The 208,438-nt window shown below is 69.6% G+C and carries 200 protein-coding genes, 2 tRNA genes and 3 pseudogenes (1 of these 205 cut by a window edge); 95 read left to right on the top strand and 110 right to left on the bottom strand.

Features of this window, described 5'->3' with window-relative positions:
• The 3 genes in view from U1T56_RS02900 to U1T56_RS02910 are tightly spaced (at most 3 nt apart) and all read left to right on the top strand, a layout consistent with a single transcriptional unit that may run on beyond the window.
• On the top strand, window positions 1-60 hold the end of the coding sequence (locus U1T56_RS02900; RefSeq protein WP_418157939.1) for an SURF1 family protein. 666 nt of this gene lie to the left of the window's left edge; only the last 60 of its 726 coding nucleotides appear in the window; the start codon falls outside the window, past its left edge; the stop codon is at window positions 58-60.
• A 3-nt stretch (window positions 61-63) separates the two neighbouring features.
• Complete coding sequence (locus tag U1T56_RS02905) at window positions 64-1,026, top strand: COX15/CtaA family protein (protein WP_418157940.1); 963 nt, start codon at window positions 64-66, stop codon at window positions 1,024-1,026.
• On the top strand, window positions 1,001-2,491 hold the full coding sequence (locus U1T56_RS02910; protein ID WP_418157941.1) for a carboxypeptidase M32: 1,491 nt from the start codon (window positions 1,001-1,003) through the stop codon (window positions 2,489-2,491). Before U1T56_RS02905 ends, U1T56_RS02910 begins: the two co-directional genes overlap by 26 nt.
• Before the next feature lie 80 nt (window positions 2,492-2,571).
• Here U1T56_RS02910 and U1T56_RS02915 read toward each other — a convergent pair whose 3' ends face one another.
• The 4 genes from U1T56_RS02915 to U1T56_RS02930 form a co-directional block, all read right to left on the bottom strand.
• Window positions 2,572-3,747: a Gfo/Idh/MocA family protein gene (locus U1T56_RS02915; RefSeq protein ID WP_418157942.1), complete on the bottom strand. Its 1,176-nt coding sequence runs from the start codon at window positions 3,745-3,747 to the stop codon at window positions 2,572-2,574.
• A gap of 103 nt (window positions 3,748-3,850) precedes the next feature.
• Window positions 3,851-4,771: an ATP-binding cassette domain-containing protein gene (locus U1T56_RS02920; RefSeq protein WP_418157943.1), complete on the bottom strand. Its 921-nt coding sequence runs from the start codon at window positions 4,769-4,771 to the stop codon at window positions 3,851-3,853.
• Window positions 4,772-4,774: 3 nt separating this feature from the next.
• The gene (locus U1T56_RS02925; protein ID WP_418157944.1) at window positions 4,775-5,881 is read right to left on the bottom strand and encodes an ABC transporter permease; all 1,107 of its coding nucleotides are present in this window, start codon (window positions 5,879-5,881) and stop codon (window positions 4,775-4,777) included.
• Window positions 5,882-5,945: 64 nt separating this feature from the next.
• Window positions 5,946-6,887, bottom strand: coding sequence for a sugar ABC transporter substrate-binding protein (locus tag U1T56_RS02930; RefSeq protein WP_418157945.1), 942 nt, complete (start codon window positions 6,885-6,887; stop codon window positions 5,946-5,948).
• A 349-nt stretch (window positions 6,888-7,236) separates the two neighbouring features.
• Here U1T56_RS02930 and U1T56_RS02935 point away from each other — a divergent pair, with 349 nt between their 5' ends.
• Genes U1T56_RS02935 through iolB form a run of 4 tightly spaced genes read left to right on the top strand, consistent with a single transcriptional unit; the run spans window position 7,237 to window position 11,961 of the window.
• Window positions 7,237-9,162, top strand: coding sequence for a bifunctional 5-dehydro-2-deoxygluconokinase/5-dehydro-2-deoxyphosphogluconate aldolase (locus U1T56_RS02935; protein ID WP_418157946.1), 1,926 nt, complete (start codon window positions 7,237-7,239; stop codon window positions 9,160-9,162).
• Window positions 9,163-9,210: 48 nt separating this feature from the next.
• The gene (iolG, locus tag U1T56_RS02940) at window positions 9,211-10,206 is read left to right on the top strand and encodes an inositol 2-dehydrogenase (protein ID WP_418157947.1); all 996 of its coding nucleotides are present in this window, start codon (window positions 9,211-9,213) and stop codon (window positions 10,204-10,206) included.
• Window positions 10,207-10,237: 31 nt separating this feature from the next.
• The gene (iolE, locus tag U1T56_RS02945; protein ID WP_418157948.1) at window positions 10,238-11,140 is read left to right on the top strand and encodes a myo-inosose-2 dehydratase; all 903 of its coding nucleotides are present in this window, start codon (window positions 10,238-10,240) and stop codon (window positions 11,138-11,140) included.
• 17 nt (window positions 11,141-11,157) lie between these two features.
• Entirely contained in the window at window positions 11,158-11,961 is an 804-nt protein-coding gene (gene iolB, locus U1T56_RS02950) for a 5-deoxy-glucuronate isomerase (protein ID WP_418157949.1), read from the top strand.
• On the opposite strand, the gene U1T56_RS02955 is transcribed toward iolB, so the two are convergent.
• From U1T56_RS02955 to U1T56_RS02990, 8 genes are all read right to left on the bottom strand, one after another.
• Window positions 11,951-12,523 carry a Uma2 family endonuclease gene (locus tag U1T56_RS02955; protein WP_418157950.1) on the bottom strand — a complete coding sequence of 191 codons (573 nt, stop codon included), beginning with the start codon at window positions 12,521-12,523 and terminating at the stop codon, window positions 11,951-11,953. The two genes, iolB and U1T56_RS02955, sit on opposite strands and share 11 nt — an antisense overlap.
• Window positions 12,524-12,600: 77 nt before the next feature.
• A complete protein-coding gene (locus tag U1T56_RS02960; RefSeq protein ID WP_418157951.1) occupies window positions 12,601-13,851 on the bottom strand; it encodes a M20 family metallo-hydrolase in 1,251 nt (416 codons plus the stop codon).
• 11 nt (window positions 13,852-13,862) lie between these two features.
• On the bottom strand, window positions 13,863-14,285 hold the full coding sequence (locus tag U1T56_RS02965; protein ID WP_418157952.1) for a type II toxin-antitoxin system VapC family toxin: 423 nt from the start codon (window positions 14,283-14,285) through the stop codon (window positions 13,863-13,865).
• Entirely contained in the window at window positions 14,248-14,547 is a 300-nt protein-coding gene (locus tag U1T56_RS02970; protein WP_418157953.1) for a FitA-like ribbon-helix-helix domain-containing protein, read from the bottom strand. Before U1T56_RS02970 ends, U1T56_RS02965 begins: the two co-directional genes overlap by 38 nt.
• Window positions 14,548-14,616: 69 nt before the next feature.
• Entirely contained in the window at window positions 14,617-15,591 is a 975-nt protein-coding gene (locus U1T56_RS02975; protein ID WP_418158134.1) for an ABC transporter substrate-binding protein, read from the bottom strand.
• A 56-nt stretch (window positions 15,592-15,647) separates the two neighbouring features.
• Complete coding sequence (locus tag U1T56_RS02980; protein ID WP_418157954.1) at window positions 15,648-16,790, bottom strand: ABC transporter permease; 1,143 nt, start codon at window positions 16,788-16,790, stop codon at window positions 15,648-15,650.
• Window positions 16,787-17,650 carry an ABC transporter permease gene (locus tag U1T56_RS02985; protein WP_418158135.1) on the bottom strand — a complete coding sequence of 288 codons (864 nt, stop codon included), beginning with the start codon at window positions 17,648-17,650 and terminating at the stop codon, window positions 16,787-16,789. The genes U1T56_RS02980 and U1T56_RS02985 overlap by 4 nt, the downstream gene beginning before the upstream one ends.
• A 58-nt stretch (window positions 17,651-17,708) precedes the next feature.
• Window positions 17,709-18,512: an ABC transporter ATP-binding protein gene (locus U1T56_RS02990; RefSeq protein ID WP_418158136.1), complete on the bottom strand. Its 804-nt coding sequence runs from the start codon at window positions 18,510-18,512 to the stop codon at window positions 17,709-17,711.
• Window positions 18,513-18,744: 232 nt separating this feature from the next.
• Between U1T56_RS02990 and rutR the strand changes: the two genes are divergently transcribed.
• From rutR to U1T56_RS03005, 3 genes are all read left to right on the top strand, one after another.
• Entirely contained in the window at window positions 18,745-19,401 is a 657-nt protein-coding gene (gene rutR, locus U1T56_RS02995; RefSeq protein ID WP_418157955.1) for an HTH-type transcriptional regulator RutR, read from the top strand.
• A 127-nt stretch (window positions 19,402-19,528) separates the two neighbouring features.
• Window positions 19,529-21,154: a catalase gene (locus U1T56_RS03000; RefSeq protein WP_418157956.1), complete on the top strand. Its 1,626-nt coding sequence runs from the start codon at window positions 19,529-19,531 to the stop codon at window positions 21,152-21,154.
• 298 nt (window positions 21,155-21,452) lie between these two features.
• The gene (locus U1T56_RS03005) at window positions 21,453-22,133 is read left to right on the top strand and encodes a transposase (RefSeq protein WP_418157957.1); all 681 of its coding nucleotides are present in this window, start codon (window positions 21,453-21,455) and stop codon (window positions 22,131-22,133) included.
• 30 nt (window positions 22,134-22,163) lie between these two features.
• Here the strand turns inward: U1T56_RS03005 and U1T56_RS03010 are convergent, their stop codons facing one another.
• Window positions 22,164-22,490 carry a hypothetical protein gene (locus U1T56_RS03010; protein ID WP_418157958.1) on the bottom strand — a complete coding sequence of 109 codons (327 nt, stop codon included), beginning with the start codon at window positions 22,488-22,490 and terminating at the stop codon, window positions 22,164-22,166.
• Window positions 22,491-22,791: 301 nt separating this feature from the next.
• Here U1T56_RS03010 and U1T56_RS03015 point away from each other — a divergent pair.
• A pseudogene (locus U1T56_RS03015) lies at window positions 22,792-22,983 on the top strand (transposase); the annotation flags it as partial.
• On the opposite strand, the gene U1T56_RS03020 reads toward U1T56_RS03015, so the two are convergent.
• From U1T56_RS03020 to U1T56_RS03040, 5 genes are all read right to left on the bottom strand, one after another.
• Window positions 22,896-23,282, bottom strand: a complete 387-nt coding sequence (locus U1T56_RS03020) for a helix-turn-helix domain-containing protein (RefSeq protein ID WP_418157959.1) — start codon at window positions 23,280-23,282, stop codon at window positions 22,896-22,898. The pseudogene U1T56_RS03015 and the gene U1T56_RS03020 overlap by 88 nt on opposite strands.
• A gap of 393 nt (window positions 23,283-23,675) precedes the next feature.
• On the bottom strand, window positions 23,676-24,029 hold the full coding sequence (locus U1T56_RS03025; protein WP_418157960.1) for a type II toxin-antitoxin system VapC family toxin: 354 nt from the start codon (window positions 24,027-24,029) through the stop codon (window positions 23,676-23,678).
• The gene (locus U1T56_RS03030) at window positions 24,026-24,328 is read right to left on the bottom strand and encodes a type II toxin-antitoxin system Phd/YefM family antitoxin (RefSeq protein WP_418158137.1); all 303 of its coding nucleotides are present in this window, start codon (window positions 24,326-24,328) and stop codon (window positions 24,026-24,028) included. The genes U1T56_RS03025 and U1T56_RS03030 overlap by 4 nt, the downstream gene beginning before the upstream one ends.
• Before the next feature lie 60 nt (window positions 24,329-24,388).
• Window positions 24,389-25,723, bottom strand: coding sequence for an NAD-dependent dihydropyrimidine dehydrogenase subunit PreA (gene preA / locus U1T56_RS03035; RefSeq protein ID WP_418157961.1), 1,335 nt, complete (start codon window positions 25,721-25,723; stop codon window positions 24,389-24,391).
• Window positions 25,724-25,740: 17 nt separating this feature from the next.
• Window positions 25,741-27,105, bottom strand: a complete 1,365-nt coding sequence (locus U1T56_RS03040) for an NAD(P)-dependent oxidoreductase (protein ID WP_418157962.1) — start codon at window positions 27,103-27,105, stop codon at window positions 25,741-25,743.
• A gap of 280 nt (window positions 27,106-27,385) precedes the next feature.
• On the opposite strand from U1T56_RS03040, the gene U1T56_RS03045 reads away from it, so the two are divergent.
• The gene (locus tag U1T56_RS03045; protein ID WP_418157963.1) at window positions 27,386-28,588 is read left to right on the top strand and encodes a glycoside hydrolase family 26 protein; all 1,203 of its coding nucleotides are present in this window, start codon (window positions 27,386-27,388) and stop codon (window positions 28,586-28,588) included.
• Window positions 28,589-28,632: 44 nt separating this feature from the next.
• Here U1T56_RS03045 and U1T56_RS03050 read toward each other — a convergent pair whose 3' ends face one another.
• From U1T56_RS03050 to U1T56_RS03065, 4 genes are all read right to left on the bottom strand, one after another.
• Complete coding sequence (locus tag U1T56_RS03050; protein WP_418157964.1) at window positions 28,633-28,911, bottom strand: hypothetical protein; 279 nt, start codon at window positions 28,909-28,911, stop codon at window positions 28,633-28,635.
• 225 nt (window positions 28,912-29,136) lie between these two features.
• Window positions 29,137-31,368 carry a 1,4-alpha-glucan branching protein GlgB gene (gene glgB, locus U1T56_RS03055; RefSeq protein WP_418158138.1) on the bottom strand — a complete coding sequence of 744 codons (2,232 nt, stop codon included), beginning with the start codon at window positions 31,366-31,368 and terminating at the stop codon, window positions 29,137-29,139.
• A 4-nt stretch (window positions 31,369-31,372) separates the two neighbouring features.
• Window positions 31,373-34,765: a maltose alpha-D-glucosyltransferase gene (treS, locus tag U1T56_RS03060; protein ID WP_418157965.1), complete on the bottom strand. Its 3,393-nt coding sequence runs from the start codon at window positions 34,763-34,765 to the stop codon at window positions 31,373-31,375.
• A gap of 6 nt (window positions 34,766-34,771) precedes the next feature.
• Complete coding sequence (locus U1T56_RS03065) at window positions 34,772-38,119, bottom strand: maltotransferase domain-containing protein (protein WP_418157966.1); 3,348 nt, start codon at window positions 38,117-38,119, stop codon at window positions 34,772-34,774.
• A 280-nt stretch (window positions 38,120-38,399) separates the two neighbouring features.
• Between U1T56_RS03065 and U1T56_RS03070 the strand changes: the two genes are divergently transcribed.
• Window positions 38,400-40,148 carry an alpha-glucosidase gene (locus U1T56_RS03070; protein WP_418157967.1) on the top strand — a complete coding sequence of 583 codons (1,749 nt, stop codon included), beginning with the start codon at window positions 38,400-38,402 and terminating at the stop codon, window positions 40,146-40,148.
• Window positions 40,149-40,210: 62 nt separating this feature from the next.
• Here the strand turns inward: U1T56_RS03070 and U1T56_RS03075 are convergent, their stop codons facing one another.
• Complete coding sequence (locus U1T56_RS03075; RefSeq protein WP_418157968.1) at window positions 40,211-40,966, bottom strand: calcium-binding protein; 756 nt, start codon at window positions 40,964-40,966, stop codon at window positions 40,211-40,213.
• Between the two features lie 667 nt (window positions 40,967-41,633).
• Between U1T56_RS03075 and U1T56_RS03080 the strand changes: the two genes are divergently transcribed.
• From U1T56_RS03080 to U1T56_RS03105, 6 genes are all read left to right on the top strand, one after another.
• Window positions 41,634-41,918: a hypothetical protein gene (locus tag U1T56_RS03080; protein WP_418157969.1), complete on the top strand. Its 285-nt coding sequence runs from the start codon at window positions 41,634-41,636 to the stop codon at window positions 41,916-41,918.
• A 584-nt stretch (window positions 41,919-42,502) separates the two neighbouring features.
• On the top strand, window positions 42,503-42,775 hold the full coding sequence (locus tag U1T56_RS03085; RefSeq protein WP_418157970.1) for a hypothetical protein: 273 nt from the start codon (window positions 42,503-42,505) through the stop codon (window positions 42,773-42,775).
• A gap of 440 nt (window positions 42,776-43,215) precedes the next feature.
• Window positions 43,216-43,767 carry a hypothetical protein gene (locus U1T56_RS03090; protein ID WP_418157971.1) on the top strand — a complete coding sequence of 184 codons (552 nt, stop codon included), beginning with the start codon at window positions 43,216-43,218 and terminating at the stop codon, window positions 43,765-43,767.
• Between the two features lie 435 nt (window positions 43,768-44,202).
• Window positions 44,203-44,541: a hypothetical protein gene (locus U1T56_RS03095; RefSeq protein WP_418157972.1), complete on the top strand. Its 339-nt coding sequence runs from the start codon at window positions 44,203-44,205 to the stop codon at window positions 44,539-44,541.
• A gap of 229 nt (window positions 44,542-44,770) precedes the next feature.
• Entirely contained in the window at window positions 44,771-45,412 is a 642-nt protein-coding gene (locus tag U1T56_RS03100; RefSeq protein ID WP_418157973.1) for a C39 family peptidase, read from the top strand.
• Window positions 45,413-45,448: 36 nt separating this feature from the next.
• A complete protein-coding gene (locus tag U1T56_RS03105) occupies window positions 45,449-46,681 on the top strand; it encodes a transporter (protein WP_418157974.1) in 1,233 nt (410 codons plus the stop codon).
• A 222-nt stretch (window positions 46,682-46,903) separates the two neighbouring features.
• Here U1T56_RS03105 and U1T56_RS03110 read toward each other — a convergent pair whose 3' ends face one another.
• Complete coding sequence (locus U1T56_RS03110) at window positions 46,904-49,096, bottom strand: primosomal protein N' (protein ID WP_418157975.1); 2,193 nt, start codon at window positions 49,094-49,096, stop codon at window positions 46,904-46,906.
• Between the two features lie 84 nt (window positions 49,097-49,180).
• Here U1T56_RS03110 and U1T56_RS03115 point away from each other — a divergent pair, with 84 nt between their 5' ends.
• Complete coding sequence (locus tag U1T56_RS03115) at window positions 49,181-50,116, top strand: tyrosine recombinase XerC (RefSeq protein WP_418157976.1); 936 nt, start codon at window positions 49,181-49,183, stop codon at window positions 50,114-50,116.
• Window positions 50,117-50,258: 142 nt separating this feature from the next.
• Here the strand turns inward: U1T56_RS03115 and U1T56_RS03120 are convergent, their stop codons facing one another.
• Both U1T56_RS03120 and U1T56_RS03125 read right to left on the bottom strand, forming a co-directional pair.
• Complete coding sequence (locus U1T56_RS03120) at window positions 50,259-51,578, bottom strand: arylsulfotransferase family protein (RefSeq protein WP_418157977.1); 1,320 nt, start codon at window positions 51,576-51,578, stop codon at window positions 50,259-50,261.
• 474 nt (window positions 51,579-52,052) lie between these two features.
• Window positions 52,053-52,127: transfer RNA gene (locus tag U1T56_RS03125), tRNA-Gly, on the bottom strand.
• Between the two features lie 222 nt (window positions 52,128-52,349).
• On the opposite strand from U1T56_RS03125, the gene trxA reads away from it, so the two are divergent.
• From trxA to U1T56_RS03160, 7 genes are all read left to right on the top strand, one after another.
• Window positions 52,350-53,273, top strand: a complete 924-nt coding sequence (gene trxA / locus U1T56_RS03130) for a thioredoxin (RefSeq protein ID WP_418157978.1) — start codon at window positions 52,350-52,352, stop codon at window positions 53,271-53,273.
• Between the two features lie 17 nt (window positions 53,274-53,290).
• Entirely contained in the window at window positions 53,291-53,938 is a 648-nt protein-coding gene (locus U1T56_RS03135; RefSeq protein WP_418157979.1) for an LON peptidase substrate-binding domain-containing protein, read from the top strand.
• A 30-nt stretch (window positions 53,939-53,968) separates the two neighbouring features.
• On the top strand, window positions 53,969-54,202 hold the full coding sequence (locus tag U1T56_RS03140) for a Trm112 family protein (RefSeq protein WP_418157980.1): 234 nt from the start codon (window positions 53,969-53,971) through the stop codon (window positions 54,200-54,202).
• Complete coding sequence (locus tag U1T56_RS03145; protein ID WP_418157981.1) at window positions 54,192-54,560, top strand: gamma-butyrobetaine hydroxylase family protein; 369 nt, start codon at window positions 54,192-54,194, stop codon at window positions 54,558-54,560. The genes U1T56_RS03140 and U1T56_RS03145 overlap by 11 nt, the downstream gene beginning before the upstream one ends.
• A 40-nt stretch (window positions 54,561-54,600) precedes the next feature.
• The gene (locus U1T56_RS03150; protein WP_418157982.1) at window positions 54,601-55,740 is read left to right on the top strand and encodes a metallophosphoesterase family protein; all 1,140 of its coding nucleotides are present in this window, start codon (window positions 54,601-54,603) and stop codon (window positions 55,738-55,740) included.
• Window positions 55,737-58,430 (top strand): AAA family ATPase, encoded by a 2,694-nt coding sequence (locus U1T56_RS03155; protein WP_418157983.1) that lies wholly within the window; start codon window positions 55,737-55,739, stop codon window positions 58,428-58,430. Before U1T56_RS03150 ends, U1T56_RS03155 begins: the two co-directional genes overlap by 4 nt.
• A gap of 88 nt (window positions 58,431-58,518) precedes the next feature.
• On the top strand, window positions 58,519-59,271 hold the full coding sequence (locus U1T56_RS03160; RefSeq protein ID WP_418157984.1) for a glutathione S-transferase family protein: 753 nt from the start codon (window positions 58,519-58,521) through the stop codon (window positions 59,269-59,271).
• Here the strand turns inward: U1T56_RS03160 and U1T56_RS03165 are convergent.
• A complete protein-coding gene (locus U1T56_RS03165; RefSeq protein ID WP_418157985.1) occupies window positions 59,255-59,992 on the bottom strand; it encodes a DUF599 domain-containing protein in 738 nt (245 codons plus the stop codon). The two genes, U1T56_RS03160 and U1T56_RS03165, sit on opposite strands and share 17 nt — an antisense overlap.
• 56 nt (window positions 59,993-60,048) lie before the next feature.
• Here U1T56_RS03165 and U1T56_RS03170 point away from each other — a divergent pair, with 56 nt between their 5' ends.
• From U1T56_RS03170 to U1T56_RS03185, 4 genes are read left to right on the top strand one after another with little or no spacing between them, the layout of a single operon-like run.
• Window positions 60,049-60,792 carry a gamma-glutamyl-gamma-aminobutyrate hydrolase family protein gene (locus tag U1T56_RS03170; RefSeq protein ID WP_418157986.1) on the top strand — a complete coding sequence of 248 codons (744 nt, stop codon included), beginning with the start codon at window positions 60,049-60,051 and terminating at the stop codon, window positions 60,790-60,792.
• The gene (locus U1T56_RS03175) at window positions 60,789-61,610 is read left to right on the top strand and encodes a pseudouridine synthase (RefSeq protein ID WP_418157987.1); all 822 of its coding nucleotides are present in this window, start codon (window positions 60,789-60,791) and stop codon (window positions 61,608-61,610) included. The genes U1T56_RS03170 and U1T56_RS03175 overlap by 4 nt, the downstream gene beginning before the upstream one ends.
• A complete protein-coding gene (gene rsmD / locus U1T56_RS03180; RefSeq protein WP_418157988.1) occupies window positions 61,607-62,182 on the top strand; it encodes a 16S rRNA (guanine(966)-N(2))-methyltransferase RsmD in 576 nt (191 codons plus the stop codon). Before U1T56_RS03175 ends, rsmD begins: the two co-directional genes overlap by 4 nt.
• A gap of 35 nt (window positions 62,183-62,217) precedes the next feature.
• A complete protein-coding gene (locus tag U1T56_RS03185) occupies window positions 62,218-63,267 on the top strand; it encodes a sugar ABC transporter substrate-binding protein (protein WP_418157989.1) in 1,050 nt (349 codons plus the stop codon).
• A 567-nt stretch (window positions 63,268-63,834) separates the two neighbouring features.
• Here the strand turns inward: U1T56_RS03185 and U1T56_RS03190 are convergent.
• From U1T56_RS03190 to U1T56_RS03250, 13 genes are all read right to left on the bottom strand, one after another.
• The gene (locus U1T56_RS03190) at window positions 63,835-64,596 is read right to left on the bottom strand and encodes a hypothetical protein (protein WP_418157990.1); all 762 of its coding nucleotides are present in this window, start codon (window positions 64,594-64,596) and stop codon (window positions 63,835-63,837) included.
• A gap of 297 nt (window positions 64,597-64,893) precedes the next feature.
• A complete protein-coding gene (locus U1T56_RS03195; protein ID WP_418157991.1) occupies window positions 64,894-65,274 on the bottom strand; it encodes a Na+/H+ antiporter subunit G in 381 nt (126 codons plus the stop codon).
• Window positions 65,275-65,281: 7 nt separating this feature from the next.
• Window positions 65,282-65,551, bottom strand: coding sequence for a K+/H+ antiporter subunit F (locus tag U1T56_RS03200; protein WP_418157992.1), 270 nt, complete (start codon window positions 65,549-65,551; stop codon window positions 65,282-65,284).
• Entirely contained in the window at window positions 65,548-66,039 is a 492-nt protein-coding gene (locus tag U1T56_RS03205) for a Na+/H+ antiporter subunit E (protein WP_418157993.1), read from the bottom strand. Before U1T56_RS03205 ends, U1T56_RS03200 begins: the two co-directional genes overlap by 4 nt.
• Window positions 66,036-67,571, bottom strand: a complete 1,536-nt coding sequence (locus tag U1T56_RS03210; RefSeq protein WP_418157994.1) for a monovalent cation/H+ antiporter subunit D — start codon at window positions 67,569-67,571, stop codon at window positions 66,036-66,038. The genes U1T56_RS03205 and U1T56_RS03210 overlap by 4 nt, the downstream gene beginning before the upstream one ends.
• A complete protein-coding gene (locus U1T56_RS03215; protein WP_418157995.1) occupies window positions 67,568-67,912 on the bottom strand; it encodes a Na+/H+ antiporter subunit C in 345 nt (114 codons plus the stop codon). The genes U1T56_RS03210 and U1T56_RS03215 overlap by 4 nt, the downstream gene beginning before the upstream one ends.
• Before the next feature lies 1 nt (window position 67,913).
• On the bottom strand, window positions 67,914-70,775 hold the full coding sequence (locus U1T56_RS03220; protein WP_418157996.1) for a monovalent cation/H+ antiporter subunit A: 2,862 nt from the start codon (window positions 70,773-70,775) through the stop codon (window positions 67,914-67,916).
• A gap of 125 nt (window positions 70,776-70,900) precedes the next feature.
• Complete coding sequence (gene ggt / locus U1T56_RS03225; protein ID WP_418157997.1) at window positions 70,901-72,490, bottom strand: gamma-glutamyltransferase; 1,590 nt, start codon at window positions 72,488-72,490, stop codon at window positions 70,901-70,903.
• 115 nt (window positions 72,491-72,605) lie between these two features.
• A complete protein-coding gene (locus U1T56_RS03230) occupies window positions 72,606-73,550 on the bottom strand; it encodes a serine hydrolase domain-containing protein (protein WP_418157998.1) in 945 nt (314 codons plus the stop codon).
• 287 nt (window positions 73,551-73,837) lie between these two features.
• Window positions 73,838-74,296, bottom strand: a complete 459-nt coding sequence (rlmH, locus tag U1T56_RS03235; protein ID WP_418157999.1) for a 23S rRNA (pseudouridine(1915)-N(3))-methyltransferase RlmH — start codon at window positions 74,294-74,296, stop codon at window positions 73,838-73,840.
• Window positions 74,297-74,303: 7 nt separating this feature from the next.
• Window positions 74,304-74,822 carry a ribosome silencing factor gene (gene rsfS / locus U1T56_RS03240; RefSeq protein ID WP_418158139.1) on the bottom strand — a complete coding sequence of 173 codons (519 nt, stop codon included), beginning with the start codon at window positions 74,820-74,822 and terminating at the stop codon, window positions 74,304-74,306.
• Window positions 74,734-75,408, bottom strand: a complete 675-nt coding sequence (locus tag U1T56_RS03245; protein ID WP_418158000.1) for a nicotinate-nucleotide adenylyltransferase — start codon at window positions 75,406-75,408, stop codon at window positions 74,734-74,736. Before U1T56_RS03245 ends, rsfS begins: the two co-directional genes overlap by 89 nt.
• 3 nt (window positions 75,409-75,411) lie before the next feature.
• The gene (locus tag U1T56_RS03250; protein ID WP_418158001.1) at window positions 75,412-76,692 is read right to left on the bottom strand and encodes a glutamate-5-semialdehyde dehydrogenase; all 1,281 of its coding nucleotides are present in this window, start codon (window positions 76,690-76,692) and stop codon (window positions 75,412-75,414) included.
• A gap of 331 nt (window positions 76,693-77,023) precedes the next feature.
• Here U1T56_RS03250 and U1T56_RS03255 point away from each other — a divergent pair, with 331 nt between their 5' ends.
• Window positions 77,024-77,386 (top strand): hypothetical protein, encoded by a 363-nt coding sequence (locus U1T56_RS03255; protein WP_418158002.1) that lies wholly within the window; start codon window positions 77,024-77,026, stop codon window positions 77,384-77,386.
• A 566-nt stretch (window positions 77,387-77,952) separates the two neighbouring features.
• Window positions 77,953-78,819: a tryptophan 2,3-dioxygenase gene (gene kynA, locus U1T56_RS03260; protein WP_418158003.1), complete on the top strand. Its 867-nt coding sequence runs from the start codon at window positions 77,953-77,955 to the stop codon at window positions 78,817-78,819.
• A 115-nt stretch (window positions 78,820-78,934) separates the two neighbouring features.
• Here the strand turns inward: kynA and proB are convergent, their stop codons facing one another.
• The 6 genes from proB to U1T56_RS03290 form a co-directional block, all read right to left on the bottom strand.
• Window positions 78,935-80,056: a glutamate 5-kinase gene (gene proB, locus U1T56_RS03265; RefSeq protein WP_418158004.1), complete on the bottom strand. Its 1,122-nt coding sequence runs from the start codon at window positions 80,054-80,056 to the stop codon at window positions 78,935-78,937.
• Between the two features lie 3 nt (window positions 80,057-80,059).
• Window positions 80,060-81,088, bottom strand: a complete 1,029-nt coding sequence (gene obgE, locus U1T56_RS03270) for a GTPase ObgE (protein WP_418158005.1) — start codon at window positions 81,086-81,088, stop codon at window positions 80,060-80,062.
• A 55-nt stretch (window positions 81,089-81,143) separates the two neighbouring features.
• Window positions 81,144-81,422 carry a 50S ribosomal protein L27 gene (gene rpmA / locus U1T56_RS03275; RefSeq protein WP_418158006.1) on the bottom strand — a complete coding sequence of 93 codons (279 nt, stop codon included), beginning with the start codon at window positions 81,420-81,422 and terminating at the stop codon, window positions 81,144-81,146.
• Window positions 81,423-81,453: 31 nt separating this feature from the next.
• Window positions 81,454-81,765: a 50S ribosomal protein L21 gene (gene rplU / locus U1T56_RS03280; protein ID WP_418158007.1), complete on the bottom strand. Its 312-nt coding sequence runs from the start codon at window positions 81,763-81,765 to the stop codon at window positions 81,454-81,456.
• A 224-nt stretch (window positions 81,766-81,989) separates the two neighbouring features.
• On the bottom strand, window positions 81,990-82,688 hold the full coding sequence (locus U1T56_RS03285) for a methyltransferase domain-containing protein (protein ID WP_418158008.1): 699 nt from the start codon (window positions 82,686-82,688) through the stop codon (window positions 81,990-81,992).
• Between the two features lie 5 nt (window positions 82,689-82,693).
• Window positions 82,694-83,182 carry a tellurite resistance TerB family protein gene (locus tag U1T56_RS03290; protein ID WP_418158009.1) on the bottom strand — a complete coding sequence of 163 codons (489 nt, stop codon included), beginning with the start codon at window positions 83,180-83,182 and terminating at the stop codon, window positions 82,694-82,696.
• Window positions 83,183-83,581: 399 nt separating this feature from the next.
• Between U1T56_RS03290 and U1T56_RS03295 the strand changes: the two genes are divergently transcribed.
• Genes U1T56_RS03295 through U1T56_RS03310 form a run of 4 tightly spaced genes read left to right on the top strand, consistent with a single transcriptional unit; the run spans window position 83,582 to window position 87,910 of the window.
• Window positions 83,582-84,901: an ABC transporter substrate-binding protein gene (locus U1T56_RS03295; protein WP_418158010.1), complete on the top strand. Its 1,320-nt coding sequence runs from the start codon at window positions 83,582-83,584 to the stop codon at window positions 84,899-84,901.
• A gap of 20 nt (window positions 84,902-84,921) precedes the next feature.
• Window positions 84,922-85,857, top strand: coding sequence for an ABC transporter permease (locus U1T56_RS03300; protein ID WP_418158011.1), 936 nt, complete (start codon window positions 84,922-84,924; stop codon window positions 85,855-85,857).
• Window positions 85,858-85,874: 17 nt separating this feature from the next.
• Window positions 85,875-86,714, top strand: coding sequence for an ABC transporter permease (locus U1T56_RS03305; protein ID WP_418158012.1), 840 nt, complete (start codon window positions 85,875-85,877; stop codon window positions 86,712-86,714).
• Between the two features lie 35 nt (window positions 86,715-86,749).
• Window positions 86,750-87,910 carry an ABC transporter ATP-binding protein gene (locus tag U1T56_RS03310; protein ID WP_418158013.1) on the top strand — a complete coding sequence of 387 codons (1,161 nt, stop codon included), beginning with the start codon at window positions 86,750-86,752 and terminating at the stop codon, window positions 87,908-87,910.
• A 265-nt stretch (window positions 87,911-88,175) separates the two neighbouring features.
• Here the strand turns inward: U1T56_RS03310 and U1T56_RS03315 are convergent, their stop codons facing one another.
• Both U1T56_RS03315 and U1T56_RS03320 read right to left on the bottom strand, forming a co-directional pair.
• Window positions 88,176-88,631: a bactofilin family protein gene (locus U1T56_RS03315; RefSeq protein WP_418158014.1), complete on the bottom strand. Its 456-nt coding sequence runs from the start codon at window positions 88,629-88,631 to the stop codon at window positions 88,176-88,178.
• Between the two features lie 117 nt (window positions 88,632-88,748).
• On the bottom strand, window positions 88,749-90,227 hold the full coding sequence (locus U1T56_RS03320; protein ID WP_418158015.1) for a mannitol dehydrogenase family protein: 1,479 nt from the start codon (window positions 90,225-90,227) through the stop codon (window positions 88,749-88,751).
• Between the two features lie 154 nt (window positions 90,228-90,381).
• On the opposite strand from U1T56_RS03320, the gene U1T56_RS03325 reads away from it, so the two are divergent.
• The 5 genes from U1T56_RS03325 to U1T56_RS03345 all read left to right on the top strand — a co-directional run bounded on the left by U1T56_RS03325 (window position 90,382) and on the right by U1T56_RS03345 (window position 97,218).
• Complete coding sequence (locus U1T56_RS03325; protein WP_418158016.1) at window positions 90,382-93,096, top strand: UPF0182 family membrane protein; 2,715 nt, start codon at window positions 90,382-90,384, stop codon at window positions 93,094-93,096.
• A 22-nt stretch (window positions 93,097-93,118) separates the two neighbouring features.
• Entirely contained in the window at window positions 93,119-93,889 is a 771-nt protein-coding gene (locus U1T56_RS03330) for an SDR family NAD(P)-dependent oxidoreductase (RefSeq protein ID WP_418158017.1), read from the top strand.
• A 152-nt stretch (window positions 93,890-94,041) separates the two neighbouring features.
• Entirely contained in the window at window positions 94,042-95,421 is a 1,380-nt protein-coding gene (locus U1T56_RS03335) for an L-serine ammonia-lyase (RefSeq protein WP_418158140.1), read from the top strand.
• A 2-nt stretch (window positions 95,422-95,423) separates the two neighbouring features.
• Window positions 95,424-96,737 (top strand): serine hydroxymethyltransferase, encoded by a 1,314-nt coding sequence (gene glyA / locus U1T56_RS03340; RefSeq protein WP_418158018.1) that lies wholly within the window; start codon window positions 95,424-95,426, stop codon window positions 96,735-96,737.
• A 31-nt stretch (window positions 96,738-96,768) separates the two neighbouring features.
• Window positions 96,769-97,218, top strand: a complete 450-nt coding sequence (locus U1T56_RS03345) for a thermonuclease family protein (protein WP_418158019.1) — start codon at window positions 96,769-96,771, stop codon at window positions 97,216-97,218.
• 28 nt (window positions 97,219-97,246) lie between these two features.
• Here the strand turns inward: U1T56_RS03345 and U1T56_RS03350 are convergent, their stop codons facing one another.
• The 5 genes from U1T56_RS03350 to U1T56_RS03370 all read right to left on the bottom strand — a co-directional run bounded on the left by U1T56_RS03350 (window position 97,247) and on the right by U1T56_RS03370 (window position 101,890).
• On the bottom strand, window positions 97,247-97,696 hold the full coding sequence (locus U1T56_RS03350; RefSeq protein WP_418158020.1) for a hypothetical protein: 450 nt from the start codon (window positions 97,694-97,696) through the stop codon (window positions 97,247-97,249).
• A 2-nt stretch (window positions 97,697-97,698) separates the two neighbouring features.
• Window positions 97,699-98,415: a hypothetical protein gene (locus tag U1T56_RS03355; RefSeq protein ID WP_418158021.1), complete on the bottom strand. Its 717-nt coding sequence runs from the start codon at window positions 98,413-98,415 to the stop codon at window positions 97,699-97,701.
• A gap of 19 nt (window positions 98,416-98,434) precedes the next feature.
• The gene (locus U1T56_RS03360) at window positions 98,435-98,869 is read right to left on the bottom strand and encodes a hypothetical protein (RefSeq protein ID WP_418158022.1); all 435 of its coding nucleotides are present in this window, start codon (window positions 98,867-98,869) and stop codon (window positions 98,435-98,437) included.
• A gap of 139 nt (window positions 98,870-99,008) precedes the next feature.
• A complete protein-coding gene (locus U1T56_RS03365; RefSeq protein ID WP_418158023.1) occupies window positions 99,009-100,454 on the bottom strand; it encodes an EAL domain-containing protein in 1,446 nt (481 codons plus the stop codon).
• A gap of 164 nt (window positions 100,455-100,618) precedes the next feature.
• Entirely contained in the window at window positions 100,619-101,890 is a 1,272-nt protein-coding gene (locus tag U1T56_RS03370) for a penicillin-binding protein activator (RefSeq protein WP_418158024.1), read from the bottom strand.
• Here U1T56_RS03370 and rsmI point away from each other — a divergent pair.
• Together rsmI and U1T56_RS03380 are read left to right on the top strand one after the other, a co-directional pair.
• Complete coding sequence (gene rsmI, locus U1T56_RS03375; protein WP_418158025.1) at window positions 101,874-102,830, top strand: 16S rRNA (cytidine(1402)-2'-O)-methyltransferase; 957 nt, start codon at window positions 101,874-101,876, stop codon at window positions 102,828-102,830. The two genes, U1T56_RS03370 and rsmI, sit on opposite strands and share 17 nt — an antisense overlap.
• Window positions 102,827-103,180: a YraN family protein gene (locus U1T56_RS03380; RefSeq protein ID WP_418158026.1), complete on the top strand. Its 354-nt coding sequence runs from the start codon at window positions 102,827-102,829 to the stop codon at window positions 103,178-103,180. Before rsmI ends, U1T56_RS03380 begins: the two co-directional genes overlap by 4 nt.
• A gap of 5 nt (window positions 103,181-103,185) precedes the next feature.
• Here the strand turns inward: U1T56_RS03380 and U1T56_RS03385 are convergent, their stop codons facing one another.
• Entirely contained in the window at window positions 103,186-104,271 is a 1,086-nt protein-coding gene (locus U1T56_RS03385; protein WP_418158027.1) for an A/G-specific adenine glycosylase, read from the bottom strand.
• Between the two features lie 33 nt (window positions 104,272-104,304).
• On the opposite strand from U1T56_RS03385, the gene U1T56_RS03390 reads away from it, so the two are divergent.
• From U1T56_RS03390 to U1T56_RS03425, 8 genes are all read left to right on the top strand, one after another.
• Window positions 104,305-104,826 (top strand): DUF721 domain-containing protein, encoded by a 522-nt coding sequence (locus U1T56_RS03390; protein ID WP_418158028.1) that lies wholly within the window; start codon window positions 104,305-104,307, stop codon window positions 104,824-104,826.
• 97 nt (window positions 104,827-104,923) lie between these two features.
• Window positions 104,924-105,532, top strand: a complete 609-nt coding sequence (locus U1T56_RS03395; RefSeq protein WP_418158029.1) for a DsbA family protein — start codon at window positions 104,924-104,926, stop codon at window positions 105,530-105,532.
• A gap of 118 nt (window positions 105,533-105,650) precedes the next feature.
• Window positions 105,651-109,736, top strand: coding sequence for an AAA family ATPase (locus U1T56_RS03400; RefSeq protein WP_418158030.1), 4,086 nt, complete (start codon window positions 105,651-105,653; stop codon window positions 109,734-109,736).
• A gap of 110 nt (window positions 109,737-109,846) precedes the next feature.
• Complete coding sequence (locus U1T56_RS03405; protein ID WP_418158031.1) at window positions 109,847-110,158, top strand: AtpZ/AtpI family protein; 312 nt, start codon at window positions 109,847-109,849, stop codon at window positions 110,156-110,158.
• Window positions 110,159-110,256: 98 nt separating this feature from the next.
• A complete protein-coding gene (locus U1T56_RS03410; RefSeq protein ID WP_418158032.1) occupies window positions 110,257-110,988 on the top strand; it encodes a F0F1 ATP synthase subunit A in 732 nt (243 codons plus the stop codon).
• A gap of 80 nt (window positions 110,989-111,068) precedes the next feature.
• On the top strand, window positions 111,069-111,293 hold the full coding sequence (locus U1T56_RS03415) for an ATP synthase subunit C family protein (protein WP_418158033.1): 225 nt from the start codon (window positions 111,069-111,071) through the stop codon (window positions 111,291-111,293).
• Between the two features lie 68 nt (window positions 111,294-111,361).
• Complete coding sequence (locus tag U1T56_RS03420; RefSeq protein ID WP_418158034.1) at window positions 111,362-112,081, top strand: F0F1 ATP synthase subunit B family protein; 720 nt, start codon at window positions 111,362-111,364, stop codon at window positions 112,079-112,081.
• Window positions 112,082-112,083: 2 nt separating this feature from the next.
• Window positions 112,084-112,557, top strand: a complete 474-nt coding sequence (locus tag U1T56_RS03425; protein WP_418158035.1) for a F0F1 ATP synthase subunit B family protein — start codon at window positions 112,084-112,086, stop codon at window positions 112,555-112,557.
• Between the two features lie 69 nt (window positions 112,558-112,626).
• On the opposite strand, the gene U1T56_RS03430 is transcribed toward U1T56_RS03425, so the two are convergent.
• Both U1T56_RS03430 and U1T56_RS03435 read right to left on the bottom strand, forming a co-directional pair.
• Window positions 112,627-113,013, bottom strand: a complete 387-nt coding sequence (locus U1T56_RS03430) for a type II toxin-antitoxin system VapC family toxin (RefSeq protein ID WP_418158036.1) — start codon at window positions 113,011-113,013, stop codon at window positions 112,627-112,629.
• Window positions 113,013-113,272: pseudogene (locus tag U1T56_RS03435) on the bottom strand (type II toxin-antitoxin system VapB family antitoxin). The gene U1T56_RS03430 and the pseudogene U1T56_RS03435 overlap by 1 nt, the downstream one beginning before the upstream one ends.
• A 141-nt stretch (window positions 113,273-113,413) precedes the next feature.
• On the opposite strand from U1T56_RS03435, the gene U1T56_RS03440 reads away from it, so the two are divergent.
• Entirely contained in the window at window positions 113,414-114,172 is a 759-nt protein-coding gene (locus U1T56_RS03440) for an SDR family NAD(P)-dependent oxidoreductase (RefSeq protein WP_418158037.1), read from the top strand.
• 49 nt (window positions 114,173-114,221) lie between these two features.
• Entirely contained in the window at window positions 114,222-114,653 is a 432-nt protein-coding gene (locus tag U1T56_RS03445) for a metallopeptidase family protein (RefSeq protein WP_418158038.1), read from the top strand.
• A 202-nt stretch (window positions 114,654-114,855) separates the two neighbouring features.
• Here the strand turns inward: U1T56_RS03445 and U1T56_RS03450 are convergent, their stop codons facing one another.
• Together U1T56_RS03450 and U1T56_RS03455 are read right to left on the bottom strand one after the other, a co-directional pair.
• Window positions 114,856-118,413 (bottom strand): AsmA family protein, encoded by a 3,558-nt coding sequence (locus U1T56_RS03450; RefSeq protein ID WP_418158039.1) that lies wholly within the window; start codon window positions 118,411-118,413, stop codon window positions 114,856-114,858.
• Window positions 118,414-118,557: 144 nt separating this feature from the next.
• Window positions 118,558-119,409 carry a VOC family protein gene (locus U1T56_RS03455; RefSeq protein ID WP_418158040.1) on the bottom strand — a complete coding sequence of 284 codons (852 nt, stop codon included), beginning with the start codon at window positions 119,407-119,409 and terminating at the stop codon, window positions 118,558-118,560.
• A 114-nt stretch (window positions 119,410-119,523) separates the two neighbouring features.
• Between U1T56_RS03455 and U1T56_RS03460 the strand changes: the two genes are divergently transcribed.
• The 3 genes from U1T56_RS03460 to U1T56_RS03470 all read left to right on the top strand — a co-directional run bounded on the left by U1T56_RS03460 (window position 119,524) and on the right by U1T56_RS03470 (window position 122,219).
• Complete coding sequence (locus U1T56_RS03460) at window positions 119,524-120,276, top strand: 5'-methylthioadenosine/adenosylhomocysteine nucleosidase (protein ID WP_418158041.1); 753 nt, start codon at window positions 119,524-119,526, stop codon at window positions 120,274-120,276.
• Between the two features lie 407 nt (window positions 120,277-120,683).
• Window positions 120,684-121,736 (top strand): FIST N-terminal domain-containing protein, encoded by a 1,053-nt coding sequence (locus U1T56_RS03465; RefSeq protein ID WP_418158042.1) that lies wholly within the window; start codon window positions 120,684-120,686, stop codon window positions 121,734-121,736.
• A 39-nt stretch (window positions 121,737-121,775) separates the two neighbouring features.
• On the top strand, window positions 121,776-122,219 hold the full coding sequence (locus U1T56_RS03470) for an NUDIX hydrolase (protein ID WP_418158043.1): 444 nt from the start codon (window positions 121,776-121,778) through the stop codon (window positions 122,217-122,219).
• Window positions 122,220-122,232: 13 nt separating this feature from the next.
• On the opposite strand, the gene U1T56_RS03475 is transcribed toward U1T56_RS03470, so the two are convergent.
• From U1T56_RS03475 to U1T56_RS03490, 4 genes are all read right to left on the bottom strand, one after another.
• Window positions 122,233-122,667 carry a helix-turn-helix domain-containing protein gene (locus U1T56_RS03475; protein ID WP_418158044.1) on the bottom strand — a complete coding sequence of 145 codons (435 nt, stop codon included), beginning with the start codon at window positions 122,665-122,667 and terminating at the stop codon, window positions 122,233-122,235.
• A 109-nt stretch (window positions 122,668-122,776) separates the two neighbouring features.
• Entirely contained in the window at window positions 122,777-123,436 is a 660-nt protein-coding gene (locus U1T56_RS03480) for a helix-turn-helix domain-containing protein (protein ID WP_418158045.1), read from the bottom strand.
• Between the two features lie 70 nt (window positions 123,437-123,506).
• A complete protein-coding gene (locus U1T56_RS03485) occupies window positions 123,507-125,891 on the bottom strand; it encodes a penicillin acylase family protein (protein ID WP_418158046.1) in 2,385 nt (794 codons plus the stop codon).
• Between the two features lie 3 nt (window positions 125,892-125,894).
• Window positions 125,895-126,533 (bottom strand): HAD family hydrolase, encoded by a 639-nt coding sequence (locus U1T56_RS03490; RefSeq protein ID WP_418158047.1) that lies wholly within the window; start codon window positions 126,531-126,533, stop codon window positions 125,895-125,897.
• 220 nt (window positions 126,534-126,753) lie between these two features.
• Here U1T56_RS03490 and radC point away from each other — a divergent pair, with 220 nt between their 5' ends.
• On the top strand, window positions 126,754-127,734 hold the full coding sequence (radC, locus tag U1T56_RS03495) for a RadC family protein (protein WP_418158048.1): 981 nt from the start codon (window positions 126,754-126,756) through the stop codon (window positions 127,732-127,734).
• 42 nt (window positions 127,735-127,776) lie between these two features.
• On the top strand, window positions 127,777-130,257 hold the full coding sequence (gene hrpB / locus U1T56_RS03500; RefSeq protein ID WP_418158049.1) for an ATP-dependent helicase HrpB: 2,481 nt from the start codon (window positions 127,777-127,779) through the stop codon (window positions 130,255-130,257).
• 6 nt (window positions 130,258-130,263) lie between these two features.
• Here hrpB and U1T56_RS03505 read toward each other — a convergent pair whose 3' ends face one another.
• The 4 genes from U1T56_RS03505 to purB form a co-directional block, all read right to left on the bottom strand.
• Complete coding sequence (locus U1T56_RS03505; RefSeq protein WP_418158050.1) at window positions 130,264-130,623, bottom strand: hypothetical protein; 360 nt, start codon at window positions 130,621-130,623, stop codon at window positions 130,264-130,266.
• Window positions 130,624-130,796: 173 nt separating this feature from the next.
• Window positions 130,797-132,710 (bottom strand): adenylate/guanylate cyclase domain-containing protein, encoded by a 1,914-nt coding sequence (locus tag U1T56_RS03510; protein ID WP_418158051.1) that lies wholly within the window; start codon window positions 132,708-132,710, stop codon window positions 130,797-130,799.
• A 109-nt stretch (window positions 132,711-132,819) separates the two neighbouring features.
• Window positions 132,820-133,455 carry a hypothetical protein gene (locus tag U1T56_RS03515; RefSeq protein ID WP_418158052.1) on the bottom strand — a complete coding sequence of 212 codons (636 nt, stop codon included), beginning with the start codon at window positions 133,453-133,455 and terminating at the stop codon, window positions 132,820-132,822.
• Window positions 133,456-133,467: 12 nt separating this feature from the next.
• Entirely contained in the window at window positions 133,468-134,805 is a 1,338-nt protein-coding gene (gene purB, locus U1T56_RS03520) for an adenylosuccinate lyase (protein ID WP_418158053.1), read from the bottom strand.
• 193 nt (window positions 134,806-134,998) lie between these two features.
• Here purB and U1T56_RS03525 point away from each other — a divergent pair, with 193 nt between their 5' ends.
• The 3 genes from U1T56_RS03525 to U1T56_RS03535 all read left to right on the top strand — a co-directional run bounded on the left by U1T56_RS03525 (window position 134,999) and on the right by U1T56_RS03535 (window position 138,734).
• Window positions 134,999-135,547, top strand: a complete 549-nt coding sequence (locus U1T56_RS03525) for a DUF924 family protein (RefSeq protein WP_418158054.1) — start codon at window positions 134,999-135,001, stop codon at window positions 135,545-135,547.
• A 293-nt stretch (window positions 135,548-135,840) separates the two neighbouring features.
• The gene (locus U1T56_RS03530; RefSeq protein ID WP_418158055.1) at window positions 135,841-137,328 is read left to right on the top strand and encodes a putative bifunctional lysylphosphatidylglycerol flippase/synthetase; all 1,488 of its coding nucleotides are present in this window, start codon (window positions 135,841-135,843) and stop codon (window positions 137,326-137,328) included.
• 446 nt (window positions 137,329-137,774) lie between these two features.
• Window positions 137,775-138,734: a crotonase/enoyl-CoA hydratase family protein gene (locus tag U1T56_RS03535; protein WP_418158056.1), complete on the top strand. Its 960-nt coding sequence runs from the start codon at window positions 137,775-137,777 to the stop codon at window positions 138,732-138,734.
• Between the two features lie 31 nt (window positions 138,735-138,765).
• On the opposite strand, the gene U1T56_RS03540 is transcribed toward U1T56_RS03535, so the two are convergent.
• Both U1T56_RS03540 and U1T56_RS03545 read right to left on the bottom strand, forming a co-directional pair.
• Complete coding sequence (locus U1T56_RS03540; protein ID WP_418158057.1) at window positions 138,766-141,300, bottom strand: ATP-binding protein; 2,535 nt, start codon at window positions 141,298-141,300, stop codon at window positions 138,766-138,768.
• 14 nt (window positions 141,301-141,314) lie between these two features.
• Window positions 141,315-143,480, bottom strand: coding sequence for an EAL domain-containing response regulator (locus U1T56_RS03545; protein ID WP_418158058.1), 2,166 nt, complete (start codon window positions 143,478-143,480; stop codon window positions 141,315-141,317).
• A gap of 383 nt (window positions 143,481-143,863) precedes the next feature.
• Here U1T56_RS03545 and sodC point away from each other — a divergent pair, with 383 nt between their 5' ends.
• Window positions 143,864-144,391, top strand: a complete 528-nt coding sequence (sodC, locus tag U1T56_RS03550; protein ID WP_418158059.1) for a superoxide dismutase [Cu-Zn] SodC — start codon at window positions 143,864-143,866, stop codon at window positions 144,389-144,391.
• An 18-nt stretch (window positions 144,392-144,409) separates the two neighbouring features.
• Here sodC and U1T56_RS03555 read toward each other — a convergent pair whose 3' ends face one another.
• The gene (locus tag U1T56_RS03555; RefSeq protein ID WP_418158060.1) at window positions 144,410-145,036 is read right to left on the bottom strand and encodes a PRC-barrel domain-containing protein; all 627 of its coding nucleotides are present in this window, start codon (window positions 145,034-145,036) and stop codon (window positions 144,410-144,412) included.
• Window positions 145,037-145,347: 311 nt separating this feature from the next.
• On the opposite strand from U1T56_RS03555, the gene U1T56_RS03560 reads away from it, so the two are divergent.
• The 5 genes from U1T56_RS03560 to U1T56_RS03580 all read left to right on the top strand — a co-directional run bounded on the left by U1T56_RS03560 (window position 145,348) and on the right by U1T56_RS03580 (window position 150,784).
• The gene (locus U1T56_RS03560) at window positions 145,348-147,447 is read left to right on the top strand and encodes a molybdopterin-containing oxidoreductase family protein (RefSeq protein ID WP_418158061.1); all 2,100 of its coding nucleotides are present in this window, start codon (window positions 145,348-145,350) and stop codon (window positions 147,445-147,447) included.
• Between the two features lie 153 nt (window positions 147,448-147,600).
• Window positions 147,601-148,461, top strand: coding sequence for an ABC transporter substrate-binding protein (locus tag U1T56_RS03565; protein WP_418158062.1), 861 nt, complete (start codon window positions 147,601-147,603; stop codon window positions 148,459-148,461).
• Window positions 148,458-149,615, top strand: coding sequence for an amino acid ABC transporter permease (locus tag U1T56_RS03570; RefSeq protein ID WP_418158063.1), 1,158 nt, complete (start codon window positions 148,458-148,460; stop codon window positions 149,613-149,615). The genes U1T56_RS03565 and U1T56_RS03570 overlap by 4 nt, the downstream gene beginning before the upstream one ends.
• A 9-nt stretch (window positions 149,616-149,624) precedes the next feature.
• Complete coding sequence (locus U1T56_RS03575; RefSeq protein WP_418158064.1) at window positions 149,625-150,368, top strand: amino acid ABC transporter ATP-binding protein; 744 nt, start codon at window positions 149,625-149,627, stop codon at window positions 150,366-150,368.
• Window positions 150,369-150,418: 50 nt separating this feature from the next.
• On the top strand, window positions 150,419-150,784 hold the full coding sequence (locus tag U1T56_RS03580) for an IS1096 element passenger TnpR family protein (protein ID WP_418158065.1): 366 nt from the start codon (window positions 150,419-150,421) through the stop codon (window positions 150,782-150,784).
• A gap of 27 nt (window positions 150,785-150,811) precedes the next feature.
• Here the strand turns inward: U1T56_RS03580 and U1T56_RS03585 are convergent, their stop codons facing one another.
• Window positions 150,812-151,276: a DoxX family protein gene (locus U1T56_RS03585; RefSeq protein WP_418158066.1), complete on the bottom strand. Its 465-nt coding sequence runs from the start codon at window positions 151,274-151,276 to the stop codon at window positions 150,812-150,814.
• A 262-nt stretch (window positions 151,277-151,538) separates the two neighbouring features.
• Here U1T56_RS03585 and U1T56_RS03590 point away from each other — a divergent pair, with 262 nt between their 5' ends.
• Entirely contained in the window at window positions 151,539-152,321 is a 783-nt protein-coding gene (locus U1T56_RS03590; protein WP_418158067.1) for a LamG domain-containing protein, read from the top strand.
• Between the two features lie 58 nt (window positions 152,322-152,379).
• Here the strand turns inward: U1T56_RS03590 and U1T56_RS03595 are convergent, their stop codons facing one another.
• The 6 genes from U1T56_RS03595 to U1T56_RS03620 form a co-directional block, all read right to left on the bottom strand.
• Window positions 152,380-152,886, bottom strand: coding sequence for an META domain-containing protein (locus U1T56_RS03595; RefSeq protein ID WP_418158068.1), 507 nt, complete (start codon window positions 152,884-152,886; stop codon window positions 152,380-152,382).
• A gap of 327 nt (window positions 152,887-153,213) precedes the next feature.
• On the bottom strand, window positions 153,214-153,717 hold the full coding sequence (locus U1T56_RS03600; RefSeq protein WP_418158069.1) for a GNAT family N-acetyltransferase: 504 nt from the start codon (window positions 153,715-153,717) through the stop codon (window positions 153,214-153,216).
• A gap of 89 nt (window positions 153,718-153,806) precedes the next feature.
• A complete protein-coding gene (locus U1T56_RS03605) occupies window positions 153,807-154,415 on the bottom strand; it encodes a hypothetical protein (protein ID WP_418158070.1) in 609 nt (202 codons plus the stop codon).
• Entirely contained in the window at window positions 154,412-154,798 is a 387-nt protein-coding gene (locus U1T56_RS03610; RefSeq protein WP_418158071.1) for a hypothetical protein, read from the bottom strand. The genes U1T56_RS03605 and U1T56_RS03610 overlap by 4 nt, the downstream gene beginning before the upstream one ends.
• An 81-nt stretch (window positions 154,799-154,879) precedes the next feature.
• Window positions 154,880-155,176 (bottom strand): hypothetical protein, encoded by a 297-nt coding sequence (locus U1T56_RS03615; protein WP_418158072.1) that lies wholly within the window; start codon window positions 155,174-155,176, stop codon window positions 154,880-154,882.
• A gap of 166 nt (window positions 155,177-155,342) precedes the next feature.
• Entirely contained in the window at window positions 155,343-155,771 is a 429-nt protein-coding gene (locus tag U1T56_RS03620; protein WP_418158073.1) for an HIT family protein, read from the bottom strand.
• 234 nt (window positions 155,772-156,005) lie between these two features.
• On the opposite strand from U1T56_RS03620, the gene U1T56_RS03625 reads away from it, so the two are divergent.
• The 4 genes from U1T56_RS03625 to U1T56_RS03640 all read left to right on the top strand — a co-directional run bounded on the left by U1T56_RS03625 (window position 156,006) and on the right by U1T56_RS03640 (window position 159,094).
• Entirely contained in the window at window positions 156,006-156,884 is an 879-nt protein-coding gene (locus U1T56_RS03625) for an SMP-30/gluconolactonase/LRE family protein (RefSeq protein ID WP_418158074.1), read from the top strand.
• 30 nt (window positions 156,885-156,914) lie between these two features.
• Window positions 156,915-157,391, top strand: coding sequence for a bacterioferritin (bfr, locus tag U1T56_RS03630; RefSeq protein ID WP_418158075.1), 477 nt, complete (start codon window positions 156,915-156,917; stop codon window positions 157,389-157,391).
• Between the two features lie 269 nt (window positions 157,392-157,660).
• The gene (locus U1T56_RS03635) at window positions 157,661-158,488 is read left to right on the top strand and encodes a metallophosphoesterase (protein ID WP_418158076.1); all 828 of its coding nucleotides are present in this window, start codon (window positions 157,661-157,663) and stop codon (window positions 158,486-158,488) included.
• A gap of 15 nt (window positions 158,489-158,503) precedes the next feature.
• Window positions 158,504-159,094, top strand: coding sequence for an NAD(P)H-dependent oxidoreductase (locus tag U1T56_RS03640; RefSeq protein WP_418158077.1), 591 nt, complete (start codon window positions 158,504-158,506; stop codon window positions 159,092-159,094).
• 8 nt (window positions 159,095-159,102) lie between these two features.
• Here U1T56_RS03640 and U1T56_RS03645 read toward each other — a convergent pair whose 3' ends face one another.
• Together U1T56_RS03645 and U1T56_RS03650 are read right to left on the bottom strand one after the other, a co-directional pair.
• Entirely contained in the window at window positions 159,103-159,453 is a 351-nt protein-coding gene (locus U1T56_RS03645) for a RidA family protein (protein WP_418158078.1), read from the bottom strand.
• Window positions 159,454-159,489: 36 nt separating this feature from the next.
• Window positions 159,490-160,326: an alpha/beta fold hydrolase gene (locus U1T56_RS03650; RefSeq protein ID WP_418158079.1), complete on the bottom strand. Its 837-nt coding sequence runs from the start codon at window positions 160,324-160,326 to the stop codon at window positions 159,490-159,492.
• A gap of 74 nt (window positions 160,327-160,400) precedes the next feature.
• On the opposite strand from U1T56_RS03650, the gene U1T56_RS03655 reads away from it, so the two are divergent.
• Window positions 160,401-161,165, top strand: coding sequence for an SDR family oxidoreductase (locus U1T56_RS03655; RefSeq protein WP_418158080.1), 765 nt, complete (start codon window positions 160,401-160,403; stop codon window positions 161,163-161,165).
• Here U1T56_RS03655 and U1T56_RS03660 read toward each other — a convergent pair whose 3' ends face one another.
• Window positions 161,166-161,516: an HNH endonuclease family protein gene (locus U1T56_RS03660; RefSeq protein ID WP_418158081.1), complete on the bottom strand. Its 351-nt coding sequence runs from the start codon at window positions 161,514-161,516 to the stop codon at window positions 161,166-161,168.
• Window positions 161,482-162,864 carry a virulence factor family protein gene (locus tag U1T56_RS03665; RefSeq protein WP_418158082.1) on the bottom strand — a complete coding sequence of 461 codons (1,383 nt, stop codon included), beginning with the start codon at window positions 162,862-162,864 and terminating at the stop codon, window positions 161,482-161,484. Before U1T56_RS03665 ends, U1T56_RS03660 begins: the two co-directional genes overlap by 35 nt.
• Before the next feature lie 493 nt (window positions 162,865-163,357).
• Here U1T56_RS03665 and mprF point away from each other — a divergent pair, with 493 nt between their 5' ends.
• Together mprF and U1T56_RS03675 are read left to right on the top strand one after the other, a co-directional pair.
• On the top strand, window positions 163,358-165,970 hold the full coding sequence (gene mprF / locus U1T56_RS03670; RefSeq protein ID WP_418158083.1) for a bifunctional lysylphosphatidylglycerol flippase/synthetase MprF: 2,613 nt from the start codon (window positions 163,358-163,360) through the stop codon (window positions 165,968-165,970).
• 154 nt (window positions 165,971-166,124) lie between these two features.
• On the top strand, window positions 166,125-166,322 hold the full coding sequence (locus U1T56_RS03675; RefSeq protein WP_418158084.1) for a twin-arginine translocase TatA/TatE family subunit: 198 nt from the start codon (window positions 166,125-166,127) through the stop codon (window positions 166,320-166,322).
• Window positions 166,323-166,368: 46 nt separating this feature from the next.
• On the opposite strand, the gene U1T56_RS03680 is transcribed toward U1T56_RS03675, so the two are convergent.
• The 3 genes from U1T56_RS03680 to U1T56_RS03690 form a co-directional block, all read right to left on the bottom strand.
• On the bottom strand, window positions 166,369-166,614 hold the full coding sequence (locus U1T56_RS03680) for a GlsB/YeaQ/YmgE family stress response membrane protein (RefSeq protein ID WP_418158085.1): 246 nt from the start codon (window positions 166,612-166,614) through the stop codon (window positions 166,369-166,371).
• 88 nt (window positions 166,615-166,702) lie between these two features.
• The gene (locus U1T56_RS03685) at window positions 166,703-167,545 is read right to left on the bottom strand and encodes an RluA family pseudouridine synthase (protein ID WP_418158086.1); all 843 of its coding nucleotides are present in this window, start codon (window positions 167,543-167,545) and stop codon (window positions 166,703-166,705) included.
• On the bottom strand, window positions 167,542-167,901 hold the full coding sequence (locus tag U1T56_RS03690) for a cupin domain-containing protein (RefSeq protein ID WP_418158087.1): 360 nt from the start codon (window positions 167,899-167,901) through the stop codon (window positions 167,542-167,544). The genes U1T56_RS03685 and U1T56_RS03690 overlap by 4 nt, the downstream gene beginning before the upstream one ends.
• A 172-nt stretch (window positions 167,902-168,073) precedes the next feature.
• On the opposite strand from U1T56_RS03690, the gene U1T56_RS03695 reads away from it, so the two are divergent.
• Together U1T56_RS03695 and U1T56_RS03700 are read left to right on the top strand one after the other, a co-directional pair.
• Window positions 168,074-168,586 carry a TIGR00645 family protein gene (locus U1T56_RS03695; protein ID WP_418158088.1) on the top strand — a complete coding sequence of 171 codons (513 nt, stop codon included), beginning with the start codon at window positions 168,074-168,076 and terminating at the stop codon, window positions 168,584-168,586.
• A 240-nt stretch (window positions 168,587-168,826) separates the two neighbouring features.
• The gene (locus U1T56_RS03700; protein WP_418158089.1) at window positions 168,827-169,003 is read left to right on the top strand and encodes a hypothetical protein; all 177 of its coding nucleotides are present in this window, start codon (window positions 168,827-168,829) and stop codon (window positions 169,001-169,003) included.
• A 30-nt stretch (window positions 169,004-169,033) separates the two neighbouring features.
• Here the strand turns inward: U1T56_RS03700 and U1T56_RS03705 are convergent, their stop codons facing one another.
• The 4 genes from U1T56_RS03705 to glmU form a co-directional block, all read right to left on the bottom strand.
• On the bottom strand, window positions 169,034-169,348 hold the full coding sequence (locus tag U1T56_RS03705; protein ID WP_418158090.1) for an HPF/RaiA family ribosome-associated protein: 315 nt from the start codon (window positions 169,346-169,348) through the stop codon (window positions 169,034-169,036).
• A gap of 310 nt (window positions 169,349-169,658) precedes the next feature.
• Window positions 169,659-170,996 carry a serine hydrolase gene (locus tag U1T56_RS03710; RefSeq protein WP_418158091.1) on the bottom strand — a complete coding sequence of 446 codons (1,338 nt, stop codon included), beginning with the start codon at window positions 170,994-170,996 and terminating at the stop codon, window positions 169,659-169,661.
• Between the two features lie 206 nt (window positions 170,997-171,202).
• Entirely contained in the window at window positions 171,203-172,174 is a 972-nt protein-coding gene (locus U1T56_RS03715) for a tetratricopeptide repeat protein (protein ID WP_418158092.1), read from the bottom strand.
• Window positions 172,175-172,247: 73 nt separating this feature from the next.
• Window positions 172,248-173,594 (bottom strand): bifunctional UDP-N-acetylglucosamine diphosphorylase/glucosamine-1-phosphate N-acetyltransferase GlmU, encoded by a 1,347-nt coding sequence (gene glmU, locus U1T56_RS03720; protein WP_418158093.1) that lies wholly within the window; start codon window positions 173,592-173,594, stop codon window positions 172,248-172,250.
• Between the two features lie 100 nt (window positions 173,595-173,694).
• Between glmU and gph the strand changes: the two genes are divergently transcribed.
• Both gph and U1T56_RS03730 read left to right on the top strand, forming a co-directional pair.
• Window positions 173,695-174,381: a phosphoglycolate phosphatase gene (gph, locus tag U1T56_RS03725; protein ID WP_418158094.1), complete on the top strand. Its 687-nt coding sequence runs from the start codon at window positions 173,695-173,697 to the stop codon at window positions 174,379-174,381.
• Window positions 174,382-174,466: 85 nt separating this feature from the next.
• Window positions 174,467-174,541 (top strand) — tRNA-Val (locus U1T56_RS03730).
• A gap of 35 nt (window positions 174,542-174,576) precedes the next feature.
• Here the strand turns inward: U1T56_RS03730 and U1T56_RS03735 are convergent.
• Together U1T56_RS03735 and U1T56_RS03740 are read right to left on the bottom strand one after the other, a co-directional pair.
• Complete coding sequence (locus U1T56_RS03735) at window positions 174,577-174,969, bottom strand: hypothetical protein (protein ID WP_418158095.1); 393 nt, start codon at window positions 174,967-174,969, stop codon at window positions 174,577-174,579.
• A gap of 69 nt (window positions 174,970-175,038) precedes the next feature.
• On the bottom strand, window positions 175,039-175,398 hold the full coding sequence (locus U1T56_RS03740) for a hypothetical protein (RefSeq protein ID WP_418158096.1): 360 nt from the start codon (window positions 175,396-175,398) through the stop codon (window positions 175,039-175,041).
• Window positions 175,399-175,677: 279 nt separating this feature from the next.
• Between U1T56_RS03740 and U1T56_RS03745 the strand changes: the two genes are divergently transcribed.
• Window positions 175,678-177,186 carry a TrkH family potassium uptake protein gene (locus U1T56_RS03745; protein ID WP_418158097.1) on the top strand — a complete coding sequence of 503 codons (1,509 nt, stop codon included), beginning with the start codon at window positions 175,678-175,680 and terminating at the stop codon, window positions 177,184-177,186.
• A gap of 183 nt (window positions 177,187-177,369) precedes the next feature.
• On the opposite strand, the pseudogene U1T56_RS03750 reads toward U1T56_RS03745, so the two are convergent.
• Together U1T56_RS03750 and cysK are read right to left on the bottom strand one after the other, a co-directional pair.
• A pseudogene (locus tag U1T56_RS03750) lies at window positions 177,370-177,960 on the bottom strand (DedA family protein); the annotation flags it as partial.
• Window positions 177,961-178,008: 48 nt separating this feature from the next.
• Window positions 178,009-178,992, bottom strand: coding sequence for a cysteine synthase A (gene cysK / locus U1T56_RS03755; RefSeq protein ID WP_418158098.1), 984 nt, complete (start codon window positions 178,990-178,992; stop codon window positions 178,009-178,011).
• 86 nt (window positions 178,993-179,078) lie between these two features.
• Here cysK and U1T56_RS03760 point away from each other — a divergent pair, with 86 nt between their 5' ends.
• Both U1T56_RS03760 and U1T56_RS03765 read left to right on the top strand, forming a co-directional pair.
• Window positions 179,079-180,143 carry an AEC family transporter gene (locus tag U1T56_RS03760; RefSeq protein ID WP_418158099.1) on the top strand — a complete coding sequence of 355 codons (1,065 nt, stop codon included), beginning with the start codon at window positions 179,079-179,081 and terminating at the stop codon, window positions 180,141-180,143.
• A gap of 104 nt (window positions 180,144-180,247) precedes the next feature.
• Window positions 180,248-181,108 (top strand): urate hydroxylase PuuD, encoded by an 861-nt coding sequence (locus U1T56_RS03765; protein WP_418158100.1) that lies wholly within the window; start codon window positions 180,248-180,250, stop codon window positions 181,106-181,108.
• Here the strand turns inward: U1T56_RS03765 and U1T56_RS03770 are convergent.
• The 6 genes from U1T56_RS03770 to U1T56_RS03795 form a co-directional block, all read right to left on the bottom strand.
• Window positions 181,098-181,808 carry an FkbM family methyltransferase gene (locus U1T56_RS03770; protein ID WP_418158101.1) on the bottom strand — a complete coding sequence of 237 codons (711 nt, stop codon included), beginning with the start codon at window positions 181,806-181,808 and terminating at the stop codon, window positions 181,098-181,100. The genes U1T56_RS03765 and U1T56_RS03770 overlap by 11 nt on opposite strands.
• 74 nt (window positions 181,809-181,882) lie before the next feature.
• On the bottom strand, window positions 181,883-182,797 hold the full coding sequence (locus U1T56_RS03775; RefSeq protein WP_418158102.1) for a 3-hydroxybutyryl-CoA dehydrogenase: 915 nt from the start codon (window positions 182,795-182,797) through the stop codon (window positions 181,883-181,885).
• 31 nt (window positions 182,798-182,828) lie between these two features.
• Window positions 182,829-183,776, bottom strand: coding sequence for an electron transfer flavoprotein subunit alpha/FixB family protein (locus tag U1T56_RS03780; protein ID WP_418158103.1), 948 nt, complete (start codon window positions 183,774-183,776; stop codon window positions 182,829-182,831).
• Window positions 183,776-184,525, bottom strand: a complete 750-nt coding sequence (locus U1T56_RS03785; RefSeq protein WP_418158104.1) for an electron transfer flavoprotein subunit beta/FixA family protein — start codon at window positions 184,523-184,525, stop codon at window positions 183,776-183,778. The genes U1T56_RS03780 and U1T56_RS03785 overlap by 1 nt, the downstream gene beginning before the upstream one ends.
• Window positions 184,526-184,656: 131 nt before the next feature.
• On the bottom strand, window positions 184,657-185,220 hold the full coding sequence (locus tag U1T56_RS03790) for a cob(I)yrinic acid a,c-diamide adenosyltransferase (RefSeq protein ID WP_418158105.1): 564 nt from the start codon (window positions 185,218-185,220) through the stop codon (window positions 184,657-184,659).
• Between the two features lie 10 nt (window positions 185,221-185,230).
• Window positions 185,231-185,422, bottom strand: coding sequence for a twin transmembrane helix small protein (locus tag U1T56_RS03795; protein WP_418158106.1), 192 nt, complete (start codon window positions 185,420-185,422; stop codon window positions 185,231-185,233).
• Window positions 185,423-185,729: 307 nt separating this feature from the next.
• Between U1T56_RS03795 and U1T56_RS03800 the strand changes: the two genes are divergently transcribed.
• From U1T56_RS03800 to U1T56_RS03815, 4 genes are all read left to right on the top strand, one after another.
• Window positions 185,730-187,118 carry a dicarboxylate/amino acid:cation symporter gene (locus U1T56_RS03800; RefSeq protein WP_418158107.1) on the top strand — a complete coding sequence of 463 codons (1,389 nt, stop codon included), beginning with the start codon at window positions 185,730-185,732 and terminating at the stop codon, window positions 187,116-187,118.
• Between the two features lie 116 nt (window positions 187,119-187,234).
• Entirely contained in the window at window positions 187,235-187,798 is a 564-nt protein-coding gene (locus U1T56_RS03805; protein ID WP_418158108.1) for a sigma-70 family RNA polymerase sigma factor, read from the top strand.
• Window positions 187,798-188,475, top strand: a complete 678-nt coding sequence (locus U1T56_RS03810) for an anti-sigma factor (protein WP_418158109.1) — start codon at window positions 187,798-187,800, stop codon at window positions 188,473-188,475. The genes U1T56_RS03805 and U1T56_RS03810 overlap by 1 nt, the downstream gene beginning before the upstream one ends.
• Window positions 188,476-188,625: 150 nt before the next feature.
• Window positions 188,626-189,510, top strand: coding sequence for a ferritin-like domain-containing protein (locus U1T56_RS03815; RefSeq protein ID WP_418158110.1), 885 nt, complete (start codon window positions 188,626-188,628; stop codon window positions 189,508-189,510).
• Window positions 189,511-189,561: 51 nt separating this feature from the next.
• Here U1T56_RS03815 and U1T56_RS03820 read toward each other — a convergent pair whose 3' ends face one another.
• Together U1T56_RS03820 and U1T56_RS03825 are read right to left on the bottom strand one after the other, a co-directional pair.
• The gene (locus tag U1T56_RS03820) at window positions 189,562-190,068 is read right to left on the bottom strand and encodes a cupin domain-containing protein (protein WP_418158111.1); all 507 of its coding nucleotides are present in this window, start codon (window positions 190,066-190,068) and stop codon (window positions 189,562-189,564) included.
• Window positions 190,069-190,188: 120 nt separating this feature from the next.
• Window positions 190,189-191,412: an NAD(P)/FAD-dependent oxidoreductase gene (locus U1T56_RS03825; protein ID WP_418158112.1), complete on the bottom strand. Its 1,224-nt coding sequence runs from the start codon at window positions 191,410-191,412 to the stop codon at window positions 190,189-190,191.
• A 647-nt stretch (window positions 191,413-192,059) separates the two neighbouring features.
• Between U1T56_RS03825 and U1T56_RS03830 the strand changes: the two genes are divergently transcribed.
• Window positions 192,060-192,770, top strand: coding sequence for a response regulator transcription factor (locus U1T56_RS03830; RefSeq protein ID WP_418158113.1), 711 nt, complete (start codon window positions 192,060-192,062; stop codon window positions 192,768-192,770).
• A 26-nt stretch (window positions 192,771-192,796) separates the two neighbouring features.
• Here U1T56_RS03830 and U1T56_RS03835 read toward each other — a convergent pair whose 3' ends face one another.
• Window positions 192,797-193,057, bottom strand: a complete 261-nt coding sequence (locus U1T56_RS03835) for a helix-turn-helix domain-containing protein (RefSeq protein ID WP_418158114.1) — start codon at window positions 193,055-193,057, stop codon at window positions 192,797-192,799.
• Between the two features lie 377 nt (window positions 193,058-193,434).
• On the opposite strand from U1T56_RS03835, the gene U1T56_RS03840 reads away from it, so the two are divergent.
• From U1T56_RS03840 to U1T56_RS03850, 3 genes are all read left to right on the top strand, one after another.
• The gene (locus U1T56_RS03840; RefSeq protein WP_418158115.1) at window positions 193,435-194,130 is read left to right on the top strand and encodes a response regulator transcription factor; all 696 of its coding nucleotides are present in this window, start codon (window positions 193,435-193,437) and stop codon (window positions 194,128-194,130) included.
• Between the two features lie 169 nt (window positions 194,131-194,299).
• Window positions 194,300-195,139 carry an esterase/lipase family protein gene (locus U1T56_RS03845; protein ID WP_418158116.1) on the top strand — a complete coding sequence of 280 codons (840 nt, stop codon included), beginning with the start codon at window positions 194,300-194,302 and terminating at the stop codon, window positions 195,137-195,139.
• 106 nt (window positions 195,140-195,245) lie between these two features.
• Window positions 195,246-195,734: a hypothetical protein gene (locus U1T56_RS03850; protein WP_418158117.1), complete on the top strand. Its 489-nt coding sequence runs from the start codon at window positions 195,246-195,248 to the stop codon at window positions 195,732-195,734.
• Between the two features lie 22 nt (window positions 195,735-195,756).
• Here U1T56_RS03850 and U1T56_RS03855 read toward each other — a convergent pair whose 3' ends face one another.
• The 3 genes from U1T56_RS03855 to U1T56_RS03865 all read right to left on the bottom strand — a co-directional run bounded on the left by U1T56_RS03855 (window position 195,757) and on the right by U1T56_RS03865 (window position 197,631).
• A complete protein-coding gene (locus U1T56_RS03855; protein WP_418158118.1) occupies window positions 195,757-196,383 on the bottom strand; it encodes a sigma-70 family RNA polymerase sigma factor in 627 nt (208 codons plus the stop codon).
• Between the two features lie 160 nt (window positions 196,384-196,543).
• Entirely contained in the window at window positions 196,544-197,350 is an 807-nt protein-coding gene (locus U1T56_RS03860) for a response regulator (protein WP_418158119.1), read from the bottom strand.
• Between the two features lie 38 nt (window positions 197,351-197,388).
• A complete protein-coding gene (locus U1T56_RS03865) occupies window positions 197,389-197,631 on the bottom strand; it encodes a hypothetical protein (RefSeq protein WP_418158120.1) in 243 nt (80 codons plus the stop codon).
• 1,053 nt (window positions 197,632-198,684) lie between these two features.
• On the opposite strand from U1T56_RS03865, the gene U1T56_RS03870 reads away from it, so the two are divergent.
• Window positions 198,685-199,062 carry a response regulator gene (locus tag U1T56_RS03870; protein ID WP_418158121.1) on the top strand — a complete coding sequence of 126 codons (378 nt, stop codon included), beginning with the start codon at window positions 198,685-198,687 and terminating at the stop codon, window positions 199,060-199,062.
• A 66-nt stretch (window positions 199,063-199,128) separates the two neighbouring features.
• Here U1T56_RS03870 and U1T56_RS03875 read toward each other — a convergent pair whose 3' ends face one another.
• The 7 genes from U1T56_RS03875 to U1T56_RS03905 all read right to left on the bottom strand — a co-directional run bounded on the left by U1T56_RS03875 (window position 199,129) and on the right by U1T56_RS03905 (window position 205,478).
• A complete protein-coding gene (locus U1T56_RS03875) occupies window positions 199,129-201,435 on the bottom strand; it encodes a xanthine dehydrogenase family protein molybdopterin-binding subunit (RefSeq protein ID WP_418158122.1) in 2,307 nt (768 codons plus the stop codon).
• 163 nt (window positions 201,436-201,598) lie between these two features.
• A complete protein-coding gene (locus U1T56_RS03880; protein ID WP_418158123.1) occupies window positions 201,599-201,823 on the bottom strand; it encodes a hypothetical protein in 225 nt (74 codons plus the stop codon).
• Between the two features lie 57 nt (window positions 201,824-201,880).
• Window positions 201,881-202,414: a hypothetical protein gene (locus U1T56_RS03885; protein WP_418158124.1), complete on the bottom strand. Its 534-nt coding sequence runs from the start codon at window positions 202,412-202,414 to the stop codon at window positions 201,881-201,883.
• A 161-nt stretch (window positions 202,415-202,575) separates the two neighbouring features.
• Entirely contained in the window at window positions 202,576-202,821 is a 246-nt protein-coding gene (locus U1T56_RS03890) for a hypothetical protein (RefSeq protein ID WP_418158125.1), read from the bottom strand.
• Window positions 202,822-202,911: 90 nt separating this feature from the next.
• Window positions 202,912-203,385, bottom strand: coding sequence for a PaaI family thioesterase (locus U1T56_RS03895; protein ID WP_418158126.1), 474 nt, complete (start codon window positions 203,383-203,385; stop codon window positions 202,912-202,914).
• Complete coding sequence (locus U1T56_RS03900) at window positions 203,382-204,362, bottom strand: magnesium transporter CorA family protein (RefSeq protein ID WP_418158127.1); 981 nt, start codon at window positions 204,360-204,362, stop codon at window positions 203,382-203,384. Before U1T56_RS03900 ends, U1T56_RS03895 begins: the two co-directional genes overlap by 4 nt.
• A 99-nt stretch (window positions 204,363-204,461) precedes the next feature.
• Window positions 204,462-205,478 (bottom strand): proline racemase family protein, encoded by a 1,017-nt coding sequence (locus tag U1T56_RS03905; protein ID WP_418158128.1) that lies wholly within the window; start codon window positions 205,476-205,478, stop codon window positions 204,462-204,464.
• Between the two features lie 210 nt (window positions 205,479-205,688).
• On the opposite strand from U1T56_RS03905, the gene ftsH reads away from it, so the two are divergent.
• The 3 genes from ftsH to U1T56_RS03920 all read left to right on the top strand — a co-directional run.
• Window positions 205,689-207,569 carry an ATP-dependent zinc metalloprotease FtsH gene (ftsH, locus tag U1T56_RS03910; RefSeq protein ID WP_418158129.1) on the top strand — a complete coding sequence of 627 codons (1,881 nt, stop codon included), beginning with the start codon at window positions 205,689-205,691 and terminating at the stop codon, window positions 207,567-207,569.
• Between the two features lie 76 nt (window positions 207,570-207,645).
• On the top strand, window positions 207,646-207,888 hold the full coding sequence (locus U1T56_RS03915) for a DUF2442 domain-containing protein (RefSeq protein ID WP_418158130.1): 243 nt from the start codon (window positions 207,646-207,648) through the stop codon (window positions 207,886-207,888).
• Window positions 207,889-207,989: 101 nt separating this feature from the next.
• Window positions 207,990-208,438 (top strand): hypothetical protein (locus tag U1T56_RS03920; RefSeq protein WP_418158131.1); only part of this gene is annotated, 449 nt, incomplete at its 3' end.

Genomic DNA, 208,438 nt, shown 5'->3' on the forward strand with positions numbered 1-208,438 from the left:
GCCGCGGCGCTGCTCGCGGTCTATCTCGTGTTCAGCCTGCAAACCCGCGACGGGCGTTGAGCCGTGAGACCTGTTCGCTACACCGCCGGCGTGGCGGCCGTCCTGATCTATGGCCTGATCGTCCTGGGCGCGGTCGTCCGCACCACCAATTCCGGCCTATCCTGCCCGGACTGGCCCACCTGCTACGGCCACTGGCTGCCGCTTCCCGCCGACATCGCCGCCGTGCCGAACATCGGCTACGCCTACCACCAGGTGATGCTGGAGTGGGTGCACCGCCTGATCGCCGGCGTGTTCCTCGGCCCTCTGGTGCTGATCCTGGCCGGCCTCACCTTCTGGTATCGCCGGCTCGAGCCGCAGCTTCCCGTCCTGGGCGGACTCCTCATCCTTCTCCTGCTCGTTCAGGGCATCCTGGGCGGCGTGACCGTGCTGGATCGCAACAGCCCCTGGTCGGTCGCGGTCCATCTCGGCAACGCGCTTCTCGTCCTCACCGTCACACTCCGCATCTTCCGCATCGCTGTCGGCTGGCCTGCACCGGTGGAAGGCAGGGGGATCGGCGTGCTCGCCGCCGTGGCCTGGGGCTTTGCCCTGCTCGCGATGATGAGCGCCGCGATGACGGCGAAGAGCGGCTCCTCGCTCGCCTGTGCCACCTGGCCCTTGTGCAACGGGGAGATCATTCCCGACCTCGCCGACGGCGGGGTGCGCATCCATTTCATCCACCGTATCCTCGCCGCCTGCACGGGCCTTGCGCTTCTCGTCCTGTTCTGGCGCAGCCGGATGACGCCGGGCCTGCCCGAGGGCGCGCGCTCGCTGGCAGCGCTCGCGGCGGCGCTCGTGATCGTTCAGATCGGCCTCGGGGCATTGGTCATCGTGCTCGAGGTGCCGATCGCCAACGCCGTCCTGCACCAGGCCGTCGGTGTCCTCACCTTCGCGATCGTGACACTTCTGATGTGGCGCTGTCTGCCGCTCGGCAGAGGCGCCGAGGCAAGGCTCGGAGAGCGGAATGGGCTGGCACTACGCAGCGCTTGAAGAACGCTTCCGGCGTATTGCCGGAATCCAGGGGGCGCTCGCCATCCTGGACTGGGATACGGCCGTCGTCATGCCGAAGAAGGCCGCCCCTGACCGCGGCGAGCAGCTCGCGGCTCTGAGGCGCGTCGCCCACGACCTTCTGACCCACCCCGAGACCGGCGAGCAGCTCTCCGCCGCCGAGGCCGAGACCGACCTCGATCCCTGGCAGCAGGCGAACCTGCGCGAGATGCGCCGGAAGTACCGCCACGCCCACAGCCTCGAACCCGCGCTGGTCGAGGCCCTGGCCCGCGCCACCACGCGTTGCGAGATGACCTGGCGCGAGGCCCGTGCCAGGGCCGACTTCGCGCTGCTGGCACCCGAGCTCGAAGAGGTGGTCCGGCTCACGCGGGAAGCGGCGCAGGTCACAGGTGCTGCGCTCGGGCTCGAGCCCTACGATGCGCTTTTGGATGCGCACCAGCCCGATCTCCGCGACGCCGAGGTGGTGCCGCTGTTCGACCGGCTCGCGGCCGAGCTACCGCCTCTGGTCGAGAGCATTCTCGCGCACCAGGCGAAGATGCCCGAGCCGCTGCGGCCGCAGGGGCCGTTCCCGCCCGCCCGGCAGAAGGAGCTCGGCAAGGCGTTGATGGCCCGGCTCGGCTTCGACTTCGACGCCGGTCGGCTCGACGAGAGCACACATCCTTTCTGCGGCGGCACGCCGTCCGACATCCGCATCACCACCCGCTACCGCGAGGACGAGGTGGCCTCGGCGCTCATGGGCGTGCTCCACGAGACCGGCCATGCCCTCTACGAAGCCGGCCTGCCCAAGGCGTGGCGCGGTCAGCCCGTGGGCGAGGCGAGAGGCATCGCCGTCCACGAGAGCCAGTCGCTCATCGTCGAGATGCAGGCCTGCCGCTCGCCCGCCTTCATCCGCTTCCTCGCCGGCGAGCTGCGTGGCACCTTCGGCGACGATCCGGCCTTCGCACCCGACAACCTCGTCCGCCTCTACCACCGCGTCGAGCGCGGCTTCATCCGTGTCGATGCCGACGAGGCCACCTATCCGCTGCACGTGATCCTGCGCCACCGCCTCGAGCGGAAGCTGATCGCGGGCGACCTTGCGGTGGCCGACCTCCCTGCTGCCTGGAACGAGGGCATGAGGGAACTTCTCGGCATCGTCCCCCCCGACGACCGCCTGGGCTGCCTGCAGGACATCCACTGGCCCGTGGGCGGCTTCGGCTATTTTCCTTGCTACACGCTGGGCGCCATGCTGGCGGCCCAGCTCTTCCGCACGGCGGAAGGCCAGATCCCCGGCCTCCTCGCTGCCATCGGCCGGGGCGATTTCGCCCCGCTGCTCCACTGGCTGCGCGAGAAGGTGCACGGTGTGGGCTCGAAGCCCAGCTTCGCCGAGCTGGTCCGGAACGCCACCGGCGGCCCGCTCGCGGTCGAGCCGTTCCTGGAGCACCTGCGGGCACGGTATCTGGCCAGATGAGGCATCTGGCCAGACGCGATGCCAGCCGCCGCCGAATTTTGCGCTGAGCCGAGACGCAAGCCGATTGGCCCGGCTCGCGTTCAGTTCCCGCCTTCGACCCGGACCCAGGCGCGGCGCTCGGCGCTCTCGAGCACGGCGTCGCACACGGCCTCGATCGCGAAGCCCTCGCGGAAGTCGGGGTAGAGCGGCTTTCCCTCGGCGATGCCTTCGAGGAGATGGGCGACCTCGATGGTCTTGAGGTCGTTGAAGCCGATGGAGTGGCCGGGGGCTGGGGTGAAGCGGCCATAGTCCGGGTGGTAGGGGCCGGTCAGGACCGTGCGGAAGCCGTTGTCGTCGAGCCGCGGGCTCGCCTTGAAGAGCTGGAACTCGTTGAAGCGTTCCTGGCAGTAGCGGACGGCACCCTTGGTACCGTAGAGCTCGAGATCGGGACCGTTCTTGCGGCCCCAGGCGACCCGGCTCGCGGTGAGCGTGCCCATGACGCCGCTCTCGAAGCGCAGGAGCGCGTGGGCGATGTCCTCGTTCTCGACCGGACGGGTCTCGATCTTCGCCTCCTCGCTCGTCCGGGTGAACTGGCCCGCGGTCTGGCCGGGAGCCGCCACCGGGCGAGCGGGGACGGTGACGGCGATGTCGCCCGCGACCTCGACGATGGGGCCGGCGAGATAGCGTAGCAGGCTCACGGCGTGACTGCCGAGGTCGCCCAGGGCGCCGCTGCCGGCCTTGGCACGCTCGCAGCGCCACGAGAACAGGACGGAGGGGTCCGCCATGTAGTCCTCTTCGAACGCGGCGCGGATATAGGTGATCGTGCCGAGCTCGCCCGAATCGAGGAGGTGTTTGATGTGCCGGAGCGCCGGCGAGCGGAGATAGTTGTAGCCGACGAGGGTGCGGACACCCCTGGCGTCGGCGGCATCGGCCAGCTCCTTGGCGTCGGCGGCGGTAAGCGCCAAGGGCTTCTCGCAATAGACGTGCTTGCCGGCGGCGATGGCGGCCAGCGCCATCTCCTTGTGGAGCACGTTGGGCGAGGTGATGGCAACGAGCTCGACGGCGGGGTCCTGCACGAGCGTGCGCCAGTCGGTCGTGCTGCGGGCGAAGCCGAAGCGCGCTTTCGCCCGCTCCGCACCCTCGGCCACCACGTCGGCCACGAGCTCGAGTCGCGGCCGCAGGCGCGGCTGGAACAGAGATGTCACCGCCTGGAAGGCGAGGGCGTGACACTCGCCCATGAAGCCGGTGCCGATGATGCCGATCCCGATCTCGTTCATTCCCGTCGTTCCGCTCGTGCGAGGAAACGCCCTCTCCGGGTCGGTCCGGGAGAGGGAGCGAGCTATGGGCCGCTACGGCTTCCACGGCCGCAGCGGCGGTTCTTCAATGGAGCTGGCTGCGGCCCTCGCCGGCATGGCGATGGTCGTCGGCGACCTCGCGGCGCAGCGCCTCGGCCATGGCGTGCTCGGCGGCGGCGGTGGCCTCGAAGCGCGATTCCCGGCCGCTCGCCCTGGCGGCATCGGCACGGGAGAACTCGTCGAGCTCGGCCGAGAGCTGTTCGAGCTCCTTGCCGCCGGCCATCATGTTCAACAGCTCCTCGCGCGCGATCCCGTCCTTGGTGAAGGTACCGAGCGTCTTGCCGCGGTTCAGCACGGTGAAGCGGTCGCCCACGGCCCAGGCATGGTGAACGTTGTGGGTGATGAAGATTACACCCAGGTTGCGCGCCCGTGCCTGCGCGACGTAGCGTAAGACCATGCCGGCCTGCTTCACGCCCAGAGCCGAGGTCGGCTCGTCCAGGATCAGCACCTTGGCGCCGAAATAGACCGCGCGCGCGATCGCCACGCACTGCCGCTCGCCGCCCGAGAGCGTGCCCACCGCCTGGGTCGGGTCGCGCACGTCGATGCCGATCTTCTTCATCTCCTCGCGCGCGATCCGGTTGGCGGTCTCGATGTCGAAGCGGCGGAACGGCCACACGCCCTTCACCAGCTCGCGGCCCATGAAGAAGTTGCGGGTGATCGACATCAAAGGGATCATGGCGAGATCCTGGAACACGGTCGCGATCCCGCGATCCAAGGCATCGCGCGGGCCGGTCATGACCACGGGCTGGCCCTCGATCACGATCTGGCCCGAGCTGGGTGCGTGCACGCCGGAGAGCGTCTTGATGAGCGTGGACTTGCCGGCACCGTTGTCGCCGAGCAGGCAATGGACCTCGCCCGGCCAGACGGTCATCGAGACGCCGGAGAGAGCGATCACCGAGCCGAAATGCTTGCTGATGTTCTGCACGTCGATGAGCGGGGTGGCCATGGCTCAGCGCCCTCCGGTGACCTTCTTGCGGATGTAGTTGTTGAACAGCACCGCGATCAGCAGCATCGCCCCCAGGAACACCTGGAACCAGTCGGTGTTGACCCCGGTGTAGAAGATGCCCTGCTGCACCGTGCCGAACAGCAGCGCGCCGAAGGCGGCGCCGATCGCCGAGCCGTAGCCGCCCGTCAGCAGGCAGCCGCCGATCACGGCGGCGATGATCGCCTCGAACTCCTTCTGCACGCCGCGCAGCACGTCGGCCGAGCCGGCCCCCAGGGTCTGTACGCAGGCGAAGAGCGTGGCAGCCATCGCGGTGCAGATGAACAGGCCGATCTTCACCCGTGCCACCGGCACGCCGACGTTGCGCGCGGCGTTCGGGTCGCCGCCGGCAGCGAAGATCCAGTTGCCGACCTGGGTGCGGAGTAGGACCCAGGTGGCGATCAAGGCGAGCACGATCCACCAGATCACCGACATGGGAATGCCCTGGACCTGCGGCGTGCCGTCGGCGCGGGCCATGATCCAGCCCTGCTGGGCGAGCCAGGAGAAAACAGGGTAGCCGACCTTGCCGGCGAACAAAGGCGCCAGCCAGTCCTGCTCGGCCAGGGGCTTCAGACCCGAGACCTGGGTGCGGCCGGTGAGCAGCCGCGTGAAGCCGATGGTGAGGCCTCTGAGCACGAACAGGCCGGCGAGGGTGACGATGAACGAGGGCAGGCCGGTCCGGACCACGATCGTGCCGTTGATCCAGCCGACGATGGCGGCGACGAGGAAGGCGAGCAGGATGCACAGCCAGAGCGGCCAGCCCCACATCACGGCCGGCAGCGCCAGCACGATGCCGGCCGCCCCGATCATCGAGCCCACCGACAGGTCGAACTCGCCGCCGATCATGAGCAGCGCCGCAGCCACGGCGATGATGCCGAGCTGGGCCGCCACCTCGAGGAAGGTGACGACGCCCAGGGCCGAGAACATGCCCGTGCCGCGGGCGACGATGCCGAAGAAGACGAAGACCAGGATCGTGCCGGCGACGGCGCCGAGCTCGGGCCGTGCCATCAGCCGGCGGACGAGCGGAGTCCGGGCGAGCCGCTCGTCGCGGTCGGGCAGGGTGGTGGCTGCCATGGCTTGCCTCCCTTCCTGTGGGCCCCGCCGGCCCGAACGCGCCGGGCGGGGCCGGGATCGCGTGTCAGCGGATGCCCTTGGCGCTGAGGTCGATCACCTTGGCGGCGTTGTCCTTGGTGACGAAGCCGGGCCCGGTCATCACCGTGCCGGCGGGCATCAGGCCGTACTTCTTGTAGAGGGTGAGGAACGCGACCGGCAGGTAGCCCTGGAGGTACTGTTGCTGGTCGATGGCGAACAGCATCTTGCCGTCGCGCACCGCCTGCAGCACGGTCGGCGAGAGGTCGAAGGTCGCGACCTTGACCTGCTTCAGGGCGTCCATCTCCTCGAGCGCCTGCATGGTGGGCTCGGCCGCGGAGGGGCCCAGCGTCAGAACGCCCTGAATGTCGGGGTTGGCCGCGAACTGCGCCTTGATGGCGCTCTGGATCGCGGTCGGGTCCATGGTGACGGCCACGACCTTGACGTCGCCCTCGAGGCCCTTGGCGAAGCCCTCGCAGCGCAGGTCGAGGGCGACGTTGCCGACCTCCTGGTTGACGCAGATCGCCTTCCTGACGCCGGCCTCCTTCATCTTTTTGCCGCCACCGAGGCCGGCCTCGAACTCGGTCTGGCCGACATGGACGAGCACGCCCAGCTTCTCGCGCACGTCCGAGCCGGAGTTGAACGAGACCACCGGGATGCCGGACGCGATCGCGTTCTTGATCGAATCGCCCAAGGCCGCCGCATCGGGGATCGAGACCGCGAGCCCGTCGGGCCTGGAGGCGACCGCGGCGTCGATGAGCTGCGCCATCTTCACCATGTCGAACGTGTCGGGCGCGCGGTACTCGACGGTGACGCCATAATCCTTCTGCGCCGCATCGACGCCATTCTTGACCACCGACCAGAACGGGTCGGAGGCCTGGCCGTGGCTCACGACCACGATCCGGGTCTTGTCCTGAGCCAGGGCGGCCCCGCCGGCCGCAAGCGAGGTCGCGACCACGGCCGCGGCCGCGAGACTGGCAAACATGCGCATGCGCTTGCTCTCCCTGATGGCAACCGAGACGGCAGCCCGACATAGGCGGCGCTGGCATCGCCTCGTGGATCGGACGCTTGTGTCAGCGCGACATTTGCAGCGTACCGGGTTTGGGGGGCGGCTGTAAAGCAGATTTTGAAACATATGTTCTGAAGAAACGACCTCGATGGAAAATGCGTTCGATAATCCGCTTCGTCCGCGGGGTCGTCCCGCGCCCGGCGCAGCGGTGCGGCTGGCCCGGGACCCGGCGGCAGAGCACGAGATTGAAACGTATGTTCCATGATTGCATTCGTCTGGAATGAATGTTACATTCTGCTCCGTTGCAGGTGAGCGGCGTGGGAGGCTTCGCATGAATCCGACGGGCAAGACCCTCGATGTGATCACGATCGGCCGCTCCTCGGTCGACCTCTACGGCGAGCAGGTCGGCGGCCGGCTCGAGGACATGGCGAGCTTCGCGAAATATGTCGGCGGCTGCCCGACCAACATCGCGGTCGGCACCGCCCGACTCGGCCTCAAGTCCGCCCTGATCACGCGGGTCGGCAACGAGCACATGGGCCGCTTCATCAAGGAGCAGTGCGCCCGCGAAGGTGTCGACACGCGCGGCATCGTCACCGATCCCGAGCGGCTGACGGCGCTCGTGATCCTGGGAATTCGCGACAAGCACACCTTTCCGCTGATCTTCTACCGCGAGAACTGCGCGGATGCGGCGCTCTCGGAAGCCGACATCGACGAGGCCTTCATCGCCGAGGCGAAGGCGGTCGTGGTCACGGGCACGCATTTCAGCCGGTCCAACCTCGACGCCGCGTCGAGAAAGGCCATGCGGCTCGCGAAGGCCCACGGCGGCAGGGTCGTGCTCGACATCGACTATCGGCCGGTGCTCTGGGGCCTCACCGGCCACGGGCTCGGCGAGGAGCGCTTCGTTGCGAGCGATGCCGTGACCCGCCACCTGCAGACGATCCTGCCCCACTGCGACCTCGTCGTCGGCACCGAGGAGGAGATCCACATCGCGGGCGGCAGCACGGACACGCTCGAAGCGGTCCGCACCGTCCGCGCCTGCGCTCCTGAGGCTCTCATCGTCGTCAAGCGCGGACCCATGGGCTGCGTCGCTTTTCCGGGAGATATCCCGGACGACATCGAACAGGGCATCAAGGGACCGGGCTTTCCGGTGGAGGTCTACAACGTGCTGGGGGCGGGCGACGCCTTCATGAGCGGGTTCTTGCGCGGCTGGCTGAAGGACCTGCCGATCGAGGAGTGCTGCCGGTTCGCCAACGCCTGCGGCGCCTTCGCCGTCTCGCGCCACGGCTGCGCGCCGGCGATCCCGAGCTGGACCGAGCTCGACTTCTTCCTGCGCCACGGCTCGAAGGAGCACGCGCTCCGGAAGGACGCGCGGCTCGAGCAGATCCACTGGGCGACGAACCGCACGCAGGTTCTGGAGCGGGTCCTCGCCTTCGCCTTCGACCATCGCTCGCAGCTCGAGGAGCTGGCCGACCGGCACGGCGTCAGCCGCGAGCACATTCCCTACTTCAAGAAGCTGGCGCTCGAGGCGGCGCTGAAGGTGGGCGAGGGCCGGCCGGATTTCGGCATCCTTCTCGACGGGCGCTACGGGCAGGATCTGCTCGACCGGGCGACCGGACGCGTCCCCTGGATCGGCCGGCCGATCGAGCAGCCGGGCTCGATCCCGCTCCGCTTCGACGGGGCACACGATCTCGGCACCACGTTCCGCGAGTGGCCGGTGCAGCACTGCGTGAAATGCCTCGTGTTCTACCACCCGGACGACCCGGAGCCGCTCCGGCAGGACCAGGAGGAGCACGTGCTCACGCTGGCCGAGGCGGCGCGCAAGACCGGCCACGAACTCCTGCTCGAGGTGATCCCGTCGAAATCGGCTGCCCCCGTCGACGAGCGCACGCTGGCACGGGCACTCGAGCGCTTCTACAAGCTCGGCGTCTATCCGGACTGGTGGAAGCTGCCGGATCCCGGAACCCAGGCCGCCTGGGATGCCATCGCCGAGACGATCGAAGGGTACGATCCGTACTGCCGGGGCGTCATGCTGCTCGGCCTGGATGCGCCCGAGGCCGAGCTCGAGCGCTCCTTCGCCCTCGCCGCCCGGCAGCCCGTCTGCAAGGGCTTCGCCGTCGGCCGGACGATCTTCGGCAGGCCGGCCGAGGCTTGGTTTAAGGGCGAGATCGGGGACGCCGGGGCGGTGGAGCGCATGGCTGCAGCCTATGCGCGGCTGATCGGCGCCTGGGAGAGGCTGACGGCGGCGCCCGCCGCCTGATAGGAAGAGGTCCGGGCCGGTTCGGCCCACAGGGAGGCTCGATCCGAGATGATTCGTTTCGCCGTTCTGGGCTGCGGCCGCATCGGCCGGATGCATGCACGCAACATCCATGCCCACCCGCGCGCCGAGCTGGCCGCGGTCTACGACATCGCGGCCGAAGCCGCCGAGGCGACCGCGGCCGAACTCGGGGTCAAGGTCGCGGGCTCGGTCGAGACGGTACTGGCCGATCCCGACATCGAGGCGGTTCTGATCGCCTCCTCGACCGACACCCACGTCGATCTCCTCACTCGCGCCGCCAAGGCCAGGAAAGCGATCCTATGCGAGAAGCCGATCGACCTGGACATCGGCCGGGTCGAGGCGTGCTGGCGCGAGATCGGGCCGCTGCAGCCCTTCGTGATGCTCGGCTTCAACCGCCGCTTCGACCCCTCGTTCAAGGCGCTGCGCGACCGGGTCACGGCCGGCGAGATCGGCAAGCTCGAGCAGGTGGTGATCACCAGCCGCGATCCGGCGCCGGCCCCGGCCGAATATCTCAAGGGCTCGGGCGGGCTGTTCCGCGACATGACCATCCACGACTTCGACATGGCACGCTACCTCGCCGGCGACATCGTCGAGGTACAGGCGATGGGGGCGAACCTGATCGATCCCGGCATCGAGGCCATCGGCGACATCGACGCGGCGATGGTCGTCCTGCGCGCGGCGAGCGGTGCTCTCGTCCACATCAACAACAGCCGGCGCTGCGCCTACGGCTACGACCAGCGGATCGAGGCGTTCGGCGAGAAAGGGATGCTGCTCGCCGGCAACCGGCGCCCGACCGAGGTGGAACGCTGGGGCAAGGACGCGACCGCGGCCAAGGACCCGATCCTGCACTTCTTCATCGAGCGCTATCGCGAGGCGTACGATGCCGAGATCGACCACTTCGTCGACTGCCTGGAGAAGGGGCGAAAGCCGCTCGCCGGGTTCGAGGAGGGATACGAGGCGCTGAAGCTCGCCGATGCCGCGCTCGAGAGCCTGAGGACCGGCCGCGTCGTCAGGCTGAGCCGCTGAAGAGACCGCTAGCGAGGAAGCGAGAGCAGCCATGGGCATCGTCAAGATCGGTACCAACCCGATTGCCTGGAGCAACGACGACATGCCGGAGCTCGGCGGCGACACGCCGCTCGAGACCTGCCTCAACGAGGCGCGCTCGATCGGCTTTACCGGCATCGAGCTCGGCAACAAGTTCCCAAGGGAGCCCGCGGCGCTGCGGCGCGTATTGGAGAGCCACGGCCTCAGCCTCGTCTCGGGCTGGTACGGCGCGGAGCTCAGAAAGCGCACGGTGGAGCAGGAGATCGAGGCGATGACGCCGCATCTCGAGCTCCTGGCGGCGCTGCAAGCGCCGGTGATGGTGTTCTGCGAGACCTCCGACACGGTGCAGAACCGGCGCAACGTGCCCTTGCGCGACCGCCCGGTGATGCGCGAGGAGGAGTGGGGGCCTTTCATCGAGAAGCTCGTCGCCGTCGCCGAGCACATGAACGCGCGCGGCGTGCGGATGGCCTACCATCACCACATGGGCACGGTGATCGAGAAGGCGCACGAGATCGACCGGCTGATGGAGAGCACACCGGCGGTGGTGGGCCTGCTCTACGACACCGGGCATCTCACCTTCGCCGGCGAGGACCCGGCGGTGGTGGCGAAGCGCTGGGCGCACCGGATCGTCCACGTCCACGCCAAGGACGTGCGCGCCGACGTGAAGGCGAAGGCGCTGGCGGAAGGCTGGTCGTTCCTCGATTCCGTGGTCGAGGGCGTCTATACCGTTCCGGGCGACGGCTGCATCGACTTCCGCGCCGCCCTGCGGCCGATCGCCGAGGCCGACTATTCGGGCTGGCTCGTGGTCGAAGCCGAGCAGGATCCGGCGAAGGCCAATCCGCTCACCTATGGCACCATGGGCTACCAGAACCTCCGTGCGATCGCGACGGAGCTCGGCTTCACCGTCCACAACTGAGCGCGAGAGGCCCGGCAATGAGCGAGCTGCTGCTCCGGCACAAGGCACCCGATGCACGAGGGCTCGTCCATCGGGTCACACCCGAGAGTGCCGGCTGGAATTACGTCGGCTTCGAGCTCTACCGGCTCCAGCCGGGCCAATCGGTCGAGGAGGCCACGGGCGAACGCGAGGCCTGCCTCGTGCTCGTGGGCGGCAGGGCGGACGTGGCGGCGGGCGGACAGCGCTGGGAGAACATCGGCGAGCGCGCCGGGCCGTTCGACAAGGCGAAGCCCTATTCGGTCTACGTCGCCTGGCACGACCACTGGCGCATCACTGCCCGCACCCCGCTCGAGCTCGCCGTGTGCACCGCTCCGGGCGGGGACGGCTTCGCGACGCGGCTGATCCCGCCCGAGGAGGTGGCGGCCTCGGTGCGCGGCAAGGGCACCAACGTCCGCTACGTCCACGACATCCTGCCCGAGGGCAAGCCGGCCCATTCGCTCCTCGTGGTCGAGGTGATCACGCCGGGCGGCCACTGGTCGTCCTATCCCTCGCACAAGCACGACCAGGACAACCTGCCCGAGGAGTCGCTGCTCGAGGAGACCTACTACCACCGGATCGATCCGCCACAGGGCTTCGCCTTCCAGCGCGTCTACACCGACGACCGCTCGCTCGATCAGTCGATGGCGGTCGAGGACGGCGACGTGGTGCTGGTGCCCAGGGGCTATCACCCCTGTGCTGCGGCTCACGGCTACGATCTCTACTATCTCAACGTGATGGCGGGCCCGAAGCGCATCTGGCGCTTCCACAACGAACCCGCGCATGCATGGCTGCTCAAGGCGTGACGGATTCCTCGTCCTCGCCGAGCGGCAGGCCGTCGTAGAGCTCGTCCAAGGGGATCGCGAGGTCGAGGGCCGCGAGCCGGACGGTGTCACCCGGCCCGAGATCCCTGAGCCGCCAGTGCTCGCCCGCGCGCGCATAATGCTCGATGGCCGGACGATCCGTGGCGACCAGCAGGATGTGCTGCACCGAGGGCAGCCGCCGGTAGGCGCGCAGCTTGATGCCGCGGTCGTCGGCTTCGGTCGAGGGCGAGAGGATCTCGACGATGACGACCGGGTCCGGGCACCACAGCTCGCGCCCCGGCGGGGCGCAGGTCACGGCGAGGTCGGCGACGTAGAAGCTGTGGTTGGTCCAGGGCAGGAGGATTCCGGCCTCGGCTTGCGGCTCGCAAGGCCGCCGCAACCGGGACCTCAGTGCGAAATCGGCTCGGGACGCCAGAATCCCGTGCAGCCGGGCCGCCGGCGCCATCATGACGATCTCGCCACCGAGGAGCTGGTAGCGGCGGCCGGGCTCGCCCTCGAAGCGCAGGAACTCCTCGACCGTGACGAGCTTGCGTGCGGCGTCCATGAGAGCCTACCTCCTGCCTGGAAGATAGCGCGGCGTGGGCGCGCTGGCCACGAGCGCCGCGCTGACGGCGATGGCGATCAGCCCGCGAGCTGCCGATCGTATTCGAGCACCGCGTTGAGCAGCACCTGCGCACCGGCGGCGCACTCGTCGAAGGTGGTGGATTCCTCCTCGTTGTGGCTGATGCCCCCCGCACAGGGCACGAAGATCATGGTCGTGGGCGCCACGCGGGCGATGTAGGCGGCATCGTGGCCGGCACCCGAGACCATCTCGCGGGTCGTGAAGCCGGCCTGCTCGGCCCCGGCGCGCACACAGGCGATGAGATCCGGGTGGAACTTGACCGCGGGCGAGATCCAGATCCGCTTCTCCTCGTAAGCGAGCTTCTGATCGGCCATCGCTTCGGGCAGGGCTTTACGGAACTCGGCCTCCATCGCGTCCAGGACCTCTTCCTCGGGGTGACGGAAGTCGACCGTGAAGAAGACCTCGCCCGGCACGACGTTGCGCGAGTTCGGCTTGACCTCGACCAGGCCCACCGTGCCGACGCCCGGCGGGTGTGCCAGCGCGATCTCGTGCACGCGCTCGATCATCTTGGCGGCGCCCAGAAGCGCGTTCCTGCGCAGGCGCATCGGCGTGGCGCCGGTGTGCGATTCCTGGCCCGTGACCGTGACCTCGTACCAGCGCATGCCCTGAACGCCGGTGACGATGCCGATCATCCGGCCCTCGTCCTCGAGGATCGGGCCCTGCTCGATGTGGAGCTCGAAGAGAGCACCCAGCTTGTGGGCACCCGCCTTTTCGCTGCCGCGATAGCCGATCCGCTCCAGCTCCTCGCCGAACTTCTTCCCCTCGCGATCCTCGCGGGCATAGGCGTACTCGGGCGTGAACACGCCGGCATAGACGCCGGAGCACAGCATTGCGGGAGCGAAGCGCGAGCCCTCCTCGTTGGTCCAGTTCACGACCTCGATGGGCGCATTGGTCTCGTAGCCGGTCTCGACCAGCGTGCGCATGGCCTCGAGCGCTCCGAGAACGCCCAAGACACCGTCGAACTTGCCGCCGGTGGGCTGGGTGTCGAGGTGCGAGCCCATGGCGATCGGTAGGAGGTCGTTGTTGCGGCCGGGCCGGCGGGCGAACATGTTGCCGACCTCGTCGATCGTGACCGTGCACCCCAAAGCCTCGGCCTGCGCCTTGAACCAGTCGCGCACTTTCTTGTCGTCGTCGCTGAGTGTCAGCCGCTTGATCCCGCCTTTGGGCGTCGCGCCGAACTGAGCGGTCTCCATGATCGTGTCCCACAGGCGCTGCGGGTCGATGCGGAGATTGGTGCGGGGCTGGGTCATCGAGCGTCTCCTCAGGCTGTGCGGGGGTCGATGGTCGGGCAGAGCCGGGCGAAGTGGTGCGTGTTGGAGGTAGCGACGGTCAGTCCGTGGCGCAGCGCTATGGCGGCGATCCGCGCGTCGTCGGCTGGCGGCCGAGCACCTTGGGCCTCGCCCAAGCCCATGAGGCGGCCCCAGATCTCGGCGGCCGCCACATCGAAGTTCAGCACTCGCCCGGTGAATTTCGGCAGGAGCCGGGTACGGATCCGCAGCAGCTCCGCGGCCATCGGGTCCGCGGCAGTGCCGAGCGCGAAATGGGCGCCGCGGAACAGCTCGGCGAGGTTGACCGAGCTGATGTGCAGCGCCGTCAGCGGCTGACGTGCCATCCAAGCCACGGTCGGCCCGAAGCCGCGGCTGACGTCAATCAGAACGGTCGTGTCCAGGAGCAGGCCGGCCATGACGCACCGTGGTCCCTTCACGGGGATCGAAGTCGAACTCGCGCGGTGGTTCGTCGTCGCGCAGCTTCGCAGGGTCCAGAGCAGCGAGCCACGTCATCTCCCGCAGCGTGGCGATGAGCTCTTCCGTCGTGGACGGCTTCCCGACCGCCTCCTCCAGAATCGCCCGGTGCTCGGCCTCGACGGATCGGCCGTGCGCCTTGGCCCGCTCGCGCAGGGCCTGGACCGTCTCCTCGCTCAAGCCACGTACCAAAAGCTGCGCCATGATCGCCTCCATCTCGATGCTATCATGATAGCATCGAGATGGGTCTTCCGTCGACGAGATGCCAGGAACTCAGAGCTTCGCCGCGTCCACCACGGCGTGGGTCCAGGCACCCTGCGGTGTCTTCGTGATCACCGGGTCGGAGCCGCCAGCGAGCAGGGTCTTGACGGTGCGCTCGTAGTCGGCCTCGTCGAGCCGGCCTGTCGAGCCTTCGGTGAGCTTGTTGATCTCGCCCATCATCCGCTTCTGGTGCTTCTCGGTCTGGGCACCGGTGGCATCGTTGTCGAGCACGATCGCTGCCGCCTCGTCAGGATGCTGGCGTGCCCATTCCCAGCCCTGCATCGAGGCCTTGACGAACCGCGCCATCGTGTCGACGAACTTCGGGTCCTCGAGCCGGCTCTCGAGGACGTAGAGCCCGTCCTCCAACGTGGCGACACCCTGGTCCTCGTACTTGAATACGACGAGATCGTCCGGCTTCAGGCCGGCGTCGATCACCTGCCAGTACTCGTTGTAGGTCATGGTCGAAATGCAGTCGGCCTGCTTCTGCAGGAGCGGGTCGACGTTGAAGCCCTGCTTCAGGACCTTCACCCCCCTGGCCGAGCCGTCGGTCGGGATGCCGAGCTTCGCCATCCAGGACAGGAACGGATACTCGTTGCCGTAGAACCAGACACCCAGCGTCTTGCCGGCGAGATCCGCGGGCGTCCTGATCCCGGTCTCCTTGCGGCAGGTCAGCATCATGCCCGAGCGCTTGAAGGGCTGGGCGATGTTGACGAGCGGGACACCCTTCTCGCGGCTGGCGAGGGCCGAGGGCATCCAGTCGACGATGACATCCGCCCCGCCGCCTGCGATCACCTGCGGCGGTGCGATGTCGGGCCCGCCGGGATTGATCGTGACGTCGAGGTCTTCCGCTTCGTAGAAGCCCTTGTCCTTGGCGACGTAGTAGCCGGCGAACTGGGCCTGGGTCACCCACTTGAGCTGGAGTGTCACCTTGTCGGCGGCATCCGCCGTGCCGACGCCGAGGGCGCCGCAGGCGAGCGCCGTCAGCATGCCCAGAAGATTCCCCCTCATCCTCCGTTCTCCTCCTCTGCTCGTCCGCCCTTGCTTCATTCCCGCCGCCGGTAGGAAGGGTGCCAGAAGGTCACTACCCGCTCGATTCCGGCGAGGAGCGCGTACGACGTCGATCCCGCGACGGCCGCCACCAGGATCTCGGCCCAGACCATGTCGAGACTCATCCGGCCGACCTCGGTCGAGATGCGAAAGCCCATGCCCACCGTGGGCGTGCCGAAGAACTCGGCGACGATGGCGCCGATCAGCGCCAGGGTGGCGTTGATCTTGAGCGCGTTGAACACGAACGGCATGGCGGCCGGCAGGCGCAGCTTCAAAAGCGTCGTCCACCAGCCGGCACCATAGGAGCGCATGAGGTCGCGCTCGAGCGCGCCCGCGGATGCGAGGCCCGCTCCTGTGTTCACGAGCATCGGGAAGAAGGTCATCACCACGACCACGGCGGCCTTGGACGGCCAGTCGAAGCCGAACCACATCACCATGATGGGCGCGATGCCGACGACCGGCAGCGCCGCCACGAAATTGCCGAGCGGCAGGAGACCGCGCCGTAAGTACGGCACGCGATCGGCCAGGAGGGCCACGAGGAAGCCGGCGCTGCAGCCCAAGATCCAGCCCGCGAGCACGGCCTTGAGGAAGGTCTGGGCAAAGTCGGCCCATAAGGTCGGCAGCGAGGCCGCAAAGCGGGCGAGGATCGCGGACGGGCTCGGCAGCAGCACGGCGGGCACGCCGAAGCCCACGGTCAGGGTCTCCCAGAGCAGCAGGACCGTGGCACCGAAAGCGAGCGGAACGGCGAGGTCGAGAAGCTTCCGCAAGCCAGGATCGGCGGGCTCGGCCGTGGCCAGCGCATCGGTGCCGAGCCAGGCGGCGAGCCACAAGGCCAGCACCTGCAGCCAGAAGCCGGCACCTGCCGAGCCGGCGATGCCGGGGCGGTGGACGGTGTCGAGGACGACGACCCAGCCCAGCACGGTAAGGGCGAGGACGAGGCCCAGCCGGCGCAGGTCGAGCCGGCCGACCGCGCCCACGGCGAGGAAGGCCGCGGCCAGGATCAGAGGCGGCAGGGGGAAGTCCCGCGGCGGCGGCTCGGGCGCGCCGCTCAGCGGCAGAGCGAGACTCAGCGCCATGAGGGCGCCGGCCAGAATCCAGAACGCCGTGCGCGGCCGGGAGAGGGCGTCGGGCGCGGTCATCGCCGGATGCCCATGGCACCGAGGGTGAGCCGCTCGGCCAGGCCCGTCAGCGCCACGAGGGCCGCAGCCAGGAGGGAGGCCGCGAGCAGCGCGGCCCAGATCTGGACGGTCTGGCCGTAGTAGGAGCCGGCAAGGAGGCGGGCGCCCAGCCCGGCCTGCGCTCCGGTCGGCAGCTCGCCAACGATCGCCCCCACAAGGCTGATCGCGACCGCCACCTTCAGGCTCGCGAACAGGAACGGCACCGAGGCCGGCCAGCGCAGCTTCCAGAAGGTCTGCCAGAGGCTGGCATTGTAGGTGCGCAGGAGATCGAGCTGCATGGGCTCGGGCGAGCTCAACCCCTTCACCATGCCGATCGCGATCGGAAAGAAGCACAAATAGGCCGAGATCAGGGCCTTGGGCAGGAGGCCCTTCAGCCCGATCGAGCCCAGCACGACGATGACGATGGGGGCGATCGCCAGGATCGGAATGGTCTGGGACGCGATGATCCAGGGCAGGAGGCTCTTGCGCAGCGCCCGGCCGTGGACGATCAGGACGGCGAGCAGGATGCCGACGAGCGTGCCGAGCGCGAAGCCCAGCAGGGTCGAGGAGAGCGTCACCCAGCCGTGATGGACGAGGCTGCGCTTCGAGGTGACGGGAACATCCGCGACCGTGCGCCAGAGTTCGCCCACGATCTGGTGCGGGGCCGGCAGGACCGGGCGCTCCTGGCTCCAGGAGAGGGTCACGAGCTCGCGCAGGCCGAGGCCCGCCGGATCGGGCGCGGTCTGGCGGGCGAAGGGGGCATCGAGCCAGACCGCGGCGGCATACCAGACGGTGAGAAGGACGAGGAGGACGACCGCGACCGGCCCGATGCTCCCCGCCATCAGCCGCCGCGCGGCGCCCGTGCGCGCCTTTGCCGGTCGGACGAGGGACAGGGCGGCTTCAGTCGTCATAGGAGCGGCCCGCCCGCAGGCCTTCGCGCACGCGGTGCGCCACGGCGAGGAATTCCGGAGTCTCGCGGATGTCGAGCGTGCGGTCTCGCGGCAGATCGACATCGATCACGTCGAGGATCCGGCCCGGCCGCGGCGACATGACGACGATCCGGGTCGAGAGGAACACGGCCTCCGGGATCGAGTGGGTGACGAACACGACCGTCTTGCCGGTGCGGGCCCAAAGGCTCAGGAGCTGCGCGTTGAGCTGGTCGCGCACGATCTCGTCGAGCGCGCCGAACGGCTCGTCCATGAGGAGCAGCTTCGGATCGAAGGAAAGCGCACGCGCGATCGAGGCGCGCTGCTGCATCCCGCCCGAGAGCTGCCAAGGATGGCGCTTGCCGAAGCCTTCGAGGCCGACCATGGCGAGATAGCGCTCGGCCCGCGCCCGGCGCTCGGCCTTCGGCACGCCCATCACCTCGAGCGGCAGCATCACGTTGCGCTCGATCGTGCGCCAGGGATAGAGCGCCGGGGCCTGGAACACATAGCCGTACTGTCGTTCCAGCCGTGCCTCGCGAGGCGAGACACCGTTGACCCGGATCGTCCCGACGCTGGGCTGCTCGAGATCGGCGATGACCCGGAGCAGGGTGGTCTTGCCGCAGCCCGATGGTCCGATGAGCGAGACGAAGGCACCCTCCTCGACGACGAGGTCGATGTCGGCCAGCGCGCGCACCGGCCCGTCCCTGGTCGTGAAGTCGAGCGAGAGCCCTGCGATCGCGATGACCGGCCTGCCGGCCGCAGGCGCGCTCGCCGGCATCCCGGCGGCAGCACCTCGTTCGGCGTGCATCACGCTCATGCTGCTTCCTGCCTCCTTGGCCCGGCGGGATGACCGGACCGCCCGTCGTCCGTTATCGAAGCAATGCACGTGCCACGTCAGGACGGGCCTGCCGATCGGTAGCGGCCGACCCCGAAGCCTCCCTTGCGATTGACGATGGCGCAGAATTGATCAAATGGTCAAGCCGCATGCAGCCCCCTGCCGGTGGAGACGGATGAGCAGCACGGCCCGACTTGCCCCGGTACCGCCGGCCCGCCGCCTGAAGACCAGGATCGGCGAAGCCAACGAGAGCCGCATTCTCGATGCCGCGCTCTCGGTATTCGCCCGGCTCGGCTTCGCCGGGGCGCGGGTCGACCAGATCGCGGAAGCCGCCGGGATGTCGAAGGCGAACCTGCTCTACTACTTCCGCACCAAGGAGGATCTCTACCGGGCGGTCCTGACCCGCACGCTCGACATGTGGCTCGAGCCCTTGCGCGAGCTCGACGCCGACAGCGATCCCGGGACGGCGCTGGGCCATTACATCGCGAGGAAGCTCGAATATTCGCGGCTGCAGCCCGAGGCGTCGCGCCTGTTCGCGATGGAGATCATGCAGGGAGCACCCGTGCTTTCGTGCGTGCTCGCGACCGATCTCGCCGATCTCGTCGAGCGCAAGGTGCGCACGATCGAGCGCTGGATCGAGGACGGCAGGCTGGCCCCGGTCGAGCCGCACCACCTCATCTTCATGCTCTGGGCCACGACCCAGCATTATGCCGACTTCGCGGCCCAGATCAGGACGCTCACCGGCAAGGACCTGAGCGACGACGCGTTCTTCGAGGAAGCGCGGCAAGCGATCGTCACGACGATCCTGAAAGGCGTGCTGCCGCGCGGCTGAGCGACGGAACCCGGCCTGCCATCTCCTATTACTGGAGTCCATGGGGCGAGTCGGTCGTCGGCGCGTGGCGACACGTGTACGTGCGTCGGACAGGACGGGCTTCCTCCATCGGCCGAGGAGGAGCCGCATGAGCGAAGACCAGCGGACGCTGACGACCCGCCAGGGTCATCCCGTGAGCGACAACCAGAGCCTCAGGAGCGTGGGCGAGCGCGGTCCCGCCACGCTCGAGAACTATCAGTTCATCGAGAAGATCACGCATTTCGACCGCGAGCGCATCCCGGAGCGCGTGGTCCATGCGCGCGGCACCGGTGCGCACGGCTACTTCGAAGCCTACGGCAGGATCGGCGACGAGCCCGCGACCAAGTACACGCGTGCCAAGGTGCTGACCCGAGCCGGCAAGCGCACGCCGGTGTTCGTGCGGTTCTCGACCGTGATCGGCGGCAGGGAATCGCCCGAGACGGCGCGCGATCCGCGCGGCTTTGCGGTCAAGCTCTATACCGAGGACGGTAACTGGGATCTCGTCGGCAACAACTTGAAGGTCTTCTTCATTCGGGACGCGATCAAGTTCCCGGACATGATCCACGCCTTCAAGCCGGATCCAGTCAGCAACCGGCAGGAGCCATGGCGCTTCTACGACTTCGTGCAGTTCCACCCCGAAGCGCTGCACATGGTGACCTGGGTGAAGAGCCCCTGGGGTATCCCGGCCAGCTACCGGCAGATGGAAGGCTCGGGTGTCAACACCTACAAGCTCGTCAACGACGAGGGTGTCGCGCACCTCGTGAAGTTCCACTGGGTGCCCAAGGCCGGGGTCAAGAACCTCACGAGCCAGCAGGCGGCCGAGATCCAGGCCAAGGACGTGGGGCACGCAACGCGCGATCTCTATGAGGCGATCGAGCGCGGCGACTACCCGGAGTGGGAGTTCTGCGTCCAGCTCATGTCGGACGGCGAGCACCCCGAGCTCGACTTCGATCCGCTCGACGACACGAAGCGCTGGCCCGAGGACCAGTTCCCGCTGCTGCCGGTGGGCCGGATGGTGCTCGACCGCAACCCGCCCAACGTGTTCGCCGATACCGAGCAGTCGGCGTTCGGCACCGGCGTGCTCGTCGACGGGATCGACTTCTCCGACGACAAGATGCTGCAGGGCCGCACACTCTCCTACTCCGACACGCAGCGCTACCGTGTGGGGCCCAACTACCTGCAGCTCCCGATCAACGCGCCCAGGCGCGACACGCGCACGAACCAGCGCGACGGCCAGATGACCTGCTACGTCGATCAGGCCGGCGAGAACCCGCACGTCAACTACGAGCCGAGCTCGATGGGCGGGCTCGAAGAAGCGCCGAAGCGCGGGCGCGACCACCACCAGTGGGTCGAGGGCCATCTCGGCCGCTACCAGACCAGCCGCACGGCCGACGACTACAAGCAGGCGGGCGAGCGCTATCGCACCTTCGAGGACTGGGAGCGCGAGGACCTGATCGCGAACCTGGTGGCCGACATGAAGGAATGCCCGGAGCACATCCGCCTCCGCATGGTCTGGCACTTCTGGCACTGCGACGAGGACTACGGCCGGCGCGTCGCCGAAGGTGCCGGGATCGACCTCGAGAGGGCACTGAAGCTGCCGCCGCTCGAAGGCAAGCCGGCACCCGGCCGGCGCCGCGAGGCGCCCACCTACACCAGCGGCCAGCCCGAGGAAGGGACGAAGGCCCAGGGCGGCAAGGAAGCAACGGGGCAGCGCGAACCGCAGTTCGCGAAGTAGGACACCGGAGGGGCCCCCGCAGCACAGGCGTGCGGGGGCTCCCTGCCTGCACGCGTCTCGCTCAAAGGTCGATCGATTTTCCGCAGGCTCGCCGCCACTGTAGAACGGTCGGCGGAGGTGAGCATGGCACGCGCATTGGACGAGACCCTCCTCGGCATCGAGGACTGGCTCGAGCATGCGGGCGAGTCGGATCGGCGCCACGAGCTGATCGCCGGTAATCCGGGGACACCCTACGGCCGGTAATCCGGGGACACCCTACGCAATTGACGATGGGCGGTGCTCGGCCTAGCGTCTCGACATGGCGCGTTTAGCAAGGGCGGTGGCGGCCGGCGTGCCGCACCATGTGACGCAGCGAGGCAACCGGCGGCAGCCGACCTTCTTCGGTGATGCCGATTATCGGCTCTACCGTGACCTACTCGCAAGCGGCTGCCGGCGGCATGGTGTCGCGGTGTGGGCCTACTGTCTGATGCCCAACCACGTCCACCTGATCTTGGTCCCCGGCGAAGCTGACAGCTTGCGCCTCGCCTTGGGCGAAGCCCACCAACGCTACACCCGTGCCATCAACCAGCGGGAAGGCTGGGTCGGCCATCTCTGGCAGGGGCGTTTCGCCTCCTGCGCGCTCGACGAGGCACACCTGATCGCGGCCGTGCGTTACGTCGAGCTCAACCCGGTCCGAGCAAGGCTTGCCGCCCGCGCCGAGGATTGGCCGTGGAGCAGCGCACGGGCGCACTTGGCGGGGGAGGACGATGGGCTCGTCAGCGTGGGGCCGCTGCGCGACGCGATCGGCGACTGGTCGACGTTCCTCGCCGGATCGCCAAGCGAGGAGGCGATAGCGGCGTTGCGCAAGCATGAGCGCACCGGGCGCCCGCTCGGCGACCGCAGGTTCGTTGCGGCCCTGGAGCAGCAGCTCGGTCGGCACTTGCGGCCGGGCAAGCCCGGTCGGCGGCCTGGGCAGCGCGCGGGGATGTCAATTGAGTAGGGTGTCCCCGGTTACCCCCGGATTACCGCGTCAGGTGCCCGTCGCTGCAGGCCCCGTCCGGTTCGGCGCCCAGTAGGCCGGGTCCCACCATATCTCATAGCGCCTGCGCCCGCGGACCCGGCGGCGCCCCTTCGCCTTCAGCGCGGCGTAGTAGGCCATGAGGTCCGCTTCCCGGGCCTTCGCCTCCTCCAGCCGCTGCCTGCCTTCTTCTGTATCCATGTAGGTGATGGACAAAAGACTGCCGAGCAGCAACGTGCCCCTCAAGTGACCCCATGCAGCACGGCGCTGTTCCTTGCTCAAGGACTTCAAGTATTGCGCCTGCTCCCAACGGACTTTCCCCGACACGTACAGGGTCATCGTCAACATCCCCTGCGATCATGACGTTTCGGGGATTATAGCCATACCTGCGGCGACCACAAGTGTATTGTACCATCGCTGAAGGATGGAGCCCCAGCTCGGCACGTGTGCATCCTTGGCGAACTGAGCTCGCGCCCGCTGGCCCATGGTCACGACCAGCCGCTTAGTGCCCGCTTGAGAAGGCCGGGCTGGGTCGCCGGAAGGGCAGCACGTTCAGGGAGGGAGCATCCCGTTCCTGGAGGTTGCGATGTGGACAGCGGCGAGCCGCGCCTTTGTCGGTGAGGTTGGAGCCGGGCAGGCGCTGAGCGACGACCAGTACCGCCTGCTCGCACCGCTGATCCCGCCGCCCAAGCCGGGTGGACGGCCTCGCACCACCGACCTGCGGCAGCTTCTGGACGGGTTGTTCTATCTCGTCCGCACCGGCTGCCCGTGGCGGCACCTACCGCGCCCCCCGACCTTCCTGCCGTGGTCCACGGTGGATGGCAACTTCCGCACCTTCCTGGCCGCCGCCTCACCCTCGTTGCGGTAGGCCGCCAGCCGGTCGAGCGTCCAGCAGGCGAACGGCAGGCCCAGGGTCTTGGGACCGGTCGGCGCTGTGGCGACCACCTTCGCCACCTGCTCGGCGGCCGTGTAGGTCGGCCGGCGACCGGCGCGCGGCCGATCCTCCAGCCCGGCCGAGCCGCACGTGCTGAACCGCTTGTTCCAGAGTCGCGCACCGTGTAGGCCGTCAGGCGGAGCTCCGCCGCGATCGCCGGCGCCATCTGGCCCTGGCTCGCCTGCCAGACGATGCACGCCCGCTTGACCCGCCGCACCGGCGCGGTGCGGGGATGGGCCGGTTTCTCGATCGCCATTCGCTCCGCCTCACCCAGCGCGCAGCCGAAGCCGTCGCATCGGGGCTCCTCCAGCAAGGGACTGCTCTAAAAGGGCGCAACTTGCCGGATGAACCACTTACAGCCTCATTGTTAGTTGTCGCTCATCCGGCGCCCGGCGCCGCCTGCGGCGCGGTGCGGCGGCCTGCGCCAAGAGCCGGCGCAGGCGCGCGATTTCGGTAGCGTTAGGAGCGCGCCAGGGCTTCGAGGCGCCGTTCCCTTGGGGCGGGCCTATCGGCCGTTCTTGGGCCTCTGGCAGGTCTTCGCGTTTAGGTTGAAGGCGTTGAATACTGCCATAGATTGATAGTGGGTCAACTCACGCTCTCGGGTGCGGCCCTTGCGCTACTCGACGCATCCGTATCGCTCCAAGAAGGTTCCGGCATCGCCATCGGACCGCACGCCCGCGCCACCGACCAGCCCGTCGGCCCGACTGCCAGGGCACGGCGCGGATGTCCGTCTGCGCGAAGCCCTCGCCCTTGGACAGCAGCGGCAGGTCGAGATCGGGCAGGGTGGAAGCACCGAAGCGGCCCTGCCAGACCAGCACGAGCTCGGCCCGGGTCGCGAGCGACATAGAGGGTCGCCCCCGCAGGAGCAGGTCGTGGAGCGCCTCGCGTTCCGGCTCGGCCTGACGGATGGCGAGGACGGCCGAGCTGTCGACCACGAACCTCACCGCGGGATGCCGTGCTCGTCGTGCATGTCGTCATCGCCCCAGGTGCCGGCCGGCGGCTCCTGCTCCCACTTCTCGAACAGAGCGCGCAACCGCCGGTCACGCTCGGCCAGGGTCGCGTCCGGGGCCTCGACCTCCCTTTGCCGGGATATGTCAGGCTCGGCGACGAGACGGGCGACACACTGCCCATGGTGGGTGATCACGACGGTTTCGCCCGCTTCGACCTTCTCGATCAGCTCGGGCAGCCGCGCTTTCGCCTCTTTGGTGCCGACCTCGATCGTACCATGCGCTTCCCGATCCAGTCGGGAAGGAGGCTATCGGTACCCACCGGTAGGCACAAAGGACGGGCTGCCGGGCTATCCCTACTCCGCCGGCTCGAGCACCGCGGGCTGGGCTTGCGCCGCTGCGATCACGGCCGGGTTGTTCGGGTGCTCCTTCCAGGTGCGGAAGCCGCCCACGGGCACGCCGGTGCGCGGGTCCACCCCCTCGGTGAGCGGCTGCATGGTGATGCAGCCCTCGACCGGGCAGACCATGGCGCAGAGATTGCAGCCGACGCACTCCTCGAGCTTCACCTCGTAGTGGCGCCTGCCGTCCTTCATGTGGCTGATCGCCTGATGCGAGGTGTCTTCGCAGGCGATGTGGCAGCGCCCGCACTTGATGCACAGGTCCTGGTCGATGCGCGCCTTGACCACGTAGTCGAGGTTGAGGTGCTGCCAGTCCGTGACCCGCGGCACGGCGCGGCCCACGATCTCGTCCACCGAGCGGTAGCCCTTCTGATCCATCCAGTCGGAAAGGCCCGTGATCATCTCCTGGACGATCTTGAAGCCGTAGACCATGGCAGCCGTGCAGACCTGCACCGTGCCCGCACCCAAGGCGATGAACTCGGCGGCGTCGCGCCAGGTCTCGATGCCGCCGATCCCCGAGATCGGCAGGCCCTGCGTGGCGGGATCGCGGGCGATCTCGGCCACCATGTTGAGTGCTATGGGCTTCACCGCCATGCCGCAATAGCCGCCGTGCGTGCCGTAGCCGTCGGTGGCGGGAAAGGGGGTCATGGCGTCGAGATCGACCCCCATGATCGAGTTGATGGTGTTGATCAGCGAGACCGCGTCGGCCCCACCCGCCTTGGCGGCGCGCGCGGGATGGCGGATGTCGGTGATGTTGGGGGTGAGCTTCACGATCACCGGCATGCGGGTGTTCGCCTTGCACCAGCGCGCCACCATCTCGACATATTCGGGCACCTGGCCCACGGCCGAGCCCATGCCGCGCTCGGACATGCCGTGCGGGCAGCCGAAATTGAGCTCGATGCCGTCGGCCCCGGTCTCCTCGACCCGGGCCAGGATCGCCTTCCAGCTCGCCTCGGTGCAGGGCACCATGAGCGAGACCACGAGCGCGCGATCGGGCCAGGCGCGCTTGATCTCTTTGATCTCGCGCAAATTGACCTCGAGCGGCCGGTCGGTGATCAGCTCGATGTTGTTGAAGCCGATGACGCGGCGGTCGGAACCGTGAATGGCGCCGTAACGCGGGCCGTTGACGTTGACCACCGGCGGGTCCTCGCCCAGCGTCTTCCACACCACCCCACCCCAGCCGGCGCGGAACGCGCGCTCGACGTTGTAGGCCTTGTCGGTGGGCGGGGCGCTGGCGAGCCAGAACGGGTTGGGCGCCTTGATGCCGCAGAAGTTCACGCGGAGATCGGCCATGTCTGTTCTCCCTCTCCTCAGGCGGCCTGCGTGCTCGTGGCGGCCCGCAAGTGACGGTCGATCGAAAGCGCGGCCCGCTTGCCGTCCTCGACCGCGACGACGGTGAGGTCGCGACCGCCCGCAACACAGTCGCCGCCGGCCCAGACCCGCTCGAGCGACGTGCGCCGCTCGGCGTCGACCGCGATCCGCCCGTCCTCGAGCTCGAGCAACTCGCCCGAGCCGTCGAGATCGGTCGGCACGAAGGCCTGGCCGATCGCCTTGAAGAGCTGGTCGCAGGGGAGGGTGAGGATCTCGCCGGTACCGGCGAGCCTGCCGCCTTCCTCCTTCGTGTACTCGAGCTCGACCGCGACCAGCCGGCCGTTCTCGCCGATCAGCCGGCGCGGCCGCAGCCAATGACGCAGGAGCACGCCATCGGTCTGGGCCAGCTCCTGCTCGAAGCGCGATGCGCTCATCTGCTCCGGCCCCCGGCGGTAGACGATGGTGACGTCCTCGGCACCGAGGCGCTTGGTCTGGCTCGCGATGTCGATCGCGGTCATACCGCCGCCGATGACGACGATGCGCCGGCCGACCGGGAGGGTGCCGAGATCCCTGGTCTGACGCAGGCGGGCGATGTAGTCGACCGCATCCGTGACCCCTTCGAGTCCGCCGGTGTCGATGCCGAGCGCGTTGACGGCCTGGAGGCCCAGCCCCAGGAACACGGCATCGAAGTCGCGGCGCAGCTCGGCGAGCGTGACGTCGCGGCCGAGGCGCACACCGGTGCGTAGCTCGATGCCGCCGACACCGAGGATGTAGTCCACCTCCTCCTGCGCGAACCCGCCCGTGGTCTTGTAGGCGGCGATACCGTACTCGTTGAGGCCGCCCGCCTTCTCGCGTGCCTCGAGCAGCACGACCGAATGACCCAGCGTCGCGAGCTTGTGGGCGCAAGCGAGGCCGGCGGGGCCTGCACCGACGACGGCTATTTTATGGCCGGTGGCGGGACCCTGCCGGTAGAGCTGCCTGCCGCTCGCGAAGAGCGTGTCGGTCGCGAAGCGCTGCAGGCGGCCGATCTCGACCGGCTTGCCCTCCGATACTTCGCGCACGCAGACCTCCTCGCACAAGGTCTCGGTGGGGCACACCCTGGCGCACATGCCGCCCATGATGTTGGCATCGAGGATGGTCCTGGCGGCACCCATCGGATTGCCGGTCGCGATCTGGCGGATGAACAGCGGAATGTCGATCGAGGTGGGGCAGGCCTGCACGCAGGGCGCATCGAAGCAGAACAGGCAGCGCTCGGCCGCCACCTTCGCTTCGCGCGCGCCCAGGCGCGGGTGCAAGTCGGCGAAATTGCGTTCCAGAACCTCCGGCGGCAGGCGGCCGGCGGTGATGTCGGGGGCGTGGCTCATCGATAACCTCCTCTGCGGGTCCGGCCGGACGGGAAACATACTCCGTGCCGGCGACCCTCCTGTCCTTCTTGGCCGAGCGCCGATGCCGATTTTTGACCAATTGATCAAAAGACTGGCGGAAGGTCAAGGCCGTTGCATGGTGCCCATGCATCCGGGCAGGGTGCCCGATCGCGCGTTCTCAACTGCCGGTGAGCAGGTCAGGAAGGACGTTGCGCGTGCTGGCCTGCCGCGAAGGCTCGGGCTACCCATCCACGAAAGGCAGTGCCGAGGAGTGGATGACATGCCACCGTGGGAACCAAGGACGATCCTTCCGACCGAGGGCGGGATCTCGCGGCGTGCCGTTCTGGGTGGTGCCGGGATGACGCTCGCCGCTGCGGCTCTGGCGGGCGTGCCGGCGGCGGCTGCGGCCGATGCGGCGGGCGACCCGATCTCGGGCCTGCTCTGGCCCTCGGGCCTCGGCAACGCGGCCGACGAGATCGAGGCGTTCGAGCGCTGGCGCAAGGCGCCCTGCGGCGTGTTCGCCGGCTGGACCAATATTCAAAAGGCGGCCCAGACCTGGGACGACTTCATGGGCGGACCCAAGGGGCGGTACGAGGAGCTGGGAGCGCTGTTCTCGAAGCTCGGCGCCTACAATATCAACAAGGCGGCGCAGGTCCTGCCCAAGCAGGTGCCCTTGGTCTGGATCTTTCCCCTCCTGCCGCAGGAGGCCGGCAACAGCGGCAAGGGAGGGCAATGGAAGAACCCCGGCATCTGGCGCCGTCTCACCGACCCGAACGGCGATTTGGCCTTGTGGAAGGATGTCTGGTTCAACATCGGTGCCAGGCTCGTGGTGTGGCTCGACCAGCATGGTCGCGCTTACGATACGCTGACGATGGACATAGGCTGGGAGCTGACCGGCAACTGGTATCCATGGTCGATCGGCCCCGACGTCGACGGCTTCAAACCGGCCTGGCGGACGGCCATCGACAGCCTGCGCGCCGGCCTCCGCCACATGTCGGCCAAGGCGGAGCATGCCGTGAAGATCGGCTGGCGTGTCGCCGGCAGCCGGATCACCGACAACCAGCACCATATCGACCGGGTCTATCCCGGCGACGCGTGGGTGGACGTGATCGGCCGCAGCCTGCACGAGGGGCCCAAGGGGCAGTGGGGCAGGGCGGAGGGTTGGAAGCGCGAGCTGGACGGCGACGGCGGCCGACTCGACGGGCTCGAGATGGTGCTCGCCTTCGCCAGGAGCCAGGGCAAGAAGTTCGGCGTGTTCGAGTGGAACCTCGCCTGGAAGCAGGGTGATCCGGCATTCCCGCCTTCCGAGGACCCGGCCGGGGCCATGGCCAACATCTTCGCCTTCTTCAGGGCGAACGCCACCGAGATCGCCGGCGAGTGCTATCTGCACAACCGCAACACCCGGCTGATCGACAACCAGGACAACTGGGCCGGCGCTGCGGAATATCTTCGCCAGATCGCCCTTTCCAAGCGCAGCGCTTGAAGCGTTCGCAGGCGCGCCCGCGGCGGTTGCCGCCGCGGGGCGTCTCAGCGGTGGGTAATCTGGTAGATGTCGTCGAAGTAGCGGCGACGGTGAATGCGCCAGAACAGGCGCGCCAGGACCGGCGGCAGCAGCACCGCCATCACGAAGATTCCCACCTGCTGCAGCAGCGTCGTGGCTTCTCCCGGTGTCGACCAGTCCGCGCTCTGCACATAAGGCGTCAGCAGCGCCCCGGTCGCCAGCCCGCCGACGATCGAGCCCCAGAGGCCGATGCGCCGATAACGCTGCCGGATGATCCAGTAGGTCCGATAGGCCTTCTTGGCCACGGCGTCGTTCCCTCCGATCGATGTTCTTCGCCTGGTACGCTGACGCCGAAAGCCCAGGCGTCAGCGGCAAGGTTAGCATGGACCCCGCCGGGATGGCCAGAGGGCCGGCTGCCGGGTCATCCGTGATGATGCCCTTCGCTCGGAGAGGGGGCCGGCCGCCGCGGTGCCGTCGATGGCTGCCGGTCCGGCGGGCGCATGCTCACCGGGCCGTGACGCAGCGTGAGCTCAGCCGGGCGATGACGCGGCAGGCTCCAGAATCAGCGTCGCGAGCGGCGGCAGGGTGAGGCAGAGCGAGGCCGGGCGGCCGTGGCTGGCCACGGGCTCGGCCTCGACGCCGCCGGCATTGCCGACCCCGCTGCCGCCATACTCGCCGGCATCGGTGTTCACCCGCTCGCGGTAGAGCCCGGTGTGCGGCACGCCGATGCGGTAGCCGTGGCGCGGCACGGGCGTGAAGTTGCACACCACGACGACGAAACGGTCGGGATCGCGGCTCTTGCGCAGGTAGGCGATCACGCTGTGCTCGATGTCGCTGCAGTCGATCCACTCGAACCCGCCGGGCTCGCAGTCGAGCTCGTGCAGCGCCGAGGCCTCGCGGTAGAGCCGGTTCAGGTCGCGCACGAGCGACTGCAGCCCTTTGTGGTAGGGGCCTTCGTCCAGGAGGTGCCAGTCGAGGCTGGAATCGTGGTTCCACTCGCGCCACTGGCCGAACTCGCCGCCCATGAACAGGAGCTTCTTGCCGGGGTAGGTCCACATGAAGGCGAAATAGGCGCGCAGGTTGGCGGCCTTCTGCCAGACGTCGCCCGGCATCTTGTTGATGAGCGAGCCCTTGCCGTGGACGACCTCGTCGTGGCTGAGCGGCAGGACGAAGTTCTCCGACCAGGCGTACATCAGGCCGAAGGTGAGGTCGTTCATGTGGTGCTTGCGATGAATCGGCTCCTTGCTCATGTAGCGGAGCGTGTCGTGCATCCAGCCCATGTTCCATTTGAAGCCGAAGCCCAGGCCCCCGAGATAGACCGGCCGCGACACGGCGGGCCATGCGGTCGATTCCTCGGCCACGGTCACGATGCCGGGATACTCGCCGTAGGCGAGCTCGTTGAGCCGGCGCAGGAAATGGATCGCCTCCAGGTTCTCGCGGCCGCCGTGGATGTTGGGGATCCACTCGCCGGGCTTCCTCGAGTAGTCGAGGTAGAGCATGGACGCCACCGCATCGACCCTGAGCCCGTCGACATGGAACCGGTCGAGCCAGAACAGCGCGTTCGACCACAGGAAGTTGGCGACCTCGCGGCGGCCGAAATTGTAGATGAAGGTGCTCCAGTCCTGGTGGAAGCCCAGCCTCGGGTCCTCATGCTCGTAAAGGGCGGTGCCGTCGAAGCGGCCGAGGCCGTGGATGTCGGTCGGGAAATGGCCCGGCACCCAGTCGAGCAGGATGCCGATACCGGCCTGGTGGCAGCGGTCGACGAAGCAGGCGAAGTCGGCCGGGCTGCCGAAGCGGCTCGACGGCGCGAACAGGCCGATCGGCTGGTAGCCCCAGGAACCCTCGAACGGATGCTCGCTGATCGGCAGCAGCTCGAGATGGGTGAAGCCCATCTCGGCGACGTAAGGAACCAGCGTGTCGGCGAGCTCGCGCCAGGTGAGCTGGCGGTTGCCCTCCGCGGGCACGCGCCGCCACGAGCCGACATGGCACTCGTAGATGCTGATGGGCTTCATCCGGTGATCGCCGGCCCGGCGCCGGGCGAGCCAGGCCGCGTCCTCGAAGCGCCAGTCGACGAGCCCGTGGACGACGGAGGCGGTGGAGGGAGGACGCTCGGTTGCGAAGGCGAAGGGGTCGGCCTTCTGCGGCAGGAGCTCGCCCGAGGGGCCCAGGAGTTCGAACTTGTAGAGGGCACCCGGCTCGACACCGGGCAGGAAGATCTCCCACACCCCGGCCTCGACGCGCTTGCGCATCGGGTGGCGGCGGCCGTCCCAGCCGTTGAAGTCGCCGATCACGCTGACCCTGGACGCGTTCGGCGCCCAGACGGCGAAGCTGGTGCCCGAGACGCCCTCGAGCTCGCGCGGATGCGCGCCGAGCTTCTCGTAGAGCCGGAGATGGGTGCCCTCGGCGAGGAGATAGACGTCCATGTCACCGAGCACGGGCGGGAAGCGGTAGGGGTCCTCGATGTCGCGATCGCCGTCGGACCAGCCCACGCGCAGGCGGTAGGCGAAGCGCTCGCGGTGGCGCGGAATCGGCCCCTCGAAGAACCCGGCCGGATGGGTTCGCTCGAGCTCGGTCACGAGCCGCTCGTCCATGAGCACGCGCACGGTCCGAGCGCCGGGCTGGAAGGTGCGCACCACCAGCGGCTGATCGCCACCGCCGTGCATCCCGAGCACGGCGAACGGATCACCGTGGCGGCCTTCGACGATGGCCTGCACGGCGCCGGGGTCGGCCCGCTGCCAGCTCTCGGTCGGCCCGGCGACGATGCTCTCAACCGATCCTTGCCTCACCGCTTCCCTCCCCCTTGTCCTGCTCGCGTGCCACGAAGAGCTCCTGGAGCGCGCGCAGCGGGATGCGCAGCCAAGCCGGCCGGTTGGCCGCCTCGTAGCCGATCTCGTAGAACAGCTTCTGTACCATGAACAAACGCAAGAGCGCCTCGGCGGCCGCGGGCTCCGCGGGCCAGCTCGGGCAGTCGCCGATCGTGGCGCGGTACTCGTCGAGGAACACCTTCGAGACCAGGGCCCGCCACTCCAGCGCCGGGCGGAGCAGCGTGTCGAGCGCTACCGGATCGCTCTCGGCGAAGCGGAAGACCCCGGCCCAGGCGGCGTAGTCGAACGAGCGCAGCATCCCGGCCACGTCCTTCACGGGCGAGGACTTGGCGCGCCGCTCGGCGAGCGGGCGCGCGGGCTCGCCCTCGAAGTCGAGGATCATGATGTCGCCTTTGGACACCAGGACCTGGCCCAGGTGATAGTCGCCGTGGAGCCGCGTCTTGACGAGGCCCGGCGGCACGGCGTCGAGCGCCTCGAGCGCCGCCTCGAGCGCGGGCCGGGCGGCGAGTGCCGCCTCGACCTCCGCTGCCAACGCCTCGTTGCCGCGCAGCTTCTCGATCACGGCGAAGCCCGCCTCGACCTGGGCTCTCGCCTCCTCGTGCCAGGTCCGGAGATCCTCGGCCCCGACGGGCTCGGCCGCGAAGGCGGGATCGTCGGTCGGGATCGCGAAGGCGCGATGCAGCTCGGCCGTGCGTCGGCCGAGGAGCTGGGCCACGGCGAGGTAGAGCTCGTGCAGCTCGGCCGGCGGGCGCCGGTCGGCTTCGGGCATATGCCGCAGCTCCTCGAGCGTACGGTCGAGATGATCCAGCGTGTAGCGCCAGCCGTCGCCCTGGTTCGAGACGAAGCCGAACGCGGCGGCGAGCGCCGTGGACTCGCCATCGCCCGAGACCCGCTCGAGCCAGCCCAGGAGTGGCGGCGTGTTCGGGAACTCGGCCACGTCGGTCAGGAACCGGCCGATCTCGATCTCGGGATGGATGCCGGGATGGAGCTGGCGGTAGACCTTCAGCATCATTCGCTCTTCCAGGAGCAGCGAGCTGTTGCTCTGCTCGGCGCCCAGGCGCCGCACCGCCGCTTCGGGCGAGACGGCGAGCTCGTCGCGACGCGTACCGGCGTGGGCGCGGAGCGTTCCCTCGCCCGCAGGGATCGTGCGCTCCTCGCGCATCAGCCCGACCAGCGTGCGGGCGAAGCCGTCGGCGTGGGTCGCATCGTAGAGAACGCCGACCCTGGGGCCGCGGCGCGCCTTCGCCAGCGTGTAGGGCAGGAGGGGAGCGCCCTGCGCCAGGTGCTCCTCGCCCCAGGCCACGGTGAACGGCAGGAGATAGCGCTGCGGGGGCGCTCCCTGCAGCGTCACGTCGAGCTCGGCCAGAAGATAGGTGCCGCTGCCGGTCAGATCCTTGATCTCGGTCGCGAGTGCCAGTCGGACGGACTCGATCGTCCGGTCCTTGGCGGCGAACCAGCGCTGCTTCGGCAGGTATTCGGGCAGCACGTGCTGCGCCAGCTCGCGCCCGCCCCGGCTCTCGGCGATCGAGCGGTAGCTGTCGTGGAGCACCAGCGTGATGAACTCGGGCAGAGGCTCCACGGCGGGCTCGTGCCAGCTACCGAGCTGGCTCGCCTCGGCCAGGAGGAACCAGAAGAAGCCGTAGCCCGGCAGCGTCAGCCGGTAATAGGGCTCGGTGATCGGCGGAAAGTCGGTGCGGCCCAGAAGCTCCACCGGCACCCGGTCGCGATAGCGCGGGAGCTCGAGGTCGCAGGCCTGCGCGTTGCGCGAGAGATTGAAGACGCAAAGGATCGTCTCGCCCTCGTGCTCGCGCAGGTACGCCAGGATCTTGCGGTTCCTCGGATAGAGGAAGGTGAGCGAGCCGCGGCCGAAGGTGCGCCGGCCCTGGCGTACGGCGATGAGCCGCTTCATCCAGTTGAGGAGCGAGCCCGGGTTCTGGGTCTGCGCCTCGACGTTGACGCCCTGGTAGCCGTAGATCGGGTCCTGGATCGGCGGGAGATAGAGGCGCTGCGGATCAGCGCGGGAGAAGCCGCCATTGCGGTCGGGTGACCACTGCATGGGCGTGCGCACGCCGTCGCGATCGCCCAGGAAGATGTTGTCGCCCATGCCGATCTCGTCGCCGTAATAGATCACCGGCGTGCCGGGCATGGACATGAGCAGCGCGTTCATCAGCTCGATCTTGCGCCGGTCGTTGTCCATGAGCGGAGCGAGGCGGCGGCGGATGCCGAGATTGATCCGCATCCGCCGGTCGGCAGCGTAGACGTTCCACAGATACTCGCGCTCGTTCTGCGTCACCATCTCGAGCGTGAGCTCGTCGTGGTTGCGCAAGAAGATCGCCCATTGGCAATTCTCGGGGATGTCCGGCGTCTGCCGCATGATGTCGGTGATCGGGTGCCGGTCCTCCTGGGCGATCGCCATGTACATGCGCGGCATCAGGGGGAAGTGGAACCCCATGTGGCACTCGTCGCCCTCGCCGAAATAGGGGCGCGTGTCCTCGGGCCACTGGTTGGCCTCGGCGAGCAGCATCCGGCCGTGATAGTGCGCGTCGATCTCGGCCCGGATGCGCTTCAGGACCGCGTGCGTCTCGGGCAGGTTCTCGCAGCTGGTGCCCTCGCGCTCGACGAGATAGGGGATGGCGTCGAGCCTGAGTCCGTCGATCCCCATCGAGAGCCAGTAATGAAGGATGCTCAAGACCTCCTTCATCACACGGGGGTTGTCGAAGTTGAGGTCGGGCTGATGACTGTAGAAGCGGTGCCAGTAATAGGCCTTGGCCTCGGGATCCCAGGTCCAGTTCGACTTCTCGGTGTCGAGGAAGATGATGCGCGTGTCCTTATATTTCTGGTCGGTGTCGCTCCAGACATAGTATTCGCGCCACCGAGAGCCCGGTTTCGCCCGGCGGGCCCGCTGGAACCAGGGATGCTGGTCGGAGGTGTGATTGATGACGAGCTCGGTGATGAGCCTGAGCCCGCGCCGGTGCGCCTCGTGGATCAGCCGGCGCACGTCCCGGAGCGTGCCGTAGCTCGGGTTGACCGAGCGGTAGTCCGAGATGTCGTAGCCGTCGTCGCGCAAGGGCGAGGGATAGAAGGGCAGGAGCCAGATCGCCGAGACGCCCAGCTCCTGGATGTAGTCGAGCTTCTGGATCAGCCCTTCGAAGTCGCCGATGCCGTCGTTGTTGGCATCGAAGAACGCTTTGATGTGGGTCTGATAGATGATGGCGTCCTTGTACCAGAGCGGATCGGCCGCCTGCGGCTGAGCCACCGGCAGGGCCTGCGTCGCGACCTCCGGCTTCGCTTCGGCCTCGTCGGGAGGTGGAAGGGTGGTACTCTCGAGGTTCATGGGGCCTCAGGACGGCAGGCCGGGCGGCACGAGCCGCCAGATGGCGTAGGGGTTGTGGTGCGGATCGAGCCAAACGTGCTGGATCTTGCCGGTCCAGGCGAAGCGGTGGCCGGAGAGCAGGTCCTCGACCCCGATGCTGGCGGTGTCGTCGAGCCCGAAGCGCCAGAGCGGGAGCTCGAACTGGCAGCCTTGCGCGTGATGCGGGTCGAGATTGACCGCGACCAGGACGGCGTTGTCGCGGGTGGGCGTCATCTTGCTGTAGACCATGACGTTGTCGTTCCAGGCCGGGTGGAACTCGAGGTTCGTGAACTCCCACATGGCCGGATTCTCGCGTCTGATGCGGTTCAGCCGCGTGATGTCCTCGCGGATGTTGCCGGGGCGGTCCCAGTCCCAGGCCTTGATCTCGTACTTCTCGCTGTCGAGGTATTCCTCCCGGCCGGGGATCGGCGTGCCCTCGCACAGCTCGAAGCCGCTATAGACCCCCCAGAGCGGCGAGAGCGTCGCCGCCAGCACGGCGCGGATGCGAAAGCCCGGCCGGCCCGAGGTCTGGAGGAAGACCGGGTTGATGTCCGGCGTGTTGACGAAGAAGTTGGGCCGCATGTGCTCCTTGGCTTCCTCGCGGGTGAGCTCGGTCAGGTACTCGGTCAGCTCCTGCTTGGTGTTGCGCCATGTGAAGTAGCTGTAGGACTGGGTAAAGCCGATTTTGGCGAGCCGCGCCATCACCTTCGGCCGGGTGAAGGCCTCGGAGAGGAAGATCGTGTCGGGGTGCCGATCCTGGACCTCGCGGATCACCCACTCCCAGAACGGCAGGGGCTTGGTGTGCGGGTTGTCGACCCGGAAGGTCTTCACCCCCTGCTCGATCCAGAACAGGAGCGTATCCCTGAGCTCGTACCAGACCGCGGGCAGGGCGTTCCCGTAAAACTCGATGTGAACGATGTCCTCGTACTTCTTGGGTGGGTTCTCGGCATACTTGATGGTGCCATCCGGGCGCCAGTCGAACCACTCCTTGTGCTCGGTGGTCCAGGGATGGTCGGGCGAGGCCTGGATCGCGAAGTCGAGCGCGATCTCGAGCCCGTGCTCGTGTGCGGCGTGGACGAGCCGCCTGAAGTCCTCGAAGGAGCCGAGCTCGGGGTGGATGGCCTTGTGCCCGCCTTCCGTGGCGCCGATCGCGTAGGGGCTCCCGGGGTCCTCGGGACGGGCGGTCAGGCTGTTGTTGCGCCCTTTGCGGTTCTTGCGCCCGATCGGATGGATCGGCGGGAAGTAGAGCACGTCGAAGCCCATGTCGCGGACATAGGGCAGCTTGCGGATCACGTCGTCGAACGTGCCGTGCCGGTTCGGATCGTCGCTCATCGAGCGCGGGAACAGCTCGTACCATGAAGCGAACTGGGCGGCGGTCCGGTCGACCACGACCTCGAGCTCCCGCCCGTAGCGCGAGAGGTTCGTGCGCACGCCCGCACGCGCCATGAGCGCTCGGGTGTCCTCGCCCAGCATCATGGCGAGAAGCCGGCCCTGATCATGCTGCCGTTCGCCGAGCCGGCGCAGGAGATCGCGCAAGGCCTCGGCGTCCGTCCCTTGCGCCTGCTCGGCCGCGCGCTCGATCAGGATGCGGCCTTCGATCAGCTCGAGATCGATCTCGAGGCCCGCGTCGTGCTTCTTCGTGACCTCGACCCGCCAGGAGGCGAAGAGGTCGCGCCAAGCCTCGATCGTGTAGAGATAGCGCGTGTTGCGCACGAGCGGGAAGCTGCCGCGCCAGCGGTCGTTGTCGAGGAAGGCCATCGGCGCTTCCTGCCAGTCCGGCTCGTCGATCGCCCGGTACTTGACCACGGCCGCGAGCTTGTCGTGGCCGTCGGCGAAGATGTCGGCCTCGACCTCGAGCACGTCGCCCACGATGCGCTTGACCGGGAAACGGCCGCCGTCGAGCTCGGGCGAGACCCGCTCGATCGCTACCCGGTTCGCAGCCAGCACCTCGAGCCGGCGCTGCGCCTCCTCGGGCGAGGCGACATGGCGCGTGCCCCGGCTGGCCTCGATGCTGCCGGTGAACACGCGAACACCCAGAGGATCGAGCGTCAGCGGCGTGCCGACGACGAAGGGGAGAGGCGGCACGCCGGGTGTGCTGTCCTTGAACGCCGAGATCCGCCCGCCGGCCGCGGTCAGGAGCGGGCCGAAATCGATTCCGTCGGGGCGCGACAGGTCGGGGTTGATGACGGTGAGCGCCGCGTGCTCGGCCGCGAGCGGCGTGCCGGCGTCGAGCCGGAGCAGGCCCACGCACCGGCCGTTCGGGGCCGTCACCCGGCGAAGATAGCAGGGCGAGTTGAGTACCCCGGTCTCGGCCTTGAAGCGGTTGGTCTCGGCGATGAAGCCGGTAAGGTCGACCTCGGGATCGGCGGCCTCGGCCCACCAGTCCTCCTCGCGCGTGCGCACCGGGTCGAGCCGGCGGTGGAAGGCGTACTCGAAGCCCATCGGCATCAAGACACCCGACGCGATCACGGTCGCGAACAGGTAGCGGGCGCGGTAGAGCCGCGCGATCTCCTCGGGCGTCTGGACGTCGTAGGATTCGACCAGGCGCGGGGTATTGTGGTCCTCGGGGAACGCCACGGTGGGGGCGATGCGGCGCAGCTCCTCGGCCTGCTCGAGGAACCATGGCGCGTGGAAATCCCACCACAAGCTGCTGTCGAAAACGAGATCGAAGCCGCAGCCATGGAGCGCCCGCACCTGATCGAAGGGGCAGCCCAAGGCCGCTGCCAGGAACACGGCATCCGGGTGGTGCTGGCGCACGCCACCGATGATCGCCCGCCACACGTCCGGCGGCACCTTGTAGGCCGAGCTGCAGCGAAAACCGGCAGCGCCCAGGCCCAGGAAATGGCGCGCCACCTGGACGAAATAGGCGACCTGGGCGCCCTGCTTCGTGGGATCGCGCAACTCGAGCTCGGCGAGATCGCTCATCACCCGCGGCCGGCGCGGGTCGTTCGGGTTGGCGAGCACCGGTGCCACGAGCCCGCCGTCCGGCCCGCGGCGGAACCAGTCAGGATGCTGCTCGACTAGAACCGCGTCACGCGCCACCTGCGGCACGATCAGGTCGACCATCACCTTCAGGCCGTGGCCGCGCGCCTCCTCCATGAAGCGGTGGATAAGGGCGTGTGCCGGCTCCTGCGCCTCCCCGCGCACGAGCGGATGCAGATCGAAAGGGTCGCGCACGGCATAGATGCTGCCCGAGGCTCCCGGCGCCCAGAAGGCGTTCACGTAGAGCCAGTCGAAGCCCATGCCCGCGATGCGTGGCAGGTGCTGCGGCCAGCGCCGAATCGGGCCGGCCAACAGCGGATGGAGGTTGTAGAGGCGCGGTGCCAGATTGCCCATCGTTCCGCCTGCGGCTCCTTCTTCGGCGTCACTTCGGGGCACGCCGGACCGCACGAGCCCGTTCCGGCTGGCCCGTCCCCCAAACACCGAGCCGTTCGATAGGGTTCCGAGGCACGACCGAAACTCCTGTCGCCACCGACCCGCGACGGTAGGCGGCACCGGTCGCCTCTGGCGTTGATGCCGGAGTTGCGGCAGGAGTCCGCCGGCCGCACGGGCCGGAGCCAGAGAGCCCGAGGCGTGTGGCCTTGTGGGGAACGACAGGACGAGAGGGGCGCCGACGATGCGCCGAGCGCTGCTGCACGCCTCGCCCAGAGCGGCGCGCCGCCGCGACGAGTGGTGGCGGGGTGCCGTGATCTACCAGATCTACCCCCGAAGCTTCTTCGATACCGACGGCGACGGGGTCGGCGACCTGCCGGGCATCACCGAGAAGCTCGACTATGTCGAGCAGCTCGGGGTCGATGCGGTCTGGATCTCGCCCTTCTTCAAGAGCCCGATGAAGGACTTCGGCTACGACGTCGCCGATTATCGTGCGGTCGATCCCCTGTTCGGCACGCTCGAGGACTTCGACGCGCTGCTCGAGAAGGCGCACCGGCTCGGCCTCAAGGTGCTGATCGACTTCGTGCCGAGCCACACGAGCAATGAGCATCCCTGGTTTCAGGAAAGCCGGTCCAGCCGGGACAACGAGAAGGCCGACTGGTACGTCTGGGCCGATCCCAGGCCCGACGGCAGCCCGCCCAACAACTGGCTCTCCGTGTTCGGCGGCAGCGCCTGGGAGTGGGAGCCCAGGCGCGGCCAGTACTACCTCCACAACTTCCTCAAGGAGCAGCCGCAGCTCAATCTCTGGAACCCGGCCGTCGTGCAGGCGCTGCTCGATGCCGCCCGCTTCTGGCTCGATCGTGGCGTGGACGGCTTCCGGCTCGATGCCATCGACCATGCCGTCCACGACCCGCAGCTCCGCAACAACCCGCCGCGCAGCCGGCGGCCTTCGCTCCAGGCCGCGGGCTCGGTACCGGCCTCGCCCTACAAGATGCAGGAGCCGCGCTGGAACCGGGCGCGGCCGGAGCTGGTGGAGCTGTTCCTGAAGCCTCTGCATGCCCTTACCGAACGCTACGAGGGCAAGGTGCTCCTGGGCGAGATCAGCACGAGCGACGACGCGCTCATCCGGGCGGCCGAATACACCAATGGCGGCGGGCTCGACATGGCCTATACCTTCGATCTGCCACGCTGCGAACCCTCGCCCCGGATCATCCGCCGCGTGGTCGAGCGGTTCGAGGGCAAGAAAGGCGAGGGCTGGGCCTGCTGGTCGTTCGGCAACCACGACGTCTGCCGCCCCGTCACCCGCTTCGGCGGCGACAACGCGCCCGAGGCCCTGCGGCGCCTGCTGCCGGTCCTTCTCGGCTGTCTGCGCGGCACGCCCTGCCTCTACCAGGGCGAGGAGCTGGGCCTGGAGGAGGCCGAGCTCGGGTTCGAGCAGCTCAGGGATCCCTACGGCCTCGCCTTCTGGCCCGCCTACAAGGGCCGCGACGGCTGCCGCACGCCGATACCCTGGCGCCACGATGCGCCGCATGGCGGCTTCACCACGGGCGAGCCCTGGCTGCCCGTGCCGGCCGTCCACCTCGCCCGTGCCGTCGATGTGCAGGCGGCGGATCCGGACTCCACGCTCAATGCCACCCGCGCCTTCTTCGCCTGGCGCCGGCGCCAGCCGCTGCTCAAGACCGGCACGATCCGCTTCCTGAAGAGCGAGGGGCCTCTGCTCGTCTTCGCCCGCGAGCGCGACGGACAGCGCATGGTCTGCGCCTTCAACCTGAGCGGCGAACCGCAGCGCTGCCGCAGACCGCGCCGGCTGGCTCCCGAGGACGGCCGGATAGCACCCGGCAGCCGCGTTGCGGGCCGGACGATCGAGCTCGGGCCCTGGGGCTACGCCCTGGTCCTGGAGCGGGCGGCCAGCGTGCTCGAGAGGAGCCGTTCTCCGGTATCATGGCCGGCTGCCGAACCGGCCATCCAGGCGGCAGGGCAGGAGGCCGGATGACCGGGTCGGTGCCCGGTCACGACGCATGAGGGGCGCTTCAGCTCACGGAGCGCTGGCCGAGGTCACAGGAGGAAGTCGCCGGTCGTGAGGGTCAGCCCGGCGCCGTGGACCAGCAGGATCTCCGATTCCGGCGCGTTGTCGCCGTCCGTGTCGAGCTGGACGAGCTTGTCGTCGCCCACGTCCACCGCCCGCACCTGACCAGCACCCGTGAACGCGGCGTCGCCGATGAAGGTGAAGGCCTGGTTGCCGGGCCGGGTCGTGTCGGCATCGATCTGCCGGAGGTCGAGGACGTCGTTGTTGCCGGCACCCTGACCGAAATCGGTGATGACGTCGTGCCGGGCACCGACCACCGATTCGGCCGTGCTGCTGAACACGAACCGGTCGTCGCCCCGCCCGCCCGTGAGCACGTCGCGCCCCAGGCCGCCGCTGAGCGCGTCGTTGCCGGCGTCGCCGAACAGCCGGTCGTCGCCGCTGCCACCGGCGAGCGCGTCGCGGCCGGTGCCGCCGAACAGCACGTCCCTGCCCTCGCCGCCGGCCAGCGCGTCGTTGCCGCCGCCGCCCAAGAGGATGTCGTTGCCACTGCCGGCCGCGAGCGCGTCGTCGCCGTTGCCGCCGAACAGCCGGTCGTGGCCCGTGCCGCCCGTGAGCGCGTCGTCGCCGGCCCCGCCGAAGACCCGATCGTCCCCCGCACCGCCGAGCAGGGCATCGTCGCCGCCGTTGCCGCGCAGGATGTCGGCCCCGCCGAGGCCCAGGATCACGTCGCTGGCCGGCCCGCCGGTGAGCGTGTTGCTGCCGTTGTTGCCGATGAGAACTGCCATCGTCGTCCGTTCCCCCTGAAGGCTCCGAAGTGCCGCCCTCGTCCGGAGCCGCTTTCTCCCGACACCGTCTGCTCCGAACCGGAAACGATGGTGTCACCCCAACCGAATATTATCCCGTCGCCTGCGGACTACGTCCAGGGGATCAATCGTTGTAGCTGACGCACCGAAACCTGTGATGCCGAGAGGGAAGGCCCGACCCGTTGCCGGATTTCACAGAATTGAGTGAGCAATAAACGAACTGTCGAAACTATCCCCGGTAGTTTGCATGTGAAATAGAAGGTTCTATAAAGAAAGATCGGCATTCATCCTGTGTATGAGTTGCTTGGTTTTGTTGCGGCGTGTGTCGAATTATGAGATCAATAAATGTTCTCTTTGTGGAATAATGTCAGTAAATCCTTTTAATCCATAGGCATCTTTTCGAGGTAATGCTATCAAATTTCTGTAAATTTACTATCCAAAAATATTCATGTATAATAAATATATGGCGCAATAAGTCAAGAAATAATTTGCATGCGATTGGATGGGATAATTATAAATCAAGGATACTACTTATGAGAAGTTGTCATAGAGAAATACCTGATAGATGTTATGTTGCGATCGATGGTCTGGGTTAATTCTAGACAAATTGATCGCTATAATCTTACACAACATCAAGAGGGTCCCTATCATGAAGAAGCTTTCCGCCTTGTTGTCGGCTGTAACGATAATTGCTTCTGTTGGAGCGGCTCAGGCTGCTGATGTGAAGACGTCGAAGTCCCAATTGGTGCTGCTGTCCTATAGCCAGATGGACAGCGTCATTGCTGGTTTTCACCGGGTTCAGGTGAATAGACAGGTCACTGTTGGATGCATCGTTAACGTTCAATGCAATCAGAATGCACAGCAGGTCAACCAGTCTGGTTTTGCCAATATCAACGTTCAGCCAGTCACTCAACTTAACATTATTGTTCCTTGAATCGAGAGGCCGGCATTAGCGCTCGAAGAGCGTGTTGTGAGCTTGGCTGTGGCTCGAACGATTGGTCCCGCTGCCTTCTCGACGCTGTCGCAGATTCGGGAAAACATGCAGGATCAAGCGCTTGGGGAGGTTCATGGCATGCTCTGGCGGATCGGATCCGACGCTGGATTCCCTCCATCATGGATCGTTCTGGCTGAAGCGTCGGCCAAGTACAAGCCAGGTATTGGGTATCATCCGTCAGATCCTGTCCACTTGCTACAAATGCCGTTCGGCTCTGCTTCCGACTGACGAAGGGCCTTCCTCTCCTGGAAAGAGAGGAAGGCTCTTTCTCGGGAGCAAGAGAATGATCGGAATGGCTCGGCGTACTCGTGGCGGTAGGTGACATCCGGGAAGCATGGATGCATGATCGACTGGCGCCGAGTCGATTGGTGTACGGGGCTGGCTCCGGAAGCAAGGCGCCCGAAGTCGCCGGTATCGGCGCGAGGCGGCCGGAGCAGGTGAGGTGAACGAGCATGAAGCGCAGCCGCTCCCTTGTCGTCTGGCTCTCGACGTCGTGCCTGGCCGCCATGGGAGCAGCGAATGCCATGGCCAAGGAGCTGACCTTGCGCATCGAGCCCGAGCAGGGGACGTCGTACACGGCCCGCTGCACCGTCGAGACCGGTAGCGGGCGGCAGACGCACGAGTTCTCCGGTGCCGAGCTCCTCGAGCGGACCTTCCAGGGCGACTCCCTGTCCTGCCGCATCGTCCAGACGTCCGAAGGCGGCCTCGTGATCGATCTCACGAGCTCGACCGGCTCCTCGTCGCGCTCGAGCACCAGCGGCGGCAGCGGCGCGCTCACCATGGTCTCGATCAGCTAGCCGACGGGCCTCCCGCCAGCGACCGGCCCGGGCGGCTCGTGGCCATCCGATATTCCATCGGCGTGTGTGGGCGATCCCAGAGGCGCTGATCGCGTCGTCCTGCGACCGCATCAAACTACGGGGCGCCAAGTATCAATGCTCGATCGCCTGGCATTCCGTCATGGGCGTAATCCGTCCATGGTGTGAACGGCGGGACCGCTCAAAAGTTTATACGGTCGGGTGTATGCACCATAATACGCGATCCGACCGACAACTTTCGTCACACATACCAAGGAGAGGCTGGGCAAGGGCTCGACCTTGCGTTGTTGTGGCTCAATTCCGGAAGCCGGGCGCCGGCCCGCTGCCGCCTTGAGAAGGCCTCGCAGGCCCGTGCTGCCAGCTTCCAGTCTCGTCGACGGACCATTCGAGGCAAAGCCACGGGGCCTAATGTTATGAAGACAATGAAGTCGCTCGCATGGGTCGCGCTCTGCGCCGTCCCCCTGCTCGCCATGCAGCCCAATGCCGGGCTCGCCGACGAGCCGCTCAGGCTGACCGACGACCAGATGGACGCGGTCAACGCGAGCGGTGTCGTCGTGGCCGTGACCATGGCCCAGACCCATCTGCGGAACGGGACGCTGCAGGTGCGCCTCGTCGCCGATCATGGCACGAGGCGGCTCGTCGTCCGGTTCCTCGACCGCTCCGGCCACGTCACCTTCCGTCGGGTCGTCGACCTCACGGCCACGAGGCTGAATCAGGTGTTCACCGTGGCCGGCAACACGGTGCGGATCACGCGGTCGGGCTCGGTGCTGACCTTGCGCATCGTCGGAAAAGGCGGCCGCACGGTCCTCGTGAGCCGGACCGTTCTGACGAAAGGCGGCGTGGCCATCGCCACCACGAGCGGTGGTTCGACCTCGGTCTCGGTCGGCAGCCACAGCACGAGCGTCAAACCCGGCAGCATCAACATCAACCATATCCTCGGCGGTCTGGGCATCACCGTGAAATCCGCCCACTGAGACCAGATCGCGCCGAAAGGTGCGCCCAGCCCCGCCGAGTCGGGATGCTTCCCGGCAAGGCGCGGGCAGCGCGCCGCCTTGTGGGCGACGAGGGTTCGACCCGTGGTCCGGCCCGCAGTCGGCTTCATGCCGATCGCGGCCGGACTTCTTTTTACTAATGCGTTCGACTGCACCCGCCAGGTCGCCTATAAGGCATCTCACTATCTTGATAATTGATGTCATCGCTCCGTGCGCAACTTGAGTATGCGTGGAGGTTCTTATGGGGTAAAGAGCCGATGCGCCAAAGTTATAGCCGGCAGGCGCCGATGTTCGAGGCCGTATTAAAACTTAATCGAAGTTGATCCCAACCCTCGCTGAGACCAACCTGCAGGGACTGGTGCCTCCCGCGGCGTCAGTCGGACGTAGAGAGAAGTTACAGCCTAAGGATTGGGTATAATGAGGAAGCTTCTGTCATTGCTGTCAGGGGTCGCGCTGGTCGGCTCCGTCGGGATCGCCCAAGCTGCCGATTTCGGGGGGCCGGTGCAGCTCTCGGCGTTGCAGCTGGACAGCATCACGGCTGGGCATAAGAAGCCGCATCATCGTCCGGCTCCGCCGCCCAGCAACACCACCAACAACAACCTGAACCTCGCCATCGCGATCAATACCGGCTGCACGGTGGTCATCAACTCCGCCTGCAACAGCGCCGCCGGTGCGGTCGCCGGTGGCGGCACCGTTACGATCAACCAGACAGCGGTGAATGTTGTCGACATCAGGAACATCGTCAGGAAGAAGTGAAAGGCGACTCCGCGTTGAGGATGTTCGCCGCATAGTCCTGCTTTGGGTCTGTCGGCGTCGGAGGGCCTCCCGGCCTCGTCTGGGGGGCCCTTTTGACGTCGTGCGCGAAATGTGCGAGAGCGTTGGTTGCAGCGCATCCGAAACCGTCAGGGGAACGGCGATGCGAGAACGGCACCTGGCATGGTCCGCAGGCTATCGGTCCCGATCGGCTCCGCCCACCGGCGACACCATGCGAGTCCCGCGCCGCGAGACGACGTGCCGGCGCACGGCCTGCCTCGTCATCGGCCTCTTCGTCGCGATGCTCGCCCCGACCACGAGCCAGGCGAAGCCGGTCAGGAGCCTGTTCGAGCAGCGTCGCGAGCACGTGATCGTCCAGCAGTTCGACCTGAGCTGTGGTGCCGCGGCGCTGACGACGCTCCTGAACTACCAGCACGGCGAGAACCTCACCGAGCACGAGGTGGCGGTACGCCTGATCGGGCGCGAGGAATACCTGGCCAATCCCACTCTCGTTGCGGCCCAGCAGGGCTTCTCGCTGCTCGATCTCAAGCGGGTCGCCGACTCGTACGGCTACGAGGGAATCGGCTACGGCCGGCTCACGCTCGACGACCTGATCGCGAAGGCGCCGATCATCGTCCCGATCAGCGTATTCGGGTACAACCATTTCGTTATTTTCCGCGGCGTGCTGGGCGACCGGGTGCTGCTCGCCGATCCGGCCTACGGCAACCGGACCATGCGCACCGACCGCTTCCTCGACGCCTGGATTGACTTCGGGGAAATCGGGAAGGTAGGTTTCGTCGTCGCTCCGCCACTCGGGCTGGAAGTTCCCAATCTGATGGCGGCAAAACCAGAGGATTTCCTCATCCTGCGTTGAGATCCTCACATATTTGGCCGCTGCCGAAGGATAACGATGCATCGTGAATTTTTCCGCGTAGCGCGTGCTGCCATCGGCTCGGCCCTGCTCTGCACGGCCGCCGCGAGCCCCATGATCCACGCATCCCCGGTGCTGGCACAGGATCGGCCCACGGCGGCGCCCACCCGCGAGGAGCTGCAGCGCCTCCTGCGGCAGCGGGACGATGCCATCGCCGGCCTCGTGCGGCGGGTCGAGGAGCTCGAGCGGCGCCTGAGCGGAACGCCGGCCAAGGGTGCGGCCCCGACGGCGGCGCCCGAGCGGCCGGAGACCGCTGCTGAGGAGGCGGCACCCGGCGAAACGCCGCCTGCCGCCCAGCCGGCGCCGCAGCAGGCGCAGCGTCCGGCCGGGCCGGGTGCCGTCACGGTGGATCAGGCTACGGCCGAGCGGGCGCTGGAGCGCTCGCTCGTGACCACGGGCGTGGTGCTTCTGCCGCCCGGCACGGTCGAGATCTCGCCCAATTTCAGCTACACGCGCACGGACACGGACTCGCCGGCGCTGGCGCTGCAGGACGGTGTACCCGTGGCGGTCGCGAATCTGAGGTTGCGGCGCAACATCCTCGATGCCGGGATCGATCTTCGGGCCGGATTGCCGTTCGACAGCCAGATCGAGCTCGGGCTGCCCTCCTACACCTATGTCGACCAGTCCACCGCCACCCTGATCGGCGGGGGCGGGCAGGGTCGGACCAGCGAGCACGGCTCGGGTGTGGGCGACTTCACGGTCGGGTTGGCCAAGACGCTGCTCACCGAGAAGGCATGGGGTGCCGACTTGGTGGGCCGCGTCACCTGGAACACCGGCACGGGCGAGAAGAACGACGACGAAGTCAGCATCGGCAACGGCTTCCAGTCCCTGAGCGGCCAGCTCACGGCTTCGAAGAGCCTGGATCCGCTCGTGTTCGTAGGCAGCGCCTTCTACGAGCGCAGCTTCACGGAGGACCATTTCCGTCCGGGCGAGCAGACCGGCTACTCCCTCTCGGTCTTCCTCGCCGCGAGCCCGGAAACCTCGCTCCGGTTCGGCTTCAGCCAGGCCTTCGTGGACGAGGCGAGATCGAGAGGCGACGACATCAAGGGCTCGGACTTCTCCAGTATCAGCTTCGACCTCGGCGCGTCCGTGATCGTCGGCCGGCGCACGCTCCTCGACGTGAGCGGCAGCATCGGGCTCAACGAGGACACACCCGACTACGTGATCCGGGTCTCGCTGCCGATCCAGTTCGACCTGCCGTTCCGGTTCTGACGCCCGTCTGCGACCGCCCGGTCTTGCCCGTCGACATTCTCTAGGATAATATTCCAGATCGTTCCCGGCGCGGCCGGGCGACGGGAAGGGGCGGCCTTACGAAGCGGAATTGCACGAACGAATTCGAGAAGTCGGGGTGTTTCAACGATTAACATGAAAAATGTTGGAGCTGCGTGAGCCCGCGCACCGGCTTGCGACAGCGCGGCCGCCGGTGCTCGCGACTCACAGGAAGCTCACCGGATCGACGTCCACCTGCAGGTGGACGGCGGCGGGCAGCTTGATGGGGGCGAGCCAGGCGCGCAGCCAGCCCGGAAGGTCGATGCCGGCAGTCGCCTTGACGAGCAGACGCTCGCGGTAGCGGCCGCGCAGGAGGGCGAGAGGGGCGGGTGCCGGGCCGAGCACGACGATGCCCTCGGTCTCGGGGGCCGCACGGGCCACCGCGCGCGCCTCGGCCTTGACCCGCTCGGCGTCGCTGCCGGCGAAGATCAGGGCGGCGAGCCGGCCGAACGGCGGCATCTCGCCGGTCCGCCGCTCCTCTAGCTCGACGGCGAGGAAGCGATCCTTGTCGCCGACCGCGAGTGCCTGCATCACCGGATGCTCGGGCAGGTGGGTCTGGATCAGCACCCGGCCGGGCCGCTCCTCCCGGCCCGCGCGCCCCGACACCTGGTAGAGGAGCTGGAACGTCCGCTCGGCCGCGCGCAGGTCGCCGCCGCCCAGGCCCAGATCCGCGTCCACCACGCCGACGAGGGTGAGAGCGGGGAAATGGTGGCCCTTGGCGATGATCTGGGTGCCGATCAGGACGTCGACCCGCCGGGCCTCCATGGCCTGGACGATCGCGGCGGCGGCCTTGGTGTCGGCAATGGTGTCGCTCGTCATCAGCGCCACGCGCGCCGTGGGCAGCAGCTCCTCGAGCTCCTCGGCGAGCCGCTCCACGCCGGGGCCGGAGGCCGCGAGCATGCCCACCGCGCCGCAGCTCGGGCAGTGCTCCGGGGCGGGCATGCCATAGCCGCAATGGTGGCACTGGAGGCGCCCGCGCAGCCGGTGCGCCACGAGCCAAGCCGAGCAGTTGGGGCAGGCGAGGCGATGGCCGCAAGCCCGGCACAAGGTGAGCGGCGCGTAGCCGCGCCGGTTGAGGAACAGGAGCGACTGGGCGCCGGCCGCAAGGTTCTCGACCAGTGCCGCGCGCAGGGGCGGCGACAGGAAGCCGCCGCGGGGCGGGCGCTCCCGGCGCAGGTCGACCAGCTGCACCGCCGGCATGGTAGCGCCGCCGTGCCGGGCGGGCAGCGCCACGTGATGCCAGCCGGGCGCGGCCGGCGGGCCGCCGGCGATGCAGCCCGCCGCCATGGCGGTCTCGACCGAAGGCGTCGCCGAGGCCAGCACGATGGGGCAGCCCTCGAGCCTCGCCCGCGCGATCGCCATGTCGCGGGCATGGTAGAGGACCATGTCCTCCTGCTTGAAGCTGCCGTCGTGCTCCTCGTCGACGACGATGAGGCCAAGGCCCTGCAGCGGCAGGAACAGGGCCGAGCGGGCGCCGACCACGACGTCGATCGCCCCTTCGGCGATCAGGCGCCAGGTGCGGCGGCGCTGGGCCGGGGTGAGCGCCGAATGCCAGACGGCGGGCTGGGTGCCGAAGCGACGCTCGAACCGGGACAGCCACTGCGCGGAGAGGGCGATCTCGGGCAGGAGCACGAGCACGCGTTGCTGGCGGCGCAAGGCGGCCGCGACCGCCTCGAAATAGACCTCGGTCTTGCCGGCACCGGGTACGCCATCGAGGAGCACCACCCCGCCGCCTGCTCCCACCAGCCGGCAGAGCCGGTCGGCCGCCGCCCGCTGGGCGCCCGTGAGCTCGACCCCGACGCGGGCGGGATCGGGGCGGGGCCAGGTCGGCCGCTCGATCAGCGGCACTGGCGCCAGCAGGCCGTCGCGTGCCATCGCCTGCACCACGCCCGTGCCGACACCGGCGGCCTTGGCGAGCGCCGCCGGCAGCAGGACCGCACCGTCCGCGAGCGTTGCCAGCACGGCGGCGCGCTGCCTGGACAGTCCCGCCGGAGCGGCATCGGACGCGCGCCGGTAGGCGAGCTTCGTCGGCCAGGGTTCGAGCGCGGCGGGCACGCTCATGGCGAGTCTCAGCACCGCTCCCATGGGGGCCAGGGTCTCGCTCGCGACGTGGCGCACGAGGGCGCGCAGCGGCTGCGGCATGGGCGGAGCATCGAGCGTGGCACCCAGCGGCTTCAGCCGGTGGAGCGGGAGGGCCTTGGCCGAGGGCTCGTCCCAGACGACGCCGATCAGCCGCCGGCCGCCGAACGGAACCTCGACGAACGTTCCCGGCGCCGGTTCCGGGCCTTCGTCCAGCCGGTAGTCGAACGGGCCGTCGAGCGGGACGGGCACCATGACGGGGACAGCGCTGCCGGGCATGAGGTCCTTGGATCGGGCCGAGCGTTGAACGGGAACCCGGCTGATAGCATGATCGGGCCAGGATCGTCAGCCGAAGGCTCCCTCTTGCTGCAGCACGCCACCCCCGATCTGCGCGACGTCGTCGAGAGCTGGTGCCGCTGGCTCGGCAGCGAGCGCCGCCTCGCCCCGCGCACCGAGCAGGCCTACCGCCAGGACATGGCGAGCTTCATCCGCTTCCTCGCCGGGCATCTCGCTCGCGACGTGGCGCTGAGCGATCTCGCGGCGCTGCAGCTCGTCGATCTGCGCGCCTGGCTCGCCTGGCGCCACGGCGAGGACTTCGCCCGCACCTCGACGGCGCGGGCGATCGCCGGCGTGCGCAGCTTCTTCCGCTACATCGACCGCCGGCACGGCATCCACAATCCGGCGCTGCAGGTGATGCGCACGCCGCGCCTGCCGCATCGGGTGCCCCGACCGCTCGCGGAAACGGATGCGCGCGACCTGATCCTGAGTGCCAGGACCGAAGCGCGCGAGCTCTGGCTCGGCCATCGCGACACGGCACTCTTGATGCTGCTCTACGGTGCAGGCCTGCGCATCGGCGAGGCGCTCGCCCTCGACCGGCGCGACGTCGGCATGGACCCGCGGGCCCTGCGCGGCCTGCGCGTGCGCGGCAAAGGAAACAAGGAGCGGCTCGTCCCGATCCTGCCGATCGTCGCGGAAGCCATCGCCGCCTATCTCGCCGCCTGCCCGAACCCGCCTCTGCCGGACGAGCCGCTGTTCAAGGGCGTGCGCGGCGGACGGCTGCAGCAGGGGGTCGTGCAGAAGCAGGTGCGCCAGCTCCGGGCGACGCTGGGCCTGCCCGAGACGGCGACCCCGCACGCCCTTCGCCACAGCTTCGCGACCCACCTCCTGGGCGACGGTGCCGATCTCCGCGCGATCCAGGAGCTTCTCGGTCATGCCAGCCTCTCCACCACCCAAGGCTACACCGAGGTCGACAGCCGACGGCTGATCGCTCTTTACACCCGCGCTCATCCACGGGCGTAGAGCCGCGCCGGAAACGCCACCCCTTGGGGATGCCGGCTCCTTGCCCGAAGAGCCGCCGCTGGCGCGGCCCTCGCCCGCAGGGCCTCATCCTTCGGTGGAGCTCCGGCGAGCCCGGCGCGGTTCGGCCGGCCGAAGCCGGCACTCAATGGCCGAGAAATGTCAACTGTTCTTCGGGGATGCGGGCGGCGTAGGTGATCATGCCCACCATCGGCTTGCCATCCTCTTCGCCGATCACGTTGACATATTCCCAGACCAGCTTCGGCTCGGGGTCGTGGGTGATCTCGCGCACGAGGCCCTCGTGCGCATCGACCGTGATGATGTTGCCGTTGCTCAGCACGTCCTGCATGCCCCGGTCGACGCTGCGGAACCCGCCGTCCTTGCAGCCGTCGTATTTCCAGACGATCGACATATCGGCGGGATCGAGCTCGAGGAGGCGGGTGCGGCCACAGGCCGGATCACCGCCGAGATTGTCGTAGACCATGAAGTGGCCGTTGGGCAGGTAGTCGGCGTCGTGTTGGCGGACGAACGGGCCCGTGTAGACCCGCTTCGCCTGCCGGGTCTCGGGGTCGATCACGGCGATCGCGTTCACGTTGCGCATCGAGACCAGAAGATCACCGGCCTTCAGGCCGGGAAAGCGATCGGCCCATTCGGCCGGAAGCGGCTCGGCGCCATTCAGGTGCAGCGGATCCTCGGCCTCGATGTCGAGGGGTTTCTGGTAGGTGACGGAGAGGAGACCCTGATGGTTCTGGAGCGCCTTCAGGACCGAGATCTCGTCGAGCACCTGCCCGTCCGGCGAGACCTTGAGGATCGTGTCCTCGTAGTACCAGGGCATCATGTTGGGAAATTCCGGGATGCCCTCGGGCCGGTAATGCTGCGACGGCACCCAGATCGTCCCGTCGGGCTGGACCACGAGGTCGTGATGCGTGTTCCGGGCGAGCTTCCAGACGATCCTGGAATCCTTGTCGATCTTCACGAGGCCGCTGCCGAACGGGAAGTTGTTGTCCTGGAAGTTGAACAGGAGATCGCCGTTCGGGAAGAGATGGGCGCCCATCCAGGCGATGACCGTGTCGCGTGCCTGCCACATCAGGTGCTCGGGCTTCGGGAAGGCCTGGCTGAACAGGATGCTCCACTCGTGCAGCTTCCTGCCGTCGATGTCGACCAGCCATGCCTTGAAGCCGGTCATGGTGTAGCCGACGACGAGCGTCGCGCCGGGAGCGACGCGGGACCGGTCGAGGATGCGCGCTTGCGGCTGCGCAGGCGTGCCCGGGCGACCCGGCGCGATGTAGTCCGGCTTGTCGAGATAGGCGTTGTAGAGCCCGCGCGTGGTCTGCTCCATCGCCTTCAATTGCGGATAGAAGGCGTACTTGTTCTTGCCGTCGAAGAAGCCGGCGATGAAGGCGAGGAACAGGAGACCGATGACGAAGGCCGCCGCAGCGGCGACATCGATGGGCTTCTTGGGCATGTCCCGTCCTTGGTAGCGCAGGTCCCAGATCGGTGCTGGACAACATCGCTGCCGTCCCGAGAATCGGCAGTGGTGAATACCTCTCCAGCAGCTTCAACTTCGGGCAGCGCGGCTGGCGGATGGGCTCGTCTTAACCGAGCCTGCCCGCGGGTAAAGCGGTTTTTCCCCTGCGCCAATAGCTGTGACCGGACGGCACCCGTCTCGATCCGGCTGCCTGCCCCATCGTATGCCCACGATTCCGGAAGGACCCAACTGCCGCTGCTCCCACGCTGCGATCACGGCTGCAGCCTAATCCTCGCCGGTTGATGAATGCTTGATCCAGCAAGAGAACGGACGGGAGCCATTCCGAGCGCGGGCACCGGAGAGCGCCTTGCGGGCGGACCATTTCGCACGGGTGCTGCCCGCTCCCGGACGGTCTGCGGCCATCGACGCCGTTGCGCCGATAACACATGTCCGCATTGTCATCGGAGGAACTGGAGCGGGCGAAGGGATTCGAACCCTCGACCCCAACCTTGGCAAGGTTGTGCTCTACCCCTGAGCTACGCCCGCATCGCCGGCCAGCCGGCGTGGCGCGTATCTAGCGGGACGGCAGGGGCTTGGCAAGCCCCTAATCACGTCGGTCCGGCCGATTCCCTGCCATGACCATGGTCTTGTAAGCCCGCCCGCGATTGGCCATCTAACCGGCAGGCGCGCAGCCCCTCTCGAGGCCGCGCCGGGGTCGGCTCGATCGGTCGCCCGACGACGGGAAGTCAGGATAAAGAGGTCGCTTCGATGCAGCTCTTCGCCGGTGCACCCGCCTCCGCCGCCGGTGGCGATGCCGACATCATCAAGAACGGATCGCTCAAGACCTTCGCCCAGGACGTACTCCGCGCCAGCCAGCAGGTGCCGGTGCTGGTCGATTTCTGGGCGCCCTGGTGCGGACCCTGCAAGCAGCTCACGCCCGTTCTCGAAAAGGTGGTGCGCGCGGCCAAGGGCAAGGTCCGGCTGGTCAAGATCAACATCGACGAGAACCCCGAGCTGGCGCAGCAGCTCCGTATCCAGTCCGTGCCCACGGTCTACGCCTTCCTGGGCGGCCAACCCGTCACGGGCTTCGCGGGCGCGCAGCCCGAGAGTCAGATCAAGGCCCTGGTCGACCGGCTGATCCAGAGCATGGGCCCGCTCGGCCCCGACGAGGGCGACGATCTGCTCCAGGCGGCGCAGCAGGCTGCCGAGCACGGCGACACTCGCACGGCGGCCCGCCTCTACCAGCAGATCCTGGCCGAGGATCCGGCCCAGCCCGAGGCCCTGGGCGGGCTCGCGCGCTGTCTTCTCGCCGACGGCAAGCTCGCCGAGGCGCGGCAGCTCCTCGAAGGAGCGCCGAAGGAGCTCGCGAACCATACCGCCATCACCGGCGCCAAGGCGGCGCTGGCGCTCGCCGAGGAGGCGGGCGAGCTCGGCGATCCCACGAACCTGCTGGCACGCGTGCAGGCCAATCCCGACGACCACGAGGCCCGCTACCAGATCGCGACCATCATGTTCCTGCGCGGCCAGATCGAGACCGCGATGGAGCATCTCGTCCAGATCGTGAAGCGCGACCGTGCCTGGAAGGACGACCTCGCGCGCAAGCAGCTCGTCCGGTTCTTCGAGGCCTTGGGCCCCAAGCACCCGGCGACGGCGAAGGGGCGGCGGATGCTCTCCTCGGTGCTGTTCAGCTAGCGCCCCGACCCGCTCCCATGGCCGATCTCGCTTCGAGCCTGCCGCGCCGCTTTCCGATCTTCCCGCTCCGGGGTGCGCTCCTGCTGCCGGGCGGGAATCTGCCGCTCAATATCTTCGAGCCGCGCTATCTGCGGATGGTGCGCGATGCGATGCAGACCGATCGCGTGATCGGCATGATCCAGCCCAAGACCGAGGACGATCCGTCGCCGGCACCTGCCCTCTACCGCACCGGCTGTGTCGGCCGCATCTCGAGCCTCGAGGAGACCACCGACGGCAGGCTCCTCATCACGCTCACCGGGGTCTGCCGGTTCGATGTCACCGAGGAGCTCGAGGTTGCCACCCCCTATCGGCAGGTGGAGGCCGATTTCGGCCGCTGGCGGCAGGACCTCTATCCCGCGCTGCCGCCGGCCGAGCTCAAGGCTGGCCTGCTCGGCGTGCTCCGGGCCTATTTCGACCGCCACGGCATCGAGGCCGACTGGAGCACCATCGATGCCGCGCCGCTCGCGGGCCTCGTCACCTCTCTGTGCATGATCTGCCCGTTCGAGGCGGAGGAGAAGCAGGCCCTCCTCGAGGCACCGGACATGGGCCGGCAGGCCGAGCTTCTCATCGCGCTGATGCGGATGGAAGCGCTCGCCGAGCCCGGCGGCTCCACCTTGCGCCACTGACATGCCCAGGAAGCTCCGGGAGAGGATCCGTTGACGTCGCCGACACCCGAAGCCGGCCCCGATCCGCGCCTGCTCGATCTTCTCGTCTGCCCGCTCACCAAGGGCCCGCTCCGCTACGATCGGGCACGCAACGAGCTCGTGAGCGAACAGGCGGGCCTCGCCTATCCGATACGTGACGGCATTCCGATCATGCTGGTCGAGGAGGCCCGCCCGCTCGACGACAGCGAGTGCGTGCCGCGCGAGGTCCGCGCCGATGACGAGTAGTCCCGCGAGCCAGCCCTGGCCGCTCGAGATCCGGGTGCGCCGTGCGGAGAAGCGGCTCGAGATCGATTTCGACGACGGCAACACGTTCAGCTATCCGGCCGAGCTTTTGCGCGTCGAGAGCCCTTCGGCCGAGGTCCAGGGTCACGTGCCTTCGCAGAAGGTGACGGTCGCAGGCAAGCGCGACGTCGGCATCGTCCAGCTCGAGCCCGTCGGCAACTATGCCGTCCGGATCGTGTTCGACGACGGGCACAGCACCGGGATCTATTCGTGGCCTTACCTCTACCGTTTGGGCCGCGATCAGGCTACGATTTGGCAGTCCTACCTTCAGGCGCTGGAGAGCAAGGGACTCTCCCGGTAAGGTTGATGTGAACGGCGGAATATGGCAGGTAGGCGCCACCATGACGCTCCGCATCCTGCATACCGCCGACTGGCAGCTCGGCAAGCCGTTCCACAACGTTCCGGGCGATGCCGGCGCTCTCCTGCGCGAGGCGCGCTTCGAGGCCGTGCGCCGCATCGCCGATCTCGCCGCCCGCTACGAGGTGGCGGCAGTGCTCGTCGCCGGCGACGTGTTCGACAGCAACCTCGCCGCCGACCGGACCGTGCTCCAGGCCCTTGCCGCCATGCGCGCCTTCCAGGGGCCATGGATCCTCCTTCCCGGCAACCACGACGCAGCGCTCGCCGAGAGCGTATGGACCAGGTTCGAGCGGCTGGGCTGCCCGCCGGGCTGCCGGATCGCCCGTATGCCCGAGCCCGTCACGCTGGCCGACGGCCGGCTCGTGGTCCTGCCGGCACCCCTGACCGAACGCCACACGCTCGACGATCTCACCGCCTGGATGGACGAAGCCAGGACACCGGCCGGAGCCGTGCGGGTCGGGCTCGCCCACGGCTCGGTGGCGGGACGTCTGCCCGATGCGGCCGATGCACCCAACCCGATCGCGGCCGACCGTGCCGTGACCGCACGCCTCGACTACCTGGCGCTGGGCGACTGGCACGGTGCGCTCGAGATCGCACCCCGCACCTGGTACGCAGGCACACCCGAGCCCGACCGCTTCAAGGACAACGGAGCCGGCCACGTGCTTCTGGTGGAGATCGAGGGGCCGGGGGCAGTGCCGCGAGTCACGCGCCTGCCGGTCGCGAGCTACGTGTGGCAGGACCTCGTGGTCGATCTCACCGCGACCGATGCCGGGGACGATCCGGCCGGGCGGATCGACCGGGCGCTCACCACCACGAGCCGGCCCGAGCGGCGCATCGTGCGGCTCACGCTCCGCGGTGCCGTCGACCTCGCCGGGCGACTGGCGGTCGAGGCCGCGCTGGAGCGTTGGCGCGGCGAGCTCTGCCATCTCGAGCTCGAGGACGAGCTCGTGGCCGAGCCCAGCGAGCGGGATCTTCTGCAGCTCGGCGATGCGCCGGTGATCGGGCGTGCCGCACGGGAACTCTCGAGCCTCGTGCGCGCCGGCGATGCCGAGGAGCGGACGGCGGCGGCGCTCGCCCTCCGTTTCCTCTACCTCGAGGCCGGCCGGCTGGAGCGGCGCCGATGAGGCTCCGGCGGATCGAGATCGCGAACTTCAGGAAGCTCGCCGGCCCCGTGGTGCTGGACGAACTCGGGCCCGGCCTCGTCATCGTCTCGGGCGACAACGAGGAGGGCAAGTCCACCGTGCTCGCGGCGCTCAAGGCCGCCTTTTTCGAGCATCACACGGTGGGCGGCGCCATCAGGGAGGCCATGACCCCGCACGGCGGCGGCACGCCCGAGATCGCGGTCGAGTTCGAATGCGGCTCGAGGCGCTACCGGCTGAGGAAGGCCTTCCGCCGCGGCGGCGTCCAGCTCGAGTGTGCGGAGCAACGCTGGAGCGACGACGCCGCCGAGCGCATGCTCCAGGACATTCTCCGCTTCGAGCGGCGGCAGGGGCGGGGCGTGCCGAGGCCCGAGAACGCCGGGCTCCAGGCCCTGTTCTGGGTCGATCAGGCCACCACCTTCCAGGGCTTCGAGCCGGTGGCGGGTGGCCGCGACCGGCTCGCCTCGGCGATCGCGGCCGAGGTCGGCGTGATCGCCGGCGGCGAGCGGGCCAAGACGCTCATCATGCTCGTGCGCGAGCGGGTTGAGACGTTCTACACGCCAAGCCAGCAGCGGGAGACGGGTGCGCTCAGGGCCGCCGGCGAGCAGCTGAGGGTGCTCGAGGCGGAGCGGGAGCAGCTCGAGGCCAAGAGGCGCGACTACGAGGGACGGGTCGACCGGCTCGCCCGGCTGCGCGAGGAGCGCCGGCGCTTCATCGAGCGGGACGACACGGGCCGTGTCCGGGCACGCCTCGACGAGGTGCGGCAGCGACTCGCCGCCTCGCAGGAGCTCGAGCGGAACGCCGGTCTCGCCGCCGAGAGCCTGAAGGCCGCTGCTGCCGAGCTCGCGCGCCACGAGGCGCGGCAGAGGTTGCGGCGCGATCTCGTCGACGAGGCGGGGCGGCTCGAGGCGCGGGCACGGGAAATCGGCCGGCGCGCCGAAGCGGCCGAGCGCGACCTCGACCTAGTCCGGCAGGTGCTCGTGGCTGCCCGTGGGGCCGAGGCGAGTGCTGCCGACGCGCTCGCTCGCGCCGAGCAGGCCTGGGCCGGCGCACGGGACCGGCTGGCGGCGGCACGGCTGCGCGGCGAGACCCAGCGTCTGCACGAGGCGGTGGCACGGGTCCGTGCGGCTCAGGAAGCGGCGGGCCGGGCGCGGGCCTTGGTGGAGGCGAGTCCGGCCACGGGCGAGGCACTCGCCCGCCTGCACGCCCTGCAGGCGCGCCGCGACGAGGCGCGGGCGAGGGTCGAGGCCGGCGCTACCCGCCTCGAGCTTCGCCCCGAGGGCGAGCGGCGGGCGATGCTGAACGGCGAGCCGGTCGATCCCGGATCGGCTTTGCGGCTGACCGGGCGGGCGGAACTCGTCCTCGAAGGGTTCGGTCGGCTGATCGTGGTGCCGGGTGGCGAGGATCTGGCCGAGCGCGAGCAGGCCTGCCGCGCGGCCGAGCAGGCGCTGGCACAGGCCCTCGCCCGGCTCGGCGCGGCGACGATGGCCGAGGCGGAGATCGCCGCCGAGCGCCGGCGCGAGGCCGAGGCCGAGCTGCGCTACCAGGAGAGTGCCGTGCGCAGCCTGCTCCAGGCTTTCGGCGCTCGCGGCGCGGACGAGCTGGTGGCCCGGCTCGCCGGCCGTCGCACCGAGCTCGAAGCGCTCGCCGAGCGCGTGCCCAAGGATACGGCACTGCCGTCGGAGGCCGAGCTCGAGGCCGAAGTGCGCAGCCGCGAGGCCGCACGCACGGAAGCCGCGGAACGGTTGCGCCGCGCGCGTACGAGCCTCGCCGAGGCCGAGGCCAGGGCGACCGAGGCGCTCGCGGCGAAGGCGCGGCTCGACGCCGAGCATCGGGCCGCAGCACGCCAGGCCGAGGAAGTGCTGGAGCGTCTGGCACTCGAGCGGGAGCAGATCGGCGACGAGCAGCTCGCCGCCCGGGTCGAGGAGGCGAGCCTGCGCCGGCGCGCCGCCGAGGAGAGCCATGCCGCTCTCGAGCGCCAGCTCCGCGGTATCGATCCCGAAGGGCTGCGCGAGCGTCTTAGCATCCTCGAGCGCGAGCTCGCCGCCCTCGAGAGCGAGGGACGGCGGTTTGATCGCGACATCCGCGACCTCGAGGTGGCGCTACGCGAGGCCGGGGCCGATGCTTGGGGCGAGCGCCTGGCCGAGCTCGAGGGCGAGATCGCGGCGGCCGTGGCCGAGCGTCGCCGGCTCGAACTCGAAGGCCGGGCCTGGCGGCTCCTGCTCGAGAAGCTCCAGGCCGCCGACCAGGAAGCGCGCGACGCACTCGTGGCGCCGATCGGCGAGCGCCTGCGGCCGCTCCTGCACCGGATCTTCCCGGGGGCGGAGCCCGTGCTCGATCCGGAGCGGCTGGCCCTGACTCATCTTCGCCGCGACGGGGTCGTGGAGGCGTTCGATCATCTGAGCATCGGTGCCCGCGAGCAGCTCGCCGTGCTCGTCCGGCTTGCCTTCGCCCGCCTGCTCAAGGAGCGGGAAGGCGAGGCCTCGTGCCTGATTCTGGACGATGCGCTGGTCTATGCCGACGAGACGCGGTTCGAGGCGATGAAGGCGATCCTGCAGCGCGCGGCTGCGGATCTGCAAATCGTGGTTCTCACTTGCCGCCCGAGAGACTATTTCGGTCTGGAGGCGCGCTACCTTCGGCTCGAGGACTGCAGATCCGACCGCGTGGGTGGTTGAGCCTGGACCAGCCGATGCGGCGGGGCCATAAGGGCGCTGCCATAACGAACGAACTGGGGGACCGAGCGAGTTGGAGACAGCGCCGGTCATGCGGATGGAGGAGCCCCACGCGGGCATCGTGGCCACGACGATCACCACGCCGGTGGTGGTGGTGCAGTTTCCCGACGTCTGGGGTCGGAACATCAGCCCGTTCGGCCTCAAGCTCGAGGCCTGGCTGCGGCTTGCCGACATCCCCTACACCGTCCAGCCGAGCACCGAGCTCGGCAAGGCGCCGAAAGGGAAGCTGCCCTATATCCGCGACGATGGCCGCACGATCGGCGATACCACCCTCATCATCGAACACCTGAAGGCGACGCGCGGCATCGATCCCGATGCGGGCCTGACGCCGCGCGAGCGGGCCGAGGCGCTGGCGCTCCAGCGCCTGCTCGAGGAGCATCTCTACTTCGCGCTCCTCTACAGCCGCTGGATCGACGAGGCGGGCTGGGCCGTGCTCGAGCCTGTCCTCTTCGGCCGCGTGCCGCTCCCGGCCCGCCGGCTCGTGGCGCGCCACTATCGTCGCCGGATCCTGCGCACCCTGCAGCTCCAGGGCCTCGGCCGGCACCGGTCCGAGGAGATCTACGCCATGGCGCAGGCCGACCTGCAGGCTCTCGCCGATTTCCTCGGCGAACGGCCCTTCCTCATGGGCGAGCAGCTCACCACCATCGATGCCGTCGCCTACGGCTTTCTCGGCAACATCCTCTACGTGCCGTTCGAGACCGAGCTCAAGCGGATCGCCGAGGGCTTCCCCTCGCTCGTCGCCTATTGCGAGGCGATGGAAGTGGGCCTCAAGGGCGAGGACTGAGCTCGGGGGCTCCCGGGACCGCCTCGCCGACCCGGCCTACCGCCGTGAGCGTGTGGGACTTGAACTCGCGGCGATAGGCCACGAGCACGACGAGTGCCGTCAGCACCATGAACAGAAACGGCTGCAGGAACCAGCTCAGCGCGGCGAGCCCGAAATAGAAGGTGCGCATCGCCTTGTTGAAGTGTTCGGCGGCCCGGCTCGCGACTGCGGCGGCGCTCTCGGCATAGGTAAGGCTCTCGGTGCTCGCCGCTCTCGCCGGGGGCGGCGCTCCCCCGATCAGGATGGCGACGTAGTTGAACTGCCGGAGCGACCAGGTGAACTTGAAGAAGGCGTAGACGAACACGACGACGAGGAGCAGCACCTTCAGCTCCCAGACCACGAGCGGGGTGTGGGCGACGAAGGGGAAGTCGGCCAGGACCTGCATCGCCTGCTCGCGCGCCCCCAGGATGGCGAGACAGCCGCCGACGATGAGGACGGCGCTGGAGGCGAAGAAGGCGTTGCTCTGGGTGAGCACCAGGAGCACCTGCAGGTCGGGGATGCGATTCTCACGGGTGAGCATGCGTCGCATCCACAAGCGCCGGTATTCGTGCATCCGGCTCATCAGCGAGGAGCGGCTGCCGGGGGTTCCATCGGCGACGGCGGCGTAGCCGGCCCAGCACAGGACGAAAAAGATCGGGGCCAAGAGATCGGCCCAGCCGATCGTCGCCAGAAGCTCCTGCATCCCGCCCGGCCTCGCTGCTTGCGCGTCATCGCCCGTTCCCCTACCTCTCGTGAGCCATGTCCAGAGCCCTTGCAAGACGTCCGATCATCGGTGTCACTCTCGACAGTGAGCCGCCCGGTGGCTACTCGAAGCTGCCCTGGTATGCGCTCCGCGAGAACTACTGCGACATCGTCGCCCGTGCCGGCGGTGTGCCTATAGCGCTGCCGCACGAGCCCGATCTCGCCCGCGACTATCTCGATCTGATCCACGGCCTCGTCGTCACCGGCGGCGCCTTCGACATCGACCCCGCCCTCTACGGTGCGGGCGAGCGCCATGCGACCGTGACGCTGAAGGAGCGCCGCACGCGCTTCGAGTGGGCGATCACCGAGGGCGCCCTCGACCGCGATCTGCCGATCCTCGGCATCTGCGGCGGCCAGCAGCTCCTCAACGTCGTCCTCGGCGGCACGCTCATCCAGCACATCCCGGATGCTGTGCCGGGCTGCCTTGCCCACGAGCAGCCGAACCCGCGCACCGAGCCCGGCCACGACGTCCTCGTCACCCCGGGAACGCTCCTGCATCGGATCACCGGTGCCGTGCGGCTACCGGTCAACAGCGCCCATCATCAGGCGGCCGAGCGGGTCGGTCCCGGCATCGTCGTGAGCGCCGTCGCCGAGGACGGGGTGATCGAGGCGATCGAGGATCCGGACCGCACCTTCTGCCTCGGCGTCCAGTGGCACCCCGAATACGCGATCAGCCGGGGCGACACCGCCGTGATCGAGGCTTTCGTCGCCGCGGCGGCAGAACGGATGGGCGAACGGTGAGCCAGTCACGGCGACGAGCACCCTCGCGCGAGAAGGGCGGAACCGGGACCGACCCGGATGCGGGCGAGCGGATCGCGAAGCTGATCGCGCGTGCGGGCTTGTGCTCGCGGCGTGAGGCCGAGGCCTGGATCGCCGAGCGTCGGGTCGCGGTGGATGGCATGGTGCTGACGAGCCCCGCCGTCCGGGTCCGCCCGGGCCAGCGGGTCACGGTGGACGGCAAGCTGCTTCCCGCTGCCGAGCCGACCCGCCTGTTCCGTTATCACAAGCCCAAGGGTGTCGTGACCGCCGCCCGCGACCCGGAAGGCCGGACCACCATCTACGACACCCTGCCCGAAGGCCTGCCGCGGCTCATGCCCGTGGGCCGGCTCGACATCAACTCCGAAGGGCTCCTCCTGCTCACGAACGACGGTGCCTTGAAGCGCCGGCTCGAGCTGCCGGCGACCGGCTGGCTCCGCCGCTACCGGGTGCGCGCCTTCGGCGAGGTCGACGAGCGCAGGCTCAAGGCGCTGGCCGACGGTGTCACGATCGAGGGCGTGGCCTACGGCCCGATCCAGGCCCGGCTCGATCGGATGCAGGGCGGCAATGCCTGGCTCACCGTGGCGCTGCGCGAGGGCAAGAACCGCGAGGTCCGGCGCGTGCTCGAGCATATCGGCCTCAAGGTCAACCGACTGATCCGTGTGGCCTACGGACCGTTCCAGCTCGGCAGCCTGCCCAAGCGTGCGGTCGAGGAGGTCTCGCCCAAGGTCCTGCGCGACCAGCTCGGCTCTCTCCTGGACCGCCCGTCGGCGCCGCCGCGTGCCGCGGCCTCCGACGCGTGAGCCTGCGCATCATCGCCGGGCGGCACCGTGGCCGCCGCATCGAGACGCCCAAGGGGCTCGCCACCCGGCCGACGAGCGAGCGCGCCCGCGAGGCGCTGTTCAACATCCTCGAGCACGGGTCGCCGCCCCTTCGCGGCAGCCGGTTCCTCGACCTGTTCGCGGGCAGCGGCGCAGCCGGCCTCGAAGCGCTCTCGCGCGGTGCCGTCGAGGCGCTCATGATCGACCAGGCGAACGCCGCCGTCACGACGATCCGGGCCAATATCGAAGTGCTGGGCGAGAGGGAACGGGCGAAGGTGCTCCGCGCCGACGCCTGCCGGCTGGGTGCCGCACCCCATCCGTTCGACATCGCCTTTCTCGATCCGCCCTATGGCAGCGGCCTCCTCGTCCCGGCCCTCGAAGGTCTCCTCACGCAGGGCTGGCTGGCGTCCGAAGCCGCAATCGTCGCCGAAGTCGCCGCGCGCGAGCCGGTGACGCCGCCGCCGGGGTTCGTGATCCTCGACGAGCGCCGCTACGGGGCGGCGCGCTTCGTGTTCCTGCGCACAACAGCCGAATCCGGCCGCACGCGCTTCTGAGCCACGAGATTGGTGCGTTCGCGCCACGAGCGGCCATGCTCGCGGCCGATGGTACCGTGGCGCGATTGACCCGCCGCCACCTGGCCGCGGATACTACGCCCGTGCAGCTCTACCTGAGAATGGACCCGCGGACGATGCGCAGCGCCTGTCGTCTTGCCCTCGCCATGCTCGTACTCGGCGGCCCGCCCGCCCTGGCGCAGAGCAGGCTCGCCATCCTCGCCCTCGACATGGCGCAGGAGACCACCGCCCGCGCCGCTCGCGCCGCCGAGTCCGCCGCCCTCGACAAAGGCTGGGAGGCCGCGCTCGTCGACGCACACGGCGATGTCGGCGCGCAGGGCAGGAGCCTCGAGACGCTCGTGCAGCAGCGCAGGACCGACGCCGTGCTGCTCGTCCGCACGCGCCCGGGCGAGCTGCGCCCGTCCCTCGAGGCGGCACGGAGCGCCCATGTTCCGGTGGTCTCGGTGATGTCCGGGGTCGATCCGCTCACGGCGCTCGACGTCACCGTGAACCAGTTCGAGATCGGGGCCCGAATCGGGGTCCATCTCCTGGGCCTCATGGGTTACGACGGCAAGCTTCTCGTGGAGCGGGCCACGAGCCAGCAGGACACCCGCATCCGCGGCCGGATGCTGGACCTGATCCTGAGCGAGTACCCCAGCGTCCACATCGCCGCGGACCTCGATGCCGATCCGGCCAGGAGCTCGCCGGACGCGCTGCGCGGCATCCTCGAGAGCTGGCTCGGCACCCAGCTCCAGGGGGGAGTCGAGGCGATCTGGACCGCCGTCGACAGCCAGGCCTTCGCCACCGACGACATCCTGCGCGCGAAGGGCGTGCGCCGTGACCAAGTGGTGCTCGCCACCGTCGACGGCGGCCAGGAATCGTTCCGACGCTTGCGCGATCCTGCGAGCCTGCTCGCGGCCACGGTCGTGATCCCTTACGAGCTCATGGGCGAGGCCGGCGTGGATGCGCTCGACGATCTTCTCGCCGGCACGCCCAGGGAGCAGATCACGACCGGGCCGCAGATGTTCGTCGACACCGTCCTGGTCGACCGCGCCACCGTTCCGCCGGAGGACGAATGGCCGTGGTGATGCCGGGCGGAGGCGGAGAGGCTGCCACAGACCGCGCCGTCCCGGCTCGGCCGGAGAGCAGCCGAAGAAAAAACGGCCGGTTCGGAACCGGCCGCTCGAGGAAGATTCAGGGAGGCTGGATGCCCGGCCTGTCCGGCTGGGCAGTCCGGCTCTTGATATAGAGCGAGCTTGTGGCGCTTGACTCGAGGATGCGACACTATGTGTCGGAAGGCATGGCAAGAGCAAGGAACGGACGCCACGTGACGGCAGGGGCGTGGTCCGTCTTGCGCACGAGTGTCGGCGAGAGCGTGCCGCGAGCGGGTCGGCAGGAGTGTTCCCGCTCCGATCGTGACCGGTCTCGGCCCGGTCATCCGGCTTCCTGCCGCGCCGTCTGGATGGGGCCGGCTCGGAGGCCGGCCACGACAGCGGGGAAGCGCTCCTCTCGACCCGCCTGAGGACGTCGCTGGTATCCTGCTCCGGAAATCTGCGCCGAAGCGATGGGGCCGAGGTGGAGAGCCGATGTCCTGCAGCCGCTCGACGCATGGGCGGTAGACGAGGCTTCGTCGCGCGCTTCGGAAGCGCGGCACCCTAGCCGAAGCGGATCGTCAGGCTGATGCCACGCCACTGCAGCTCGCGCAGTAGGGCGAGCACGAAGCAGGCGATGCCTACCATCTCCAGCGTCTCCTCGATGATCGCCTCGATCTGGAACGGGTAGCTCATTCGCGGCCAGTGCTCGAGGATCTCGCTGCCGATCGCCTCGAGGCCGATCGCGCCTCCCAGGAAGATCACGCCGGCCAGGATGAAGAGCCGGGCCGTCTCGGGACGGATCCTGAGCAGGAACGGCAGGAAGGCGAGGCCGACGAGGATGGCGCCGCCGCCGCCGACCAGCACCCAGGCGGCGGCGAAGCCGGGCTCGTGCAGCACCCCGCGCACAGGACCATTGAAGAGCTCGTGGAGCGAGGCACCTTCGTCGAGCGCCAGAAGGACGAATCCCATGGCAAGGGCGGTCCAGTGATGGCGCAGGGGCGAAGCGCGCCGCCGCTCGTCGCGCGCCACCACCGCGAGCAGCGCCGCTGCCGCGAGCAGGCCCATGGTGCTCGCCATGGTCGGCACGTTGTTCTCGCGGTCGAGATCGAAGAGATGGCGCAGGCCGAACAGGTACTCGCGGTGGAAGCTGAGCGCCGCGACGACCACGATCGTGCCGGCAAGAGCGAGCAGGGCGATGATGGCGAGATGCCAAGCGAACACCGTGGCCGGCCGCAGTCGCAGGTCGTCCGGCATCGCAGCCGTGCCGGCCGGCAGCTCGGATGCAGGTGGGACGGTGCCGTGGAACGGCGCAAGCAGCGTCATGGTCGAAGGCCCTCGCAAGCACCGGTGGTGACCGCCACCGGATTATCACGAAGTGCCTGCGCAATCGTTGACGCGCCGCCGATGATCGCCGACCTCCGATATTCCGGTACAGACTGCCGCATTGCCGGGTCAGGCGGCATCTGCGATGAGAAAGCATCTGGAAAGAAGTTGGACGACCGGCTGCGACGGGCCAGGCTCGCAGCAGCATGAGCCGATTGTCAGAGCCGGCCTCTCATTGTGGGGCACCTCAAGCGGATAGTGAGCAGGCTCGGGCGGCTTCGGCCGCCCATTCCTTTTTCAATCCGCCTCGCTGGTGCCCGCTCCGGCATCGAGGGTGGCCCAGCCGGTCGGACGTCCGGTCGGCGGCAGCCGGCCGGCCTCGGCCCGGTTGCGCAGGATGTGCGCCTTCGCGAGCATGTGAGCACTGACGGGAGCGCTCAGGAACAGGAACAGCGCGATCAGGAGTTCGTGCAGCGAGAGTCGGCCCAACGTCGCTGCGGCATGGGTCATGGAGGCGAGCAGGATGCCGCCCACGCCCAGCGTCGTGGCCTTGGTGGGCGCGTGCAGGCGCTGCATCAGGCTCGGCAGCTTGGCGAGCCCATAGGAGCCCATGAGGAGAAAGAAGCTGCCGGCGAGAAGCAGAAACGCCGTCAGAAGCTCGAGCAGGGTTTCCGTCATCGCTCGCCTACTCGATCACGTTGCCGCGCAAGAGATACTTGCAGAAGGCGACCGTCGAAACGAAGCCCAGCATCGCCATGACGAGTGCCGCCTCGAAGAGCACGGCGGTGCCGAGCGCCATCCCGAGCAGCACCACGAGGGCAATCGCGTCGACGACCAGCGTGTCCAGGGCGAGCACGCGGTCGAGCACGTCCGGTCCGGCCGCGAGGCGGTAAAGGTTGAGCAGGAAGGCGAGCGCCGTGACGGAAAAGGCGATGGCGAGCGTCGCTTCGATCATGTGAAGATCTCCAACAGTCGCGCCTCGTAGCGCGTCTTGATCCCGGCCACGAGCGCATCCGGGTCCGGCACGTCGAGCGCGTGGACGAGAAGAGACCGGCCGTCGGCGGAAAGCTCGGCGCTGAGCGTGCCGGGAGTGAGCGTGATGGTGGCGGCGAGCACGGTGATCGCCTCGGGCGAGCGCAGCGCCAGGGGTACCGTGACGTACGTGGATCGCAGGCTGGCGTTGCGGCGGAACAGGACCAGACGCGCCACCTGCAGGTTGGCGGCCACGATGTCCAGAACCGCCACGAGCACATATTCCAGCACCCGATGCGGGCGACGCAGGCGTGGCCGGTCGGGCCAGAAGGGCTGCGTCACCAGCGGCACCACGAGCCCCAGGACGAGGCCAGTGACGAGACTGCCCGGACCGATCTCGTTCACGAGCGCCACCCAGACCAGGGCGAGCGTCAGGCTCAGGGCGGGATGCGGCAGGAGACGGGCTCTCACTGGATCGTCCCTTCGTCAGCGAGCCGTGCCGGGCCCAGAACGGCCTCGATATAGACCGAAGGCGTGAAGAGCTGGCGCGCGGTCGCCTCCATCGTGGCGATGGTGGGGCCGGCGAAAGCCGCGAGCAGCATCGGTGCCGCGACGAGGGCGGCGGCCGCGCACAAGGCGGCGCGATCGCCGGGCCCGTGCGAGGGCTCGGCCGCGGCCGGCTCCCGCTTCCAGAAGACGGTGCTGCCGGCGCGCACGAAGCCCACGAGCGCCGCGAGGCTCGTGACGAGTATCGTCGCCCACAAGACGGTCCGGGCCGGATGCGCCGCGAGGACCTGCAAGATCAGGAGCTTGCCGATGAAGCCCGAGAGCGGCGGTAGGCCCACGGCGGCGATCGCGGCGAGGAAGAACAGCCCGCCCAGAAGATCGGCCTCGACGAAGCCCGGTGCCGCCACGAGCCCGTCACCGGCGGCACCCCGCCGGCGCGCCACGAGATCGGCGAGGAGGAAGAGGGCGGCACCCGTGAGCGTGCTGTGGACGAGGTAGTAGAGGCCGGCCGCCGTGCCCGCCTCGGTGAGCAGGCCCAAGGGCAGGAGCAGCATCCCGACCGAGCCCACGAGCGCCCAGACGGCGAGTGCGGTCAGGCTGCGGCTCGCGAGAACGCCCGTCATGCCGACGACGAGCGTGAGCGCGGCTGCGGGCAGGACGAAAGGCAGGGCGATCCGGGCCGCCGCCCCGGCGGCGTCGCCGAAGACGAGGATGTAGACGCGCAAGATCGCGTAAGCGCCCACCTTGGTCATGATCGCGAACAGCGCCGCCACCGGAGGTGAGGCCGCGGCGTAGGTGCCGGGCAGCCAGAAATGGAGCGGGACGAGGGCACCCTTGATCGCGAACACGACGAGCAGCAGCACGGCGCTCAGGCGCAGGAGCGCCTGATCGGCCTCGGGTACCGTGGGCACGCGCAAGGCCAGGTCGGCCATGTTGAGCGTGCCGGTGACGGCATAGAGCAGGCCGACCGCGAGCAGAAAGAGCGTCGAGCCCGCGAGGTTGACGGCGACGTATTTCAGGCCCTCGGTGATCCGCCTGGCACCGGCGCCGTGGAGCACGAGGCCGTAGGAGGCGATCAGCAGCACCTCGAAGAAGACGAAGAGATTGAAGATGTCGCCGGTGAGGAAGGCGCCGTTCAGGCCCATGAGCTGGAACTGGAACAAGGCGTGGAAGTGCCGGCCGCGCCGGTCCCAGAAGCTGGCGGCGGCGTAGAGGGCGACGAGCATTGCGAGGACGCTCGTGAGCAGCAGCATCAATGCCGACAGCCGGTCGAGGACGAGGACGATGCCGAACGGTGCAGGCCAGTCGCCGAGCCGGTAGGAGCGCGGGACCCCGTCGCCCGCGAGCAGCCACAGGCCGAGAGCGACGGCGAGAAGCGCGGCGGTCGATGCGAGCGAGAACACCCGCTGCAGGACGAGATCGAACCGGGCGGCCGTGACGATGAACGTCGCCACGAGCGCCGGCAGGACGACGGGGACGACGAGCATATGGCTCAAGGCGCATCCCCCTCGGATCGGACGCGTCCGTCCACATGATCCTGGCCGGTCTCGAGATAGCCGCGTAGGGCCAGGACCACGAGGAGAGCGGTCATCCCGAACGAGATGACGATGGCAGTCAGCACCAGCGCCTGGGGCAGAGGGTCGGTGTAGCCCGTGGCCTCGGGATCGAGGATCGGCGGCCGGCCCACGGCGAGGCGGCCCATCGCGAACAGGAACAGGTTGACCGCGTAGGACAGGAAGGTGAGGCCCAGCACCACCGGAAAGGTCCGGGCGCGCAGGATCAGATAGACCCCGACCATCGTCAGCACGCCGACACCGCTCGCCATCAGAAGCTCCATCTCAGGCCTCCTGCCTCGTCGCCGCCTCGGCAGGCCCGGTTTCCACCAGCACGATGTCCATGGACACCGAAGGTGGCTCGTGCGGCTCGGCCTTGCGGCCGATGGCGGCGAGCTTGGCGAGGGTCAGCATGACGACGCCGACGACGGTCAGGAACACGCCGAGATCGAAGGCCATGGCGGTGGCGAGCTCGATCTCGCCCAGAAGCGGCAGATGGAAGTGGCCGTGGCTGCTCGTGAGGAACGGCCGGTCGAAGTACCAGGCGCCGATCCCGGTGAGCCCCGCCACCAGCACGCCGGCTCCGATCAGCGCATGATGGTCGAGCGGGAAGCGCTGCTCGGCCCAGGCGAAGCCGCTCGCCATGTGCTGCATGATGAGCGCGGTGCCGATCACGAGCCCGGCGATGAAGCCGCCGCCGGGCTGGTTGTGGCCGCGTAGGAGGATGAAGAGGCCGACCGTCAGCGCGAGCGGCAGCAGCACCCTGGTGACGACGACCAGGAGGAGCGGATGCGCTTCCCTAGCCTCGAGGCGCCCGGGCAGGCCGGTCAGGCGCTGGCCGGAAGCGCCGCTCAAGGCGCTTTCCAGGAGCGCTGCGATGGCGAGCGCCGCGATGCCGAGGACGATGATCTCGCCGAACGTGTCGTAGCCGCGGAAGTCGACCAGGATCACGTTGACGACGTTGGTTCCGCCTCCGCCGGGTTTGGCCTCCGCGAGATGGAAGGTGGCGATGGTGGCGGAGGGATCGCGGGTGAGGACGGCGTAGAGCGCGGAGCCGATGCCGAGCCCGCAGGCGCCGGCGATCCCCAGGTCGCGGGCGGAACGCCGGGCGGAAGGTTCGGGCGGGGTGGTCTGCGGCAGGTAGTTGAGCGCCAGCAGCATGAGGATGGTCGTCACCACCTCGACCGAGAGCTGGGTGAGCGCCAGGTCCGGCGCGGAGAAATAGACGAAGGCGAGCGAGACGACGAGGCCCACCACGCTCGTGAGGACGAGCGCTACGAGCCGGTGCCGGTGCCGGACGAGGACGGCAAGAGCGGCACCGACCGCCAGCAGCCACAGCGCGAGCGCCGGGAAGCTCATGGGCAGCAGCCGGCGGTCGCCGGGCGTGTGGTTGCCGCTCAGGAAGCCGAAGATGCCCAGCGCCAGCATGACGAGGATGGCCGCGAGCAGGCTGCGCTGGAGCGAGCCATCGTGGAGCCGCTCGGTCGTGAGCCGTGCCGCCGCGACCGCGGCCCCGACCGTGCGCTCGAACATCGCCTTGGCCTCGGGCCGAGGCAGGCGCAGCCGCAGCGCCTGGATCGGCCGGAAGGCCAGGAACAGGAGGAAGCCGCCCATGAACGCCACGGCGCTCATCAGGAGCGCCGGCGTCGGCCCGTGCCAGAGCGCCAGATGATAGTCGGGCAGCTCGCCACCGGTCACCGCCGCGGCGGCGAGATCGACCACGGGCTCGGCGAGGGGTGGTGCGATGCCGATCGCAACCACGGGAATCACGAGGATCGCCACCGGCAGCCACATGCCGGCCGGAGGATCGTGCGGCCGATGCGGGTAGTCGCGGCGCACGGGCCCGAGGAAGACGTGGCCGACATAGCGTGCGGCGTAGGCCACCGAGAGGAGGGCTCCTGTGGTCGCGAGCACCGGCACGAGCCAGGGCAGGCCGGCATAGTCCGTATGCGCCGCGGCCTCGAGCATCATCTCCTTCGAGAGGAAGCCGTTGAGAAGGGGTACCCCCGCCATCGCGGCGGCGGCGATCGTGGCTAGCGTGCCGGTGATCGGCATCAGCCGCAGGAGGCCGCCCAGCCGCTTCGCGTCGCGCGTGCCGGCCTCGTGGTCGATGATGCCGGCGGTGAGGAAGAGCGCGGCCTTGAAGGTGGCGTGGTTCAGGATGTGGAGCACGGCCGCGACCGCGGCAATGCGCGTGCCCATCCCGAACAGCATGGTGACGAGCCCGAGATGGCTCACGGTCGAGAAAGCGAGCAGCGCCTTGAGATCGTCCTTGAACAGCGCGATCCAGGCCCCCACCAGCATGGTGACGAGGCCCGTGCCGGTCACGATCAGGAACCAGGCTTCCGTGCCGGAAAGCACGGGCCAGAGCCGGCCGAGAAGGAAGATGCCGGCCTTCACCATCGTCGCGGAGTGGAGATAGGCCGAGACCGGCGTGGGTGCCGCCATGGCGTGCGGCAGCCAGAAATGGAACGGGAACTGGGCCGACTTGGTGAAAGCACCACCCAGGATCAGGAGCAGCGCCGGCAGGTAGAGCGGCGAGGCGCGGACCAGCTCGCCGCGGACGAGTATCTCGGACAGGCGCCAGGAGCCCGCAGCTTCGCCCAGGAGCAGCATCCCGGCGACGAGGGAGAGGCCGCCGGCCCCGGTCACGATCAGCGCCATGCGCGCACCCTGGCGCCCCTCGGGCAGGTGGCGCCAGTAGCCGATGAGGAGGAACGAGGCGAGGCTCGTGAGCTCCCAGAAGACCAGGAGCAGGACGACGTTGTCGGCGAGCACGATGCCGAGCATCGCTCCCTGGAACAGCAGGAGATAGGCGTAGAACCGGCCCATCGGGTCGTCGCGGCCGAGATAGAACCTGGCATAGACGATGACGAGCAGGCCGATGGCGAGGATCAGGAAGGCCATGAACAGACCGTAGCCGTCGACCAGAAAGGCGAGCTCGAGGCCGAGCTGCGGCGCCCAAGACACGGCGGCCGCGACCGCCTCGCCGCGAAGCACGGATGGCGCCTGGACCAGAAGGAGGGCCAGGGCCGCGAGCGTCACGCAGAAGGTGACGGCAGCGCACGTGTTGCGGCCCGCCCGGATCACGAGCGGCGGCAGGACGGCACCGAGGAACGGCAGGAGCGCGATCAGGGCGAGACGCATCGGATCCGGCAGCAGAAGGTTGTCGCGGGATCGGCCCCGTCCGCCTCGCGGTCCGACCGATGATCCCGACGACCGAGATAACGCATGCGAGCCGGAGGTCAAATCTGCTGCCGGCTTCTCGTATCTCAGAAGCCCAAGGCCAGCCCGTCCTTGCGCGGGTCGGAGCCGCCGATCAGAACCCCGCGCCGGCGGTCGACCAGGATCACCTGGCCGCCACCCAGCGGTGCCTTGGTGTCGACGACGCGATGGCCGCGCGCGATAAGGCCGGCCCGTGCGGCCCGCCCGATCCCGGCCTCCGCCTCGAGGTCGCAGGGATAGGCCATGATCCGGGGCGCATCGAGGGCTGCCTGCGGATCGAGCCCGTCGTCGACGAGGCGGGTGATCAGGTGGGCGTGGCCCACGGGCTGGTAGTCGCCACCTATGACGCCGAAGCTGCACCAGAGCTCGCCGCCCTTGAAGGCGAGGCCCGGAATGATGGTGTGCATCGGCCGCTTGCCCGGTGCTATCGCGTTCGGGTGCGCGGGATCGAGCCGGAAGGCGCGGCCCCGGCTGTGGAACAGAACACCGGTCTCGGAGCAGACCAGGCCCGAGCCGAAGCCGTCGTAGAGCGAGTTGATGAAGGAGATGGCGTTGAGATCGCGGTCGACGACGGTGAGGTAGATTGTATCGGGATGAGGCTCGAGCAGCGGCCGGGGCAGCTCGGTCATGGCCCGCTCGGGGTCGATGCGCTCGGCCAGCGCTCTGGCGTAGGCCTTGTCGAGGAGCCGCATGGTCGGAACCTCGGCCTGGGCCGGATCGGCCAGCGCGGCGTCGCGGTCGCGAAACGCGAGCTTGGTCGCTTCGGCCAGAAGATGGAGGCGCAAAGCACCATCGCCCGCCATCTGGCGGGGATCGAACCGCTCGAGGATGTTGAGCAGCAGCAGCGCCACGATGCCCTGCCCGTTGGGCGGGCACTCGTAGACCACCACGTCGCCGCGATAGGTCGTGTGGACGGGGGTGACGAACTCGGCCGCGGCCGCCGCGAAGTCGGCCTCGGTATGCAGGCCGCCGGCCGTCTGGAGCGAAGCCACCATGCGCGCCGCGAGCTCGCCTTCGTAGAACACGCGCGGGCCTTCGTCCGCGATCCGGCGCAAGGTGCGGGCGAGGGCCGGCAGGCGCACGATCCGGCCCTCCTCGGGCGGCCGTCCGCCCGGCAGGTAGTAGTCGCGGCCGCCCTGGCTGTACTCGAGCGTGGCGGCATGGCGCCGCCAGTCCCAGGCGACCCGCGGTGTGACGGGGAACCCGTCCTCGGCGCAACGGATCGCGGGCTGCAGCAGCTCGCCCAGCGTGCGGGTGCCGTAGGCGTCGAGTAGCGCCGCCCAGCCCGCGACAGCACCGGGCACGGTGACGCTGTGCGGGCTGCGGTTCCCGATCGTCGTGACGCCGAGGCTCGCGAGCCGCTCGATCGTCATGGCTGCGGGTGCCCGGCCGGAGCCGTTCAGCGCCACCACGCCGCCCGAGGCCGGGGCATAGAGAGCGAAGCAGTCGCCGCCGATCCCGGTCTGGTGCGGCTCGACCACGCCCAGCACGGCCACGGCGGCGATCGCGGCATCGACCGCGTTGCCGCCGGCGCGCAGCACGTCCACGGCCACGAGCGTGGCGAGCGGATGCGAGGTCGCCGCCATGCCGTTCTGGGCATAGGCCGTGGAACGGCCTGGAAGCTCGAAGTCGCGCATCGGGGCCTCGTCCTCTCCTCGCGCCGGCGTCATCGGGCGAAGCCCGCCGCCAGCCTCTCACCGCGAGCTTAGCCCGGACGCCGTGCGCGAGGGAGGGCGATCGGGAGCGGATCCGTCAGCCGGCGGCTGCCCCGGTCACCTTGGCGAAGAAGGGCTGGATGGTCGTGAGCTTGCCCCAGGAGTCGTTCCATGCCGGTCCGGCGCGGACCACCACCAGATCCCGGCTCGGCACGACCAGGATGAAGCTGTCGCCGAGGCCCCAGCCCCAGAAGGCGTCGCCCGGCACCCCGGCGAGGATACCCGCGCTGTTGTTCCACCACAGAAAGCCGTAATCCTCGGGCGCGCCCGGATATTTGCTCGGGTCGTAGAGCGGCAGGTCGCGGAGCGCGGCCGGCGTCGTGCCCACCTGCGCGGCGTAGCCCGGCGGCAGGATCTGCTTCGTGCGCCATCGGCCGTCGCGCGCCACGAGGAGCCCGATGCGCGCCATGGCGTCGACCGAGGCGGAGATGCCCGAGCCGAACTCCCGGCGCAGGAAGCCACGCAGCGTGGTCGGCCGATAGATGTTCTTGCGCCAGCTCAGCATCGACGTGGCGACGCCGAGGTCGCCGAGGACGCGCTTCTGCAGCACGGTCTTGAGGTCGCTGGCGTAGAGGACGGTGAGGAGATCGGCGAGCCAGTTGGGACCGCCGTCGCTGTAGGACCACTTGGTGCCGGGCTGGAACAGGAGCCTGCCGAAGCCGCCCGTCTTCTCGAAGCCCGCCGTGTGGGTGGCGAGGTGTCGGACCGTGATCAGCGGCAGCCAGCTCCTGGTGGAACTGTCCGTGGGCGTGACGTCGATCTCGGGCAGGAGCGGCCGCACCTTCGTGTCGAGCTGAACCTTCCCGTCCTTGATCGCGAGCCCGAGAAGCACGGAGCCTATCGACTTGGTGGTGGATTTCAGATCGTAGAGCTGCGTCTGGCTGCCCCAGCTCGCGACCTGATAGCCGCTCCGGACGATCAGTCCGGAGCCTCCGCGCGCCGTGCCATAGGCCACCGCGTCCGCGAGCGCTTGCGGGTCCATGCCTACCTGCTCGGGTCGCGCCGTGGCCCATGTGCTTCCCGGCCAGACGAGGGCTGGCGTCACCGTCTGGGAATGGGCCCGTGTCGCGGTGTGTCCCAAAGCCCATGCCGATCCCATGCCGGCCAGCACCGACCGGCGATTCATCCGCGCAGCACCCGTCATCGTTCCACCCCCAAGGAGACCTTCGGGAAGTTAGAGGACGAGCAGGCGCTCTCGGGCGAGCACGAGCCTTTCCGCGCATCGCGGTACGTGCCGTACGGGCACATCGGAAGGTGAGGGTGTGATGATCAGGCGCGGTGGTAGGGATGGCCAGCGAGAATGGTCGTGGCACGGTAGAGCTGCTCGGCCAGCATGACGCGCACGAGGCGATGCGGCCAGGTCATCCGACCGAGGGCGAGGCCGAGATCGGCCGCCCGCAGCACGGACTCGGCGAGGCCGTCGGGCCCGCCGATCAGAAACGCCGCCGCGCGTCGGCCCTGGTCGCGCCAGTCGCCGAGCCGCTCGGCGAAGGTCTCGCTGGTCAGGTCGCGGCCACGCTCGTCGAGCGCCACGACGATGGCACCCGGCGGGATCGCGGCGAGCAGGAGCCCGGCTTCGGCCGCCTTGCGCCGCTCGGGCGGCACATTGCCGCGCGGCTGGACCTCGATCAGGCGGATCGGCCAGGGACAGCGCCGCGCATAGTCCCGGAACAGCCCATCCGTGAGCGCGTCACGGCTGCGCCCGACCGCGACGACGAGGAGATCCAACGGCGCTTCAGCTCGACGCTGTGCCGGCGGTGCGGCGCGGCGGCGCCACCGACCAGAGCTTCTCGATGTCGTAGAAGGCGCGGGTCTCGGCGCGGAACAGATGGACCAGCACGTCGCCCGCGTCGATCAGGATCCAGCTCGCGGTCGGATCGTCCAGGCCCTCGGCCAGTGCGTGCTCGTGACCCACCGCCTTCAGGCGCTCGATCAGCTTCTCGGCCATGGCCGCGATGTGGCGCTGCGAGGTGCCGGTCGCCACCACCATGAAGTCGGCGATATTGGTCTTGCCGGCCAGATCGATGGTGACGGGGTCGATCGCCTTGTCGTCCTCGAGGGAGCGCTTGACGAGCGTGAGCAGCTCGTCGGGAGGAAGGGCGGCTTCCGATACGGGCGTGCCGGTCGGTTCGAGCTCGTTAATGATCCGATCTCCTCTGCCACCATCAGCCGCCGCCGGCTTTTGCCCGCGCCCGAATCGCGGTCGCGGAGGCCGGATGCGGCCGAAGACGGACGAATATCCAGGCCGGCGGATCGGTGGCCGCGAGCTCCGCCGCCCGCGACGCCGACAGCCGGGCATCGGCCAGGGTGCCTGCAGCAGGCCCGGCCAACGCCCGGTAAGAATAGGGGGCGCGCTCGAAGACCGCAACCGGACAGGCCTCGAGGATCGCCCGCCAGTGTCGCCAGCGCGGGAGCTGGGCGAGATTGTCGGCCCCCATCAGCCAGACGAAGCGGTGATCCCGCCACTGCGCGAGGCGGCGCAGCGTGTCGGCGGTGTAGCGCGTCCCGAGCCGCGCCTCGAGCGCCATCGCCTTGATCCGGGGATGGCGCGCCATGGCGGCGGCGGCCCTGAGCCGCTCCGCGAGCGGCGCCATGCCGGCCACGGGCTTCAAGGGGTTCTGCGGCGAGACCAGCCACCAGACCTGATCGAGTTGCAGCCGCTTCAGGGCCTCGAGGCTGACGTAGCGGTGTCCCTCGTGCGCCGGGTTGAACGAGCCTCCCAGCAGCCCGACCCGCAACGGACGATGGGACGGTGCGGCAGGAGGTTCGGCCTCGGCCGGCGGAACGGTGAGCCGTGCCACCGGCCGCCGCAGGGTCCTGGGCTCGGACAGGCCCGTCATCGTTCAGACCGGCCGGGTCTGGCCGCTGCCGCGCACGACGTACTTGTAGCTCGTGAGCTGCTCCACGCCGACGGGGCCCCGCGCGTGCAGCCGGCCGGTAGCGATGCCGATCTCCGCGCCGAAGCCGAACTCGCCGCCGTCAGCGAACTGGGTGCTCGCGTTGTGCATGACGATGGCGCTGTCGACCTCGGAAAGGAACCGCGCCGCCGCCGCCGCATCCTCGGCGACGATGCTGTCCGTGTGGTGCGAGCCGTAGCGGTTCACGTGCGCGATCGCCTCGTCGAGGTTCGCCACGGTCTTCACCGCCAGGATCGCGTCCAGATACTCGGTGCGCCAGTCCTCCTCGCTCGCCGGCGCGGCGCGCGGCTCGAGCCCTTGGACCGTCTCGTCGCCCCGGATCGCGCAACCGGCCGCGATCAGGGCGTCCAGGACCGGCGGCAGCAGCCGCTCCGCTGCGGCGCGGTCGACGAGCAGCGTCTCGGTGGCGCCGCAGATGCCCGTCCGGCGCATCTTGGCGTTCAGCGTGACCTCGACCGCCATCTTCGGATCGGCGCTCGCGTGGAGATAGGTGTGGCAGTTGCCCTCGAGGTGCGCGAGGATCGGGATCCGGCTCTCCGCATAGACCCGCTCGATCAAAGAGCGGCCGCCGCGCGGCACGATGACGTCGATGTGCTCGCTCATGCGCAGCATGATGCCGACTGCGGCTCGATCCACCGTCGGCACGAGCTGGATCGCGGCCTCGGGCAGGCCGGCTGCGGCCAGACCCTCCTTCAGTCGTGCCACGATGGCGCGCGAGGAGTGGAAGCTCTCCGAGCCGCCGCGCAGGATCGCGGCGTTGCCGGCCTTGAGGCAGAGCGCGCCGGCATCGGCGGTGACGTTGGGACGGCTCTCGTAGATGATGCCGACCACCCCCAAGGGCACGGCCACGCGCGCAATGTCGAGCCCGTTCGGCCGCCGCCAGCGGGCGAGCTCGCGCCCGACCGGGTCCTCGAGCCCCGCCACCGCCTCGAGCCCCTGCGCCATCGCCTCGATCCGCTTGGGATCGAGCATGAGTCGATCCAGCATGGCGCCGCCGAGGCCCTTGCTGCGCGCCGCCGCCATGTCCTGCGCGTTGGCGTCCAGAATCGCCGCCCGTTGGTCGCGCAGCGCCGCCGCTGCTTCGAGAAGGGCGCGATCCTTCGCCGGTCGCGGTGCCAGCGCCAGAGCCTGCGCGGCCGCACGCGCCGCGCGACCCAGGGCCTGCATCTCCTGCTCCAGCGAGAAATCCTGAAGAACCGTTGCCATGGCGCTGCCTCGTCGGGAAAACCGCAAGCGGCGGCTCGTATAGCGAAGCCCGTGCTTACCAGCCGGAAGGCCGTCGGCCAAGCTCGGGCGGAACGGCAGCCCGGGGCCGGACGCCGGGCAGGGTAGCGGAGCCGCAGACCCGGCCGGAGCCGCAGCCTCGGCTGCCGCTTCCACGAGCAGCCTGCCTCTTTCCTGATCACGCCATCGAGTGCCGTGCCCGAGAAGGCGGCACCGGGCGTTGGCACGCTGCTTGCTTTGCCACGCCCGCGTCACGGAACGAGGTCGGCGCCGCCCGAGTGGCCTTGGTCCGACCATTCGCGGGGGATCCGCCATGCGACCCAGGCTGCTGCGCCGCCTGTTTCCGGAGCATTCGCTTCGGCTCGCCATCGCCCCGCCCGGCCTGCCGGGAGCGCCCGAGGAGTTGTTCGCGGCGACCGACCATGCCTGCTGGTTCGGTGTGGCCGACCACGGTCGGCTCGAGGAGCTCCTCAGGGCCTATCGGATTCCGATCTCCCGTGCCGCCATGGACGGCCTGCCGATCGTCCTGGCGCTGCAGAGCCACGAGGATGCGCTCGCGGCCGAGACCTGGCTCCTCGAGCTGCGGCCCGATTGGGAGATGCGCTATTCGGTCGAGCTTCTCGACGCCTTCGAGGCGCTGGGCATGATCCCGAGGCTGGCGACCCTCGCCGCCTGAGCCGGCGGCAGTTCGTGGCAGCCTTCGTCCAGCGTCACCGCGCCGCAGCGCATCCGGCCGATCCGGGAGGGATCGGCCGTCGTCCATACCCGGAGGATGCCAGCCGAAGGATCGCTTCCGAGCACGATCCCGAGCGCCAGATCCCGCCCGCTCGCATCGGCGAGACTCACCAGCAGGCGCGGTGGGATCTCGTCGGGCGATGCCCCTTCCGCGGCGACCCCGGCGAGCGGCAGCTCCAGGCGCCGTGCACTTCTGAAATGCCGCGCGAAAGCCTCGCACGAGCCCGGCGCCGCTCGCCCCGCGTCTTGCGGCGGGCCAGCGGCGAGGCGGGCAGCCGCCGCGCCGGCAGGGCCGGATGATCGGCCAGGATCGGCTCGAGCCGATGGTGTCGGCCATCGTCGAAGATCCGTCATCGCCGCCTGGAAGCCTACCGGCCCGAATCGCCTGAACGGCAACGCCACTCGCGCCCCTGCCCGACCCGCCGCAGCGCGTCCTGCCTTGCGCCCCGTCCCTTCCGGGCTATCCTGTCCGGATCGGCAGTCCGCGATACGCCGGAAGTCAGAGCCATGGGACGACCCGCGCCACGCGCCGCGCCGCCCGGGGAGATGCCCGATCCTCTCGAGCCCGGGGTGCGCACCGATCTCGAGGGTGCTCTCACCTATGGCCGCTATCTGGCGCTCGATGAGCTCCTCGCCTGCCAGCGTCCCGTCTCCACGAGCCACGACGAACTCCTGTTCATCGTGATCCATCAAGCGACCGAGCTGTGGCTCAAGCTGATGATCCACGAGCTGCGCGCCGCCCGCGCCTCCATCCGCGCCGACGATCTCGGCCCCTCGTTCAAGATGCTGGCGCGGGTGTCGCGCATCCAAGAGCAGCTCATCCGCTCCTGGGACGTGCTCAGCACCCTGACACCCGCCGACTATCTCACCTTCCGCCACCTCCTGGGTCCTGCCTCGGGCTTCCAGTCGCACCAGTACCGAATGGTCGAGTACATCCTGGGCAACCGCTCGCGCGCCAAGCTCGCCGTGTTCGCGGGCGCACCGGAGCCCCTGGCGCAGCTCGAGGCGGAGCTCGTCTCGCCCAGCCTCTACGACGAGGCCATACGCTGCCTCGCCCGCCGTGGCTTCGAGCTGGCGCCGGCCGTGCTCGAGCGCGACCTCGCGCGGCCGCACGCCCATGACGTCACGGTGGCGGCGGCCTGGGAGGAGGTCTATCGCGACAGCGGCCATCATTGGGAACTTTACGAGCTCGCCGAGAAGCTGGTCGATCTCGAGGACTGGTTCCGCCAGTGGCGCTTCCGCCACGTCACCACGGTCGAGCGGATCATCGGCCTCAAGCCAGGCACTGGCGGCACCTCGGGCGTGCCCTACCTGCGCCGCGCCCTCGACCACGTGCTCTTTCCGGAGCTGTGGGCGGTCAGGAGCATGCTCTAGCCGGGCAACCGGCACCTCCGAGAGCCCCTGCGTAGCAAGGCGATCTCGGGGGCTCCGCGACGGGTTCTCCGAGCGGCGAGAGAGGTCACGGACGGCGGGACGGGATCGGCAGTCTCTACAGCAGAACCAGATCGTCCCGGTGGATCATCTCGTCCCGGCCGCGATAGCCCAGGATGGTCTCGATCTCCTCGGTGCGCCGGCCGATCAGGGCGCGGGCGTCGGCGGCGTCGTAGGCCGAGAGTCCCTTGCCGATCGGGGTGCCGTCGGGAGCGCGGATCAGGACGGCATCGCCGCGCTCGAACGTGCCCTCGACCGCGCGCACGCCGGCGGGGAGCAGGCTCGAGCCGCGCTTCAGGGCCGAGACAGCGCCAGCGTCGATCTCGAGCGTGCCCATGACGCCGAGGCTCGCCGCGATCCAGTCCTTGCGGGCGCGCCGGGGCGAGGTACGGGCCGGGAACAGGGTGGAGCGGGCACCGGCCTCGAGAGCCGCGAGCGGGCGCTCGCTCTGGCCTCGGGCGAGCACGACCGCGCAGCCCGCGGCCGTCGCCATCCTCGCGGCGGCGAGCTTGCTCACCATGCCGCCCGTGCCGACCAGGCTGCCCGAGCCCCCGGCCATGGCCTCGATCTCGGGGGTGATGGTCTCGACGACGGGAAGATGCCGGGCGTCCGGGTCCTTGCGCGGGTCGGCGGTGTAGAGGCCGTCGATGTCGGAGAGGAGGATCAGCGTCGCCGCGCTCGCCATGATCGCGACCCGGGCCGAGAGCCGGTCGTTGTCGCCGAAGCGGATCTCGCTCGTCGCCACCGTGTCGTTCTCGTTGACGACCGGCACCACGCCGAGCTTGAGCAGCGTCTCCATCGTGGCGCGCGCATTCAGGTAGCGCCGGCGCGCCTCCGTGTCCTCGAGGGTGACGAGGATCTGCGCCGCTTCCAGCTTCACGCGCGCGAGGCTCTCCTGCCAGGCGCGGGCGAGCACGATCTGGCCGGCGGCGGCCGCGGCCTGCTTCTCCTCGAGCCGCAAGGGGCGCTGCGGCAGGCGCAGGCGCTTTCGCCCCAGGCCGACCGCACCCGAGGTGACGATCACGACCTGCTGGCCGCGCGCCCGTGCCGCAGCCACGTCGCGGGCGAGGCTGTCGAGCCAGAGCGTGCGCACGTTGCCGTCGGGCTCGACCAAGAGCGAGGAGCCCACCTTGACGACCAGCCGGCGCGCGCCCAGCGCCTTCTGCAGCAAGGGCTCCATGGCTCAGGTTGCGGGCGCGGCTTCGGCCGCGGCGCGGGCGCGCCGCTCCTTCACGAGCGCGTAGGCCGCGTAGAGCACGGGCGCGAGCCCTTCCTGGGCCACGGCCGAGATCGCGTGGATCTTCGCCCCCGGAGCGGCCTCCTGCAGTGCCGCACGCTTCTCCGCGACCAGCTCGGGTGTGAGCGCGTCGATCTTGGAGAGGCACAAGAGCTCGGGCTTCCCGGCGAGCCCGTGGCCGTAGCTCTCGAGCTCGTTCCTGATGGTGCGGTAGGCCCCTGCCACGTCGTCCTGCGTCGCATCGACCAGATGGATCAGCGCCGCACAGCGCTCGATGTGGCCCAGGAACCGGTCGCCGAGACCGCGGCCTTCGGAAGCGCCCTCGATCAGGCCCGGAATGTCGGCGACGACGAAGCTGTCGTGGTCGATCACCACCGTGCCCAGCATGGGCTCGAGCGTGGTGAAGGGATAGTCCGCGATCTTGGGCCGTGCCCGGCTGACGGCGGCGAGGAAGGTCGACTTGCCGGCGTTGGGCAGGCCCACGAGGCCGCAGTCGGCGAGGAGCTTCAGCTTCAGCCAGATCCAGCGCTCCTCGCCCGGCCAGCCGGGATCGGCGCGGCGCGGGGCGCGGTTGGTCGAGCTCTTGTAGTGGACGTTGCCGAAGCCGCCGTCGCCGCCCTTGCAGATCAGGACCTTCTCGCCGGGAACGAGGAGATCGGCGATCAGGGTCTCGCCGTCCTCGGCATAGATCTGTGTGCCGACGGGAACTCGCAGGATCACGTCCTCGCCGTTCCTGCCGGTCCGCTCGCGGCCCATGCCGTTCTCGCCGCGCTGGGCCTTGAAGTGCTGCTGGTAGCGGTAGTCGATCAGCGTGTTGAGGCCGGGATCGGCCACGGCGAAGACGTGGCCGCCACGGCCGCCGTCGCCACCATCGGGACCGCCGAACTCGATGAACTTCTCGCGACGGAAGCTCGCGGAACCGCTGCCCCCGTCACCGCTCTTCACCCAGATCTTGGCCGAATCGAGAAAGCGCATGACGGGGCATATGGGCGGGAGAGGAGTTTCCCGCCAGCGATCCTTGGAGTGAGATTTACTCGGCCGCCTGGGCGGTCGTCGCAGCCACCGGGGTCACGGAGACATAAGTGCGGCCGCTGCGCTCGCTGAACCGCACCTTGCCCGCGACGAGGGCATAGATCGTGTAGTCGCGGCCGAGACCGACGTTCTTGCCGGGCTTCCACTTCGTGCCGCACTGGCGGACGATGATGTTGCCCGGGACCACGGCCTCGCCGCCGAACTTCTTCACGCCGAGGCGCTTGCCGGCGGAGTCGCGGCCATTGCGGGAGCTGCCGCCTGCTTTCTTGTGTGCCATGGGCTATCTCCGAGGATGCTCTGATGCGGCCTCAGGCCACCGCGATGTCGGCGATGCGCACGACCGTCAGCAGCTGGCGGTGGCCGTTGCGGCGCCGGTAGTTCTTGCGACGGCGCTTCTTGAAGATGATGACCTTCTCGCCCTTGGCCTGCTCGAGCACGGTGCCCTTCACGACGGCACCGGTGACAGTGGGCGTGCCCACGACCGGGTTCTCGCCGCCGATCATCAGGACCTCGGGGAAGGTGATCTCGGCGCCGACCTCGCCGTCGAGGCGCTCGATCTTGATCACATCGTTCTTGGCGACGCGGTACTGCTTGCCGCCGGTCTTGATCACTGCGTACATGGGCTTCCCGAGGCAGGCTTGGGAAAAGGACGAGAAAGACGGCTCGCCAGGGGCGGCCGCCGGACGTGAGCGCGGACTATAGCGGCCGGCGGCCCGATGTCAACGTTCCGCCCTTCCGGATCCGTCTGGTCCGACGCCCGGCCTGCCGCGCACGAGGAAGCCACGGCGCATCGCCCCGGTCGAATGGGCAAGAAGGGCCGGGGCCCGAGGCCGGCTCGGGTGGATCATTTCAGCCGGCTCACCGACCAGCGGAAACCGAGCTGCCAGGCGATCTCGCCCCTTACCTCGGCCTCGGCCAGGAGCCGCTCCCATTCGGCGCGGCGGAAGCCGCGGGCGACCGAGATCATGCCGTCGCTGCGCACGATCGGGTGCCAGCGCGCCACGGTCGCGAGGAGACCGAAGCCCCGGTAGGCGAAGGCGGCGCGGTGCAGGTCGACGATGAGCCAGCCTTTCGTGGCGTGGCGCTCCAGCCAGCGCAGGAAGCGGACGATATCGGCATCGGCCAGGTGATGGGTGAACTGCGAGGTGACGATGAAGTCGGGGGCGGGGTCGGGCATGTGGTCGAACACGTCGCCCGTCCGCCACCTTATATCCCAGCCGGCCGGAGTCCGGGCCGCGGCGGCGGCGGCGCTGCGCGGGTTCAGGTCGATACCCTCCAGCCGGACCGTCCGGCCCCGGCGGGCCGCCCAGCGATGGATGGCGCGCAGGAGATCGCCCCCGCCGCAGGCGACGTCGAGGATCGAGACGGCCCGGTCGGCCGGCAGGCCGCGGGTGGCGCGCTCCAGCCAGCGCAGGGTGGGGCGATGGGTGAGGGTGACCCGGTTCACGGCGGCGAGGTCGTGCAGACAGCGCTCGTACTCCGCCCGCGGCAGGGCCGGGTCGTCCATGATCTCCTGCAGCTCGCTGCGCCGAGACAGGTCCACCGCCGTCACCCGGACGTCGTGGGTGTCCGCTCCGGCTCGAGCCCCAGCCGCGCCAGCACGCGCAGGCGGGCCTCGCCGCTGTCGCGGTCGCTGACGTAGAGGAGGCCGGCCACGCGGCGCAGGAGCGAGGCCTCGTAGTCGTGCAGATACCCGTCGGCGTAGACGACTTCCCAGAGCATCTCGAGCACCCCGATCCGTCCCTCGTAGTCGAGCGCCTCCTTGATGGCGTGCGTGAAGCCCTGCCAGGCGACGCTCTCGGTGGCACGCCGCTCCGCCTGCTCGAGGAGCTTCCGCGCGAGCTCCGCCGGCAGGCCCATGCGCCGCTCGAGCAGCGTCTCGATCCTCTGCCGCTCGTCCGCGCCGAACGTGCCGTCGAGCCGCGCCGCCTCGACCATGAGCGCCGCCGCTGACACCTGCGCATCGTCGAAACGGGGCAAACCTTCGTCCGCCCACGCGCTCTCGTCGCCCATGAGAATGGCAAGGAATCGTCGCATGATCGCGTCCTTCGGAGCCGCCCCGGCCGGCTGCCCGGGTCGACGCCGGCGGCAGCGGGGACGTTCGGGCCAGTGCCCTCCTAGATGGGGCGCCGCCTCGCCGAGGGAAATGGCGGGTGCCCGAGCGGGTTCCCCGGGCGAGCGCCGGCCGGGATCGGCACGGCGGGCGGGCCGCGGGGCGGAAGATCGGTCGTGAGATCGGCACACAACGTGCTCGCTGTTGCCTTCCTCCAGTCGAAGGCTGCCCTGCCCGTCGGGAGCCGCGCTTGACACCGGACCGGCCGGGCCCAGAATGGCCGCAGAATCAGAAGCGAGCGACGGCCAGGAGCCGCCGCCACGACGACGAAGACCAAAGGCCTGCACCTCCCGTGCCGAGGTGCTGCCGAGGAGAGGGAAGGCATGACCGAGAAGACCAGCCCGCCCCCCGAAGGGGAGGCCGTGAAGCCCGGCATCGACCGGCGCACCGTGCTGAAGGGTGCGGCCGCCGTGGCAGGTGCGGCCGTCGGCTCCGGGACGATCACCGGCTTCCCGACGATCTGGGCGCAGAACCTCAAGAACGTGACGCTCGTCCATGTCGGCTCGTCCTACTCGGCGATCATCGACATCGCCCGGCAGGCGAGCCAGGATCTCGGCTTCAAGATCGAGATGCAGAGCGTCAACGGCGACGCGCTGGTCAACCGCGTGGTCACCCAGCCCGAGACGGTCGACATCGCCGACCTCGAGTACTGGGCGGTGCAGAAGGTGTTCCCGCGTGGCGGGATGCAGGGCATCGAGATCAAGAAGATCAAGCTCTGGGATCAGATCGTCCCGATCTTCACCCAAGGCAAGTATCCGGACGGCAGGGAGGTCAGCCGGCAGGGGACGCTGCCCTACGAGATCCAGTACGTGCAGGGTGCGGACGCCAAGACCTTCGCGAAGAGCCCGACGGCCTACGCCTCGCTTCTGCCGCAGATCTACAACGCCGACACGCTGGGCATCCGTCCCGACCTGATCGGTCGGCCGATCGAGCACTGGAGCGAGCTTTTGAACCCCGAGTTCAAGGGCAAGGTGGCTCTCGTCGACATTCCCTCGATCGGCATCATGGACGTGGCCATGGCGCTCGAGAGCCGGGGCGATCTCAAGTACGGCGACAAGGGCAACATGACGAGGGAGGAGATCGACAAGACCGTCAAGGTCCTGATCGATCTCAAGAAGCAGGGCCATTTCCGCGCGTTCTGGAACTCGTTCGACCAGTCGGTGAACCTGATGGCCTCGGGCGAGGTCGTGCTGCAGTCGATGTGGTCGCCGGCGGTGACGGCCGTGCGCACGCGCGGCATCCCGTGCGCCTACGTGCCGCTCAAGGAGGGCTATCGCGCCTGGGCCGCAGGCCTCGGGCTCATGAGACACCTCTCGGGCATCAAGCTGGATGCGGCCTACGAGTACCTCAACTGGTATCTGTCGGGCTGGCAGGGCGGCTTCATCGCCAAGCAGGGCTACTACTCCTCCGTGCCCGAGACCGCGAGGAAGTTCCTCACCGAGGACGAATGGGGCTACTGGTACGAGGGCAAGCCGGCCCAGAACGACATCAAGGACCCCTACGGCAACGTCATGGAGAAGGCTGGCAGCGTTCGGGACGGCGGCGCCTTCTGGCAGCGCATGGGCAACATCGCCTGCTGGAACACCGTGATGGACGAGAACGTCTACATGGTCCGCAAGTGGAACGAGTTCGTCTCGGCCTGACCTCCTACTAGAGCCCGACGATGCCCACGCGCCGGGGCACGGGCGCCCGTGAAGGGTCCCGTGCCCCGGCCGCTTCTGAGGCCCCGGCAACGCGAAGCGAGACCATGCGACGGCTGGCACCCTACCTGCAGGTGGCTCCCCTCACGCTCCTGCTGCTCTTCTTCCTCGTCATACCCGTGGCCGCGATCCTGGTCGTGAGCTTCTGGAGCTACGACGAGTTCGACATCTATCCCGACTTCATCCTCGACAATTATGCCTGGATCTTTACCTCACCGGTGACGTACTCGATCTATCTCAAGACCATCTATTACGCCGTCGTGACCTGGGCGATCACGCTCGTCCTGGGCTTCACCATCTCCTACTATCTCGTCTTCCACGTCAAGAATCTGCTCTGGCAGATCGGTCTCTTCCTCCTCTGCACCGTGCCGTTCTGGACCAGCAACGTGATTCGCATGATCTCCTGGATTCCGTTCCTGGGGCGTGAAGGGCTGTTCAATCAGGCATTGATGAATGCCGGGATCACGAGCGAGCCGCTCGAGTTCCTGCTGTTCTCGGACTTCGCCGTGATCCTGGCCTACGTGCATCTGTTCACGCTCTTCATGATCGTGCCGATCTTCAACGCCATGGCGAGGATCGACCCGGCCTTGATCGAGGCTGCGATCGACGGCGGGGCAAAGCCCTGGCAGGTGATCTGGGAGGTGGTGCTGCCGCTCTCGAAGACCGGCATCGCACTGGGCTCGATCTTCGTCATCGCGCTCGTCATGGGCGACTTCTTCGTCGTCCGCACCATGAGCGGTGGGCAGAGCGGCTCCGTGGTCTCGGCGATGATGAACGAGATCGCCCTCCTGCAGTACCCGACCGCGGCCGCAGGCGCGGTGGTGCTGCTCGTCATCGTGACCTTGATGGTGGCGGCGATCCTCCGGGTCGTCGACGTCAGGAAAGAGCTCGCCGGCTGAGGAAAGGAAAGCCACGGATGCGCACCGCCAACGGCCGCCGACCCTTCTCGTTCTACGTGCTCACTGCCGTCTTCGTCCTGTTCGTACTTTTCCTCTACGGACCCATGACGGCGATCTACATCCTGTCGTTCCAGGGACCCACGGGCGGGCTCACCTTCCCGATGCGCGGCTTTTCGCTGCACTGGTTCGAGGCGCTCTTCGGCCAGGAGCGGACCGGCGATTTCGCGGGCGCCTTCGAGCGCTCGCTGATCCTGGCGCTGCTCGCCACCGTCTTGACGCTCGTCATCTCGCTCTCGGCCGGCCTCGCCTTCAGGAAGCGCTTCGTGGGTGCGAGCGTCGTCTTCTACATGGCGATCGCGAGCCTCGTGATGCCGGGCGTGTTCGTGGGGCTCGGGATCGCGATCGTGCTCCAGATCCTGAAGCTCACCCCGGTCTGGTGGCTGACGGGCCTGGGTGCCCACCTCACCTGGACGCTACCCTTCGGGCTGCTCATCATGTTCGCGATCTTCAACCGCTTCAACCGCGCTTACGAGGAGGCGGCGCGCGATCTCGGGGCCTCGAGCTGGCGCACGCTCACCGAAGTCACCATACCGATCCTGGCCCCCGGCCTCATCGGCGTGGCCCTGTTCGGCTTCACGCTCTCTTACGACGAGTTCCCGCGCTCGGTCCTCACCGTCGGCGCCAAGAACACCCTGCCGCTCGAGGTGTTCGCCATGACCAACACCGTGACCACACCCTCGGTGTTCGCGCTCGGCACGCTCACCACGGCGGTCTCGTTCCTCATCATCTCGGCGGCGCTCGCCTCGATCGTCGTCATCCAGCGGCGGCGCAGCGGCAAGGCCGGCGGCGGCCGCTGACGCCAGACGTCACGACAAGCAATCGAGAACAATCCATGGTCACCACCCCGCACGGCTCCGGCGAGATCGAGCTCCGCAACGTCGTCAAGCGCTTCGGCGGCACGCTCGCCGTCAACGACGTGAGCCTCACCATCCCGCACGGCAGCTATTGCTGCCTTCTGGGCCCCTCGGGCTGCGGCAAGACCACGATCCTGCGCATGATCGCGGGTCACGAGACGCCCACGAGCGGCGAGATCAGGATCGGCGGGCAGAACGTCGTCGGCCTGCCGCCGGTCCGGCGCGGTACGGCCTTGATGTTCCAGTCCTACGCCCTGTTCCCGCATCTCACGGTGCGCGACAACGTCGCCTTCAACCTGAAGATGCGCGGCCTCGCCAAGGAGGAGCGCTACGCCAAGGTCGATCGGATGCTCGAGATCGTGCACATGTCGGCTTTCGCCGACCGGGTGCCGGCGCAGCTCTCGGGCGGCCAGCAGCAGCGCGTGGCGCTGGCGCGGGCCCTCATCACCAACCCGCGCGTGCTGCTGCTCGACGAGCCGCTCTCGGCGCTGGACGAGTTCCTGCGCCTTCGGATGCGCAGCGAGCTCAAGCGGCTCCAGTCCGATCTCGGCATCACCTTCATCCACGTCACCCACACCCAGCCCGAGGCGATCGCCCTCGCCGATCTTGTCGTGGTGATGAACCAGGGCATCATCGAGCAGGCGGCCTCGGCGCGCGACGTCTACGCCCGGCCGCGCAGCCCCTACGTCGCCCGATTCCTGGGCGGGCAGAACGTGCTGTGCGGCCGGGTGCTGGGCACGGACGGCGACTTCGTGCTGCTCGAGGGCTATCGGGGAGCCCGCTACCGCATGCCGCTGCAGGGAAGGCAGGTGCGTCCCGGCGAGACCGCGTGGTGCTCGATCCGGCGCGACCAGATCGGGCTGCACCGCGCCGGTGCGGGCGAGCCGGCGAGCGAGAACGCGGTTCGAGCCACGGTCGAGGCGGTCGAGTATCAGGGCACCTTCGTGAAGGTGACCCTCGCGGACGCCAGCGAGGAGGAGTTCATCGTCCACGAGCCCGAAGCTGCCTTCTTCGCGAGCCCGGTGAGCCGGGGCGATCACGCGATCGCCTACTGGTCGGCCGAGCACGTCCACCCGCTCGAGCCCGACCGCGCCGCGGGCGGGGCGGCGCGCCAGCCCTACGCCGAGGCGGCGGAGTAGGCAGCGGCGCCTGCGGGCGGCTCGACGGCTGATGGCGCCGCGGCAGGGCATGCCCGCTCGTCGCCGATCGCAGCGAGGCGCAGCCTCCAGGCCGACCAGGCCCATTCTCGCGGCCTGCGAGACGGATGCGGGCGCTGCTCCACGGCCTCGCCTCGGCGTCGACGAGGCGAGCGACGCTCGAGGGATGGCGCTTTTATGGCGGATCCGCAGCCGGAAGCGCCGCCGCGTGCCTTGTGGGCGGGGTAGGGCAGCCGCGCGGGCCGCCTCAGCCTTCGTCCCCGATCCTGGTCACCATGCCGGAGAGTTTGCCGCCGCGCTCGAGCTCGAGCTCGCCGTAGCGCACGTTGCCCGACACGCGGCCGGTGGCGCGGATCAGGAGCCGGTTGCGCACGGTGAGGTCGCCCTCGTAGACCCCACCGATCTCGGCCTCCTCGACCTCGGCCGAGCCGTTGGTGAACCGGCCGCTCTCTGCGATCTCGATCGCCCGGGTGCGGTTGAGCTTCACCTGGACGCTACCCTCGACCACGAGCCGGTCGCAGGCCGCGATCTCGCCCGAGAGGCTGATATCGGCGCCGACGATCAGGAGCTTCGGCGTGGCCGGCGCCTCGGGCTGCTGCGGTGCCACGGGCGCCTCCGCCGCGGGGGCCGTCGCCTGTGCCGGCTGCTGGGTCTGGTGGACGGTCGGGGCCGGCGCGCTTTCCTCGCGGTGTGAGAACATCATCCCTCCTTCTCGGGCTCGTGACGGGCATGCCGGGGCGGCGCAAGCTGGAGGGGCTCGCGGTCATCGTCAAGGCGGAAACCAACCGTGGCGTGATAAGCCGCAGATCCGATGCCGCCTTCAGCCATTCAGCGCCGCGACGGTGGCGAGCGTGCCCTTCTCGGCGATCATCGCGCGATAGCGCACGAAGTCCGCGACGAAGGCGGGCGAGCGCTCTAGGCGAAGGCCCGAGAGCGTGTGGATGCGCAAAGGTGCCGTCGGGTCGGGGGCGTGCACGAGCCGGCGGTCGTCCTCGGTGAGATGCGGCTCCAGAGGCTCGAACGGTACGCCCCGGTCGTCGACGCCGGCGAGATAGCGCGCGAAGGCGGCGAGCAGGAACGCGAGGCGGCGATGGTCGCGGCCCTGCGTCAGGCAGGCCTCGATGGTGTCGCCGAGGAAGACGGGGATCTTCGAGCAGCTGTCGGAGGTGAGGCGCGCGAGCTGGTCGTTGATGGCGGGGTTCGCGAAACGCTCGAGCACAATGTCGCGGTAACGCTCGAGCGGCATGCCGGGCGGAGCCTTCAGGAGCGGGATGGTGTCGCGATCCAAAAACGCCCGCAGATGAGCGAGGATGCGCGGGTCCGCCATGGCTTCGTGAACGAAGCGGTAGCCGCCGAGCTGGCCGGGGTAGGAGAGCATGATGTGCGTGGCGTTGAGCATCCGGAGCTTGATCTGCTCGTAGGCGCTCACGTCGTCGGTGAACTGGACGCCCACGGCCTCGAGCTGCGGCCGGCCGTTGCAGAAGCGGTCCTCGAGCACCCACTGGATGAAGTCCTCGGCGAAGACCGGCACCTCGTCGTCGACGCCGGTGAGCGCATTGAGCCGCCGCATGTCGGCCGGCGGAACCGCGGGCGTGATGCGGTCGACCATGCCGTTGGGGAAGGTGACGTTGGCCTCGATCCAGGCGGCGAGCGCCGGCTCGCGCGCGTCGGCGAAGGAGAGCACGGCACGGCGGGCCACGTCGCCGTTGTGGCGGAGATTGTCGCAGGACAGCACCGTGAAGGGCGGAACGCCGGCGGCGCGCCGCTGCGCCAGGGCCTCGACGATCAGGCCGAACGCGGTGCGCGGGCGGCCGGGATGGGCGAGGTCGTGCGCGACGTCGGGAGCATCGAGACGAAAGGCGCCCGTGCCCTCGTCCATGTTGTAGCCGCCTTCCGTGATCGTGAGCGAGACGATGCGGATTGCGGGATCGCTCAGGCGGGCGAGCGCCGCCGTCGGATCGGCCGGGGCGAAGACATAGTCCACGATCGAGCCGATGACGGCACTCGTGGGCTCGCCCTTGGGCGGAAAGACGGTCAGCGTGTAGAGCCCGTCCTGCCTTTTGAAGCTTTCGGCCTTGGCGCGCTCGGTCTCGCTGTCGACGACGCCGATGCCGCAGATGCCCCAGCCTTCGTGTCCGGGCAGCGCCAGGCAGCGGTCGACATAGACCGCCTGGTGCGCGCGGTGGAAGTTGCCGACGCTCACGTGCGCGATGCCGACCGTGACGCGGCCGCGATCGTAGGCGGGCCTCGCGATCCGTTCCGGCAGCTCGCCCAGCGTCGTCCGGTTCAGCGCGACCATGGCTTCCCTCTTCGTCCGATCGGGTGGTGACGGGCGGGCAATCTGAAGGCTTTTGCCCGAAGATGCCAGCCCGCGCACCGCGGGCTGGACTTGTCCTCCGCCAGGGTCGAGCATGGTATCGGCCGGCGACCGGCCGGCCCGGAGGTCTCCCAGGATGCCCACGACCGTGCCGCGCTCCCTCTTCTCGGCTCGTCTGGCCTGGCTGGCGCTGCCCCTGTTCGTGGCGCTGGCGGTGGCGTTTCACTGGCTTGCGGATCTGTTCTGGTTCGAGTCTCTGGGCTACGCGGGCCTGTTCTGGCGCCTGCTTCTGATTCGCATCGGCCTCTTCGCCGTGGTCACGGCGATCGTGTTCCTCTATGCCTGGATCAACCTCCGGCTGCTGGCGCAGCATCTCGATCTCGTCGGAAGCGGCCGGATCGCCATGTCCGGCCTCATGCTCCGGCTGCCCGCGCCCGGCTCCGCCGCCTCCTCCCGCCTCGTCCGGGTCCTCGAGGTCGTGGCACCGCTCCTGGCGGCGATGATCGTCGCCGCCGGCTTCACGGCCGGCTGGGACGAGCTCGTCCGCTTCCTCTGGGCGCAGCCTTTCGGCGAGGTCGACCCGCTCTACGGCCACGACATCGGCTTCTACCTGTTCCGGCTGCCGCTCATCGACCGGGTCCAGAACACCGTGGCGCTCCTCGCGTTCACGGCCACGGCCGCCCTTCTCGCCGTCTATGGCAATATCGGGCTCCTCGTCTGGGGGCCGGGTGGCGCGATCGTGGCGCCGCGATCGGTGCTGCATCATCTTCTCGCCAATGCCGCCCTGTTCTCGTGCGCCTGGGCGGCTGGCTATGTCCTCGACCGGTACGATCTCCTGAGCGAACCCACCGGGGCGGTGTTCGGTGCCGGCTACACCGCCGTCCACGTCACCCGGTGGGCGCTTCCGGGCGCCGCATTCCTGACCGCGGCCTTCGCGGCCGCGGGTTACCGGTTCGCCCTTGCCGGCCAGGGCCGCCGGCTCGCGGTGCTGATCGGCGGGTTCGCGGCCGCCATGATCGCGCTGCTGGTGGCCCTGCCGGATTCGATCCAGCGCTTCGTCGTCCTGCCGAACGAGCTGGCGCTGGAGGAGCCCTATCTCGAGCGCGACATCCGCTTCACGCGCAAGGCCTTCGGCCTCGAGACGGTGCAGCCTCGCGCTTATGATGCCAGCGTCAAGCTGGGCAGAGCCGAGATCGAGGCGAACCGGGACACGATCGGCAACATTCGCTTGTGGGACTGGCAGCCGCTCCGGCAGACCTTCCGGCAGCTCCAGCAGATCCGCAGCTACTACACCTTCCACGACGTGGACATCGACCGCTACCGCCTGGAGGGTGCCTACCGCCAGGTGCTGCTCGCGGCGCGCGAGCTGTCGCCCGATCTGCCGGGCAAGGGTGTGACCTGGGTGAACCGGCGGCTGCAGTACACCCACGGCTACGGCCTCGTCATGGCGCCGGCGGCCGAGAAAAGTCCGGAGGGACGGCCGGTCTTCCTGATCGACGACATTCCGCCCGTGGCTCCGCCGTCGCTCGCGATCGAGCAGCCCGCGATCTACTTCGGGGAGGAGGAAGGGGGCTACCGGATCGTGAACAGCGGCGTGCCGGAGTTCGACTACCCGAGCGGTGACCGGAACGTCTACACGCGCTACCGGGGCCATGGGGACGTGGCGCTCGACAGCTGGCTCAAGCGGCTCGTCTATGCCTGGCAGCAGCTCGACATCAACATTCTGATCTCGGACTATATCCGCAGCGACAGCCGCATCCAGCTCTGGCGCCGGGTGCAGGCCCGCATCGGCAGGCTCGCCCCCTTCCTGACGCTCGACCACGACCCCTATCTCGTCGTCGACAGCGGCCGCCTGTTCTGGATCCAGGATGCCTACACGACCGGCGAGCGCTTCCCTTACGCCGAGCCGGCCGAGAGCGGCATCAGCTACGTGCGCAACGCCGTCAAGATTGTCGTGGACGCCTACGAAGGCGACGTCACGTTCTACGCCATGGACCCGGCGGATCCCGTGCTGCGCGTCTACGCGGCGGCCTTCCCCGGAGTCTTCCGGCCGCTCGCCGCGATGCCGCCCGGAATCGCGGCGCACTTACGCTATCCCGAGGATCTCTTCGCCATCCAGGCGCGCAAGTACGCCGTCTATCACATGACCGAGCCGCACGTGTTCTACAACAGCGAGGATCTCTGGCAGATTCCGCGCGAGAAGGAGGACGACCGTTACGTTCCGCTGCAGCCCTACTACGTGCTGATCCGCCTGCCCGGCGAGCCGCGGCTCGAGTTCCTGCTGCTCACCCCCCTGACACCGGCCAGGCGCGACAACATGATCGCCTGGCTCGCGGCACGCTCGGATCCGCCGCATTACGGCGAACTCGTGGTGTTCAAGCTGCCCAAGGACCGGCTGGTGCTGGGCCCGACGCAGATCGAGGCCATGATCGACCAGGACACCACGATCTCGCGCCAGCTCTCGCTCTGGGACCAGCGCGGCTCCAGGGTGATCCGCGGCAATCTCCTGGTGATTCCGATCGACGACGCATTCCTCTACGTCGAGCCGGTCTATCTGCGCGCCGAGGGCAACGAGATTCCCCAATTGCAGCGGATCATCGCGAGCGACGGTGCCAAGGTGGCGATGGAGCCCACGCTCGAGGGCGCCATCGAGGCCGTGTTCGGGGGAGCGCCGCGCGAAGGAGAAGGAGCGGCCACGGGGGCGCCTGCCGCCGGTCTCGGGAGGGCGCGGGCCGCCCTGGAGGCGGCCGAGGAGATGCTGCGCCGGGGCGACTGGGCGGGGTTCGGCGCTGCGATGCAGCGGCTGCGCGACCTGCTCGGCCACCCCGGCCCGCCGGGCGACGGCTTCTGAAGCCGCAGGAGGAGATCGTCCCATGATCCTGAAGGACAAGGTTGCCATCGTCACCGCCGCCGGCTCGGGCATCGGCCGGGCCGGGGCCGAGATCATGGCGCGCGAGGGCGCCTTCGTCGTCGTCGCCGACCGCGACCCGGCAGCGGGCGCCGAGGTGGTACACCGCATCCGGCAGGCCGGCGGCCATGCCGAATCGGTGGTCACGGACGTCACCGACGATGCGCAGCTCGAGCATCTCGTGCGCCATGTGCTGAGCCACCGCCACCGCATCGACATCCTGCACGACCATGCCGGGGTGCAGGTCGAAGGCACGCTCGAGCAGGTGAGCCCCGCCGACATGGATCTGTCGTGGCGGGTCAACGTCCGCGCCCCGTTCGTGCTCGCGAAGCTCGTCGTGCCCGCGATGAAGGCGGCGGGCAGAGGGGTCATCCTCAACACGGCGGGCCATGCCGGCCCGTTCCTCGATAGCGGCATGCTCGCCTGCGTCACGACGAAGACGGCGGTGATCGCGATGACCCGCCAGATGGCGCTCGATTATGCGCCCTTCGGCATCCGCGTGAACGCGCTCTGCCCCGGCTGGGTCGACACGCCGTCCGACGAGCGCTACGCTCGGCAGATGGGCGGAGCCGACGGGCCCCTGCGCCATATCGAGGAGAGGGTTCCGATGCGCCGCTTCGCGACTCCCGAGGAGATCGCCGAAGCGATCCTGTTCTGCGTCTCGGACCGCTCCGCCTACATGACCGGTCATGCTCTGGTCGTCGACGGCGGGGAGTCGCTCCAATGTCCGGGGTGACCGGGCGAGGCCCGTGGAGCCTTTCGGCGGGCGGTGCGCGGCGATGACCGGGCGGCATGCCGCTTCGAGACAGTCCGGCCTTCGCATCCGGATTAGTGCCGAACCGATACCGTCGCTAACCTCGCCGACACTGCCCGTCGGGAGAGTCGATGATGTCCTTGAGCGTGTTCGATCTGTTCAAGATCGGAATCGGCCCGTCCAGTTCGCACACGGTCGGACCGATGCGCGCCGCCCATCGTTTCCTGCGCGATCTCGAGACCCAGGGCCTGCTGCCGCGAGCGGTGCGGGTGGAGATCGCCCTCTACGGCTCCCTGGCGCTCACCGGGAAGGGGCACGCTACCGACAAGGCGGTGATCCTGGGTCTGTGCGGCGAGCTGCCGGAGACGGTCGACCCGGATGCGGCGGATGGAATCGTGGCGCGCGTGCGGGAGACGGGCCGGCTGCCCCTCCTGGGCGAGCGGGAGATCCCGTTCGACGAGGCGCAGGACCTGCAGTTCCGGCAGCGCGAGACCCTGACGCGGCATCCGAACGGCATGCGCTTTCGAGCGCTCGACGAGGCGGGCGAGCAACTCTTGCTCGATTACTACTACTCGGTCGGCGGCGGCTTCGTCGTGAACGAGCGCGAGGCCGAGGCGGGCGGCGAGGCCGCGAGCAACGTCGAGCTGCCGTTCCCGTTCCGCTCCGCGGCCGAACTTCTGGAGCTGTGCCGGGTCGAGCGGATGCGGATCGCCGACCTCGTGATGGAGAACGAGCAGGCCTGGCGTGATCCGGCCGAGATCCGGGCGGGCCTGCTGCGGATCTGGGAGGTGATGGAGGGCTCGATCGAGCGCGGCTGCCGCACGGCGGGAATCCTGCCGGGCGGGCTCAAGGTGCGTCGCCGGGCGCCTGCGATCTATGCCGAGCTGACCCGCCGTCCGGAAGCCGCGCTCAAAGACCAGCTCACGGTGATGGACTGGGTCAATCTCTACGCGCTCGCGGTCAACGAGGAGAACGCGGCCGGCGGGCGCGTGGTCACGGCCCCCACCAACGGGGCGGCAGGCGTGATCCCGGCGGTGCTCGCCTACTACACGCGCTTCGTGCCGGGGGCCAACGAGGACGGGATCATCCGCTTCCTCCTGACCGCGGGTGCGATCGGCATGCTCTACAAGCAGAACGCCTCGATCAGCGCCGCCGAGGTCGGCTGCCAGGGCGAGGTGGGTGTCGCCTGCTCGATGGCCGCGGGTGCGCTGTGCGCCGTGCTCGGCGGCACCAACGAGCAGGTCGAGAACGCGGCCGAGATCGGCATGGAGCACAATCTGGGACTCACCTGCGATCCCATCGCCGGGCTCGTGCAGATCCCCTGCATCGAGCGCAACACGATGGGGGCGGTGAAGGCGATCAACGCCGCGCGCCTTGCGCTGCGTGGCGATGGCACGCATTACGTGCCCCTCGACAAGGTGATCGAGACGATGCGACAGACCGGGCGCGACATGAGCGACAAGTACAAGGAGACGTCGCTCGGCGGGCTCGCGGTGAACGTGGTGGAGTGTTGAGGATGGCGGACATGACGAGGCAGGCCGCGGCGGCTGAGACGACGGAGCAGCGCTGGCCCGGGTTCTTCACGGCTTCTCTTGCGGAGGTCGACCCCGAGCTGTTCCAGGCGGTGAAGGACGAGCTCGGCCGCGAGCAGCACGAGATCGAGCTGATCGCGAGCGAGAATATCGTGAGCCGGGCGGTGCTGGAAGCGCAGGGCTCGGTGCTGACCAACAAGTATGCCGAGGGCTATCCCGGCAAGCGCTACTACGGCGGCTGCGAGCATGTCGACGTCGCGGAGGCGCTCGCGATCGAGCGCGCGAAGCGTCTGTTCGACTGCAAATTCGTGAACGTCCAGCCCCATTCCGGCGCTCAGGCCAACGGTGCCGTGAAGCTGGCGCTGCTCTCGCCCGGCGACACCATTCTCGGCATGTCGCTCGACGCTGGCGGGCATCTCACCCACGGTGCGAAGCCCGCCATGTCGGGCAAGTGGTTCAAGGCCGTACAGTACGGCGTGCGCGCCGAGGACGGGCTGATCGACTTCGAGCAGATCGAGCGGCTGGCGCATGAGCACAAGCCGAAGCTGATCATCGCCGGCGCTTCGGCCTATTCGCGCATCTTCGACTTCGCCCGCTTCCGCGCCATCGCCGACGCCGTGGGCGCCTATCTTCTCGTCGACATGGCGCACATCGCGGGCCTCGTCGCCGGCGGGGTCCATCCCTCGCCGCTGCCGCACGCGCACGTGGTCACGACCACGACCCACAAGACGCTGCGCGGCCCGCGCGGCGGCATGATCCTCACAAACGACGAGGAGATCGCGAAGAAGATCAACGCGGCCGTGTTCCCGGGTCTGCAGGGCGGGCCGCTCATGCACGTGATCGCCGCGAAGGCGGTGGCCTTCGGCGAGGCGCTCAAGCCCGAGTTCAAGCTCTATGCCCAGAACGTGGTGGCGAACGCGAAGGCGCTGGCCTCCGTCATGCTCGAGCGCGGCTGCGCCATCGTTTCGGGCGGGACCGACAACCACCTGATGCTGGTCGATCTGCGGCCCAAGGGAGTGAAAGGCAATGCCGCCGAGCAGGCCCTCGGCCGGGCCGGGATCACCTGCAACAAGAACGGTGTGCCGTTCGATCCCGAGAAGCCCACGATCACCTCGGGCATCCGCCTCGGTACGCCGGCCGGCACCACGCGCGGCTTCGGCGTGCGCGAGTTCCAGGAGATCGGGCACATGATCAGCGACGTGCTCGACGGGCTCGCCGCCGGCGACAACGCCGCGGCCGAGCAGCGGGTGAAGGCGCGTGTGGGCGAGCTCTGCGCGCGGTTCCCGATCTATTCTTGAGCGGCTTCCGAGCGCCGGGGCTCTGGCCCTGGTGCTCGGGCTCGCCATTCCCGACCGCTGGGCCGCTGCCGCCGAGATCGTGGACGGGCTCGCCACCGTCCGGGAGGACGGCACGCTCAGCGTCGGCGGCACGGCCGTGCGTCTGTTCGGAATCTCGATCCCGCAGATCGAGCGCACCTGCCGCACCTTCATCCGCCCGCCGCGCTGCGCGCCCAAGGCGGTGCTGGTGCTGGACGGCAAGGTGAACGGGTTCGTGCGCTGCGAGATCGTCCGCCGTGGCGCCGACGGTGTGTTGGAAGGTGTCTGCAGCATGCGCGGGCGCGATCTGTTCGGGCCGGGCGAGGATCTCGCGGCCTGGCTCGTGCAGGAGGGCTTCGCGTTCGCAGCACCGGATGCGCCACCCGACTATGCCGCCCTCGAGCGCCTGGCCCAGTCGCGCGAGCTGGGCCTGTGGGGCGACAAGTTCCTCAACCTGCGCTGAGGAAGGGTGGCGCGCTCGCGGCGCCGGCTTACCGCGGCAGCGTGCGGCGCAGGACCGAGCCCAGGTCGTCCTCGCCGTCTTCCGCCCCGTCACAGGGGAATTTCTGGGCGAAGAAGCCGACCGCGAACATGGTCAGCGGCGCATCGCGGGTCTCGGCGAGATCCGAGCCCGAGGCCTTTCCGTCCTCGAGCCAGGCCGTGAACTCGTTGCGGATGCGCTCGAGGTCCGGCGACCCGTCCACAAGGTGCGCCGCATCGAGGCAGAATATCGAGCCGCCGTCGCTCTTCAGCGCCTCGTCCACCATCAAGATGCCATGCAAGGCACCGTCCACGTAGCGGTCGGCCATGGTCGCCGCATCGCCGCCTGCGGCCTTGCCGTCGCGATATTGCCGGAGTGTCAGCATCTCTCCGGCGAGGACGGGCGTGCTGAGGACGTGGCCGGCCAGCACGGCTGCGAGGAAAACCAACGATCTCGACATTCTCAGTTCTCGGCAGGGCGAAGCTTTTGCAGGAGTCGCTGCAGCCTCGCCTGATCCTGCTCGTGTTCCTTCAGAGCATCCTGCAGCAGCGTTACACCTCCGGTATCGAGCGCGATCTGCGCCGTCCGGCTCGGATTCTGGCGGAACGTGCTGTACATTTCCTTGCGCAGGCGTGCCTGCGTCGTCTCATCGAGCCGGCCCCACAAGAGCATGCCCAGGGTGGTGCGGGCATTGCCCAGATAGGGCGCGTGCGGGTTGGCCTTGAACGAGAGCACGAGCGCCCGCGCGGCCTCGTCGGGATCGTTCTGCAGCAGCTTGGCCGTTGCCAGAAGCTGCCATGCCCGCGCATCGGCCGGAGCGAGCGACAGACCTGCCCGCAGATGACGCTCGGCCAGGGCCCGCAGCTCCTCGGGCGTCACCGAGCCGCGGACGTTCGCTTCCGAAAGCGCCAGGAAAGCCCCGGCCAGATCGAAATGGCTTCGAGCATCGGGCACCCAGGCCAGTGCCTCCTGACGGCTCCGCAGCAGCCGCTCGATGCCTTCGAGCGTCGGCTCCTGACCGGACTGCAACAGTTCCAGCGCCGCGTCGCCTTTCAGGAGCGCGGTTGTAGCCATCAGACGTGGCACCGCGAGGGCAAGGAGGGCTGCCGCGAGGCAGCCCCCCAGGAGCGGTGCCAGCAGGTTACCGGGCGAGAGCCTCGGCAAAGCTGCGGCGCTCATGACATGACCCTGCAGCGGTTCAGCTCGGGCTGACCGGCGGGGGGTCCTTCGGGAAGCCACCCATATCGACGCTCGACGGAGCGCCCGGCTTCTTGCCGGGTTTCGCGTTGAACGAGATCTGGATGGGTTTCTTCTGCCCAGGCAGGTAGAACTGCGATGCGACCGTGGTCGGCTTCTTCAGGATGGCCGTGTTCACGCGAATGACGACCTTGCCCGTCTTCGTGAAGTAGATGGTGAAGCCGTTGTTCGCGATCGTCGGCCGGTTCCCCCACTGAGCGTACTGAACCTTGCCGTTCTTGATCCTGACCGGGGACACGCCGGTCAGCTTCTGGAACTGCTTGAAGGTCAGCACCGTCCGCTGGACCGCGGCCGTCGCCGGCAGCGCAGCCCCCAAGACCATGGCTGCCGTGGCGGCCACCATGGTCCGTTTCACCCAACCTGAGATCATCGACATCGTATCCCTCGGTATTCTGGAATATGCAGGATTGTAACTTCTTAGTTGAGCTGAAGCAAGCTCTGCCGAGTTTCCGGTGCAAGATGGCGCAGGCCGCTCCGGTGCCAGCGGTCGTGGCGGGTGGCGCCACAGGATCGGATCAGCCGCGTCGTGCCGCGAGGCGCAACCAGTCCGTGCAGGCGTCGGCCGGCAGGGGCGGGCAACTCAGCGGCGACTGCACCGCATCGCAGCCTTCCGCGCGCAGGAGCTGGATCTGGTTTTGGCTCTCCACGCCTTCGGCGACGAGACGCAGGCCGAGCTGACGCGCCAGCGTCATCACCGCGCTCGCGGTCAGAGCCCGCCGGCGGTCCTCGGACATGCCTCGCAGCAGGAGGCGTCCGAGCTTCACCGTGCGCAGCGGGGCGTCGCGCAAGACCGCGAGCGAGATCGGGCCGGCGCCGAGGCCGCCGACCGCTAGCCGGACGCCGAGCTCGCGCAGCGGCAGAAGCATCCGCATTCCATCCTCGAGTTCCTCGAGCAGGAGTCGCTCGTCGCACTCGAGCTCCAGTCGGTCCGCCGGCAGGCCCGTCGCTGCGAGCAGCGCCTCCACCCGCTCTGCGAGCCGGCTCCGGGCGAGCGGGAGGCACGAGGGCAGGGGCACGGCGATGTGGAGCCCTTTCAGGCCTCCCTCCCGCCAGGAACGGGCCTGTCGGCAGGCCGCGTCGATCAGCCAGTCCGTCAACGCTTCGCCGGGACCCGCCGCTGCAAGGGTCGCGAGCTCCCGACCTTCCAGCGTGCCGAGCGTCGCATGGTGCCAGCGGGGCACGACAGCGAGTCCGAGCTCGGCCGGTCGCAGCATGACCTGAGGCTGGAACTGCGCCGTGATCTCTCCGCTCTCGAGCGCCCGCGCCAGCTCGCGGGCGAGGCCGGCGCGGCTCGCGGCCATCCGGTCGGGACGCGCGTCGTGGGAGCGGCCCCCGCTTCCTCGTGCGTCGGACCGATCCGAGGTCCGCTCGGCCAGGGCGTGCCCGCAGGAAGAACGATCGGAGGGAGCGGTCGCTGCGTCGCTTCGGACTGCTCCGTGCTCCTGCGAGGCATGTCTTTTGCGGGCCAGGGCGATCCGGATGGCGCGCTCCAGCCGGCCGACGTCCAACTCTTCCTTGTCGAGGAGGTCCGCCGCTCCGGCCTCGATCGCCTCGAGCTCGAGGTCGGGGATGCCGAGCTCGCAGAGCACGATCATGGGAGTCTCGACGCCGAGCCGGATCGCCCGGCGCAGCAGGCTCAGTCCGTGACAACCCGGCAAGCGACCGTCGACGAGAGCGACATCGTATCGGCCCGCTGCGAGCCGCTCCAGCCCGACCTCCGCATCGACCACCCACTCCAGCCGAAACCGGTCGTGCTCCGCTCGTGCCAGCAGCTCCTGGACGATGCGCTGGTCCTCCTCGTCGGCCGTGACGAGCAGGACGCGAATGGCCGACTCTTCGCGGCCGCCTCGGATCCGGCCATCTTCGACGGCAGAGGAACGACGACGTCCGTCCAGCCGGACGACGTGTGGGGCGACGTCGTCCTGCGACCGCGCCCCGACGCCGGCCGGGCTTGCAGCCATCGTCGAGCCCGATCCTCGGCCAAGGAATGCGTCCCCTGTCATGCGCTCCGGTCGAGCTTCATGCGCGCTATCATCCGAATAGTGGCATTATGCAGATTTGTAAACCTTTGATTGAGGATCGCTGCGGTCTTGGCGTGGTGCCGAAGAGGACGCCGGGGAGCCTCTCAGCGGCTGGCGAAGCCCGCGGCGAACGCCTGTGGCGCCGGATCGACGATCCGCACGCTCCCGCGGTCCTGGATCTCGACCACCGCGAGGCCGTGCTCGGCGAGGCCGTCGGGCCGCAGGCGGAAGATCCCGACACCACCGATGAAACCCTGCGGATCGGTGAGCTGCGACTGCGTGAAGCGGGGCTCGCCCTGTGCGAGCAGGGCCGCGAGCGCGATGGCGTCGTAGGCCAGCACGGCGAGCGGGGCCGGCCGTCGGCCATAGACGGCGGCAAAGCGTCCGGCGAAGGTCTCGACCGCGTCCGGCGGCCACGTCGCGAGCCACGAGCCCTTGAGCCCGGCGTCGCTCATCAGCGCCGGGTCGTCCTGCCAGCGCATCGTGCCGAGGAACCGGGTCGAGGGCGAGGTGACGTCGTAATAGGCGAGGAGGGCGGCAATGGAACCGACACGAGAGCCGCCGTCGGCGATCAGCAGCGAGTCGAACCCCGGTGGCGGCAGACCCGGGCTCGCGGTCCGGGCACCCGGCTCCGCCGTCGCATCGGCAGCCGCTTCCGCCGGCAGCCCGCCGGGCCGGCCGACGGCCGCGACCTGGCGGACCGCTGCCGTCGGGCTGCTGCTGTCGGTGGGATAGGTCTGGGCGATCACGGCCGTGGCGCCGGGGATCCGCGCCACGGCCTGGCGCCAGGCGGCGATCGCGCGGACGCCGTAGGCATCGCCCGGCGCCAGGGCGGCGAAACGGGCGAGCCCCTGGCGAGCGGCATAACCGACCACGCGCTCGATCTGCTCCTCCGGCCGGAAGCCCAGGATGTAGGTGCCCGGGCCGGCGATGCTGGCATCGTTCGAGAACGAGATCACGCTCACCCCGCGCTGGGCGGCGACCGGCGCCACGGCCGAGGTCGAGCGCGCGAACAGGGGCCCGATCAGGAGCTCCGCACCCGCATCGAGCGCGGCCCGTGCTGCGATCTCCGCCTGCTGCGGCTTGTCGCCGGTGTCGCGCGGCACGAGCTCGAGGTCGGTGCGGCCTACGTCGAACAGCGCCATCTGCGCCGCATCCAGCATGTCCTGGCCGAGGCTCGCCGCCGAGCCCGTCAGCGGCAACAGAAGGCCCACCTTGGGTGCCGGCCGGGTCGGGGCGGGCGTCACCGGCAGGCTCTCGGGTGCTGCCGGCACGCTCGACGATTGCGGCAGCGGGGTCGGCGTGGTTACCTGGGTGCGGGCGCAGCCGGCGACCACGAGAAGGGCGATCAAGCTGAGTGTGAGACGAGAGCGCACGCGGCACCTCACCGGATCGGCAGGAAGGGGCTCGCCGCAGCCCGCCGCGGCTCCCGAAGGGGGCGCTGCGACCGAGGGTGCGGGCCGGGAGAGCCAGCTTGCCCCCGGCCTTTATCTCGTTGCAACACCGATCGGCAATCTCGGCGACATCACGCGCCGGGCGGAAACGGTGTTGACCCTTGCCGACCTCGTCGTCTGCGAGGACCGTCGGGTGACGAGCCGCCTGCTCCGGCATCTGGGCCTGAGCCGGCCCTTGGGCCTCTACCACGAGCACAACGCCGAAGCCGCCCGGCCCGAGCTGCTGGCCCGGCTCGAGGCCGGCGGATCCGTGGCGCTCGTCAGCGATGCGGGCACGCCCGCGGTCTCGGACCCCGGCTACAAGCTCGTGCGCGAGGCGGTGCGGCGTGGCATCCGCGTGCACCCGATCCCGGGCCCTTCCGCCGCCCTGGCGGCGCTGGTCGCCTCGGGGCTTCCCACCGACCGCTTCCTGTTCCAGGGTTTCCTGCCGCCCAGGAGCAGCGCCCGCCGTCGCGTGCTCGAGGAGCTGGCCACGGTGCGCGCGACGCTGCTTCTGTTCGAGGCACCGCACCGTCTGGCCGAGACGCTGGCCGATGCCGCCGCCGTCCTGGGCGATCGGCCGGCCGTGATCGCCCGCGAGCTCACGAAGCTGCACGAGGAGCTGAGGCCCGGCACGCTCGGGAGCCTCGCCGCGGCCTACGCGACGGCGGGCACGCCGAAGGGCGAGATCGTCATCGTCGTGGCTCCGCCCGAGGCACCCGCCGTGGTCGAGGACGATGCCGCCGTCGACAGGCTTCTCGCAGCAGCGCTGCGGACCAAGAGGCCGCGCCTCGCCGCGGGCGAGGTCGCGGCCGCCACCGGCCGTTCGGCCAACGAGCTCTACAAGCGGGCGCTCGCCCTTTCGGCCCGCGAGCGCTCATGAGCCGGCGACGTCACGAGCGCGCCGGCCGGCTCGCCGAGACGCTGGCGGCCTGGGTCCTCCGGCTCGAGGGCTACCGCATCCTCGCCCGACGCTATGCCACGCCCGTCGGCGAGATCGACCTCGTCGCCCGGCGCGGCGATCTCGTGCTCTTCGTCGAGGTCAAGCACCGGCCAAGGGCTGCGCTCGCCATCGAGGCGCTGCTGCCGCAGCAGCAGCGGCGGATCGCCCGTGCCGCCGCCTGGTTCCTGCAGCACCGGCCGAGCCTCGCCGGCTGCGCCGTACGCTTCGATCTGATCGCGACCGCGCCCTGGCGCCTGCCGCGCCACGTCGTCGACGTCTGGCGTGCGTAGCGCCTTCACCAGCGCAGCCCGGCATGGCGCAGGAGCTTCTTCGTGAAGGTCGGCAGTGCCAGTTCGGAAAAGCGGAAGGGCCGGGTCCACATCCCGTCCTCGCCATCCTCGATCGTGCCGCGGACGAGGCGGACGGTGAGGTCGAGATGGGTGAAGACGTGGCGCACCTCGCCCGGAATCGGGGTCCAGACGGTGCGGGCGGGAGCGGAGTCCGCCATCGCGGCCGCCACGGCCTCGGGATCCTCGAGCCACGGTGTCGAGGGCAGCTCGATCATGCCGCCGAGCAGCCCTTCGAGTGGCCGACGCCGGAACAGCACCGCCCCGTCCACACGCTCGAGCAGGAAGGCCGTTGCGTGCCGCACCGCCCGTGGCGCACGCTCCACCTTGCGCGGGAAGCTTTCCTGATCGCCGCGCCGCGCCGCCGCGCACCAGCGCTGCCACGGACAGGCGAGGCAGGCCGGCCGCCGCGGCGTGCAGACCAGCGCTCCCAGCTCCATGAGGGCCTGCGCGAAGTCGCCCGCCCGTTCCGGGGCCGCCAGCCTCTGCGCTGAAGCCCGCAGCTTCGGCCGCGCTCCCGGCAGGGGTGCTTCCATGGCGAGCACCCGGCTCAGCACCCGCTCGACATTGGCGTCGACCGGCACCACCGCCTCTTCGCCGGCGATGGCGGCGATGGCGGCAGCGGTATAGGCGCCTATCCCCGGCAGGTCCGCGAGCGCGTCCGCCGTGAGCGGCAGCCGGCCGCCGTGCCGCTCGATCACCGCGCGGGCGCAGGCATGGAGCGCTCGCGCGCGCCGGTAGTAGCCGAGACCCTGCCAGGCATGCAGCACCTCCTCGAGCGGTGCTTCGGCCAGGGCTGCCAAGGTCGGAAAGCGGGCGAGGAACGGCTCGAACCGACCCTGCACGGTCGCGACCGTGGTCTGCTGCAGCATGAGCTCGCTCACGAGCACGCGCCAGGGGTCCGGCGTCTCGCCCCGTGGTGTCCGCCACGGCAGCTCGCGTCTGGCGCCGTCGTACCAGGTGAGAAGTGCCCTGCGCAGCGTGCGTGCGGGCAGGGCCGGGAGAGAGCTGTCTGGTGGAGCGGTCTCGGGCATGGTACCGGGAAAGGGATCTCGCTGGAAACGACGATGGCGCAGGACGACAAGGTGGCCCCCGAGGAGGGATGGCGGCAAGGGCAGAGCGGGCAGGCCGGGCGTCAGGTCGCCCGTCTCCTGGGCAGCGTGCTCGATCCCGCTGCTCGCCGCCGCGGCTTCGCGGAAGCGAGCCTGCTCACCGACTGGGCCACGATCGTGGGTCCCGGCCTCGCCCGCCGCTGCCAGCCCGTGCGCGTCGATTACGCCCCCGGCCGCCGTACCGGCGGCACGCTGCTCGTCCATGCCGGGAGTGCGGCCGCGGTCGAGCTCCAGCACGCCACACCCCAGATCGTGGAACGGATCAACAATTATTTCGGCTTCAACGCCATCCGCCAGCTCCGGCTGCTGCAGGTGCCGCTGAAGCCGGCGCCGCCGCCGCGTATGGCGCCGCCGCTGCGTCCCTTGCAGCCGGAGGAGGAGGCGGCGCTGCGGACCGCCCTCGACGGCATCGGCGACGAGGACCTGCGGGAAGCGCTCCTGATGCTCGGCCGCGCCTTGCGCGGCACGCGTCCGTGAGGTTGCGTGCACGGCGTCGGGCTTGCGGGTGGAGCCGTCCAACCCTATAGCAGCCGTGGGTTACGGCCCTTGCTTCCACCGGGGAGGTCGATCGGCGATGCTCATGCTGCCCAGGCGTTCGGCTCTTGCTGCGGCCCTCGTCGGCCTCTCCTGGCTCGGCCTGCCGCCGGGAGTGGTACGCGCGGCCGAGGTGTCCGAGGGTGTTCTGGGCGATCCGAACGCGCCGGTGACGCTGATCGAGTACTCCTCGCTCACCTGCCCGCACTGCGCCGCCTTCCAGCGCGACACCTTCCCGGCCCTGAAGCAGCGCTACATCGACACCGGCAAGGTGAAGATGGTCCTGCGCGACTTTCCGCTCGACGAGGTGGCGCTGAAGGCGGCGGTGATCGCGCACTGTGCGGGGGCCGACAAATATCCCCGCTTCGTCGACGTGTTCTTCCTGCAGCAGGCGAGCTGGACACGAGCACAGGATCCGATCGCGGCCCTGAAGCAGCTCGCGAAGCTCGGAGGGCTCGGCGAGGACGCGGCCGAGGCCTGCCTTGCCGACGAGGCCATGGAGAAGGCCGTGCTGCAGTCGCGCCTCGACGCGCAGCAGCGCTACAACGTCCGCTCCACCCCCACCTTCATTCTCGGCGACAAGACCTTCTCCGGCAGCCGCAGCATCGACGAGTTCGCGGCGATGATCGACCCGCTGCTCAAGCAGTGAGCGGCTGCGCGACGGCACGCGACCGAAGACGGTCGCACTGAGGTTGCGGCCGGCGGCTTCCGCCCGAGGGGCGCCCCGGCTAGAGTGACGGCCGCCCCAAGACCTTGCGTATCCGACATTGGAAATCACCAAGCTTCGCGTCAGCGGTTTCAAGTCGTTCTGCGATCCGGTCGAGCTCCTGATCGAGGCGGGGCTCACCGGCATCGTGGGCCCCAACGGCTGCGGCAAGTCGAACATCGTCGAGGCCCTGCGCTGGTGCATGGGCGAGAGCTCGGCCAAGGGCCTGCGCGGCGACGAGATGGAGGACGTGATCTTCAACGGCTCCGCCGCGCGGCCGGCGCACGACGTGGCCGAGGTCCGGATCAGGGTGCGCGGCAAGCCGGGCGGGCTCGCCGGCTTCGCGGAGGCGGAGGAGCTCGAGATCTCGCGCAAGATCGCGCGCGGCGTGGGCTCCACCTACCGGATCAACGGCAGGGAGGCGCGAGCCCGCGACGTCCAGCTCCTGTTCGCCGACGTCGGGGCGGGTTCGCGCAGCCCGGCCATCATCGGCCAGGGCCAGATCGGGTTCATCATCGACGCGAAGCCGGCCGAGCGCCGAAAGCTGCTCGAGGACGCGGCCGGCATCGGCGGCCTGCAGACGCGCCGGCGCGAGGCCGAGCTCAAGCTCGAGGCGGCGCAGGCCAACCTGCAGCGCGTCGAGGATCTCTTGGGCGCGCAGGAAGCACGCCTCGCCGAGCTCAGGAAGCAGAGCCGCCAGGCCGAGCGCTACCGCAAGGTGGCGGCCGAGCTGCGCGGTGCCGAAGCACTCCTGCTTCTCGCCCGCCATGCCGCCGCCGCGGCCGAGGCGGAGCGGGCGAAAGCCGAGGTCGCGGCTGCCGCGGCCGAGCACGAGCGCTGCGCGGAAGCCAGCCTCGCCGCGCGCGAGGCCAGGGCCGCCGCTGCCGAGGCCTTGCCGGCTGCGCGCGAACGGGCGGCCGCCGCCCAGGCCCAGCTCGCTCAGCTCGAGGAGCGGCTTGTGAGCCTGCGCGCTGCCGCCGAGCGCGAGGCGCAGCATCTCGCGGCCCTGACCCGCCAGGAAGCCGAGGTCGATGCCGACCTCGCCCGGGCGAAGGCGGCGGTCGCCGAGCTCGGGCCGGCGGCGAGCCGGCTCGCAAGCGAGCTCGCGGAGGCCCTGCGCCGGCGCGAGGCGGCGGAGGCCGCGATCGGCACGAGGGTCGCCGAGGAGAAGATGGCGGCCGAGCGGCTCGACGAGGCGCAAGCGGCTTTGCACACGGCTGTGGCCAATGCTGCCGAGGCCGAGGCGCGGCTGGATGCGGCGCACCAGCGGCTGGATGCGCTGAAGGGCAGGACCGCCGCCATCGAGCGCGAGCTCGCGGCATTGCCGCCTTTGGCCCAGGCCCAGGAGGCGCGCACCCGTGCCGAGGCCGAACTCGCTGCACGCGGCGCGGCGCTCGAGGCGGCCCGCGCGGCGCTGGCCGCGGCCGAAGCCGAGCTGCACGCGGCCGAGCCGCGGCGCGAGGCCGAGCGTGTCGCTCAGCTCGCTGCCGAGCGCGCGCTGGCCGCGGCTCGGCAGGAGCTCGCCGCGGCCGAGCTGCGGCTGCGCGAGGCCAAGGCCGCATCGGCCAGGCTGGCCGAGCGGCGCGCCACGCTGGGGCGGGCCACGGCGCGGCTGGCCGAGCGGCGCAAGGCGCACGACGCCAGGGTCGAGGCGAACCGACGCGGCCTCGCCGAGGCCGACATCGACGCCCGCACGGCCGAGCTGGCGGCCGCCGAAGCCGAGCTCGAGGCCGCGAACGGCGTCCTCGATGCCGCGCGGGCCGAGCTCGCCCAGGCCGAGCACGGCCGCAGCGAGGCAGCCGAGGCCTTGCGCACGCTCCGCCGTTCGGCCGATGCGCTCGACGCCGAGATCAAGGTCCTGGAGAGCCTGGTGCGAGAGGCCGGCGCCGGTCCTGGCCTGATCGACACGCTGCATCTGCCGGAAGACCTCGCCACGGCGCTGGCGGCGGCGTTCGGCGACGATCTTCTGGCCGGCACCGATGCAGCTGCATCCCGTTTCTGGCGCGAGCTGGCGCTCGCTGGGCCGCCCGCAGCGCTGCCCGAGCCGGCCGAGCCGCTGGCCCGTCACGTCACCGTGCCGCCCGTGCTGGCGGCGAAGCTCGCCCATGTCGGCCTGATCGAGCCGGAAGAGGCGCTCGCGGCGCAAGCCCGGCTCCGGCCCGGCCAGCGCCTCGTCAGCCGCGATGGCGGTCTGTGGCGCTGGGACGGCTTCGTCCGCGCACCCGGCGGCGAGGATGCGGCTGCGGCCCGGGTGCGTCACCACCTCCGCCTCCATGCCGCGCGCGAGGAGGCCTTGATCCTCGCCCGCGGCCTCGCCGAGCGCGAGGCCGGGCTGAAGGCGGCCGATGCGGTGCTGCAGGCGGCAAGGGCGCGCCTGGCGGAGGCCGAGAAGCGCTGGCGCACTGCCGATGCCGCCCAGCTCCGCGCCCGGCAGCGCCTGAGCGAGGCCGAGACGCAGGCCCGCCGTCTGGCGGCCGAGGCCGAACGGCTGGCGCAGGAGGAGGCGGGCCTCGTGCGCGAGGCCGGCGAGCTGGAAGCCGAGCGGGCCGAGATCGAGCGCCTCGCCGCCGGGCTCGAAGGCGAGGCCGCCCTGGCCGAGGCGGCGCAGGCGGCGCGCTCCGCCCTGGCGCAGGCCGAGCAGGCGGTGCGGGAGCGCACGGCCGCGCTGAAGAGAGAGGAAGCGGCCCACGAGGCTGCTGCCCGGGCCTTGCGCGAGCGCCGGGCCGCCCTCGAGCGAGGGCAGGCCGCTCTCGATCAGGCCCGCGCCGCCGCCGAGAAGGCGTCCCGTGTCGCGGCCGAGCTGGCGGCGGCGCGGCGCACGCGCGAGGCGGCGCTGGAGGAGGAGCGGGCGGGCCTGCTGGAAAGTCTGGCCGCTGCCGAGAAGGAGGTCGAGGCGGCTGCGGCTACCGCTGCGGAGCGTCGCGAGGCACGTGCCGCCGCCGAGGCGACGCACGAGGCGGCGGATCGGGGGCGGCGGGCGACCGCCGATGCGCTCGCTGCCGTGCGGGCCGAGGCTGCGAGCCTGGCCCAGCGGGCCACGGCGCTGGAGCAGGGGCTCGCCGACACGCGGCGGCGGCTCCAGGAGGCCGAGGCGGCCCTGACCGACCTCGCGCGGCGCCGGGAGCGGCTCGCGACCGAGGCGGAAGCCGCGCGGGTCTCGCGGCGCTGCGATCCCGCCGAGCTCGCCCGGCTCGAAGCCGAGGTGGCGGCTGCGGGCGACGCCGCCCGGGAAGCAAAGGCCGAGCTCGCTCGGCGCGAGGCCGAGGCCGTGGCGCTCGAGCGGGCGTTGCAGGTGGCCGAGGCGGCGACCGCGGCCGCGCGCGAGCGGGTGATCGTGGCCCAGGCCGAGCGCTCCCATGCCGAGAGCGCTCTCGCCGCTGCCGTCGCCGCGGTCGAGGATCGGCTGCAGCGCTCGCCAGAGGCTCTCCTCGCCGAGGAAGGGATGGCGGAGGCCGTGGCCTCCGCCCGGATCGCGGACCTCGAGGCCCAGCTCCAGAAGCTCCGCGCCACGCGCGAGCGGATCGGGCCGGTCAATCTGCGGGCCGAGATCGAGGTCGCGGAGCTCGAGGCCGCGATCGGCGAGACCAAGGAGCGGCAGGTCGAGCTGCAGCAGGCGATCGACCGCCTGCGCGCCGCGATCGCCACCCTCAACAAGGAGGGCCGCGAGCGGCTGCTCCAGGCGTTCGCGGCGGTGGATGGCCATTTCCGCCGCCTGTTCACGACCCTCTTCGGCGGTGGCAAGGCGCATCTGCGGCTCACGGGTGCGGACGACCCGCTCCAGGCCGGGCTCGAGCTCGAGGCGAGCCCGCCCGGCAAGAAGCTGACCAGCATCTCGCTGCTTTCGGGCGGGGAGAAGACGCTGACGGCGCTTGCCCTCGTCTTCGGCTTCTTTCTCGCGCAGCCTTCGCCGCTCTGCGTGCTCGACGAGGTGGATGCTCCTCTCGACGACGCGAATGTTGACCGTTTCGTCAGCCTGATGCAGGAAATCGCCGCGACCACCGGCACGCGGTTCCTGGTCGTCACCCACCATCCGCTGACGATGGCGCGGATGAGCCGGCTCTATGGTGTCACCATGGCCGAGCGCGGGATCTCGCGGCTGGTGTCGGTGGCGCTCGAGGAGGCGCTGGAGTTGCGTGCTACGGCATGATGACGCAGAAATGACGGTTACCTTGACACTTCGGGGCGGCCCTACCTAGGTTCGCGCCGCCCGAACGACCCGGCCGGCAACGGCCGGGTGATGATGCGGGCAGGCAGCGGATGGCGGACGACAAGCGACCGACCTCGTTCGAGGATTTCGACGCGCGGCTGGAAAAGCTCCGGCCGCAGGCGAAGGCCCCCGGGCCGGTCGAGCCGGAGCCCCCGCGGTTCCAGTTCGGCCCCGGTCTTCAGGCCGGGATCGAGGTGGTGGCGGGCGTCGGCGGCGGCCTCCTCCTGGGGTGGGGGCTCGATCGCTGGCTCGGGACGGCGCCGCTGTTTCTGATCGTGTTTTTCATCCTCGGCGCCGCAGCGGGCGTGCTCAATGCCTACCGCTTCATGCGCCGCTTGCAGGACGCGCAGGACAAGAGCTGAGCCGGCGCGTCCATCGACCGGTCGGGGCCTTCGGGCCCGCCATGGAGGAACGCCGCCCCTCGAGAGGGCCGGCATGAAGCGAGGAGCGAGGCAGGCCCGTGGATCCGCTGCATCAGTTCCAGATCACGCCCATCGTCCCGATCACGGTGGCGGGTGCTGACGTCTCGTTCACCAACTCGTCCTTGTGGATGGCGATCGCGGTCGCGGCCGCCTACCTGCTCGTCATGGCCGGCACCCGCCAGCACGCGATGGTGCCGGGCCGGCTGCAGTCCGTGGTCGAGCTCACCTACGAGTTCGTGGCGGGCATCCTGCGCGACGCGGCGGGCAAGGAGGGCATGCGCTTCTTCCCGATCGTGTTCACGATCTTCATGTTCATCCTCATGGGCAATATGCTGGGCATGATCCCCGGCAGCTTCACCTTCACGAGCCACATCATCGTCACCTTCTTCATGGCGATCTGCGTGTGGATCGGGGTCACGGTGATCGGCTTCTGGTACCACGGCCCGCGCTTCCTGGGCTTCTTCGTGCCGCACGGGGCGCCCAAGTTCATCCTGCCGCTCATGGTGCCGATCGAGGTCATCTCCTACTGCGTGCGCCCGATCAGCCTCTCCGTCCGTCTGTTCTGCAACATGATGGCCGGCCACACGATGCTGAAGGTGTTCGCCGCCTTCGTCGTCAGCCTGAGCGCCTACTTCGTCATCCCTGGCATCCTGCCGGCCGCGATCACGGTGGTGCTGCTCGGCTTCGAGTTCGTCGTGGCCTTCCTCCAGGCCTACATCTTCACTGTCCTCACCTGCCTCTACCTCAACGACGCGATCCACATGCACTGAGGGCGTAGGTTCGCCAGCCCCTGGATGCGTCGTCGGGTAGCCACCGGCGCTGGAAGCGCCACTCACTGGGAGTATGTTCGATGGATGTCGCAGCTGCGAAGATGATCGGCGCCGGCCTGGCGGTGATCGCGATGTTCGGTGTCGGTATCGGCATCGGCAACATCTTCTCGACCCTGATCGCGACGGTCGGCCGCAACCCGTCGGTCCAGCAGCGCGTCTTCCCGTTCGCGATCATCGGCTTCGCCCTCGTCGAGGCGATCGCGCTGTTCGCGCTCCTGATCGCCTTCCTGATCCTCTTCACCTGAGATCGTGGTAAGAAAGCCGGGCCGGCCGAAGGCCGGCCCGGCGGTCTCGGTTCCAGGGGAGATTGCCGATGGGTCGCCTTGAGCCCCTTCTCAGGCATTTGAGGTCGCTCGGCATCGCGACGGCGGTCGTGGCGGCATTGGCCGCACCCGTCGCGTTCGCCGAGACCGCCACGCAGCACGGCGGCACCGAGGCCGCTGCCGGCACGGAGCACACCACACCGGGGCCGCACGCCGCTCAGGCTGCCGTCGGTGCCGAGGCCGAGCACGGGGCCGAGGGGGGCGAGCATCAAGCCGGCCTGCCCCAGCTCAACACGGCAACATATCCGAGCCAGATCTTCTGGCTGATCGTCGCTTTCGCCACGCTCTACTATCTGCTCTCCAAGCGTGCCCTGCCGCGCGTGAGCGAGATCCTGGAGGCGCGCCAGGAGCGGATCGCCGCCGATCTCGACCGTGCCGCCGCCTTGCGCGCCGAGGCCGAGGAGGCGATGAGCCGCCATCAGGCCGTGGTCGCCGAGGCTCAGGCCAGGGCTGCGGCCGCGATCAAGGCCACCCAGGAGCGGATCGCCGCCGAGATGGCGCGGCGTCAGGCCGAGGTCGATGCCGACCTCGACAGGAAGCTCGCCGAGGCCGAAGCCCGCATCCGGGCCGCGCGCGACGCGGCGCTCGCGGAAGTGCAGAACGTGGCCGTCGAGGTGGCGCAGGCCGCCGTCGAGCGGCTCGCCGGCATCAAGCTGGCCGAGGCCGAGGTCAAGGCGGCTCTCGACCGGGTGCAGAGGGAGGCCGCCTGACCATGCTCGAGCTCGTCCTTCTGATCTGTCTGATCGTCCTGATCGTGCTCGTCTGGAAGCCGGTCAAGAGAAGCGTTCTGGGCGCTCTCGACGCCCGTGCGGAGAAGATCCGCAGCGAGCTCGACGAGGCGCAGCGCCTGCACGAGGAGGCGAAAGCCCTCCTCGCCAAGTATCAGCGCCAGCTCCACGAGGGCGAGAAGCTGGCCCAGGACATCCTCGCCCAGGCCGAGGCGCAGCAGAAGCGCTTCGAGGAGAAGATGCGCGCCGACTACGAGGCGGCGGTGAAGCGCCGGACCGACCTAGCGATGGAGCGCATCGCACAGGAGGAGGCGCGGGCGCTGCAGGAGGTCCGCACCCGTGCGGCCGATCTCGCCATCCGCACCACCCGCCGCCTTCTCACCGAGCGCGTGGGCGAGGCCGAGGCGCAGACCCTCGTCCGCGGCGCCATCGAAGAGGTCAAGCGCAAGCTCGCCTGACCGGCCGTCCGCCGCAGGAAGAACGGAAGGCCGTCCCGAAGAGGGCGGCCTTTCCGTTTGCCGCCACGCTCAGCGTGCGGAGGCGATGTCGGTCTGCGCGAAGTCCCCGCCCTTGAACAGCAAGGGCTCGCCGCGCTCCTTCGCGAGCGCGTAGGCGAAGCGGTCGCCGAAATTCAGCCCCGCCGGATGCCGCCCCTTGCCGCAGCGATGGAAGGCGTCCAGCGCCAATCGGGCCTGCGCCGCCGTCACGGGAGCGATCTCCAGCTTCCAGCGTCGGAGGGCCGCATCGACGGCAAGAGCGTCGTAGCCGGCGCGCGACGCGGCCAGCACGCCGAACTCGACGTAGGACGCGGCGGACATGATGCAGGGCGAGGCAGCGGCGATGAGCCGGGCGAACGGAACGGTTTCCGGCTCATCGAGCAGGATCGCCACGAGCGCCGAGGTGTCGACGATCATCAGCGTGGCAGGCCGTGCTCGTCATACGCGACGATCTGATCGAGCGGCCTCGGATCGATGATCGGTGCTTCGCGCCAGCGGCGGGCGAAGTCCATGATGGCCTCGAAGCGCTCCTGCTGCTCGCCTTCCGCAGCCTGACGCACGCGGGCCAGGCGCTCGCGCAGCGCGTCTTCACCGCCTCGGTCATGGTCTCGCCGGTCGCCTGCGCCACCTCGCGGGCGAGGCGGGGCACTTCGGGATCGCGGATGTTGAGCGCCATCGGCCGGCCTCGTCTACACATTCGTTCAGGTATCGTTACGCTCTCCGCAGCATCGACGGCACGCTTGTCGCGGTCTGCCGATTGCATCGCCCGGCACGCCATCGCAGGATGCCGGCCTCGCCAAGGAGGGGAGGGCCATCCATGGATATCGCGGGGCAGGTCGCCATCGTCACGGGCGCCGCATCGGGGCTGGGCCGCGCCACGGCGCAAGCACTCGCTGCGGCGGGTGCGGTGGTAGCGCTGATCGATCTCGACGAGGCGATGGTGACCGATGCCGCGCGGGCGATGGGTGGCCACGGCTTCGTCTTCGACGTGGCCGATGCCGCCGCGGCCGAGGCGGCGATGCCGCGGATCGAGGCCCTCGGTCCCTTGCGCCTCCTCGTCAACTGCGCCGGCGTGGCGCCGGCCGGGAAGATCGTCGGCCGCGACGGGCCGATGGATCTCGCCGTATTCGAGCGCGTCGTCCGGGTCAACCTGATCGGCACCTTCAACCTGATGCGCCTCGCCGCCGCCGTGATGGCGAAGCAGACGCCGAATGCCGAGGGCGAGCGCGGGGTCATCGTCAACACCGCCTCGATCGCCGCGTTCGAGGGCCAGATCGGCCAGGCGGCCTATGCCGCCGCCAAGGGCGGGGTCGCCTCGCTCACTCTTCCGGCCGCGCGCGAGTTCGCGAGCCTCGGCATTCGCGTCGTCGCCATCGCCCCCGGCCTGTTCGGCACGCCCATGCTGCTCTCCATGCCCGAGAAGGTGCAGGAGAGCCTCGCCGCCTCGGTCCCGTTTCCCTCGCGCTTCGGCCGGCCCGAGGAATATGCGGCGCTCGTCCTTCACATCCTCGCCAATCCGATGCTGAACGGCAGCATTCTCCGCCTCGACGGCGCCTTGCGCATGGCCCCGCGCTGAGCCCGGTGCTAGGCTCCGCCGCCCGGATGCGACCTGCGGAGAAAGCTTCGTGGCTGATCTCGACCGGACCCGCGCCGAGCAGCGGGCACCCACTGCCGATGACATCGTGGCGATCGGCGAGGCGATCTTGCAGGATTTGCCGGCACCGTTCCGGGAGCTCATCGCGCACGTGCCGATCCGGGTGCAGGACTGGCCCGACGAGGCCACGCTGGATGCGCTCGAGATCGAGGACCCGCTCGACCTCACCGGCCTCTACGCTGCCGTCCCGATCGGCGAGCGCGACGGCCTCGGCCTGCCACCCGCCGAGCCCGAGATGATCCTGCTCTATCGCCTGCCGATCCTGTTCGAGTGGTGCGAGCGCGGCTGCACGCTCGAGGAAGTCGTGTTCGACGTACTCACGCACGAGATCGGGCACCATTTCGGCATGGACGAGGAGACGGTGCTCAGGATGGAGGGCCGCGGCGACGACGAGGAGCCCTGACGCGCGCCAGCCTGTGGTGCCGCCGCGGAACTCGCTGCGCCGGCCGCCCGTTCCCTTCCGTCCTCGGACGGGAGAGCGCGCGTGTACAGCATCTTCTACATCATCGGCGTGGTCGTGGTGGTGATCGTCGTGCTCCGCCTCGTCGGCCTCGCCTGAGCGGCCGGCGGGAGCGGGCTCGCTGCCTCGTTCGAGCCGCTTCCGTTCAGTCGCTGCCGGACTGTTGCAGGAAGCCCGTGCACGGGTTCGCCTCGTCCCGCCCGCCGTTCCCGAGGGCGCCGATGATGGCCGTGAACGGCTTGAGCAGTGCCCCCACCGTGGCGGTAGCGCCCCGCACCGCCAGCGTCGCCGCGTTGATGTTGACATCGGGATGCGCGAGCGTGCCGGCGACGGAGATGCCGGTGCGGTCGGTCGGCACGGGCGTTCCGGTCGGCTTGGCGCGCAAGGTGAAGTCGATCCGCTCCGTCTTCAGATTGATGGTGCCGTCGCCGCTGATGTCGGCGACCGGCGTGTCGACCAGGAGCGAGCGCGTGTGCACGATCCCGTCGCGGATCGCGAGATCGGCCAGCGTGCAGCGGAGCTGCACCTGATCGGAGGTGACGTTCAGCACCGAGCCCAGCACGCCCAGGAGATCGAAGCCCAGCGCCTCGACGATGGTCCGGTCGATCGTGCCACCCTGCATGACGAGCGTCACCTCGCCGTCGGCGTTGCCGAGGATCTGCTTCGTGCTGAGCCCTTCGCCCGACACGCCGACCCCACCCCGTGCCCGGCCCGACAGCGTGCCGTAGGCCGAGGCGTTGACGTTCAGCCGGCTGAGGAGCCGCGCCACCGGCAGGCGCCGCAGGTCGGCCTCGACGTTCGCCACGGCCGGTGCTTTACGAGCATCGAGCTGCACCTTGCCCTGGATGCGGCCGTCGCCGAGGCGTAAGACCAAAGGGTCCACCCGCAGGTTGCCGTCGGTGAGCGTGACGGAAGCATCGAACGAGTCGAGCGGCATCTTGCCGTAATGGAACTTGTCGGCCGAGACGGCGAGGTCGACGTCGAACTTCTGCAGCCGCGCCGGTTCGAGCTTCTTGTCGGGGACGACCTTGTCGTCCCGCTTCTGCGCCTGCACCGTCTCCTTCTGCGCCTGCGAGGCGGTCTCGCCCGCGCCCGTGCCCGGCTCGGCGCCGATCAGCCCGTTGAAATCGTCGCCGTCCAGGACCTTCGAGTGCAGCTTGCCCGAGAGCTTCGGCCGCGGCCCGTCCAGGCTCAGCTCCAGATTGCCGCCGATGTCGCTGTCGCCGAGCCTGCCGGCAAGCTCGGCGATCTTGATGCCCTTCTCGCTGCGCGTGACCTGACCCGCGATCCGGTAGGGCGGCAGCGTCGCCTCGGGCAACTTCAGCAGGTTCAGAACGGGTCCCGGATCCGGCCCCTCGACCCTGACCTCGGCCTGGAACCGGCCCTCTTTGAGCGGCAGGTCGAGGCGGCCGTCGGCGCTCGCCTTGGTGTTGCCGAGCGCCGCGTCGACCGTGAGAGGATAGGAGCCGCGCTGCTCCACGAGATCCTGCGCCGCGCCGCCTTGCGCCGTGATCTTGAGCGGGGTGCCGCCGACCTTGCCCTCGACCACGGCATGGAGCGGCCGTTCCTTGCCGGGGGTGAGGCCGGCGTCGATCGTGGCGTGCGGCATGCGCTCGCCGAGCTGCGGCAGCTTGAGCTGGTCGGCCGTGGCCTTGAGGTCGAGCCGGCTCCGGGTCAGGATCTCGGCCGCGTTCTTGCCCTCGATCGTGCCGGTGAGCTTCCCGTTCAGGACGCCGGCGACCGTATCGGTCCGGGCGATCCTGCCGAGATCGACCTGATCCGCGGCGAGGTCGAGGTCGGCGGTGAAACCGTCGCCGAACGGCCCGGCCGTGACCCGGCCCGCGACCCTGCCCTGCGGCAGGTCGGCCCGGAGCGGATCGAGGGTGAGCCGGCCCTGCTCGAGCATCGCCTTGGCATCGACGGCACCGAGCTCGGCTTGCGGGATCTCGAGGCCGCGCGCGCGCCCGTCGAAGATGAGCCGACCCTGGTTCAAGAACGCCGCGACCGATCCTGCCGGTCCTTGTGCCGTGAGCTTGCCGTCGACCGTGCCCGCGTAGCCCTTGTCCTCGCCGAGGAAAGTCGCGAGCTGCACGCCCGCGACGTCGAGATCGGCATCGACCGAGGGGGTGCCGTCGAGCGACGTGGCGACGGCCCGGCCTTCGATCCGTCCTTCGGGCAGGGTCGCCCGCAAGGGTTCGATCGCGAGCCGCCCGCCGTCGAGCTTCGCCTGCGCCACCACCTCGTCGGCGCGGAAATAAGGTGCCCTGATCCCCTGGCCACTGGCGTCGAGGTCGAGCCGGCTCTGCGCCAGGATCGTCCCGAGGTCAGTGCCACGCAAGGTCCCTCTGACCTTGCCTGCGAGCCTGCCCGCGACCCCTGTCACGCCGCGCACCGTGGCGGCGAGATCGACGTCCTTCGCATCGAGCGCCAGGTCGGCCGCAAGCGTCGGATCGCTCGCCGGTCCGGTCGCGACCCGGCCCGAAAGCTCACCCTGCGGCAGCACCACGCGCAAAGGCTCCACCGTCAGGCGGTCGTCGGCGAGATGGAGATGGCCCTTCATCTCGCCGATCGTGAGCTGCGGCAGGCGCACCTCGCCCGTCGCGAGGTCGAGATCGCCATCGTAGCCGGCGAGCACCGCCAGCGGATTGCCGGTCTTTTCCTTGGAGCCGCCCGCGGCCAGCACCGGCCACAACGGCACGAGGTCGAGGAGCGGTGCCCGCAGCTCGCCGCGGATCACCGGCCGGGCCGGGGCCGGATCGTAGCTCGCCCGTCCCTCGATCCGGCTCTCGCCCCAGGTCAGGGCGAGATCGTCGAGCTCGAACGGTCCCGCCTCGCGGGTGAGCCTGGCTCCTGCCGCCAGCGGAGGCAACGCCTGGTTCACGGGCCGTCCGGCGAGGGCGAGGAGCGGCCGCGGATCGTTGCTTCGGACATGCGCCGTGAGCGTGACGCCGCGCAGGCTCTGCGGCTCGCGAACCTCGCCGTTCAGATCGATCCGGCTGCCGGCGACGGTCAGATGACCCTCGACGGGCAGCGGCCCCGAGGGCCGGGTCAGCGCGGCGAGCGCTCCGATCTTGAGCGAGAGGTCGAGCGGATCGTCCTGCACCTTGCCCTTGCCGTCGACGGTGAGGCCGGGAAACCCGCCCGCTCCCGTCGCCTCAGTCGTCGCCACCTCGGCCGCGAGCTGCACCTTCGCCTTGGCATCCTGGTAGCTGACGTGCCCGTCCGTGAGGCTCACGGCGTCGATCCGCGGCAGGCCGTCCGAGCCACTCTTGCGTGCATCCTGCGTGGGCTTCGCCGGGCCGGCCGGCGGCGAGGGCCAGCTCGTCCGCCCTTGCGCGTCCCGCTCGGCCGCCACGCGCGGCTGGTCGATCCTGAGCTCGGTCAGGTGGATGCGGCGATCACGAAGATAGGTGCCGAGATCGAACCCTATCCGGAGATGCTGGATCTCGGCGAAGTTCTTCGCTTGCGCCCAATCCGGTGCCGCGATCTCGAGCCCGCTCAGGTCCACGGTCGTGATCCGCCCGAGATCGAGGCGGAGCGGCCCGCCGAGCCTGACCTGCCGCCCGAGCTGCGCGCTCGCCAGCCGCTCGATCGTGGGCTTGAGCACGTCGGGCTTCCATGAGACGAATGCCAGAGCGCTGCCCGCCACCACGACGACGAGCACCAGAATCGAGAGCAGGACGAGAAGAAGCCGTCGCGCCATGCCGCCTTGCCACAAGAGGCGGCTGCGGCCTGTCCCGAGGATGGCCGCAGCCTGGGTGCACGGGAACGGCTGCGTGGAGCCGGGGTTCCGCTACCGTGCTGGCTGCGCCCTCGGGTATGGCTGTCAGGTGCCCAGGCCGCCTGATCAGGCCGCCGTGAACTCGAGCGCCACGCCGTGCGCCTCGACCGGCGGCACCAGCACCTCGCCGGTGGGAGAGCGCCGGAAAGGCACGCCCTGCAGCTTCAGGAAGGCCGCGGTCCGGTCGGGATCGGCGACGCCGAGCGTCAGGGCGGCGAGAACGGGCTCGGCACCGATCGCCGTCGTATCGACGAGAGGGTGCATGAGCTCGGTATCCTCGGGCGGGGCGATCAGGATCACCCCGTGGCCGGTATGGACGGCGACGACGTTGTCGGTGTCGGTGACGGTCGAGCTGCCGAACAGCCGCACCATCGCCTCGACGACCGGGCCCGTGTCGGTCGTGGCGATCGTGCAGGAGCGGATTCCCCGGGCACCATTCGGATGGAGGAGCCAGGCAGGCCTGCGCATCGGTTCCGGGGTGAGGTGCTGGCACGCGAACAGACCGACCCCGCCCGTGGCCGCACGACCCGGCATCACATTCCTGAAGCGCAGCTCGATGGGCCCGTCCTCGCTCTCGAGGAGACGCCCCAGAGCCTTGACCGCATCGAGCTCGGTTCCGGCCTCGGCCCAGGCCGCGCGTGTGGCCTCGGCGTCGCGCGAGCCCACCACGATCCCGAGCAGCCCCTCGCGCCTCTCGAGGAACCGGTCGAGGTCGTTCGTGAACTGGGCTGGATCGACGATGCCCAAGAGCTCGAGATAGTCCTGCTCGAACATGATGCAGTAGTTGGCCGTGCCCCAGCCCACGTGCCGGCCGCGCGGCGTCGAGTTGAAGCCGAGCCGGGCGTAGCGCGCCCGCGCCGCTTCGAGATCGCGCACCCCGATGATCAGGTGATCGATGCCGATGAGCTGCCGGTCCAAGGAAGGACCCTCCGCGCCTGTAGCGTTGCGGCCGGCACTATGACGGCTCTGGCCTCGACCCGGCAAGCTGCGTAAGACGGACCTCGCCCGTGCTTGCTGGAGGAGCCGTCGCCCGTGACCATCGGCCTGATCTGCGCCATCCCCGAGGAACTCGCCCATCTGCGCGATGCGCTCGCGCACGCCGAAGCCGTTCAGGTGGCCCATGCCCGCTTCGACCGCGGCCGGCTCGACGGTCACGAGGTCGTGCTCGTGGGGGCGGGGATCGGCAAGGTCAACACGGCGCTGGTGGCGACGCTGCTCGCCGACCGCTTCCGCTGCCGGATGATCGTGTTCTCGGGTGTCGCGGGCGGGCTCGACCCGGCGCTCCACATCGGCGACGTGGTGATCGCCGACCGCACGCTCCAGCACGATGCCGGCGTCATCGAGAACGAGCGGCTCGCCACCTACCAGGCCGGCCACGTGCCCTTCTTCAACCCCACCGACCGGCTCGGCTACCCCGTGCCCGCGGACCTCCTGGCACGGCTGCGCGAGCGCCTCGACGGCTTCGGCCTGCCGCCGCTCTCGCGTGCGGCGGGCGGGGAGGGCAGGCCACCCCGGATCGTCTTCGGCACGATCCTCTCGGGCGACCAGTACATCCACTGCGAGGCCACGCGCGAACGGCTGTTCAGGGACCTCGGCGGCGCCGCGGTCGAGATGGAGGGCGGGGCGCTCGGCCAGGTCTGCGAGGCGTTCGGGATACCCTGGCTCGACATCCGCGCCCTTTCCGACCTCGCCGGCAAGGACAGCCGCTTCGACTTCGCGGCCTTCGTTCACGAGGTCGCCGGCAGCTCGGCCAGGATCCTGCGTCATCTGCTGCCCGTGCTCTAGCACCACCTCGGGATCGACCCGTTCTGACGGGTCTGGCACGACTCTGGCGAGCCGGCTGATGCAGTCAGCAGTCGTGATGCTCGTGACCCTGGTTCGAGCGGGTATGGATCGCCTCTGTCCCATCCCGGCTCCGTCCGAGCCGAGATTGCTGCGGAAGAAAGGGGACTGTCCGCCCGGACAGTCCCCCAGGGTCCCATCTCATCAGTCAAGCACGCCGTCGATCGGTGGTTTCTACCTGCGATCTTCGGCGTAGAAACCTTTTCCACTATAAGGATATAGATGTCAAGGAGGCGTCAACCGAAGGAGGGGGTTCCTGCTTGGCCTCCCCCCGGTGATCCGCTAAGGCAGGCAGCCTGCGTCGACGATGGAGTACGATGACCTGTCATGCGAGCTTCCGATCCCGCGCGGTGACCGCTGCCGGTCCGAACTGGCACGGCGTGCTGGGCGCTTGTCTCGACCAGCTCGAGCCGCTGCCGGCCGGGGCCAATCTCGGGATCGTCTATCTCAGCGATTGGCTGGCGCCGATGGCCGACGACGTGCTGCGGGCGCTGCGCGAGCGCACCGGCGTCGGGACCTGGTTCGGGGCTTGCAGCCCGGCCGTTCTGGGCGGTCCCGGCGGGGCGAGCGATCGCGGGCTCGCCGTCCTCGTCACGAGCCTGCCCGAAGCCGGCTTTCGCGTGACGGCGGCCCTCGCACCGCCCGAGAGCCCGGGCGGGCTCCTTCTCGCCCATGCCGAGATGGACGAGGCCGATCCCGCGAGAAGCCTTGCCGATCTTGCCCGGTGTCCGGCCGGCACCATCGTCGGCGGTCTGACCGCGGCCGGGCGATCTCCTGTGCACATCGCCGGCGGCAGCATCGGCAGCAGCGCCACCTCGATCGGCTTTGCTCCCGATCTGCCGATCCTCGCCGGGATGGCCCGAGCGGGCTCGCCCTTGGGGCCGGCGCACCGTGTCACCAGCGCTATCGGCTGCCGGATCCTGGCGCTCGACGGCCGCCCGGCGCTCGACGTGCTGACCGACGAACTCGGCGACCTGTTCCGCCGCGCCGGCGCGCAGGCGGCTCCGGGCTTATGGCTCGCCGAGCCCGGTCCCGGCGAGGAGGACGAGTACAGGATGCGCCGGATCACGGACCTCGACCGGTCGAGCGGTGCCTTGCAGATCGAAGGCGGACGTCCGGGTGGCATCGTCCGGCTGATGCGGCCCGATCCCGCCGCCTCGCTCGCTCGGGTGAGCGAGCTCGCGCGACGCCTGCGCGACGGCCTCGGCGGCAGGCAGGCCACGGCCGGTCTCTACCTGGCTTCCCGTCATCGCGGCCGCGAGCTGTTCGGGCCGGGTGTGGACGAGCTGGCTCTGTTGCGGCAGGAGCTGGGCGGGCTGCCGCTCATCGGCCTCGTGACCGACGCCGAGATCTTCGATGGCGCCATTCACGAGGCCGCAGGCGTTCTGGTCCTGATCGGCTGAGGCGGAGCCTGGAGAGAGCGGGAAGGTGCAGGGGAAATCATGAGCAGGCTCTACCCCGATCGGCCGGTCGTCGGCGTAGGCGCCGTGGTTTGGCGGGACGACCGCGTGCTCCTGATCCGGCGCGGCAAGCCGCCGCGCATGGGCCAGTGGTCGCTGCCGGGCGGGGCGCAGCGTCTGGGCGAGACGCTGCGGGAAGCCGTGACCCGCGAGGTGCGGGAGGAGACCGGGCTCGAGCTCGGCGACGTGCGGCTGCTCACCACGGTCGATCTCGTGGAGCGGGACCCGGACGGCCGGGTCCGCTACCATTACACGCTCGTCGACTTCACGGCCGAGGCACCGCGCGGCGAGCCCGTGGCGGGCGACGATGCGGCCGAGGTCGCCTGGTTCGCGCGCGGCGAGCTGCCCGGCCTCGGCCTGTGGTCGGAGACGCTTCGGATCATCGAGGAGGCGGCACTGATGCGTGCCAGGGGCGCGGGTCCCTGAAGGGACCGATATCTCACTCCTCGGCCGCCTCGGTCTCGTTGCTCGCCAGCACGCGCGCGAGGTTGCAGAGCGCATCCTGGTGCTTGCGGCTGTTGATGGCGGCGAAGTTGCGGGCGAGTTCGAGCAGCATGCGCTGCTGCGGCAGCATCTCCGACGTCTTGGGCTTCGCCCGCCTGTCCGGGTCGATGTCCTCGAAGAAGTAGCTGATGTCGACACCCAGCGCCTGGGCGATCTGATAGAGCCGACCGGCCGAGATGCGGTTGATGCCGGTCTCGTACTTGTGGGCCTGCTGGTAGGTGACGCCGATCAGCTCGGCCATCTGCTGCTGGGTGAGGCCCAGCATGATCCGGCGCTGGCGGATGCGCAGGCTGACGTAATGATCGACATCGAGGGCACGGCTGCGACCGCTGGCGCTACGCGCGACGGTCTTGTTGGCCAGTTGCGTCATCGAAACGTTTCTCCCGACGCGCTGGCGGCGGGAGCGGGCCGCTCCCATCGCTACGCGATCAAACACATTTAGTTAAAATACTATTAATCTCGATAAACCGCCAGCAAAACTAGAATTTCTCATCAACCATAAGGGTATTGCCCGATCCGGACCGACTCCGGGAGCCCTCGCTCCACGCTTCCGGCCACAGGACGCCGACGACGGGCCTGGCACTCTTGAGGGTGACCGAGGGCAGGATCGAGGCGTTGTAGGCGGCAAGATCGAACCGGGTGGGGTCGGCAGCCGGCAGCAGCCGGCGCAGGAGCACCCTGCCGTCCGCGAGCTCGGCCAGCACGTCGCGGCCGAGGAGCTGCACGGGCTTCTGGCTCGCGACCGCCGGCACCAGCACGAGCTGCCGCTCCCGGAACACCGGCGCCATGCTGTCGTCGAGGAGCCGGTAGCCCTGCAGCCGGTCGTCGCCCAGCACCACGAGCTCGGCCGATGGCTCGTCCTGCGGCTCGAGAAGGCCGGCCCGGCCGAGCCGCCCGACCACCGAGAGGGCGGTCTGCCGGGGATGGCGGCCGAAATAGAGGTATTCCGGGCTGGTGTCGAGCGCCGCCGCAAGCTTCTCGACCACGTCGCGCGGCGGCTCGTACTCGTCGCGCTCGTAAGGGCCGATCGCGGTCTGGTGGCGGCCGATCCGCTGCGCGAGCTCGACCTGGCTCATGCCGTGGGTCAGCCGCAGCGCACGCAGCCGGCGGCCGAACGTGCTCCGGGGCGGGGTGCTCATGCGTCTCTTTCGCCGACAGCCTCATGCGTGAAGCTCTTGGAATTTCAGTAGCACTAAGAGCTATTCACGATCAACCATCGGGTGGCGAGTCCGACGGACGCAGGACGAGAACGCCGATGGCGTCCTGCCGATAGCGATCCTGGCGCATGGTCATGGCGAGATAGCGACCCTGCCGCCAGAGCTCCGCCTGATCGCGATAATGCGGTGAGAGCGGATGGCCGGACTGGCCGGTGGCGGCGACCCAGCGCCCGCCGCCGTCGGGATCGGCCAGATCGTAGGTGGCGCGGTAGCTCGCAGCCGCGACCGCGCCGAACGGCAGCTCCGGCCGCGTCGTGCCGTGATGGGCGACGTTGACCGTGCTGGAATCGCCGCCGATCGGAAAGACGAGGCTGAACAACCGGCGCAGGAGCCTGCTCTCCTCGAACGGCGTGTGGGCCATCACGGCCGGATGCGCCTCGCCCCAGCGCCAGCGCCGCCAGTTCGGCCCGTAGTACTCATGGAGCCGTGCCACCGCCCGGTGCAGCGCCTGCGCCGAATCTTGCTGGCAGGTCTCCATTGCCGGCGTGCGGACGTCGTCGCACCATCGCGGCGCCTCGGTCAGGACGTGACGCATGAACTCGGGGCGGATGCCACGGAAGGCCGGGAACAGAGGCCCGAGCTCGTCGGCATGGACGACCTCTGCGAGCTCTTCGTACCAGGCTGCGAACAGGAGCGGCTCCGGCCGGTCGACCGCCATGCGCCGGTCCCATGCCGCCATGGCGGCGAGGATCGCCCGCTCCTCGGCTCCGGCCGGCTCGGCCGCGAGCAGCCAGGGGAGGAACGTGTCGGCCAGGGTCGAAGCGATGTCGAGCTGGATCGCGGCGAAGCGGTCGGCGTCGAGCCCGCGCGCATTCCGCAGGAGCGCTTCGAGCCGCTCGGCGCGCAGAGGGGACTCCCAGTCGCGGGTGAGGAGATAGGGGTAATCACCGTCCACGAGGCGGTTGTTGGCATTGACGAGGAGGCCGCGCGCAGGTGCCGCCTCGCGCGGCAGCCGATCCGCCGGGATGGTGCCTTGCCAGTCGTACGCGCCCGTCCAGCCCGGCACCGGCATGCTGCCGTCGCCGCTGCGCCGGATCGGCACCAGGCCCGGGCTGATCATGCCGATCAGACCCGTCCGGTCGGCGTAGGCCATGTTCTGCTGCGCGCCCTGGTAGAGCTCGGCCGCCGCGACGAAGCTCGGCCAGTCCGTCGCCCGATCGAGGGCGAACCCGGCCGCCATGGTGGTGTCGTCGTCGCGGAGCTGGGTCCAGGCGAGAGCGAGTACGTAGCCGGTCCCGACGGCCTCGGCTGCCGCCGGGACGAGATCGGAGATCACGGGCCCGTGCCGGGTCTCGCGGACCGTGAGGACCACGGGCTCCTGCCCGCGGACGCCGATGGTCTCGATGCGCTTGCGGAACGGCTCGGATCCGTCCGGCGTCAGGTAGCGGTCGGGATCGTCGGGATCGACCCGCTCGATGAACAGATCCTGCGTGTCGGAGCCGGTGTTCGTGAAGCCCCAGGCGATGTCGCGGTTGCGGCCGAGCACGACGAAGGGGAGCGAAGGCAGGGTGGCGCCGATGACCGAGAGACCGGGTGCCTCGAGGTGGGCGAGATACCAGTGGCCCGGCATCTGGAGCCCGAGATGCGGATCGTTGGCGAGGAGCGGCTTGCCGCTCGTCGTGCGCGTGCCGTCCACGACCCAGACGTTCGAGCCCAGGCCGGGCGGGGGCGCTTCCGGCAGGGCGGCCGCGAGCCGCTCGAGCGGCAGGCCGGCGAGCGCTGCGAGGGTCACAGGTGTGTCCGGCGCCGATCCGGGCCAGAGATCGCGGAGCTGCTCGGTGCTCAAGCGCCGGGCGAGACGGGCGCGCAGCAGCTCCTCGCGCCAGTTCAGCGACAGATCGAGTGCCATCAGCTTCTGGAACAGGATGCTGTCGGCCGGCTGCCAGGGCTCGGGCGCATGGCGCAGGATCAGGAACTCCGGCGGGAGGATCCGTCCGTACCGGGCGATGGCGGCATTGACACCGTGGCTGTAGGCCTCGAGGCCGCGGCGCGCCTCGGGCGAGAGGCCGGCCGCCGCGGCTTGGGCATGGCGGGCGAGGCCCAGCATGCGGAAGAAGCGATCATAAGGGAGAGCGGCCGGTCCCAGCACCTCGGCGAGGCGGCCTCGCGCCAGCAGCCGATGGAACTCCATCTGCCAGAGCCGGTCCTGGCCGTGCAGGAAGCCCATGGCGAACCAGGCATCGTCGGCCGTCTCGGCCTCGACGTGCGGCACGGCGGCGGCATCGCGGACGATGCGGACCGGGCGCTCGAGGCCCGGCACCGTGATCTCGCCCGAAAGTCGGGGCAGGGAGGCGAGCGCCAGCCAGGACAAACCACCCGCCGCCAGGACGAGGACCGCCAGAAGGGCCAGGGTCGCGCGAAGGAGCCGGCGCCGCACGTCTCATCCCTGTCCCGGCTCGGGCAGGAGCCCGTAGCGCTCGAGATCGGCGCGCAGGCGCTCGGGACTCGTGAAGTGGTGGACGAGAAGGCCGAGCTCGGCCGCGGCCGCGACGTTCTTCGCCGAATCGTCGATGAACAGACATCGGTCGGGTGGGGCACCGATGGCACCCAGCGCATGGCGGTAGATCGCAGGGTCGGGCTTGATCAGGCCGAGCTCGCCCGAGACGAAGATGGTCCGGAAGCGATCCAGAAAGGCGTAGGTCGGATCGGGTCGGACCAGAGCGAACGTCTCGACCGACCAGTTGGTGAGGGCATAGAGCGGCACATCGCGCGCATCGAGCTCCTCGAGGAGCCGCACCGTGCCCGCGATCGGGCCGCCGATCATCTCGAGCCAGCGGCTGCGATAGGCCTCGATCCGTTCCTTCTCGTGCGGGTGCCGGGCGACCAGCTCCGCGATTCCCTCGGTCCAGGGCCGTCCGGCATCGAAGCCGAGGTTCCAGTCGGGCGTGCAGATCTCGCTCAAGAACCGCTCCATCGCCGCCTCGTCGCCGTCGAACATCCGGCGATAGAGGTGGCGTGGGTTCCAGTCGATCAGCACCCCGCCGAGATCGAAGATCACGTTCTGTGGCTCGCCTGCCATCCGCTCGCCCCCGGTCGTTTCGTGCGGGCCGGAGGCTAGTGCAGGACGGTGGTGGATTGAAGGTGGGAGCGGGGAGCACCTCCTTCCGCTCGGGGCCGGCTGCCGGACATTCCGGGGCCGCTGTCGCATCGGAACAGGGGGCATCATCAACCGTAACGAGATAAATATGGAAATGAAAATCGCTTTAGTTTAGTTTTCCAGTATGGCTGGCACCGACGACATGAACCTGCTGCAGCGGCGGCTGGAAGCGGCCGGGCTCGGCGTGGTCGAGGAGGACGGCCGTTACTGGCTGTCCGGGGCAACCTTCCCCTTGCGCGATCGGATCAAGGCCGTGGGCGGACGCTGGCACGCGGCGCGGCAGGCCTGGTCGCTCCCGGATCTTCCGGCGGTGGCATGGCTCGCGGAGACGCTCGCGGCAGCGCCCCGAGCGCCCTCCGGCCTCGCCGAGGCCAAGCCGGCACCGCTGCAGGGCTGGGGCAGCAAGCATTATCATGGTCATCGCGAGCGGCTGCGGCAGCGCTTCCTCGAGATGCCCCTACCCGAGACGCTCGCCGACTACGAGCTTCTGGAGCTCCTCCTGTTCTTTTCGATCTATCGCCGCGACACCAAGCCGATCGCGAAGCGGCTGCTCGCGAGCTTCGGCAGCCTCGGCGGTGTCTTCGCCGCCGATCCGTTGCGCTATGCCGAATGTTTAGGATCTCTGCCGGCCGAGGCTCCGGACGAGCTCAAGCGGATCCGCGACGACGATCTGCGCTTCACCCAGATCCTCTTGCGGGCCATCCACTGCGCCCAGCAGCGCGTGCTCAAGGAGCAGATCGCGGAGCGGCCGGTGATCGGCTCGTGGACGGCGCTCATCGACTATCTCAGCGTCGCGATGCAGCACGAGCCCGCCGAGCATTTCCGCATCCTGTTCCTCGACCGCAAGAACATCCTGATCAAGGACGAGGTGCAGAGCCGGGGCACGGTCGACCACACGCCGCTCTACCCGCGGGAGGTGGTCAAGCGCGCGCTCGAGCTCGCGGCCAGCGCCATCATCATGGTCCACAACCACCCGAGCGGCGACCCCACCCCGTCCCAGGCCGACATCGACATGACCCGCCAGGTCGTGAACGCGCTGGCGCAGGTGAACATCACCGTCCACGACCACATCATCGTCGGCAAGAACCGCCACACGAGCTTCAGGACGCAGCGGCTGATTTGAGCTTGGCCACGAGGGGCGCTTGCCGCTATCGACGCGGCCGTCATGCCGGAACACGTATCCCTTGCGGCCCTCACCGCCCTTCCCGTCGAGGAGGCGATCCCTCGTTTGCGCGCGGCGCTCGCCGCGCATGCCGCGGCCGTCCTGGAAGCGCCGCCCGGCGCCGGCAAGACCACGCTCGTCCCCTTGCGGCTTCTGGACGAGCCCTGGCTCGCGGGCCGCCGCATCCTGGTGCTGGAGCCGCGCCGGCTCGCGGCGCGTGGCGCTGCTGCGCGCATGGCGGAGCTTCTGGGCGAGGAGCCCGGCGAGACCGTGGGCTACGCCATGCGCTTCGAGCGCCGGGTGGGACAGCACACCCGGATCGAGGTCGTGACCGAAGGCCTCCTCACGCGGCGCCTCCAGCGCGATCCGATGCTCGAGGCTTACGGGCTCGTCGTGTTCGACGAGTTCCACGAGCGCTCGCTCGATGCCGATCTCGGCCTCGCCTTGTGCCTCGAGGTGCAGGAATCGCTCCGGCCCGACCTCAAGCTCCTCGTCATGTCGGCCACACTCGACGGTGCCGCCACGGCCCGGCTCTTGGGCGATGTTCCCGTCGTCCGCAGCGAGGGGCGGCTGTTCCCGGTCCGGGTCGAGCATCTCGCGGGCGATCCGGGCGAGGCCCTCGAGCTGCACGTGGCGCGCGCGGTTCAAGAGGCGCTCGCAGCATCTTCCGGCAGCATCCTCGTCTTCCTGCCCGGTGCCGGGGAGATCCGCCGCGCCGAGGCGCTGCTGCGGGACCGCCTGCGCGATCCTGCCATCGCGATCCATCCCCTCTACGGCGACCTGCCGCGCGCCGCACAGGACGCGGCGATCCGACCCGCACCTTCGGGCCGGCGCAAGATCGTGCTCGCCACCAACATCGCCGAGACCAGCCTCACCATCGAGGGGGTCGCCGTCGTGATCGACGCCGGCCTCGAGCGGCGTGCCCGCTTCTCGCCGCGCACCGGCATGAGCCGGCTCGTGACGGTTCCGATCAGCCGCGCCTCGGCCGAGCAGCGCAAGGGTCGCGCCGGCCGCCTCGGGCCCGGCATCTGCTACCGCCTGTGGCCGCCCGAGGAGGATCGCGGCCGCCGCGAGCATCGCCCGGCCGAGATCGAGGAGGCGGATCTCGCCCCGCTCGCCCTCGAGCTCGCCGTCTGGGGCGTGCGGGACCCGGCCGCCTTGCGCCTGCCGACCCGGCCGCCGGTGGGGCCGTTCCAGCAGGCGCGCGAGTTGCTGCGCGAGCTGGAGGCGCTTGACGCCTCGGGTGCCGTGACGCCGCACGGCCGCGCCATGGCCGAGCTGCCGCTTCATCCGCGCCTCGCCCACATGGTGTTGCGCGCGCGGGAGCGGGGCATGGCGGGGACGGCGCTCGCGGTAGCGGCTCTTCTCAGTGGCCGCGATTCCGACCGCGACCGCAGCGACGCCGACCTCGTCCGCCGGGTCGAGCTGCTCGGCCGTGGCGCGGGCGCCACGCGCGAGGCGGAGCGCATCCGCCGTCAGCTCGGCCGGGCGCTGGGTGGAGAGCCGGGCGAGGCGAGGGCCGAGGCGGTGGGAGCGGTGACGGCGCTCGCCTACCCCGACCGGCTGGCGCAGGCACGCGGTGGCCCTGGCAGCTTCCGCCTCGCGAACGGGAGAGGTGCCCGGCTCGATCCCTTGGACCCGCTGGCGAAGGAGCCCTGGCTCGCCGTGGCCGAGCTCGACGATGCCGGGGCCGAGGCGCGCATCCGGCTCGCCGCCCCCTTGAGCCTCGCCACGGTGGAGGCTCTTTTCGGCGAGCGGTTCACGACCGAGGAGGAGGTCCGCTTCGATCCGCGCGAGGCGGCGGTCACGGCGCGCCGTGTCACCAGGCTGGGAGCGCTCGTCGTCAAGGAGCAGGCCCTGACCGCCATCGACCCCGAGCGCGTCGCGGCCGCCCTGTGCCAGGGCATCCGGGCGAAGGGCCTCGTCGTTCTGCCCTGGAGCGATGCCGCCCGGCAGCTCCGGGCGCGCGTGGCGTTCCTGCGCCGCCGCGAGCCGGAGTGCTGGCCCGATCTCGACGATCCGGCGCTTCTGGCCGGACTCGAGGAATGGCTGGCACCCTGGCTCGCGGGCCGACGGCGGCTCGTGGATCTGGCCGACATCGATCTCCAGGCGATCCTGAAGAGCCGGCTCGATCATGCGCAATGGCGGGAGCTGGAGCGCCGTGCTCCTGCACGCCTTCCTGTGCCGAGCGGCCGGGAGATCGCGATCGACTACACCGCCGATCCGCCGGTGCTCGCGGTCAAGCTGCAGGAGCTGTTCGGCCTCGCCGTGACACCTGCGGTCGACGAGGGTCGCGTGAAGCTGAGCCTGCAGCTCCTCTCGCCCGCGCAGCGTCCAGTGGCGGTGACCCGGGACCTCGCGGGCTTCTGGGTCACGGGCTATCCCGCCGTGCGCAAGGAGCTGCGCGGGCGCTATCCCAAGCATCCCTGGCCCGAGGACCCGCTCACCGCCCCCGCCACCCACAAGGCGAAGCCGCGGGCGTGAGCCCGTTCAGCCGCGCGGAATGCCGAGCAGCTTCTCCGCGGCGTGGAGCTGCTTGACGCCACCGCTGTAGTCGCCCTTGCCGCAGGCCTGCTCCGCCTGGTCGCGCATGCCGACGGCCTTGGCGTAGTTCGACGATTGTTTGTGACTGGCCGCGTTGTCGTCGAAGTAGTTGATCATGCTCTGGCACGTGCCGCGGTCGGCCTGCCGCACACGCTCGTGCCGCATGCCCTGATCCTGCGTGGTGGGGGTGATGGCCGGCTCGCGATGCCGTGCTGCAGGCTGGGGTGCCGTCTCGGCCAGGGCCGGCAGCGCCGCCGCGGAAAGGAGCGCGATCCCCAAAGCGGCGGAAAGCCATGTCGTGCGCATCGCACATCTCCGATTCGTCGCCGGAAGCTTCGGTGCTCCCGGTCGATCGACTCTAGACGGCGACCATGGACCCCGGTCGTGCGGGGCATGAACTCGGGTCTACCCGCCATCACGGAACGCTGACCCTTTCTCGATCGGCGCGTGAGCGACGTCTGAGGACGGCGAGCGCTCCTTCAGGAGCTGGCGCACTCGGGTAGGCGCTCGAGGCCGGGCATGATCTTGAGGGTCTCCTGCTTGGCGCAGGCCGGAAAGCCCGCCCGCCGCATCGTGTCGGTGAGCCGTTGCCGCTCGGCCGCGCTCCACTCGGGTGCACCGGCGAAGCCTTCCACGGTCAGGTTGGGAAACCGTGTCAGCGCCTCGGCGACGGCCGCATGCGCTTCCTCCACCCGCCCCAGAGCACCCAACGCGGCGGCACGGAAGACGTAGTCGCTCCGGCGGTAGTTGTCCCGGGGCTTCCGGTCCAGCATGCGCAGCGCGTCCTCGTACCGGCCCACCATGAAGAAAGCATAGCGATAAGAGCTCAGCGCCCAGTTCGGCATGTTGGGGTTCAGCCGGATCGCCTGCTCGGCCGCCGCGGCACCCCTCTCGGCTTGGCCGAAGCTGCTCGCCCAGTCCGCATAGAAGGTCAGGATGTCGGCCGAGTTCGGGTTCAGATCGAGGGCCTTGCCGAGCTCGGCCCCGGTGCGGACGAGGTTGCCTTCCCTTCCGAGCGCGCTGGCGAGTGCCGCATGGGCCTCGGCGTCCATGGGATCGAGATCGACGGCCTGCTGCGCCGCATCCTTGGCGGCCTGCCGCAGCTCGGGTGTCTCGTCCACGAAGCCGCCCAGCACCTGGTAGGACCAGGACAGTCCCGTCCAGGCGCGGGCGAAATTGGGGTCGATGGCGAGACTCTGCTTCAGGAGACGGATCGCCTCCTCGACGCTCTCCTTGGTCTCGCGGTGCTTGGCCTCGATTCCCAGGAGATAGAGGTCGTAGGCATTCAGGTCCTGCGGCCGCTTGCGCTTGGCCAGATCGCGATCGGCCGCGACGATCAGGCCCGTATAGCCGCCGATCTTGGCTGCGACCGCCTCGGCGAGCTCGCTCTGGACCGCGAACACGTCCTGCGTGGGTCGGTCCCAGCGCTCGGACCAGACATGGGTGCCGGTGGGCGCGTCGATGAGCTGCGCCGTAACCCTTACGCGCGCGCCCTGGCGCTGGATCGAGCCTTCCAGCACGTAGCGGACGCCCAACGCCCTGCCGACCTCCCGCACGTCGACCGGCTTGCCCTTGTAGGCCGCGGTCGAGTTGCGGGCGATCACGTCGAGGTCGCGGAAGCGGGCGAGATCGGTGATCGTGTCCTCGGTGAGCCCGTCGGCGAGCCGGCCCGTGGCCGCGTCGCCGCCCAGGTTCTCGAACGGCAGCACGGCGATCGAGGCGCGGCCCTGGGCTCCGGCGTCCCCGCCGGCCCGGCCCCACCACCATCCCCCCGCCGCGGCGGCCGCGAGCACGAGAAGGGCGGCCAGGGCGGCGGCGGCACGACGGCCCTGCCACCATGACCGCCGCCGCGCGGCTTTGCCGTCCAGCTCCACCCGGTAGGTGCGGATCGGCCGCGCGATGTTCTTGACCCGCTGCTCGCCGGCGAAGGTCAGCGGCAGGCCCAGGCGGCCCTGCAGGTGATCGTAGGCCGTGCCCGAGACCAGCACGCCGCCGGGCTCGCAGAGCTGCTCCAGCCGGGCCGCCACGTTGACGCCGTCGCCGAGCAGGTCCTCGCCCTCGACCACGACGTCGCCGAGGTTGACCCCGATCCGGAACACGATCCGCCGCTCGGCCGGGACCGCCGCCTGCCGCCCGGCCACGGCCCTTTGCACCGCGACGGCGCAGGCGACCGCATCGACCACCGAGGCGAACTCGACCAAAGCACCGTCGCCCATCAGCTTGACGATGCGACCATGATGCTCGGCGAGCAGCGGATCGATCACCTCGCGGCGCAAGCTCTTGATCAAGGCCAGCGTCGCCGCCTCGTCCGCCTCGATCAGCCGGCTGTAGCCGACCACGTCGGCGGCCAGAATCGCCGCCAGCCGCCGCTCCGCCCGATCCTTGGCCGCCATGACAGCCTCCCAGCGCGGGGTGTGCTCGCGCTCCGCCCCGCATTCGGCCCATCGGCCGTGGCATCTGGACGACCGATGGTACCATGGACCGGGCGGCTCCGTCAGGCCGTCAGCAGCGCTTCGGCCCGCAGTCGATGGCATCCGCCGGCAGGTCGAATGCCGCCTCGGCCGGGCGATGGTCGAAGCGCAGCCGGCTCACCCGGAACAGAGGCTCGCCCTTGAATCCCGCCACGAGCGGAAAGCCGTCGCCGGCATAGGCGGCGAAGCCGACCTCGCCGCAGCCGGGCTCGTGCCTGCGCGGCGCCAGCTTCGGCTCGACCCGCTGCAGAAGCTCGACCGCCCGGACGAGAGGCTCGGTGAAGCTCGCCATCCAGGGGCTCGCGAGCACCTCGCCGCAGATCCGCTCGTTCATGATCAGCACGTGATAGGTGCTGCCGTACCCGGCCACCATCGGCCCCTCGCTCCACGGCTCGAGCGAGGACGGCCGGAACGGGGCGGCCTCCGGCATGGCGGCCGCACGGATGCGATGCGGCCGGCTTCCGTCGAGCGCGTGGACGTCGCCTTGGGCGAGATCGACGAGGTAGCGGGTACTCTCGACCACGGCCAGCACCCGGCTCTGGTCCCGGCCGAGCTCGAGCCGGAGCGGCCGCCCCTCGTAGTCGCCCTCGAGCAGGATGCCGGCCGTGGCCGTGCCCGCGGCGAGCACGAGCGTCGCTGCGGCGAGGAATGCTACCGGTCGCAGCAAGGCCGGCCCCCTTCAGCCGCCGTTGCCATTGCCGGCGGGTGCCCCGAACACGCGCTCGAAGATCGTATCGACGTGCTTGAAATGGTAATCGAGGTCGAACAGGCGCTCGAGCCGTGCCCGGTCCAGATGCGCCGTGACCTCGGGGTCGCCCGCGAGCAGCTCGAGCAAGGGCTTGCCCTCGTGCCAGGCGCGCATGGCCTGGCGCTGCACGATCTCGTAGGCCTTCTGCCGCGGCAGGCCCGCCTCGGTCAGCGCCAGCAGCACGCGCTGCGAGCTGTGGAGGCCGTGGGTGGCCTCGAGGTTGCGCCGCATCTGCTCCGGGTAGACGACGAGGTTCTCCATCATCCGGGCGAGGCGCACCAACGCGAAATCGGTGAGGATGCAGGCATCCGGCAGCATCACCCGCTCGACCGAGCTGTGCGAGATGTCGCGCTCGTGCCAGAGCGCCACGTTCTCGAGCGCAGGAATGACTGCAGCCCGGATCATCCGGGCGAGGCCGGTCAGGTTCTCGGAGAGCACGGGGTTGCGCTTGTGCGGCATGGCCGAGCTGCCTTTCTGCCCGGCGGCGAAGAACTCTTCGGCCTCGCGCACCTCGGTGCGTTGGAGGTGGCGCACCTCGATCGCGAGCCGCTCGATCGAGGAGGCGATCAGCGCCAGCACGCTCGTGAACGCCGCGTGCCGGTCGCGCGGGATCACCTGGGTCGAGATCGGCTCGGGCCTGAGGCCGAACCGGACGGCCACGGCGGCCTCGACCCTGGGATCGACGTTGGCGAAGGTGCCTACGGCCCCCGAGATGGCGCAGGTCGCGATCTCCTCGCGCGCCCGCACCATGCGGCGCCGGTTGCGGGCGAACTCGGCAAACGCGCTCGCGAGCTTGAGGCCGAACGTGACCGGCTCGGCGTGGATGCCGTGGCTGCGGCCGATGCAGGGCGTCAATTTGTGCTCGTAGGCGCGCCGCTCGAGCGCGTCGAGGACGAGGTCGAGATCGGTCAGGATCAGGTCGGCGGCGCGGGTGAGCTGGATCGCGAGCGTGGTGTCGAGAAGGTCGGACGAGGTCAGGCCCAAGTGCAGGAACCTGGCCTCCTCGCCGCACACCTGCTCGACATGGGTGAGGAAAGCGATCACGTCGTGGCGGGTGACGGCCTCGATCTCCTCGACCCTGGCCGGATCGATCAGCCGCTCGCGGTGTGCTGCCGCCTTCTGTGTCAGCGCCCGGACCGGCTCGGCCGGGACGGCGCCGATCTCGGCCATCGCCTCGGCTGCCGCCAGCTCGACGTCGAGCCAGATCCCGAGCTTGGTCTCGGGCGAGAACACCGCCACCATCTCCGGCCGGCTGTAGCGAGGAATCATGGGCTGCTCACGCGCTTTGGATCCGAAATGCGCGCCCTTCTAGCAGCACCGGAGCGTATGCGCGAGATGGCGCCGTCCGGACTCGTGGCACGGCAGGGGCTCGCCCGTGCTCTCCCGCGTGGCGGCGGCAGGGTTCGATCTGTATCATTGCCTGTCCGGCATCGCGGCCTTCTCACGAACGGGCTCGACGACCATGAGCAGCTACTCTCCCGACGAGATCCTGACCTTCTGGTTCGCCCCCGAGAACCGACCGCGCTGGTTCACCCCCGATTCGGCGTTCGATGCCGAGATCGCCCGTCGCTTCGGGCCTCTGATCGAGGATGCGGCCGATGGCCGCCTGGCCGCCTGGGTCCGGGAACCGCGGGGAGCGCTCGCCTTGTGCATCCTGCTCGACCAGTTCCCGCGCAACGTCTGGCGCGGCACGCCGCGTGCCTTCGCCTACGACCGCTACGCGCTTCCCGTCGCCGAGGAGGCGCTGGCGAGGGGCCACGATCGGGCGCTTTCCCCGGAAGAGCGGCTCTTCCTCTATCTGCCGCTCGAGCACAGCGAGGATCTCGAGCGGCAGCAGCGCTGCGTGGCGCTCATGGAGGGGCTGGGCGATCCGGGGTGGCTGGATTACGCCGTGCGTCACCGCGACATCGTTGCGCGCTTCGGTCGTTTTCCGCACCGCAACGCCGTGCTCGGGCGGACGAGCACGGCGGAGGAGGAGGCCTTCCTGCAGGAACCGAACGCCTCGTTCTGAGCGGCGGGCGCGCCGTGGCCGGGCGGGGATTGTCGCCCGGGCAACAGTCGGCTCTCGACCTGCGTCTTCGGGGGTCGGACCGTTCCGCGCAGTTGCGCTTCCACGGTCGAGCGAGTACCTGATGCCCATGGTCCGCGACCGGCGCGTGCGCGCGCACGGTCGTGGTTCCAGGCGGGGGGTCCGGACCGGGTGGAGCGAGACATCGAGCGCAACCGTGGTACCAGGCCCGTCGGCGCCGCGGCGTCGTGTCGTGCCACCCGTCGAACGTGCCAGCGGATCAAGCCTGTTTCCTCATGATGCTCGACCCGGAGTCTGCCGACGGCCCGACCGACGCCGTCCCCGAAGCTCGTCACGGCCGGCTCGCCGGCCTGCGTAGCACCTTGCGCCGTCTGTCGCCCTACCTCATCGGCGGGGCGATGTTCACGATCGCGGTGTGGGTGCTGCACAGCACGCTGGCCCGCTACGATCTCAGCGACCTTCACGCCGAGCTCTCGCAGCTCACCCTCTCCCGGCTGGGCTCGGCCGTGCTGTTCACGGCCCTCAGCTTCCTGGCGCTGGTCGGCTACGAATATTCGGCGCTCGGCATGATCGGCAAGCGCCTGCCCTTGCGTCAGCTCGCGCTCGCCTCGTTCGCGACCCAGTCGATCGCGCACTCGACCGGTTTCGCCTTCCTGATCGGCGCCACGCTGCGCTACAATTTCTACGCCGCCAAGGGCCTCAAGATTACCGATGTCGCCAAGGTGCAGGTGTTCTTCACCATCACCTTCACGCTGGGGGTCGCGACGCTGGCCGGGGTGGTCGTGATGATCGAGCCGTGGCGGCTCGCCGCCGCCACCGGCCTCCCGGCCTGGCTCTGGCGGCTCGCCGCCGGAACGGCGCTCGCCCTCGTCACCGGCTACGTGATCTGGGGCGGCTTCTTCCACCGTCCCTTTCGCTGGCGCGGCCGTACCTTCACGCTGCCCGGCGCTGGCGCCACGCTGACCCAGATCTTCTTCGGCGTCGCCGATCTCCTCGCCGTGGCTGGCGCTCTCTACGTCCTGCTGCCGCCCGAGCTCCATCTCGGCTATCTCGAGGTCCTCACCGTCTTCATGGCCTCGATCGTCGTGGGCCTCGTGAGCCACGTGCCGGGTGCCTTGGGGGTGTTCGAATCCGCGGTCATCCTGCTCCTCCAGCCGGACGATCAGCAGATCCTGCCTCTGATCGGAGCGCTCCTCGCCTTTCGCGGCGTCTACTACATCCTGCCGCTCTGCTGCGGGGTCTCGGTGCTGGCGCTGAGCGAGATGCATCGCTGGCGCTTCGTGCTCCTCGGCCTTGGCGACCGCGTGCGGCTCGATCTCGGGCCGGGCACGCCGAACGCCGTGGCCGCACTCACGTTCACGATCGGCATCGTGCTCGTCGTGGCGGCGATGATCCCGAGCTCCGCCGGCGCGTCGAGCGCCCTTCTCCTGCACCTGCCGCGGAGCTTCGCGGAGCTCGGCGAGGCGCTCGAGGTCACGAGCGGGCTCGCGTTCCTGCTGCTCGCGCGTGGTCTCGTCCAGCAGCTCACGGCTGCCTGGCGCTGGAGCCTGGGCCTGGCGCTCGCGGGCTTCGCCGGCGGCCTGCTCGGTGGCGAGCCGCTCGTGATCGATCTTCTCCTTCTGGCGCTGGCCGTTCTCCTGTTCGCCTGCCGGAGCGCCTTCGTCCGCGCTCCCGGACGGCGCGACCTCTGGCAGGCGCCGGTCTGGGTCCTCCTGCTCGCCGTGACCCTGGTCTCGAGCTTCTGGCTGATCGGGCGCGGATAGCGCCGGCACCGGGCCGCTCCTGGCCCGAGGCGACCTTGCTCGTCACGCTCGGGCGCCGGCGGGCGCTCGAGCCCGCATTCCGGCTCGCCGGCCTCTCGCGCCGTCCGCCCGGCTCGTGAGCGCCGGGCGCACGGCGCTGCTTCGTTCCGTCGGACGTCACGGGCTCGGCGTTGAGCGATCGTTAACCTTTCCCTGCCAGTATCCTTGATGCCGACAGGCGGAGGCGGAGCACCTTCCGATCTCCTCCTGGATTCGATTTCGATAAAATTGTCCGAAAACATCGTTATACTTTTCGTGCAAAGTATCCTGAATTGATTTTCTGAAAACATGCTTGCAATTACTTCATATGGATGATTTAACGTTGTTATGTTCACCTTCGAGGCGATCGACGCGGCGCCGCCACGAGCGGAAGCGTCGTCTGCGTTCGACGCGACGGGAGATCTCGGATGGCCGTGGCACGTAGCGAGTTGCGCACCCTGATCGGGCGGGTCGACAACGACAATGCGCCCGATTCCCTTCCGGTCCGCCCGGCCGTTCCGGTGCGGCCGCCCAGGGTCCGCCCCGATGCGCTCGAGCTCGAGTACGACAACATTCTCACCCGCCTCGAGCCCGAGACGGGAATCTTGTGGGCCTGGATGCGGCATCCGGAGCGGGCCTGCTTCACGCCGGGGCTGATGGCCGACGGGCGGCACTTCCAGGAATGGCTGCGCGCCACGTTCGGTGGCCGTCGCCGCGAGGAGATGCCGTTCCGGCACCTCGTCTGGGCGTCGCGGGCCACGAGTGCCTGGAGTCTGGGCGGCGATCTCGCCACCTTCACGCGGCTGATCCGCGCCGCCGACGAGGCGGGACTCAGGGCTTACGCCTATCGCTCGATCGACGTCCTCCACGACAACTACCAGGCCCTCGACCTGCCGATCATGACGGTCGCCCTCGTCCAGGGCGATGCGATCGGCGGTGGCTTCGAGGCGATGCTGACCAACGATCTCGTCGTCGCCGAGCGGAGCGCGAGGTTCGGCCTGCCCGAGATCCTGTTCGACCTGTTTCCCGGCATGGGTGCCTACAGCCTTCTGCGCCGTCGTGTGGGCGAGCGTACGGCGCGCACCCTGATCGAGGATGGCAAGACCCGCAGCGCCGACGAGCTCCTCGAACTCGGCCTCGTCGATATCGTCTGTGATCCGGGCGAGGGCGAGGCCGTCCTGCGGCGCCATCTGGCCGAACGCGCCCACCGGTTCGGGGTCGATCTCACCTTGAAGCGCGTGCGGCGCCGCTCGGACCCGCTCGGCCGGTCCGAGCTGATCGACATCGTCGATCTCTGGGTCGAGCAGGCGCTCTGCCTCGGCGAGGCGAGCCTGCGGCGGATGGACTGTCTCGCCCGGCATCAGGAGCGGCGGCGGGCCGGGCGTTGAGCCGGAGCGGAGCCCGAGCGTGCGGGCGTCCTCAGCGCCGATGCGGGCGGGATCGGGCGCTCTCGTGCCGGCGCTTGGCGGCGAGCAGGGCCTCGCGGGCGCGCACGAACTCGTGCCGCAGTGCGGCGAGCTCGGCGCCCGCCCGCATCATCAGCGCATGATCGTCCAGCTCGCGCCAACCGAGGCAGAGCGCGAACACGGCCATGGCGCCGACATGGGCGGCACTGCTGCGCAGCGCATGGGCCTGATCGCGGAACGTCCTGGCGTCGCCCCTCTCTGCCGCCTGCTCGAGCTCGGCCAGGATGCCGGCGGCCTCGGCCAGGAAATCGTCGACGAGGCCCGCGAAGAACCCGTCGCCGCGGTCGAGCTGGACGAGGCTCGCGATCTTGGCCGGGTCGAGCGCCGGGGCCGCGCCGCTCGCGGGCTCGGATGCCGTTTCGGGGATATCCGCAGGCCCGGAGGCCTCCGATGGCGGCGTCGATCCGCTCGCCGAGCGGTCGCCCGCCCCGCTCCCGGTCAGCTCGTCCAGCGTGCGCAGGAGGAGGCCCGTGTCGATCGGCTTCGTGAGATAGGCCGAGAAGCCGACGGCGCGGCAGGCTTCCTGCGTCTTTGGGGTGGCATCGGCGCTCAGCGCCACGATCGGGGGCAGCTCCCGCGGGTCATGCGTGAAGCGCAGGAGCTTCACCGCCTCGATCCCGGTCATCCCGGGCATGTTGATGTCGAGCAGCACGAGATCGAAGCCCGGATGCGCCAGCGCTTCCAGCACCTCCTCGCCGGAGCCGACGACGGTGACACGATGGCCGGCACGCTCGAGCATCCGGCCCACGACCTTCTGGTTGGTCCGATTGTCTTCGGCGACCAGGATCGCGAGGCTGCGCCGGGGCTCCCCCGCCGCGGCGGCGCCGGGCAGGTCACCGGTGAGCAGCGGCCGCCGTAGCGCCGCCCGCAAGGCGGCGAAGAGCGCCGCATCGGGCGCATCCGCCGCGAGATCGACGACGCTTGCCGCCGTTTCCCGTCGCAGGCCCACCGTGATCAGCTCGACCGGCTCGAGCGAGGAGATGCCGGAAAGCGCTGCCGCGAGCCCGTCGAGATCGACGGCCGGCGCACGCTCCCCGACCAGGACCACGACGGGATCGGCCTCGTGCGCGAGGAGCTCGACCGCCGCCTCGGTCGTCGCGACGCAGCGCGTGCGGCAGCCGAAGCGGGCCGTCCGCTCGGCCAGCGCCGTCGCCGCATCGCGGCCGCCGATCACGACGACGCAGCCCTCGAGCCGTTCGTCCGGTGCGCCGGCCGGGGCGGCAGCGAGGCCGAGCGGCAGCTCGAACCAGAAGGTGGAGCCTCGTCCCGGCGCGCTTTCCACGCCGATGGTGCCGCCCATGAGCTCGACCAGCTCGCGGGCGATGCTGAGGCCGAGGCCGGTGCCGACGATACCTTTGCGCATGGCGTCGGCCCCGCGCGCGAAGCGCTCGAACACGCGGTTCTGCGCCTCCGGCGACAGGCCGGGCCCGGTGTCCGTGACGGAAAAACGCAGCCGCACCTCCCGCTCGCTCCAGGCCACGGGCTCGACCGCGAGCCGCACGCCGCCTTTTTCGGTGAACTTGATCGCGTTGCCGACGAGGTTGATGAGGACGTGATGGAGGGCGCGGGCACTGCCCTCGAGACGGTAGGGTGTCAGGGGAGCGAGCCGCAGGCGGAGATGAAGCCCTTTCCTCGTCGCCACGTGCCGCAGCATGAGCCGGACCCGGGCGAGGCCGTCATGGAGGTCGAACGGCTCGGCCTCGACGGTGTAGCGTCGGGCCTCGAGCCGGGCGAGGTCGAGGACCTCGTCGACGAGCCCCAAAAGGCTCACGGCCGCGGTGCGGATCGTCGCCGTCATGTCGCGCTGCTCGAGATCGAGCCGGGTGCCGGCCAGAAGCTCGCCCATGCCGATGATCGCGTTGAGCGGGGTGCGCAGCTCGTGGCTCATCGTCGCGAGGAAATGGCTCTTGGCACGGCTCGCCTCCTCCGCCCGGCCGATCGCGTCCGTGAGCTTCCTGAGAAGGACCGCGAAATAGGCCGGCAGGACGACCAGGGAGGCGATGAGGGCGCCCGCCAGAACCGGGTTCGCGCGCCATTCGGCGCTGAGCGCGATCACCCCACCGAACAGGACGAGCGACGTGCCGGCGGCGGCGATCAGGTAGATCCGGCCGTAGCGGAAGCCGTGACCGAGAATCACCCAGAGCAGGAGCGGATAGAACGCCGAGGCGGCGCTGCCGCCGACGAACAGCGCCCCGTTCACGCCGAAGGTGTCGATCAGGATCGCCACGAAGCGCCGCCACGGCAGCGGGGCCGGGCGGATCAGGGTGTGAGCCAGCACGGCGAGCGAGCTCGTGAGCCCGAGGGCGAAGACGAGCGTGCTGCCCCGGAGAACGCGCTGGTGTTCCAGGGGATCGTGCGGCATCAGCAGCACGAAGCCGTACATGCCGACGATGACGCCGATTCGGATCAGCGCCTGCTCGTGCTCGCTGTTCCCGGCCGCGCGCAGCCTCTCCCGGGTCCGCTGCCAGCGGATCTTGAGGCCGTCCATGCCCCCCGTCCGGCTCAGCCGTCCGCCGGACCCGGGACGAGGAGGCTTTCGGCCGGGCGCGCCGCGGCCCGCAGCAGCACCTTCCGCTCGAGCTCCTGGGGGCTCAGGGGCGGGCTCACCAGATGGCCCTGGACCTCGTCGCAGTCGAACCGGTGCAGGAGCGAGAGCTGGCCCTTGGTCTCCACCCCCTCGGCGATCACGCGCAGGCCCAGGCTGTGGCCGAGATTGATGATGGCGCGGACGATCACCTCGTCGTTCGGGCTGTGCTCGAGGTTCTGGACGAACGAGCGGTCGATCTTCAGCCGTCGCACCGGCAGGCGCTTGATGTAGGAGAGCGAGGAGTAGCCGGTGCCGAAATCGTCGATCGAGAGGCTGACACCGAGCTGGTTCAGATGGCGCAGGCTCGAGATCGCCGTCTGGCTGTTCTCGATCACGGCGTTCTCGGTGAGCTCGAGGTCGAGCGAGCTCGCGGGCAGGGCGCATTCGGCCAGCACCCGCTCGACGAGCTGCTCGATGCCGCGCTCCCGGAACTGGACCGGCGAGAGATTGACCGACATCTGCAGGCCGCCGAGTCCTCTGTCCTGCCATTGCCGCTGCTGCCGGCAAGCGCTGCGCAGGACCCAGGCGGTCAAGGGTGCTATCAGCCCGATGTCTTCGGCGAGGCCGATGAACTCGCCGGGGCCGACCAGACCGCGATAGGGATGGCTCCAGCGCACGAGCGCCTCCGCGCCGATGATGGCCCCGGTGCGCAGGTCGAGCTGCGGCTGGTAGTGGACCACGAACTGCTCGCCGGCCAGCGCCTGGCGCAGCTCGCGCTCGAGCGTCACGGCCCGGCGCGCCGCGAGGTTCATCTCGGCGGCGAAGAAGCGATAGGCGTCGCGCCCGGCCTTCTTCGCCCGGTACATCGCGAGCTCCGCGTTCTTGAGGAGCGCCTCGACCGTCCGCCCGTCGGCCGGGGCGACGGTGATGCCGAGGCTGGCACTCAGATGCACCTCGTGCGAGCGGATGACGAAGGGCAGCGCGAAGGCCTCGCCGAGCCGCCGCGCCAGCTCGCCCGCATCGTCCGGCCGCTTGATCCCGGTCTGCAGGATCAGAAACTCGTCGCCCTCGACCCTGGCCAGAAGCTCGCCGGGCCCGAGCCGCGCCTTGAGCCGGCAGGCGACCTCGCGCAGGAGCTCCGAGCCGAACTCCTTGCCGAACGCGTCGTTGATGCCCTTGAAGCGGTCGAGGTCGAGATGGATCAGAGCCAGCATCTCGTGCTGCCGCCTTATGCGCGCGAGCTCGTGCTCGAAGCGGGCCCGGAAATGCTCGGCCGTGGGCAGACCGGTGAGGGCATCCTCCTGCTGCAGAAGCGCAGTGCTGGCTTCGGCCCGCCGCAGCTCGGTGACGTCCAGCGCCACCGTCAGCACGTCGGGTACCCAGCCGGTGCCGTTGCCGAGCGGGGCCTTGCTCGTGAGCAGCCAGCGCGTGGCCCCGGAGGGAGTCACCAGCGTCTCGTGGGTCGGGCAGGCGAGGGGCTGCCCGGTCTCGAGCACCTTGTCGTCGAGCACGCCGCTCTGCAGCGCGTAGTCCTCGCCGAGGCTCTCCGCGAGCGGTCGGCCCAGCATTGCCGCACGGTCGATCCCGAGGAGCCGTTCGTAGCCGCGGTTCACGAGCTTGATCCGGCCATGCGCATCGACGATCGACACGGCGGCGGGCATGGCGTCGAGGATCTGCTGCAGCCGGTCCTCGGCCGGCCCGTTCGTCTGCGTCTCGAGGGTGCGCTCGAGGTCGGCCGCCTTCTCGGCGAGAAGGAGCTGCTGCCGGTGCAGGGTCAGAAGGTTGCGGGCGCGCGCCCGGAACTCGAGATGGTCGACCGGGCTCAGGAGAAAGTCGGTGGCGCCGGCCTCGAGGGCCCGATAGCGGAACTCGCGGTCCTCGTAGACCGTGACGACGATGATCGGCACGTCGACGAGCACCTGCCGGCTGCGGAGTGCGCGCACGAAGCTCGCGCCGTCCATCTCCGGCATGTTGAAGTCGGTGACGATCAGGTCGGGGGCGAGGCCGCCGTCGAACGCCTCGAGCGCCGTCAGCGCGCTCGGGAACGCATGGACGGAAAGCCCTTCCTCCACCGACGCGGCGAGCCGCGTCAGGATGTTGCGGTTGGTGACACGGTCGTCGATGACCGCGATCTTCGCCATCCGACCTCTCGCGTCGTACCCACCACGCCGAGAAGGATATAACCTTGAGTTTAACCGTTCGAACGATAAAGGAAGGCGAAGGTTCAAGGCAAGCGTCAAGCTGGTCCGTGACGTGAAAAGGGCGGCCCTTGTCCGGATGATGGTCGAATCGCGCCACTTCGACCGGGCTCGTGCACCGCATCGACCGGTCGAGATGGCCGGCTCGCCCCCGAGATGCTCTCGCGCTCGGTGCCATGGTGGGGTGCTGCGGGTGCCGGCGGCGTGGAGCATGGCTGCCCGTCGCGTCGCTCCAGTCCGTGCCTCTCGCCTGAAGGGCCTATCCCTACTAGCTTCGAGACCCGGCCCGAGATGGCCCGGACGATCACGACAGGGAGGTAGCAAGGATGCGCAAGCTGATCGCCACGATCCTGACCGGCGGCGCCCTGATCGCCACCGCGCAGGCGGAGGAGCTGAAGGCCGTCGTGCACCAGATCACCGATCGGGGCGTGGGCGACGCCATCGGCAGCGTCGCCATCGTCCAGACCGACGCCGGGGCGAGATTCGTGACCGATCTGAGGGGCCTGCCGAGCGGCGAGCACGGCTTCCACATCCACGAGAAGGGCGACTGCGGTCCGGCGCCGAACACCGAGGGCAGGATGGCAGCCGGCATGGCAGCCGGCGGCCACTGGGACCCGGAAGGCAGGAAGGCGCACATGGGCCCCGAGGGACGGGGTCATATGGGCGACCTGCCGGTGCTGTCCGTCCAGGCGGATGGCTCCGCCAAGGGGGACGCCCTCGCGCCGCGGATCAAGGACGTCGCCGCCCTCAAGGGCAAGGCGCTGATGATCCACGCCGGCGGCGACAATTACAGCGATCAGCCCAAGCCCTTGGGCGGCGGCGGTGCCCGCATCGCCTGCGGCGTGATCGAGTAGCCGCACCCGGGAAGGCGGTCAGGTGCCGGCGCGACGCCAGACCGCTTGGTCGCGCCGATAGTCCGGCATCCTTTCGTACTCCACGGGCGTCAGCTCGACGACGAAGCCGTCGCTCTGGCCCCTGACCGGGACCAGCGCCTCGAGCTCGAGCACCGAGGTCTTGCCGGGCAGGCCGAACAGTGGCTGGAACGCCACGATCGCCCGCGCCGCGCCGCTCGGCTCGTCGACGACGAGATCCTGCACCGTGCCGATCCGGGCACCGGTGCCGTCGCGTACGGGCTTGTTCAGGAGGTCCTGCGGCTGCAGGCCCACGGGCAGGGCGTCGGGCCGATCGCTTCCGAGCGAGCGCAGCTCCTCGGGGGCTGTCGGGTTGACCGCGTCCTGGCCCGACGGCGCCTGCTCCGCCCCCTTCACCGCCTCCTCGACCATGCGCCGCACCCGCTCGGCGTCGCGTGCCTGATCCTTCTCGACATTCTTGAGTGCATCCTCGACGATTGCGCTGGTCGATCCTTCCCCTTGCGCGCGGATGGATGCCGGACCGGCGAGAGCCACCGTGGCGACGAGGCAGAGCGTCCATGGCAGACGGCTCCGGCCATGCGTCGGCCCGTCACGTCCGGTCTCGTGTCCATCGCTGTTCCGTCGCATGGCCGATCTCTCCTGGTCGTACCGCCTTCCCCGAACCCGGACGATGGATCGGCCTACCGCCAGGCCGCCGGCCGAGGCAAGCACGGGTTCGGCTCGAGCGCGCCGGGCCGTGACAGGCTCCGCAAGCGCCGATCGCGAGCAGAAAAAGGCGACTGCGAGGCGCACGGTCGATCCCGCAGGGAGGCCTGCTCCTTTCCAACGCCCGAGACCGGCTTGCGTTCACGGGCAATCTTGCGTAGCCGATCGTGAGAGCCCTTCTCGAAGGGCCGTATCGTCGCTCCCCTGCTTGCGTTCCCACGAAGGCGTCCTTCATGTCCTCCTGGCACCCGTCCGTCTGCCCTCACGACTGCCCCTCGGTCTGCGCGCTCGAGGTCGAGAAGCGCGCCGACGGCAGGCTCGGCAAGGTCAGAGGCTCGCTGCGCAACGCCTACACGGCCGGTGTCGTCTGCGCCAAGGTCGCCCGCTACCATGAGCGCTTCCACCATCCCGAGCGGCTCGCCTATCCTTTGCGGCGCAAAGGACCCAAGGGCTCGGGCGCGTTCGAGCGGATCTCCTGGGAGGACGCGCTGGATGCGATCGCGGAGGGCCTGACCCGCGCCGAGCAGCGCTTCGGCCCGGAGACGGTCTGGCCCTACTGGTATGCCGGCACCATGGGCCTCGTGCAGCGCGACGGCATCCAGCGCCTGACCCACGTCAAGAAGTACTCGCGCTTCAAGAGCACGATCTGCGTCATGCTCTCAGACACGGGCTTCAAGGCCGGGCATGGGCTACGCTGGGGCGTGCCCGCGACCGAGATCGGCGAGCATTCGGAAGTGATCGTGGTCTGGGGCTGCAACCCGGTCCACACCCACGTCAACCTGATGAGCCACATCGCCCGTGCCCGCAAGGAGCGCGGGGCGAAGCTCGTCGTGGTCGATCCCTACCGCTCCGCCACCGCCGAGCAGGCCGACCTGCATCTTCCGCTCCGGCCCGGCACCGACGGGGCACTGGCTTGCGGGGTCATGCACGTCCTGTTCGCGGAGGGCCTGGCCGACCGGGACTATCTGGCGCGCTTCAGCGACGTGCCGGACGAGCTGGAGCGGCATCTGCGCTCCCGCACCCCGGAATGGGCCGCTGCCATCACCGGCCTCGAGCCTGCGGAGATCGTGGCCTTCGCCCGGCTCTGGGGCTCGACCAGGCGCGCTTTCCTGCGGCTCGGCTACGGCTTCACGCGCTCGCGCAACGGTGCTGCCAACATGCACGCGGCCTCGTGCCTGCCGGTCGTGACCGGTGCCTGGGCGCACGCAGGGGGCGGTGCCCTCTACAACTTCGGCGACCTCTACCGCTTCGACAAGACGATGATCGAGGGCCTGGATGCGGTCGATCCGTCGGTCCGGCTCCTGGACCAGTCGCAGATCGGCCCGATCCTCGTGGGCGATGCCGAGGCGCTCCAGGGCGGCCCGCCGGTGACGGCGCTCCTCGTCCAGAACACCAACCCCGTCGCGATCGCCCCCGACCTCGGCAAGGTGCATCGGGGCTTCGCGCGGGACGACCTGTTCGTGGCGGTGCACGAGCAGTTCATGACCGACACGGCACGCATGGCCGACATCGTGCTGCCGGCCACCATGTTCCTCGAGCATGCCGACATCTACAGCGCCGCCGCCCACCCGACGATCCAGATCCATAAAGCGATCTTCGCGCCTTACGCCGAGTGCCGGCCCAACCATGTCGTGATCTGCGAGCTCGCGAAGCGGCTGGGTGCGGAGCATCCGGGCTTTTTGATGAGCGAATGGGAGCTGATCGACGATCTCTGCCGCCGCTCCGGCTGGCCCGACGCCGAGACGATCCATGCGGCCGGCGGCTGGGAGGTCTTGCCCGATTTCGCGACGGCGCATCACCTCGCCGGCTTCCCGACGCCGGACGGAAGGTTCCGCTTCGCGCCGGACTGGGCGAGCCTCGGCGCACGCGGGCACCTGATGCCGAAGCTTCCGGACCACATGCCGGCGACCGACGAGATCACGCCCGAGAAGCCCTACCGCCTCGTGGCCGCCCCCTCGCGCCAGTTCCTGAACTCGACCTTCACCGAGATGCCGACCTCCTTGAAGCGCGAGGAGCGGCCCACCGCCCTTCTCCATCCCGCGACCATGGCCCGGCTCGGCCTCGAGGACGGCGATCTCGTCCGCCTCGGCAACGAGCGCGGCTCCGTCCTCGTGCATGCGAAGGCGCGTCCCGGCCAGCACCGGGGCACCATCGTCGTCGAGAGCATCTGGCCCAACCGCTACTGGGTCGAGGGGGTCGGCATCAACCTCCTGCTCGGCGCCGATCCGGCCCCGCCCAACGGCGGTGCCGCCATCCACGACACGGCCGTGTGGCTCGAGCCCGTCGAGGCTGCTCCGCCGGCCGCCGTCGCGGAGGCTCTCGCCACGGCCTGATCCGCACCGGCTGCCTTCCCGGCCACGTTCCTGCACGAGCCTGCGCGACGGGTCTGGTCGTCGGGCGAAGGCGGTGCCAGGATGGCGTCCACGAGACCGCCATGGGAGGCCCTCGAGGCCCGAACGACGAAGCGGTGGAGAGGGAAGGCAGCGATGAACAGCAGGCGTATCGCGCTCGGGGTGCTTCTTGCCGCGACGGGGCTCGTCGTCGCGGCCTCGTCGCCGGCACCGGCGACTGCCGCCGACAAGATCGGCAACTGCGAGCTCTACGGGCAAAAGGGCCAGTACTCGATCACCCCCGCCCGGCCGGGCCGGCTCACGGTCGAGGTCAACCTGCCGGCACCGGGCTGGTGGAACGGCGACACGCCCGAAACCATCAAGGACGGCTTCGAGTACTGCATGGCGGCCAACATCGCCCACCGGCTCGGGCTCGACAAGGTGGAGGTGGTCAACGTCGCCTGGGACGCGCTCGTGGCCGGCCAGACCCGAAATTACGACATCGCGCTCTCGCAAGCCTCGATCACCGACGAGCGCAAGAAGGTCGTCGACTTCTCGGTCCCCTACTTCTCCTCGGACATCGGCGTGCTCGTGAAGAAGGGCACCAAGGTCGATTCGCAGTCGATCAAGAACATGCGCATCGGCGTGCAGCAGGCGACCACGGGCGCCACGTTCGTCGACGAGAAGCTGAAACCCAAGATCCCGGCCAAGGTGTTCCCCGACACGCCCTCGATGTTCACGGCGCTCCAGGCCAACCAGATCGACGTTGCCATGACCGACACGGCGATCGTGCTCGGCCAGGCCGCGGCCTCGAACGGCCGCTTCGAGGTCGTGGGCCAGTACTCGACCGGCGAGACCTATGGCGGCATCTACCCCAAGGGCTCGAAGAGCAAGGACACGATCGACAAGGTCATCCAGTCCATGATCGACGACGGCACGCTCAAGAAGCTCTCGGCCAAGTATCTCGCCGCCGCCTGGGGCGCCGATCCTACCGCCATCCCCTACTTCCAGCCGTGAGCGTCGAGGCGGAACGGGCGGCCGCGCCGGCTGCCCCGCGCAAAGGACTCGTCGCGCACGAGCCCTGCTACGACGCGAGCGCGCGGCCGCCCTCGGTCCCGGTGCCGCCGGTGGGGCTCTCGCTGGGCGCTCTCGCCACGGTGCTCGCCGTGATCGCCGCGACGTTCTGGGCGATCGCGGCGGTGCGCCGGGCCATGGCCGCCGCCGCGATCGAATCCGTCCTGGCCGATGCGCTCCTCTACGGCTTCGGCGCGCTCACGCTCCTGCTCCTGCTTCCGGCCACGGCCTCGGTCCGGGCCGCGCGCCGGGCGCGGGCGGCGCTGCCGGCGGATCTCGTCGCCGCCCGCGTCGAGACCGCCGCCTCGCGCTCGGCGGCCGGTGTCGCCGTGGGCTACGCCGCCGCCGTCCTCGTGGTCCTTGGCGTCGCCGTGTTCGTGATCGCGAACGACGCCGCTGTCGCCAAGACCTTCGTGTTCCTGCCCCTGATGCGGGAATCGTTCTGGCTCGTCTTCGACGCATTCTGGACCAACGTCTACATCTTCGTGATCGCCGAGATCCTGGTCCTGATCTGGGGCCTCGTCGTCGCCATCGCCCGTCTGATCCCGGGTCCCGCCGGTCAGCCGATCCGCCTCATGGCCACGGCCTACACCGACGTCTTCCGCGGGCTGCCGGCGATCATCTGCATCTACCTCGTGGGCTTCGGCCTGCCGCTCACGAGCCTGCCGCTTCTGGGCAACTGGCCGCCCGAGTGGTACGCGATCCTGGCCCTGACGCTCACCTACGGCGCCTATGTCGCCGAAGTCTACCGGGCCGGGATCGAGAGCGTGCACCCGAGCCAGGTCGCGGCCGCGCGCTCTCTTGGCCTCTCCTTCGCCCAGACGCTCCGCTTCGTCGTGGTGCCCCAAGCCGTGCGCCGGATCATCCCGCCCCTGCTCAACGACTTCATCTCGCTTCAGAAGGACACGGCGCTGGTCAACGTCATCGGGGCCATCGACGCCTTCAACCAAGCCAAGATCGTCGCCAGCAACCACTTCAATCTCTCTTCCGTGACGACGGTGGCTTTCCTGTTCGTGCTCATCACCATCCCCCAGGCCCGCTTCGTCGACCGGCTGATCGAGCGCGACCAGCGGCGTACGCGGGCGGGCAGCGGCTGAGGTTCGCCCATGGCGCTCGTGGAGGTCCGGGACGTCGTCAAACGCTACGGCCCGTTCGAGGTGCTGAAGGGGCTCAGCCTCGAGGTCGAGCCGCACCAGGTCGTGTGCCTGATCGGCCCCTCGGGCTGCGGGAAGTCGACGCTCTTGCGCTGCATCAACGGCCTCGAGCCGATCCAGGGCGGCGAGATCCGGCTGCACGGCGACCGGGTGAGCGGGCCGGGTGTCGACGTGAACGCGCTCCGGCGCGACGTCGGCATCGTCTTCCAGAGCTTCAACCTGTTTCCGCACATGACGGTGCTCGAGAACGTGACACTCGCCCCGATCCGGGTCCGGGGCGTGCCGAAGGCCGAGGCGGAAGAGCGGGCGATGACGCTCCTCGGCCGGATCGGCCTCGACCACAAGGCACGGGAATATCCCGACCGGCTCTCGGGCGGGCAGCAGCAGCGGGTGGCGATCGTCCGCGCCCTCGCCATGGAGCCCATGGTGCTGCTGCTCGACGAGATCACCTCGGCGCTGGATCCGGAACTCGTGGCCGAGGTCCTGAACATCGTCCGCGACCTCGCCACCGACGGCATGACCATGCTGCTCGCCACCCACGAAATGGGCTTCGCCCGCGAGGTCGCGAGCAAGATCTGCTTCCTCGAGGGTGGCGTGGTTCACGAGGAGGGCCCGCCCGAGCGGATCTTCAAGGAGCCGGCGAGCGAGCGCACGCGGGCGTTCCTGAAGCGGATCATCGAGGCGGGAAGGCTGTAGGACCCGCAGGCGAGGTAGTGCGGCAACGCCAACACCAAATATGTTAGTCTTTGTTTCCAAAAGATTTCTCGAATTCGTTCGTGCAATTTCGCTTGCATCGCACGTGCGTTTCCCGTCGAGGCCCGGAGACAGGCCGAACAGGAAAATTAACCTATAACGCGGGTGCACTCGAGACGAGTGCCGCAACCGGCGGGCCGGACGGCTACGCGGCGTTCCTCGCCGCCGTCACCGACCCGAGCCATCCCGGGCACGAGGCGGCGCCGGACTGGTACGGCGAGGACTACGACCCGGACGGCATCGAGCGCGAGATCATCGGCATCCAACCGTCGCGCATCGCCCGTTCCCGCCGCGGCGGCCTCAAGGCGAAAGGCAAGCCGCGCCAGCCGCCGCAGGCCGGGCCGTCGAGGCTGCCGTAGCGGGGCGGGCGGACCACCGGGACGAAGCTACGATGCCGGCCGGCTCGCGCCGGCTCTTCCGGGCCAGACCGCATCATCGACGCTGATCGGCCCTGCACCTCGGGCGAACAGGAGGAGAAAGCCGCCCAGGATGGCGAGGTTCTTGAAGAACTGAATCTGCTGCAGGGCCCGCTCGGCGTCCGGGACCGCCCAGAACCGGTGCGCGGTCAAGGTCGCGGCGATCGTGAAGGCGATCATGAGAAGCGCCGCCCAGCGGGCCTTGAAGCCGAGTGCCACGGCGAGAGCGCCGAAGAACTCGATGCAAGCGCCCACCGGCCCCAGCAGGCTCGGCGCCGGCACGCCCTGGCTCGCCAGCATCTGCGTGAACCCGCCGAGGTTCATGAGCTTGCCGAATCCGCTCTGCAGAAAAATGGCCGCCAGGGCGAGACGGCCGAGCAGCAACGCGAGGCTCTCGACGGATGTATTCGGCCGACGGTCGATGTCATGAGGCATGTCGATCTCCTGCGCGACGTTGCGAGGGGGCGGAGCATCGCCGGCGCCCCGCACACGGATGGGCGAGCGCAGCGAGCCGCCATCGACGAAATCTATCGGGCGCGGCGCCCCGCACGGATGGGCGAGCGGAACCCCGTTGCGCGCGGCGCGCCCCGGCCGGCCGTGCGAAAGCCCACGGACGGCGAGCCGTCCTCGATGGCATCATGCCTCGTCCGGCCGGTCGGTCCAACGCCGGATGCCACCTCTCGCCGGGAGATGCCGGATGACATGCCTGCGATCCAGCCTCGCCACCGTCTCCGCCCTGGCCGTCCTGCTGCTTCTCGCCGGAGCGGCGTCGGGTCGCGCCGGGGTGCCCCGCAACGGCCTCGTCGCCAGCTACGATCTCAACGGCAATGCGAACGACTCGTCCGGCCATGGCCATCACGGCATCCTGCACAACGTGACCCCGACCTCGAACCGCCTCGGCAACGGCAGCAGCGCCTTTTCCTTCAACGGCAACGATGCCTGGATCGAGATCCCGGACCACGACGACTTCAGCGTGACCACGACCGGCAGGCTGTCGATCTCGGTGTGGATGCGACCCGGCACGCTGCGGTTTCCCCACGAGGAGGGGACGGGGTACGTGCACTGGCTCGGCAAAGGGACGGCGGGCCAGCAGGAATGGACGTTTCGGATGTACGGCTCCGACAACACCGAAGGCCGGGAGAACCGGACCAGCTTCTATCTGTTCAACCCCGCCGGCGGCCTGGGGGCGGGCAGCTACGTCCAGGACAGGGTGATACCCGGGACATGGCATCACTACGTCGCCGTCGTGGACGCGGCCGCCGACACCATCACCTGGTACAAGAACGGCGTGCGCAGAGACCAGGATCCGTTCATCCGCAGCCCGTACCATGTTCGCCCGCGCAACGGCACGGCGCCGATCCGCATCGGCACCAAGGACCTCGCGAGCTTCTTCAAGGGCGCCATCGACAACATCAACATCTACAACCGCGCCCTGTCGGCCGCGGAGGTGATCCAGCTCTTCGCCGACCGGACACGATGAGCCGGCGTGGCGGGGGAGGCCCCTTGCGTCATCCGCTCCGCGGCCCTTCGCCGGGGTCTCAGCCCGGCTCCACCCGTCCGACCCGGACGAACCGCGTGGGTGCAGGCTGGCCCGTCGAGTAGAGCAGCAGGAAGAAGCCGCGCAAGGCTAGGCGCTCGCCCTGCAGGAGCGCGGCGAGGAACCGCTTCTCCTGGGTCATGACCCTCGCCGGTGCGCAGGCGATCAGGGTGGTCACGATCGGCCCGATCCGGAGCCGCCCTCCGTCGACGCGCACCGGGCCTCCATAGCGGTTGCAGCCGGCGCCGCCAGCGATCGCAACCGTGCTCACGAAGGTCAGGGTCGAGGCGACGGTGACCGTGACCGGACGGCCGAGAAAGTCCGTGCCGGTGACGGGGCGCACGGGCTGGCCGAGAATGCTCACGGCCCGCCAGGTCGTGCCGACCAGCCGGGCCAGGATCGCCTGCTGACCGTCGGGCGGCTTGGCGGCAACGATGGACGGCGCGAGGAGGACCGTCGGCAGCGCCAGGGTGCCGAGGGCCAGGAGCACGTCCCTTCGTCGGATCATGATGATGCTCCTTCGGGCTCGGGCCGGCCCGGCGTCGGCCCCTGACACGCCACAACGACGGCGCTGCTGCGAGAGGCCGCTCGCCGCGGGTGTGCGTCACCCGCGACGGGCAGCCCACGAAGCGTAACATGAAACGTGCATGCCTCCCAACCTTGCCGTGTCGTGACGCCGTGCCGCGGTGATGGCGCGACCGAATGCGTGACCTTTGCGCCGCCCGGAGCATGGAAGCGAGCCGATGTCTCGGCAGCCTGGGCAGACCTCGGCTTCTGCGGCTGCGCGCTTCCTGATCGCCGGATACGACTCGGGTCGATTCGGGCGCAAGCGACATCAAAGAGCGCGCTGCATGAGGATGGTGTCGATCCAGCGCCCGAACTTGTAGCCGACGGCGCGCAAGGTCCCGGCATGAACGAAGCCGCAGGCCGCATGCAGCGCGATCGAGCCGGCGTTGGCGGAATCGCCGATCACCGCCACCATCTGCCGGATGCCGGCGCGGCGCGACTCCTCGACCACGGCGGCCAGCAGCGCCCGGCCGATGCCGCGCCCGCGCGCCGGCCGCGCGATGTAGACCGAGTCCTCCATGGTGAAGCGATAGGCCGGGCGGTCGCGATGGGGGGCGGCATAGGCATAGCCCGCGACCTTGCCCTCCAGCTCGGCCACGAGCCAGGGAAGACCCAGCGCCCGCACCTTGGCGAGTCGCCGCCCGAGCTCCTCCACGTCGGGCGGCTCGAGCTCGAAGGTGGCCGTGCCCTCGAGCACCTCGGGCGCGTAGATCGCATGGATCGCGGGCAGATCGGCCGGCTCCGCCGGCCGCAGGCGGATCTCGGGTCGCATGATGTCGTCTCGGCTGCAGGTCGCGCTCGTCGGCCGCTCTTAGCCCAGACATGCGCCACGGGCGAGCCGCTGCGGCCGCAAGCCTGTCATCACCGGCCCTCGGCCGTCCCATCGGCGGCGAGCCGCGTTTCGAGCCCGTCGATCCGGGCCCGCAGGCGAGCCAGCGCCGCATCGCCCCCGGCGCCATCGCCGAGAAAGCCCCTGGCCGCCGCGAGATCGGAGCGGGCCTGCTGCACCCGGCCGGCGCGGAACGCGGCCTCGGCCCGATCCACGAGCCGGCCCGCCGTGAACAGCCCCTGCCGCGTCGTGCTCGGCAGCGCGTCGTCCTGGTTCCGGCCGTAGCTGCGCGGCAGCCCTTCGTCCGGGAGAGCGGGCGGCTTCTGCGCCGGCGGCGGCGCCCGTTGTTCGAGATCGCGCCGGAGCCGCCCGAGCTCCCGATTGATGCGCGCCTGCTCCGGTGTGAAGTAGACGCCGCCACCCTGACGGAGCAGCTCGCGGCGCGCCCGGTCGAGCTGCATCCCGCTGCCCGGAGAGGGACCCCGGTTCTGCAGGCTGCGCAGCTCGCGCTGCAATTGCGCCGCGCCGGGATCGAGGAGGTCGTCCTGCTGGGCCACGCCCGGCGACGGCGTGCCGGTCGCCGAGACGAGAAAGGCGAGGACGGCGGCGCACGGCGCCAGCCGTGGCGGCGCTCGGCTCATGGCTTCGGCTTTCCCTCGCGCTCGTCGACGACGGCGCGGTTGCGGCTGCTCTGGATCGTGGTGATACTGGTGTTCGAGCGTTCGATCGCGAGCGATTCCGGCAGCGGGCCGCGATAGGCGTCGATCGTGGCGGGCAAAGGCTCGCCGCAGGCAGGACGCAGGATGCCGCAGTCCCAACGGAATCCGTCGGGCAGGCCGGTGGCCGGGCTACCGCGGGCGAAGATGCAGGTGCAGAGCCGTCCGGCGATGCAGGCTACGCTGTCCATCGTCTCGAGCGAGCAGACGGGAGCCTGCGCCAAAGCCGGCGGCGGCAGGATCGAGCCGGTCATCGCGAGCACGGCGAGACCGGCGACGAACGAGAGGAGGGGCTGGCAGGTGCGCACGAGCATGCTCCCGCTGACCAGCCCCATTCTGTGCCCGAACGGTTAAGAGAGGCTGAAGCCCGTCCGGGCACGACGCGCCGCTCACGCGGGGTGCGAGCCACCCGCGAGTGCCGCGCGCGTCCGGCCGAACGAGCCGTTCAGCCGCTCGAAGGACTGGGCAAAACTCTGGGTCATCTCCTCGTTGCAGTCGGCGCCGCAGCGGCGCAGCATCTGCAGGCGCTCCTTGGCCACCGCGAGGCTCGCCTCGAGCTCGCGTATCTCCCGCTCGTGCCGTTCCTCGCCGGCGTGGGCGACCTTCTCGGACAGGATCTTGAGCTCCCGCTCCAGCTCGCCGAGGCGGGTGGTCATGCGGTCGAGATAGGCGTCGTGCTGGCTCATCGACGATCTCCTGATCGCGGTTGATCGTGGCCCGCAGCCCCGAGGCCGCGCAGGTTAGCATGGGATCGTCATGCGAGCCAACCTGCGGCCGTCGAGATCTCGTGGCTCGTGCGCTTCGACCCTTCTTCGACCGCCGAATCCGCTCCGAGGCGCCGCCCCGCCCTCGTCAGAGGGCGGCGAAGTGGAGCCGCGCCGCCTCGGCATAGCGCTCCCGGAGCACGGCCAGCGCGTGCGGCGGGTAGGTGGGTCCCGCACCCTTGCACCAGATCGGGTCCGGCCAGGCCGCGTCGCTCTGGAAGCGTCCGACCACGTGCACGTGCATCTGCCGCACGACGTTGCCGAGCATGGCGACGTTCACCTTGTCGGGCCGCGCCACCGCCTGGACGACCCTGGTCGCCGCCAGCACCTCGGCGGCGAGCTGGGCGTAAGCGTCCTCGTCGAGGTCGGTGAGCTCGGCGACGCCGGGCCGGCGCGGCACGAGCAGGAGCCAGTGGAAGCGCGCATCGTCCTTGAGCCTAAGCTGCGAGAGCGGCCAGTCGGCCACGGGCACGCTCGTCGCCTCGAGGCGCGGGTCGAGCATGAAGCTGTCGGTCATCGTCCTGTCTCCTGCTGTGATCCCGGCTCGTAGCCGGGCATGCGCGGATAGTCGACGAGGTTGCGGCCGGCCTCTCGCGCGAGCCGCTCGCCGAAGGGCCATGGCGTGCAGATCGGGTCGCGGCAGAAGGAAGCGAAAGCCACGGTGCCGTGGCTTCTGCTTCGGGCTGCACGCCGGACGGCCATGGTGCTAGGCTCCGCCGCCGGTCGGGAGTGAGGTCCGGGAGGCAGGACGATGCGGGTCGATTGCGTGCTCGACGCGAAGGCGGCGCTGGGCGAGGGGGCAGTCTGGTGCGCGCGCGAGCAGGTGCTGTGGTGGGTCGACATCGAGGGCAAGGCGCTGCACCGGTTCGATCCCGCCACGGGTGAGGACCGGAGCTGGGCCATGCCGAAGCGGATCGGCTGCGTGGCGCTGCGCGAGCGGGGCGGAGCGGTGGTGGCGCTCGAGGACGGGTTCCACTTCCTCGACCTCGCCACGGGCACCCTCGAGCCCGTCGCCGATCCCGAGGCCGACAGGCCCGGCAACCGCTTCAACGACGGCACCACCGACCCGCGCGGCCGCTTCATCGCCGGCACCATGCCGATGGGCAAGCGCGAGCCCGTGGCCGCGTTCTGGCGCTTGTGGCCGGATCTGCGCTGCGAGAAGCTGTTCGATGGCCTCACCGTCACCAACGGCACCGCCTTCAGCCCGGACGGGCGGATCTTCTACTTCTCCGATTCCGAGGCCCACATCCGCACGATCTGGGCCTGCGACTACGATCCCGACAGCGGCGCCATCACGAACCGGCGCGTCTTCGTCGACACGCACGGGCTCGCCGGCCGGCCCGACGGCGGTACGGTCGATGCGCTCGGGTGTTATTGGATGGCCGGTGTCGGCGGCTGGCAGCTCGTCCGGTTCACGCCCGCGGGCAAGGTCGATCGCATCATTGACATGCCCGTGGAGAAGCCCACCAAGATCGCGTTCGGTGGCAAGGATCTCGACGTGCTCTATGTCACCAGCATCGGCGGTAGCCTGACACCCGGCAGCGAGGGCCGGCAGCCCCGGGCCGGCGGCATCTTCGCGCTGAGGGTGCCGGGTGTGACCGGGTTGCCGCAGCCACGCTTCGCCGGCTGACGGCGCAGAACGGAGACGGAGGTCGATCTCATGGAACACGGCGTCAAAGGCACGCCCGAGGTTTTGGCCGCTTTGAACCAGGCGCTCAAGAACGAGCTCACCGCCATCCATCAGTATCTGAAGCACGGGCATCTGCTCGCGGACTGGGGCTTCACGAAGCGCAGCCAGGCCGAGCTCGAGGAGGCACAGGAGGAGAAGGGCCACGCCGACCGTCTGGCCGAGCGCATTCTCCTCCTCGGCGGCGAGCCCGACCTGGAGTCGGTGGGCCAGACCTATATCGGCAAGAATCTGCGCGAGGTGATCGAGAACGACCTCAAGCTCGAGCTCGAGGCCATCGCCCATTACCGCCAGGCGATCCGCACGGCCGAAGCCGCCTTCGACTACGTCACCCGCGATCTCCTGATCGCGCTTCTGGCCGACGAGGAGCAGCACCAGGACCACTACCGGATCGAGCTCGACCTGATCGAGCAGATCGGCTTCCAGAACTTCGCCCAGCTCCAGGTCTGACGCGAGAGGATCGGCAGGGCCCGCCGCTCGCAGCGGGCCCCTGCGGCCTTGCGGCGAGCGCGATAAGGACGCACCGGTCTCCATGTTGCGGGATCTGCCGCTAGAATTCCCGTGATCGAACGGAGAAGCGTCATGAACGCGAGCGCGTCCAACCTCCTCGGTGCGAGCGGCATCGCCCGGTGCGGCCTCTGCGGCACGAGGGGCCAGCCCCCGGCCGCTGGCGAGCCGATGGTCTCGGGCAACGCCACGATTGTCTTCGAGCCTCTCGCATGAGCCTCGCCGCGCTGGCGCTCGGAGCGGCCGGCGCCGCCGGTCTCTACGCGGCCGCGGTGGAGCCCCGCCGCCTGTGCCTGCGCCAGCCCCGCGTCAGGGTGGCCGCCTGGCCGGCGGGTGATCCGCCGCTCAGGATCGGCGTGCTCTCGGACCTGCACGCCGCCTGGCCACACGTCACGCTGGGGCGGATCGGACGGATCGTGGCCCGTCTCCTGGCCGCCCGGCCCGATCTCGTGCTCTTGCCCGGCGATTTCGTCACGACCCACACGCTGCTCGTGCGCCGCATCCCGATCGAGCCCGTGGCCGAGGCCCTGGCCCGTCTCGCACGGGCCGTGCCCACGCTCGCGGTTCTGGGCAACCACGACTGGCATTACGGCGGCGAGCGGATCGCAAGCGCGCTCGAGCGCGCCGGCATCGCCGTGCTCCGCAACGCGGCCACACGCGTCGAGACGGCGCAGGGGCGGCTCTGGGTCGCCGGCCTCGACGACATCTGGACCGGCCGGGCCGATCTCGCCCGCACCTTGCGGAACCTCGACCGGAGCGCTCCCGCCGTCATGCTGAGCCATCTCCCGGACGTGTTCCCGGTCTTGCCGCCCGAGATCGCGCTCACGGTGGCGGGCCACACCCACGGCGGTCAGGTCTGCGTGCCGGGCCTGGGGCCGCTGCGGGTGTGCACGCGCCTGCCGCGCCGGCTGGCCTACGGCCTGCACGAGATCGACGGCCGCCATCTCTACGTCAGCGGCGGCATCGGCACCTCGGCGCTGCCGATCCGCTTCTGGCGTCCGCCCGAGATCGCGCTCCTGACGCTGGGTGCTCCTGCCTGAGCATGGAATTCCGCGATGCGCATCCTGGTTGTGTTCTCGCATCCGGTAGAGGAGAGCTTCGGGGCGGCCGTCTACCGGCGGCTGCTCGACGGGCTCGCGCGCGCCGGGCACGAGGTGCGCGGCCTCGATCTCTACGCCATCGGCTTCGATCCGGTGATGAGCGCCGAGGAGCGCCGCCACTATCACATGCCGGAGCTCAACGCCGTCCGGGTGCGGGAGCAGCTCGATCATGTGCGTTGGGCCGAGGGGCTGATCTTCGTCTACCCGACCTGGTGGTACAGCCTGCCCGCCATGCTCAAGGGCTGGATCGACCGAGTCTGGGTTCCGTTCGTCACCTTCGACCTGCCGGAAGGACGGCAGCCGGTCCGCGGCAGGATGCAGAACATTCGGCTCCTGGGCGGAATCTCGACCTACGGCTCGCCGTGGTGGTGGGTTCGTTTCGTCATCGGCGATCCGGGCAGGCGGATCGTGATGCGCGGCATCAAGCCCTTGTGCCACGCGCGGTGCCGGACCTTCTGGCTCGGCCACTACCGCATGGACAGCTCGACGCCGGAAAGCCGGGCGGCGTTCCTCGCGCGGGTGGACCGCCTCGCCGCCCGGCTCTGAACGGTGGCTTACTTCGCGGCGATCACGGCGATCTCGACCGTGTACTGCGGCGAGGCGAGCTTGGCCTCGACCGTGGCGCGCGCCGGCGCGCAGCCCTCGGCCACCCAGGCATCCCACACGCCGTTCATCTCGTCGAAGCGAGCGATGTCGGCGAGCCAGATATTGGCCGAGAGCAGTCTGGTCTTGTCGGTGCCGGCCTCCTTCAGGAGAGCGTCGATGCGCTCCAAGATGTTGCGCGTCTGCTCGGCCACCGAAGCGCCCGGCTTGTCGACGGCGACCTGGCCCGCGAGAAAGACCATGTTGCCGTGAACCACGGCCTGGCTCATCCGCTTGCCGGGCTGAATCCGCTGAATCGTCATCCGTGTCTCTCCTCCCGTGTGTCGAGGCTGGGCAAACTAGAGGCTGTCGGCCGCGCGGTCGATGCCCGACATGGTCTGACCGATACGACGCGCGATGAAGCCGGCCGCGAGTTCGAGCACGACGTCGCGCGCCTGCTGGTGCGGGACGTGGGTGCAGCCCGGCAGCAGGGTGCTCTCGACCGGGCCCCTCACGCCGCGCACGATGGCGTCCACCTGAGCCGGCGTGCCGTACTCGTCGTCCTCGCCCTGGAGGATGAGGGCAGGGCAGGTGATAAGCGGCAGCTCCGCCTCGATGTTCCAGTCCCGGAACGCGGGCGAGAGCCAGGTCTCGTGCCAGGCGCGGAACACGGCATCGGTCTTCTCGCCATGATGGCGGGCGAGGCGGCGCCGGAAATCGGTGGTCTCGTAGGCCCGGACGGCGGCGCGAATGCCTTCGAGCGTCACGTCCTCGACGAAGACGTGGGCCGCCTCGGTGACGATGGCGGCGGCGCGCTTCTGGCAATGCGCCGCGAACAGGAGAGCGATCGTGCCGCCGTCGCTGTGGCCGAACGCGACGGCGCGCTCCACGCCCAGCGCGTCCAGGACCGCGGGCAGGAAGATCCGGGCCTCGTCGTGCAGGTAGCGGAAGCTCCGCGGCCGGTCGAGCGGCTCGGAACCGCCATGGCCCCAGCGATCGTAGACGATGCCCTCGCGGCCCGCGCGCCGGCAGAGCGCTTGCGGGAAGTCGCGCCACAGGCTGATCGAGCCCAGGCCCTCGTGGAGGAAGACGATGGGCAACCCGCCCGTGGCCTCTTCCGGCCGCAGCCGCTCGTAGGCGAGTTCCCGTCCCGCCGCCTTGATCCGCCCGCGTTCCCGCTGCACCTTGCCGCTCACCCGCTGCTGTTCCACCGGGCCCGTTCTTGCCCGAGCCGGGGCGGCGCGTCGAGAGCGTGGGGAAGGGGAGAAGCATGTCCAGCCTGTTCTGGCTCGAAGGGCGCATAGCGCTCGTCACCGGCGCCTCGCGTGGCCTCGGCTTCGCCATGGCCGAGGCGCTGGCGGCGCACGGGAGCCGCGTGATCCTGAACGGCCGCGATCCTGCGACCGTCGGTGAGGCTGCGACCCGGCTGCGGTCCTTGGGCTACCAGGCCGAGCCGCTCGCCTTCGACGTCACCGACCCGGCGGCCAGCGCCGATGCGATCGAGCGGATCCGCGAGGTGCACGGGCGGCTCGACATCCTCGTGAACAATGCCGGCATGCAGCACCGCGTACCGGTCACGGAATGGACCGACGCCGACTTCGAGCGCGTGATCGCGACCAACCTCACCTCCTGCTTCAGGCTCGCCCGCGAGGTGGTGCCGCTCATGCTGGCGCAGAAATGGGGCCGGATCATCAACACGGGCTCGGTGAGCGCCATCCTGGGCCGGCCCACGATTCACGCCTACACGGCCGCGAAGGCCGGGCTGCACGGCCTCACCCGCTCGCTCGCGGCCGAGCTCGGCCGCCACGGGATCACGGTCAACGCGCTCGCACCGGGCTACTTCGCCACCGAGCTCAACACGGCGCTCCTCCAGGACGAGGCGTTCTCGGCCTGGGTCCGGCAGAGAACGCCGCTCGGCCGCTGGGCCGAGCCGCACGAGCTGGGCGGGGCGGTCGTCTTCCTGGCCTCGGACGCCGCCTCCTACGTCACCGGCCACGTGCTCGCCGTGGACGGCGGCATCAGCGTGACGCTCTGATCAGGGCCGCCGCCGGCCCTTGTTCCTGGCCTCCTCGGTCCGGATCCAGAACTCGGGCGGCTTGCGGCGCAGCCAAGCGATGAAGCGCTGCATCTCGGGGTGGGCGCGGATCGCCTCGGGCGTGCTGAACAGTGTCGCGAGCTCGCGCTCGGTCCACAAGGAGTGGAGCTTGCGGTGGCAGATGCGGTGAACCGGCACGGCTTCCCGCCCGCCTTCCGAGCGCGGGACGAAATGGTGCCGGTTGACGCTTCCGCCCTCGATCATCGGCCGACCGCAGATCGGGCAGGGGCCGAGCTCGATGCGGGCGTCGCCGGGGTCACGGGCGCTGCGGCAGGCCGGCCAGGATCTCATCCGCGAGCTTCTCGTAGTTGCCGTCGAAGTGGTGCCCGCCGCCGGTCTTGACGAGTTGCGTGTCGGCGAGCTCCGGCCGGGCGCAGACCGGGTCCTCCTCCTCCTCGCCGTAGAAGCACTGGATCAGCCCGTGCGGGATGGCCCGAAGCTCCGGGAGCGTCGGCAGCGAGCCCTCGTGCTCGTTGACGCCGAGCCAGCCCGTGACGTGGATCTCGAAGTCGGCGCTGCTCGAGACGCCCAAAAGCGACAGCCGGCGGACGTGCTGCTTCTGGTCGGGTGGCAGGCGGTTGTAGGCGAACGGCAGGATGTCGGCGCCGAAGGAATAGCCGGCCAGGACGACGTCGGGACGCCCCCAGGCCTCGCGGTAATGATCGAGGATCAGCGCCAGATCGGATCCGACCTGCTCGGGCGTCTTCGCCGACCAGAAATAGCGCAAGGAGTCCACGCCGACGACCGGGATGCCCGAGGCCTGCAGCCGGCCGGCGATGTCCTTGTCGATGTCGCGCCAGCCGCCATCGCCGGAATAGATCACGGCCATGTACCTGCCCTTACCCGCGACCGGCAGCTCCACCAGCGGCAGGTCGGCGACGGTCTGCGATTCGGCCTGCGCCGCCTCGACCGGCGGGCGCAGGAGGAGCACGAGCCGGGCGGCGAGATCGCTGCCGGCGGACGCCTCGAGCACGGTCTTCTCCTGGTTGCTCGCGACCGCGGCGGCGAAGGAGCGCGCGGCGGTCGCATCCTCCGGCGGCACGGCGACGCGCCACCAGCCCGGCAGCGGGCGCTCGCTCGGCCCGTAGGCGAAGCCGCCTTCGGCGGCGGGATGCGGCGGGGCTTCGCCGCAGAAGGGCTTCTGCGTGACGATGCGGGTGGAGAAGCCGTCGCTCGCAGCGCCGTCGATCGTCGCATCGGGCGACTGGGCCAGCGCCACGTAGGCGACGGCGGCACCGGCGCCCGTGCCGGCGACGATGGGGGTGAGGTAGCGCTCCCGCTTGCCCTGCGCCTGAATCCGCTGGCTCGCCTCCTCGATGTCGCCGACGAGGTAGAGGCACTCGCTGCCGTCGCTCTCGGCCTCCGCCTCGAGGCGCCGCAGGGAGCCGGGCAGGTCGACGGGAGCGACGATGACGCCCAGCTCCCCGGCGAGCTTCGTGGCCGCCGCCTCGAGCCCCGGCGTGAGGCCGTCCGCGTCGGACAGGAGGAACACGAGGCCGCGCGGCTCGCCCTCGGGCTCGATCAGCTCCAGATGGCCGAGATTGAGCCCGTCCACCGTCCTGGCACGGGCCGGGGCGAGGGACGCTCCGGCGACGAGAGCGAGCAGAAGGACGACAGCAGCGCCGACGAGGCGGACCATGTGGCATCTCCGGGCAGGCGAGGCCTCTCTCTAAAGGATGGCACGGACAACGCAATCTTCCGGGCCGGTGACTCACAGTGCTGTCAGGCGAACCGGGGCGGCTCCCCGTCGAGCACCCGTACCCTGCTCGAGGTGGCCGAAGCGACCGGAGCCCGGCCGCGCTTCACCCTGGAAATCGCTGTCTTGGATCAATCCCGCCGGCATCGCGGTGCAGGCCGATGCCACGGATTCTCCGTAGCGGCGGCATGTGGTCGGCAGACAGATGCCGCCAGGCCGGGTGCGCTCCTGCCAAGCGATATATCCATCAGCGCCGGGTCGGCAGAGTGCCCACGCGCTCCCCGCCTGCAGCCGAGGGGGCGCGGGCGAGTGGCGTCGTGGCGCAGCATGCGCCGATTCGCCCGATGGTCCCGTCACGCATCGACAGAGACCGGGGGAGCGCCTATCTGAACCTGGCTGGTGGCTCGGTCGGGAGTCGATCATCACGGATCCTCGCATGGCGATCGCCTCATTCTCGCGGGACATGCCTTCCCGGCTCCGGCCGTTCTTCCTGCCCGGTCTCAGCCTGCTCCTGTTCCTCGCCGCCGTCTGGGCGATTCACCGCGAGCTCGCGAGCTGGCCGCTCGCCGACGTACTGGCCGCGATCGACGGCTTCGGCGCGGGCCAGCTCCTCGCCGCCGTTCTGGCGACCGGGCTCGGCTACGGTTTCCTCGCACTCTACGATGCGCTGGCGCTCCGCTACCTGGAGAAGCCCGTCCCGGTGCAGCGCGCCGCCCTCGCCGGCTTCGTCGGCTATGCCTTCAGCCACACGATCGGTCTGCCGCTGCTCACGGGCGGTGCCGTGCGCTACCGGCTCTACACGGCCTGGGGTCTGTCCGCGGTCGAGATCGCCTCGATCGTGGCCTTCAACAGCGTCTCGCTCTGGGTCGGCATCGCCGGCATGCTGGCTCTGGGCGGCCTCGCCGCACCGGCCGACGTGGGCCGCCTGTTCGGCACGACGCCGTCCCTGGCTTTCGGGGCGGGCCTGGCGCTGGCGCTTCTGCTCGCGGCCTATGGCACAGCCGGCCGGGTGTTTCGGGAACCCTTCAGGCTGCGCGCCTGGCGGATCCGCGTGCCGCGGCCGTCGCTCGCCCTCCTGCAGGTGGGGCTCGCCATCGTCGACTGGATGCTGGCCGCTGCCGTGCTCTGGATCCTGCTGCCCCCGCTCGGCGTCGGTTTCTTCGCGTTCGCCTGCCTGTTCACCGCCGCCAACGTCGTGGGCATCGTGAGCCACGTTCCGGCGGGCCTGGGCGTGTTCGAGGCCGTCCTGCTCGTCGCCCTGCCCCAGGAGGCGCATCTGCCGAGCGTCGCCGCAGCGCTCCTGGCCTATCGCCTGATCTACTACGTCCTGCCGCTGCTCGTGGCGGCGCTCCTGTTCGCCTGGCACCAGACCGCGGGCAGCCGCGGCGTGATGGCGGCGCGCATGGCGCTCATGCACAAGGCGACCCAGCTCGTCCTGCCGAACCTGCTCGCCACTCTGGTCTTCATCGGCGGCGTGGTGCTCCTCGTCTCCGGCGCCACGCCGAGCATGGCCGACCGGCTGGCCTGGCTCGCACCGCTGGCCCCTGTGGCCCTGATCGAGCTCTCGCACTTTCTCGGCAGCCTCGCCGGCCTCGCCCTGCTCTTCCTGGCGCTGGGCCTGCGCCGCCGGCTGGACGGGGCCTATTGGGCCGCCTGCTTCGTCCTGCCAGCGGGGATCGTGTTCTCGCTGGTCAAGGGCTTCGACTGGGAGGAGGCGCTCTATCTGGCTCTCGTGCTCGCCGCTCTGGCACCATCCCACAGCGCCTTCTACCGCAAGAGCCATCTTCTGGCGCAGCGCTTCTCGCCCTCCTGGCTGCTCGCGGTCCTCGCGGTCGTGCTGGGCACGACCTGGCTCGGCTTCTTCTCCTACCGGCACGTCGAATACGCCAACCAGCTCTGGTGGCAGTTCGTACTCGAGGACGACGCGCCGCGCTTCCTCAGAGCCACCGCCGGCGTGGTCATCGGCATGGTGGTGCTGGGCGGGCTGCAGCTCGTGCGGTTCGCGGCACCGCGCCGGGCGAGCGAAGCCGCGAGCGAGGCCGGGCTCGATGCCGTCCGGCGCGTGCTGGCTTCGGCGGAGGCGTCCTCCGCCGGTGCCAACCTGGCGCTCCTCGGCGACAAGCGCTTCCTGTTCAGCGAGAGCGACCGCACCTTCCTCATGTACGGCGTGCAGGGCCGGAGCTGGATCGTGATGGGCGAGCCCGTGGGCCTGCGCGCCGAACGGCTGGAGCTCCTGTGGCGGTTTCGCGAGCTGTGCGATGCGTTCGGCGGGCGCACCGTGTTCTACGAGATCGGCCCGGAGCTGATGCCGGAGCTCGTCGAGCTCGGCCTCACCTTCTACAAGCTCGGCGAGCAGGCATTCGTCCCACTCGCGGGCTTCGGCCTCGAAGGCTCGGCCCGTGCCAACCTGCGGCAGTCCTGGCGCCGGGCGCAGCGCGACGGAGCCGGCTTCGAGATCGTCCCGCCCGAGCGGTTCGACGAGATCCTCCCGCAGCTCCGGGCGATCTCCGACGCCTGGCTCGAGCAGAAGAACGCGCGGGAGAAGAGCTTCTCGCTCGGGCGGTTCGACCCCGACTACCTGCGCCAGTTCCCGACGGCGCTCGTGCGTAAACGCGGGGAGATCGTCGCCTTCGCCAACATCTGGACGACCGCCGACCGACGCGAGCTGTCGATCGATCTCATGCGCTACCGCGAGGGCGCTCTCAGGGATGTGATGGACTACCTCTTCGTCGAGCTCATGCTCTGGGGTAAAAAGGAAGGTTACGGGCGCTTCGATCTCGGCATGGCGCCGCTCTCGGGCCTGCAGCGGCGGGCCCTGTCGCCATTCTGGGTCCGCGCCGGGGCGCTGGTCTTCCAGTACGGCGAGCAGTTCTACAATTTCGAGGGGCTCCGGCGGTACAAGGACAAGTTCCGGCCGGTCTGGGAGCCGCGTTATCTCGCCGCTCCGGGAGGGCTGGCGCTCGCGGCGGTGCTCGCGGATGTGACCGTGCTGATCTCCGGCGGCAATGTCGGCGGCGGAGCCAGGAAATCCCTGGCCGCCGCGGCCTAGCGGTGACGACAATGGTCGCAGCTGTGCTCCGGGCACCTTTCGGGCGGTTGCGTCGGACGGGGTGGGGCGCCAGATGTGGGAGGATCGGGAGCGGCTTCACACGCCGAGGGTTCTGCACTAGCCTCCCCGTCAGTCTGCTTCGCGGAGAGCACCCATGGGTTTCACCAGCGCCTGGCACTGGATCATCGTTCTCTTGATCGTCGTCATCGTGTTCGGTGCCGGCAAGCTGCCCAACGTGATGGGCGACGTCGCCAAGGGCATCAAGAACTTCAAGGCCGGCCTCAAGGAGGAGGACGAGCCCGCCCGCGTCACCAGCGCCACCACGACCAACAACGACGGCAAGGCCGCCTGAGCGGCCCGAGACGGACGCGGCCGTGCTCGGCGGCCACGCTGCTGTTTCAGCGCTTCTTGAGGTAGTCGAGCACGTAGAGCACGACGATGGCGCCGAGCACGGCGGCGATCAGGCTGCCGACGATGTTGCGTGCGCCGAGACCGATCAGCCAGAGCATGGCCTGGCCGACGAAGCCGCCGACGATCCCCAAGAGCACGTTGCCGAGCACGCCGAAGCCGCCGCTCTTCATGATGTTGCCGGCGATCCAGCCGGCGATGCCGGCGATGATCAGGCTCAAGATCAGGCTGAACATCCACGTTCCTCCGCGGTGACCCGGCACGGTGGCTTCTGGCCCGTGCTCGCTCGATACCCGGGGAGTTTAGCGCGTTTCGGCGGCTCGGCTACGGCGACATCGCGGCCGGCGCCCCGGCGACGGCGGATCCGGTTCCGACGGCGGGATCGTCCTCGGGCCGGTAGCCGCAGCGCTGCAGCGCAGCCAGCATGTGAGGCGGCGGCAGGGCCGAGACCGTGATCGGCGGCCGCTTCGGATAGAGCGGCAGGCTGATCGCGCGGGCGTGGAGATGGAGCCTGATCCCGTTCGCGGCCGCGGCCTTGTCGCCGTAGATCGGGTCGCCCAGGATCGGGCAGTCGAGCGCCGCGCAGTGCACCCGGATCTGGTGGGTGCGGCCCGTGCGCGGCCGGCATTCGAGCCAGGCGATGCCTTCCGCCTGCCCGAGCACACGGTAGTCGGTGACGGCGGGCTGGCCCTGCGCGTCGACCTGCATCCACCAGCCCCTGACCTCCGAGCGTTTCTTCAAAGCGAGCTCGATCCGGCCCTCCGGCCGGGGCGGAGCACCCGCGACGATCGCCCAGTAGACCTTCTCCACACTTCCGCCTGCGAACAGGCGCCCGAGCCGCGCCAGCGCCTTCCGGTGCCGGCCGAGCACGAGGCAGCCGCTCGTGTCGCGATCGAGTCGGTGCGCCAGGGCCGGCGGGTCGGGCAGGCCGAAGCGGAGCGCCTCGAAATAGTGCTCGAGGTTGATCCCGCCGCCGGGGCCGGCGTGGACCGGCACGCCGGCGGGCTTGTCGACGATCAGGATCAGCCCGTCGCGGTAGAGGATCCGCTCGAGGAGCCAGGTGGGCGAGGGGAGGGTGACGCCCGAGCCGGCCGGTGCCGCCCGTCCGGTCGGCTCGGGCCGGGTGCGCGCCGTCGTGCCGCGGGTTCGCTTGTAAGCCGCCGTCATGCGCCCTCGCTCGCCGTCGCATCCCGCTCACCGCCGCGCGGCCCCCAGAACACGACCCAGGTGGCGAAGCCTGCGTCGTAGTCCTCGAAGCGGTGCGGCACGCCGGCCTCGACGAAGATCGCGTCGCCCGGCCGGAACGGCCGCCGCTCGTCGCCCTTGACGAAGGTGCCGCTGCCGCTGATCACGATGTAGAGCTCGTCCTGCTCGTGCGGGGCTTGCGGATCGTGCGGCGGGCGGGGCGCATAGACCCCGACCCGCATGCTGCCGTGCCGGATCGGGTAATGAAACCGCTTGCCTTCGGGCGTCTCCTCGAGTGCCGCCACGATCCGGTCGAGGCTCGCGATCCAGTCCTGCATGCACCTTTCCCCTTCCGCGGCGGGATCGTCCCGTGAGGGGCAGCATAGCCGGGAAGACGGGGCGCCGTCTCCTCGGGAACGAGGGGAAGGCGGCTCGCGCCGGGGCTGGGTAGGCTCCTGTTTCTGGGCTAGAGAAGGCCGGCCCGGTGCTGCGGTCGAGGGGAACGACGGAATGATCGAGAGAGCGCTCGAGCGGCTGATCTTCGTGAGCCGCTGGCTGATGGTGCCGTTCCATCTCGGGCTCATCGGCGTCCTCGTCGTCCTTCTCGTGAACTTCGCGCGCGAGCTCTGGGGCATGTTGCCGAAGGTCGCGGAGCTCAGCGAGACCGACGTCATCCTGATGGCGCTCTCCCTGCTCGACGTCACCCTCGTGGCGAGCCTCGTCCTCATGATGGTGTTCTCAGGCTACGAGAACTTCGTCTCGCGGCTCGATACCGGGCTCGGCGAGCGGCCGACCTGGATGGGCACCCTCGATTTCAGCGGCATCAAGCTCAAGCTGATCGGCTCGATCGTCGCGATCTCGGGTATCGATCTGCTCAAGAAGTTCATGAACATCGAGCAGGCCGACAAGACCGACATGATGTGGCTGGTCGTCACCCACATGGCTTTCGTGGTCTCGGGCGTGCTCCTGGCGCTCATGGACTATCTCACCGAGCGTGCGAAGAAGCTGCACGACGAGTACTGAGCCGGCCGCTTTCTTCCGGCACCGTCCCCCTCGATGCTACAACCGGCGAGGACCGGGGAGCGCCGCGCCGGCCGGCGCCGCCCGGCGGGCCACGGGACGGGATCGCGGGACCGCCGAGATGCGGATATCAGGGATCATGGCGGCCGTTGCCGCTCTGCTGCCGACGACGGCCGGGCTCGCCCGTGGCGAGGACATCCTGGTGGGCCCATCTGGGCGTTCGGCGACCGGAACGACGCGATCGTGTCGACCCTGAGCGGGATCGCCGTCGGCGAGGCGCAGATCTGGTCGCGACCCTGGCGGGCCGGCCGGGATCTCGACGACGACCGCGCCGCCTTTCCGACCACCACCGCGCGGCGCGGCATCGAATGGGAGCTGCGGCCGACGCCCTACGGCGTGCGGCTCGCCTTCAGCTCCTGAAGGATCGGACGGGCCGGCCTGCCGCCGTCGTCAGCGGTCCAGCTCCTCGATCTGGCGCAGCGCGGCGTCGAACGTGTCGCGCAGCGCCACATAGACGTCCTCGTGGCCGTGGTCCTTGGGGCCGTTGCGGTTGACGACGATGTCGCGGCCGGGCCGGTGCAGCACGAGGCTGATACGGAACAGGTTGCCCTTGACGTGGTTGCGGCTCTCCTTCTCGACCGTGACCCGACAGCTCGTCGCGTCGGGGCAGCGGCGCTCCAGCTCCGCGACTTTCTCGCGAATCCGCGCTTCCAGGGCTTCGGATGCTTCCATGCCGTGGAAGTAGATCTGCAGCGCCTTTTGCATGATCGATTGCTCCTGTTCTCACCGAGGCGTTCGCCCCGCGCACCGCCGGTGCCGGGGATTCCTTCAGCGCTCGCCGGCGCCCCGCGTGTTCGTTCCGCTCGCCTGCGGCAGCCGGTCGAACGCGGGCGGGCCCGACCGTGGCGATACCTGCCCCGCGAAGCCATGCGACGCTTGGCCGCCGCCGATCATAACGGCCGCCGCGTGGCCGTCGATGCTCTCCGATCGATGCATGGCCGTCCTGCCGCTTGCATGGAGAGAAGGGCCCGGAGCGGAGAAGGGGCAGCCGCGAGGCCGCCGGCGGCGCTCCTTCTCAGCGTTCCGCGACGGCGACCGGGCCGGTGCGGACGACGAGGCAATCCTGCTTGGACTTCTTCAGCCGCCGGCAGGCCGCTCGGGCATCCTCCTCGGTCAGGCCCACGAGCGTCGCCCGGAACACCGTCTTGCGGCGCATCTTCTGGCTGCTGACACTGACGAAGGTGCTGCGCAGGAGCTCGGGCGCGCGCTGCATGGCGCGCTGGGCCGCCTCGCGAGCCTGCGGCGCCTTCTGGTAGGCGCCGACCTGGATGCCGTAAGGCGAGGCCGCGCGCTTGCGGGCTACGTTTCGCGCCGCGCCGATCTTGGCGGCTTTCTTGCCGGGTCGCGCCGGCTCGAGCTCCGCAGCGATCTCCTCCTGCTTGCGGGTCGCGGCCGACCGCTTCGCCGGCGGCGTCAGGCTCGCCGCGACGACATCGCCGGCATCGCCGGCGGCCTCGTCCGAGCCGTAGGCCGCAGCGGCCAGCATCGGCCGCTCGGGCGAGGGCTGGGCACGGGCGACCTCGACCGGACCCGAGCGACGCTCCCGGTCGAGCTTCTCGAATCCCGCGTCCAGGAGCTGCGCCATCTCGACGTCGCGCGCCCGCGCCGTTGGGCCGCCCAGGACCACGGCGACGAGGCGCCGGCCACCGCGCACCGCCGAAGCGGCCAGATTGAAGCCGGAAGCCTGGGTATAGCCGGTCTTGAGCCCGTCCATGCCGGCATAGGAGAACAGGAGGCGGTTGTGGTTGCCGTGCACCCGACCGCCGTAGCTGAAGCTCCTGCGTGAGAAGTAGCCGTAATATTGCGGGAAATCGTTGATCAGCCGGGTCGCGAGCCGCGCCAGGTCGCGCGCCGTCGTGCGCTGCTCCGGATTGGGCAGTCCGCTCGCGTTGCGGAACACGGTGCGCGTCATGCCGAGCTCGCGCGCCGTGCGGGTCATGAGGAGCGCAAACTGGTCCTCGCTGCCGCCGAGCCCTTCGGCCAGCGTCGCCGCCGCATCGTTCGCCGACTTGGTGACGAGCCCGAGGATCGCGTCCTCGACCCGGATGGTGGAGTTGGGCTTGAGGCCGAGCTTGGTCGGCGCCATCGCTGCGGCGCGGGGTGACACCCGAAAGCGGGAATCGAGCGTGATCTGTCCCGACTCGAGCGCGCGGAAGGTGAGATAGAGGGTCATCATCTTGGTGAGCGAAGCAGGATAGGCCGGCTCGTCGGCGTTACGCGCGTCGAGGACCTCGCCGCTGGCATGGTCCAGGAGGATGTAGGCCTCCTGCCGGGCGGAGGCCGGCGATGCCAGGGCGCTGACGAGAAGGGCCAGCCAGAGGAGGACAAACCAAGCTCGTTCGCCCCAGCGCATGGTCCAGTTCCTGCCCGAGGCCGTAGCGCGGTGGGAGCCCTCTCCCGAGACGAACGGCCTCTCGCTGTATCTTAGTGGAAAACGTTAACAATTCACTTAAACGACTTTGATGGCACGCTGAAGGGGAAATTTGGGTGAAGTCCATGCATAACAGTTGAAAAGGCGCGGCTGCAACGTCGCTCTGATGCCTCAACCGCGCCCGGCGGTCATTGCGGCGCGTTGCCACCGTCCACCGGTTCCAGCCACTTCTTGTACACGAAGCCGGCGCCACCGTTCTTGAGGCGAATCTGCAGCCATCCTTTGTTCTGGCCGACCACACGCACCGTGGTACCGCGGGCGAGCGAGCCGCTGCGGGGAAACTCGTTGCCCGGCCCCTCCCTGAGATTGACGTCGGCCAGCACGCGATAAGGCTTGCCGGCAGCATCCTCTCCCTCGGCGACGGCTGCGGGCGTCCTCGGCCCGGCCGTCGGCTCGACGGCGGAGGGAGCCTCGGGTCGTGCCGGCGCCGGCTCGGCAGCGCTCGCCGCAGCGGGCGGCGCCGCCTCCACCAGCGCCTTGTCGGACGGTGGCTCGGGCCGGTTCGCTGCCGTGGCAGGGCTGGCGGGCCGCGTGGACTCCTCGGTCGCGGCCGCTGCCTGCTTCGCGTCGTTCAGGAGCGCGGCGATGTCCTTGTTGCCCGGATCGAGCACCTGCGCCCGGTGCAGGTCGTCGAGCGCTGCCTTGACGTCGCCACGATCGAGCAGGAGCTGCCCGCGCCGCATGTAGGCGAGGGGGTGCTGCGGATCGAGCTCGATGGCCTTGGCGTAGTCGGCGAGCGCCGCATCCTGGTCGCCGAGGTTGGTCGAGGCCGCGGCGCGCCGGATATGGGCGATGCGCAGGTTCTTGATCGCCGTCCTGTCGCCCGGCTTGAGCTCGAGGGTCTTGGTGTAGTCCTGGATCGCGCGGTCGTAGTCGCCGAGCTCGCTGTAGGCGACGCCGCGATTGTTGAAGGTGACGGCGAGCGCCTCGGGATCGAGGTCGCCCGCGAGGATGGCGCGGGTGTAGGCATCGACGGCGGCTTCGTACCGACCGTCGCCGAAGGCGGCATTGCCGGTGCGGACGTCGCCCAGGCTGTCGGCGGCAGCTTCGCCGCCCGCGAGCAGGGCCGCAAGGCCGATGACCGTGATGAGGCGCCGCATGGGTTCTCCTCCTCTTCTCGTTGCCGGGCGGCGAGGCCGGGCCGCCCCTTTCGCGGCTTCGTGTCGCGTCTGCTCAGCCGTTCTTGCGGCGCCGCAAACGCTCCCGCAACCACCCGGCCCGGTTCTCCTTGGTCTCCTGCCGGGCCCGCGCCACGGCGAAGCCGTCGTCGGGCACGTCGCGCGTCACCACGCTGCCGGCGGCCACGATTGCCTGCGCTCCCACGGTGACCGGGGCCACGAGCGCCGTGTTCGAGCCGATGAAGGCGCCCTCGCCGATCCGGGTCGGGTACTTGCCGAATCCGTCGTAGTTGCAGGTGATGGTGCCGGCACCGATGTTGGCCTTGGCGCCGATGCTGGCGTCGCCGAGATATGTGAGATGGTTGGCCTTGGCACCGGGGGCGAGCTTCGTGTTCTTCGTCTCGACGAAGTTGCCGATCTTGGCCCCTTCGCCGATCTCCGAGCCCGGCCGCAGGCGAGCAAACGGGCCGATCTCGGCCTTGGCCGCGACGACCGCCTTCTCGAGGTGCGAGAAGGAACGGACGATCGCCCCGGCCCCGATTCGCACGCCGGGTCCGAACACGACATAGGGCTCGATCATGGCCCCGGGAGCGATCTCGGTGTCGGCCGAGAGGTGCACGGTCTCCGGCGCCGGCATGATGACGCCGCGGTTCAAGGCGGCCGCGCGCAGCCGGTCCTGGAGGATCCGGGCGGCGTCGGCAAGCTGGGCCTGCGAGTTCACGCCGAGGCCCTCCTCGGTCGGGGCTTCGATCGCCACGCAGCGCCAGCCCCGCTTCACCGCCGCCGCCACGGTGTCGGTGAGGTAGTGCTCGTTCTTTTCGGCGTGCAGCGGCAGGGCTTCGAGCAGCGGACCGAGGCGGGCCGCATCGAACGCCATGACGCCCGAGTTGCAGGCCGCCTCCTGTTTGAGGGCGTCGCCGGCGTGGCGGTCCTCGACGATCTCGAGGAGTTGCCCGCCCTCGACCCTGAGCCGCCCGTAGCCGGCAGGATCACTCGGCCGTATGCCGAGCACCGCGACGGCTGCGGCTTCGGCTTCCAGCGCGCCGACGAGCCGGCGCAGCGTATCTGCGGTGATGAGCGGCGTGTCGCCGAACATCACGAGCACCGTACCCGTCTCGGGCAGGCGCGGCCGGGCCGCCATCAACGCGTGGCCGGTGCCGAGCTGCGGCTCCTGGATCGCGATCACGGCCGCCGGTGCGGTGCGGCCGACGATCCCGGCGACATCCTCCATCCCGGGGGCCAGCACGACCACGGTGCGGGCCGGCTCGAGCGCTGCGGCGGTGGCGAGCACGTGCTCGATCAGCGTCCGCCCGGCCAGAGGATGGAGGACCTTCGGCAACGCATTCTTCATCCGTGTCCCCTTGCCGGCGGCAAGGATGGTCACGCATAGAGGGACGGCCATGCGGGGGGATGCTCCGGCATGCTGGTGGAGAAGGCGGCGGCCCAGCGCACGCAGCGGACTTTAGCGATTTCCCCTTCCTGCTCAACCCGGAGCGACTTCCTTGCCTGACGGCCTCGAAGCCCTGGTGTTCGACCTCGACGGCACCCTCGTCGAGACGGCGGCCGATCTCCATCTCGTGCTCGAGGAGATCTTGAGCGAGGTCGGCCTCGCGGCCCCGCCGCTCGCCGCCGTGCGCGGCATGATCGGCGACGGGGCGAGGGTGCTGATCGAGCGAGCGCTCGCCATGATCGGAGCCCCCGCCGAGCCCGTGCTGGTCGACCGCCTCTTCGCCCGCTTCCGCGAGCGCTATGCGGAAGAACCGTGCCGGGCGAGCACGCCCTATCCGGGTGCGCGGGAGCTGCTGCGAACGATGCGGGAGCGGGGCATCCGGATGGGCCTGTGCACCAACAAGCCGCAAGCCGCGACCGAGGGCCTGCTCGCAGCCCTCGATCTCGCGCCGTTCTTCGCTTCGGCGATCGGCGGCGACCGCCTACCCGTGCGCAAGCCCGATCCCGGCCATCTCGCGGCCGTGCTGGCGGATCTCGGCGCGACACCCGCGGCCGCCGTCATGGTCGGCGACAGCCGCAACGACCTGCTCACAGCGCGAGGGCTCGAGGTGCCCTGCGTTCTCGTGAGCTTCGGCTACACGTCCGTGCCCGCACGCGAGCTCGGTGCGGACGCGGTGATCGATCGGCTGGCCGACCTGCCGGAAGCGTTGGTACGGCTGCGGGCGGGGCGGGCAGTCTGAGGCCGCCGCGGTATGTCGGGGACCTCCCCCGCGCTCGCGGGCGCTTGACAGGCCGGCTCCGGGTCACTAGATGCGGGGCCGCATAGGGCGCTTAGCTCAGCGGTAGAGCACCGTCTTCACACGGCGGGGGTCGCAAGTTCAAACCTTGCAGCGCCCACCATTCGTCCCTTTCGCGGCCATCGTCTTGCGCATCGGCTATTGCCGGTTGGTGCCGTTCGGCTGGCCCGGATGGTTGCTCGGCGGAGGCGGTACGAGGATGGTGGTGCCGCCGTCGCTCTTCTCGCCGTTCTGATCGCGCGTCGTCCCGCCGGCTACGCCGCTGCCGGTAGTGCCGGTGGTCGTACCCGTGCCGCCGCCGGGCGAGGCCGTGTCGTTCTGATGCGTCTGCGCCGTGCCCGCGTCCGGGCGGCCGGGGAGGGGACTGGGCTTGGGCCTCAGCACGGTCGGATCCTGCTGCGTGCTCGGCGGGGTGATCGCGTTGGTGGCGCCCTGGCCGTTGTCCTGGGCGTGCACCGGGGGGCCGAGCAGGCTGATCCCGAACAGCATGACACCAGCGGCGACCGTGAAACGCGGGTTTGTCACACGCATCGATCCTCTCCTCATGTCACGAAGGCAGGTGGACCGCAGCGGCCCCGGTCCGTGAGGACGGGCCTTCCGTCAGGTGGGCTGGCCCTGTCGGGCGAGGGCTTCCTGCTGCCAGGCCTGGCCCGTGGCCAGCACGCAAGCATGGCCCTTGCTGTCCACGCTCACCATGGTCCAGGTGCCGGCGGCGGAGGAGGCGAAGACCTGCATCACGGTGCCGTCGTCGGCGAGGCCCATGGAGGCCGGCTGCTCGCCGAAGCGCTCGTTCAGGAAACTGCGCAGCTCGTCATAGGCGCCGCACATCGGGGCATCGGGTCCTGGCATCGCCGGCGGAGCGGCCGGATCGGCCTGCGCCACCGAAGCGGCCGGGGCGGAGCCGGCGAAACCCAGGGCCAGCAACGCCGCCACCGGCCGACGCACGATACGGTGTTCCATCGCTCCATCTCCAGCGTTCCCGCCGAAAGCGGTCGCGTCGGGCCGTCGTCACCGGTCCGGTCCAACGCCGACCGTCGAGGGGAGGCAATCGAGCTAGCTGTCCTATCAACGAGCCCCCGCATCTGTGGGTTCCGCGCCACATTCGCACGGCTTCAGACGGCGGCTCGGGGCTTGCGGGCGATCCGGCCCGTGCGCTCTCTGGAGCGAACGGGCAAAGCACGCGCCAGCCCGCGGCGGTCCCGAGAGCCGCTGTCCATGGAGCGAGACGGAGCGCCGAGCATGCCGGAGAGGAGAGCGGCAGCACCCAGAATTCGCATCGGCCCGCCCCAGACCGCAACCCTCTTCGGTCTCGCCCCGGTCCTCCACTTTCTCGGCATCATCCTCTGTGGCCTCGGCGGGGTGATGCTGGTGCCGGCCGCCGTCGATTTCGTCGACCGCAGCGCCGACGCTTCGGTCTTCCTGATCGCCGCGGCGGCGACCGTGTTCACGGGCGTCACGCTGACCTTGAGCTTCGCCGGCGAGGAACTCCGCATCAATCTGCGCCAGGGAGTGCTCGCCGTGATCCTCACCTGGATCGGGGCGAGCTTCTTCGGCGCCCTGCCATTCATGTTCGCCGCCCGGCCGCTTTCCTTCACGGATGCGGTCTTCGAGACCGTCTCCGGCCTCACCGCCACGGGCTCGACCGTCTATGTCGGCCTCGACCGGGCGCCGCGGGGCATCCTCTTGTGGCGCTTCCTGCTCACCTGGATGGGCGGGTTCGGCCTCGTCACCTTCGCCGTCCTCGTCCTGCCCTATCTGCGGGTCGGCGGGCTCCAGCTCTTCATGGTCGACCTCTCGGCTCGGCCGGGCAAGTTCGTGCCCAAGACCGCCGAGGTGGTGGCGCAGATCGCTTTCGTCTACGTCCTGCTGACGCTCCTGTGCGCGATCGCCTTCGGGGCTGCCGGCATGAGCACGCTAGATGCCGTGGGTCATGCCATGGCGGCGCTGGCGACCGGCGGCTTTTCCTCGCACGATGCTGGGATCGGCCACTTCGAGAGCCCCGCGGTCGAGTGGATCGCGACGCTGTTCATGCTCCTGGGCGCCATGCCGTTCGCGCTCTACATCCATCTCCTGCGCGGCCAACCCGGACCGCTGCTGGGCGATTACCAGGTGCGGCTGTTCCTCGTCGTCATCGGCGCGGGCGTCCTTCTGCTTGCGATCTGGCGCCTGAAGGGTGGCGCCCTCACGGTCGAGCAGGCGGTGCGCGAGGCCGCGTTCAACGTCGTCTCGATCATCAGCACGACCGGGTTCACGAGCCACGATTTCGGCCAGTGGGGCGGCTTCGCCTCCCTGGTCCTGTTCTGCGCCATGCTGATGGGCGGCTGCACCGGCTCGACCGCGGGCGGGATCAAGATGTTCCGCCTCTACGTCCTGCTCGAGGCGCTGAAGGCGCAGATCGGCCGACAGATCTACCCGAACGGCGTGTTCACGGTGCGCTACAACCGGGCACCGGTGCCGCCCGCCATCGTGGCGGCGGTCGTCACCTACGCCTTCGCCTATCTCGCCACCTTCTCCCTCCTGGCGCTGGCGCTCGCCTTCGCCGGCCTCGGCTTCGAGGAGAGCCTAGGGGCCGCGGCCACCTCCCTGGGCGGCGTCGGGCCGGGGCTGGGGCCCCGCATCGGTCCGTGCTGCACGTTCGCCGGGATCGCCGATTCCGCGAAGTGGCTGCTCGTGTTCGGCATGCTGGCCGGCCGGCTCGAGATCCTGCTTCTCGTCCTGCCCTTCACGCCGGCGTTCTGGCGCGCGTGAGAGAGGCAGCCGCGACGGCGGCGCGCGCCGCTCCTTCCTGCCCGGTTCGGGCGGCACCCTGAACAGATAGATGAACAGCGTTATCAGCGCCGCCGCCGCCATGGCGAGAAGGAGCGGCGCCATGGCCTTGAGTGCGGGAACGATGCCCGGCAGGTGCTCGTCGATCAGATAGACGCCGCCGACCCAGCCGCCGACCCAGATGATGCTGCCCGCGAGATTGGCGATCGCGAACCGCCACCAGGGCAGCTCGAGCATCCCGGCCACGAACGCGTTGAGCTGCCTCAGCCCGTCGATGTAGGGAGCCAGCACCACGATCCAGATCCCCCAGCGCGCGTAGCTCCGGTCGACCTTGGCGAGGCGCTCCTCCGAGATCGGCAGGTGATGGAGGGCGTAGGCGCCGCCGAACCGGCCGGCGACGTAGCCGAGCTGGCTGCCGACGATGACCCCCAGGAACGAGAGCAGGATCACGGTCGGCAGCCACAGCTTGCCATGCATGGCAGCGACGGCGGCTGCCACCATCACCGAGGTGGCCGGTACCGGCACGCCCAGGAAGTCGACGGTGACGATGCCGAAGATCGCGGCATAGCCCCAGCGCTCGAGGAGATGCGAGCCCTCGTGGACGATCTCGGCGCTCTGCGCCTCGATCGACGTCTCGGCCCATCCGGCGCCCGCGAGGAGAGCGAGCAGGCACGAGCCTGCCAGCGCCGCGAGCGCCAGCCGGCATCCTCTACCGGCCCATCTCGGGCTCGAGCACCGGCGCTCGCTGCCGCCCATCCTCTCCGTCCTCTGGCCGCATCTCCTGCCGGCGCGGCGCCGGCCCGCCTAGGCCTCCGCGAACAGCGGGGTGGAGAGATAGCGCTCGGCGAAGGAAGGAATGACGACCACGATCATCTTGTCCGCCATCTCCGGCCGCTTCGCCACCTTGAGCGCGGCTGCCACCGCGGCGCCCGAGGAGATGCCGCCCGGGATGCCCTCGAGCCGGGCGAGGCGGCGCGCCTCCTGGAAGGCCTCGTCGTTGCCGACCGTGACGATCTCGTCGATCAGGCTCGTGTCCAGGATCTCGGGCACGAAGCCGGCTCCGATGCCCTGGATCGGGTGCGGGGCGGGCTGTCCGCCCGAGAGCACCGGGCTCGCTTCGGGCTCGACCGCCACCATGCGCAAGGAGGGCTTCCTCGGCTTCAGCACCTGGCCGCAGCCGGTAAGCGTGCCGCCGGTGCCGATGCCGGACACGATCACATCCACCCGGCCCTCGGTGTCGACCCAGATTTCCTCGGCTGTGGTCTTGCGGTGGATCTTGGGGTTGGCCGGATTGGCGAACTGGTTCGGCATGATCGCCCCCGGATTGGCGGCCAGGATCTCTTCCGCCCGGGCGATGGCGCCCTTCATACCCTTCTCGCGCGGGGTGAGTTCGACCTCGGCCCCCAGAAAGCGCAGCATCTTGCGCCGCTCGATCGAGACCGATTCCGGCATGGTGAGGATGAGGCGATAGCCGCGCGCCGCGCACACGAAGGCAAGGGCGATGCCGGTGTTGCCCGAGGTCGGCTCGACCAGGAGAGCGCCGGGCTTCAGCCTGCCCTCGGCCTCGAGCGCCTCGATCATCGCGACACCGATCCGGTCCTTCACGCTGGCGAGCGGGTTGAAGAACTCCAGCTTGAGCAGGAGATCGGCGCTCAGGCCCTCCTCGGCGGCGAGCCGGCGTGCGCGCACCAGCGGCGTGTTGCCGATCGTCTCCGCGATGCTGTCGTAGATGCGCCGACGCAGCGGCGGGTCCAGCCGCAAGGGTGTGGGAGCGAGGCGTTGATCCATGATCGTCTTTCCTTCGGTCCTCTCGCCGCGACGTCGCGACGCCGAGCAACGGGGCCGGCGCCCTGCCGTCCGAACGGAGGCGATGAATGCTCGGGCGCGATCATCGGCGGGGCCGGCGCCGGGTTCAACGGCAAAAGGAAGTATCCGGCCCATCGCTTGAGCCCCGTCGGCGGCTGCGCTACCAACAGCTTCATTCTCCGTCCGAGGTTCCCCCGATCGCCGTCGTCATCGACATCATCGCGCCGATCTTCGGCATCGTCCTCATCGGCTGGCTCGCCGCACGCTTCGGCGCCATCGACGAGGCGGCGGGCCGCGGGCTGTCGCTGTTCGCGTTCAACTTCGCCATCCCGGTCATGCTGGTGCGCACGCTGGCCGAGGCGGCGCTGCCGCCGCATCCGGAATGGCGCTTCGTCCTCGCCTATTTCGGCGGCGCTTTCGCGAACTTCGGCCTCGCCGCCTTCCTCGCCCGGCGGCTGTTCGGGCGTGAACGTGCCGAGCCCGCGATCTTCGGCATCACTGCCGCCTTCTCCAACACCACCATCCTCGGCATTCCGCTCATCCTCCAGGCTTATGGCGAGCCCGCGGCGGTACCGCTGTCGCTGATCTTGGGGTTTCACAGCGCGCTTCTGTTCACCCTCACGACCGTGGTGGCGGAGCTCGGGGTCGGGGCGGGAAGCTCGCTCGGGCGGATGCTCGCGAACATCCTGAAAGGGCTCGTCACCAACCCGATCTTGTGGGGCATCGGTATCGGGCTCGTCCTCAACCATCTGGGCCTTGCCCTGCCGTCGGTGCTCGACCGGCTCGCCACGACGCTGGGCGCCGCTGCCCTGCCGGCGGCGCTGTTCGCGCTCGGCGCCAATCTGAGCCGCTTTCGGCTCATGGGCAGCCTGCGCGAGGCGCTGCTTTTGACCTTCCTCAAGATCCTGGCGCAGCCCGCGCTGATCTGGCTCCTGGCAAAGGGGGCCTTCGCCCTGCCGCCGCTGTCGACCGCGATCGCCGTCACGATCGGCGCCCTGCCGTCGGGCATCAACGCCTATCTGTTCGCGGCCCGCTACCGCGCCGCGGTGCCGGAAGCGACCAGCACCATCCTGCTTTCCACCCTGGTGTCGGTGGTCACGGTCGGCCTGCTGCTGACGGTGCTGCGCCATTAGGGCATCCGGCGCCCGATGGGGCTCCCCAGCGTCGTGGTCGGGCTTGCGCGCCGGCGCCGACCCGGCCACTAACCCTCCCGATCCGCCACGACGGGAAGGGGATCATGGGCTTCGATACGCTGCTCCTGGACTGGCTCCGGCTCGGCCTGCGCTGGCTGCACGTGATGGCCGCCATCGTCTGGCTCGGCACGGCCTTCTACTTCATGGGCCTCGACCAGGAGCTGCGGCGCCGGCCGGCACGTCGGCCGGAAGACGGCAAGGGAGAGGCCTGGCAGGTGCACGGCGGCGGCTTCTATCACATCGAAGGCGTCGTGCCCGGGGGCGAGCCCCCGCCGGGAGCAGGTTTCGCCCGCTTCCGCTGGCCTGCCTACACCACCTGGATCTCGGGCTTCCTCCTCCTGGCGGTCCTTTACTACGTCGAGGCCACGTTGCGCCTGACCGGACCGGATGCGACCGGGCTGTCGCCCGTGCCCGCCGTTCTGCTCACCCTCGCGTCGCTCACCCTGGGCTACACGCTCTACGAGGGCCTGTGCCGCGCGGCCCCCACCCGCCGGCCCCGGGTGCTGGCGCTCGCCTGCTTCCTCCTGCTCACGGCCTTCGCCTGGCTGCACGCCCTGCTGCTCGACGGCCGCGCCGCGCTGCTCCTCGACGGTGCCTTGGTCGGCACGATCATGGTCGCGAACGTCGCTCACATCATGATCCCGATCCAGCGCCGGGCGCTCGCCGCCTGGGGCGAGGGCAGGGAGCCGGATGCCGCGGACCTGGAGCGGGCGCGGACGCGCGCGGCGCACAACGACCACCTGGCGCTGGCCGCCGTGCTCGCCATGCTGGGCGGCCACTATCCCTTGCTCCACGAGGGTGGCCGGAGCTGGCTCGCGTTCGCGGCAGCGCTGGTCGTGAGCGCCGGCGCCGCCCGGCTGTGGCGCCGGCAGCACGGCGGACGCGGGCCGGGGCTCACGCCATAGCGCGCCGGAACAGCAGCCCGCGGCGCTCGCAGAGGTCGATCGCGAGCTCGAACCCGGCTGCGAGCAGCCGGCGGACGACCTTGCCGCAGCCTGCATCGCCGATGATGTCGGGATGCATCTCGATGCAGACGGCCCGGACACCGTCCAGCTCGGCATGGTCGAACAGCTCGGCCTCGTAGCCTTCGACGTCGACGACGAGGACGGTGGGCCTGATCCGCTCCATGATATCCCGGAACGCGACCTGCCGCACCTCGCTGGCCCGCTCGGCACCGGGGCGGCCGGTGAACGAGGACGACTGCGGCGCGCTCGCGTTGACGAAGAAAGGCCGGGTACCGTCGGCGTCGCCCACGAAGGCGATCTCGAACCGGGGCGAGACACCGTTCAGGGCGAACGTGGCCCGGATCGGCTCCGCCATGGCGGGGTTGGCCTCGAAGGTCCACACCCGCTCGCCGCCGATGCGCTTCGCGCACAAGGTGGCGATCAGGCCGATGCCGGTGCCGAGCTCGAGCACGGTGTCGTCGGGGCGCAGCACGGCCGCGAGCATGCGGCGCTCCGCACCCTCGTAGGTGCCGCGCTGCAAGGCCCGGCGCAGGCTTCTCGGCGTGTCCGGGCTTATCGGGACGACGGCCTCCTCGATGCGCACGCTGGCAGGGGAGGAGACGTCGTCCAGACGGCGGCGGAGCTTCTCGATCAAGCGCATGGATGGTTTCCGCCGCGACCTGCTGCGCACCGCCGGCCTTTCGGCCGCGGCACGACGGGATGAGGGTATCGAGGTCAGCGCGTCGGGACGGGTGTCTCGCCGCGATAGTCGTAGAAGCCGCGCTTCACTTTCCGGCCGAGCCAGCCGGCCTCGACGTACTTCACGAGGAGCGGGCACGGGCGGTACTTGCTGTCCGCGAGCCCCTCGTAGAGCACCTGCATGATGGCGAGGCAGGTGTCGAGGCCGATGAAGTCGGCGAGCTCGAGCGGTCCCATCGGGTGGTTGGCGCCGAGCTTCATCGCGTTGTCGATGGACTCGACCGTGCCGACGCCCTCGTAGAGGGTATAGACGGCTTCGTTGATCATCGGCAGCAGGATGCGGTTGACGATGAAGGCCGGGAAGTCCTCGGCGGTGACCGCCTGCTTGCCCAGCTTCTCGCACACGCCGCGGATCGCCTGGTAGGTGTCCTCCTCGGTGGCGATGCCCCGGATGATCTCGACGAGCTTCATCGCCGGCACCGGGTTCATGAAGTGCATGCCGATGAAGCGCTCGGGCCGGTCGGTGCAGGCCGCGAGCCGCGTGATCGAGATCGAGGAGGTGTTGGAGGCGATGATCGCCTCGGGCTTCAGGTGCGGGACGAGGGCGGCGAAGATCTTGCGCTTGAGCTCCTCGTTCTCGGTCGCCGCCTCGATGACGAGCTCGCAGTCGCGGAAGGGCTCGAGGCTCTCGGTGGTGACGATCCGGGCGAGAGCCTGCTGCTTGCCCTCCTCGGTCAGGACACCCTTGCTGACATGGCGGCCGAGGAAGAAGTCGATCCGGCTCATGGCCGCATCGAGCGCCTGGCGCGAGATGTCGTTGAGCCGCACCTCGAAGCCGGACTCCGCGGCCACCTGCGCGATGCCGGCGCCCATCTGGCCCGCGCCGATCACGCCGATCCGCTTGATCTCCGGGATCGGCGGATAGTCACGCTGGGCATAAGTCGTCGCCATGGAAGGAGCTCCGTCGGGTGCGCTAGCGCGTTCAGGCCGATTTGGCGCGCTTCAATTCTTCGGCGAGTTCGGGCACCAGCTTGAAGAGATCGCCGACGAGGCCGTAGTCGGCGACCTGGAAGATCGGCGCCTCCTCGTCCTTGTTGATCGCGACGATCACCTTGCTGTCCTTCATCCCCGCCAGATGCTGGATCGCGCCCGAGATCCCCACCGCCACGTAGAGTTCGGGTGCCACGATCTTGCCGGTCTGCCCGACCTGCCAGTCGTTGGGCGCGAAGCCCGCGTCCACCGCCGCTCGCGACGCGCCCACGGCGGCCCCGAGCGCATCGGCGAGCTGCTCGATCAGCTTGAAGTTCTCGGCCGAGCCCACGCCGCGCCCGCCCGAGACCACGATCCTGGCACTGGTGAGGTCGGGGCGGTCGGACCGGCTGACCTCGCGGCCGAGGAACCGGGCGAGGCCCATTGCCGGCACGGCCGCGACCGTCACGATCTCGGCCTGGCCGCCTTCGGCCTCGGCGGCTGGGAACGCCGTGGTGCGCACCGTTATCACACGCTTCTGGTCCGTGCTCTTCACGGTCGCGAGCGCATTGCCGGCGTAGATGTAGCGCTTGAACGTGTCGGGGCCGAGCACGTCGACGATGTCGCTGATCTGCGCCGTGTCGAGCAGCGCTGCCACCCGGGGCATCACGTTCTTGCCGGTCGTGGTCGAGGCGGCGACGAGATAATCGTAACCGTCGGCCACCGAGAGGATGAGGGCGGCCAGATCCTCGGCGACCGGATGGGCGTAAGGCTCGGCGTCGACGTGCAGCACCCGGCGCACGCCCTGAACCTTGGCGGCGGCCTGGGCTACGGCCGCGGCCCCCTGGCCCGCCACCAGGATGTCGACCTCGGGCCCGAGCTTGCTCGCGGCGGCAACGGCGTGCAGCGTGGCCTTGTCGAGGCTCGCGTTGTCGTGCTGGGCGAGAACGAGAACGGCCATCAGAGCACTCCCGCGTCGTTCTTGAGCTTCTGGACGAGATCCTGCACCGAGGCGACCTTGATCCCGGCCTGGCGCCGCGGCGGCTCCTCGAAGCGGAGATACTGGAGCCGGGGGGCCACATCGACGCCCAGCTCCTCGGGCTTCAGCGTGTCGATCGGCTTCTTCTTCGCCTTCATGATGTTGGGCAGCGACGCGTAGCGCGGTTCGTTCAGGCGGAGATCGACCGTGACGATCGCCGGCAGCTTCACCTCGAGCTGCTCGAGGCCTTCGTCGACCTCGCGGCTCACCATGGCCGCGCCACCTTCGATCTGCAGCTTCGAGACGAAGGTGGCCTGCGGCCAGCCCAAAAGGGCAGCCAGCATCTGCCCGGTCTGGTTGCTGTCGTCGTCGATCGCCTGCTTGCCCAGGATGACGAGGCCGGGTTGCTCCTTCTCGACGATGGCCCTCAGGAGCTTCGCGACCGCGAGCGGCTGGAGCTCGGTTCCGGTCTCGACCAGGATGGCGCGGTCGGCACCCATGGCGAGCGCCGTGCGCAGGGTCTCCTGGCACTTGGCGTCGCCCAGCGAGACGGCGACGACCTCGGTGGCGGTGCCCTTCTCCTTGAGCCGGATCGCCTCTTCGGTCGCGATCTCGTCGAACGGATTCATCGACATCTTGACGTTGGCGATGTCGACCCCGCTCCCGTCCGCCTTGACCCGGACCTTGACGTTGTAGTCGACCACCCGCTTCACCGGCACGAGTATTTTCATCTGCTCCGCCTTCGTTGCGCGCAATTGACCCGGCTCGGCAGGGGGCGAACCGGGCGAGGCCCTGCTGATTGTGCAACGCAGCAGGGATAGGACCCGGTCACGGGGATGTCAATTATGGATGCGACATCGTTTTAACGGTTAGCGCCGGGCACCCAGAGCACGTCCTGCGCACCCTTGTCGTTGAGCCGGCGCGAGAGGACGAACAAATGATCCGATAGACGATTCAGATATCGGATCGCCGCGGGATTGACCGCCTCTGCCTCGGCCAGCTCGCACACCAGGCGCTCGGCGCGTCGTGATACCGTGCGGGCGAGATGGAGATGCGCCGCAGCCGGCGTACCGCCCGGCAGGACGAAGGACCGCAGCGGCAGGAGCTCGGCGTTCATGGCATCGATCTCGCGCTCGAGCCGCTCCACCTGGCTGTCCTGGATGCGCAGCGTGCCGGGATCGGCGAAGTCGGCGCCGGGGCGGCAGAGATCGGCACCGAGATCGAAGAGATCGTTCTGGATCCGCGCCAGCATGGCGTCCGCCTCGCCGCTCGTGTGCAGCCGGGCGAGGCCGATCGTCGCGTTGGCCTCGTCCACCGTGCCGTAGGCCGAGACGCGCAGCGTGTGCTTGGCGACCCGCGTGCCGTCGCCCAGGGAGGTCCGCCCCTGATCGCCACCCCTGGTGTAGATCCTGGTCAATGTCACCATCGTCGGCAGCTCAGCGCTGGGTCAGGAACAGGAGGCCGAGGAGCACCACGGCCAGAAGCTGCAGCCCGACGCGGGCCCGCATCAGCTTGTTGCCGTACTTTTCGTTGAAGGCGCCGCCGCGGAAGAAGCCGACGAGGCCGACCATCAGCACGCCGGCCGTGGCCAGCATCGCCAGGAGGAGGAGAACGGGGAGGAGATTCATGGCGGTCCAGGGTCATGGGCGGGAGGGCGGGTGTGCCGTGCCGCCTCGGGTTGCGCCGCACGAACGATACCAGATCGACCCGCGGCTGTCGCAGACCTGCTACTGCGGCACCTCCGTGCCTTTCGCAAGCGCGGTCGACGACGGACGACCCTTTATCTGGGCTGCCGAAAGGCTTTCCGAAAGCCCGTCACCGACCCGAACGGACGAGACGGTGGAATTGTGCGCCGTCATGGTCTATTGGATAAACTAGGTGAAGCCTTTCTGGCGGCGGGCCGGGCGGGCCCGGCCGGGAGAGAGGGAGGAGAAGATGGCGGTTCCAGCGGTCGGAATGGCGCCCACGGCCCACCGCAGGCCCTGGTATCGGCACCTCTACGCCCAGGTCCTGTGCGCGATCCTGCTCGGCGTGCTCCTCGGCTACTTCTATCCCGGCGTCGCCACGCAGATGAAGCCTCTGGGCGACGCCTTCATCAAGCTCATCAAGATGCTGATCGCCCCGATCATCTTCTGCACGGTGGTGCACGGCATCGCCAGCATGGAGGACATGAAGAAGGTCGGCCGGGTCGGCGTCAAGGCGCTGGTCTATTTCGAGGTGATGACCACGCTGGCGCTGATCGTCGGCCTCGTCGTCGTCAATCTGTGGCGGCCCGGCGCCGGCATGAACGTCGATCCCGCCACGATCGACACCAAGGCCATCCAGACCTACACCGCCCAGGCGGAGCAGCAGAGCACGGTCGACTATTTCTTGCACATCATCCCGAACACGGTAGTCGGCGCCTTCGCCGAGGGCGACATCCTGCAGGTCCTGTTCTTCGCCGTCCTGTTCGCCTTCGCGCTCCACATGCTGGGCGAGCGCGGCAGGCCGCTCCTCCATCTCGTCGACCAGACCGCGCACGTCTTCTTCGGCATCGTCGGCATCGTGATGCGCGTAGCCCCTATCGGCGCCTTCGGCGCCATGGCGTTCACCATCGGCAAGTACGGCATCGGCACCCTGCTCTCGCTGGGCGCTCTGATGGCGGGCTTCTACACCACATGCCTCATCTTCATCTTCGGCGTGCTCGGCATCGTGTGCCGGCTGGCCGGGTTCAGCGTGCTCCGGTTCATCCGCTACATCAAGGAGGAGCTCCTGATCGTGCTCGGCACCTCCTCCTCGGAGTCGGTGCTGCCGCGGATGCTGGCCAAGATGGAGATCCTGGGCTGCGACAAGTCCGTGGTCGGTTTGGTGATCCCGACCGGCTATTCGTTCAACCTCGACGGCACCTGCATCTATCTCACCATGGCCGCGCTGTTCCTGGCGCAGGCCACCAACACCGAGCTCACCCTGTGGCAGCAGCTCGGTATCCTGGCCGTGCTCCTCCTCACCTCGAAGGGGGCGGCGGGCGTCACCGGCTCGGGCTTCATCGTCCTCGCCTCCACGCTCGCCGCAGTCGGCCACATCCCGGTCGCGAGCATCGCGTTGATCCTGGGTGTGGACCGGTTCATGTCCGAAGCGCGGGCATTGACCAACCTGATCGGCAACGGTGTGGCCACGGTCGTGGTCGCGAAATGGGAGGGAGCGCTCGACGAGGCGCGGCTGCAGCAGCATCTCAGCGCCGAGACCGAGGAGGAGGCGGACGACCCGGAGCGGGTGCTCGTCGTCGAGGAGATGGCCCATGAGCGTCCCCACGATCTCGACGAGGGCCGCCCGATACGGGCCTGAATCACGGGAGCTTCGGCGTCGCCCGCCGCCCTGGTCGGGTCGGCGGATGGACGCTATCTCCCTCGTCGGGGCAGGAGGCCGGCCCCGCGACCGGGTTCGGGGACCACGGGGAGAGCATGCTGCGGGATCGAGCCGACGAGGCGTTCGACGAAGCGGCGCTGGCCAGCTGGGTCGCGGACGTGGCGCACCGGAACACCGATGCTCTTGCCCTGCTCTATGGCCGGACAAGTTCGCGCCTCCTGGCGGTGCTGATCCGGCTCTTGAGGCGGCGCGACCTCGCCGAGGAGATCTTGCACGACGTCTACGTGCGGGTCTGGGATCGGGCCGACGCCTATGATCCGGTGAAGGGCCCGGTCATGGCGTGGCTTATCGGAATCGCGCGCAACGCGGCGCTCGATCATCTCCGCCGGCAGCGGCGCGAGGTGGCGTTCGCGGACGGCCCGGAACAGGTGGAGCTACCCGACCTTGCGGATCTCGCTCGGGCCTCGACCGCGCGCCTGGCGCTGCAAGCCTGCCTCGAGCGGCTGGAGCCCGAGCCGCGTCGCTGCGTGATCCTGGCTTATCGGGACGGCCTCACCTACGACGATCTGGCCCGGCGGCTCGACCGGCCCGTGAACACCATCAAGAGCTGGATCAGGCGCAGCCTCGCGCGCCTGCGCGCCTGTCTGGAAGCCGAGTGATGGCGGGGGCGGAGGATCTCGACGCGCTCGCGGGCGAGTACGTGCTGGGCGTGCTCTCGCACGACGAGCATCTCGCGGTGCAGCGGCACCTGCTCGACGATCCCGAGCTCGCCCGGCGGGTAGCCGAATGGGAGGCGCGACTGGCTCCGCTCGCCGACGACCTGCCGCCGGTGATGCCCCGACCGGAGCTGTGGTGGCGGCTGCGTCGGACCATCGCCGGCCGGCGGCGCCCGCCCGAGCCGCGCTGGTGGCAGCGGCTGGGCTTCTGGCGCGGCTGGGCCGTCGCGGCGACCGGGGCCGCGGCAGGCCTCGCGGCCCTCCTGCTCCTGACGCCGCCGACCCCCGGCCTCGTCGCTGTTCTCACCGACCCGCAGGGCCGCCCGGCCTGGGTGGTGCGGGTCTCCGCCGAGGGTCGTGGCTATCTCGCGCAGGCGCTCGACATCGCCACGCCGGCGCAGCGCGTGCCCGAGCTCTGGCTCCTGGCGCCCGGTCGAGCGCCGGTCTCGTTGGGCGTGCTCGAGCAGGCCGGGCCGAGCAGGCACGCCCTGACTCGGCCGATGCAGCTCCAGCCCGGCGCGACGCTGGCAGTCAGTCTTGAGCCGCCCGGCGGCTCGCCCACGGGCCAGCCTACCGGCCCCGTGGTATCGACCGGCGTGCTGGTCCGCGACCCGACTTGAGCGGATCCCCGATCACGGATGCGTGAGTCGGTCCACGCCTGCAACTGCGCGGCACGGTCGACCGTAAGGCCGATGACGGGTTGCGCGCCGATTGCCGTCCCGGCCCCGGAGCTCCGCCCGGCACAACGACTTCATGGAAGAGGTGTGTCCGTGACCAGACAAGATCGGCAGGCGAGCATCGTTTCCGCCTCGACCCTCGGCCGCCGTGGCGTGCTCGGGGCCATGAGCCTGGCGGCCTTCGGCTCGCTCACGGTGCCGGCAGCCCTCGGCGCCGGGGCCGAGACGGGCCCGAGCGACGTCGATATTCTGAACTTCGCGCTCAACCTCGAATATCTCGAGGCCGAGTTCTACCTGCGAGCCGTCACCGGCCACGGCCTCAGCAGCAGCGACATCGACGGGCGGGGCAGGCTCGGACCGGTCACGGGCGGCCGCAGGGTGCCGTTCCGGACCAGGGCTTTCCGCAATTATGCCCGGGAGATTGCCGGCGACGAGGCCGACCATGTCCGGTTCATCAGGCAGGCGCTGGGCTCGGCCGCCGTGGCGCGGCCCGCGATCGACCTCGACTGGGCATTCACCGTCGCAGCCCGAGCTGCGGGCCTGATCGGGCCGGGCGCGAGATTCGACGCATTCGCCAATGAGACCAACTTCCTGCTCGCTGCCTTCATCTTCGAGGATGTCGGCGTCACGGCTTACAAAGGTGCCGCGCGCCTGATCGGAAACAAGGACGTGCTCGAGGCCGCGGCTGGCATTCTCGCCGTCGAGGCCTACCATGCGGGCGAGATCCGCACGCTCCTCTATGGCCTGGGTCTGTTCGACCAGGTCAAGGCTATCTCGGATGCGCGTGACGGCCTGGACGGTCCGGGGGACAAGGATCAGGGGATCGGCAATTCCGAAGTCGCCAACGTCGTCCCGGCCGACCGGAACGGAATCGCGTTCTCGCGCGGCCCGGGCGAGGTGCTGAACATCGTCTATCTGGGCGGCGCCGGCGCGCGCTTCGGCTTCTTCCCGCAGCGCCTCAACGGCACCATCGGATGAGAATGCTGCCGGCCCTCTGCCGGGGATGGAAGCGGAGGGCCGGCGCTCCCGCTACATCACGTGCGGGTCCTCGGCCGTCTCGTGGAGAAGGTCGGCCGAGAGCAGCACGGCGGTCTTCCTGCCGGTGTTGCGCCACCAGTGCGTCGTGGCGTGGGTCTCGGGTGCCACGTCGCCAGCTTTGTGCACGATCGGAACGGCGCAGGTGCTGGCATATTCCGTTACCTCGCCCTGGACGATGTAGATGATGGCCGGGCGATCCTCGTGGCTGTGCCAGGGAACCTCGCCGCCGGGCCCGATCACGAGCTTCCTGAGCCGGAACAGCCGGTCCGCCACCCCGACCCCGGGCTCGTCGGCGAGCTTGATCATGCCGATCACGGTATCGGCCACGTTCTTGGGCATGGTGACGCCGGCCGTCTGGCCCGCGCCGCTTGCCACCGTCTTGCCGGCCGGACACTGGCCGGCCTGGGCGCCCGTCACCACGAGCAGGATGCCGGCGAGCGTCACGGCGAGAACGGACAGGTGCCTGGCCACGACCAACGGCTTTCTCTGGGCGATCATCGTCTCTCGTCTCCCTTGGCTTCGGCCGGGGCGGAACCACCGCCGCCGCCTCGCCGCCAAGGTCGGGCAATTCTGCCCGCCGCGGAAATGCCGGCTCGCTGTCGAATGGCTAGCCCGCGGCTATCGTCCGACCGCCGCCTTCAGGTCGAACGCCCCGTCGGCGGCCTCCGCAGGCGTGAGCGAGGTTCCGGTGGCGAGCAGCTTGCGGCCGGTCATGTGATCGCTCGGGCGGTTCACCGAATCGATCGCGATCAACCGGCCGTCCTTGAAGTAGAACACCGAGAACCGGCCGCTCGCCGGGTCGCCGCGCACGACCTCCCGATCGTGCCCGCGCGAGATGCCGACCATCTGCAGCTTGATCTCGTACTGGTCGCTCCAGAACCAGGGTACCGCGTCGTAAGGCTCGTCCCGGCCGAGGATCGCGGCCGCCACCGCCTTCGCCTGATCGACGGCGTTCTGCACCGATTCCAGCCGCACGCGCCCGCCGGCGAAGCGGCTCGGGTGGCTCGTGCACTCGCCCGCGGCATGGATGAAGGGGGCGCTCGTGCGCCCGTGCTCGTCGACCACGATCCCGTCGGCACAGGCAAGGCCCGCTGCTTGCGCGAGCTCGACGTTGGGCACGACGCCGATGCCGATCACGACGAGATCGGCGGGATGGCGCGTGCCGTCCTCCATGACGACCGTTCGTACCCGGCCGTCCTCGCCCTCGAGCCGGGCGATGCGCGCGTTCACGATCAGCTCGACCCCGCGCTCCCGGTGCAGATCCGCGAAGAAGCGCGAGATCACCGGTGCCACCACGCGGCCCATCGGCCGGTCGGCCGCCTCGAGCACGGTCACGGGCCTGCCCAGCATCCGGACGGCGGCCGCGACCTCGAGCCCGATGAAGCCGCCGCCGATCACCACCACCCGCCCGGCCGCGGCGATGCGCTCGGCGAGCGCCTCGGATTCCTCGATCGTCCGCAGATAGACCACGCCGCCGAGCCCGGTGCCCGCCACCGGCAAGGGACGGACCCGCGTGCCGGTGGCGAGCACCAGCCGGTCATAGGTCAAGGTGCGGCCGCTCGCCGTCCGTACCGTGCGCGCCGCCGGATCGATCGCTTCCGCCCGCTCGCCGAGAAAGAGGTCGATCGCCTGCGCCTCGTAGAAGGCGGGCTGACGGAACAGCAGCCGGGCTTTGTCCATCTTGCCGAGAAGGAAGGCTTTCGAGAGCGGTGGGCGCTGGTAGGGCGGATGCTTCTCGGCAGCGATCAGCCGGATCGGCTCCGCATAGCCTTCGGCGCGCAAGGAGGCGGCGACCTGAAAGCCGGCCTGCCCGCCGCCGATGATCACGACACCCTCGCTCATCGCTCTCGGCCCCGTTGCGGGACGGAACGGCTGGCCCGGCGGATCGGTCGGGAAAGGGGCTGGGGCAATGTTCGCTCTCTCGGCAAGGCTCGTGACGCGACCCGCCGGCGGCGTTCGCCGAGAAGCGCTGCCGGAGGTCGATCCCGGCTCGGACCGTAGCCGCGAGCCGGCCAGCCGTCATCCCGTTTGGCACCGGCGGCCTCCCCGGCATGCCGGGGAGGGCTGCCCGGCGGTCCGTCCGATCCACCTCGGATCCCTTGCCGCGCCCGGGCGTTTCAGATGTGCCGGATGGCGGATCTCCGGCCGGGGCCGCAGAAGAAATAGACGAATGTTGAGGAAACATGAGCGGATATCCATGAAGAATAATATGCTGGCCTGAGCCGTTGCGTTCATGCATGACCAAGCACCCGTTCCGGCGGCTTGCCCGAAACGAGCACAGAGATCAGTGGAATATGCCTCATGGGTGAGACGTCATCGGTCCATCATGAGGGATCAGCACGGGAGAAGGGATGTTGCGGTCGGAGGAGGCTCGCGGTGCGAGGTTCGCTTTCGCGTCCAGCTCGCAAGGCGACGATCCTGTCGCTTCGAGGGCCGTTCCGGCCGACGGGCACGGTGCCGGGCACCAGGGCAGCCGGCAGAGCAGGAAGATGGCGCTCGTCGACGAGCTGCCGCTGCGGCGTGCGAGCACGCTGCATCTCCTGGAGCTGCATCTGCAGGAGCCGGCCGTGGGCCTGGCGGGAGCAGCCGAGCTCGTGGCCCGCGCCCGATCGCTCCGCAACAGGCTGTCCTGCATCCTGCTCGCGGTCGGGGGGCGCTCCCTCGACGACGCGACCGCTTCCCGCGAGCTTCGGCTGATCCGCGACACGTTCCCGGCGGTGCCGCTGGCCGTCCTATCGGATCTCGAGACGATCGACGAAGTGGCCGCCGCGTTCCGCCTCGGCGCGCGCGGCCTGATTCCCACCAGCCTCGACCCCAAGGTCGCGGTCGAGGCGCTGCGGCTCGTTCGGGCCGGCGGCAGCTTCTTTCCAGCCGGCGCCCTGATCGGCAGCCATCACAGGATCGCACGACCGCAGCCGGTCGCCATGCTGCGGCCCGACATCGGACGCGAGCGCTGGCCGCCGCGGCAGCTCGCGGTGCTCCGCCTCCTGGCGCAGGGCAGGGCCAACAAGGAGATCGCCCGCACGCTCGGCATGGAGGAGAGCACGGTCAAGGTGCATGTCTGGCACATCATGCGCAAGCTCGCTGCCGCGAACCGGACCGAAGCCGCGCTGCGCGCCGCCGAGCTCGGCATCATAGGCCAAGACGAGCCGTGCGAGGCGGAGCGGAAGCCGGCAGCCGCCAGGTCCATGGTGGCCTAGAGACGATGGCTGTCGGGGCGCGGCGTTCAGGAGGCCGAGCGGCGCGGCCGCCCCGGACGGGGCAGGTCCCGGAGCGCCGTCTCGCTGACGCCGTGGCTTCGATAACGATTGATCCAATTGTAGACGCTCGAGCGCGCGACCCGATAGCGCTGCGCCACAGCCGTGGGGCTGTCACCGGCCGCCAAGTCGAGCAGCGCCTGAGCACGCTGCCAGACACGGGCGTCGCGTGTGCTGGCGATGATCGCCTTGAGGCGTGCCTGTTCTTCATTGGTCAGGTTCAAGATCATGCCGCTGAATCGCCGCACTGCTGCGGGCTGAGGGTTCGTATCGACGACTTTAAATTCAATTTTGTATAGTATGAAAGGCGCTGTGGATCAATATAATTGCAGGAGCCAGTAGAGATATCTCGTATGGTATCTGCTGGTCCGGTGTTGCACGTGCAAAGATTTTCGGTTTAAAAATTATTGCGACCTCGGGTCAGTTTCTGATATGCACGGCATGTTTGCTGATTGATTTGTGAGGTTGGAAGCTAAGCTGACGGTTGAAGATGGTGGCAATTCCCCGTGTCATGGCCGGAGCGGCGCCGTCCCGTTCCGCACGCCATGCTCCCGCGCCGATCGAAGCCGGGCCGGCGGACGGCGACGGCGAGCGTAGCCGTACGCAGATGCTCGTCCTTTACCTCGCCCAGAGATCGGCGATGCGTGCGGGCCTGGTCCGCGCGCTGGAGGAATGCGCCCCGGAACTCCGCGTTCTGCCGCTTCCGAACCTAGGGGCGCTGGCATCGGTGGCCCGAGGCGTCGAGCCGACCCTGGTTCTGCTCGACGTCGGAGCCGGACGCCTCCACGATTCCCCGGTCGCCTGGATGATCACCTCGACCCGAGCACAGCTTCCGGATGTGCCGGTAGCAATCCTCGTGGACCACGAGATCGTCACCGACATCCTGGCGGCGTTCGAGAGCGGCATTCGCGGCTACGTGCCCGCGCGCCTCGCGCCGCACCTCGTGGCCGGGGCGCTGCGCCTCGTACTCATGGGCGGGACGTTCGTCCCGGCCGAGCCGCTCCTCGCGAGCCTCGCGCACGACGACGCGCCGGTGCGACGGCTGGCTCTGTCCGCATTGCCCGACGAGGGCAGGACGGCCGATCCGGCGGACCCCGCCTTGGCCGGCCTGAGCCGCCGTCAGCTCGCGGTGGTCGATCTGCTCTGCCGGGGCAAGTCGAACAGGGCGATCGCGGACGAGCTCGGCCTCCCGATGAGCACGGTCAAGGTCTATGCGCGGCAGATCATGCGCAGGCTGGGTGCCATCAATCGAACGCAGGTCGCGATGAAGCTGGCTGCCCGCAGGCCGTCGACGGACCTTTGAGGCCGGGTCGGCGGCTTTCGCGATCGCAGCAGCCGAAAGCTCGCCGACCCGGCCACGGAGAGCGGGATGCCGAGGGCATGCCCGATCGCGCGGGGAACCGTGCCGGCCTCTCCTTTATTCTCATCGTGTCCGCCGGCATCGGCGGCTCTGCTCCTTTGGATCCCGCTCGATGATTCCCCGTTCGTGGCGCGCGGACGGCGCGTGGCGGCAGTTCGTGTCGGCGCACGGCTCGGGCTGCGCGGTGGCCGTGGTTCTCGTCCACGGTTATCTGTGCATGTCGCGCTCCTTGTACTGGCAGGGGCTGCTGCCCTTGCGGTGCGAGCTCGCCGTGCGTGGCTGCTCGGTGGTCGGGAGCTGCCAGCCGCGCACCGGACCGGTCGCCGCGCGGGCCCGTCGGCTCGCGAGCTTCCTGGATGCCCTTCCCTATCGTCGCCTGATCCTGATCGGGCACAGCATGGGCGGCCTCGACGCACGCTATGCCGCGAGCCGGCTCGATCCCGAGCACCGGATCAGCCATGTCGTCACCATCGGCACGCCGCATCGCGGCACGGCCGTCGCCGACTGGGCGCTGCGCGACACGGTCTGGCTCACCCGCTTCGCGCGCTGCATCGACCGGGGCGCTCTCCTCGACCTCTCGCTCGAAGGTGCGGAACGCTTGAACGCGGCGATGCCGGACCGCGAGGATGTCGGCTACGTGTCGCTGGCCGGGATCTGTCCGGCCGATCGGCTCGGTAGCACGTTCCGGCGTATGGCCGAGCGGGTGATGCAGGACGAGGGACCCAACGACGGGGTGGTGTCGCTGCGCTCGGCCATGCGCGGGCCGCTCGCGGTCTCGATCCGCGCCAATCATCTCGAGCTGATCGGGCATCGGATGCTCGGTGGCGTCGCGACGCCGGAGGCCTCCCGCTCCGTACAGCCCGTTTCGGTCCTGCGGGCCCTGCTGCGCCGGATCCTGGCCGACGCCGTGGCCGAGGCTGTTGGTCCGAGCCGGGGGCGCGGGCAGCGATGATGCGCCTGCGAACGGATTTTGCATTGCAGCATGGAACAAATGCAGGCTGCCGATGTTGTTCCTTGGCAACGGCTGCATGGAGCATGACCGGCGAGGAGACGGGTCGATGAGCTCGGGGGGCGAGGTGGATTGGCTGCGGCGTGCCGTCGAGTTGTGCTCGCGTAGCGCGGCCGCCTACAAAGCCGCTTTCATGCTCACCCCGATTTCCCGTCTCGAGCGGCATCTTCTCGACCGTTGTACGGAGCGCTACGCCCTTCTCGAGCATCTTCTGGGTTTCCTTCTCGAGCACGGTATGGCGGCCGAAGGCATGCGCGCCATGCTCGAGCGCCTCGACACCGATCCGGCCCGCCATGCGCGCTTCGAGAATGCGCTCGCGGAGGCATGCTCCTACGATCGCGAGCTCGTGCGCCTGATCGACCGGGCTTTGTCGGGCGGGCTGCGGCTGCCCGCAGCACTCGGGGAATGTCTCGCCGCCAAGCGGCGCGACCTCGAGGCTCACGGGCAGGGGCACGGCGGAGCGATGCGGGTGGAGGAGACGGTCGAACACCCTCTCCCGCTCACGGCTCTGCCCGTGGGCGCGGCGACACCGTGCTGAGCCCGTCGGGGCGGCCCGTTCGTCAGCAGCGACCGTGCTGAAGCGGTCGGAAGCCGGCGTGCGCGGGCGGGACGACATAGCCGAGCGCAGCCGTCTCGGGCGATCCCGAGCCACGGGCCGCCACACGCTCCTTCGCTTCCGGACGGACCGCCACGGTCGCGGGCTCCTCGCCCAGCAGCATGTCCTTGAGCATCGCGCGTGCCCGGCTGACCCGGCTCTTCACCGTGCCGACCTCGCAGCCGCAGATCTCGGCGACTCGCTCGTAAGACAGGCCGTGTACCGCCACGAGGACCAGCACCTCACGCTGGCTCGGCTTCAGCCTGCGGAAAGCGCGCTTGAAGGCTACGACCTCGATCCGTGCCTCCTGCTCGGCCGGAACCCAGGACAGGTGCTCGAGATCGTCCTCGAGCGCAACCTCGGCCGTGACATGCTTGCGTCCGATGATGCTGCGGAAGCGGTTGCGGAGGATGGTGAACAACCAAGCCTTGAGGTTGGTACCCTCGGTGAACTGGTCCTTAGCCTGGAGCGCATTGACGATGGTGTCCTGCACCAGATCGTCGGCCAAGCTGGTGTCGCCGTTGGTAAGCGTGCGCGCGAATGCCCTCAGATGAGGTACGAGCGCAGCGATCTCGTCGCGAAAAATCGACATGTGTCTCGCCTCTCCCCCGACTGAGATCACCTTAGCACGGCGCTCTCGGGGGCGTACACAGGGAAAACGTTTTAGCTTTTGGGCGAAATCTAATTCAGCATTGAATTCTAAAAAGCCAACTATATTCGCTGATCTTAATGAAGATCAAGCCGAAAGACGGTCACTGCAGCGCCAAGTGTTCGACCATCCCCACCGAGAGCGCCTGCGAGATCGAGACCCTGAGCGTGTCGGTGTCGAAGGGCTTGGTGATCAGGAAGGTGGGCTCGGGTCGGGCACCGGTGAGGAGCCGCTCGGGGAACGCGGTGATGAATACCACCGGCACGTAGCGGTCGCGCAGGATCTCCTGCACGGCCTCGAGGCCCGAGCTGTCGTCGGCGAGCTGGATGTCGGCCAGGATCAGCTCCGGTGTTTCCTTGCCGGCCACCTTCACCGCGTCGCGATGGGTAGAGGCGATCCCGACCACGGTATGCCCGCTCTGCCGCACGGTGGCCGCGATGTCGAGCGCTATGACCGGCTCGTCCTCGATGATCAGGATCCGGCTCGCCCGCTGCGAGCGCATTTCCTCCTTGGCCTGATCGAGGAGCGCTTGCGCCGCGGCGACGGATATCCCCACGACCGTGGCGGCCTCGGCCAGGGTGAAGCCCTCGAGGGCGGTAAGCACCAGGATCTGTCGCTTGGTCGGGCTCAGATGGCCGACACGTGCCGCGACGATCGCCTGGTTCTCCACGAGCGTCGGGATCGGCTCCCGTTCGGGGACGCCGTCCGCCGCCTCGCTCCAGAAATGGTGGAGCGTCCGATAGAGCTGCAGCTTGACAGCGTCCGTATCGAGCTCGGCCGCCCATGGCAGGAGTCTCTCGAGACAGGCGCGCACCGATGCGTCGCCGCGCATGCGATCACCCAGAATGGCGCGGGCATAGCGCCGTAGATAGGGGAGATGTCGTGCGACCTCCCAGGCCAGCTCAGCCATCGGACCGATCCCGGCTTCGAGGTTCGAGCATATCGGTTCTAGCTCCGCAGCGACCAGGCATCGCGCACGGTCGGCCCGGATGAGGAGTTCTCGTCGCATTGAAGTCCGACCTCGGGCTTCTCGGGCCGGTCCACGCTGCTGCGAGGAGCAGCATCCTCCTGTGCCGCGAACTGCAGGACCAGCCGCTCCAGCTCTGCCGGCAGGGCCTCCTTGAGGACGCTGTCGTAAGCTTCGTGCAGCCGCCGGCTCAGCCAGCGATCGAAACGAGGATCGACACTCATGGCCGTGAGTCCGAGATCGGCTCGACCATCTCCCCGCAGCATCGGTGCTCGCACACCATCCTTGTCCTGACCATCCGGCATCGTCCGTTCCGCGCCAGCGAAGCAGCAGCCCTCTCGGGTCGGCATGGATCGCCTTACGTTGGCTCATCAACGTGCGAGAAAGAGAGCGGTTCCCCGCACCTCCCGTACCCGGGCCAAGCCGGATGCTCCGACACGCCGCGTCGACGATCCTTTCGCTGAAAGGACATCCCGGGCGAGATCGCGCCGCGATGCCCGATGCCGTTGCATCGCCGTCGAACGTTACCCGACTACGGCTCCTCCCACCGACGCCGCATTCGCAAAGCCTGCTGCCGTTCAGGGAAGCGGCCTCGGAGGCGGAGTGGCAGCCCTGGAAAAAAGAGCCACCCGGGCTCGGGTGGCTTCTAGTTCGAGACGACTGCAGGGAGGTACTCAAACAACCGGCGTCGTCCGCTCCGGTTCCAGCAAAAAAGGAGGCAGCGTCTCCGAAGGACAAAAGAAAAGGCCCCTGATGATCAGGGGCCGAGTTGGCACGAGGGAGAGGAAAGAACGAAAGTCGAACCCAGAAAAAAGCCGCCAGCCCGGATCAGCTAAGCATCTCGGCGCTGGAAAAAGACGGCGAGGAGACAAGACGCCAAAAAGAGCAGAGCAATGAAGAACAGAGTTTGCGCCATGCCCAGATTCGTTGCAGCGCTGCCGATGAAGCCGGAAAGATCATCCATTGCCGCCACACTCTAGGCTATCGCAATCCGATGCAACATTGCTGGCACCTTTCGACGATCTTTGATCGAACGGTCATGAGGCCCGACGATGTCCCTAGAACGTATTGCCTGAAGCGAGGTTCCATCGTTCCTTGCGATCGGCGGGAGCATGTGGCCGACCGGCCGCCCCTCGTGTCGGCCGCTTCCGTCGGTGGCGCATCTGTTGGCTATTGGCAGAATCGGAACAAGCGCCTAGCGTACATGGGAATAGTCGGGGGAGACGTGACGCCGTGCGGCGTCATGGCCAACAAGTGGGATCGAGGCGCTGCGAACGATGCGCGTGCTGCTGGTCGAGGACAACTTCATCATCGCTCTCGATCTCGCGGGCTTGGTCCGGGAAGCGGGAGCCGAGCCGGTCGGGCCGGTCGCGTCGGTGCGGGATGCCATCGCCGCGCTCGGCGACGCCAGCATCGAGGCTGTCATCCTCGATATCAATCTGGGCGAGGAGAATGCCCTGGCGCTGGTCGATGATCTGAGGCAGCGCTCGATTCCGTTCGCGTTCGCCACCGGCTACAGCCCCGACGACGTGCTGCCGCCGGAATGCGCCGACGTCCCGGTGCTGGCAAAGCCTTACAGCGCCGTCGAGGTGCGGGCCCTTCTGGACGTGCTGCGCCGGCACCGCGAGGCCGGTGGCGATCGGACGGCTCCATGAGAAACGCCCTCCGGCTCGATCCGGAGGGCGTTCGCCGCTTGCGAGAGGGCGGGAGCGCAGCCCCCGTCAGGCCGCCTTGCGCATCTGCAGGAGCCGCCAGATCTTCTCGGGTGTCGCCGGCATGTCGACGTGACGGATGCCGCGCGCCGAGAGCGCATCGACGATGGCGTTGATCACCGCGGCGGGCGAGCCCACCGAGCCGGCCTCGCCGCAGCCCTTGACCCCGAGCGCGTTGTTCTTGCACGGGATCTCGACCGTCGAGAAGTTGAACGACGGCATGTTGTCGGCGCGCGGCATGGTGTAGTCCATGAACGAGCCGGTCAGGAGCTGGCCGCTCTCGTCGTAGACGGCCCCCTCGAGCAGCGCCTGGCCGATGCCCTGGACGATGCCGCCATGCACCTGTCCCTCGACCAGGAGCGGGTTCAGGACCACGCCGAAATCGTCGACGATGTTGTAGTTCACCACCTGCGTGATGCCCGTGTCGGGGTCGATCTCGACCTCGGCGATGTGGCAGCCGTTGGGGAAGGTCCAGGCCTGGAGCTTGGTCGTGGCATCGGCGTCGAGCCCGCCCTCCATGCCGGGGATCGGCGCCATGGCGCGCGCCTTCTCGGCCAGCTCCATGATCCCGATCGCGCGGTCGGTGCCGGCGACCCGGAAGGTACCGTCATGGAACTGGATGTCGGCCGCCGCCGTCTCGAAGAGCTGGGCGGCGTAGGCCTTGCCGCGCTCGATCACGATGTCCGAGCAGTCGGCGATCGCCATGCCCTGCGCCGTCAGCGAGCGCGAGCCGCCCGTTCCGCCGCCGGCCTTGATCCGGTCGGTGTCGCCCTGGACGATCCGGATCTGCTCGAACGGCACGCCGAGCCGTGCGTGCAGCACCTGGGCGTAAGCCGTCTCGTGGCCCTGGCCGTTCGACTGCGTGCCGACCAGCACCGAGACCGTCCCGTCCTGCTCGAAGCGGATCGAGGCGTGCTCGGTGGGATCGCCCATGGTCGATTCGATATAGTAGCACATGCCGATGCCGCGCAGCTTCCCGCGCGCCTTGGCCTCGGCCCGCCGCCGGTCGATCCCGGCCCAGTCCGCCTTCTCGAGGCAGGCGTCCATGACCCGCGCGAAGTCGCCGGAGTCGTAGACCTCGCCGGCCGCGGTCTTGAACGGCATCTGCTCGGGGCGGATGAAGTTCTTGCGCCGGAGCTCGACCGGATCGACCCCGAGCTCGTCGGCGGCATAGTCCATCAGCCGCTCGATGCAGTAGATCGATTCCGGACGGCCCGCGCCGCGATAGGCATCCACCGGCACGGTGTTGGTGAACACACCCTTCACGCCGTAGCTCAGCGTCTTCACGTCGTAGACGCCGGGCAGCACCTTGAGCGCCGCTCCGGTCGGGATGTAGGGCGCATAGGCGTAGTAGTAGGCGCCCATGTTGGCGACGACGTCGACGCGCAGGCCCACGATGCGGTGATCCGCGTCGAAGCCGATCTCGGCCACCGTCACGTGGTCGCGGCCCATCGTGTCGGAGAGGAAGCTCTCGCCGCGCTCGCCGGTCCACTTCACCGGCCGCCGCAGCGCGCGTGCCGCGAACGCCGCCATCGTGTACTCGGGATAGAAGAAGCCCTTCATCCCGAACCCGCCGCCTACGTCGGGCGTGATCACCCGCACCTTCTCGGGCGCCATGCCGAGATTCTGGGCCAGCACGTCGCGGTGCCCCCAGCCGCCCTGGGTGCAGGTGTGCACGGTGAGCTTGTCCGCGGCCGGGTCATACTCGGCGACGCAGGCGCGCGGTTCCATCGCGTTGCAGATGACCCGATTGTTGACGAGCTCCAGCTTCACCACCCGCGCGGCCTTGGCGAAGGCCGCCTGCACCGCGGCCTCGTCGCCGAAGTGCCAGTCGAAGGCGAGGTTGCCCGGCGCTTCGGGATGGACCTGCGCCGCGCCGGCCGCGAGCGCCTTCGCGGTGTCGGCCACCGCCGGCAGCTCGTCGTACTCGACCTCGATCAGCTCGGCCGCGTCCTTGGCCTGCTCTCTGGTCTCGGCGACGACGAAGGCGACGTAGTCGCCGACATAGTTGACCTCGTCCTTGCACAGGATCGGGTGCTTGGGATCGGCACGGCCGGTCCCGTCGCGGTTCCGGATCGGGATCAGGCAGGGAATGGAGGCGTCGAGCTCGTCGCCGGTGAGCACGAGCAGCACGCCGGGGGCCGCCTTGGCGGCGCTCGCGTCGAGACGCGTGATCCGCGCATGCGCCACCGGCGAGCGCAGCACGTAGCCATAGACCTGACCCGGCAGGTTGATGTCGTCGGTATAGCGACCCTGGCCCGTGATCAGGCGCTGGTCCTCGACCCGACGCACGGGCTGGCCGATTCCGAATTTCATTGGTCCTGGTCCTCCCCATCCGACCGTAGCCACGTCGCATGGCCCGGCGCTCCCGGCAAGCATGGCGCACATAGTAGTGCGCATGGCCTGCACGGCAACCCGAACCATGACCTTTCCGGCTGCAATGGGAGCATGCCCCCCGACCGCTCCTGCTGAGGCTCGGCTACTCCTTCGCCTTGCGGAAAGGGATGCCGAAGATCGCGGCGAGCTGGGCGAGCGAGAGATGAAACACCTGCCGCACGATGCTCACGTCGGCCGGGTCGGCCTCGGGCAGGCAGACGGTGGCGTCCTCCGTCGGCTGAAGGAGCTCGTCCCGGTGCTCGCTCTCGCCCTCGGGCCGGAGAGGCGGCGGGATCTTGCCGGGTGGCCGGTGATCTTGTGTCGTCATGGCTCGATTTCGTTCCCCTGTGGTCGTTCGTCGATCCTCGGCCGCCGCGCCTGCCGCTCAGGATGCCGGTATCCGTGCGAGCTCCAGAACGCCGAGCTTCTGCCGGCTGATCCGGGTCGCCTTGCCGTTCCGGTAGTCGATCGTGATCATCACCGCCCGACTCAGGTCGCGTTCGGCTTCGGGCGCGGCCCCGCCCAGCGCCTGGCTCGCGAGGCCGCTGCCGATCGCCCCCACCGGGCCGAGCAGGCTGCCCACCGTGCTCACTGCCCGGCGCGCCAGGACCGCCCGCGACGAGGCCGGCACCACCGGCTCGGGAAGGCCCAGGAGGTGCACGGTCTCGACGCCGCTCGCGTCCTCCACCACCCGCGTGGGCTCGCCCAGAACCGCCTCGATCGCCTCGCGGGTGGCACCAAGATGCACCGCCTCGGGTACGACGACGGGCTCCGGTGGCGCTGCCTCCGCCGCCGGCAGCGCAGGCACCGGCAGAGTGAGCGGTGCCGTCCCCTCCGGCTCGACGCCGGCGCAACTCGCGAGCGCCAGGCATCCGGCCAGCGCCAGGCTGCGGTATCGCCCTGCGTGTCCGCTCCGCATCGTCTCGTTCCCCGCTGCGCCACGGCTTTTCGCCGTGGCCTCGTCGCCCATGGCCGTCCGTCGGGCCATGCTACCCGATGCTGTCCCGATGGGGTTGCTACACTACCACAGGATAGACGTCGGCGCCGACCTTTCCTTCCCTCGCAGAACGTCGCACCTCGTCAGTGCAGCATCGTCGACGTCGGATCGCTGGTCGGGGGAGGAACCATGTCGGGTCCGGGATCGGGGATCGTGTCCGGGCCCGGCGGCCCGATGTCGGGCTGGCGCGGCTGGTTCGGGATCTCGGGCGCGGTCGGCTCCGGCTGGATGTCGGGTCCGGGGGCGGGCGGGATCTGGTCGGGCGCAGGCGGCGGCATCTCGGGCGGCGGCTGCGGCGTCGGCTGGATCGCGAGGCGGTACGGGATCATCACTTTCCTCTCCGGGGCTCGCTGGTCAACGGCCGGCGCCGGGACCGGTTCCGCAGCCCGCGCCAGCGGGCGGACGGCGCCGCCTCCGGCTCAGGGCCTGGCGCGGAACAGGCGGTAGGCCGCGCTGCCGGTGGCTAGGAGCGGCCCGTCGAAGTCGCGCTCGTGCAGGCTCATCGTGACGTGCGCCACCGAGCCGCCGACATGGACGAGCCGTGCGGTGGCCACCACCCGGCCGCGCTCGACGGCGCGCACGAAGTTGCAGGCGAGGCTGATCGTGGCGATGCGATGCAGGCCCGGCGTCCGGAAGAAGCAGGCCACACCGCCCACCGTGTCGAGGAGGACCAGCGTCACCCCGCCATGGGCGATGCCGTAATGGCTCAGATGCTGCTCGGCGACCTCGAGCTCGAGATGGGTGCCGTGCTCGGGGTCGTGACCGACGCGATAGCCCACGAGCGTCTCGAACGGCCCGGTCACGGGGCCGAGCTCGCCCCGGCGCAGCCGGGCGACGAGCGCCTCGAGCTCCTCCGCGCTCAAAGGCCGGTGCGGGTCGTAGGCCGGACTCACAGCCAGCCTCGCTTGCGGAAGTAGAGAAGGGGGATCACGGCGGAGAGCGCCATCAGAAGCAGCGCCATCGGATAGCCCAGAGGCCAGTCGAGCTCGGGGAGAAACTTGAAGTTCATGCCGTAGATGCTCGCGATCATGGTGGGCGGCATGAACACCACCGCCACCACGGAGAAGATCTTGATGATCGCGTTCTGCTCGATGTTGATCATGCCGAGCGTGGCCTCGAGCAGAAGGCTGATTTTCCCCGAGAGGAACGCGGCGTGGTCGGTGAGCGAGGCGACGTCGCGGTTCAAGAGCTTGGCTCTTGCGCGCGCCTCCTTCCGGCTGCCGGGCGGCAGCAGGTCGGTGGCGCCGAGGCTCAGGAGGATGCGGGCAAGCGTGAGCAGGCTCTCGCGCGCCCGCGCCGCCGTGTCGCCGGCCCGGCCGATGCGCTCGATCGCGCGCAGGAGATCCGGCCGCTCGTCCTTGGGCTTGGCGTTGGCAGCGCCGAAGATCTCGCCCGAGAGCGTGTCGATGTCGAGCGAGGCGCGCTCGAGCACGTCGGCGATCCGCGCCACGACGAGCTCGATCAGCCAGAACAGCACCCCTTGCGCGCTTCCGAGGCCGGCGCCCTGCCGCTCGAGGCGCGCCGGCATGGTGCGGAAGGGCTGCGGATCGGCATAACGCAGGGTGACGAGCCGGTCGCCCTTCAGGATGAAGGTGATCTCGGTGGTGCCGGGTGGCGGCGTGTCGGCGTTGACCAGCACGGTGGCGGTGAGGAACAGAGCGCCGTCCTCCTCGTAGACCCGCGCCGAGGCCTCGATCTCGCGCATCTCCTCGCGCGTCGGCATCTCGATGCCGACCGTCCGGCGCACGAAGCCCGCCTCCTCGGGCGAAGGATCGCGCATGTCGAGCCAGATGGCATCCTCGGGCAGGCCGTCGGCCGAGAGATCGACCGCGACCCGATCGCGCTGGCCGCGCAGGAACATCGTGAGCATGGAGGCTCCGTGGCGGCTGAAGGTGTCACGCGCCCCGCGGGCGAGCCGACGCCCCGCTTAAGCCGGCCCATGTTGCAGCGCAAGGCGGATCGATGGGGCTCAGCGGCGGAGAAGAAAGCCTTCGCCGAGCGGATCCTCGGGCTCGACCCAGTAGCCGGCCTCGCCGGTGTAGAAGGCCTCGCCCCCGACCTCGACCGTCACCGCCGGATGCGGCCCGGCTCTGGTCTCGGCGAGGACCGCGGCCGTGAACTCGGCCCCGGTGATGCTGCGAAAGCGCCGGGGCTCGCCCAGGCCCACCTGCCGCCGCCGGTGCATGACGGCCATGCGCGCCGTGACCCCCGAGCCCGTAGGGCTGCGGTCGATCTGGCCGTCGGCGAACACGCAGATGTTGGCGCTCGGCCGGCCGCCGCCGCCATCGAAGCCATCCGTGAGGATGATGCCATAGAGGAAGGCGAGATCGGGCTCGCCCGGATGCGAGAGCGGGATCTGCTCCGCTGCCGCCCGCTTCAGCGCCAGCGCCGCCTCGACGATCCGCCCCAGCGGGCTCGCCTCGAGATCGAGCCCGATCTCGGCCGCGGGCAGGATGCCGTAGAAGGCCCCGCCATAGCCGATGTCCATGCCGACCGGCCCGAACGGGTCGGCCAGCACCACGGCGTCGCGCGCATACGCGAACGCCGGAACGCTCTCGAACCGCACCCGCCCGGCCCGGCCGTTCGTCACCGTCACCTTCGCGGTCACGAGCCCGCACGGGCACTGGATGCGGACCAGGGTCTCGGGCTCCTGCACCGGCACGAGCCCTCGGTCCACGGCGTAGCGGCCCAGCGCGATCACCGCATGGCCGCACATGGTCGACCAGCCCTCGTTGTGGAGGAACAGGACGGCCAGATCGGCCTCGGGCAGGTCGGGCTCGACCAGAAGAGCGCCATACATGTCGGCATGACCGCGCGGCTCGGCCATCAGCACGCGCCGCCAGCGGTCCTGCTCGGCGCGGACGAAGCGTCGCTTGTCGAGGATCGTCCTGCCCTCGATCGGCGGCCAGCCGCCCGTGACGATCCGCACGGGCTCGCCCCCTGTGTGCATCTCGACCGTGGTGATCCGCCCCGAGCCCTGCCGCATGTCCCTGCCCGTCCTGCATGATGCGTCCGCCGGGCGCGTACTCTGCCCGAACGCCGCGCCGCCGGCCAGGGTGCGACGGCGGGCACCGCGCCGTCATGTCACAAGGTGTCCTATCGCCCGGAGTGACTACCTTGAGCATGGCAGGACGGGTCGAGCGCCGGCCCCGCCCCTTTGCCATTGGTCGTCGTCTTTCGCGGGGAACGAACGCGCATGCCCGAGCTGCGTCGCGCACGGTTCAGCCTCGAGAAGCTCACGATGTGGGGGCTGATCGCGGCGGTGGTCCTGTTCGTGGGCCTGCTGGTCTACGGCTTCGTGGTCCGCTATCTTCACCCGCCGCTTCCGGCCGAGCCCGGTTTCGCCGCCTCCTTGTGGCCGAACGTCGAGCGCCTGTCCTACAGCGCCTTCCTCGACCGGGTCGAGCACGGTGCGGTGAGAAGCGTCGTGCTCTCCGGCGACACGATCGAGGCGAAGCTCGCGGACGGCCACGAGATCGAGGTGAACGCACCGCAGGACCCGGAGCTGATCAGGGAGCTGCGCGCGGCCAAGGTCGATCTCCAGGTCGCCGGCGGCTCGATCTCCGCCGGCGAGGTCGCGAGCAGCCTGCTCATGCTCGCGATCCTGGGCCTCATGATCTATCAGCTCGTGGCCGGCCGCAGCCAACAACAGCTCGCCCAGCGCACCGACCTCGCCCGGAGCCGCGCCCAGCGCGTCAACGGCGAGAGGGTAGGGGTACGCTTTTCCGACGTGGCCGGCATCGACGAGGTCCGCGACCAGGTCGAGGAGATCGCCGCTTTCTTGCGCGATCCGCAGCGCTTCAAGGCGTTCGGCGCCAGGATCCCGAAGGGGGTCCTGCTCTCGGGTCCTCCCGGCTGCGGCAAGACGCTGCTCGCGCGCGCCATCGCCGGCGAGGCGCACGTGCCGTTCTTCTCGGCGTCCGCTGCCGAGTTCGTCGAGATGTTCGTGGGCGTGGGCGCTGCTCGCGTGCGCGACCTGTTCAAGCGCGCCCGCGCCCAGGCACCCGCCATCGTCTTCATCGACGAGATCGACGCCATCGGCCGGCGCCGTGCCGCCATCGGCGGCAGCGGCAACGACGAGCGCGAGCAGACCTTGAACCAGATTCTGGTCGAGATGGACGGCTTCGACGGCAAGGACGGGGTCATCGTCATCGCCGCCACCAACCGGCCCGATATTCTCGATCCGGCGCTGACCCGCCCCGGCCGGTTCGACCGTAAGATCACCGTGCCGATGCCCGACGTGCGCGGCCGCGAGCAGATCCTGCGCGTCCACGCCGGCAGCCTGCCGCTCGCCCCCGAGGTCGATCTCTCCCGGATCGCCCGCGCCACGCCGGGCTTTTCGGGTGCCGACCTCGCCAACGTGATGAACGAGGCGGCCCTGGCCGCGGCGCGCGCCGGCCGCCGCGAGGTGCTGCCGGAGGATCTCTACCGCGCGATCGACCTGCAGATGATGGGCGTCGCCCGCCCGTCGCTGGCCCTGAGCGAGCAGGAGCGCCGGCTCACCGCCTACCACGAGGCCGGCCATGCGCTGGTCGCCGCCATGCTTCCCGACAGCGATCCGATCCACAAGGCCACGATCGTGCCGCATGGCGGGGCGCTCGGCATGGTGGTGCGCCTGCCCGAGAACGACCGCGTCTCGGTCAGCCGCAGGAAGCTCGAGGCCGACCTCGTCGTCGCCATGGCGGGCCGCGCCGCCGAGGCCCTGATCTTCGGCGAGGACGCCGTCACCGCCGGTGCGGCGGGCGACATCGACCAGGCGACCCGGATCGTGCGCAAGATGATCACCGAATGGGGCATGGACGACGAGCTCGGCATGGTTCGCCTGACCGAGGCCGACCCGCGTACGGGCGAGCCGATCGCCTTGGGCGAGGCGACGCGCCGCCGGATCGACGAGCGGGTCAAGACCCGGATCGATGAGGCCTACCGCCAGGCGCTGGCCTGCCTGACCGCGGCGCGCGACCAGCTCGAGGCGCTGGCGCAGAGCCTGCTCGAGCGCGAGACCCTCACGGGCGAGGAGGTACGCGCGATCGTGCTGGCGCGGACCGCCATGGACCGGGAGGCGTTCCGGCAGGCTTGAGACAGTCTCTTCGTCCGAGCCTTTGCCTGCCGAAACAAGGGGGTACACCCCTAGCGCCGACGAACGCGTGCGCGGCGTGCGCATCGAGGACGATACGCCGACTGTCGCGCTCATGGACGGCCGGACGATCACGGTCCCGCTCGCCTGGTTCCCGCGCCTCCTCGATGCCAGCCCGGCGCAGCGCGCCAACCGGGAGATCGCTGGCGCTGGCTATGGCATTCGCTGGCCCGATATCGGCGAGGATCTGGGTACGGAAGGTCTGCTACGAGGCACGCCGGCCGTGGGAGCACTCGAACGCAAGATACTCCCCGATCCGTGAGGGTTGCGAGGATGGGGTTCATGCATTCCACTGGCATGAGATTGAATCTCATCCCATAGATCGCCTTGCATTCAGGACAGAAAACCTATATTCTGGGGCGCATGGTCCAAGCGCTCGCTTCCGCGTTCCCGCAGCCGACCCGCCGCCTGCTCGCGGCGGCGCTGCTCGGCCGCCGCCGGCCCGCCAACCCCTACCGCCGCCGCGACTGGCTCCGCATCTCGCAGCGCCTCGCCCTCGGCATGAGCCCCGAGGCGGTCGCCCGCGCCGAGGGCACCACGCCCGAAGCGGTCGCGTGCCTGCTCCAGCAGCGCGCGTTCCGGGGCCTGGTCGAGAGCTTCGAGAAGCTGATCGCCCGCCCGGCCGCGGAGCAGCGCACGCGGCTGGTCCGGCTCGCCCGGCTCGCGCTCGAGAACGCGCTCTCCGACTGGGACGCCGGTGCCGCGCTGTTCGTGCTCGCCGAGGACGCCCGGGGCCGCGACCCGGCCGAGAGCCTGGCCGAGGCGGTGCTGGCCCGGGCGCGCCGCCCGGCCACCGCCATCCCGCCCGCGCG

The organism is Benzoatithermus flavus (assembly GCF_037908215.1).
GTDB lineage: Bacteria > Pseudomonadota > Alphaproteobacteria > Geminicoccales > Geminicoccaceae > Benzoatithermus > Benzoatithermus flavus.

Bases quoted from the DNA above. Each gene is read 5' to 3' on its own strand.
- U1T56_RS03070 (WP_418157967.1), top strand. From the start codon at position 38,400: ATGCGCCGAGCGCTGCTGCACGCCTCGCCCAGAGCGGCGCGCCGCCGC.
- U1T56_RS03310 (WP_418158013.1), top strand. From the start codon at position 86,750: ATGGTCACCACCCCGCACGGCTCCGGCGAGATCGAGCTCCGCAACGTC.
- U1T56_RS03890 (WP_418158125.1), bottom strand. From the start codon at position 202,821: ATGATCCCGTACCGCCTCGCGATCCAGCCGACGCCGCAGCCGCCGCCC.
- U1T56_RS03335 (WP_418158140.1), top strand. From the start codon at position 94,042: ATGTCCTTGAGCGTGTTCGATCTGTTCAAGATCGGAATCGGCCCGTCC.
- U1T56_RS03325 (WP_418158016.1), top strand. From the start codon at position 90,382: ATGCCCACGACCGTGCCGCGCTCCCTCTTCTCGGCTCGTCTGGCCTGG.
- treS (WP_418157965.1), bottom strand. From the start codon at position 34,765: ATGAACCTCGAGAGTACCACCCTTCCACCTCCCGACGAGGCCGAAGCG.
- preA (WP_418157961.1), bottom strand. From the start codon at position 25,723: ATGGCCGATCTCCGCGTGAACTTCTGCGGCATCAAGGCGCCCAACCCG.
- U1T56_RS02975 (WP_418158134.1), bottom strand. From the start codon at position 15,591: ATGCTGACGGCGCTCGCCTGCGGCGCCCTCGGCGTCGGCACGGCGGAT.
- U1T56_RS03775 (WP_418158102.1), bottom strand. From the start codon at position 182,797: ATGGCGACGACTTATGCCCAGCGTGACTATCCGCCGATCCCGGAGATC.
- U1T56_RS03710 (WP_418158091.1), bottom strand. From the start codon at position 170,996: ATGCGCTGGGGCGAACGAGCTTGGTTTGTCCTCCTCTGGCTGGCCCTT.
- U1T56_RS03555 (WP_418158060.1), bottom strand. From the start codon at position 145,036: ATGCGACGGAACAGCGATGGACACGAGACCGGACGTGACGGGCCGACG.
- U1T56_RS03330 (WP_418158017.1), top strand. From the start codon at position 93,119: ATGATCCTGAAGGACAAGGTTGCCATCGTCACCGCCGCCGGCTCGGGC.
- U1T56_RS03675 (WP_418158084.1), top strand. From the start codon at position 166,125: ATGGGTTTCACCAGCGCCTGGCACTGGATCATCGTTCTCTTGATCGTC.
- U1T56_RS03825 (WP_418158112.1), bottom strand. From the start codon at position 191,412: ATGAGCGAGGGTGTCGTGATCATCGGCGGCGGGCAGGCCGGCTTTCAG.
- U1T56_RS03805 (WP_418158108.1), top strand. From the start codon at position 187,235: ATGCTGCGGGATCGAGCCGACGAGGCGTTCGACGAAGCGGCGCTGGCC.
- U1T56_RS03885 (WP_418158124.1), bottom strand. From the start codon at position 202,414: ATGCGGAGCGGACACGCAGGGCGATACCGCAGCCTGGCGCTGGCCGGA.
- U1T56_RS02915 (WP_418157942.1), bottom strand. From the start codon at position 3,747: ATGAACGAGATCGGGATCGGCATCATCGGCACCGGCTTCATGGGCGAG.
- U1T56_RS03315 (WP_418158014.1), bottom strand. From the start codon at position 88,631: ATGATGTTCTCACACCGCGAGGAAAGCGCGCCGGCCCCGACCGTCCAC.
- U1T56_RS03390 (WP_418158028.1), top strand. From the start codon at position 104,305: ATGGCGCAGGACGACAAGGTGGCCCCCGAGGAGGGATGGCGGCAAGGG.
- U1T56_RS03660 (WP_418158081.1), bottom strand. From the start codon at position 161,516: ATGAGATCCTGGCCGGCCTGCCGCAGCGCCCGTGACCCCGGCGACGCC.
- U1T56_RS03290 (WP_418158009.1), bottom strand. From the start codon at position 83,182: ATGCGACGATTCCTTGCCATTCTCATGGGCGACGAGAGCGCGTGGGCG.
- U1T56_RS03195 (WP_418157991.1), bottom strand. From the start codon at position 65,274: ATGACGGAAACCCTGCTCGAGCTTCTGACGGCGTTTCTGCTTCTCGCC.
- U1T56_RS03255 (WP_418158002.1), top strand. From the start codon at position 77,024: ATGCGACCCAGGCTGCTGCGCCGCCTGTTTCCGGAGCATTCGCTTCGG.
- U1T56_RS03510 (WP_418158051.1), bottom strand. From the start codon at position 132,710: ATGGCGGCCAAGGATCGGGCGGAGCGGCGGCTGGCGGCGATTCTGGCC.
- U1T56_RS03165 (WP_418157985.1), bottom strand. From the start codon at position 59,992: ATGCAGGAGCTTCTGGCGACGATCGGCTGGGCCGATCTCTTGGCCCCG.
- U1T56_RS03645 (WP_418158078.1), bottom strand. From the start codon at position 159,453: ATGACGATTCAGCGGATTCAGCCCGGCAAGCGGATGAGCCAGGCCGTG.
- U1T56_RS03045 (WP_418157963.1), top strand. From the start codon at position 27,386: ATGCCACCGTGGGAACCAAGGACGATCCTTCCGACCGAGGGCGGGATC.
- U1T56_RS03105 (WP_418157974.1), top strand. From the start codon at position 45,449: ATGCATCGTGAATTTTTCCGCGTAGCGCGTGCTGCCATCGGCTCGGCC.
- U1T56_RS03545 (WP_418158058.1), bottom strand. From the start codon at position 143,480: ATGGCGAAGATCGCGGTCATCGACGACCGTGTCACCAACCGCAACATC.
- U1T56_RS03745 (WP_418158097.1), top strand. From the start codon at position 175,678: ATGCCGGAGAGGAGAGCGGCAGCACCCAGAATTCGCATCGGCCCGCCC.
- U1T56_RS03625 (WP_418158074.1), top strand. From the start codon at position 156,006: ATGCGGGTCGATTGCGTGCTCGACGCGAAGGCGGCGCTGGGCGAGGGG.
- U1T56_RS03110 (WP_418157975.1), bottom strand. From the start codon at position 49,096: ATGCCCGGCAGCGCTGTCCCCGTCATGGTGCCCGTCCCGCTCGACGGC.
- glyA (WP_418158018.1), top strand. From the start codon at position 95,424: ATGGCGGACATGACGAGGCAGGCCGCGGCGGCTGAGACGACGGAGCAG.
- radC (WP_418158048.1), top strand. From the start codon at position 126,754: ATGAACCTGCTGCAGCGGCGGCTGGAAGCGGCCGGGCTCGGCGTGGTC.
- U1T56_RS03380 (WP_418158026.1), top strand. From the start codon at position 102,827: ATGAGCCGGCGACGTCACGAGCGCGCCGGCCGGCTCGCCGAGACGCTG.
- U1T56_RS03615 (WP_418158072.1), bottom strand. From the start codon at position 155,176: ATGAGCCAGCACGACGCCTATCTCGACCGCATGACCACCCGCCTCGGC.
- U1T56_RS03530 (WP_418158055.1), top strand. From the start codon at position 135,841: ATGATGCTCGACCCGGAGTCTGCCGACGGCCCGACCGACGCCGTCCCC.
- U1T56_RS03230 (WP_418157998.1), bottom strand. From the start codon at position 73,550: ATGGACCCGCAAGCGCTCGCGGACGCGGTGGCCTATGGCACGGCGCGC.
- U1T56_RS03245 (WP_418158000.1), bottom strand. From the start codon at position 75,408: ATGACGGGCCTGTCCGAGCCCAGGACCCTGCGGCGGCCGGTGGCACGG.
- trxA (WP_418157978.1), top strand. From the start codon at position 52,350: ATGCAGCTCTTCGCCGGTGCACCCGCCTCCGCCGCCGGTGGCGATGCC.
- U1T56_RS03840 (WP_418158115.1), top strand. From the start codon at position 193,435: ATGCTCGTCCTTTACCTCGCCCAGAGATCGGCGATGCGTGCGGGCCTG.
- iolE (WP_418157948.1), top strand. From the start codon at position 10,238: ATGGGCATCGTCAAGATCGGTACCAACCCGATTGCCTGGAGCAACGAC.
- U1T56_RS03000 (WP_418157956.1), top strand. From the start codon at position 19,529: ATGAGCGAAGACCAGCGGACGCTGACGACCCGCCAGGGTCATCCCGTG.
- U1T56_RS03820 (WP_418158111.1), bottom strand. From the start codon at position 190,068: ATGATCGCCCAGAGAAAGCCGTTGGTCGTGGCCAGGCACCTGTCCGTT.
- U1T56_RS03300 (WP_418158011.1), top strand. From the start codon at position 84,922: ATGCCCACGCGCCGGGGCACGGGCGCCCGTGAAGGGTCCCGTGCCCCG.
- U1T56_RS03785 (WP_418158104.1), bottom strand. From the start codon at position 184,525: ATGAAAATACTCGTGCCGGTGAAGCGGGTGGTCGACTACAACGTCAAG.
- U1T56_RS03430 (WP_418158036.1), bottom strand. From the start codon at position 113,013: ATGATCGTCGACACCTCGGCGCTCGTGGCGATCCTGCTCGATGAGCCG.
- U1T56_RS02960 (WP_418157951.1), bottom strand. From the start codon at position 13,851: ATGACCCAGCCCCGCACCAATCTCCGCATCGACCCGCAGCGCCTGTGG.
- U1T56_RS03075 (WP_418157968.1), bottom strand. From the start codon at position 40,966: ATGGCAGTTCTCATCGGCAACAACGGCAGCAACACGCTCACCGGCGGG.
- bfr (WP_418158075.1), top strand. From the start codon at position 156,915: ATGGAACACGGCGTCAAAGGCACGCCCGAGGTTTTGGCCGCTTTGAAC.
- U1T56_RS03765 (WP_418158100.1), top strand. From the start codon at position 180,248: ATGGGCTTCGATACGCTGCTCCTGGACTGGCTCCGGCTCGGCCTGCGC.
- U1T56_RS03135 (WP_418157979.1), top strand. From the start codon at position 53,291: ATGGCCGATCTCGCTTCGAGCCTGCCGCGCCGCTTTCCGATCTTCCCG.
- U1T56_RS03740 (WP_418158096.1), bottom strand. From the start codon at position 175,398: ATGGAACACCGTATCGTGCGTCGGCCGGTGGCGGCGTTGCTGGCCCTG.
- U1T56_RS03635 (WP_418158076.1), top strand. From the start codon at position 157,661: ATGAGCCTCGCCGCGCTGGCGCTCGGAGCGGCCGGCGCCGCCGGTCTC.
- U1T56_RS03780 (WP_418158103.1), bottom strand. From the start codon at position 183,776: ATGGCCGTTCTCGTTCTCGCCCAGCACGACAACGCGAGCCTCGACAAG.
- U1T56_RS03010 (WP_418157958.1), bottom strand. From the start codon at position 22,490: ATGACCCTGTACGTGTCGGGGAAAGTCCGTTGGGAGCAGGCGCAATAC.
- U1T56_RS03095 (WP_418157972.1), top strand. From the start codon at position 44,203: ATGAGGAAGCTTCTGTCATTGCTGTCAGGGGTCGCGCTGGTCGGCTCC.
- U1T56_RS03155 (WP_418157983.1), top strand. From the start codon at position 55,737: ATGAGGCTCCGGCGGATCGAGATCGCGAACTTCAGGAAGCTCGCCGGC.
- U1T56_RS03705 (WP_418158090.1), bottom strand. From the start codon at position 169,348: ATGCAAAAGGCGCTGCAGATCTACTTCCACGGCATGGAAGCATCCGAA.
- U1T56_RS03185 (WP_418157989.1), top strand. From the start codon at position 62,218: ATGCTCGCGGCCGATGGTACCGTGGCGCGATTGACCCGCCGCCACCTG.
- U1T56_RS02935 (WP_418157946.1), top strand. From the start codon at position 7,237: ATGAATCCGACGGGCAAGACCCTCGATGTGATCACGATCGGCCGCTCC.
- U1T56_RS03565 (WP_418158062.1), top strand. From the start codon at position 147,601: ATGAACAGCAGGCGTATCGCGCTCGGGGTGCTTCTTGCCGCGACGGGG.
- U1T56_RS02930 (WP_418157945.1), bottom strand. From the start codon at position 6,887: ATGCGCATGTTTGCCAGTCTCGCGGCCGCGGCCGTGGTCGCGACCTCG.
- U1T56_RS03040 (WP_418157962.1), bottom strand. From the start codon at position 27,105: ATGAGCCACGCCCCCGACATCACCGCCGGCCGCCTGCCGCCGGAGGTT.
- U1T56_RS03065 (WP_418157966.1), bottom strand. From the start codon at position 38,119: ATGGGCAATCTGGCACCGCGCCTCTACAACCTCCATCCGCTGTTGGCC.
- U1T56_RS03385 (WP_418158027.1), bottom strand. From the start codon at position 104,271: ATGCCCGAGACCGCTCCACCAGACAGCTCTCTCCCGGCCCTGCCCGCA.
- U1T56_RS03320 (WP_418158015.1), bottom strand. From the start codon at position 90,227: ATGGTCGCGCTGAACCGGACGACGCTGGGCGAGCTGCCGGAACGGATC.
- U1T56_RS03865 (WP_418158120.1), bottom strand. From the start codon at position 197,631: ATGAGTGTCGATCCTCGTTTCGATCGCTGGCTGAGCCGGCGGCTGCAC.
- purB (WP_418158053.1), bottom strand. From the start codon at position 134,805: ATGATTCCTCGCTACAGCCGGCCGGAGATGGTGGCGGTGTTCTCGCCC.
- mprF (WP_418158083.1), top strand. From the start codon at position 163,358: ATGGCGATCGCCTCATTCTCGCGGGACATGCCTTCCCGGCTCCGGCCG.
- ggt (WP_418157997.1), bottom strand. From the start codon at position 72,490: ATGCGCGACTTCGAGCTTCCAGGCCGTTCCACGGCCTATGCCCAGAAC.
- rpmA (WP_418158006.1), bottom strand. From the start codon at position 81,422: ATGGCACACAAGAAAGCAGGCGGCAGCTCCCGCAATGGCCGCGACTCC.
- glmU (WP_418158093.1), bottom strand. From the start codon at position 173,594: ATGGCCGTCCCTCTATGCGTGACCATCCTTGCCGCCGGCAAGGGGACA.
- U1T56_RS03800 (WP_418158107.1), top strand. From the start codon at position 185,730: ATGGCGGTTCCAGCGGTCGGAATGGCGCCCACGGCCCACCGCAGGCCC.
- U1T56_RS03170 (WP_418157986.1), top strand. From the start codon at position 60,049: ATGTCCAGAGCCCTTGCAAGACGTCCGATCATCGGTGTCACTCTCGAC.
- U1T56_RS03190 (WP_418157990.1), bottom strand. From the start codon at position 64,596: ATGACGCTGCTTGCGCCGTTCCACGGCACCGTCCCACCTGCATCCGAG.
- U1T56_RS03875 (WP_418158122.1), bottom strand. From the start codon at position 201,435: ATGAAATTCGGAATCGGCCAGCCCGTGCGTCGGGTCGAGGACCAGCGC.
- U1T56_RS03080 (WP_418157969.1), top strand. From the start codon at position 41,634: ATGAAGAAGCTTTCCGCCTTGTTGTCGGCTGTAACGATAATTGCTTCT.
- U1T56_RS03835 (WP_418158114.1), bottom strand. From the start codon at position 193,057: ATGATCTTGAACCTGACCAATGAAGAACAGGCACGCCTCAAGGCGATC.
- U1T56_RS03475 (WP_418158044.1), bottom strand. From the start codon at position 122,667: ATGACGCAACTGGCCAACAAGACCGTCGCGCGTAGCGCCAGCGGTCGC.
- U1T56_RS03005 (WP_418157957.1), top strand. From the start codon at position 21,453: ATGGCGCGTTTAGCAAGGGCGGTGGCGGCCGGCGTGCCGCACCATGTG.
- U1T56_RS02920 (WP_418157943.1), bottom strand. From the start codon at position 4,771: ATGGCCACCCCGCTCATCGACGTGCAGAACATCAGCAAGCATTTCGGC.
- U1T56_RS03145 (WP_418157981.1), top strand. From the start codon at position 54,192: ATGACGAGTAGTCCCGCGAGCCAGCCCTGGCCGCTCGAGATCCGGGTG.
- U1T56_RS03365 (WP_418158023.1), bottom strand. From the start codon at position 100,454: ATGGCTGCAAGCCCGGCCGGCGTCGGGGCGCGGTCGCAGGACGACGTC.
- U1T56_RS03830 (WP_418158113.1), top strand. From the start codon at position 192,060: ATGGCGCTCGTCGACGAGCTGCCGCTGCGGCGTGCGAGCACGCTGCAT.
- U1T56_RS03360 (WP_418158022.1), bottom strand. From the start codon at position 98,869: ATGTCGATGATCTCAGGTTGGGTGAAACGGACCATGGTGGCCGCCACG.
- U1T56_RS03680 (WP_418158085.1), bottom strand. From the start codon at position 166,614: ATGTTCAGCCTGATCTTGAGCCTGATCATCGCCGGCATCGCCGGCTGG.
- U1T56_RS02980 (WP_418157954.1), bottom strand. From the start codon at position 16,790: ATGACCGCGCCCGACGCCCTCTCCCGGCCGCGCACGGCGTTCTGGATT.
- U1T56_RS03480 (WP_418158045.1), bottom strand. From the start codon at position 123,436: ATGAGCACCCCGCCCCGGAGCACGTTCGGCCGCCGGCTGCGTGCGCTG.
- U1T56_RS03860 (WP_418158119.1), bottom strand. From the start codon at position 197,350: ATGGCTGAGCTGGCCTGGGAGGTCGCACGACATCTCCCCTATCTACGG.
- U1T56_RS03620 (WP_418158073.1), bottom strand. From the start codon at position 155,771: ATGACCGACAGCTTCATGCTCGACCCGCGCCTCGAGGCGACGAGCGTG.
- sodC (WP_418158059.1), top strand. From the start codon at position 143,864: ATGCGCAAGCTGATCGCCACGATCCTGACCGGCGGCGCCCTGATCGCC.
- U1T56_RS03490 (WP_418158047.1), bottom strand. From the start codon at position 126,533: ATGGCAGGCGAGCCACAGAACGTGATCTTCGATCTCGGCGGGGTGCTG.
- U1T56_RS03540 (WP_418158057.1), bottom strand. From the start codon at position 141,300: ATGGACGGCCTCAAGATCCGCTGGCAGCGGACCCGGGAGAGGCTGCGC.
- U1T56_RS03220 (WP_418157996.1), bottom strand. From the start codon at position 70,775: ATGCGTCTCGCCCTGATCGCGCTCCTGCCGTTCCTCGGTGCCGTCCTG.
- U1T56_RS03605 (WP_418158070.1), bottom strand. From the start codon at position 154,415: ATGAGCCGAGCGCCGCCACGGCTGGCGCCGTGCGCCGCCGTCCTCGCC.
- U1T56_RS03590 (WP_418158067.1), top strand. From the start codon at position 151,539: ATGACATGCCTGCGATCCAGCCTCGCCACCGTCTCCGCCCTGGCCGTC.
- U1T56_RS03305 (WP_418158012.1), top strand. From the start codon at position 85,875: ATGCGCACCGCCAACGGCCGCCGACCCTTCTCGTTCTACGTGCTCACT.
- U1T56_RS03845 (WP_418158116.1), top strand. From the start codon at position 194,300: ATGATTCCCCGTTCGTGGCGCGCGGACGGCGCGTGGCGGCAGTTCGTG.
- kynA (WP_418158003.1), top strand. From the start codon at position 77,953: ATGGGACGACCCGCGCCACGCGCCGCGCCGCCCGGGGAGATGCCCGAT.
- U1T56_RS03905 (WP_418158128.1), bottom strand. From the start codon at position 205,478: ATGCGGCAGGGCTCGGGGCGGATCACCACGGTCGAGATGCACACAGGG.
- U1T56_RS03640 (WP_418158077.1), top strand. From the start codon at position 158,504: ATGCGCATCCTGGTTGTGTTCTCGCATCCGGTAGAGGAGAGCTTCGGG.
- U1T56_RS03685 (WP_418158086.1), bottom strand. From the start codon at position 167,545: ATGACGGCGGCTTACAAGCGAACCCGCGGCACGACGGCGCGCACCCGG.
- U1T56_RS03690 (WP_418158087.1), bottom strand. From the start codon at position 167,901: ATGCAGGACTGGATCGCGAGCCTCGACCGGATCGTGGCGGCACTCGAG.
- U1T56_RS02965 (WP_418157952.1), bottom strand. From the start codon at position 14,285: ATGGCCGGCCTGCTCCTGGACACGACCGTTCTGATTGACGTCAGCCGC.
- U1T56_RS03525 (WP_418158054.1), top strand. From the start codon at position 134,999: ATGAGCAGCTACTCTCCCGACGAGATCCTGACCTTCTGGTTCGCCCCC.
- U1T56_RS03735 (WP_418158095.1), bottom strand. From the start codon at position 174,969: ATGCGTGTGACAAACCCGCGTTTCACGGTCGCCGCTGGTGTCATGCTG.
- obgE (WP_418158005.1), bottom strand. From the start codon at position 81,088: ATGCGCTTTCTCGATTCGGCCAAGATCTGGGTGAAGAGCGGTGACGGG.
- U1T56_RS03850 (WP_418158117.1), top strand. From the start codon at position 195,246: ATGAGCTCGGGGGGCGAGGTGGATTGGCTGCGGCGTGCCGTCGAGTTG.
- U1T56_RS02985 (WP_418158135.1), bottom strand. From the start codon at position 17,650: ATGGCGGGGAGCATCGGGCCGGTCGCGGTCGTCCTCCTCGTCCTTCTC.
- U1T56_RS02970 (WP_418157953.1), bottom strand. From the start codon at position 14,547: ATGGCGCAGCTTTTGGTACGTGGCTTGAGCGAGGAGACGGTCCAGGCC.
- U1T56_RS03715 (WP_418158092.1), bottom strand. From the start codon at position 172,174: ATGCGGCGCCTCATCACGGTCATCGGCCTTGCGGCCCTGCTCGCGGGC.
- U1T56_RS03470 (WP_418158043.1), top strand. From the start codon at position 121,776: ATGAGCAGGCTCTACCCCGATCGGCCGGTCGTCGGCGTAGGCGCCGTG.
- U1T56_RS03160 (WP_418157984.1), top strand. From the start codon at position 58,519: ATGCGGATGGAGGAGCCCCACGCGGGCATCGTGGCCACGACGATCACC.
- ftsH (WP_418158129.1), top strand. From the start codon at position 205,689: ATGCCCGAGCTGCGTCGCGCACGGTTCAGCCTCGAGAAGCTCACGATG.
- U1T56_RS03810 (WP_418158109.1), top strand. From the start codon at position 187,798: ATGGCGGGGGCGGAGGATCTCGACGCGCTCGCGGGCGAGTACGTGCTG.
- U1T56_RS03450 (WP_418158039.1), bottom strand. From the start codon at position 118,413: ATGGCGCGACGGCTTCTTCTCGTCCTGCTCTCGATTCTGGTGCTCGTC.
- U1T56_RS03085 (WP_418157970.1), top strand. From the start codon at position 42,503: ATGGCCAAGGAGCTGACCTTGCGCATCGAGCCCGAGCAGGGGACGTCG.
- rutR (WP_418157955.1), top strand. From the start codon at position 18,745: ATGAGCAGCACGGCCCGACTTGCCCCGGTACCGCCGGCCCGCCGCCTG.
- U1T56_RS03900 (WP_418158127.1), bottom strand. From the start codon at position 204,362: ATGCTCACGATGTTCCTGCGCGGCCAGCGCGATCGGGTCGCGGTCGAT.
- rplU (WP_418158007.1), bottom strand. From the start codon at position 81,765: ATGTACGCAGTGATCAAGACCGGCGGCAAGCAGTACCGCGTCGCCAAG.
- U1T56_RS03585 (WP_418158066.1), bottom strand. From the start codon at position 151,276: ATGCCTCATGACATCGACCGTCGGCCGAATACATCCGTCGAGAGCCTC.
- U1T56_RS03405 (WP_418158031.1), top strand. From the start codon at position 109,847: ATGGCGGACGACAAGCGACCGACCTCGTTCGAGGATTTCGACGCGCGG.
- U1T56_RS03355 (WP_418158021.1), bottom strand. From the start codon at position 98,415: ATGAGCGCCGCAGCTTTGCCGAGGCTCTCGCCCGGTAACCTGCTGGCA.
- U1T56_RS03795 (WP_418158106.1), bottom strand. From the start codon at position 185,422: ATGAATCTCCTCCCCGTTCTCCTCCTCCTGGCGATGCTGGCCACGGCC.
- cysK (WP_418158098.1), bottom strand. From the start codon at position 178,992: ATGGATCAACGCCTCGCTCCCACACCCTTGCGGCTGGACCCGCCGCTG.
- U1T56_RS03535 (WP_418158056.1), top strand. From the start codon at position 137,775: ATGGCCGTGGCACGTAGCGAGTTGCGCACCCTGATCGGGCGGGTCGAC.
- U1T56_RS02955 (WP_418157950.1), bottom strand. From the start codon at position 12,523: ATGGACGCCGCACGCAAGCTCGTCACGGTCGAGGAGTTCCTGCGCTTC.
- U1T56_RS03770 (WP_418158101.1), bottom strand. From the start codon at position 181,808: ATGCGCTTGATCGAGAAGCTCCGCCGCCGTCTGGACGACGTCTCCTCC.
- hrpB (WP_418158049.1), top strand. From the start codon at position 127,777: ATGCCGGAACACGTATCCCTTGCGGCCCTCACCGCCCTTCCCGTCGAG.
- U1T56_RS03665 (WP_418158082.1), bottom strand. From the start codon at position 162,864: ATGGTCCGCCTCGTCGGCGCTGCTGTCGTCCTTCTGCTCGCTCTCGTC.
- U1T56_RS03150 (WP_418157982.1), top strand. From the start codon at position 54,601: ATGACGCTCCGCATCCTGCATACCGCCGACTGGCAGCTCGGCAAGCCG.
- iolG (WP_418157947.1), top strand. From the start codon at position 9,211: ATGATTCGTTTCGCCGTTCTGGGCTGCGGCCGCATCGGCCGGATGCAT.
- U1T56_RS03760 (WP_418158099.1), top strand. From the start codon at position 179,079: ATGCTCGGGCGCGATCATCGGCGGGGCCGGCGCCGGGTTCAACGGCAA.
- proB (WP_418158004.1), bottom strand. From the start codon at position 80,056: ATGGAGCCCTTGCTGCAGAAGGCGCTGGGCGCGCGCCGGCTGGTCGTC.
- U1T56_RS03395 (WP_418158029.1), top strand. From the start codon at position 104,924: ATGCTCATGCTGCCCAGGCGTTCGGCTCTTGCTGCGGCCCTCGTCGGC.
- U1T56_RS03415 (WP_418158033.1), top strand. From the start codon at position 111,069: ATGGATGTCGCAGCTGCGAAGATGATCGGCGCCGGCCTGGCGGTGATC.
- U1T56_RS03880 (WP_418158123.1), bottom strand. From the start codon at position 201,823: ATGACGACACAAGATCACCGGCCACCCGGCAAGATCCCGCCGCCTCTC.
- U1T56_RS03575 (WP_418158064.1), top strand. From the start codon at position 149,625: ATGGCGCTCGTGGAGGTCCGGGACGTCGTCAAACGCTACGGCCCGTTC.
- U1T56_RS03440 (WP_418158037.1), top strand. From the start codon at position 113,414: ATGGATATCGCGGGGCAGGTCGCCATCGTCACGGGCGCCGCATCGGGG.
- U1T56_RS02990 (WP_418158136.1), bottom strand. From the start codon at position 18,512: ATGCCGGCGAGCGCGCCTGCGGCCGGCAGGCCGGTCATCGCGATCGCA.
- U1T56_RS03250 (WP_418158001.1), bottom strand. From the start codon at position 76,692: ATGGCAACGGTTCTTCAGGATTTCTCGCTGGAGCAGGAGATGCAGGCC.
- U1T56_RS03100 (WP_418157973.1), top strand. From the start codon at position 44,771: ATGCGAGTCCCGCGCCGCGAGACGACGTGCCGGCGCACGGCCTGCCTC.
- U1T56_RS03655 (WP_418158080.1), top strand. From the start codon at position 160,401: ATGTCCAGCCTGTTCTGGCTCGAAGGGCGCATAGCGCTCGTCACCGGC.
- U1T56_RS03420 (WP_418158034.1), top strand. From the start codon at position 111,362: ATGGGTCGCCTTGAGCCCCTTCTCAGGCATTTGAGGTCGCTCGGCATC.
- iolB (WP_418157949.1), top strand. From the start codon at position 11,158: ATGAGCGAGCTGCTGCTCCGGCACAAGGCACCCGATGCACGAGGGCTC.
- U1T56_RS03870 (WP_418158121.1), top strand. From the start codon at position 198,685: ATGCGCGTGCTGCTGGTCGAGGACAACTTCATCATCGCTCTCGATCTC.
- U1T56_RS03090 (WP_418157971.1), top strand. From the start codon at position 43,216: ATGAAGTCGCTCGCATGGGTCGCGCTCTGCGCCGTCCCCCTGCTCGCC.
- U1T56_RS03200 (WP_418157992.1), bottom strand. From the start codon at position 65,551: ATGATCGAAGCGACGCTCGCCATCGCCTTTTCCGTCACGGCGCTCGCC.
- U1T56_RS03560 (WP_418158061.1), top strand. From the start codon at position 145,348: ATGTCCTCCTGGCACCCGTCCGTCTGCCCTCACGACTGCCCCTCGGTC.
- U1T56_RS03695 (WP_418158088.1), top strand. From the start codon at position 168,074: ATGATCGAGAGAGCGCTCGAGCGGCTGATCTTCGTGAGCCGCTGGCTG.
- U1T56_RS03120 (WP_418157977.1), bottom strand. From the start codon at position 51,578: ATGCCCAAGAAGCCCATCGATGTCGCCGCTGCGGCGGCCTTCGTCATC.
- U1T56_RS03295 (WP_418158010.1), top strand. From the start codon at position 83,582: ATGACCGAGAAGACCAGCCCGCCCCCCGAAGGGGAGGCCGTGAAGCCC.
- U1T56_RS03790 (WP_418158105.1), bottom strand. From the start codon at position 185,220: ATGGTGACATTGACCAGGATCTACACCAGGGGTGGCGATCAGGGGCGG.
- U1T56_RS03215 (WP_418157995.1), bottom strand. From the start codon at position 67,912: ATGGAGCTTCTGATGGCGAGCGGTGTCGGCGTGCTGACGATGGTCGGG.
- U1T56_RS02925 (WP_418157944.1), bottom strand. From the start codon at position 5,881: ATGGCAGCCACCACCCTGCCCGACCGCGACGAGCGGCTCGCCCGGACT.
- U1T56_RS03425 (WP_418158035.1), top strand. From the start codon at position 112,084: ATGCTCGAGCTCGTCCTTCTGATCTGTCTGATCGTCCTGATCGTGCTC.
- U1T56_RS03855 (WP_418158118.1), bottom strand. From the start codon at position 196,383: ATGTCGATTTTTCGCGACGAGATCGCTGCGCTCGTACCTCATCTGAGG.
- U1T56_RS03505 (WP_418158050.1), bottom strand. From the start codon at position 130,623: ATGCGCACGACATGGCTTTCCGCCGCTTTGGGGATCGCGCTCCTTTCC.
- U1T56_RS03595 (WP_418158068.1), bottom strand. From the start codon at position 152,886: ATGATCCGACGAAGGGACGTGCTCCTGGCCCTCGGCACCCTGGCGCTG.
- U1T56_RS03600 (WP_418158069.1), bottom strand. From the start codon at position 153,717: ATGCGACCCGAGATCCGCCTGCGGCCGGCGGAGCCGGCCGATCTGCCC.
- U1T56_RS03350 (WP_418158020.1), bottom strand. From the start codon at position 97,696: ATGTCGAGATCGTTGGTTTTCCTCGCAGCCGTGCTGGCCGGCCACGTC.
- U1T56_RS02910 (WP_418157941.1), top strand. From the start codon at position 1,001: ATGGGCTGGCACTACGCAGCGCTTGAAGAACGCTTCCGGCGTATTGCC.